Origin of the sequence: Helicobacter pametensis ATCC 51478 (assembly GCF_000518225.1) — a bacterium.
GTDB lineage: Bacteria > Campylobacterota > Campylobacteria > Campylobacterales > Helicobacteraceae > Helicobacter_G > Helicobacter_G pametensis.
Map to the genome: position 1 here is coordinate 251,478 of NZ_KI912401.1, position 230,686 is coordinate 482,163.

General features: G+C 40.1%; 220 protein-coding genes, 10 tRNA genes, 1 other RNA gene and 3 pseudogenes (1 of these 234 running past the window's edge). 116 read left to right on the forward strand and 118 right to left on the reverse strand.

The window, feature by feature from the left end:
• From T391_RS08175 to T391_RS08185, 3 genes are all read left to right on the forward strand, one after another.
• Positions 1-1,355, forward strand: a 1,355-nt coding sequence (locus T391_RS08175) for a pentapeptide repeat-containing protein (RefSeq protein WP_034583996.1), incomplete at its 5' end; no start/stop codon positions are given.
• Positions 1,356-1,403: 48 nt separating this feature from the next.
• Positions 1,404-1,751 (forward strand): hypothetical protein, encoded by a 348-nt coding sequence (locus T391_RS08180; RefSeq protein ID WP_051420638.1) that lies wholly within the window; start codon positions 1,404-1,406, stop codon positions 1,749-1,751.
• A 192-nt stretch (positions 1,752-1,943) separates the two neighbouring features.
• On the forward strand, positions 1,944-2,981 hold the full coding sequence (locus tag T391_RS08185; protein ID WP_051420639.1) for a RelA/SpoT domain-containing protein: 1,038 nt from the start codon (positions 1,944-1,946) through the stop codon (positions 2,979-2,981).
• A gap of 218 nt (positions 2,982-3,199) precedes the next feature.
• Here T391_RS08185 and T391_RS0105850 read toward each other — a convergent pair whose 3' ends face one another.
• Positions 3,200-3,769 (reverse strand): hypothetical protein, encoded by a 570-nt coding sequence (locus tag T391_RS0105850; protein WP_027327543.1) that lies wholly within the window; start codon positions 3,767-3,769, stop codon positions 3,200-3,202.
• Positions 3,770-3,860: 91 nt separating this feature from the next.
• Here T391_RS0105850 and T391_RS0105855 point away from each other — a divergent pair, with 91 nt between their 5' ends.
• Genes T391_RS0105855 through moaC form a run of 3 tightly spaced genes read left to right on the forward strand, consistent with a single transcriptional unit; the run spans position 3,861 to position 5,362 of the window.
• Positions 3,861-4,301: a molybdopterin synthase catalytic subunit gene (locus tag T391_RS0105855; RefSeq protein WP_027327544.1), complete on the forward strand. Its 441-nt coding sequence runs from the start codon at positions 3,861-3,863 to the stop codon at positions 4,299-4,301.
• A gap of 18 nt (positions 4,302-4,319) precedes the next feature.
• A complete protein-coding gene (gene mog, locus T391_RS0105860) occupies positions 4,320-4,847 on the forward strand; it encodes a molybdopterin adenylyltransferase (protein WP_027327545.1) in 528 nt (175 codons plus the stop codon).
• Positions 4,848-4,882: 35 nt separating this feature from the next.
• Positions 4,883-5,362 (forward strand): cyclic pyranopterin monophosphate synthase MoaC, encoded by a 480-nt coding sequence (gene moaC / locus T391_RS0105865; RefSeq protein WP_027327546.1) that lies wholly within the window; start codon positions 4,883-4,885, stop codon positions 5,360-5,362.
• Here moaC and T391_RS0105870 read toward each other — a convergent pair.
• A complete protein-coding gene (locus T391_RS0105870; protein ID WP_027327547.1) occupies positions 5,359-6,438 on the reverse strand; it encodes a tyrosine-type recombinase/integrase in 1,080 nt (359 codons plus the stop codon). The two genes, moaC and T391_RS0105870, sit on opposite strands and share 4 nt — an antisense overlap.
• Positions 6,439-6,490: 52 nt before the next feature.
• Between T391_RS0105870 and T391_RS0105875 the strand changes: the two genes are divergently transcribed.
• Entirely contained in the window at positions 6,491-7,048 is a 558-nt protein-coding gene (locus T391_RS0105875) for a class I SAM-dependent methyltransferase (protein WP_027327548.1), read from the forward strand.
• A 277-nt stretch (positions 7,049-7,325) separates the two neighbouring features.
• Here the strand turns inward: T391_RS0105875 and T391_RS0105880 are convergent, their stop codons facing one another.
• The 9 genes from T391_RS0105880 to T391_RS0105920 are packed head-to-tail and all read right to left on the reverse strand — an operon-like array spanning position 7,326 to position 15,222.
• A complete protein-coding gene (locus T391_RS0105880) occupies positions 7,326-7,553 on the reverse strand; it encodes a MoaD/ThiS family protein (RefSeq protein WP_034583999.1) in 228 nt (75 codons plus the stop codon).
• Between the two features lie 12 nt (positions 7,554-7,565).
• On the reverse strand, positions 7,566-8,825 hold the full coding sequence (locus tag T391_RS0105885; protein WP_027327550.1) for a molybdopterin molybdotransferase MoeA: 1,260 nt from the start codon (positions 8,823-8,825) through the stop codon (positions 7,566-7,568).
• 33 nt (positions 8,826-8,858) lie between these two features.
• Positions 8,859-9,452, reverse strand: a complete 594-nt coding sequence (gene ribA, locus T391_RS0105890; protein WP_027327551.1) for a GTP cyclohydrolase II — start codon at positions 9,450-9,452, stop codon at positions 8,859-8,861.
• A 33-nt stretch (positions 9,453-9,485) separates the two neighbouring features.
• A complete protein-coding gene (locus tag T391_RS08190) occupies positions 9,486-10,196 on the reverse strand; it encodes a DUF3943 domain-containing protein (protein WP_051420640.1) in 711 nt (236 codons plus the stop codon).
• Positions 10,193-10,984, reverse strand: a complete 792-nt coding sequence (locus T391_RS0105900) for a TerB family tellurite resistance protein (RefSeq protein ID WP_027327552.1) — start codon at positions 10,982-10,984, stop codon at positions 10,193-10,195. Before T391_RS0105900 ends, T391_RS08190 begins: the two co-directional genes overlap by 4 nt.
• Positions 10,985-11,251, reverse strand: a complete 267-nt coding sequence (locus T391_RS0105905) for a hypothetical protein (protein WP_027327553.1) — start codon at positions 11,249-11,251, stop codon at positions 10,985-10,987.
• Positions 11,248-11,703, reverse strand: coding sequence for a hypothetical protein (locus T391_RS08445; RefSeq protein WP_051420641.1), 456 nt, complete (start codon positions 11,701-11,703; stop codon positions 11,248-11,250). Before T391_RS08445 ends, T391_RS0105905 begins: the two co-directional genes overlap by 4 nt.
• Positions 11,696-13,465, reverse strand: coding sequence for a M3 family oligoendopeptidase (locus T391_RS0105915; protein WP_027327554.1), 1,770 nt, complete (start codon positions 13,463-13,465; stop codon positions 11,696-11,698). Before T391_RS0105915 ends, T391_RS08445 begins: the two co-directional genes overlap by 8 nt.
• A 53-nt stretch (positions 13,466-13,518) precedes the next feature.
• Positions 13,519-15,222 carry a cation:proton antiporter gene (locus tag T391_RS0105920; protein ID WP_027327555.1) on the reverse strand — a complete coding sequence of 568 codons (1,704 nt, stop codon included), beginning with the start codon at positions 15,220-15,222 and terminating at the stop codon, positions 13,519-13,521.
• A gap of 93 nt (positions 15,223-15,315) precedes the next feature.
• On the opposite strand from T391_RS0105920, the gene T391_RS08450 reads away from it, so the two are divergent.
• The 5 genes from T391_RS08450 to T391_RS0105945 all read left to right on the forward strand — a co-directional run bounded on the left by T391_RS08450 (position 15,316) and on the right by T391_RS0105945 (position 23,699).
• Positions 15,316-16,836, forward strand: a complete 1,521-nt coding sequence (locus tag T391_RS08450; RefSeq protein ID WP_051420643.1) for a sensor histidine kinase — start codon at positions 15,316-15,318, stop codon at positions 16,834-16,836.
• A 73-nt stretch (positions 16,837-16,909) separates the two neighbouring features.
• A complete protein-coding gene (locus tag T391_RS0105930) occupies positions 16,910-17,563 on the forward strand; it encodes a response regulator (protein ID WP_027327556.1) in 654 nt (217 codons plus the stop codon).
• A 122-nt stretch (positions 17,564-17,685) separates the two neighbouring features.
• Complete coding sequence (gene rho / locus T391_RS0105935) at positions 17,686-18,990, forward strand: transcription termination factor Rho (RefSeq protein WP_027327557.1); 1,305 nt, start codon at positions 17,686-17,688, stop codon at positions 18,988-18,990.
• Positions 18,990-19,733, forward strand: a complete 744-nt coding sequence (gene murI / locus T391_RS0105940) for a glutamate racemase (RefSeq protein ID WP_027327558.1) — start codon at positions 18,990-18,992, stop codon at positions 19,731-19,733. The genes rho and murI overlap by 1 nt, the downstream gene beginning before the upstream one ends.
• 99 nt (positions 19,734-19,832) lie before the next feature.
• A complete protein-coding gene (locus T391_RS0105945; RefSeq protein ID WP_027327559.1) occupies positions 19,833-23,699 on the forward strand; it encodes an Eco57I restriction-modification methylase domain-containing protein in 3,867 nt (1,288 codons plus the stop codon).
• On the opposite strand, the gene T391_RS0105950 is transcribed toward T391_RS0105945, so the two are convergent.
• Genes T391_RS0105950 through T391_RS0106000 form a run of 11 tightly spaced genes read right to left on the reverse strand, consistent with a single transcriptional unit; the run spans position 23,689 to position 37,414 of the window.
• Complete coding sequence (locus tag T391_RS0105950) at positions 23,689-25,413, reverse strand: DUF262 domain-containing protein (protein WP_027327560.1); 1,725 nt, start codon at positions 25,411-25,413, stop codon at positions 23,689-23,691. The genes T391_RS0105945 and T391_RS0105950 overlap by 11 nt on opposite strands.
• 44 nt (positions 25,414-25,457) lie before the next feature.
• Positions 25,458-25,748: a thiamine-binding protein gene (locus T391_RS0105955; RefSeq protein ID WP_027327561.1), complete on the reverse strand. Its 291-nt coding sequence runs from the start codon at positions 25,746-25,748 to the stop codon at positions 25,458-25,460.
• A 16-nt stretch (positions 25,749-25,764) separates the two neighbouring features.
• Complete coding sequence (gene hemC, locus T391_RS0105960; protein WP_027327562.1) at positions 25,765-26,709, reverse strand: hydroxymethylbilane synthase; 945 nt, start codon at positions 26,707-26,709, stop codon at positions 25,765-25,767.
• Complete coding sequence (locus T391_RS0105965; RefSeq protein ID WP_027327563.1) at positions 26,706-27,134, reverse strand: FxsA family protein; 429 nt, start codon at positions 27,132-27,134, stop codon at positions 26,706-26,708. Before T391_RS0105965 ends, hemC begins: the two co-directional genes overlap by 4 nt.
• A gap of 1 nt (position 27,135) precedes the next feature.
• Positions 27,136-28,809 carry a proline--tRNA ligase gene (locus T391_RS0105970; protein ID WP_027327564.1) on the reverse strand — a complete coding sequence of 558 codons (1,674 nt, stop codon included), beginning with the start codon at positions 28,807-28,809 and terminating at the stop codon, positions 27,136-27,138.
• A gap of 11 nt (positions 28,810-28,820) precedes the next feature.
• Positions 28,821-30,107: a glutamyl-tRNA reductase gene (gene hemA, locus T391_RS0105975; protein WP_027327565.1), complete on the reverse strand. Its 1,287-nt coding sequence runs from the start codon at positions 30,105-30,107 to the stop codon at positions 28,821-28,823.
• A 1-nt stretch (position 30,108) separates the two neighbouring features.
• Positions 30,109-31,005 carry a polyprenyl synthetase family protein gene (locus T391_RS0105980; protein WP_027327566.1) on the reverse strand — a complete coding sequence of 299 codons (897 nt, stop codon included), beginning with the start codon at positions 31,003-31,005 and terminating at the stop codon, positions 30,109-30,111.
• Positions 31,006-31,015: 10 nt separating this feature from the next.
• Positions 31,016-31,402, reverse strand: coding sequence for a hypothetical protein (locus tag T391_RS0105985; protein ID WP_027327567.1), 387 nt, complete (start codon positions 31,400-31,402; stop codon positions 31,016-31,018).
• Entirely contained in the window at positions 31,395-31,619 is a 225-nt protein-coding gene (locus tag T391_RS0105990) for a DUF2018 family protein (RefSeq protein WP_027327568.1), read from the reverse strand. Before T391_RS0105990 ends, T391_RS0105985 begins: the two co-directional genes overlap by 8 nt.
• Before the next feature lie 10 nt (positions 31,620-31,629).
• Positions 31,630-35,943, reverse strand: coding sequence for an autotransporter outer membrane beta-barrel domain-containing protein (locus tag T391_RS0105995; RefSeq protein ID WP_027327569.1), 4,314 nt, complete (start codon positions 35,941-35,943; stop codon positions 31,630-31,632).
• 10 nt (positions 35,944-35,953) lie between these two features.
• Positions 35,954-37,414 (reverse strand): replicative DNA helicase, encoded by a 1,461-nt coding sequence (locus T391_RS0106000; protein ID WP_027327570.1) that lies wholly within the window; start codon positions 37,412-37,414, stop codon positions 35,954-35,956.
• A gap of 126 nt (positions 37,415-37,540) precedes the next feature.
• On the opposite strand from T391_RS0106000, the gene pyrC reads away from it, so the two are divergent.
• Entirely contained in the window at positions 37,541-38,557 is a 1,017-nt protein-coding gene (gene pyrC / locus T391_RS0106005) for a dihydroorotase (protein ID WP_027327571.1), read from the forward strand.
• Here the strand turns inward: pyrC and T391_RS0106010 are convergent, their stop codons facing one another.
• From T391_RS0106010 to fliF, 20 genes are all read right to left on the reverse strand, one after another.
• Entirely contained in the window at positions 38,558-38,893 is a 336-nt protein-coding gene (locus T391_RS0106010) for a hydrogenase maturation nickel metallochaperone HypA/HybF (RefSeq protein WP_027327572.1), read from the reverse strand.
• Positions 38,894-39,892, reverse strand: a complete 999-nt coding sequence (gene hypE / locus T391_RS0106015) for a hydrogenase expression/formation protein HypE (RefSeq protein ID WP_027327573.1) — start codon at positions 39,890-39,892, stop codon at positions 38,894-38,896. It lies immediately after the preceding gene.
• Complete coding sequence (hypD, locus tag T391_RS0106020) at positions 39,889-41,016, reverse strand: hydrogenase formation protein HypD (protein WP_034584009.1); 1,128 nt, start codon at positions 41,014-41,016, stop codon at positions 39,889-39,891. The genes hypE and hypD overlap by 4 nt, the downstream gene beginning before the upstream one ends.
• Positions 41,009-41,257, reverse strand: coding sequence for a HypC/HybG/HupF family hydrogenase formation chaperone (locus tag T391_RS0106025; protein WP_027327575.1), 249 nt, complete (start codon positions 41,255-41,257; stop codon positions 41,009-41,011). Before T391_RS0106025 ends, hypD begins: the two co-directional genes overlap by 8 nt.
• The gene (gene hypB, locus T391_RS08205) at positions 41,257-41,922 is read right to left on the reverse strand and encodes a hydrogenase nickel incorporation protein HypB (protein WP_233709536.1); all 666 of its coding nucleotides are present in this window, start codon (positions 41,920-41,922) and stop codon (positions 41,257-41,259) included. Before hypB ends, T391_RS0106025 begins: the two co-directional genes overlap by 1 nt.
• On the reverse strand, positions 41,912-44,113 hold the full coding sequence (hypF, locus tag T391_RS0106035) for a carbamoyltransferase HypF (RefSeq protein WP_027327576.1): 2,202 nt from the start codon (positions 44,111-44,113) through the stop codon (positions 41,912-41,914). The genes hypB and hypF overlap by 11 nt, the downstream gene beginning before the upstream one ends.
• Positions 44,110-45,633, reverse strand: a complete 1,524-nt coding sequence (locus T391_RS0106040; RefSeq protein ID WP_027327577.1) for a hypothetical protein — start codon at positions 45,631-45,633, stop codon at positions 44,110-44,112. Before T391_RS0106040 ends, hypF begins: the two co-directional genes overlap by 4 nt.
• Positions 45,623-46,195 carry a HyaD/HybD family hydrogenase maturation endopeptidase gene (locus tag T391_RS0106045; protein ID WP_027327578.1) on the reverse strand — a complete coding sequence of 191 codons (573 nt, stop codon included), beginning with the start codon at positions 46,193-46,195 and terminating at the stop codon, positions 45,623-45,625. The genes T391_RS0106040 and T391_RS0106045 overlap by 11 nt, the downstream gene beginning before the upstream one ends.
• Positions 46,192-46,821 carry a Ni/Fe-hydrogenase, b-type cytochrome subunit gene (gene cybH / locus T391_RS0106050; protein ID WP_027327579.1) on the reverse strand — a complete coding sequence of 210 codons (630 nt, stop codon included), beginning with the start codon at positions 46,819-46,821 and terminating at the stop codon, positions 46,192-46,194. Before cybH ends, T391_RS0106045 begins: the two co-directional genes overlap by 4 nt.
• A gap of 10 nt (positions 46,822-46,831) precedes the next feature.
• On the reverse strand, positions 46,832-48,556 hold the full coding sequence (locus tag T391_RS0106055) for a nickel-dependent hydrogenase large subunit (RefSeq protein WP_027327580.1): 1,725 nt from the start codon (positions 48,554-48,556) through the stop codon (positions 46,832-46,834).
• A gap of 2 nt (positions 48,557-48,558) precedes the next feature.
• The gene (locus tag T391_RS0106060; protein ID WP_027327581.1) at positions 48,559-49,710 is read right to left on the reverse strand and encodes a hydrogenase small subunit; all 1,152 of its coding nucleotides are present in this window, start codon (positions 49,708-49,710) and stop codon (positions 48,559-48,561) included.
• Positions 49,711-49,874: 164 nt separating this feature from the next.
• A complete protein-coding gene (locus T391_RS0106065) occupies positions 49,875-50,066 on the reverse strand; it encodes a DUF5408 family protein (RefSeq protein WP_027327582.1) in 192 nt (63 codons plus the stop codon).
• Positions 50,056-50,823: a metal ABC transporter solute-binding protein, Zn/Mn family gene (locus T391_RS0106070; protein ID WP_027327583.1), complete on the reverse strand. Its 768-nt coding sequence runs from the start codon at positions 50,821-50,823 to the stop codon at positions 50,056-50,058. The genes T391_RS0106065 and T391_RS0106070 overlap by 11 nt, the downstream gene beginning before the upstream one ends.
• Positions 50,823-52,133, reverse strand: coding sequence for a C40 family peptidase (locus T391_RS08210; RefSeq protein ID WP_051420647.1), 1,311 nt, complete (start codon positions 52,131-52,133; stop codon positions 50,823-50,825). The genes T391_RS0106070 and T391_RS08210 overlap by 1 nt, the downstream gene beginning before the upstream one ends.
• Positions 52,117-52,455 (reverse strand): arsenate reductase family protein, encoded by a 339-nt coding sequence (locus T391_RS0106080; protein WP_027327584.1) that lies wholly within the window; start codon positions 52,453-52,455, stop codon positions 52,117-52,119. The genes T391_RS08210 and T391_RS0106080 overlap by 17 nt, the downstream gene beginning before the upstream one ends.
• Positions 52,433-52,882: a low molecular weight protein-tyrosine-phosphatase gene (locus T391_RS0106085; protein ID WP_027327585.1), complete on the reverse strand. Its 450-nt coding sequence runs from the start codon at positions 52,880-52,882 to the stop codon at positions 52,433-52,435. The genes T391_RS0106080 and T391_RS0106085 overlap by 23 nt, the downstream gene beginning before the upstream one ends.
• Positions 52,879-54,714 carry a 1-deoxy-D-xylulose-5-phosphate synthase gene (gene dxs, locus T391_RS0106090; RefSeq protein ID WP_027327586.1) on the reverse strand — a complete coding sequence of 612 codons (1,836 nt, stop codon included), beginning with the start codon at positions 54,712-54,714 and terminating at the stop codon, positions 52,879-52,881. The genes T391_RS0106085 and dxs overlap by 4 nt, the downstream gene beginning before the upstream one ends.
• Positions 54,714-55,514 (reverse strand): FliH/SctL family protein, encoded by an 801-nt coding sequence (locus T391_RS0106095; protein ID WP_034584014.1) that lies wholly within the window; start codon positions 55,512-55,514, stop codon positions 54,714-54,716. Before T391_RS0106095 ends, dxs begins: the two co-directional genes overlap by 1 nt.
• Positions 55,498-56,529, reverse strand: coding sequence for a flagellar motor switch protein FliG (gene fliG, locus T391_RS0106100; RefSeq protein WP_027327588.1), 1,032 nt, complete (start codon positions 56,527-56,529; stop codon positions 55,498-55,500). Before fliG ends, T391_RS0106095 begins: the two co-directional genes overlap by 17 nt.
• Positions 56,530-56,532: 3 nt before the next feature.
• A complete protein-coding gene (gene fliF, locus T391_RS0106105; RefSeq protein ID WP_027327589.1) occupies positions 56,533-58,263 on the reverse strand; it encodes a flagellar basal-body MS-ring/collar protein FliF in 1,731 nt (576 codons plus the stop codon).
• 130 nt (positions 58,264-58,393) lie between these two features.
• On the opposite strand from fliF, the gene T391_RS0106110 reads away from it, so the two are divergent.
• Positions 58,394-59,773: a phosphomannomutase/phosphoglucomutase gene (locus T391_RS0106110; protein ID WP_027327590.1), complete on the forward strand. Its 1,380-nt coding sequence runs from the start codon at positions 58,394-58,396 to the stop codon at positions 59,771-59,773.
• Here T391_RS0106110 and T391_RS08215 read toward each other — a convergent pair.
• The 3 genes from T391_RS08215 to hisS are packed head-to-tail and all read right to left on the reverse strand — an operon-like array spanning position 59,770 to position 62,623.
• Positions 59,770-60,588, reverse strand: coding sequence for a penicillin-binding transpeptidase domain-containing protein (locus T391_RS08215; RefSeq protein WP_051420648.1), 819 nt, complete (start codon positions 60,586-60,588; stop codon positions 59,770-59,772). The genes T391_RS0106110 and T391_RS08215 overlap by 4 nt on opposite strands.
• Positions 60,585-61,307: an NYN domain-containing protein gene (locus tag T391_RS0106120; protein ID WP_027327591.1), complete on the reverse strand. Its 723-nt coding sequence runs from the start codon at positions 61,305-61,307 to the stop codon at positions 60,585-60,587. Before T391_RS0106120 ends, T391_RS08215 begins: the two co-directional genes overlap by 4 nt.
• Positions 61,307-62,623 (reverse strand): histidine--tRNA ligase, encoded by a 1,317-nt coding sequence (gene hisS, locus T391_RS0106125; RefSeq protein ID WP_027327592.1) that lies wholly within the window; start codon positions 62,621-62,623, stop codon positions 61,307-61,309. The genes T391_RS0106120 and hisS overlap by 1 nt, the downstream gene beginning before the upstream one ends.
• Before the next feature lie 94 nt (positions 62,624-62,717).
• Here hisS and waaF point away from each other — a divergent pair, with 94 nt between their 5' ends.
• The 3 genes from waaF (at position 62,718) to T391_RS08455 (ending at position 65,166) form a co-directional block, all read left to right on the forward strand.
• The gene (gene waaF / locus T391_RS0106130) at positions 62,718-63,704 is read left to right on the forward strand and encodes a lipopolysaccharide heptosyltransferase II (RefSeq protein WP_027327593.1); all 987 of its coding nucleotides are present in this window, start codon (positions 62,718-62,720) and stop codon (positions 63,702-63,704) included.
• A gap of 110 nt (positions 63,705-63,814) precedes the next feature.
• The gene (locus tag T391_RS0106140) at positions 63,815-64,618 is read left to right on the forward strand and encodes a ferritin-like domain-containing protein (protein ID WP_027327594.1); all 804 of its coding nucleotides are present in this window, start codon (positions 63,815-63,817) and stop codon (positions 64,616-64,618) included.
• Positions 64,619-64,653: 35 nt separating this feature from the next.
• A complete protein-coding gene (locus T391_RS08455; protein ID WP_027327595.1) occupies positions 64,654-65,166 on the forward strand; it encodes a NanQ anomerase/TabA/YiaL family protein in 513 nt (170 codons plus the stop codon).
• A 2-nt stretch (positions 65,167-65,168) separates the two neighbouring features.
• On the opposite strand, the gene T391_RS0106150 is transcribed toward T391_RS08455, so the two are convergent.
• On the reverse strand, positions 65,169-66,617 hold the full coding sequence (locus tag T391_RS0106150; RefSeq protein ID WP_027327596.1) for an L-aspartate oxidase: 1,449 nt from the start codon (positions 66,615-66,617) through the stop codon (positions 65,169-65,171).
• Positions 66,618-66,760: 143 nt separating this feature from the next.
• Between T391_RS0106150 and T391_RS0106160 the strand changes: the two genes are divergently transcribed.
• Both T391_RS0106160 and uvrC read left to right on the forward strand, forming a co-directional pair.
• Positions 66,761-67,360 carry a hypothetical protein gene (locus T391_RS0106160; RefSeq protein WP_027327597.1) on the forward strand — a complete coding sequence of 200 codons (600 nt, stop codon included), beginning with the start codon at positions 66,761-66,763 and terminating at the stop codon, positions 67,358-67,360.
• Positions 67,353-69,026, forward strand: a complete 1,674-nt coding sequence (gene uvrC, locus T391_RS08225; RefSeq protein ID WP_051420650.1) for an excinuclease ABC subunit UvrC — start codon at positions 67,353-67,355, stop codon at positions 69,024-69,026. Before T391_RS0106160 ends, uvrC begins: the two co-directional genes overlap by 8 nt.
• A gap of 39 nt (positions 69,027-69,065) precedes the next feature.
• Here the strand turns inward: uvrC and T391_RS0106170 are convergent, their stop codons facing one another.
• From T391_RS0106170 to lolA, 11 genes are all read right to left on the reverse strand, one after another.
• Complete coding sequence (locus tag T391_RS0106170) at positions 69,066-72,521, reverse strand: autotransporter outer membrane beta-barrel domain-containing protein (RefSeq protein WP_027327598.1); 3,456 nt, start codon at positions 72,519-72,521, stop codon at positions 69,066-69,068.
• 247 nt (positions 72,522-72,768) lie between these two features.
• Complete coding sequence (locus T391_RS0106175; protein WP_027327599.1) at positions 72,769-73,194, reverse strand: globin domain-containing protein; 426 nt, start codon at positions 73,192-73,194, stop codon at positions 72,769-72,771.
• Between the two features lie 66 nt (positions 73,195-73,260).
• Positions 73,261-74,088, reverse strand: a complete 828-nt coding sequence (gene nadC / locus T391_RS0106180) for a carboxylating nicotinate-nucleotide diphosphorylase (RefSeq protein ID WP_027327600.1) — start codon at positions 74,086-74,088, stop codon at positions 73,261-73,263.
• A 5-nt stretch (positions 74,089-74,093) separates the two neighbouring features.
• Entirely contained in the window at positions 74,094-75,092 is a 999-nt protein-coding gene (nadA, locus tag T391_RS0106185; protein ID WP_027327601.1) for a quinolinate synthase NadA, read from the reverse strand.
• Complete coding sequence (locus tag T391_RS0106190) at positions 75,089-75,871, reverse strand: phosphatidylserine decarboxylase (RefSeq protein ID WP_027327602.1); 783 nt, start codon at positions 75,869-75,871, stop codon at positions 75,089-75,091. The genes nadA and T391_RS0106190 overlap by 4 nt, the downstream gene beginning before the upstream one ends.
• Complete coding sequence (locus T391_RS0106195; protein WP_027327603.1) at positions 75,868-76,413, reverse strand: DUF6115 domain-containing protein; 546 nt, start codon at positions 76,411-76,413, stop codon at positions 75,868-75,870. The genes T391_RS0106190 and T391_RS0106195 overlap by 4 nt, the downstream gene beginning before the upstream one ends.
• Positions 76,410-76,961 (reverse strand): hypothetical protein, encoded by a 552-nt coding sequence (locus T391_RS0106200; protein ID WP_027327604.1) that lies wholly within the window; start codon positions 76,959-76,961, stop codon positions 76,410-76,412. The genes T391_RS0106195 and T391_RS0106200 overlap by 4 nt, the downstream gene beginning before the upstream one ends.
• Positions 76,954-77,823: a menaquinone biosynthesis prenyltransferase MqnP gene (gene mqnP / locus T391_RS0106205; protein ID WP_027327605.1), complete on the reverse strand. Its 870-nt coding sequence runs from the start codon at positions 77,821-77,823 to the stop codon at positions 76,954-76,956. The genes T391_RS0106200 and mqnP overlap by 8 nt, the downstream gene beginning before the upstream one ends.
• Before the next feature lie 46 nt (positions 77,824-77,869).
• Positions 77,870-79,138 carry a ComEC/Rec2 family competence protein gene (locus T391_RS08230; RefSeq protein ID WP_051420652.1) on the reverse strand — a complete coding sequence of 423 codons (1,269 nt, stop codon included), beginning with the start codon at positions 79,136-79,138 and terminating at the stop codon, positions 77,870-77,872.
• Between the two features lie 59 nt (positions 79,139-79,197).
• A complete protein-coding gene (locus T391_RS0106215; protein WP_034584022.1) occupies positions 79,198-80,718 on the reverse strand; it encodes a Na+/H+ antiporter NhaC family protein in 1,521 nt (506 codons plus the stop codon).
• Between the two features lie 67 nt (positions 80,719-80,785).
• On the reverse strand, positions 80,786-81,307 hold the full coding sequence (gene lolA / locus T391_RS0106220) for a LolA-like outer membrane lipoprotein chaperone (protein ID WP_027327607.1): 522 nt from the start codon (positions 81,305-81,307) through the stop codon (positions 80,786-80,788).
• Between the two features lie 110 nt (positions 81,308-81,417).
• On the opposite strand from lolA, the gene secA reads away from it, so the two are divergent.
• The 7 genes from secA (at position 81,418) to T391_RS08800 (ending at position 91,758) form a co-directional block, all read left to right on the forward strand.
• Positions 81,418-83,967: a preprotein translocase subunit SecA gene (gene secA, locus T391_RS0106225; RefSeq protein ID WP_027327608.1), complete on the forward strand. Its 2,550-nt coding sequence runs from the start codon at positions 81,418-81,420 to the stop codon at positions 83,965-83,967.
• A complete protein-coding gene (locus T391_RS0106230) occupies positions 83,964-85,172 on the forward strand; it encodes an ABC transporter permease (RefSeq protein ID WP_027327609.1) in 1,209 nt (402 codons plus the stop codon). Before secA ends, T391_RS0106230 begins: the two co-directional genes overlap by 4 nt.
• 10 nt (positions 85,173-85,182) lie before the next feature.
• On the forward strand, positions 85,183-88,500 hold the full coding sequence (locus T391_RS0106235) for a type ISP restriction/modification enzyme (RefSeq protein ID WP_034584025.1): 3,318 nt from the start codon (positions 85,183-85,185) through the stop codon (positions 88,498-88,500).
• Complete coding sequence (locus T391_RS0106240) at positions 88,497-89,075, forward strand: hypothetical protein (RefSeq protein WP_027327611.1); 579 nt, start codon at positions 88,497-88,499, stop codon at positions 89,073-89,075. Before T391_RS0106235 ends, T391_RS0106240 begins: the two co-directional genes overlap by 4 nt.
• Positions 89,076-89,825, forward strand: a complete 750-nt coding sequence (locus T391_RS0106245) for an Abi-alpha family protein (protein ID WP_027327612.1) — start codon at positions 89,076-89,078, stop codon at positions 89,823-89,825.
• 818 nt (positions 89,826-90,643) lie between these two features.
• Positions 90,644-91,552, forward strand: a complete 909-nt coding sequence (locus T391_RS08605; RefSeq protein WP_156923070.1) for a hypothetical protein — start codon at positions 90,644-90,646, stop codon at positions 91,550-91,552.
• Positions 91,453-91,758, forward strand: a complete 306-nt coding sequence (locus T391_RS08800) for a Fic family protein (RefSeq protein WP_420806132.1) — start codon at positions 91,453-91,455, stop codon at positions 91,756-91,758. Before T391_RS08605 ends, T391_RS08800 begins: the two co-directional genes overlap by 100 nt.
• A 71-nt stretch (positions 91,759-91,829) precedes the next feature.
• Here T391_RS08800 and T391_RS0106265 read toward each other — a convergent pair whose 3' ends face one another.
• Complete coding sequence (locus tag T391_RS0106265) at positions 91,830-92,678, reverse strand: CPBP family intramembrane glutamic endopeptidase (RefSeq protein WP_199769586.1); 849 nt, start codon at positions 92,676-92,678, stop codon at positions 91,830-91,832.
• 59 nt (positions 92,679-92,737) lie between these two features.
• Complete coding sequence (locus T391_RS0106270; RefSeq protein WP_027327615.1) at positions 92,738-93,379, reverse strand: DedA family protein; 642 nt, start codon at positions 93,377-93,379, stop codon at positions 92,738-92,740.
• 60 nt (positions 93,380-93,439) lie between these two features.
• On the opposite strand from T391_RS0106270, the gene T391_RS0106275 reads away from it, so the two are divergent.
• From T391_RS0106275 to T391_RS0106380, 21 genes are all read left to right on the forward strand, one after another.
• Positions 93,440-94,081: a carbonic anhydrase gene (locus tag T391_RS0106275; protein WP_027327616.1), complete on the forward strand. Its 642-nt coding sequence runs from the start codon at positions 93,440-93,442 to the stop codon at positions 94,079-94,081.
• A gap of 9 nt (positions 94,082-94,090) precedes the next feature.
• Complete coding sequence (gene kdsA, locus T391_RS0106280) at positions 94,091-94,888, forward strand: 3-deoxy-8-phosphooctulonate synthase (RefSeq protein WP_027327617.1); 798 nt, start codon at positions 94,091-94,093, stop codon at positions 94,886-94,888.
• 10 nt (positions 94,889-94,898) lie between these two features.
• Positions 94,899-95,363, forward strand: coding sequence for a 6,7-dimethyl-8-ribityllumazine synthase (ribH, locus tag T391_RS0106285; protein WP_027327618.1), 465 nt, complete (start codon positions 94,899-94,901; stop codon positions 95,361-95,363).
• A 1-nt stretch (position 95,364) separates the two neighbouring features.
• Positions 95,365-95,763, forward strand: coding sequence for a transcription antitermination factor NusB (gene nusB / locus T391_RS0106290; protein ID WP_027327619.1), 399 nt, complete (start codon positions 95,365-95,367; stop codon positions 95,761-95,763).
• A complete protein-coding gene (gene pyrF, locus T391_RS0106295; protein WP_027327620.1) occupies positions 95,763-96,434 on the forward strand; it encodes an orotidine-5'-phosphate decarboxylase in 672 nt (223 codons plus the stop codon). The genes nusB and pyrF overlap by 1 nt, the downstream gene beginning before the upstream one ends.
• On the forward strand, positions 96,431-97,264 hold the full coding sequence (gene panC / locus T391_RS0106300; RefSeq protein ID WP_034584030.1) for a pantoate--beta-alanine ligase: 834 nt from the start codon (positions 96,431-96,433) through the stop codon (positions 97,262-97,264). The genes pyrF and panC overlap by 4 nt, the downstream gene beginning before the upstream one ends.
• Positions 97,255-98,493 carry a hypothetical protein gene (locus T391_RS0106305; RefSeq protein ID WP_027327622.1) on the forward strand — a complete coding sequence of 413 codons (1,239 nt, stop codon included), beginning with the start codon at positions 97,255-97,257 and terminating at the stop codon, positions 98,491-98,493. The genes panC and T391_RS0106305 overlap by 10 nt, the downstream gene beginning before the upstream one ends.
• Before the next feature lie 94 nt (positions 98,494-98,587).
• The gene (feoB, locus tag T391_RS0106310; RefSeq protein ID WP_027327623.1) at positions 98,588-100,726 is read left to right on the forward strand and encodes a ferrous iron transport protein B; all 2,139 of its coding nucleotides are present in this window, start codon (positions 98,588-98,590) and stop codon (positions 100,724-100,726) included.
• 154 nt (positions 100,727-100,880) lie between these two features.
• A tRNA-Pro gene (locus T391_RS0106320) sits at positions 100,881-100,958 on the forward strand.
• A 15-nt stretch (positions 100,959-100,973) separates the two neighbouring features.
• Positions 100,974-101,050 (forward strand) — tRNA-His (locus T391_RS0106325).
• 11 nt (positions 101,051-101,061) lie between these two features.
• Positions 101,062-101,138 (forward strand) — tRNA-Arg (locus tag T391_RS0106330).
• Between the two features lie 12 nt (positions 101,139-101,150).
• Positions 101,151-101,227 (forward strand) — tRNA-Arg (locus tag T391_RS0106335).
• Between the two features lie 86 nt (positions 101,228-101,313).
• The gene (locus T391_RS0106340) at positions 101,314-102,855 is read left to right on the forward strand and encodes a class I SAM-dependent methyltransferase (RefSeq protein ID WP_027327624.1); all 1,542 of its coding nucleotides are present in this window, start codon (positions 101,314-101,316) and stop codon (positions 102,853-102,855) included.
• Between the two features lie 73 nt (positions 102,856-102,928).
• On the forward strand, positions 102,929-103,360 hold the full coding sequence (gene flgB, locus T391_RS0106345) for a flagellar basal body rod protein FlgB (protein ID WP_034584236.1): 432 nt from the start codon (positions 102,929-102,931) through the stop codon (positions 103,358-103,360).
• A 9-nt stretch (positions 103,361-103,369) separates the two neighbouring features.
• Positions 103,370-103,864 (forward strand): flagellar basal body rod protein FlgC, encoded by a 495-nt coding sequence (flgC, locus tag T391_RS0106350; RefSeq protein ID WP_027327626.1) that lies wholly within the window; start codon positions 103,370-103,372, stop codon positions 103,862-103,864.
• Positions 103,865-103,877: 13 nt separating this feature from the next.
• Entirely contained in the window at positions 103,878-104,195 is a 318-nt protein-coding gene (gene fliE / locus T391_RS0106355) for a flagellar hook-basal body complex protein FliE (protein ID WP_027327627.1), read from the forward strand.
• A gap of 3 nt (positions 104,196-104,198) precedes the next feature.
• Positions 104,199-105,998: a peptidoglycan D,D-transpeptidase FtsI family protein gene (locus T391_RS08235; protein WP_034584034.1), complete on the forward strand. Its 1,800-nt coding sequence runs from the start codon at positions 104,199-104,201 to the stop codon at positions 105,996-105,998.
• A 9-nt stretch (positions 105,999-106,007) separates the two neighbouring features.
• On the forward strand, positions 106,008-106,571 hold the full coding sequence (locus tag T391_RS08240) for a class I SAM-dependent methyltransferase (RefSeq protein ID WP_034584037.1): 564 nt from the start codon (positions 106,008-106,010) through the stop codon (positions 106,569-106,571).
• Entirely contained in the window at positions 106,568-107,590 is a 1,023-nt protein-coding gene (locus T391_RS0106370) for an A/G-specific adenine glycosylase (protein WP_051420658.1), read from the forward strand. The genes T391_RS08240 and T391_RS0106370 overlap by 4 nt, the downstream gene beginning before the upstream one ends.
• Positions 107,575-108,876, forward strand: a complete 1,302-nt coding sequence (locus tag T391_RS0106375) for an MATE family efflux transporter (RefSeq protein ID WP_034584039.1) — start codon at positions 107,575-107,577, stop codon at positions 108,874-108,876. The genes T391_RS0106370 and T391_RS0106375 overlap by 16 nt, the downstream gene beginning before the upstream one ends.
• A gap of 27 nt (positions 108,877-108,903) precedes the next feature.
• Positions 108,904-110,046 carry a hypothetical protein gene (locus T391_RS0106380; protein ID WP_027327630.1) on the forward strand — a complete coding sequence of 381 codons (1,143 nt, stop codon included), beginning with the start codon at positions 108,904-108,906 and terminating at the stop codon, positions 110,044-110,046.
• Here T391_RS0106380 and T391_RS0106385 read toward each other — a convergent pair.
• Positions 109,985-111,145: an FtsW/RodA/SpoVE family cell cycle protein gene (locus T391_RS0106385; RefSeq protein WP_338041836.1), complete on the reverse strand. Its 1,161-nt coding sequence runs from the start codon at positions 111,143-111,145 to the stop codon at positions 109,985-109,987. The two genes, T391_RS0106380 and T391_RS0106385, sit on opposite strands and share 62 nt — an antisense overlap.
• Before the next feature lie 120 nt (positions 111,146-111,265).
• Between T391_RS0106385 and galE the strand changes: the two genes are divergently transcribed.
• From galE to T391_RS0106410, 5 genes are all read left to right on the forward strand, one after another.
• Positions 111,266-112,297: a UDP-glucose 4-epimerase GalE gene (galE, locus tag T391_RS0106390; protein WP_027327632.1), complete on the forward strand. Its 1,032-nt coding sequence runs from the start codon at positions 111,266-111,268 to the stop codon at positions 112,295-112,297.
• A 1-nt stretch (position 112,298) separates the two neighbouring features.
• Positions 112,299-113,327 (forward strand): MraY family glycosyltransferase, encoded by a 1,029-nt coding sequence (locus tag T391_RS0106395; RefSeq protein WP_027327633.1) that lies wholly within the window; start codon positions 112,299-112,301, stop codon positions 113,325-113,327.
• 40 nt (positions 113,328-113,367) lie between these two features.
• Positions 113,368-113,443 (forward strand) — tRNA-Ala (locus T391_RS0106400).
• Positions 113,444-113,447: 4 nt separating this feature from the next.
• Positions 113,448-113,523 (forward strand) — tRNA-Val (locus T391_RS0106405).
• Positions 113,524-113,664: 141 nt separating this feature from the next.
• The gene (locus T391_RS0106410) at positions 113,665-114,315 is read left to right on the forward strand and encodes a DUF305 domain-containing protein (RefSeq protein WP_027327634.1); all 651 of its coding nucleotides are present in this window, start codon (positions 113,665-113,667) and stop codon (positions 114,313-114,315) included.
• Positions 114,316-114,334: 19 nt separating this feature from the next.
• Here T391_RS0106410 and T391_RS0106415 read toward each other — a convergent pair whose 3' ends face one another.
• From T391_RS0106415 to T391_RS0106495, 17 genes and pseudogenes are all read right to left on the reverse strand, one after another.
• Positions 114,335-114,763 (reverse strand): hypothetical protein, encoded by a 429-nt coding sequence (locus T391_RS0106415; RefSeq protein ID WP_027327635.1) that lies wholly within the window; start codon positions 114,761-114,763, stop codon positions 114,335-114,337.
• The gene (locus T391_RS0106420; RefSeq protein WP_034584042.1) at positions 114,723-115,022 is read right to left on the reverse strand and encodes an AtpZ/AtpI family protein; all 300 of its coding nucleotides are present in this window, start codon (positions 115,020-115,022) and stop codon (positions 114,723-114,725) included. The genes T391_RS0106415 and T391_RS0106420 overlap by 41 nt, the downstream gene beginning before the upstream one ends.
• Positions 115,015-116,304, reverse strand: a complete 1,290-nt coding sequence (gene hemL / locus T391_RS0106425; RefSeq protein ID WP_027327637.1) for a glutamate-1-semialdehyde 2,1-aminomutase — start codon at positions 116,302-116,304, stop codon at positions 115,015-115,017. Before hemL ends, T391_RS0106420 begins: the two co-directional genes overlap by 8 nt.
• A gap of 12 nt (positions 116,305-116,316) precedes the next feature.
• On the reverse strand, positions 116,317-116,964 hold the full coding sequence (locus T391_RS0106430) for an ATP-binding cassette domain-containing protein (protein ID WP_027327638.1): 648 nt from the start codon (positions 116,962-116,964) through the stop codon (positions 116,317-116,319).
• Entirely contained in the window at positions 116,964-118,025 is a 1,062-nt protein-coding gene (gene tsf / locus T391_RS0106435; RefSeq protein ID WP_027327639.1) for a translation elongation factor Ts, read from the reverse strand. The genes T391_RS0106430 and tsf overlap by 1 nt, the downstream gene beginning before the upstream one ends.
• Positions 118,025-118,807: a 30S ribosomal protein S2 gene (gene rpsB, locus T391_RS0106440; RefSeq protein ID WP_027327640.1), complete on the reverse strand. Its 783-nt coding sequence runs from the start codon at positions 118,805-118,807 to the stop codon at positions 118,025-118,027. The genes tsf and rpsB overlap by 1 nt, the downstream gene beginning before the upstream one ends.
• Positions 118,808-119,027: 220 nt before the next feature.
• Positions 119,028-120,155, reverse strand: a pseudogene (nrdD, locus tag T391_RS08245) (anaerobic ribonucleoside-triphosphate reductase); the annotation flags it as partial.
• A gap of 105 nt (positions 120,156-120,260) precedes the next feature.
• Positions 120,261-121,112 carry a sulfate/molybdate ABC transporter ATP-binding protein gene (locus T391_RS0106450; RefSeq protein WP_027327641.1) on the reverse strand — a complete coding sequence of 284 codons (852 nt, stop codon included), beginning with the start codon at positions 121,110-121,112 and terminating at the stop codon, positions 120,261-120,263.
• Positions 121,109-121,759 carry a molybdate ABC transporter permease subunit gene (gene modB, locus T391_RS0106455; RefSeq protein ID WP_034584248.1) on the reverse strand — a complete coding sequence of 217 codons (651 nt, stop codon included), beginning with the start codon at positions 121,757-121,759 and terminating at the stop codon, positions 121,109-121,111. Before modB ends, T391_RS0106450 begins: the two co-directional genes overlap by 4 nt.
• A gap of 14 nt (positions 121,760-121,773) precedes the next feature.
• Positions 121,774-122,157, reverse strand: coding sequence for a hypothetical protein (locus T391_RS0106460; RefSeq protein ID WP_027327643.1), 384 nt, complete (start codon positions 122,155-122,157; stop codon positions 121,774-121,776).
• Positions 122,150-122,878 carry a molybdate ABC transporter substrate-binding protein gene (modA, locus tag T391_RS0106465; RefSeq protein ID WP_051420660.1) on the reverse strand — a complete coding sequence of 243 codons (729 nt, stop codon included), beginning with the start codon at positions 122,876-122,878 and terminating at the stop codon, positions 122,150-122,152. Before modA ends, T391_RS0106460 begins: the two co-directional genes overlap by 8 nt.
• Positions 122,879-122,995: 117 nt before the next feature.
• Positions 122,996-124,882 (reverse strand): motility associated factor glycosyltransferase family protein, encoded by a 1,887-nt coding sequence (locus T391_RS0106470; RefSeq protein WP_027327645.1) that lies wholly within the window; start codon positions 124,880-124,882, stop codon positions 122,996-122,998.
• A gap of 51 nt (positions 124,883-124,933) precedes the next feature.
• Positions 124,934-126,478, reverse strand: a complete 1,545-nt coding sequence (locus tag T391_RS0106475) for a flagellin B (protein ID WP_027327646.1) — start codon at positions 126,476-126,478, stop codon at positions 124,934-124,936.
• A 158-nt stretch (positions 126,479-126,636) separates the two neighbouring features.
• Positions 126,637-126,724 (reverse strand) — tRNA-Ser (locus tag T391_RS0106480).
• Positions 126,725-126,734: 10 nt separating this feature from the next.
• Positions 126,735-126,809: transfer RNA gene (locus T391_RS0106485), tRNA-Cys, on the reverse strand.
• A 1-nt stretch (position 126,810) separates the two neighbouring features.
• Positions 126,811-126,897, reverse strand: a tRNA-Leu gene (locus T391_RS0106490).
• 49 nt (positions 126,898-126,946) lie between these two features.
• Positions 126,947-127,021: transfer RNA gene (locus tag T391_RS0106495), tRNA-Gly, on the reverse strand.
• A 107-nt stretch (positions 127,022-127,128) separates the two neighbouring features.
• Here T391_RS0106495 and T391_RS0106505 point away from each other — a divergent pair.
• Genes T391_RS0106505 through T391_RS0106515 form a run of 3 tightly spaced genes read left to right on the forward strand, consistent with a single transcriptional unit; the run spans position 127,129 to position 131,772 of the window.
• Complete coding sequence (locus T391_RS0106505) at positions 127,129-128,268, forward strand: succinyldiaminopimelate transaminase (RefSeq protein WP_027327647.1); 1,140 nt, start codon at positions 127,129-127,131, stop codon at positions 128,266-128,268.
• The gene (gene murC, locus T391_RS0106510) at positions 128,265-129,572 is read left to right on the forward strand and encodes a UDP-N-acetylmuramate--L-alanine ligase (RefSeq protein WP_027327648.1); all 1,308 of its coding nucleotides are present in this window, start codon (positions 128,265-128,267) and stop codon (positions 129,570-129,572) included. The genes T391_RS0106505 and murC overlap by 4 nt, the downstream gene beginning before the upstream one ends.
• Positions 129,565-131,772 carry an endonuclease MutS2 gene (locus tag T391_RS0106515; RefSeq protein WP_027327649.1) on the forward strand — a complete coding sequence of 736 codons (2,208 nt, stop codon included), beginning with the start codon at positions 129,565-129,567 and terminating at the stop codon, positions 131,770-131,772. Before murC ends, T391_RS0106515 begins: the two co-directional genes overlap by 8 nt.
• Here T391_RS0106515 and T391_RS08805 read toward each other — a convergent pair.
• Both T391_RS08805 and T391_RS08810 read right to left on the reverse strand, forming a co-directional pair.
• Positions 131,769-132,287 carry a methyl-accepting chemotaxis protein gene (locus T391_RS08805; protein ID WP_420806133.1) on the reverse strand — a complete coding sequence of 173 codons (519 nt, stop codon included), beginning with the start codon at positions 132,285-132,287 and terminating at the stop codon, positions 131,769-131,771. The two genes, T391_RS0106515 and T391_RS08805, sit on opposite strands and share 4 nt — an antisense overlap.
• 33 nt (positions 132,288-132,320) lie before the next feature.
• Positions 132,321-133,079 (reverse strand): annotated as a pseudogene (locus T391_RS08810) (PAS domain-containing protein); the annotation flags it as partial.
• 75 nt (positions 133,080-133,154) lie between these two features.
• Between T391_RS08810 and T391_RS0106525 the strand changes: the two are divergent.
• Positions 133,155-133,643 (forward strand): tRNA (cytidine(34)-2'-O)-methyltransferase, encoded by a 489-nt coding sequence (locus tag T391_RS0106525; protein WP_027327651.1) that lies wholly within the window; start codon positions 133,155-133,157, stop codon positions 133,641-133,643.
• On the opposite strand, the gene rny is transcribed toward T391_RS0106525, so the two are convergent.
• Both rny and T391_RS08460 read right to left on the reverse strand, forming a co-directional pair.
• Positions 133,609-135,072, reverse strand: coding sequence for a ribonuclease Y (rny, locus tag T391_RS0106530; protein ID WP_034584047.1), 1,464 nt, complete (start codon positions 135,070-135,072; stop codon positions 133,609-133,611). The genes T391_RS0106525 and rny overlap by 35 nt on opposite strands.
• Positions 135,002-135,631: a 5-formyltetrahydrofolate cyclo-ligase gene (locus T391_RS08460; RefSeq protein WP_158654385.1), complete on the reverse strand. Its 630-nt coding sequence runs from the start codon at positions 135,629-135,631 to the stop codon at positions 135,002-135,004. Before T391_RS08460 ends, rny begins: the two co-directional genes overlap by 71 nt.
• 31 nt (positions 135,632-135,662) lie before the next feature.
• Here T391_RS08460 and T391_RS0106540 point away from each other — a divergent pair, with 31 nt between their 5' ends.
• From T391_RS0106540 to radA, 3 genes are read left to right on the forward strand one after another with little or no spacing between them, the layout of a single operon-like run.
• Positions 135,663-136,229, forward strand: coding sequence for a TlpA family protein disulfide reductase (locus T391_RS0106540; protein WP_027327653.1), 567 nt, complete (start codon positions 135,663-135,665; stop codon positions 136,227-136,229).
• Positions 136,213-137,094 (forward strand): signal recognition particle-docking protein FtsY, encoded by an 882-nt coding sequence (gene ftsY / locus T391_RS0106545; protein WP_027327654.1) that lies wholly within the window; start codon positions 136,213-136,215, stop codon positions 137,092-137,094. The genes T391_RS0106540 and ftsY overlap by 17 nt, the downstream gene beginning before the upstream one ends.
• On the forward strand, positions 137,087-138,427 hold the full coding sequence (gene radA, locus T391_RS0106550) for a DNA repair protein RadA (protein ID WP_027327655.1): 1,341 nt from the start codon (positions 137,087-137,089) through the stop codon (positions 138,425-138,427). Before ftsY ends, radA begins: the two co-directional genes overlap by 8 nt.
• 10 nt (positions 138,428-138,437) lie before the next feature.
• Here radA and T391_RS08465 read toward each other — a convergent pair whose 3' ends face one another.
• Both T391_RS08465 and T391_RS0106560 read right to left on the reverse strand, forming a co-directional pair.
• Entirely contained in the window at positions 138,438-139,634 is a 1,197-nt protein-coding gene (locus tag T391_RS08465) for a sensor histidine kinase (protein WP_051420664.1), read from the reverse strand.
• Positions 139,635-139,645: 11 nt separating this feature from the next.
• Positions 139,646-140,296 (reverse strand): response regulator transcription factor, encoded by a 651-nt coding sequence (locus tag T391_RS0106560; protein ID WP_027327656.1) that lies wholly within the window; start codon positions 140,294-140,296, stop codon positions 139,646-139,648.
• A gap of 100 nt (positions 140,297-140,396) precedes the next feature.
• On the opposite strand from T391_RS0106560, the gene T391_RS0106565 reads away from it, so the two are divergent.
• From T391_RS0106565 to pstB, 4 genes are read left to right on the forward strand one after another with little or no spacing between them, the layout of a single operon-like run.
• On the forward strand, positions 140,397-141,389 hold the full coding sequence (locus T391_RS0106565; protein ID WP_027327657.1) for a substrate-binding domain-containing protein: 993 nt from the start codon (positions 140,397-140,399) through the stop codon (positions 141,387-141,389).
• Positions 141,386-142,297 (forward strand): phosphate ABC transporter permease subunit PstC, encoded by a 912-nt coding sequence (pstC, locus tag T391_RS0106570; RefSeq protein WP_027327658.1) that lies wholly within the window; start codon positions 141,386-141,388, stop codon positions 142,295-142,297. Before T391_RS0106565 ends, pstC begins: the two co-directional genes overlap by 4 nt.
• Positions 142,294-143,388: a phosphate ABC transporter permease PstA gene (gene pstA / locus T391_RS0106575; protein WP_027327659.1), complete on the forward strand. Its 1,095-nt coding sequence runs from the start codon at positions 142,294-142,296 to the stop codon at positions 143,386-143,388. Before pstC ends, pstA begins: the two co-directional genes overlap by 4 nt.
• Positions 143,382-144,122 (forward strand): phosphate ABC transporter ATP-binding protein PstB, encoded by a 741-nt coding sequence (gene pstB, locus T391_RS0106580; protein WP_027327660.1) that lies wholly within the window; start codon positions 143,382-143,384, stop codon positions 144,120-144,122. Before pstA ends, pstB begins: the two co-directional genes overlap by 7 nt.
• A gap of 8 nt (positions 144,123-144,130) precedes the next feature.
• On the opposite strand, the gene T391_RS0106585 is transcribed toward pstB, so the two are convergent.
• Entirely contained in the window at positions 144,131-144,511 is a 381-nt protein-coding gene (locus T391_RS0106585; protein WP_027327661.1) for a diacylglycerol kinase, read from the reverse strand.
• A gap of 278 nt (positions 144,512-144,789) precedes the next feature.
• On the opposite strand from T391_RS0106585, the gene vapD reads away from it, so the two are divergent.
• Positions 144,790-145,077, forward strand: a complete 288-nt coding sequence (gene vapD / locus T391_RS0106595; RefSeq protein WP_027327662.1) for an endoribonuclease VapD — start codon at positions 144,790-144,792, stop codon at positions 145,075-145,077.
• Between the two features lie 72 nt (positions 145,078-145,149).
• Here vapD and T391_RS0106600 read toward each other — a convergent pair whose 3' ends face one another.
• Entirely contained in the window at positions 145,150-149,067 is a 3,918-nt protein-coding gene (locus T391_RS0106600; protein ID WP_027327663.1) for an autotransporter outer membrane beta-barrel domain-containing protein, read from the reverse strand.
• 153 nt (positions 149,068-149,220) lie between these two features.
• Here T391_RS0106600 and T391_RS0106605 point away from each other — a divergent pair, with 153 nt between their 5' ends.
• Positions 149,221-149,538 (forward strand): hypothetical protein, encoded by a 318-nt coding sequence (locus T391_RS0106605; protein WP_027327664.1) that lies wholly within the window; start codon positions 149,221-149,223, stop codon positions 149,536-149,538.
• A 31-nt stretch (positions 149,539-149,569) separates the two neighbouring features.
• Here the strand turns inward: T391_RS0106605 and mnmG are convergent, their stop codons facing one another.
• Complete coding sequence (mnmG, locus tag T391_RS0106610; RefSeq protein WP_034584260.1) at positions 149,570-151,489, reverse strand: tRNA uridine-5-carboxymethylaminomethyl(34) synthesis enzyme MnmG; 1,920 nt, start codon at positions 151,487-151,489, stop codon at positions 149,570-149,572.
• 169 nt (positions 151,490-151,658) lie between these two features.
• Here mnmG and T391_RS0106615 point away from each other — a divergent pair, with 169 nt between their 5' ends.
• From T391_RS0106615 to T391_RS08535, 3 genes and pseudogenes are all read left to right on the forward strand, one after another.
• Entirely contained in the window at positions 151,659-152,516 is an 858-nt protein-coding gene (locus T391_RS0106615) for a phosphatidate cytidylyltransferase (protein ID WP_027327666.1), read from the forward strand.
• Positions 152,517-152,525: 9 nt separating this feature from the next.
• The gene (dxr, locus tag T391_RS0106620; RefSeq protein ID WP_027327667.1) at positions 152,526-153,623 is read left to right on the forward strand and encodes a 1-deoxy-D-xylulose-5-phosphate reductoisomerase; all 1,098 of its coding nucleotides are present in this window, start codon (positions 152,526-152,528) and stop codon (positions 153,621-153,623) included.
• Positions 153,624-153,757: 134 nt separating this feature from the next.
• Positions 153,758-153,889, forward strand: a pseudogene (locus tag T391_RS08535) (hypothetical protein); the annotation flags it as partial.
• A 10-nt stretch (positions 153,890-153,899) separates the two neighbouring features.
• On the opposite strand, the gene T391_RS0106630 reads toward T391_RS08535, so the two are convergent.
• Together T391_RS0106630 and T391_RS0106635 are read right to left on the reverse strand one after the other, a co-directional pair.
• The gene (locus T391_RS0106630) at positions 153,900-154,739 is read right to left on the reverse strand and encodes a glycosyltransferase family A protein (RefSeq protein WP_338041837.1); all 840 of its coding nucleotides are present in this window, start codon (positions 154,737-154,739) and stop codon (positions 153,900-153,902) included.
• Complete coding sequence (locus T391_RS0106635) at positions 154,736-155,017, reverse strand: glycosyltransferase family 2 protein (RefSeq protein ID WP_027327669.1); 282 nt, start codon at positions 155,015-155,017, stop codon at positions 154,736-154,738. The genes T391_RS0106630 and T391_RS0106635 overlap by 4 nt, the downstream gene beginning before the upstream one ends.
• Before the next feature lie 113 nt (positions 155,018-155,130).
• Here T391_RS0106635 and T391_RS0106640 point away from each other — a divergent pair, with 113 nt between their 5' ends.
• The 41 genes from T391_RS0106640 (at position 155,131) to T391_RS0106855 (ending at position 192,836) form a co-directional block, all read left to right on the forward strand.
• Positions 155,131-156,144, forward strand: coding sequence for an NAD-dependent 4,6-dehydratase LegB (locus T391_RS0106640; protein WP_027327670.1), 1,014 nt, complete (start codon positions 155,131-155,133; stop codon positions 156,142-156,144).
• Positions 156,137-157,303: a LegC family aminotransferase gene (locus tag T391_RS0106645; protein WP_027327671.1), complete on the forward strand. Its 1,167-nt coding sequence runs from the start codon at positions 156,137-156,139 to the stop codon at positions 157,301-157,303. The genes T391_RS0106640 and T391_RS0106645 overlap by 8 nt, the downstream gene beginning before the upstream one ends.
• A gap of 35 nt (positions 157,304-157,338) precedes the next feature.
• Positions 157,339-157,635: a hypothetical protein gene (locus tag T391_RS0106650; RefSeq protein WP_027327672.1), complete on the forward strand. Its 297-nt coding sequence runs from the start codon at positions 157,339-157,341 to the stop codon at positions 157,633-157,635.
• Positions 157,632-158,360 carry an SDR family NAD(P)-dependent oxidoreductase gene (locus T391_RS0106655; protein ID WP_034584053.1) on the forward strand — a complete coding sequence of 243 codons (729 nt, stop codon included), beginning with the start codon at positions 157,632-157,634 and terminating at the stop codon, positions 158,358-158,360. Before T391_RS0106650 ends, T391_RS0106655 begins: the two co-directional genes overlap by 4 nt.
• Entirely contained in the window at positions 158,353-159,687 is a 1,335-nt protein-coding gene (locus T391_RS0106660; protein WP_027327674.1) for a class I adenylate-forming enzyme family protein, read from the forward strand. The genes T391_RS0106655 and T391_RS0106660 overlap by 8 nt, the downstream gene beginning before the upstream one ends.
• Complete coding sequence (locus tag T391_RS0106665) at positions 159,684-160,736, forward strand: 3-oxoacyl-ACP synthase (protein ID WP_027327675.1); 1,053 nt, start codon at positions 159,684-159,686, stop codon at positions 160,734-160,736. The genes T391_RS0106660 and T391_RS0106665 overlap by 4 nt, the downstream gene beginning before the upstream one ends.
• Complete coding sequence (locus tag T391_RS0106670) at positions 160,733-160,960, forward strand: acyl carrier protein (protein WP_027327676.1); 228 nt, start codon at positions 160,733-160,735, stop codon at positions 160,958-160,960. The genes T391_RS0106665 and T391_RS0106670 overlap by 4 nt, the downstream gene beginning before the upstream one ends.
• Positions 160,960-161,730 (forward strand): SDR family NAD(P)-dependent oxidoreductase, encoded by a 771-nt coding sequence (locus T391_RS0106675; RefSeq protein ID WP_034584056.1) that lies wholly within the window; start codon positions 160,960-160,962, stop codon positions 161,728-161,730. The genes T391_RS0106670 and T391_RS0106675 overlap by 1 nt, the downstream gene beginning before the upstream one ends.
• Complete coding sequence (locus T391_RS0106680; protein ID WP_244874353.1) at positions 161,731-162,366, forward strand: acyltransferase; 636 nt, start codon at positions 161,731-161,733, stop codon at positions 162,364-162,366.
• Positions 162,363-162,947, forward strand: a complete 585-nt coding sequence (locus tag T391_RS0106685) for an LbetaH domain-containing protein (protein ID WP_027327679.1) — start codon at positions 162,363-162,365, stop codon at positions 162,945-162,947. Before T391_RS0106680 ends, T391_RS0106685 begins: the two co-directional genes overlap by 4 nt.
• Positions 162,941-163,486 carry a hypothetical protein gene (locus T391_RS0106690; RefSeq protein ID WP_027327680.1) on the forward strand — a complete coding sequence of 182 codons (546 nt, stop codon included), beginning with the start codon at positions 162,941-162,943 and terminating at the stop codon, positions 163,484-163,486. Before T391_RS0106685 ends, T391_RS0106690 begins: the two co-directional genes overlap by 7 nt.
• On the forward strand, positions 163,455-164,042 hold the full coding sequence (locus T391_RS08540) for an FkbM family methyltransferase (protein ID WP_169728203.1): 588 nt from the start codon (positions 163,455-163,457) through the stop codon (positions 164,040-164,042). Before T391_RS0106690 ends, T391_RS08540 begins: the two co-directional genes overlap by 32 nt.
• A 23-nt stretch (positions 164,043-164,065) precedes the next feature.
• On the forward strand, positions 164,066-165,070 hold the full coding sequence (gene neuB, locus T391_RS0106700) for an N-acetylneuraminate synthase (protein ID WP_027327682.1): 1,005 nt from the start codon (positions 164,066-164,068) through the stop codon (positions 165,068-165,070).
• Positions 165,067-165,849, forward strand: a complete 783-nt coding sequence (locus T391_RS0106705) for a GNAT family protein (RefSeq protein ID WP_027327683.1) — start codon at positions 165,067-165,069, stop codon at positions 165,847-165,849. Before neuB ends, T391_RS0106705 begins: the two co-directional genes overlap by 4 nt.
• The gene (gene neuC, locus T391_RS08720) at positions 165,849-167,723 is read left to right on the forward strand and encodes a UDP-N-acetylglucosamine 2-epimerase (RefSeq protein WP_233709546.1); all 1,875 of its coding nucleotides are present in this window, start codon (positions 165,849-165,851) and stop codon (positions 167,721-167,723) included. The genes T391_RS0106705 and neuC (T391_RS08720) overlap by 1 nt, the downstream gene beginning before the upstream one ends.
• Complete coding sequence (gene neuC / locus T391_RS0106720) at positions 167,686-168,882, forward strand: UDP-N-acetylglucosamine 2-epimerase (protein ID WP_034584266.1); 1,197 nt, start codon at positions 167,686-167,688, stop codon at positions 168,880-168,882. Before neuC (T391_RS08720) ends, neuC (T391_RS0106720) begins: the two co-directional genes overlap by 38 nt.
• A 53-nt stretch (positions 168,883-168,935) precedes the next feature.
• On the forward strand, positions 168,936-169,979 hold the full coding sequence (locus tag T391_RS0106725; RefSeq protein WP_027327685.1) for a nucleotidyltransferase family protein: 1,044 nt from the start codon (positions 168,936-168,938) through the stop codon (positions 169,977-169,979).
• 2 nt (positions 169,980-169,981) lie between these two features.
• Positions 169,982-170,704: an acylneuraminate cytidylyltransferase family protein gene (locus tag T391_RS0106730; protein WP_027327686.1), complete on the forward strand. Its 723-nt coding sequence runs from the start codon at positions 169,982-169,984 to the stop codon at positions 170,702-170,704.
• A gap of 2 nt (positions 170,705-170,706) precedes the next feature.
• Complete coding sequence (locus T391_RS0106735; RefSeq protein ID WP_027327687.1) at positions 170,707-171,999, forward strand: glutamate-1-semialdehyde 2,1-aminomutase; 1,293 nt, start codon at positions 170,707-170,709, stop codon at positions 171,997-171,999.
• Between the two features lie 9 nt (positions 172,000-172,008).
• On the forward strand, positions 172,009-172,695 hold the full coding sequence (locus T391_RS0106740) for a GNAT family N-acetyltransferase (protein ID WP_027327688.1): 687 nt from the start codon (positions 172,009-172,011) through the stop codon (positions 172,693-172,695).
• An 11-nt stretch (positions 172,696-172,706) separates the two neighbouring features.
• Positions 172,707-173,486 (forward strand): oxidoreductase, encoded by a 780-nt coding sequence (locus tag T391_RS0106745; protein ID WP_027327689.1) that lies wholly within the window; start codon positions 172,707-172,709, stop codon positions 173,484-173,486.
• On the forward strand, positions 173,483-174,883 hold the full coding sequence (locus T391_RS0106750) for a hypothetical protein (RefSeq protein WP_027327690.1): 1,401 nt from the start codon (positions 173,483-173,485) through the stop codon (positions 174,881-174,883). The genes T391_RS0106745 and T391_RS0106750 overlap by 4 nt, the downstream gene beginning before the upstream one ends.
• Complete coding sequence (locus T391_RS0106755) at positions 174,884-175,789, forward strand: glycosyltransferase (protein WP_027327691.1); 906 nt, start codon at positions 174,884-174,886, stop codon at positions 175,787-175,789.
• Positions 175,786-176,607 carry a methyltransferase, TIGR04325 family gene (locus T391_RS0106760; protein ID WP_027327692.1) on the forward strand — a complete coding sequence of 274 codons (822 nt, stop codon included), beginning with the start codon at positions 175,786-175,788 and terminating at the stop codon, positions 176,605-176,607. The genes T391_RS0106755 and T391_RS0106760 overlap by 4 nt, the downstream gene beginning before the upstream one ends.
• Entirely contained in the window at positions 176,607-177,527 is a 921-nt protein-coding gene (locus tag T391_RS0106765; RefSeq protein ID WP_034584061.1) for a hypothetical protein, read from the forward strand. Before T391_RS0106760 ends, T391_RS0106765 begins: the two co-directional genes overlap by 1 nt.
• Before the next feature lies 1 nt (position 177,528).
• The gene (locus T391_RS0106770; protein ID WP_027327694.1) at positions 177,529-177,897 is read left to right on the forward strand and encodes a sugar 3,4-ketoisomerase; all 369 of its coding nucleotides are present in this window, start codon (positions 177,529-177,531) and stop codon (positions 177,895-177,897) included.
• Positions 177,894-178,982 carry a DegT/DnrJ/EryC1/StrS family aminotransferase gene (locus tag T391_RS0106775; protein WP_027327695.1) on the forward strand — a complete coding sequence of 363 codons (1,089 nt, stop codon included), beginning with the start codon at positions 177,894-177,896 and terminating at the stop codon, positions 178,980-178,982. Before T391_RS0106770 ends, T391_RS0106775 begins: the two co-directional genes overlap by 4 nt.
• The gene (gene rfbA / locus T391_RS0106780) at positions 178,979-179,854 is read left to right on the forward strand and encodes a glucose-1-phosphate thymidylyltransferase RfbA (RefSeq protein WP_027327696.1); all 876 of its coding nucleotides are present in this window, start codon (positions 178,979-178,981) and stop codon (positions 179,852-179,854) included. The genes T391_RS0106775 and rfbA overlap by 4 nt, the downstream gene beginning before the upstream one ends.
• Positions 179,851-180,855: a dTDP-glucose 4,6-dehydratase gene (rfbB, locus tag T391_RS0106785; protein ID WP_027327697.1), complete on the forward strand. Its 1,005-nt coding sequence runs from the start codon at positions 179,851-179,853 to the stop codon at positions 180,853-180,855. Before rfbA ends, rfbB begins: the two co-directional genes overlap by 4 nt.
• A gap of 1 nt (position 180,856) precedes the next feature.
• Positions 180,857-181,501, forward strand: coding sequence for a class I SAM-dependent methyltransferase (locus T391_RS08470; RefSeq protein WP_051420666.1), 645 nt, complete (start codon positions 180,857-180,859; stop codon positions 181,499-181,501).
• A 287-nt stretch (positions 181,502-181,788) separates the two neighbouring features.
• On the forward strand, positions 181,789-183,114 hold the full coding sequence (locus T391_RS0106800) for a UDP-glucose dehydrogenase family protein (protein WP_027327699.1): 1,326 nt from the start codon (positions 181,789-181,791) through the stop codon (positions 183,112-183,114).
• Positions 183,111-183,962, forward strand: coding sequence for a glycosyltransferase family 2 protein (locus T391_RS08270; RefSeq protein WP_051420668.1), 852 nt, complete (start codon positions 183,111-183,113; stop codon positions 183,960-183,962). The genes T391_RS0106800 and T391_RS08270 overlap by 4 nt, the downstream gene beginning before the upstream one ends.
• Positions 183,959-184,975, forward strand: coding sequence for a glycosyltransferase family 2 protein (locus T391_RS0106810; RefSeq protein WP_034584063.1), 1,017 nt, complete (start codon positions 183,959-183,961; stop codon positions 184,973-184,975). Before T391_RS08270 ends, T391_RS0106810 begins: the two co-directional genes overlap by 4 nt.
• On the forward strand, positions 184,972-186,129 hold the full coding sequence (locus T391_RS08475; protein WP_051420670.1) for a glycosyltransferase: 1,158 nt from the start codon (positions 184,972-184,974) through the stop codon (positions 186,127-186,129). Before T391_RS0106810 ends, T391_RS08475 begins: the two co-directional genes overlap by 4 nt.
• Positions 186,122-187,381 carry a nucleotide sugar dehydrogenase gene (locus T391_RS0106825; RefSeq protein WP_034584066.1) on the forward strand — a complete coding sequence of 420 codons (1,260 nt, stop codon included), beginning with the start codon at positions 186,122-186,124 and terminating at the stop codon, positions 187,379-187,381. The genes T391_RS08475 and T391_RS0106825 overlap by 8 nt, the downstream gene beginning before the upstream one ends.
• Positions 187,382-187,391: 10 nt before the next feature.
• The gene (locus T391_RS0106830) at positions 187,392-188,915 is read left to right on the forward strand and encodes an MBOAT family O-acyltransferase (RefSeq protein ID WP_027327702.1); all 1,524 of its coding nucleotides are present in this window, start codon (positions 187,392-187,394) and stop codon (positions 188,913-188,915) included.
• Between the two features lie 8 nt (positions 188,916-188,923).
• Entirely contained in the window at positions 188,924-189,976 is a 1,053-nt protein-coding gene (locus T391_RS0106835) for a hypothetical protein (protein WP_027327703.1), read from the forward strand.
• A gap of 47 nt (positions 189,977-190,023) precedes the next feature.
• Positions 190,024-190,656 (forward strand): UPF0323 family lipoprotein, encoded by a 633-nt coding sequence (locus T391_RS0106840; RefSeq protein WP_027327704.1) that lies wholly within the window; start codon positions 190,024-190,026, stop codon positions 190,654-190,656.
• 1 nt (position 190,657) lies between these two features.
• Positions 190,658-191,830, forward strand: a complete 1,173-nt coding sequence (locus T391_RS0106845; protein ID WP_027327705.1) for a glutathionylspermidine synthase family protein — start codon at positions 190,658-190,660, stop codon at positions 191,828-191,830.
• A complete protein-coding gene (locus tag T391_RS08285; protein ID WP_027327706.1) occupies positions 191,830-192,198 on the forward strand; it encodes a glycosyltransferase family 2 protein in 369 nt (122 codons plus the stop codon). Before T391_RS0106845 ends, T391_RS08285 begins: the two co-directional genes overlap by 1 nt.
• A 113-nt stretch (positions 192,199-192,311) precedes the next feature.
• Entirely contained in the window at positions 192,312-192,836 is a 525-nt protein-coding gene (locus tag T391_RS0106855) for a hypothetical protein (protein WP_027327707.1), read from the forward strand.
• A 53-nt stretch (positions 192,837-192,889) separates the two neighbouring features.
• Here T391_RS0106855 and T391_RS0106860 read toward each other — a convergent pair whose 3' ends face one another.
• The 7 genes from T391_RS0106860 to T391_RS08610 form a co-directional block, all read right to left on the reverse strand.
• The gene (locus tag T391_RS0106860; protein ID WP_027327708.1) at positions 192,890-194,068 is read right to left on the reverse strand and encodes an acetate/propionate family kinase; all 1,179 of its coding nucleotides are present in this window, start codon (positions 194,066-194,068) and stop codon (positions 192,890-192,892) included.
• 16 nt (positions 194,069-194,084) lie between these two features.
• Positions 194,085-195,002, reverse strand: a complete 918-nt coding sequence (locus T391_RS0106865; protein WP_034584071.1) for a bifunctional enoyl-CoA hydratase/phosphate acetyltransferase — start codon at positions 195,000-195,002, stop codon at positions 194,085-194,087.
• A 110-nt stretch (positions 195,003-195,112) separates the two neighbouring features.
• Positions 195,113-196,072, reverse strand: coding sequence for a porphobilinogen synthase (gene hemB / locus T391_RS0106870; RefSeq protein ID WP_027327710.1), 960 nt, complete (start codon positions 196,070-196,072; stop codon positions 195,113-195,115).
• A 37-nt stretch (positions 196,073-196,109) separates the two neighbouring features.
• Entirely contained in the window at positions 196,110-197,360 is a 1,251-nt protein-coding gene (locus T391_RS0106875; RefSeq protein ID WP_051420673.1) for an ArsS family sensor histidine kinase, read from the reverse strand.
• Positions 197,360-198,049, reverse strand: coding sequence for a response regulator transcription factor (locus T391_RS0106880; RefSeq protein WP_027327712.1), 690 nt, complete (start codon positions 198,047-198,049; stop codon positions 197,360-197,362). The genes T391_RS0106875 and T391_RS0106880 overlap by 1 nt, the downstream gene beginning before the upstream one ends.
• A 223-nt stretch (positions 198,050-198,272) precedes the next feature.
• Complete coding sequence (locus T391_RS08290) at positions 198,273-198,548, reverse strand: CiaD-like domain-containing protein (protein WP_051420675.1); 276 nt, start codon at positions 198,546-198,548, stop codon at positions 198,273-198,275.
• On the reverse strand, positions 198,545-198,703 hold the full coding sequence (locus T391_RS08610; protein WP_156923071.1) for a hypothetical protein: 159 nt from the start codon (positions 198,701-198,703) through the stop codon (positions 198,545-198,547). Before T391_RS08610 ends, T391_RS08290 begins: the two co-directional genes overlap by 4 nt.
• A 179-nt stretch (positions 198,704-198,882) precedes the next feature.
• On the opposite strand from T391_RS08610, the gene T391_RS0106895 reads away from it, so the two are divergent.
• From T391_RS0106895 to T391_RS0106910, 4 genes are read left to right on the forward strand one after another with little or no spacing between them, the layout of a single operon-like run.
• On the forward strand, positions 198,883-199,890 hold the full coding sequence (locus T391_RS0106895; RefSeq protein WP_051420677.1) for a Fe(3+) ABC transporter substrate-binding protein: 1,008 nt from the start codon (positions 198,883-198,885) through the stop codon (positions 199,888-199,890).
• Positions 199,887-201,485 carry an ABC transporter permease gene (locus T391_RS08295; RefSeq protein WP_051420680.1) on the forward strand — a complete coding sequence of 533 codons (1,599 nt, stop codon included), beginning with the start codon at positions 199,887-199,889 and terminating at the stop codon, positions 201,483-201,485. The genes T391_RS0106895 and T391_RS08295 overlap by 4 nt, the downstream gene beginning before the upstream one ends.
• Entirely contained in the window at positions 201,479-202,423 is a 945-nt protein-coding gene (locus T391_RS08300; RefSeq protein WP_051420682.1) for an ABC transporter ATP-binding protein, read from the forward strand. Before T391_RS08295 ends, T391_RS08300 begins: the two co-directional genes overlap by 7 nt.
• 52 nt (positions 202,424-202,475) lie before the next feature.
• Positions 202,476-203,195 (forward strand): YebC/PmpR family DNA-binding transcriptional regulator, encoded by a 720-nt coding sequence (locus T391_RS0106910; RefSeq protein ID WP_027327714.1) that lies wholly within the window; start codon positions 202,476-202,478, stop codon positions 203,193-203,195.
• Positions 203,196-203,311: 116 nt separating this feature from the next.
• On the opposite strand, the gene tpx is transcribed toward T391_RS0106910, so the two are convergent.
• Positions 203,312-203,806 (reverse strand): thiol peroxidase, encoded by a 495-nt coding sequence (gene tpx / locus T391_RS0106915; RefSeq protein WP_027327715.1) that lies wholly within the window; start codon positions 203,804-203,806, stop codon positions 203,312-203,314.
• Between the two features lie 115 nt (positions 203,807-203,921).
• Here tpx and T391_RS08755 point away from each other — a divergent pair, with 115 nt between their 5' ends.
• The gene (locus T391_RS08755; RefSeq protein WP_267891541.1) at positions 203,922-204,056 is read left to right on the forward strand and encodes a hypothetical protein; all 135 of its coding nucleotides are present in this window, start codon (positions 203,922-203,924) and stop codon (positions 204,054-204,056) included.
• A gap of 83 nt (positions 204,057-204,139) precedes the next feature.
• Here T391_RS08755 and T391_RS08305 read toward each other — a convergent pair whose 3' ends face one another.
• The 3 genes from T391_RS08305 to T391_RS0106935 all read right to left on the reverse strand — a co-directional run bounded on the left by T391_RS08305 (position 204,140) and on the right by T391_RS0106935 (position 207,359).
• A complete protein-coding gene (locus tag T391_RS08305) occupies positions 204,140-204,508 on the reverse strand; it encodes a hypothetical protein (protein ID WP_034584074.1) in 369 nt (122 codons plus the stop codon).
• Between the two features lie 8 nt (positions 204,509-204,516).
• Entirely contained in the window at positions 204,517-206,307 is a 1,791-nt protein-coding gene (lepA, locus tag T391_RS0106930; protein ID WP_027327716.1) for a translation elongation factor 4, read from the reverse strand.
• Positions 206,308-206,396: 89 nt separating this feature from the next.
• Positions 206,397-207,359 carry a catalase family peroxidase gene (locus T391_RS0106935; protein WP_027327717.1) on the reverse strand — a complete coding sequence of 321 codons (963 nt, stop codon included), beginning with the start codon at positions 207,357-207,359 and terminating at the stop codon, positions 206,397-206,399.
• A 410-nt stretch (positions 207,360-207,769) separates the two neighbouring features.
• On the opposite strand from T391_RS0106935, the gene T391_RS0106940 reads away from it, so the two are divergent.
• Entirely contained in the window at positions 207,770-212,143 is a 4,374-nt protein-coding gene (locus T391_RS0106940; protein ID WP_084340146.1) for an autotransporter outer membrane beta-barrel domain-containing protein, read from the forward strand.
• A gap of 176 nt (positions 212,144-212,319) precedes the next feature.
• Here the strand turns inward: T391_RS0106940 and T391_RS0106945 are convergent, their stop codons facing one another.
• The 7 genes from T391_RS0106945 to carB all read right to left on the reverse strand — a co-directional run bounded on the left by T391_RS0106945 (position 212,320) and on the right by carB (position 221,586).
• On the reverse strand, positions 212,320-212,916 hold the full coding sequence (locus T391_RS0106945) for a tetratricopeptide repeat protein (protein ID WP_027327719.1): 597 nt from the start codon (positions 212,914-212,916) through the stop codon (positions 212,320-212,322).
• Positions 212,913-215,726, reverse strand: coding sequence for an excinuclease ABC subunit UvrA (uvrA, locus tag T391_RS0106950; RefSeq protein WP_027327720.1), 2,814 nt, complete (start codon positions 215,724-215,726; stop codon positions 212,913-212,915). Before uvrA ends, T391_RS0106945 begins: the two co-directional genes overlap by 4 nt.
• On the reverse strand, positions 215,723-216,778 hold the full coding sequence (locus T391_RS0106955) for a ParA family protein (protein ID WP_027327721.1): 1,056 nt from the start codon (positions 216,776-216,778) through the stop codon (positions 215,723-215,725). Before T391_RS0106955 ends, uvrA begins: the two co-directional genes overlap by 4 nt.
• 89 nt (positions 216,779-216,867) lie before the next feature.
• On the reverse strand, positions 216,868-217,641 hold the full coding sequence (gene dapF / locus T391_RS0106960; protein ID WP_034584078.1) for a diaminopimelate epimerase: 774 nt from the start codon (positions 217,639-217,641) through the stop codon (positions 216,868-216,870).
• Entirely contained in the window at positions 217,641-217,889 is a 249-nt protein-coding gene (locus tag T391_RS0106965) for an RNA-binding S4 domain-containing protein (RefSeq protein WP_027327723.1), read from the reverse strand. The genes dapF and T391_RS0106965 overlap by 1 nt, the downstream gene beginning before the upstream one ends.
• A complete protein-coding gene (locus T391_RS0106970) occupies positions 217,889-218,320 on the reverse strand; it encodes a Sua5 YciO YrdC YwlC family protein (RefSeq protein WP_027327724.1) in 432 nt (143 codons plus the stop codon). The genes T391_RS0106965 and T391_RS0106970 overlap by 1 nt, the downstream gene beginning before the upstream one ends.
• On the reverse strand, positions 218,320-221,586 hold the full coding sequence (gene carB / locus T391_RS0106975; protein ID WP_027327725.1) for a carbamoyl-phosphate synthase large subunit: 3,267 nt from the start codon (positions 221,584-221,586) through the stop codon (positions 218,320-218,322). The genes T391_RS0106970 and carB overlap by 1 nt, the downstream gene beginning before the upstream one ends.
• Positions 221,587-221,697: 111 nt before the next feature.
• On the opposite strand from carB, the gene ffs reads away from it, so the two are divergent.
• Positions 221,698-221,795, forward strand: an RNA gene (ffs, locus tag T391_RS08545) — signal recognition particle sRNA small type.
• 5 nt (positions 221,796-221,800) lie between these two features.
• Here ffs and T391_RS0106980 read toward each other — a convergent pair.
• The 12 genes from T391_RS0106980 to thrS all read right to left on the reverse strand — a co-directional run.
• Entirely contained in the window at positions 221,801-222,292 is a 492-nt protein-coding gene (locus T391_RS0106980) for a GlcG/HbpS family heme-binding protein (RefSeq protein WP_027327726.1), read from the reverse strand.
• 37 nt (positions 222,293-222,329) lie between these two features.
• A complete protein-coding gene (locus T391_RS0106985; protein WP_051420683.1) occupies positions 222,330-223,949 on the reverse strand; it encodes an AAA domain-containing protein in 1,620 nt (539 codons plus the stop codon).
• Positions 223,946-224,557 (reverse strand): outer membrane beta-barrel protein, encoded by a 612-nt coding sequence (locus T391_RS0106990; protein ID WP_027327728.1) that lies wholly within the window; start codon positions 224,555-224,557, stop codon positions 223,946-223,948. The genes T391_RS0106985 and T391_RS0106990 overlap by 4 nt, the downstream gene beginning before the upstream one ends.
• Positions 224,557-225,255 (reverse strand): bifunctional demethylmenaquinone methyltransferase/2-methoxy-6-polyprenyl-1,4-benzoquinol methylase UbiE, encoded by a 699-nt coding sequence (gene ubiE, locus T391_RS0106995; protein WP_027327729.1) that lies wholly within the window; start codon positions 225,253-225,255, stop codon positions 224,557-224,559. The genes T391_RS0106990 and ubiE overlap by 1 nt, the downstream gene beginning before the upstream one ends.
• Positions 225,248-226,648 carry an argininosuccinate lyase gene (gene argH, locus T391_RS0107000; protein ID WP_027327730.1) on the reverse strand — a complete coding sequence of 467 codons (1,401 nt, stop codon included), beginning with the start codon at positions 226,646-226,648 and terminating at the stop codon, positions 225,248-225,250. The genes ubiE and argH overlap by 8 nt, the downstream gene beginning before the upstream one ends.
• A gap of 1 nt (position 226,649) precedes the next feature.
• Complete coding sequence (gene hemJ / locus T391_RS0107005) at positions 226,650-227,102, reverse strand: protoporphyrinogen oxidase HemJ (RefSeq protein WP_027327731.1); 453 nt, start codon at positions 227,100-227,102, stop codon at positions 226,650-226,652.
• A gap of 40 nt (positions 227,103-227,142) precedes the next feature.
• Positions 227,143-227,733 (reverse strand): YigZ family protein, encoded by a 591-nt coding sequence (locus T391_RS0107010; protein WP_034584302.1) that lies wholly within the window; start codon positions 227,731-227,733, stop codon positions 227,143-227,145.
• Positions 227,734-227,739: 6 nt separating this feature from the next.
• A complete protein-coding gene (locus T391_RS08480; protein WP_051420685.1) occupies positions 227,740-228,228 on the reverse strand; it encodes an META domain-containing protein in 489 nt (162 codons plus the stop codon).
• 97 nt (positions 228,229-228,325) lie between these two features.
• Positions 228,326-228,679: a 50S ribosomal protein L20 gene (gene rplT, locus T391_RS0107020; protein ID WP_027327733.1), complete on the reverse strand. Its 354-nt coding sequence runs from the start codon at positions 228,677-228,679 to the stop codon at positions 228,326-228,328.
• Between the two features lie 82 nt (positions 228,680-228,761).
• Positions 228,762-228,956, reverse strand: coding sequence for a 50S ribosomal protein L35 (gene rpmI, locus T391_RS0107025; RefSeq protein WP_027327734.1), 195 nt, complete (start codon positions 228,954-228,956; stop codon positions 228,762-228,764).
• 25 nt (positions 228,957-228,981) lie between these two features.
• Entirely contained in the window at positions 228,982-229,497 is a 516-nt protein-coding gene (gene infC, locus T391_RS0107030; protein WP_027327735.1) for a translation initiation factor IF-3, read from the reverse strand.
• On the reverse strand, positions 229,494-230,686 hold the 3' portion of the coding sequence (gene thrS, locus T391_RS0107035; protein ID WP_027327736.1) for a threonine--tRNA ligase. The gene runs 619 nt beyond the window's last position; the window shows 1,193 of its 1,812 coding nt (coding positions 620-1,812); its start codon lies off the right edge, out of view — the gene reads right to left on this strand; the stop codon is at positions 229,494-229,496. Before thrS ends, infC begins: the two co-directional genes overlap by 4 nt.

The following is a 230,686-nucleotide window of genomic DNA, read 5'->3' on the forward strand; positions in this document are numbered from 1 at the left end:
ATTTCGAACTTTCACGATTTAAAAATGAAGCAAGGTTTATCAAAACCAAATTCCAAGCACAAGCCACTGATGGTGAAACTGTCGAAAATAATTTTGACGAGGCACTATTTGAAACAGTTCTTTTTAGTCAAATTGATTTTAAAGGAAGGACAAGTTTTGAAAAAACCACATTTAAAAAATCAACTTTTAGAAAAATTACCTTCTTTCAAGAAGAAATTACTTTTTGGGAGAGTGAATTTGAGAGAGTGAATTTGATTGATTGTATTTTTCCACATCAAACAAATTTTGATAGGTGTGTATTAAAAAACACTCTTTTTAAAAATCAAAAAGAAATAAAACCTATGTTTCAAGATGTCAAATTTCAAGATTGCGTATTCAAAGAAACAAACACTTTTGGAGAAAAAGTATTTTCAATAGAGTTAAAGCCGATTTTGACTACCAATACATTTGAAGGACAATTTAATATCGATCATCAATATTTGCATTATGAACCTGAAGAGATTCCAAGAGAAAATATTTCTATTTGGCGAGATTTATTCAGAAGACTAAAAAGCAATCGCCTAGCTCACCATAATATAATTGATGCTTCAGAGCTTCATACCCAAGAGCTTTATGCAAGAGAAATAGAGCTTGAAGAAAAAGAAAAGCAAAACAAAACTTCTCTAAAAGAAAAAGTTGAGAAATGGCAATTATACTTCTATCGCCTCACCTCCGACCACCACACCGACCTAGCCAAGATTTTCAATAATGTCATTTTGCTCATCGCACTTTTTGGAATCTTTGCTTGTGCTACAACATTATTTACGCAGACAATAGAAATTGTTAAGCCAAAAATAAATAATATTCCGATATTTGCATTGCTCCAAACAAAATCTTATATTTTTTCAGAACTACCTAAAAAGATACCGATTGAAATCGGACTTGTTTCTTTGGCAATAGTGAATTTCTGTGGGATTTACTCATATTTAGAATTAAGAAAAGTGGTGCAAGAAAAATTGTTTTCTTTTAAGATAATAGACATACTACTTGTTGTTTGTATTGCCTGCTGTTTGTACTATAGGCTTAGTGAAGCATTTTTTATTTTCTTTTTATGCTTTGCTTTTGTTGCATCTTATATTTTGTGCTTACAAATTCAAAAGTTTTTTATTACGATATTTTCTTATTTAGTTTGTGTAGGTGTTTTGATTCTCAAGCCCACTCTCCTGCTCCCATTTGTTGGTAGGTTTTTAGAATCTTCCCCAACCACTTCTTTCCCTGCGATGCAGAGCCTTAGCGTGGTGTATTGTATCTTGATGTTTTTGATGCTCTTCTCCCTCCAAAAAACTGCCCGCAAAAACTCCATCATCCCAAGCTAAGAATCAAAAGTCAAAAGAGTGTTAAAATTACAAAAACAAGGAGCAGAGATGAAACCCACAACCCCGATGCTGCTTTTGAGTGCAAATGCTTCGATTTCAGATAGGAGCAAACATCTCAGTGTTGATGAGCTAAAAAACCTTTTTATGAGTGTGGGGAGTAGGGAACTAAGCGAGGCGGAGAAGTATGTCATCGATGTGATTCAGAGTGAAGCCCACCCTCAAGAAGTGAAAAACTTCCAAGCACGCTACCACATCCCACAAGAAAGGGTGGATACCCTGATGAGTTACAGCCCCTATACCCACGAGATACAAAAGCGACTAGAGGAAGTGAGAGAGGGCAAGGTGGAGATGATTCACAAAACCCTTGAAGAGCTAGAATCGCTAGAAAATGCCTAACTACCTCCAAAAATAGACTATAATACGCCAAGACCAAAAACTTCGGTTTAGCGGGGAGAGAGGCTAAGGCTTCTCTCCCTTTTTTTATACACGATATTTTCTTCTCTCTGCAAAAACCGCTCGCAAAAACTCCATCATCCCAAGCCAGAGGGGAATAAAATTTGCATAGATAACCCTGAAGAAGGAGAGCTGATGAGCAAAAAGCAGATTCAGAAAATTGGTGATTTGATTCGCAAAGATGGGGCATCCGCTCAAGACTTGGAGGAGTTCCATCGTTGGCGTGGGCTTCATGCAGAGATTATGCCCCTTATGGCAAGCTCTTTGCGATCCAAGCTTAAAAGACTTAAGCTCAAGCCTCTTGTCTTTTCGCGCCGTTTGAAGCGCTACCCCTCTATCAGATCCAAGCTTATTAGATTCCCCGATATGCAGCTTCATCGTATGCAGGATATTGCGGGGATGAGGATTGTGTTTGCTCAAATAGATACACTTGATCAATTTATCACTGAGATGAAGAAGACTTATCGCTCTTCCAAAGCCAATTTTGAGTTTGTGCGATGTTCTGACTATATCGCTCATCCTAAGCCTGATGGCTATCGCTCAATCCATCAGATCTACAAATACGCAAGAGGCAAGCACACTCAGTGCCATGGCCTAACTCTAGAGCTTCAGATACGCACCAAACTCCAGCACTTATGGGCAACGGCTGTTGAAGTGCTAGGGATGGGACTCAACTCCAAGCTAAAGAGCGGAGAGGGCGAGGAGTATTACAAGGAGTTTTTTAGAGTGTGTGGTGATTTATTTGCCCTCAAAGAATTGAAGCATATTGAAGAGAGTCAGAAAAATCAGAAAAAAGATTTGATCGCCAAGCTCCAAACCCTTGATGCTTCGCACTCTATTCTCAAATACCTCTCAGCCCTTTCAGTCTCAACAAGACTAGAGAAGAGAAAAGAAGATTATTACTTTGTCATTTGGCTCAATCTTCAAACAAGATATCTTCAAATCAATGGATTCCCTAAAGAGCGATACATCGAAGCTCAAATCCTCTATGATGCTTTGGAATCCAAGACAAGTGAAGAAAATTGCGATGTGGTACTTATCTCTCTTGATGATTTCAAGCAGATCCAGAAAGCCTATCCCAACTACTATCTTGACTGCAAGACATTCATCCAAACACTAGAGAAGGAGTTTGAGAGTAGAGAAGTATCCTATGCTGATGCAAGTAGCATTTAGTGGAATACACCACAAATAGGGCATTTAGAAAGTGTTGGATGATTTGAGCATGGGGAGATAAAGCTCTACAAAGCCTCCAGTCAAGCCTTTGCCAATGAAGGAAAAGAAGCCTATCACCCAAAGAAGTATTTTGGCTTCTTGAGATTTGAGATCCTGCGAGGATTGAGAAAAATCACCCAATACTTACAAGATCGACAAAAGAGAAGAGGGGGGGGGGGTTATTGAAGAGATTCTTGTGAGGGATCTTGTGTATTTTGTTTGGCTTGCATTGCAGCGATGAAGCTTTTGAGTGCAGCCAGAATTGAGCTCTTGAGAGCTTTTTCTTCATCTTCTTGAGAAATCTGCTCATTTTCACCGATCCCCAAGACCTTATTTTCCTCAATGGCAATTTTAGATTCTCCATAATCTCGTCTAATGATCTCTTGATTACTCAGATTGAGTATGACTTTGGCATGCAAGATATTGTTTGTTTTGGTTTTGAAAGTTGTTTTCTCTGCTTGGTTTTGGACATTGACTTCATATGTCGCATTGAGAGTAAAAGCATCATCTTTTGGAGAATTGACAAGGCGGATACACCCTGTATTTTTGATGACTGTCTCAAGATCTTTTTTGAATTCTATTTCTGAAGTGGTGCTATGCCCTTCTTTTTTATACACACTTTGGAGATGAATATTTGCGATAGGGGACTGACACAATGCATCTTGAGTGAAAACCAACTCTCTTTGAGCACATCCTCCTAGGAGTAGGGCACCAAGCAATCCAAGAGAAATCATCTGTGTTTTGTTCATTTTTCATCCTTTTATCTGGGCTGTGAAGTTTAAGAATATTTAGAATTATATAATGCTAGTTTTGCTTTGCAATATCTTAAAAGGAGAGGGGATGTTAGATCTTTATCCAAAAGCTTTGCCAACACAAGAAATCTATGCTCAATGGGAGCATATCGCAAGAGAGCATAATTTTGGAGCTTGCTGTGTGTTTTGTGGGATTGTAAGAGATGAAAATGGGATTGATGGATTGAGCTTTGATGTGCATGAAGCCTTGCTTAGGCAATGGTTTTCCAAATGGGAGAAGCTTGCAGAGGAGAGCGGGGTGATCGTGTGTATGGCTCACTCTATCGGAGATGTTTATAATGGTCAGAGTTCATATATGAGCGCGATTCTCTCATCAAACCGCAAGATTGCCTTGGAGCTTTATGATGAATTTGTGGAGGACTTCAAACACAATGCGCCCATTTGGAAGTATGATTTACTCAATGGTCAAAGAATCTATGCCAAAGATCGAAGTTATCAGCTAAAAGGTAGTGGGCTATTAGCCAAATAAAAACCAAAAAGGACAGATATGACAAAAATTGGAATTATCGTTGCAAGTGATCGTGCAAGTAGTGGAGTTTATGAGGACTTATCAGGAAAGGCGATTATTGAAGTTTTGGGTGAGTTTATCTCCTCAGAATGGGAATATGTCTATGAGGTGATTCCAGACACACAAGAAGAGATTGAAAAAAGCCTCATTGCGATGTGTGATACTTATGGTTGTGATTTGGTCGTCACCACAGGAGGGACTGGTCCTGCTCCAAGAGATGTGACACCTGAAGCCACAGAGGCAGTTTGTCACAAGATGATGCCAGGGTTTGGTGAGCTTATGAGAAATACAAGCCTCAAATATGTGCCAACTGCCATCCTCTCGCGTCAAACCGCAGGAATCAGAGGCAGAAGCCTGATCGTCAATCTTCCTGGGAAACCCAAAAGCATCCGCGAATGTTTGGAAGCTGTTTTCCCAGCGATCCCTTACTGTATCGACCTTATTGGGGGAAGCTATATTGAGGGAAATCCAGAGAAAATCAATGTATTCCGCCCCAAATCTTCATAAAAAGAATCAAACCAAAAGGAATGAAAATGCAAGAGATCAAACTCACACATCTAAATGAAAAGAATCATCCAACGATGGTAGATGTCGGCGAAAAGGCAATCACCCAAAGAATAGCGATTGCCAAAGGCAAAATCAGTATGAGTCAAGAGGCTTATGAAGCACTCAAACACTCAACAGGCAAAAAGGGTCCCGTGATGCAGACAGGAATCATTGCCGCGATCATGGGAGCCAAAAAAACAAGTGAATTGATCCCGATGTGCCATCCCATTGCCATCAATTCTGTCAATATCGATGCAGAATATGATGATGCCAATCAGACCATCACCTTGATCGCCACATTGAAATGTGATGGAAAAACAGGGATTGAGATGGAGGCTCTCACAAGCGTATCTATCGGGCTTTTGACGATTTATGATATGCTCAAAGCCATCGATAAGGGGATGAAGATCTTTGATATCGCCCTTGATTATAAAAGCGGGGGCAAAAGTGGAGAATACAAGGCTCTAGATTCTTAAGTCCGCCCCATTTTATCCATAATGCTTGCTGCCTCCATGAGGCGGTTTTTGTCAAAATGCGTATAGATTCGGCTTGTGTTGAGATCTGCATGACCCAATGCCTCTTGCACGAGGACAAGATCTTGGCTTTTTTGATAGAGCAAGGTTGCAAAACTATGGCGCAGCATATGCGCCCCCATTTTTTCTTTGAAGATTCCGCCATAGCTTAGAATCTGATCGACGATTTTGTAAAGATAGGCTTGTGTGAGAGGTTTGCCCTGCTGATTACAAAACAAAAATTCACTTTTGATCCCTAGCTCTTTGCGTTTTTGCATCCAGAGATCTAGGAGGGATTGGATATGAGGGCGTTTGATCATCACGACGCGCATCTTGTCTCCCTTGCCTCGAATCTGAAGCAGATATACGCCATTTTCTGGAAAAATATCTTTCAATCTCAGATTGAGAATCTCACTTGTCCTCACCCCTGTATAGATCACCATCTTGATTGCAAGACGATTTCTAGCACTTACTTTATCTGACTGCTTAAAATCATCGATACATTGCAGAAATCTCTCAATCTCAACTTCATTCATATAAGCTGGAAGTTTTTGCCCGCTTTTGCCCCGAAGTCCAGAGATATTTTTGAGTTCGATCCCAAAAACATAAGATGTGCCATCAAGCTCTTCATTTTGTTTATCAATGTAGCCAAAAAACCCAATCAAGGCGATACGATAGTTTTTCTTACTTGCTATGCTAAGCCCACTTCCTTGGATACTCAAAAAATCAATCAAAATCTCTTCATCAATCTGCCTAAGATCTGTATATCCCATCGCATTGAGATAAGGATGGAGGCGGAGTAGGGGAGCAGCATAGGTCATGATTCCAATCAGTCCGATCTTGCGCGCTTCTTTGCAAAGCTGTTCAAGCGCATCGATTGAGATTGATGCATTTTGAAACTTGGCAAGAAGGATGGAGAATCTATCTTTGTCTTGGATATTTTTATTGGATAGAGTGGTGAGCTTAAAGCGCAAAAAACGCGTCATCCAAAACAAAAGGCTCTCTTGAAAATCCCCCTTATGATTGAGTGGGTAACGCATCAAAAAATCCTTATAATCTTGTTTTCTGAAATTATATGCAAGGATATAAGGGATGCTATGGCACTTTTTGAGAAATCCACGAAAGATTGGTGCAGTTTGTTCTAGTTCAAGAAGTTTGGCATCTGCGATGATTGAGGGGATGGGGATAGAAGAGGCTCGCAATATTGCTGAGATCGGTCCTGGACTTGGTGTTTTTACACATGAAATTTTGCGCATCAAGCAACCTCATGGTCAATTTTTTGCTCTTGAGGTCAATCCTGTTTTTGTCAAAGAATTGCAAAAAACATACCCTCAAGCCAAGATCTTTCATCGTGGTGCTGAAGAAATACTAGATGTGCTCTCTCAAGAAGGGATCAGTGAGGGCTTAGATGCTGTAGTCTCTGGACTTCCTTGGAGCGTGTTTTCAAGTAAAGAGCAAGATTTTCTACTAGAAAAGATCTATGCTTCACTGAGAGAAGGGGGGACATTTTCGACCTTTGCCTATGTGTTGCCCACACCTCAAGCCAAAAGATTTCGCAAAAAACTTTTTACTATCTTTGATTCTGTGCGTATTTCTAGAATCGTGTGGAGAAATTTCCCTCCAGCTTGCGTGTATTATTGTCAAAAGTAAAAATTTAAAAAAGAATTAAAAAGAATTAGGGGGATCAGTTTCTCGATCAGAGTATCAGTCCTTTCTACTTGGTTTGAAAATTATAGTTTTCATAACTAAATACACATAGATCCCGCACCGATAGATGTTTTGATGTTTTTTAGTTTAGTTTGGATTTTGTGTAATCCAAACCAGACCCAGACAAAGAAAAAAGAAAAAAAGAATTCGATTGATTTGTTTTGTGCTTGCAGTGATGCAGTTTAGCGATTGCGAGTGATTGAATACCCCCTCTTTTTATTTATCCCCCACAGACTGGAGGAAGCAAAACAACCTTATCTCCATCTTGGAATATATAGTCTAGATTCTCAACGATCTCATCATTAATAGCAACAGCGCTAAGCTTGAGCCATTCATTTAAGTGTGGGTTTTTTTGTAATTCATTTTTGAGATCCTCCAAAGAAGCAAGATCAAAAGATTGCGGCTCAAGCCCGATGGGTCCCAAGAACTCTACATAAATTTTTGCCATAGCCAATCCTCCTTAAAATTGCAATAGATGAGAGAGCAAAATGATATCAACTTCTTCCCTTGCTTTGATGCTAGAGCCATTTTCTTCCAAGAAAATGAGTGCACTAGATTGGCAAAAATTATTGATAACAGAGCTTTGCAATATTTTTTTGTTCCAAAACCCAACCTCATAGCGCCCTTGCCTAATGCTCAAATCACAGATTCTAAATTCAGCTCTAGAATCGGTTCTCTTGATCTCTTGAGCAAGATGTGCTTTGAGTTTAGAGATATGGATGGAAGAGATTCCCAGAAGTTTTGCTATCAGTGGACGCACAAAAAGCATAAAAGTCACAGCACAAGAATTTGGAAAGCCTGGAAGACCAAAGACAAAACTTTTGTTTTGATACATACCAAAACCAACAGGTTTGCCAGGTTTGACCCTCACGCCCTTGAAGTGCATTTGACATTCTTGATGTAGCACTTCTTGAACATAGTCAAAATCACCTTTACTTGCCCCACCCGTGGTGATGAGGATATCACAATCCCTCAATGCCTCCAAAACTTGCATTCTAATTTGCTCTTTGTGATCTTTGAGGAGAGGGAAGAGCGAGACTTGGGCTCCAAGTGTCTCAGCAATTGCTTTGAGGAGGTGATTATTGACACTGCGGACAGTATTCTCTCGTCGCTCTTCACCAATTTCCAAAATCTCATCTCCCCCACTCAAAATCGCAACTTTAGGGCGCATATAAACAGGGACAAAAACATAATTAAGTTCTGCTAGAAGACCGATTTCAAATGGAGTGATTCTGCTGCCTTTTTGAAGCAAAATCTCCCCCTCTTTATAATTTTCTCCAATTTGGCGGATCCATTGATTGGGGATTGGTGATGGAGCATCTTGACACAAAGTGATGATTTCTCCTTGCGCGCCCTCCTCCATCTTTGTGTGCTCAACCAAGATCAGCACATCACAACCCTGAGGCATCCTTGCCCCTGTAAAAGTTTTGATACATCCCCCTTGGATCAAGGATGGAATCTCACTCTCTCCAGCCTTATTGATACCCACAAGCCTCAAACCTTGATCATACAAAAGAGGAATATCTTGAGATGCACAAGCATATCCATCCATCGATGCGATGGGATGAGATGGCATCGTTTCCTTAGCACAGATATCTTGCGCCAAGATGCGATTGAGCGAATCGCTCAAAAAAACATTTTCCAAGCTTTTAGTTTCTACCTCTAGCCCATCTAGGATTTCTAGACTTTCTTCATAGCTGATGTTGTATTTTGTTTCCATATTATCCCTTGTTTTTGATCTTGTATGTATGGCTTATGGGAGCAAATGACCCATTTTGATCTTTTTGATTTCTAGATACTTTTGGTTGTGGCAATTACTTGGAGCGAGAATCTCCTCACGATCAACACTCACAAAAGATTTCAAAAATTTAAGCTTGAGAGGATTGTTTGTCAATAGAGTGATTTCTGTGAGATTGAAATGCTTGAAAATCACTTCAACGATTTTGTAATCTCTTCCATCTTTGGGCAAACCCAGAGCTTCATTGGCCTCAACAGTATCCATCCCCTGATCTTGGAGCGCATAGGCATTGATTTTGTTAAAAAGCCCTATTCCCCTCCCCTCTTGGCGAAGATATAAGATCATCCCTCCTCTCTCTTGGATGAGACGCAATGCGATCTCAAGCTCTCCTCCACAATCACATTTGAGAGAATGTAGCACATCACCTGTGAGACATTCTGAATGGATTCTCACTAGAGGTTTGGCTGGAATCTGCATAGAGCTAATGACAAGATGCTCCAACTCACAATCTCTTCCATGAATATTTTGTGTCCATTCTCGAAAAGCTGTGAGTTTAAAGTCCCCATAAGGAGTAGGCAAAATTGCAGTTTGTGAAATATCAACTTTCAAGGAAAATCCTTTGTTTTAAGATGCGGCGGCATTTTACCAACGATAAGTTGTTACAAAAAGGATTCCATCTTTTTTGGGGACATAAAAACTTTGAAATTCTCGTGTATTTTTGATTCCCAAAGCTTGGCCAAGTTTGAGATCTTGGATGACAAATCCAATAGGATCCATCAAAAATAAAAATAACCCACCCACAAATCTAGAGCCAAAAAGCTCAGAATTATTGTTTTGGATGTAGTTGATCCCAAGATAAAAGAGTTCACCAAAGAGAGAGCCAAGGGCTGGAGTCACAACCAAATCCTGCCAGCTTGGCGTCTCTGCAAATGCTTCGATACCATATTCCCAAAAAAAGGTCGAGCACAAAAAGCTATAAAATGTAGAAAACCCCCAATTAAATCCCGCTCGGCGTGTTTGGAGATAATAAACTGCCCCCCAGTAAGGATGCGTGATCCAATTAAGCCACCATTCATCTTTATCGACAACTGGGCCGCGTCTGACTTTTTTGAGATAATTTGAACCAAGATTTTCAATATCTTCTTTATCCCATTTAGTCACAGATTCGGGCATCAAGAACAAAATCCCAGCACCAGCCAATGATCCAGCGATAGTGAGGGCAGCACTCGTTCCCACATAACCCCATCGACTATCAGGAAGATATGCAGGAGTGCGTCTAGGATCAAAAACAGGAGAGAGATTCTCAGACATGGCAAAAGTAATCACCAAAAGAAATAAAACAATTTTTTTCAATGTCTAGACTCGCTAGATGAAGCAGATTGAGATTTGAGCATCTCATAAGCTTGGTGGATTTGTTGGAGTTTGAGTAGTTGCTCTCTTCCATTGAGTTTTTGGATATTTTTGTCATTGGTTGGAGGTTGTTTGGTCTGAGCGATAAGCTGCTGATATCTGGCATCCAAATCCTGTGTATCTCCAAAGATTTCTTTAGCCTCTTGAAGAGAGAGTTTGATGTGATTTTCTTGTGCAAAATCTTCATAAAGTCCATTGAAATCTTGATTGTCTAGCTCAAGAAGTGCAGCAATATCGATGATGGATTCCTTGGTAGCATCATTGAGCACACCATCAGCATAACCTAGGACGAAACAAAACTCCACGACTTTGAGTTTTTTTCTATATTCACCCTTACTTAGATGAGCATATCGCTCTGTGAGATCTTGGATATTTTTGTCTGTGTTTGAAAAAAGTGCTTGGAGAATCTCATAGACTTCTTGCTTATTTCCATATTTACTCATCTCTTGAGCCATTTCTTCAAGCATTGAATTTGCGACATTTTGCTCAAGATTACAGATCTCTCCATCAGCATTAGCCACATAACCCAAAATCCCAGCCAAAGTCCCAAACTCACTTTGAGCGATTTTTTGCTCCAATGTTGGCTCTATTGCCTCTATTTGTGGAGCCATATTTTCTCTTGTAATAAAGCGTTTTTGATTATTTTCATTGCTCATATATTCTTTGAGTGTGATGTAGAGATAATACACAACTCCTCCAGCAATCAACAAAAGCAGCACAGCTTCAACCATTTATTTCTCCTTTTTTCTAAAATCTTTATAAGTCACATTACGCTCTTTTGAAAACTCTTCATTGACCTCTTGGTGCTTTTTGATGTTTTCTTTGAGCTTTTCGATGTATTGATCCCTAATTGCTGAATTGGGGGATTGAAAGGGTTTGAAGAAGAGTGCAAAGAGCACAATAAAAAAGAAAATAATGCTCATTTCTTCATGGCGTGTGAGCCAAAACCACAGACTAGCCACAGCTAGAGCAAAACAGATTTTCAGGATTGCTTTCATTTTTGATCCTTAAGCAAGGATGCATTTTTGGACAAAATGGCTCGCATGGATTCCTCATGCCTCTTAGCCTCTATTGGCTCAAAGGGATTAAAAAAGATAGGGGTGGGCTGATGTGTGTTTTGATCTTGGATCAAGATTTGCACCACTCCAATATAAGGGATTTTAAGAATCGTTCCGATATCTTTCCCCTCTTCCAAAATCAATCCAGCCTCAAATATAAAATAATCTTTAAAAACCTCAAGCGAATCAAAGCTATATCCAGAGAGGATAAAGAATCCAATTTTGCCAATCTTATCTTTGAGTTCTTGAGTCAATGGGGGATCAAAGTGGATCAGAGATGTTTCACATGCGATAGAGAAATGCACTCCTTGAGAATGAAAAAATGTGATGAAATCCCTAGCATGTGATTCAAAGAAAGGCTGGAGGCTTTGGGGTGCGGAAAACTCAAGCATATGCTATATCTCCTATTTTTGCCTTAAGTGCAAGAAACTCATCTAAGAGATTTTGAACTTGCTGCATCCCAACAAGCCAAAAGTCCTCACTCTCCACATCAAAACCAAAACAAGCGATCAAATCTCGCGGTGATTGACTGCCTCCAGCGCTTAGGAATTGAATGTATTTTGAGATAAAGTCCTGCTCATTTCCCTGGGCTTTGGCTTGTTTATAGAGGCCATAGAGGGCAAGCACAAGAAGCTGTCCATAGCTATAAGCATAGCAATAAAATGGTGAGTGAATAAAATGCGGAATATAGCTCCACCAATAGTTATATTTTTTGGTGAGCTTGACACTTGAGCCAAACATCTTTTGATTCTCCTCTCGCCAAATGAGATTGAAATCTTGTGTTTTGAGCTCATCACTGCTTGCATGGATCCGACGCTCAAAACAAGTCATCACAATTTGTCTAAAAAGCGTTGAGAAAATATCTTCAAGCTTGCCAGCATAAAGTCCAAGCAATTCATCTTGTGAGATTTTTTCTTTCATATGATCAAAAAGCAGCATCTCAGCAAACACCGAAGCAGTTTCTGCTGTGGTCAGCGGGGTGTCCATATTGAGATAGCCTTGTGATTTGCTCAATTCTTGATGAATCATATGTCCAAATTCATGAGCAATCGTGAAGATATCTCTACGCCCCTCTGTGTAGTTTAGCAATACATAAGGATGAGCACTTGGGATGCAACCATGGCTAAATGCCCCTCCTCTCTTGCGCTCTTTTGGATGAGAATCAATCCATCCTTCTTGCAACGCCCTTTGTGTGATGTCATAGAAAATAGAAGAAAAAGAAGAAAAAGATTCCAAAACCAAATGAATCGCATCTTGATAGGGAATCTTCTCTTCTTTCTTGGCAATGCAAATGGGTGCGTATCGATCATAGTCTTTGAGCTCTTTGAGACCTAGTAGTTCTTTTTTGGCCAAATAATAAGTCTCCACAAGGCCATAATGCCTCTTGGTCACTTCAATCAAAGAATCCACACTCTTTTGAGTTGCGCAATTATCAAGATGTCTAAAGCTTTCTGGCTGTTCATATTTGCGTAGCTTGACTTGGATTGCAAGATCTTTGCGAATCATATTGAGCGTATATGTCAGAAAATGTGCAGATTTTTTGAGTTTCTTGGTAAAAATTTTATGAGCTTCTTTGCGCTCTTTTCTACGAGGAGAATGAAGGGCTGCCAAAATTTCTTCTTCCCCTATTTTTTTGGTTTTTTTACCATCTTGGATTTTGAATTTCATCTGTGAAAAATGTTCATCAAAAAATCTAGAAAACGCCCCTGCCCCAAGGGGAGAAAACTCTAGAGCAATTTTTTCTTCATCCAAACTTAGACGATGGGGCTTTTCTTTGGTGAGATTGTGAAAATAGTGTGCATAGCGAGGATAGTCTCTCTTGTGTCGCTCAATCAATGCAGAATCAAGCGCACAATATTCAAGCTCAAAAAACAAAAGTGAGTTGCGAATCTCATTACAGAGGATTTCATACTTGGCATAAATATCGCCAAGGGCACAATCTTGAGCAAAAAGCAAAAACACATAAGTTTCTATTCTTGCAAGTTGCTCTGAAATCTCCTCATATTCTTTGAAGGCATCCAAGAAGTGCTCCCCTAGTTTGCCTTGAAAAGAAGTCTGAAAAGTTTGTGCTCGTTTGCCAAGCTCTTGAGTGCAGTGCTGAAGTTCCTTTGTGTTTTGAAAAAGACTATCTAGATTCCAATGGTGTTGCATCACATTCCTTCTGAGTTGAAATTAAGTCCAAGATTTTATACAAAAACTCCCACTCTTTAGTGAAAAGGGGTAGTTTTGAGTGCGGCTTGACTTAGGATTTTGGCGATTTCTTTCTTTTCATTGATAATGAGAGCAAGATTGAGATCTTGAAGCTCTTCCTCCTCTTCTGTGGTTGTGACTTTGGCAACAATCTTGCATTGAGGGAATCTAGCCAAAATACTCTCGCAAATATTTTTGATTTGGCTGGTGTGATCTAGGGCGATTACAACGGCTAGAGATTCTGAGAGATTGAGTTTTTCTAAAATACTTGTTTGTTCAATATTGCCAAAAATGACGCGATCTCCATTTTTGCCACCCTCTTCAACTCGCGAGAGATTGTAGTCGATGGCAATATATGGGGTTTCTTTCTCTTTGAGAGCTTTAATCGTCTCCTGTCCAAATGTCCCATAACCACAGACAACAACATGGTTTTTAAGATCACTCTGTTTGGCTTGTGTATGGGTGAGTGTATAGTCTTCATGACTTTCTTTGGAGCGCCAAAGAAAAATAGAGGTGATATTGCGCAAATTTTTGAGGATAAAGGGTGTAGCGATCATGGAGAGAATCACCATAAGGGTTAAGGTCTGATTCATATCATATGAGGTAAAGCTATGAGACATAATCCCCAAGTCAGTCAAGTATCCCAAGAATTCACTCTCTTGATTGATTTGCAAAAGCCCATTTTGCTGTGATAGCAAAAAAATCGCAAAAGAAAATTCACCGATTTGACAAAGTGCGAAAGCTGTTTTAAGTGAGACTTTTGCACTGCGCCCAAAACTTTTGAGAATTGTGAAAATAATTCCCACCTTAAGACACATCACCAAGGTCAAAAGCGCCCCAATCAAGAAAAAATTTTGCATCAAAAATTCAAGATTGACTTGCATCCCAACTGTGACAAAAAACAATCCAAGCAAGATATCTCTAAAATGTGTCAAATCAGCCTCGACTTGATATTTGTATTTTGAGCTAGAGATCACCATTCCAGCGATAAATGCTCCCAAAGAATGAGAAAATTCAAAATATTCACTCAAAAGTGCTGCACCCAACACAATAAAAAGCACCGTTCCGACAAAAATCTCATCCATATGTGTATCAGCAGCAAATTTCAAAATCCGTGTGGCGATAAATTTTCCAGGGACAAAAAGAATAAAAAGCACAACGATGGCAGAAATGATCGTTTTGACAAGAAGAGGTGTGAATTCTGCATCTTTATTGCCAAGCATTGCCACCATCAAAAGGATGGGAATCACCGCAATATCTTGCATAATCAAGATTCCCACAGAATTTTTGCCATATCCTGTGCCAATAGCTTTGCTTTCTTCAAAGCTCTTCAATACGATTGCTGTTGATGAGAGTGAAAGCGCACAGGCTGTAGTGATGGAGGTCACAGCATTTGCTCCAAACAAATAATGTGAAATTAGATAGAAAATCGTTGTCGTCGCAGCCACTTGGAGTCCACCAAAGAGCAAAACTTCTTGTTTCATAGATCTAATCCTAGAGAAGCTAAACTCCAAGCCAATCATAAACATCAAGAAAACGATTCCAAATTCTGCGATGTGATTGAGGCTGCCTGCATCAGAAATCGCACGCAAATCAAAGGCATAGACAATAATTGTGCCTGTCACTATGTATCCAATGATCACTGGAATATCAATCCGTTTAAACAAGATATTAATAATCACAGCGATCCCCAATGCTAATACGCCGATTGTAAAGCTCATTAATGTCCTTTGTATATTTGTATCTCTGGATAAAAGCGTTGAATTTTTAAGGAATTTTACTTAAACTTTTTGAGATGAAAAATGGAGAAAAAAATGGGTGTTTATGATTTGCTTTCTGAGCGCTTTGGAAAGATGAAAAGTGCGATTCTTGGGACTTCCCTACATAGAAAAACCAAGATTTTGTTGATCAATATTGCGATTGGTTTATTTTTGATTGTAAGTACAAATCTCATCGCTCTCTTTGGCTTAAAATATGATTATGATTCAAGCTTTTTGCATCAAGAGCAAAAACTCAAACAACTCATTGTGATCCAAAATATCTATTCTTCGATTTTGGCAGATTTCCTCAATCACAAATCAATCAAAGAAGGACTCAAAGATCTCAGAGAAGCTTGGGGTGTGTTTGTCTCCATCCAAGAAGAAGAAAATTATGGCAGTAGGTTTAAAGAGATTTATGCTGAGATTTTTTTGGATTATTCAAAGCAGATGAAACGCTTGATGGATTATGAGAGTCAAATCGCGACGATTATCAATCAACGCTTAGCTATGCGACCAAGCTTGAGCATAGGCGAGTTTCAAGAGATTGGCTTCTCTCTCAATACCCTACTCCATCAAGCAATCCAGCTTCGTATCGAAGTGCTTAACCTCAAAAAAAATGCAACCAATTCACTTTTTAGAACCTCTATGCTACTCATCAGTGTACTCATAGGTTTGATCGTGCTTACAACATTGTTTTTCTCCCAAATCATCATCTCCTCCATTCAAGACCTGCATGGATCGCTTGAAGAGGCAGTATTTCAGAAAACAAAAGAATTGCACGAACTCAACGATGCCCTCCAGCAAAAGATCAACCAAGCACTCAAAGAATCTCGCCAAAAAGATCAAGTCATGTATCAGCAGGCACGCTTGGCATCCATTGGGGAGATGATCCAAAATATTGCACATCAATGGAGGCAACCACTCAATTCTCTGATTTTGATCATTCAAAGCTATAAGCTCAAATACGATCATCAGAGACTTTCTCAAGATTTTATTGATTCACAAACACAGCGAGCTTTGAGAATCGCCAAAAATATGTCTGACACGATTGAAAATTTTCGCAATTTTTTTCGCCCACACAGTGTGCGAGAATCATTTAGTTTGCGCAAAGGAGTTGAAGATTCTCTTGATATTTTGCAAGCCAATCTCAAAAATAGCAATATTGATGTATATGTCTCTATTGATGAGCGTATATGTTTGTTTGGATATGAAAATGCCTTCACACAAGTTGTGCTAAACCTTATCAATAATGCCAAAGATGCGATTGTGGCAGAAGAAATCTCACATGGAGTGATTGAAGTCTCAGCAATGGATGATCAAGAAAATATTTTTCTAACAATTAGAGACAATGCAGGAGGAGTGAAGATCAAAGAGATCGATAAAATCTTTGATCCATATTTTACAACTAAGCACAAATCTGTCGGGACTGGCGTTGGACTCTATATGGTTAAGCAGATTATCGAAAAACAACTAGAGGGGAAAATTTCTGTTCAGAATCGAGATTGGGTGAGTAAAATAACACACAAGACTTATAGGGGTGCATCTTTTGAAATTTTTTTACCATACAATACCTGATCATACAAGCTTGACCTGATCATACAAGCTCGGCAAGACTTGTTATTTTTGGGTTATCACACAAGGAGGTAGGATGTTTTTAGAGCAGCTAAAACAAATGAATCTACTATATGTTGAAGATGATGAAGATACGCTTGAGGCGAGCAAAATCATCTTAGAGGATTATGTCAAGGAGCTTTTTATCGCAAGAGATGGATTGGAGGCATTGGGGGTTTATGAAACCCAAAAAGTAGATTTGATATTGACTGATATTTTGATGCCCAAACTCAATGGTATCGAGATGATCAAGATCATCAAGCAAAAGATGCCAAATCTCCCCGTCATCATCACCACAGCTCACACAGAGACACAATACTTGCTTGATGCTATCCACCTCAAAGTAGATGGATATATTCTCAAACCTGTTGTGCTAGATGATTTGTTTGCGATTCTCAAAAAGGTGATTTTGCCCTCCATCCAAGCTCAAACCATCAATGACCAAAAACTTCTTATCAATGCGATTTCAACTTTTGTTGGAGGCAAAAAAATCGAGATCATTCGCTATTTGCTCAAAAACATTGATCAAGATTTTGTATTTTATGGGTCTTATGAGAGCATCATGGAGGCACTCAATGTGAGTAAGCCAACAGTTGTCAAAACTTTTAAACAGCTCATAGATACAGGACTTGTCACCAAAGTCAAAAACAAAGTCTATCGTCTCCATCCAGATATCTCCTCAGCAAGATAGAGGGGGACTTGACTTGCGATAAGAAAATGACTAAAATAGCCACTTTCTTATCTACAAAACTACATTGCGGAGCTTTCTTCACATATTTCTGAAATAAATTTTCACTATAAAAGGGATTTTTTATGAGTCAAAAAGAAAATAAAAACTCAAGAACTCACACGCCTGTGGACGGCTACAAAATTGAGGAATTGCGGTCCAAAACTGTCACAGATCTGACAGAAATTGCCGTTCGTATGGGGGTTGAGAATCCTCAAGAATATCGCCGTCAAGATTTGATTTTTGAGATCTTGAAAAAACAGGTCAATCAAGGTGGATATATCCTCTTTACAGGGATTTTGGAGCTAAGCCCTGAGGGATATGGATTTTTAAGAGGAATTGATGCAAACTTTAGTGATAGCCAAAATGACACCTATGTCTCTCAAAGCCAAATCCGTCGCTTTGCCTTAAGGACTGGAGACATCGTCACAGGTCAAGTGCGTCCCCCAAAAGATCAAGAGCGCTATTATGCACTCCTTAAAATCGAAGCGATCAACTATCTCTCACTTGAAGAGATCAGAAATCGTCCCCTTTTTGACAATCTCACCCCACTCTTTCCATTGGAGCAACTCAAACTTGAATACAATCCACTCAAAGTCACAGGAAGAATGCTAGATCTGTTTAGCCCCATTGGAAAAGGTCAAAGAGCACTGATCGTCGCCCCTCCTCGCACAGGTAAAACCGAACTTATGAAAGAGCTTGCTCATGGGATTTCAGCAAATCACCCTGAGGTGGAATTGATGGTTTTACTTGTGGATGAGCGACCCGAGGAAGTCACTGATATGGAGCGAAGTATCAAAGGTCAAGTATTTAGCTCCACCTTTGATCTTCCTTCAAATAATCACATTCGTGTGGCTGAACTTGTGATTGAGCGAGCCAAAAGAATGGTGGAAATGGGACAAGATGTAGTGATTTTGCTTGATTCAATCACGCGTTTGGCAAGAGCTTATAATGGTGCAACACCCTCAAGTGGCAAGGTACTCAGTGGAGGTGTAGATGCCAATGCACTCCATAAGCCCAAAAGATTCTTTGGTGCAGCAAGAAATATCGAGCAGGGAGGAAGTCTGACCATCATTGCCACAGCATTGATTGAGACGGGCTCTAGGATGGATGAAGTGATTTTTGAAGAATTTAAAGGCACAGGAAATAGTGAAATCGTCCTAGCACGAAGTATTGCAGATCGCAGAATCTACCCAGCATTTGACATTCTCAAATCTGGCACAAGAAAAGATGATCTCCTTCTAGGCAAAGAAAAGCTCACAAAAGTTTGGATGCTCAGAAATGTGATGCAGCAAATGGATGATGTGGAGGCGTTGAGCTTCATCTATGCCAAGATGCAAAAAACCAAAGATAATGAAGAGTTTTTGAATCTTATGAATGAAAAAGATTGATGCGCGCAGGGATCTTTGATAGTGGTATCGGGGGAGTAAGCGTCCTCAAATCTCTTATGGATTCTAAGATTTTTGCTGAGATGATTTATTATGGGGATACTGCACGCGTGCCTTATGGAAGCAAAGACAAAGAAACCATTATCAAGTACTCTCTTGAAGCATTGGAGTTTTTTGCTCCTTTTGAGCTAGATTATCTGGTCGTTGCTTGCAATACTGTGAGTGCTTATGCTTTAGAATCGATGAGGGCAAAAGCATCTTACCCCATCATTGGTGTGGTGGATTCTGGTGTATTGGCCTTACAAAATGCACTCCAAGACAAAGACTCTCCAATCCTCATCATCGCTACACAAGCTACCACAGTCTCTCAAGTCTATCCCCTAGCCCTCAACAATCTAGGCTATCACAATACCACCTCTATCGCTACACCTCTGTTTGTGCCCTTTGTTGAGGAGGGAATCTTGGAAGGAGAGTTTTTGCACCAATGTTTGCATCACTACTTCAAAGATCTTCAAACTCCGCCCAAAGCGATTATTTTGGGATGCACGCATTATCCCTTCATCGCCCAAGAGATCAAAAGCTACTTTAAAGGAGAGACACTACTCATCCACTCTGGTGAGGCTATCGTGGAGTATTTGAGAAGCCAAGGAATCTATGACATCCACCATCAAACACAGGTGGAGTTTTTTTCTTCAGAAAACAGTGAGAAACTCAAACTTATCGCACAAAAACTTCTTGCCCTGTAAGTCTAAAAAGTATTTCAAACTCTATATTCAAGCCTCTCTAAGCACTCAAAACGCTATTTTGTTATAAGATTCTTTTCATCACAATAAACAAGGCTCAAAATGCAAGATTTTTATTTTCTCACCAATAATCTCTTCACCTCTTACACATTGCAAGAAGAATTTCCAAAACTCTATGATTTCAAACAAGATCTCACTCCCATTTTCTCCAAAATCCAAGCCCTCTATGACACAGCCAAATTCACTTCTCAAAATGAACATCAATTTGAAGATGACTTCATCTCTGAAGTTTTGGAGATTTTGGGTTGGCACACAATCCGCCAAGAAGAAAAAATCATCCAAGGCAAACTTGAAAAGCCCGATTTCCTCCTCTTCTCCTCCAAAGAAGCCAAAAAATCCTATGAAAAGTTTCCCAAATCCTCTCGCCCATCTAGCAATTCTTTTATCAATGTGATCTTAGAATCCAAAGCCTATGATGTCGCCATTGACAACAAAAAAGTCAAAGACAATCCCCACTTTCAAATCCTCCGCTATCTCAACAATCTCAAGCTTGATTTTGGATTCTTGACAAATGGATGGGCTTGGAGGTTTTATGACAACTCAAAGCTCTCTAGCCAAAAAATCTTTTATGAAATCAATCTTGAAGCAATCCTTCAAAGAGGGGATATCGAGGCTTTCAAATATTTTTATTTCATTTTCAATGCCCAAAACTTCATATCCACCCCTCAAGCCCAAGAGCCTATCCAAACCCTTTTTGCTCAAAACACCACAGCCAAAACCAAAATCGAAGATGATCTCAAATCTCTCATTTATGGAATCAATGGCAAAGATTCTATTTTTGAGAAGATCGGCTCTTGTATTTATGCCAAAAACCCCACACTTCCACTAGATGAGGTATATCAAGACTCCATTTATTTCATCTTCCGCCTTTTATTCATCGCCTATTTTGAGGATAAATTCTCCCCTCTTTTGCAAAAACACTCCTACTACAACGATCACATCTCTATCCAAAACCTTCTCACCATCGCACAAAACAATCCTGACAAACACGACGCTCTAGTCAAACTCAACTGGATCTTTTCCATCTTTGACAAAGGAGAACCAAACTATGATATGCCCATCTTCAATGGAGGATTGTTTGACACCACTCGCTCCAAAGCCCTCAATACTCCCAAGCTCTTCAGCAACCTTGATCTATATGAAATCTTACATAGCCTCTTTTTCATCACCTTAGAGGGCAAAGAATACAGGAGAGACTACAAAACCCTCTCCATCACCCATCTAGGCACAATCTATGAGGGACTACTCTCCTATTTCTTTGAAGTGGCTCAAGAAGACACCTACTATCTTCTCTACTCTGAGGGCAAAAGTAAAAACATAGAAGGCTACTTTGATGCTTATGATTACGCACTTCTAAGCAAAAAGCACAAAATCAGCAAATGCACTTTCTACCCCAAAGGAGAGCTCTATCTCAAAAACACAAGTAACTCCAGAAAAAGCACAGCAAGTTTCTACACCCCCACATCACTCACTTCCTATCTTGCCACCCATGCTCTAAAAATCACAGATCAAAATATCCTAGATTACAAGATCTTGGACAATGCCTGTGGAAGCGGACACTTCCTCATCCAAGCACTCAACACCATCACAGAGCATATCATCACTCACTTTGAAGATTTTCCAAGTTTCAAAGCCCTCTATGAAAAAGAAGCCCAAAGTATCAAAGACAACACTTCTGCTTACATCACAGACTATGAAGTCGATGAGGGCGACATCATCAAACGCCTTTTGCTCAAGCGAATGATTTATGGCATCGATCTCAATCCTTTCAGCGTCGAGCTTACTAAGCTTTCTCTTTGGATTGATAGCTTCATCTTTGGCACACCCCTAAGTTTTATCGAGCATCACATCAAATGCGGAAATGCCCTTGTAGGCTCAAGCATCAAAGAGTTCAAATCCTTTTATGAGAAGCAAACCTCCCAAAACCTCTTTTTCTATGATTTTATGGAGCACTTTAACTCTCTCACAGAGGTTTTCTCCACCCTCAACTCCCTCAAAGACACCACAGAAGAAGAGATCAAAACAAGCAAAGCTCTCTACTCTCAAGAAATCACTCCCAAGCTCTCCACACTCTCTCTAGCCCTTGATTTTCTCACCGCCCAAGACTTCTTCACCCCAGAAGATAGAGCAAGATTCCAAGGCAAAGAGCTAGACTTCATCCAATCCATCCTCACACCCAATCAAGAGTTTCACAACCTCAAACCCATCATTGAATCTCTAAGCAAAAAATACAGATTCTTTCATTATGAAATTGCTTTTCCAGAAGTTTTTTCAGGAGAGAAAAGAGGCTTTGACTGCATTATCGGAAATCCACCATGGGACAAAATAAAAATCGGTGATGACGACTTTTTTCCTCAATTCATTAGCGATTATCGCACCAAAAAAGCAAGTGAGAAAAAATCTCTCAAACTTGATCTTCTCTCCAAACCCCATATCGCCAAGCTCTACGAGGAGAGCAAGGCTCATATCGAAGCCCTAAAAATCTATTACAAATCTCATTACCCCCTCAATTACGGAATTGGGGATTTTAATCTGTTTAGACTTTTTGTAGAGCGTAACCTCTCCTTGCTCTCTCCCCACTCTTCCCTCAACTATGTCCTGCCTAGTGCTTTGATGTATGAGGAGGGGAGTTTGGATCTAAGGAAACACATCTTAGAAGAAAAAACCCTCACATATTTTTATAGCTTTGAAAATCGTGAGGGAATCTTCCCTGATGTTGATTCAAGATATAAATTTGCCTTGATGCAGATTCTCTCCTACCCTCCAGCTTCAAATCATATGATCCAAACGATGTCCTATCTCACACAAATAGATTCTCTCTACACCCAAGAGCCAATCACTTTTACCTTTCAAGAGATTTCTACCCTCTCTCCTTCTCAACTCGCACTGCCTGAAGTGCGAAACCAAGAGATGCTAAACCTCCTTCTCAAATCCCATCAAGCCTTCCCTCCCCTCTCTTTGGAGTGGCTTGATTTCCGCAGGGAACTACATATGACAGACGACAAAGATTTGTTTATAGAATCTAGCCAAGAGGGACTTCTCCCTCTCTATGAGGGTAAGATGATTCATCAAAATGACTGCGAGTTCGCTCCCTCCACTTACTTTCTCAATCCACAAGATTTTGATAAGCGACTAAGTAGTAAAGAACTCTATCGCCTCAAACAAGATCTAGAAATGAGTGAAAAAGACTTTATGAATTTTTGCTCCAAGCACTCTTTGATTCCTTTAGAGTTGATTGCCTATGATCGAGAGTTTATCCGTCTTGGGTTTAGAGGGATAGCAAGAGATACAGATGAACGCACAGCGATATTTTCACTCTTGCATCAAGCTTGTGGCGTGGGGAATAGTATGTTTGTCAATGTCCCCAAAACCTATCAGATTATGGAAAAGAGTGTGGGAATCCAAAGCATAGAGATCGAGAAGATTCTCTTTGCTTTAGGGGTATTTAACTCACTTGTGGTGGATTTTGTGGTGCGAAGTATGGTACAAATCAATTTTAATAAGATTTATTTGGAGCGTATTCCATTCCCTCAACCCACAGCAGAGGAAATTCGCTCAAATCCCCTCTACACCACTATCACACGCAATTCTTTAGCACTCCAACGCTACAATGACAAAAGTGGGCATTTTGCCTCTCTCGATCCTCTCTTTGGCTCAAAAGAGTGGGTGCAAGTGAGCAAACACCAAGGAAGCTATGGCTTGGGCGGAGAACCTCTCTCAATCCCTAGGACTGAAAAGTCTTATCTCACACTCAAAGCCACCAATGACATTTTGATTGCCAAACTCTATGGGCTAGACAAAGAAGAGTTGATCGCCCTTCTCTCTATATTCAAAGTCCTCTCCACCAAACAACCTCACTATATTGAGTTGCTCAAGAGCTTGTGGGAGGATGTGGAAATTAAAAGCTGAGTTTCCATATTTGCTTTGCATGTTTTGCGTAATTTTCTTGGTTTTTTCTAATGTTTTGAGGGTTCCATTCCTCATATTTGTTATCGGTAATTATTTGTGAGGTTATCGCAAATGGAGATTTTGCAAATACTTCACATTTTGTAGGATAATCCTTTTGTCCAAGATCTCTATTGACTTTTCGATCAAGTAGAACAAAATTTCCCAATCTTGATACAAAATGCTCATGTTCTTCAAAAGAAAAATACTGCTCCCAATATTCCGTCATTGTTTTAGGAAGGATGTGTTCAACACTAATATTTTCACCAGTTGTTTTGTTTTTTGTATTTGCAAATTGACACTCAAGCTTCTCAAGAATATAATAAATCAGTTTTGGATTTGAATCAAAATTAATACTGCGCGAGCTAAACTCTTTTTCAAAAGTTTCATCATCAATATAGAGCTTTTTGAGATTTTCAAAAACTTCTCTTGCTGTTGAAATTTCTTCATTTGCAATTTTTATCGAACATTTATTAAAAGCTTTTTCCATATCCTTAGTTTGACGCTTCCCAATGACGACATATCTAAAAACAATGACAGAACAAATTTCCAATATTCGGACAAATTCATGCGGTTTTTTAGGAAAAATTTTATCGTAGGCCGACATCAGCAGAGGAATATGTTGTTGCATTTTGAAAAGTTTTAATTCTTCGAGCCTTTTTTTGATTTCAAGAAATTCTCCAGCTTCTTTCCAAAGATCATCTTCTGAATCTCTTAAGGCTCTATAGATAATGCAAAATCTTTTTAAGTTTTGAATGAAACTATAGGCCTCTGCTCCATTTTTGATTTGCCTACTAATAGTTTTGAAGAGCTGAGATTCTGTAATAAAATCCTGATGAGAATTGATGTAATATCTCAAGAATTGAGGCATATCTTGATTTTTAATTCGTTCAGTAATATCTCTCCAATCTATTTGCATAATTTTAATACTTTCACTATCACTTAATGAAAAAAGGTAATTTTTAAGCAAATCTGTTGCTGTGAGCTCTACTCCCCTAGCATTCAGTGTTTCAAATAAAGTATAGGCATTTAATTCATCTTCAACGGCAATTTGTATAAAACAAATCTTCTCTAAAATCATTTCAATATAAGCAACAATCTTCTCAGCATTTTTTTCAATTTTATTCTGAATGAAATATTCCATCAATTTTTCTTTAAAAAACACTAAAGATTTATAAATGAGTTGATTGCTAGATGAACTCTTCTTTTTTACCTCACTTGGTAAATTTTCAAGATTAATGACATATTGATGAAAAAAAGAATTATTGTGATCATTGAGTTGAAGTCTTGGTTTTTTGACAAGTGTTGAAGCACTTTGTTTGCATACATATGTTTCAAGAGCTTTGATTCTTTGCAGATTTTCTTCCTTATCAATGTTCTGAGAAATCAAATCTTTAAGAATCGAAATTACAGAGACAATAAGTATGCTCAATGTTGTAATTCTTTGCTGTCCATCGATAATGACCATTTCTTTGCCATCATCAGAAAATTGCAAAACTATAGTTCCCATATAATGCAAATCATATTCAGTAAGTCTATAAATATCTTCAAGAAGATCTTCCCACTGATCTGTATTCCACGAATAATCTCTCTGATATTGAGGAACACTATAGGATTTTCCATTGCTCAAAAGCTCAAATAATTTAATATTTTTTGTTTCTAAATAATTTTTTGGCATTCTTGGATCCTTAATGATTTATACCTTCTGATTTTATTTAAAGACTACACCTCCTCTAGCACCCTCTCCACTCTTCCCTCAAGCATATTTTCCCTCTCAGGATAGCAGTCAAACTTAGCGATTACATAATATCGCCTGCAATCCATACAAGAGTTGGCGATCTCAATCGCCTTCAAAGCCTCCTGCATATCTGCTGCTTCCACTACACTTCCCATGGCGTTGAGATGAGCTTTGATTCCATTTCTCTCCCATGCCCTCAAAACTTTTGCTACCTCCTCTCTCTTGCTGATCTCTCCATGAATACTAAAGATACTCAACTCTAGTAAAACTGCCATATTTCCTCTCCTTGATTTACTTCAATGATTCAAAAGCCATTTTTTCTGCCCTCTGAAGCAACTCTTTTGCCCCACGAGCAATCATCCTCTGAGCCAAGCTTTGTGCGATTTGCAAATGATTTTCAATCTCTCCTTCCATCATCTCACTTAGCACCTCACTTCCATCAGGTAACCCAATCTTTGCCACAAGGACAAGCTTATGATCTGCATTGAGGTTTGCATGCACGCCGATTGGCACCTGACATCCACCCTCTAAGCATTTGATAAACTCTCTCTCACACTCACAAAAAATCTGCGTTTTTTCATCATTGAGCTTGCACAAAATCTCCCAAAACTCACTATCGCTCCTGCATTCAATCCCCAACGCCCCCTGCCCCATTGCTGGGATCATCTCTTGGATCTCTAAAGGCTTGGCATATCTAAGCTCTCCTTCAATCTCTAGCCTCTTGATTCCTGCAAGTGCCAAAATGATCGCATCAAACTCCCCATCTCTTAGTCTCTGAAGACGCGTTTGGACATTGCCTCTTAGGCTTTGAGTATCTAGATCTGGGCGGATGATCTTAAGCTGCATCGTGCGCCTAAGAGAAGTTGTGCCCACCCTTGCACCCAAAGGCAGTGCCTCAAGACTTGGATACTTCTCACTCACAAAGCAATCTCTCACATCTTCTCGTTTAGTAATAGCGACCAAAGACAGTCCATCTGGGAACTCCACAGGCACATCTTTGAGGCTATGCACAGCGATATCGATCTCACCACTCAAAAGCAACTCTTCAAGCTCCTTAGTAAAAAGCCCCTTTCCTCCAATCTTTGCCAAAGGCACATCTAAGATCTTATCACCCCGTGTTTTGACGATTTTGATCTCAGATTCTAAGCCATGCTCTTCTTTTAGTCTTTGAGCGATATGGTTGGCTTGCCAAAGAGCTAGGAGACTTCCCCTACTGCCGATGATGATTTTTCTCACTTTTGTATCCTTTCTTTTTCTTCGATCACTTCTACATCGATGATTTCATCTTGGCGTGATTGATGTGTAAATGAAGTTTTGATCGTCGCCTTTCCCAAAAAACTTGCCAAAATAGAATCTAAAATCCCAAAATACAGCAAGATCCCAAGACAATCACTAAGCAACCCAGGGATGATGAGCAAAATCCCACCAAAGACTTTGGCAAGATTGGAAGCCAAAACTTCTTTGGGATCCCTTGCACCCCTCAAAAGCTCGATGATGCTCTCATTGCTCCCAGAAAGTGTAGAAAAAATCAAAAACACACCCAAGAGACCACTGAAGATAATCTCTAACACCAAGGTAAAAAACCCAAAACTCTCACTAAATGCGACAAAACCCCCAAGCTCTACAAAAAACAAAATCACAAAAAAGATCAAAAATCGCATTTTATTCTCCCAAAAATGCCTCAAAAGAAAGGCTTTGTTTGGACAAAGTTTTGCGATCAATGAGTTCGATCTTCCCACTCTCGAGCTCTTTGCCGACCAAGATCGCTTGCGGGATTCCCAGTAGCTCAAAATCACTCATTTTTACTCCAAAGCGCTCATCTCTCTCATCAAACAAAACTCTCTTTCCTTGAGCGATCAAATGCTCATAGATCTTTTCTCCTTCCTCTCTTTGGGCTTGATTTTTGATATTTGAGACAATCACCATACATTCAAACGGGGCTAAAACTTCATTCCAGATGATTCCTCTCTCATCGTGATTTTGTTCGATAAAGGCTGAGAGGATTCGTGAGACTCCGATTCCATAGCATCCCATGATAAAGGGTTGAGCTTTGCCATTTTGATCTAGAAATGTCGCTCCCATAGGATCAGAATATTTTGTGCCAAGCTTAAAAATATGCCCCACTTCAATCCCCTTTTGATAACGCATCTTTGCAGAGCAGTTTGGACACTCATCTCCCTCTCTAATCAATACTAGATCATCTTGATCCCCTCCTTGAAAATCACAAATTTGATGATAGTCTTGCTCATTGGCTCCACTTAGATAGGTTTTCCCCACTTCAATCGCCTCATCAAAAATCACAAAATCCGCCTCTGCTCCAAGTCCCACAAAGCCAAGCTTAAAATCCTGCATACTCTGCATATCCAGATCAAATAGCTCCAAAACTTCACCATCTCTTTTGCTTAAAGCATTTAATGCCTTTGTTTCCTCTAGTTCATCATCTCCTAGCACAAAAAATAAAGCCGTTTTATTCCCACTAAGTGTCTTTACACCTTTGATGATGCATTTTAGAATCACTTCAGAGGGGAGATTGAGATGATTGCTGAGTTCATTGATGGTTTTAAGATTGGGAGTGTGGATTTTTTGAGGTTGCATAGAGAGAGGCGTGGTTTGTCTTGGATGTCGTCTAGCAGCCTCGATATTACTCGCATATCCACAAGAAGGACAGGTGATCAGTGTGTCCTCTCCACATTCTGCCAAAAGCATAAATTCCTTGCTCCCACTTCCACCAATAGCTCCACTATCTGCCTCCACTACAGCATACTTGATCCCTAGCTCATCAAAAATCGCCCTATAAGTCTGCTCCATCAAATCAAACTCTCTATCAAGATCTTGTGTGCTAGAGTGGAAACTATAAGCATCTTTCATCACAAACTCACGCCCTCGTATCAGTCCAAATCTTGGACGCACTTCATCTCTAAATTTCAAATGAATCTGATAGAGATTGATAGGGAGCTGTTTATAGCTTTTGACCACTCCCTTGATGCACTCCACGATCCCCTCCTCATAAGTGGGGCCAAGCACAAAGTCTTGATCTTTTCTGTCTTTAAACCTCAAAAGTTCTTTGCCATATTTTTCATAGCGCCCAGACTTTTGCCAAAATGATGCAGGAGTCACAAACCCCAAAGTCAGCTCCTGAGCCCCTGACTTATTCATATGTTTTTGAATCACGGATTTGATGTTTTCAAGCACTCTATCTCCAAGTGGCAAAAGATTATAGATCCCTGAGCCCACTTGCTGGATATATCCTCCTCTTAGAAGATATTGATGGCTTTTGAGTTCTGCATCTTTTGGGGTTTCTTTGGTCGTATAGATAAAGCTTTTGCTCATCCTCATATTTGTATCCTTTAATCGTTTTTGTTGTGTCTTTCGCATTTGTATGGGTTTTGGAAAAATTCCTCTCCTTCAAGATCAAAGAGTTTTTTGACATTTTCGATGATGAAATCACTCTCAGGGCTTTCTTTGATCGTTTTGATATAGCTTGTTGGGTGATGGAGAAATTTATTGAATGCATTGTGCAAGATTCTCACAACTCTATCTTCTTCATCTTTGGTGATAAATCCCTTTTTGAGTGAGCGCTCTATCTCATCAAGACAGCATTGTTTGGCTTTGTCTCTAAAAGCCTTGATCAAAGGTTCGACATCAAGACTCTTGAGCCATTGCTCAAAAAGCACAACTTGCTCGCTAATGATGTGATGAGCTTTTTGGAGTTCTTCCTCGCGCTTGCTTTTATTCTCAAGTGCAACTTCCTGAAGATCATCAATCACAAAGAGCGAAATATCTTCGCGTTCAATATGATCGATATCTCTTGGAAGTGCCAAATCAAACCAAATACGCCCAAACTCACAAGGATGAATCATATCATGTGTGATGATGGTATGTGGGGCTCCCGTGGCACAGAAGAGATAGCGCACACTATTGATGACCTCTGGAAGCTGTCCAAAGGAGGCGATACTGAGATGCTCATTTTGAAGTTCATCTTGGATAGCTTGAGCATTTTGGAGGGTGCGACTTAGCAAAAGCACATCAAAGCCATGACTTAAAAGATATTTGACACACAAGATTCCGATCTCTCCCGTCCCTACGACAGCGACTTTGTCCTTGATGGGAGAGAGGCTAAGAAAATGTACAATGGCAACTGAAGAGATGGAGACAGGGTTTTTGGAAATTTGAGTCTGAGATCGCACTAAGGCTGCACATTTAAACGCAAAATGCATCACCCTTGTGAGCTGCTTTTTGCAAAATCCAAGATCAAAAGCCAGTTTATATGCGCTTTTGAGCTGCCCTGTGATTTGAGTTTCTCCAATCACAAGACTATCTAGACTACTTGTCACACTGAAAATATGCTCAATAGCCTCTTTTTCAAAAAAGACTTGAGCTCCAGCACGCAATTGTGGAGCGGGAATCTCCCTATCTGATGCGATGAAGTCAATGATGGCATGAGCATTGTATGAGGGTGCAAACATCAATAATTCAAAGCGATTACATGTGCCAAGAAGAATGCATTCTTGGATATTGGGAAATGTGGCAAAAAGAGAGTGATAAAAATCTTGGATTTTATCCTGTGGCAAAGCGATCTTCTCTCTTGTGGAGATATCAAGATTTTTATGAGAAAAACTAATGACGCAATACATCTTAAAAGCTCCTTTGAATCATGGAGTTAATGATTTCTTTGAGTTTGGGATTATACGATGAAGTGAGCTTTGAGAGAGAATCTTTGGCAATCTCTTGAGCCAAGTGCTGACTTTGCTTGATGCATTGATATTGATCCATAGAATCCAAAATCCACTGCTTTTCATCCAAAGAAAGCTCTTTGCCACATAGATTTTGAAGTTTTTCTTTGGCTTCTAAGGAAGGGAGATTCTCATAAAGCAAGAGATAAGGAAGCGTTGTTTTGCCCTCTTTGAAATCCTGCATCGAAGGCTTGCCCAAAACCTCTTGAGATTGAGTAATGTCTAAAATATCATCAATGATTTGAAAAGCAATCCCCAAACACTTGCCATAGTGCAAATAACCCTCAGATTCAAGTCCTGCCAAAATCGCAGCACACTCTGCACTTGAGGCGATAAGAGAGGCTGTTTTCTCCTCAATCATAAGAAAATATTGCTCTTTTGATGCATTGAATCCTTGTGAGAGAAACACATCATAAATTTCTCCATTTGAGAGCTTACAAACTGCGCCAGAAAGACTTTGAGCGATCTCTTGAGGGAATGAAGTGAGATGAAAGAAAGCTTTTGCATAAAGTGCATCGCCTAGCATAATGGCATTTTTATTGCCAAATTGGACATTGAGAGATGGTTTTCCCCTTCGTATAGCACTCTCATCAATCACATCATCATGCAAGAGTGAGGCAAGCTGGATGAGTTCAATAATCGCACAAAGCTTGATAGTCATTTGGTTGTGTGGAGCGATGGAGAGCACCATAGAGCTACGCAACATTTTGCCATGCGTGATCTGATCAAACATTTGATTTAAAAAAGGATTGTGAAAATCTTGGATCATTTCCCGCATCGTTGTGATTACATCTTGCATCTTTATTTCCTTACTGAATATAGACATCGCCATATGTTGCGATTTTGAGTGTGGCACTTTTTTTGGATTGGTCATATCCTTTGAAAAAAATAGCGACATAGGGAGGGATAACTCCTCTTCTACTCTTGGCATTTAGATTGATTCTGATTGCATCTTTTTTGGATTTTTGATAGAGAATTGTATGCTGATGAAAAGAATCATATTTTGCCAAAAGCACCAATCCACCATCGACAAACAGCGTCCATTTAAGGCTAAGTTCTCGCAGATCATTAGAATCCACAAGAAGCCTTAGAGTATGGGACTGATCTTTGCCTAGAGAGATCTCTTGCTCGCTACTCCAACCTACTTCTCCATAGCAGATCAAAGCACTCAAGAGAAGGAGGCAGAGTTTATTCATTTTGGCTTAAAATATTGCCCATTGATTGGATCGCTAGATCTTGCTTTGTGCTTTTGAGATTTTCAAATGTCAGATCAACCCCCTCTTTGAGAAGCTCATATTGTGCCAACTCTTCAAGTATCCTGTCCAGTTCTTGACTCACCACAGAGGGATTTGCATTGAAAATAATCTCTTTCCATTTCGCGATAGGGTCGCCTTCAAAAATTTCATCAAACATTGATCATCCTTTAGAATTTGTATTTAAATCCAGCACTAATGCTGACATTATGCTCTTCTTTATCAAGCCCAGCCTTATAGCCTGCACTGAGATTCATCGAAAAATCTGGACTGATATATCCCTCGCCTCCAGCATAGATTGAGAAGAGCCCTTTAGCTTGTCCTTCCGGAGTATATGCGATCTTGTTTTGTACTCCAGCAAAATGCACACCTGCTTGTTCTTCTTTTACAAGATTGTATTCAAAACTTGGAAGGATATACAAGAATGAATAGGCTGAGACATATTGCCTAATCTCTGCTCCAAGATTGAAAAGCATTCCTCCTTTAAACTGTTGATCCAAAAGGATGGGCGCACTTGAGGTGCCAGCAAGATTGGGGATATTGATCCCATAAACTGTATAGCTTCCTTGAGGCTTGACAAATAAGCCCTTGACCTTTGGAATCTTGATGATATAGCCATATTTGAGATTAAAGTCAAATGCATTGCTTTTGAATTGAAATTTTTGATGCAAACGAGCATCATCTCCCTCAACTCTTGCATCATTAAATGCCTGCATATAGCTAAATGTGATATCCACCTCTGAATTTTCATAATAAAGACGCGTATAGATTGTCGCATCGATGTTGTGTGCATTGTTTTTGAGAATCGAGCTTTTGAAATCAGAGTAGCCATAGGCAGCATAAACTCCTAGCAAAACATTGGAAATAGGCATATACTCATAGCCTGCACTCATTCCATAGAGTGCTGAAGTATTATGAGCTTCTTTGGTCGTAGAAGAAATCGCAGATGCCCAAATATTGTGCCTATAAGAAAGTCCATCTACTTCTTGAGGATTGTAGGAGGGTGCTAGAGGATTGCTTACATCAGAGGCTTGAGCTTGCTCAGCTTGAGCATAGCGATTTTTGGCTAGTTTCTGAATATAGTGAGCAAGCTCGATCTCAGCGACATAGGGATTTGAAAAGCGCATCATACGATTTTGCACAGCAATTTCACGCACGATTTGCATCTTTTGAAAATCCTCAATGAGAGGTTTTTGAAGATTGGCTACAGCTTGCATAGATTGATCAATAGAGTTTGCTGTTTTGATCAACGCTGGAACATTGTATGATCCGATGTCTTTGAGCACTTCAAGCTCAAAAATATTTTTTGATTCCAATGCATTATTGAGCACCTGCAAAGCAGTGGGATTGCTCGCAGAGATCGCTGAAATCATCTCTTGAGTTTTATTAATCGAAATTTGTCCATCAGATTTGGCAAGGACATCAAAGTATTGATCAATCATCCCTGTGGGACTTCCATCAGTGGTGATCTGAGAAATCGCATCACTGCGAACCACAGCAAAAGCGACTTTATTTGTATCGACTAGAGCAAGTCCCTTGAGGAAGATTCCAAGTTTATTTTCATTGCCCTCATAAGCATCCACTCCATTGATGAAGTTTTCAATCTCTTTTTTGAGATATTCTTGCTGTTTGGCATAAGTGAGTGTGTCTTCTTTCTCTTCATTTCCTGTTGTGCTTCTAGGCTTGGGACCAGGGGTATCATCAGGATCGATCACTGCACTTCCTACACGGTATTTGATCTGACCTCGACTTTGAAAAAGAACATAATATCGATCTAGCGAAAGTGAGTAGAAATTGGTATGAGTGATTGCGATGAGGGGATTGACTGTCTTATCTCCTCCTTGATGATTAGTCATATCAAAGATCAAATCTCCACTGACCAATATTGATCCGATTCCAAATTGATCAGCACTAAAAATCGTCGTGCCATTATTATTGAAATCCCCACCTACATAAAATGTCGCATTGGAAGAGAGGCGGAGATTGGCATTATTATCAAAGCTGAAGCGATCTTTACTTTGAGAAGAGTCACCAAGATAGGTGATAGAGTTGTCCCCACGCACTTTCATGATAGGTAAGTCTGACTTGAATTGTGTGACCTTACCTTGATACTCTCCATTGGCAAAAGCACCTTGATTGTTAGCAACATGGATCTTGACATTGCCTCCAAGCTCAAGATTGCGCTTATTGACAAACGCCCCTCCCCCCCACACTGTCTGACCATTTTTCTCTTGCACTGAGAGTTTGCTGAGATCAAGAGTGGTATCAACAAGTCTGAGATTATAAGAATCAACACCAGCATGGATGCTTTGGATTCTCAAAGTCCCCCCTGTGACACTTACTCGATCTCTTCCAGATGCCAGAGTTTCACTTCCAAAAGTGATCAGACTTGAAGGGCTTTGACTTGTGGATCTGAGGATGAATTCACCCTCATAGGTCACTGTCTTTTTTTGATCTTCCTTGCCCTCTTCTACTGTTTTGGATTTGATAGCGATATCTTGAGAGGAGAGCTTGAGATTTCCACCTGAGACGATAGAGTTGCCTGATCCTCGGACATCGATCACTCCCTTTTTGCCTGATGAGTTTTTGATCTCTAGATCTCTAGTAGTTTGATCATTTCTAGAAGTGAGGGTTGTCAGATTGCCAAAGCCATCAAAGATCAGTGTGCCCTGATTATCTAGCGTATTTTGCTGTCCAAGAAGGAAAAGTCCAGCAGGATCGAGTTCTTTTTGTGGTTTATCTTCTTTTTGCTTTGGATCAGACTTGGGGGGTTGAGGATGGATTGGGGTATCATCTGAGGTGCTGCGCTTAGAATCAGAGATCAAAATACTGCCTGTGTTTTTGAGCTCTGTTTTGATTTGTCCCCTGCCTTTGTAAGCCTCTCCTAGGACAAAAGCCCCGCCTTTTGCCTCGATCTTACCTTCATTTGTGATAGAGATATCTCTCGTCCCAGTTGAGAGCCACAGAAGAGAATTTTTGGCAAGAGAAAACCCAGAATCTTTATGCAAATCAAACCCATCATAGGCTTGAATCTTGGCATTTGCATTTTTTCCTAGATCAAATTTCCCTTGAAATAAAATCTTCCCAGCCCCTTCAGCAATCTCTTCTTTTGTCTTTTCTCCAGTTTTATTTGCTTCTTGCTGAATAGTTGAGCGCAAAAGTGCTTGGACATCAAGATTGAGAAGTTTATTGCCCTGCTCTTGATCTTGGATGGTGACATAAGAGAGGGTGATCGCATAGGGATTTTTGTCATCAAAGATTTTTTTAGTATCTGTTGGTTTGTTATTGATCGTTTTGATCCTGACTTCAGAGTTTTTTCCGATGCTGATGCGTCCCCCGCTTGTTTGGAGAAACTGAGCCTTGGTGGTCTCTTCCCAGTCTTGGGGTTTAGTACCAGATGAAGTTTGTTTGGCTTTGATATCTGCTGTGATCTCAGCAATAGCTCCGATATCACTTGGAAGCTGAGTGATTTCTGTGATCTTAGTTCCATTTTCAAGCTTCTTTTCTCTAGTTTCGATTGATTTGGCATTCAATCCCACATCAATCCCTCCATTTAGCTCAATTTTGGGAGCATAGAGAGTGAGATTGGTTTGCTTCATCCTATCAGCATCCAAAACACTTTCATTTCCTAAACTATCTCTTGTGATCTTTCTCATCTCTTGAGCGCTGATGCTTAGAGTCGATGAGATCTTGAGTGCATTTCCTGCCTCTAATCCAATCTTTGCCTGATTGGCAACAGAGACATAACCCTCTACAGAAATATTTCCTTTGACTTTAGCATCAAATGAAGCTTGTGCTCGCTCCTTGGTGCGATCAAGTCCATTATCAGTGATGAGATTAAGAGTGGATTTGATCGCAAGCGTTGAGTAGTCTTTGTCAGAGTTAACTGAGAGTGAAGAGCCAAGATAACCATAAGAGGACTGGCTCTTTGAGATCCCTCCAGCACTGACATTGATCGTGCCCTGCAAAGTCGTCTGTGTGAATCCCTCAATACCTAGATGTGCTCCACTAAAGAGATTGACATCTCCTCCACTCGCCCCACTGCCACCAAGAACAAAGCCTTTGAATCCTGTGGCACCATTTTTGATAATCAAGCGTGATGAGGTAAGCTGATTTTTCTCAGCATCATCCTTAGTCGGATCTTGGGGTTTCTCAGAGCCAAAAGGTGCGTTGGTGAAAGAAAAGGTTTTGAGTGTGAGGATCCCATAGTTGTCTTTATCAGATGTAAAAGTTGCTGTCACTATAGGGGCGATCACTGATGGAGAAACATAATATTGATGTGCGAATGGTTTAATGACCAAACTCCCATCACTTTGATTCCAAGTAAAGTTATTGCCTTCCGTAAAGTTTGGCGAAAAGCTTGGCTTCTTATAGCTACCTCCAGCCCCATTTGTAAAATTGACTTGGTATTCCTTATCAGCCTCATTAGCACCAAGAATAAGCGTAGAAACAACGCAGGAAATCAAAAGCTTTTTACACAACATAGTCTCTTCCTTATTGGATGATGGGCATATCCGAGATGCTTGGATCAACGCTCATATCGATATATTCTTGGCTATTTTCATAGCGCGTCTTATAGTCCCTCTCTTCTTCAAAGGAAGGCTCTTCAAATCTGATGAATTTTTTGTTGAATTGAATTTTAACAGGTTTTACTTCACCATTTCTATTTTTGGCCACGATAATCTCAGCAGGCTCGATATCTCGCTCGACAAATTGAGATTTGTAAGCTTTGTCTTCTTTTTTGGCACGCTCTTCCTTGGCTTTCTCCTCTCTTTTGCGATAAACATCATCACGATACAAAAATAGAATGATATCCGCATCCTGCTCAATCGCTCCAGATTCCCTCAGATCTGAGAGTTGCGGGCGCTTATCATCACGACTTTCAAGCATACGATTGAGCTGACTTAGGGCGATGATGGGGATCTCTAGCTCACGCGCTAGGATTTTTAGCCCTCTTGAGATCTCACTGATTTCTTCTTGACGCTTGGATTCTCCTCCCTTTTTGCTTCCACTCATAAGCTGCAAATAATCCACCACACATGCTCCGATATGAGGATGCTTGTTTTTTAGTCTGCGCATTTTGCTTCTAAGTTGTGTGATGCTGACAAAGGAGTTATCATCGATAAAAAGCGGAAGAGAGGCGGTATGATCAGAGATCTGACTAAGATTGCTCCACTCCTCTGAAGTGAGATCTCCAATCCTTAGGCGCTGAAGGGGGATAGATGTGCTTGAAGAGAGCATTCTAAGCATCAAATGTTCAGCCTGCATCTCAAGACTAAAAAATGCCACACCCTTCCCAGAAGCCAAGAACTTTTGAACCATATTGAGCACAAAAGTCGTCTTCCCCATCGATGGTCTAGCACCGATGATGATTAGCTCGCCAGGATTAAATCCTGTGGTGATGCGATTGAGCTCAGCAAATCCAGTGTTTAGTCCCACAAGGAGATTATTACCCCTAGCTTTGAGCTCTTGAATTAGACTTAGAGTGCTTTGGATGATCTCATTTGATTGTCTAAAGTCTTTGAGCTCTCCATGGGAAGAAAGCTCAAAAAGCTGTTTTTCTGTCTCATCTAGAATGTCTTGGGCTTCTTTGTTTTGATCCTTTGTAGATGAAGCGATCTGATTGGCGATGAGATAAAGAGATCTTTTGAGTGAAGCACTTTTGATCTCTTGGAGATAAAAGTCTAGATTGATGAGTGGAGGCGTTGCTAGGAGAGAGAGAAACTCTTCTTCATTATAGAGCTTGTGCTTAGCAATAAGTGGCAAGAGAAGATCTGGATCGATAGGCTTTTGAGCTTCACGCTGCTGACATATGACCTTAAAGATCAGTTCAAAAAATGCATCATGAAAATCCTTGGGTTGTAGAAGAGAGAAAACATCTTCAAATGTATCAGGGTTGAAAAAAATCGTTGCCAATACTGAGCGCTCAATATTGTGAAGCCCTAAATTTTCCATCCCGATCCTTTGAAGTTGAAATCAATGTGCCAGCAAAAAACAGGAATTCTAGACAAAAAGTGTAACGCTTGAGTAAGTTGGCTTGTTTTTTCTATAATCACCAAAATTAAAACCATGGGAGATGAAATGAGCCAATCACTAATATTAAAAAATCCTCTTGATATGCATCTGCATTTGAGAGAGGGGGAAGTGCTAGAGAGTGTTTTTCCTTATACTTATCAAGGATTTGTAGGGGGTGTGGTGATGCCCAACCTCTCTACACCCATTAGCAATGCACATTTGGCCTTGGAGTATTACAATACTCTCAAAGCACTTTGTGCAGATTTTACCCCACTGATCACCATCTATCTCACTCCAAAACTCAGCATTCAAGAACTGCATCAGATCAAATCCTTGGGATTTAAGATCCTCAAGCTCTACCCCAAAGGAGCGACGACCAATAGCCAAGATGGGATGAGTGAGATCCTCGCACCTCAAACTTTGGAGGTATTGAGTGAGGCTGAAAAATTAGAGATGATTCTCTCCATCCATGCAGAAAGTGGTGGGTATAGCCTTGATCGTGAATTTGAGTTTTTGCCCATTATTGCTCAGATCGCTCAGACTTTTCCCAAGCTTAAAATCATCATCGAGCATCTTAGTGATCATCGCAGTATTGAGCTTTTGAATCGATATGACAATGTATTTGCCACCCTCACCCTGCATCACATCACTCTCTGCCTTGATGATTTGCTTGGAGGAGGACTCAATCCCCACTTATTCTGTAAGCCCATCTTAAAATCTCCAAAAGATCGTGATGCTCTCCTTGAGCTTGCTTTGAGCGCACATCCCAAAGTCAGCTTTGGTTCTGATAGCGCTCCTCACTTAGCAAGCAAAAAACTCTCAAATCCCGCAAGCGCTGGAATCTTCTCAGCCCCCCTACTCCTAGAGCAGCTTTGTGAGCTTTTTGAGAAGCATCAAGCCTTGGAGAATCTGCAGGCATTTGTAAGTGATAATGCGGTGAGAAATTATGGATTGACATTTGAAAAAGTAAGAGAGGTAAAAATACAAAAGATTTCTCAAAAACTCCCCCAAGCCATTTCCCTCTCCAATGATCAGATCATCCCACTCAATGCGGGCAAAGAAATCTCTTGGAGCATGATCTGATCACTCCATCTCTAGACTCAGCAAAACAAACTCCTCTCCATCCAAGACCTCTGTGTTTTGGCTATGGCAAGAGGGACATATAGGGGTTTGCACTTCTTGCGTGGTATGACAGTCACGACAGAGGATTTTAAGAGGTTGAATCACATAAGAGATCTTAGCATCCTCAAGCACACTGCCCTCTTTAAACCCCTCAAGAGCACGCTCAAAAAGTGAGAGCTCAATCCCACTAAAAACCCCCGCTTTGATCTTGGCAGAGAGCACCTTTGTGCATTCATTTTGTTTGACATAGTCCTCACACATCTGCATAAAAGATTGGACGATGGAATATTCATGCACTTAGCAAATCCTTGGCAAAAGCTCACCACTTGGCATATCCAAAAAGCGCTTCGTTCCATACGCACTCTGCAGCACGACTTTGGAGGGGTATTGTGCATTGACTTCACCGATGATTTGAGCCTCTTTGCCAAGAGGATGTGAGCGCAAAAGATCTAGGGCAGTGCTAGCTTGCGTGGATGGAAGAGCCATCACAAATGTCCCCTCATTGGCCAAAGCATAAGCCTCAAATCCCAAAAATTCACAAATCCCCTGAACACCATCAGAGATAGGAATCTGCTCTTGCTGGACTTGGATACATTGCCTAGAGGCCATCGCCCATTCATTCAAAACTGCCGCAAGCCCCCCACGAGTAGCATCACGCAAAGCATGGATCTCAAGATTGGTATCAAAGAGAGATTGCAAAAGTGGGAAAAGTGATGCGCAATCACTTGCTAGATCGCTCACTAGATCAATCCCCTCTCGTTGGGCAAAAATACTTGCACCATGCTTACCAATAGAGTTTGAGACGATGATTAGATCACCTTGAGTGATGCGCTGTGGAGATAATCCCTCATAGATGATCTCTCCAATCCCTGCTGTATTGATATAGATTCCATCAGCGCTTCCTTTGCCCACGACCTTAGTATCCCCTGTCACGATCAATACTCCATTTTTGGCACATTCTTCTCTCATCGAAGATGCAATTTGCTCTAGTTTTTCTACTTCAAATCCTTCTTCAATGATAAATGATGCACTCAAAAATCTAGGCCTAGCTCCCATCATCGCCAAATCATTACAAGTCCCACAAACACTAAGTTTTCCGATATCACCCCCTGCAAAAAATAGAGGCGAAATCGTATAAGAATCTGTGCTAAAGGCCATCTTGCCTAGAGGTGGAAGAAGTGCTGAATCATTGTTTTGAGCCAAGATTTCATTTTGAAAAGCCTTAAAAAATACATTTTGGATGAGCGCATTGTTTTCACTCGCTCCATTCCCACAAGCCAAGGTTATATGTTTCACTTCACATCCTTCGAAATTAGATTGCCATATCTAAAATATGCATTACAGACCCCCTCACTGCTCACCATACAGCTTCCAATGGGAGAGCTTGGAGTGCAAGCCTTGCCAAAGAGTTTGCAAGCACTAGGCTTAGCAATCCCGCCGATGATTTGTGGGCATATACAACCCTTTGGCTCACTAATGGTTTCTATAGGCAAATTGAAGTGATGCTCAGCATCATATTGGGCAAACTCATCTTTGAGACGAAGTGCAGAATGTGGAATCTCCCCAATCCCTCTCCATGTGAAGCTTTCACGCACCGTGAAGTAATGTTTGATTTTTTCTTGAGCAAGTGTATTGCCCTCAAAAGTCACAGCACGCTTATATTGATTTTCAAGTTTTGCTTCTTGGCGTTTGACTTGATTGAGGATCATCCACAAAGCCTCCAAAATATCAACAGGCTCAAATCCAGAGACCACTGTAGGGATATGGTATTGAGAAGTAAAGGGCTCATAGATCTTACTTCCTGTGATCACTGAGACATGCGAGGGAGCAATGAATGCATCGATTTGGACTTCTTTGTTTTGAAGAATGGCTTCCATAGGTGGTGGGACAAGGACATGATTGATATGAAAAAGAATATTTTTGATCTGCTCTCTTTGGATACGCTCTAGAAGTGCTGCACTCATAGGCGTTGTCGTCTCAAACCCAATCGCAAAATAAATCACTGTTTTATTTGGATGATCTTTTGCAATCTTTAAAAGATCAAGGGGTGAGTAGATAAATCTCACATCAGCTCCCCTAGATCGCGCATCAGAGAGAGATCCCATAGAGCTTGGGATCCTAATCATATCCCCCAAAGTTGCAATGATTGTATTTTCTTGCTGGGCTAGGATGATGGCATGATTGATTCTGGATTTGGGCATGATGCAGACTGGACATCCTGGTCCATGGATAAACTCAAACACATCATCTAAGAGCTGATTGATCCCATATTTCATAATGCTATGTGTATGCCCCCCACACACTTCCATCACACGAATCTTTTTATCAAGAGTTTTAGAATCTTGCTTGATTTTTTGACTCCAAGCCAAGATACTTTTGTGATCCCTGAAGCCTTGATAGAGGTCTTTGAGCTTAAGCATGGTTATCTTCTTCTTGGATGGCTTTGACCATTTGATGGTAGAGCTCAAGCGATTCTTGAGCGTGTTCTTTGGAGATCTTATTCATCACATAACCGATATGAATAAGCACATAATCTCCAATCTCCACTTCCTCTTTGAGGATATCAAGGCTTGCCTCTCTTTGAGTGCCCATTGTATCTACGATACATGTATTGTCTTGGTGGTTGATTGAGATGATTTGTGATGGGATAGATAAACACATTATTTTTTCCTCCTTGTATTGATCCAAGTGATAAGCTCTTGGATCCCTTCTTGACTTTTACTTGAGATTGTGATCATCTCGACATTTGGATTGAGTTTTTTGGCTCTCTCTAGCACAAGCTTGGGATCAAAATCAAAATGAGCGATCAGATCACTTTTGCTCACCAAAATCAAATCAGCATTTCTAAACATCACGGGATATTTTTCGACCTTATCATCTCCCTCTGTCACAGAGAGCAGGACGATATTGTAGTGTGTGCCCACATCATAGCTTGCTGGACAGACTAGATTCCCAATGTTTTCTATCACACACACATCAATTCCCTCAAATGAGAGTTTTGTCAATGCTTCTGAGATCATAAATGCATCCAAATGGCACGCGCTCCCTGTTTGAATCTGCACTGCCTCAATACCCTTTTGGCGCAATTTGTTAGCATCATTTTCAGTCTCCAAATCCCCCTCAATGACATTAAAAGAAAAGGGTTTTTGGATAGCAAGCTGCTCTAAAATGGTCGTTTTGCCACTCCCAGGGGAGCTCATAAAGTTAAGCCCCAAGATTTGATGCGCATCAAAAAACTCTCGCACCCTCATAGCTTCCTGATCGTTTTTGCTCAGAATCTTTTCAACTACTTGAATGTTTTTTTTGAGGTGAGGATTATCTTGCATAATGACTCCTTTGTAATAGATAGTAGAGCTGCCCAATGGCAATCCCATTATCATTGGGCGGTATTTTATTGCCTATGAGGCATTTTTTGTTTTGCTTTCTTAAGCTCTCCAAAACCTTTGAGCTTAGAATTCTATTGCAAAACACACCCCCACAGAGCACAACATCTTGAGGATATGTGCTAGCAATTGAGGTGATGATGGAGATGAGTGTATTGAGGAATTTGGAGGCGATGAGAGAGGGAGGGCGAGAGAGAGCATCATCAAAAATAGCCTCAATATCCAAAATAATCTCACCCTGTGAGATCTCAAAAGCATAAGATTCCAAGATCTTTTCATCATAAAGACTTTGGATAAGCTCTCCACTCTCTCCCTCATAGCTTTGAAACTCAAGCCCACATACCCAAGCAATCGCATCAAAGATTCGCCCAACGCTTGAAGTATCTGGAGAATTGAGCCTCTTGCTTCTCATTAGCTCAAGGGTTTTGACTTCTTGAGGGCTTTTGCCTCTTTGGATAAAGAAAGAGAGTTTTTGTTCATAAGGGATTTTGTCTCCCAAGAGGGCAAAAAAGTTTCTTCCAATGTCTTTGATCGCAATCTCTCCACCCAATAAAGGAAAATAAGCAAAATGCAAGATTCTCTCAAATGAATGAGGGTTGGCTAGCATTACTTCTCCTCCCCAAATCGCTCCATCTATCCCATATCCTGTGCCATCAAAACAAAAGCTCAACACCTCATGAGCGATCTGATGCTCAAAACAAACACTAAGAGTGTGCGCATAATGATGCTGGATCTGAATCGGATGAGGAGAAAACTCAAAGGCAAGCTTGGTGCTTTCATAGTGGGGATGAAGATCACAGATCACTTCATCAAACTGAAGATGATAAAGCTCTTGCATCTTCTTAATGCTCTCTTTATATCTCTCAATGATAGAGAGATGATTGAGATCACCGACATAAGGTGCGAAAACAACCAAATTCTCAAAAGCAAAAGCAAAGCTAGCTTTTTGATTGGCTCCCATAGCTAGTAGAGGCTTAGAGATCTTTGATTTGAGAGAAAAACTTAGTGGAGCATATCCTCTCCCATGTCTTAGCACTACTACATCTTGAGTGCTTAAAACTTGGACAATACTATCTTCTATAGGGGAGATAATCTCTCTTTGATGGCAAAGGAGAGATGAAGTAAGCTTGCGTGCTTCTTGTGGGTGACAAATGATAGGTTCTTGCTTAAAATTGGCAGAAGTTGCGACAAGTGGGACATCCAAAAACTCAAAGAGAAGCTTATGGATGGGGGTATAGGCAAGCATGATTCCATAGCGATCTCTTGCAATCCCCCAAATCTCATCTTTGGCTTGAAGAAGGACGATTGGAGCTTCTTTGGATTGGAGGATCTCTGCCTCTTTTTGTGAGATTTGTGCATATTGCTTGGCATGATGGATATCTTTGCACATCAGCGCTAGGGGTTTGTGTGGGCGATCTTTAAATTTACGGATAGCTTGGATACTTTGAGGATTGGTCGCATCACAGAGCAGATGAAATCCTCCTATCCCTTGGATACAAACAATCTCCCCACGCTTAATCTCTTGTGCGATTTCTTCAAAGAGTAAGACATAATCCCCTCGCTCTTGACTCTTCCAGAAAAGTTTAGGACTACAGTGTGGGCAAGAGATGGGTTGAGCATGGAAGAAGCGATGAGTGGGGTCTTGGTATTGATCAAGACATTCTGGACACATCAAAAACGCTTGCATACTTGTGCGCTCTCGATCATAGGGAAATGCCTTGATGACACTAAATCTTGGACCACAATTTGTGCAATTGATCAATGGATAAAAATAGCGCCTTTGATTCTTTGAGAGAATCTCTTGAGTGCAATCCTGACAGATAGAAAGATCAGGAATGGGTGGGATGGAGATATGATCGGAGGGGAGACTAGGCAAAATCTCAAAAGATGAGAGAGGGTGGGATGAATGGATGGAAGTTTGAATGTCATAGATAAGGGCTAGTGGAGGAAGATTTTGTTTCAAAGAAGAGATGAAAAGATCCTTTTTGTCTCCTTGAAGGATGATTTGAACACCATGTCCGATGTTTTGAATTGAGCCTGTGAGGTTGAGAGAGTGAGCAAGATTGCTCACTAATGGGCGAAAACCAATGCCCTGAATCTGCCCTTGGATTAAGATATGAAGTGTTTGAATCATGGATAGAGAAGAGGAAAAGAGATATTGCGATATATGGGAGCTTGATGGTTATTTTTGTAGAAGAAATCCCCAAGCATTTTAGAAGAGAATAAATCCCCACTTAAACTGATCCCATCAACTTCTATCAATTTCTTGATACTAAGATAGAGATTAGAAGGCAAGGAAGAAAAACTCTCAATATAACCTAGGGCGATCACCCCATCTTCTACACCAGCAAGCTTGAAACTCATCCCGCTTCGGATGCATTTGATCAGTCCAAATTTGTGAGTGATCAGAGAATCTTGAGTAAGGATATAATCAATCGCTACGCCTCGTTGAGTAAGATGATGGCTAGCAAGATAGAGAGGATTTTGGGGGAGACCTAGAGTGATTCTAACAATCTCCCAAACCCCCATAATCCCTCGAGGCAATCCATCAAAGCAAACATCTTGCTTGCAGAGATCAGGGAAAGTCTTTTGAAAATTAGCGATAAGCTTTGGTCCGCTTTCACCATCTTGTGCGATCAGCTCAAAGAGCTCAAATAAAGATGAAGGAAGTTCAAAATCCATCACCTCATTAAACCATTGTGTTTGAGAATTATAAAGACAGATTTTGTCCCCTCCCTCAAGTGAAAAATAAAAATTAAGAATATTTTTCTCTCTCAGATTATTTTCTTCCAGAATCGTTGCCAAAAATGCTTTATCAGGTTTTGAGTATTGCTCAAAGAGCATTTTGAGCTTTGAATGAGGAAGAGGATTGTGCAAAATAAGTGGAGCATCATTTTCTAAAATCAAAGCCACAAGAGGAGTTTGGATAGGTGTTGCAAGCTCAAAATGTGCATCAAACTCACAATCTCCATAGAGAAAAGGGACATCTTGCAGTGATCTAAAAAGAGCCAAAAGTTGCAAATCATGCGCCAATGAGAGATAGAGATCATCTTGATTGAGTGTGGATGCAAAACTTGGAGAAGGCTTGACTTTGAGGATGGGTTTTTCATAGCTTGCTAGAGCTTGAAGTTCTTTAGGGGTGAGATTGGAGATCTCAAGAATGGATTCTGGATTGAGACAATAGGCTCGCTGACTTGGCTTGAGCGAGAGGATATGTTCCCCACTCTCTGTAGTGAGTTTGACACTCTTTCCCTCTAAAAGTAGTGCAGTAATTTCTGAAATATAAGGTGTGTCTTGGATGCTTTTGTGACAGATTGGACAGGTTTGACCTGCTTGGCATTGCAGACATATAGGGCAGTATCCAAATGTATCAAATGCTTCAAAAGTCTGATGAGCTGACAGAGAAGAATGATCAAGCACTTGAGAGTGAACTTCTTTGAAAAAAAGACTTTGAGGAATGAGTGTGGAGAGCTTATGGGTGAGATTTTCTAGATATGAGGCTTGAAGTGTTGAGCATTCAATCCAAAGATAGAGCACTCCTTGATCTATAAAAATCCTATGAGAAAGCCCCTCATCCTTGAGGCTTTGTTGAAGTAGAAATCCAAGCTTTTGAAGAAAATCTGAAGAGGTGTGGAATCTAAGCTCAAAAATCATCGCATCTCATTTCATGCCTCATAGATCTCTTGAAAGAAACTTGTGCAATATCTTGGATATGGATGTGATTGCGGACTGTGATCTGGCAGTGAGGATCAAGTGTCTGAAGATGTTTGCACAAGACTTGCTCCATAGTCTTTGTCGCTTGAATGATCTCTTGAGAGAGTGTGAAAGTAGGGTCACTGCCAATACGCCTAGGAATAACACCGATGATTTGAATTGATGGGATATCACCATGAGTTCGCATCATCTCCAAAGTTTGGAGTGTTTCGACTTCATGAGCACTTCCCTGCCAGCTGATCATAGGAGGCATATTGGCAAAATCAAAGAAAAATACATCACCAAACTCCCCCTCTTCATTCTCAATACAATCAATCAAAACCACCTCATCAAAATCCACAATCATTGGAATCAGCTGATGAGCCAGCGTGCCTCCATCGATGATTTTGATCTCATGCTGGCTTTTGAAGTCATATTTTTCATCGATATAGTGAGCAAAATGTGCCCCCACTCCCTCATCCCCAAAAAGGATATTTCCAATCCCCAAAACTAAGATTCTCAAGAGTGTGCCTTAGTGTAGCTTTTTTTGTAGAGATGCTTAAATGAAGCCATATAGATATGCACAGGCAAAAAAAGCAAAAAGACCCAAGTGAGAAGATGATGTGCCCATCTTACATTGGCAATCCCTCCAAATAATGTCTCAAGAGGCCTAAAGATAGGATAAAGCACGCCAAGCATCCCATCATGATAAATATGAATAGCCAAAATAAATCCCGTCAAGATGATCCCATATAGGGCGACATAGACCCCAAAATAAGTCACAAACTGAAGTGGATTATAAAGTCCATGATCTTTGAGCTTTCCATTGAGAGTGAGATAAAAATAGATTCGAGAAATCCATTGCTTAGGACTTAAAACATTGGTAAAAGACATTCTCTCAATCTTGGAATCTTTGGAGAAGAAAAATAAATAAGTTTTGATCAGAGTCATACTCAAAAGAACCATACCAAAGACAATATGCCAAAATCGAAGCTGAGCTTGCAAGAAATTGGTCGGTGTGCCAAGATCTGGGCTTGGCGTGATAAAAGGTGAGGCGATATAAAACCCACTTGCAATCAAAACAAGCATACAGATGAAGCGACACCAATGTGTCACCCAAAAAGATAAACTTGGCTCTTGATGGTGCATATTGTCCTCCTTAGCCGAGATATTTGGGATCGATCTTATACTCTCCCAATTTGTTGCCCTTTGTATCCATGACATGCACAGCACAAGCGATACAAGGATCATAGCTATGGATATTTCTAATGATTTCAAGTGGCTTGGTGATGTCTTGGAGTTTCATCCCAATCAAATTGGCTTCATAAGGTCCCTTATGCCCATTGGCATCCTCAGGTCCAGCATTCCAAGTTGATGGAACGACGCATTGATAGTTCTCAACTTTTCCATTTTTGATCCTAATCCAATGACTAAGTATTCCTCTTGGCACTTCCCCAATATAGCGTCCTTTGTATTCTTTGCTCTCATCAATCACTGGCGCTGTATAGGTGCTCTCATCAGTTTTAAGATTTTGAATCAAAGCATCAAATGTCTCCAGACCATAGTCTGTGATGAGCTTGCTTTGAAGCATCCTTGCTGCGGTTCTCCCAAGCGTTGTAAAGAGTGCAGATGCAGGAAGATTAGAGAGTTTTAAAAACTCATCTACCACTTTTTTGATTCTCTCATTGCCTTGTGCATAACCGACCAAAAGGCATGCAAGTGGGCCTACTTCAAAGGGTTTGGAATCATAGCGTGGGGATTTGATCCAGCTATATTTGCCCTTTTCATTGATGCTAGGTGTTTCTACACTTTTACCCTCACCATTGATCGTCATCTTTGGCACAAATCCAGTGTAATTTGGCTCTGTTTGCCCATCATAAGGATGCAAAGGCTTATCTTCTTGATACCAAGAATGCGTGCATTCTTCCATAATCAGATTTTCATCGATTTCAAATGCCTTGGATAGATCTTGATTGAGGATATAGCCTGCATTGAAAAGATTCTCATCAGCATTGAGAGCGATCCCATCTCCAGCCATAAAATTTGGGACACTGACAGGTTGTGTGACACTTGGCTCACTAGCAAACATCATCCCAGCCATCAAAACATCTGGATAGTATGCACCTTCTACAAAAGCCTTGACTTGCTCAAAGCGAGTTTTCCACTCTGCCAAGCGACTTGGATCAAGCAAATCACGCACACAAGTCACACCCCCAACGACAAGGCTTTGAGGATGAGGTTGCTTCCCACCCAAGATCGCCATAAGCTTAGCGGCATCTCGCTGCACTTCAATTGCTTTGAGATAGTGGGAGAGTGCGATCAGGTTTTGCTCAGGAGTAAGCTTGTAAGTCTTATTTCCCCAATATCCATTGGCAAAGATTCCAAGCTGTCCTCCATCGACCATTTTTTGCACTTTCTCTTGGACAGCTCGAAGCTCTGCTTCCCCTGTAGCATAAGGATTTTTGCAGTATTTAAATGATTCTTTCTCTGCCTTTTTGGGATCAGCTTTGAGTGCTGAGATCACATCCACCCAATCAAGTCCATGAAGAAGATAAAAATGCACGATGTGATCATGCAAAAATAAAGCTTGAGCGATCATAGAACGCACATATCTAGCATTGAGAGGGATTGTGACACCAAGGGCATGCTCAACTGCTTCAACACCTGCTCGATAATGAGAAGAAGTGCAAACTCCACAGATCCTTTGCACCAAAAGTCCCACATCTCTAGGATCCCTTCCCTTGACAATGACCTCTAGCCCTCTCCAAAGTGTCGAAGAAGAAAAAGCATTTTTAATCACATTGTTTTCATCAACCTCGACCTCGATTCTCAAATGCCCCTCAATCCTAGTGATTGGATCGATGACTACGCGTTTATTTGCCATTTTTACTCTCCTTTTGAATCTTTGATTTTCATAATCGTTGCATGGGCTGCGATACCAATTGCTGTGGCTGTCAAAATCCCTAAGCCGATCTTATCTGCTGTCGCATCAGCTCCCAATCCCCCAAAAACACTATGAAAACTCCGATCAGCAAGAGGCTTCTCATAAGGTGCCATAGTATCCCAGAAGTTTGGCTCACTACAACCTATACATCCATGCCCAGCCTGAATAGGCCAAGACACACCACTATTAAATTTACTCACAGAGCAGTTATTGAAAGTATAGGGACCTTTGCACCCTACTTTATAAAGACAATATCCCTGCTTTGCTCCCTCATCGCCAAAACTTTCGACAAACTCACCTGCATCAAAGCGCCCTCTTCTCTCGCAAAGATCGTGGATTCTCTTCCCATAAGCCCAAGTTGGACGCTTAAATAAATCAAGAGCTGGTAAATTGCCAAAGAGCAAGTAATACATCAAGGTTCCAACGATATTGCGCTCACTTGGAGGACATCCTGGGACATTGATGATACTTCGATTGGACACCTTGCTTAGAGGCTGGGTATTGGTCGGATTGGGATAGGCAGCTTGCACACCACCAAAGCTAGAACATGTTCCGATTGCAAAGACAGCAGCACTTTTGGCGATGGCTTGCTGTGCAAGCTCCTTACCTGTTTGGGCATGAGGTCCAATAGTGAGGAATCTTCCTTCATTTCCAAATGGAACCCCACCTTCAACCATCAAAATATAGCGCCCTGAGTATCTTTTCATCGCATCATGGAGTGAAAGCTCTGCTTGCCAACCTGATGCAGCCATCAATGTCTCATGATATTCCAAGGAAATATAATTAAAGATTAAGCTATCAATACTTGGAAATTCTGTCCTTGTCAGACTCTCGCTACACCCTGTGCATTCTGCTAGATTGAGCCAAATGATCGGAAGGCGATCGCTAAGTTCAGCAGCCTTAGCAACAAGTGGGGAGTATGCTGGGGAGAGTGCAAGCATCGCTGTGATGCTCCCAGCCCATTTCATAAAATCTCGACGAGAAATCCCTTTTTCTTCAAGCATTGCAACAACTGAAGTTTCACTTTTGAGTGGGGGCATCTTTTCTAATTGCTCTAAGCGATGCAGAATCTGCTTTTTTTCTTTGACACTCATAGTCTTCTCCTTTGTGATGTATGGGATAAACTCCATAGATTTTAAGAAAAAAATAAAGATAAAGAAGCTTTTAGAATTCTTAGGAGTTTGATTCTTGCTTTGATGTGTAAATCTGTAACGAGCTCCAGCTCTCTTGGTGATCAAAGATGTGAAGTTGTGTCTTTTTATCTTGATGCTTGATTGTTTTGCATTTTTTCAATCTTCTCTTCTAAGACCTTGACTTTTTTGTCAAGTGCTGCTGTTGCATTGATCTGAGTGAGAGTGATTGAGATAAGAATCAAGCCAAAAATCAAAAACACAAAAAGACTGATAAGAGAAATTTTGACTGCTGATCTTGCAGTCTTTTCATTTTCCATATTTTTCTCCTGAGATGCTGATTTGCACAAAGGATTGAATTAGCATCATCCAATCCTTGCTGAAAGGATTGAGCTCGATGAGTTTTTGATGAGAGAGATGGTATTGGGCAGCAATCTTTTGAGAATGATCAAAGGGTGTGATAAAACAGAAGGGGATCTTAGAAGAACTTAGATCTTGGATCATTTGATACTTGATTCCCAATTCTTTGGAGAGCTGTTGCCATATTTTTTGAGAATCGATAGCAACCACTTGAGTTGGAGAGCTTTGTATCTGCTCTTTGAGTTTGGATTCAAAAGCATTTAATTCTTGCAAAAAAGCATCAAGATTTTTTTTGTAATTTCGAGCATTTTTGATGTCGATGACTCTAAGCTGATGTGCAATTTTTTGAGCGATCATTTTGGCTTGCTCAAAGCTTAGCCACTGATAGCATAGAGATTCTGTGCATTGCTTAGATGAAAAATCAAGGATTTGCAAAGAAGGGTTGGAATGAGTGAAGCGAGAAAGCCATTTTTTCTCATAAGGGATTCCTGAGAGAATCAGGAGTTTGAAATCTTTGGCTTGCTTGATTTGCTCATAGCTGGGTTCATAAAATTTGGGATTGCGATGAGGGGGGACGATGGTAGAGATTTTGACAAAAGGACCACCAATTTTTTGGACAAAAAAAGCATAAGGAGAGAGACTGACACCGACTTTGATCTTGAATTCATCAGCATATCCCAAGCAAAACAAAAGCAAAGCCAGACACAATCGAAGCACTAGTCTTGCCCCTTAAGATAAGGATAGAGATTATTGATCATTCTTGAGCGATCACCAAGCGTAGGACTACCAAACAATCTGCTATTGGATTCTTGAGCAGGTTTGAGAGTGGTGATCACAACGCCTCCAAGCTTATGATCTCTTTGACCAAAGAGATCACTGCTTTGCACGCTCCATCCACTATGTGCGACCATTGCATTACCCTCTTTATCTTGACCGATATAGAGCATAATATGACCTTTGAGCCAGATAAGTGTTGCAAAGGGTGTTGCATTTTGGGCGATGATTTGCTCTTTTTGGGCTAGCTTGAGATTTTCGATATTGATCTGATGTGTGCCATATTGAGCTTGAGCATATGAGTTGCGTGGTAGATAGAGTCCAAAATTTCCAAAAATATCTCTCAAAAAAGCTGAGCAATCCCTACTCTCATACATCCCTCCCCAGCCATATTTTTGTCCCACCAAAAGATTGATATATTGAGCAACACTTGCTTGAGAAAAAGGCTGTGGAAAAGGATGAAAATCAGCAAGATCGACTTGGATTTTTGAGATTTTTAGACGCCCAGAAGATGTGCGCTGAAAAAGAAGCATATGATCTTTTTGATCAAGCATAAAAAGCTTCCCGATACGCATTTGGGTGACATACTTCCCTTCTTTATCATAGATGCTTTTTGTGTCATTGTTTGGCATCACAAAGCTCTTAATAGCAAGTAATTCTTTGGCTTGAGCTTCTGTCACAAGGGCAAGATCTGATACTTCTACCCACCCATAGACAAATTCTGATTGGATATGCGCATAGCGCTTGCTTACATCATAGTGTGTAATAAGCACTGGCGTTCCATAGAAAATCGATGAATTTTGCCAGCGATCAAAGGGATAACCATCTGCTTTGGAGAATCTAGGACGAAAGGTTGGGACAGCTCTGACATTAGTATCTTTAGTGATGATGGCCTTTTGACTAACACTTGGATAGAGATCAAGCTGCATATTTGCAAGGATTTCTTGTGTGTATTGTGTAGAGTTTGGCTCAAGATTTTCACCATATCCAGGATATTTTTTGAGAGATCCTTGCATCCAAAATACTTCTTGTTTATTTGGATTGGCTTTGAGATCTTTGAGGGGGGCGAAAAATTTGGCAAGATATGCTTCTTTGAGAGATTCCAATGTCTGAGGTGTTTGCTCTTCTTGCGCCTTTTGCACATAGGGCATCGCATCTTGAGGTTTTTTGAGATCATTGATCAAATCCTTTGGGGCATCTGAACATCCCCAAAAGATCACCAAGCCAACAGCCAGACTAACAAAGCGTTTCATACTTTTCCTCACTAAAACCAAAGAAGAGTAGATCTTGAGCTTGCAAAATAGGTCTTTTGATAAGCGTTGGATGCTTACTCATAAGCTCAAGTTTATCTTCTATTGAGAGTGTTTGTGCACCTAGATTGAGCTGTCTATATGTCGCACTTTTGGCATTAAACATCGCATCAATCCCCACTTGATCACACCAATGCCTAAGAACTTCTAGGCTTGGTGGGAGCTTTTTGTAATCATAAAATTCATAGGCTAACCCATGGCTATCTAAGAAACATAGTGCTTTTTTGACAGTAGTGCAGTTTTTAATGCCCCAAACTTGAATCATTGATTTCCTTTATGAGATTTAAAACACAGGTTTCAATCATACTATAAACCCGCTCAAACCCCTCCATCCCTGTGTAATAATAGGGATCTGGCACATCTAGCCCATCAAACCCAAACTCACCAAGCTTGCGCACCTTATGAGCTTCAAATCCCATAGCCAAAAGATCTTGATAGTTTTGTGTATCAAGAGCTAGGATTAGATCAAAGTGATCATCTTTGGGATAGCGCACAGGACGACTTGTGATGTGCATAATGGGGATATTATGCTCTCTAGCCACCCATTGGCTACCCTTACATGGAGGGCTACCACGATGATAGCCACTAATCCCTGCTGAATCAAATTCATGATCTTGATTGTATTTTTGAGCGATCGCTTGAGCAAGTGGAGAGCGACAAATATTTCCCAAACACACAAAGAGGATTTTCATCCAATGCTTTCCAAAATACTTTGAGCGATTTGCTCTGGCAGAAGTGAAAGACTTTCTTCTATAAGAGCAGTGCGTCCATGTGAGATGTAAGTATCAGCAATCTCAAAACTTGAGATAAGTTTGCTTCTCTTATGTTCTGCAAGCATTTCAGAAATCGCACTTGCCACTCCACCCAAGCGATAATTATCACTTAAGACAAAGATATGCTGATGCTCTTGGATCAAGGGAATCAGTGCTAGATCCAAAGGCTTAACAAAACGCAAATCTATCAATGATGCATCAATTCCAAAAGAGAGAAGATGCTCTCTGACAAAATGCGCCCTCCCCACACCATTCCCATATCCTATGAGCAAGACTTGCTTAGAAGATGAGTGGTGCAAGACCTCAAGTTTCCCTAGCTCAAAGTCAGTGGCATCATATTGATTTTCAGGAAGGAGAAAACGCTCTCTTGGGAATCTCAAAGCACAGGGAGCATGTGAGAGTTTGGATGCAAACTGAATGGCTTTGCAAAGAGTTGGATTATCCCTTGGTGCAAAGAGGATCATATTGGGAATGGAGCGCATATAAGAGACATCAAGTAAGCCCTGATGTGTCTCTCCATCTTCTCCAACAATCCCAGCTCGATCAAGCACAAACACCACAGGGAGAGACAAGATGCCAACATCATGCACAATCCCATCATAAGCGCGTTGCAAAAAAGTCGAATAAATCGCGACAAAGGGCTTAAATCCCATTTTGGCCATCGCTGCCATTGAAGTCACCCCATGTGCCTCAGCAATCGCAACATCCCAGAATCGTTGAGGAATCTCATCGATCAAAGCACTCATTCCAGTCCCACTTGGCATAGCTGCTGTGATTCCTACAATCAATGGATCTGCCTTAGCTAGCTCTAGGAGAGTTTGGGCAAAGACCTTGGTTGGAGCAAGAGTGCTTGAAGAACTCAAACTCTCTCCACTATTGAGATCAAATGGTGCTACTCCATGCCATTTCTCCAACTTCCCCTCAGCATTCTTATATCCCTTGCCTTTGATTGTCTGTGCGTGGATGATGACTGGGGCTTTCATATCTTTTGCTCTTTTAAGAGTAAAAACAATTTCTTCAAGATTGTGTCCATCAATCGGACCGATATAGTTAAGCCCCAATTCCTCAAAAATAATCCCAGGAGAGATAAGCTTAAAAGATTCTTCAAATTTGCGTGCCATATAGGTCGCACCTTGAGGCATTTTGCGGAGGATCTTTTTCATCCCACCTTTGAGGTTTTGACAAAAGGGACTCGCAATCATTTGAGAAAGATAGCGACTGATCGCACCAATAGGCTTGCTGATACTCATTTCATTATCATTGAGGATAATGATGAGGGGATATTTGTGCTCACCAAGTTCATTGAGTGCCTCATAAACCAGTCCTGAGCTCATCGCCCCATCACCGATGAGTGCGATTGGGAGATTGGGAGATTGAGAGATTGCAAAAGCTTTGGCAACACCAACAGCTAGAGAGATAGAAGTCGAGCTATGGCCAGCGACAAAAAAATCACAAGGAGATTCTTTGGGATGGGGAAATCCACTTAGTCCTCCAAATTGACGCAGATTCTCAAAAGTATCCCAACGCCCTGTGAGAAGTTTGTGCGCATAAGCTTGATGTCCGACATCAAAGATAAAAGGATCATGATGACAATCAAAAACATGATGCATCGCGACGATGAGATCTAGGGCTCCAAGTGATGGACTTAGATGTCCTCCTTTTTGAGAGACGACTTCCAATATCCTCTCTCTTAAATGCTTAGCAATTTTATGGAGCTTGGAAAAATCTTTGATCTCTGTTTCAAAATTCATCAAAGCCCCTTTTCATCCAAAATCATACGCTTGAGATTTTTATAACGCGTTAGGATACTTCCATCAAGATTCCCATCTGGACTTGAGATGATCACGCCCCCTCTAGAGATCATTGAATCAGGTTCGAAATGAATTTTTTGAGTGGAGGAAAGCTTCTCTTGGAGAAAAGGAAGATCCAAGGGATTGGCTTTGAGTGTGATCGCAGTGCTATTTTCTAGTGGTTTAAGGAGTTCTGTAGCGATAGAGAGAGCGATATGGGAGGCATGGTCTTGAACTTCCTTGATGATGACCTCTTTGGCTAGATCAAGAGCAATAGTGTGTAGATCATTTTGAATCTGCCCGATTTGCTCTTGCATCCTAGTTGAAACTTCTTCTAGCTGCTTGATCGCAAGGACTAGCTTTTCTTTTTGTTCTTGTAGTTCTGCGCTAAGCTGGTTGCGAATCTTCTCTTCTCCTTCAAGAAGCCCTTGTTGATAAGAGCTTGTTTTGATCTCTTCAAAAATTGAGGGGTCGATTTGATTTTGTTTTTGGAGAAGATCTTGGAGAAATTCTAATTTTTGGAAGATTTTCTGATTTTCTTCGATGCTTTTTGCAAGCTGTCCTTGGAGAAGCTCCAATCGCTCCTGTGTGCTATCCTCTTGATTTGATGGAGTATAAAACCCATTTTCTTCCATTGCTGGAGCGATTTGGGCTTCAAGTTGTTTATCCATATTGCGAAATTCATACTTTTTGATCACATGCTTATCTTGATCGCTTTGGGTTATAAAGTTATTGCCTTGAGTATTATTCAACGAATTCATCACCATCACCTATTTGAATTAGTCCTTGATCTGCCAAAGCTTGGACGGTTTCAGCGATCTTTCTCTGAGCTGCTTCCACATCTTTGAGTTTCACAGCACCCAAAAACTGCATCTCTTCCAAAAACTGCTCTGCTGCGCGCTGAGACATATTGGAAGTGAATCTTTCTTTGAGTTCATCTGTCGCGGTTTTGAGAGCCAAAGTAAGCTCTTTTTTATCCACAACTTTCAAAATTTCTCTGATTGCAATATTGTCAAGAGAAAGAATGTCATTGAAAGTAAACATCATCTCTTTAATCATACTTGCTAGATTTTTATCGACTTTTTCAATATGCTCAATCGTCGTCACAGCAGCTTTTTGTCCTAGCTTATTAAAGACTTCAGCCACAGTCCTTGGCCCACCCACTTCGATTTTGTAGCTTGTGAGGGCATCAAGACGATTTTCAAGCACGGTTGAAACACGCTTGACCACACCAGGAGAGATATCCCCAAGATTTGCCATTCTGATTGCGATCTCTGCTTTGACATCATCAGAGAAATACGAAAGAGTTTGAGCTGCACTCGCTGGATCCATATGTGCCAAAATCAATGCCACAGTCTGAGGATGCTCATTGATGATGAAGTTGGCAAGCTGTTGGGGTTTGACTTTTGTGAGATAGCCAAAGTTTTGAGAAGTCTGCATCGTTTTGCTGAGCTTATCGATGATTCTCTTAGCTTCCTCATGTCCCAAAGCCTTAGTCAAGATCTCTTTGGCATAATCAAAGCCCCCTGTGCTGATGTATTGATTGGATTGCAAGATAGCAAGAAACTCTTCCAAAACCGCAGCTCCAATCGCACGATCAGTGCCATTCATCAAAGCGATATGCTTGGTCACCTCAGTCACTACCTCTGTATCAAGATAGTGCAAAATATCACTTGTGATATCCTCACCCATTTGAAGCAAAAGAATCGCAATCTTTTCAGACATAGAGAGATCATCAAATCTTGCTTTTTGTTGGGCAGTTAGATTTACAGCCATTATTTATCCTTCATAGTCTCGATCTCGTTTTGAATTCTCATCCATCCCTAGCTCATCGATGATAAGTTTCTGGAAAAGTGCGGCTACTTCTTGAGGCTTTTCAGAGATCATATCCCTCATACGCTCAACCAAAACTTCATATTTGATATCTTCTTCATTGAAGAGTCCATCTCCTCCAAGCTGCTCTTCTACTCGTTTTCTCATCTCGCTCAGCTTGCTATCATTTTCTTTGACTTCTTCACCTTGAAGCATGGATTCCAAAATCTCATCATCATCCTGTCTATCTGCGAGCATCTTTTGAGCAAATGGAGTGATGATTTTTTTGTAGAAAATATATGCAATGAGTAGAACGACAAGGTATTTGATAAGAGGTGCAAAAGGATCGATGTATTTTTTGATATTTTGAGCTAGATCATCCCATTTATCGCGTGGTTTAAATGACTGAGTTGTGCTATTGAGCTCAAAATTGCTCACACTGATCTCATCCCCTCTTCCCTTATCAAATCCAACAGCTTGTCTTGCTAGGGCATTGATTTTGTCCATACTTTCTTGAGAGAGTGGGACATATTTGAGGCGTTCAAAACCATTTTCTTCGACCTTTTCATAGCTCCCATCTACGACGACAGCGACACTCAAACGCTTGAGGATTCCAAATTCTCCCTTGATTTCACTGACGGTTTTGCCTACTTCATAGTTTGTTGTATTGGTGGATTTTTCATATTTTTCTCCCCCTTGGTTATTGAGACCTTGGACTGGTCCGATATTGCTCACAACTCCTGGCACTCCACCGACTTCTCTAGGCTTTACTCCCTCACGCCTTTCTTCAAGGCTTTGCTCACTGCGCACGACATTATTGGGATCAAAGCTTTCTTGAGTGCTTTTGGTTTGACGGAAATCAAACTCAGCAGTCACCTTTGCCACGACACGATCTTCTCCTCCCACGATGGGTGCAAGGATATTGATCACTTTATCTTCAAGTGCTTTTTCATAGTTTGTTTTGTAGCGCATTTGGACAGCGATGATTTTGGAGAGTTCTCTTGAATTGTTTTCTTCAGTATTTTCACCCAATGTTTCCCCATGCTCATTGACGATCTTGACATTTTCTGGAGTGAGCTTAGAGATCGCAGCAGAGACAAGGTTTTTGATCCCCAAAACTTGCGAGGGGGACAAAACCATGTTTTCACGAATCTTGACGACGACAGATGCCGTAGGTGGAGTGTCTTTGCTCACAAAAACGGATTCTTTAGGAAGTGCGATATGCACACTAGCGCTCTCAATAGGGATCAAAGTCTCAATCGTCCGCGATAACTCTCCCTCTGTAGCCCTTAGAAATTTGATCTTTTGATCAAAATCTGTTGCTCCGAAATCTTTGGTATCAAAGATTTCAAACCCTACTTTTGAGCTTTTGGGGATTCCTTTGCTAGCAAGTGCGATGCGCTGCTCATAGACTTGAGCTTTGGGGACCAAAATCGTGTCTTCTTTGGAGAGCTCATAGGGGATCTTGTTTTGTTGGAGGTGCTGGACAATCAGAGCACTATCACTAGGATCCACTCCTTCAAATAAGACAGCATATCCACTTTTTGCGCTACTTCCTTGGTTGGCTGAAAATACAATCAGATAAGCCAAAAAAGCAATAATGGCCAAAACAACACCCAAAATCACAAATTTTTGTTTTCTGTTGATTTTCTGATTATAGATATCGCTAATCTGCTTTAATACAGCCCCTATATCCAATGTCACAACCTTATCTTGATGTTGATTTAATGTTAAGAAACTTGCTATTTTAGCCAAAAAAGGATTTTTATATCCTCACTTCAAAAATTTTATAAAATTCCTACAAATCATCATATTTTGGAGAGATGCAATGAAAGAACATATTTTTAGAGAATACGATATCCGAGGGATTTTCCAAGAAGATCTCAACCAAGAGATTGTAAGCAAGATCGCCTATGGGATTGGCAAACTTTTAAAAGACCATGATGAGCAATCAATCTGTATCGGATATGATGCAAGAGTGCATTCACTTCAGCTCTTTGAGTGGCTTTCTTTGGGGCTAGCAATCCATGGGATCAAAATCTATGATCTTGGGATGATTCCCACTCCTGTGGCGTATTTTGCGACTTTTGATTCTGCTCTAGCCACACGCAACTCAATCATGATCACAGGCTCTCACAACCCTAAAGAATACAATGGATTTAAGATCACTCTTTTTGGTAAGCCTTTTTATGGGCAAGATATCCAAGCACTCAAAGATTCTCTTGCTTCTTTTGGGGATTTATCACTCTCTCAAACTCCGACCATTCAAAAAAGTGCGATTTTGCAATCCTACATCGATTTCCTCACTCAGCATTTTCAATCCCTCCAAAACTTCCCCCACAAAATCGCTATCGATTGTGGGAATGGTGTCGCAGGGCTTGGAATCATTCCAGTTTTGAAAAATCTAAATATCGACTTTGTCTCACTCTATGAAACCCCTGATGGAGAGTTTCCCAACCATCACCCAGATCCAAGTGAGGAGAAAAACCTTCTTAGTCTCAAAAACCTAATGAAAGAACAAGATATCACCATCGGACTTGCCTTTGATGGAGATGCGGATCGTATCGCTTTGCTTAGCACAAACCACTCTTACAAGGGTGATGAACTTGCGATTTTGTTTGCTAGAGAGATTGCTAGAGAGATTGCCCCAGCCAAACCCATCATCATCGGCGAAGTCAAATGCTCACAAGTGATGTATGAGGAGTGCGACAAGCTTGGCTCATCTGTGATGTATAAAACAGGACATAGCAATCTCAAAGTCAAGCTCAAAGAGCTCAATGCCTCATTGGCTGCTGAGATGAGTGGGCATATCTTTTTTAATGATCGCTATTTTGGCTATGATGATGCGATCTATGCGGGACTTAGGGCATTGGAGCTATTTTTGCACAAAAGTGTCAAAGAAGTCGAATCTGAGATTCTCTCCCTTCCACAGCTTTGCTCCACTCCTGAAGAAAAAATCCCCACCCAAGAAGAGAGAAAATTTCAAATCATCCAAGATCTCATCACAAAGCTTCAAAACCCACCCAAAGAGTTTCCAAAGATTCTAGATCTCATCACTATTGATGGAGTAAGAGTGATTTTTGAGGAAGGATGGGGGCTTGTGAGGGCGAGCAATACTACTCCAGTGCTTGTGACACGCTTTGAGGCAAAATCACAAGAAAAACTCCAAGAATACAAAAGCTGTATTCTTGGCCTACTGCAGAACTAAGGCTTCTGTAGAGGCAATGATTCAAAAAGACAACGATCCAAAATCAAATTCAAAACCTTTGCTCTTAGAGCATAATCCATACCTTGGGGATATTTAAGATGCAATGCAAAAGGATAAGTTTTATTTCTTTCTTTGAGCCAGCCCACAATCCAACCATATCTCCCATCACTGCTTTCACTTAGACCTGTTTTTGAGGCAAGTATTTTGCCATTTTGATTTTTTTCCAAAAGCTCAATCACACTTTGTTGATTTTCTAGAGAAAAAGGCAATTGTTTCAAAGTGAGTTTCTTAAGCAAAATAATGATTTCTAATGGAGAGATTTTTAATGGACCTTGAAGCCAAAATCTCTCAAGATCATCTTGAGTTCCGATGATTTGATTTCCAAATTGAAGTTTTTTGATTGCTCTTTGCATATTGTGATAGCCAATGTTTTTGGCAAGCTTTTGGAAAGCAGGGACATTAGATAGTTCAATAGCTTCCCCAATCCCCATATCTTTTTCCCATTGTTTCATAGCCAATTTTTCTCCATCATAATGAAAAAATAAACCATCAAGATTGATTAATCCCAAATCCAAACCAATCAAAGTATGAAAAATTTTAAAAGTTGAAGCTGGGATAAATCGTGTTTCAATCCATTGCTTGTTATAAATCAAGAACTCTTCTTGATTTTGCAAAATAAATCCTCCCTCAAGATCAAGGGATTTAAAAATTCTAGAAACACAGAGATTATCTTGAATCTGATTAGGCAATTGCTGTGCCAAGCATACATTGCCTACAAAAAAGCATGTATAAAAAAATTTTAAAAGTTGTTTCATTTTGCCCTTCTATTGCTATGATGACGCCTTTTGGGGGCGTATTCTACGAACATCACCTTATTATCCCTGCCTCCAAAAGAGATTTCAAAATGCTCATCCAAAGATCTCAAAACCTCTCCCCAAGTTTCTCTCCCATAAGAAGAAGCACTTTTGTAGTAGTGATCTTTGAGCCAGATTCCCACACGCGACACCATCGACTTGCCATCCTCGCTCATCGTGGCTTCTATAGCTTGCTTGAGCAAGTTGATCAAATAGCGATTAGAAGAGAGATCTTCTTCTTTTTCTTTGCCCACTTCCTCAAAGCTACTAAAAGCATTTCTTAGAGAATCTCTACTTTTTGCCTCACCAAATCCGATCGCTACGATCCCTCTTGTGCGTATCTCTTGAGCTAGTGGTGCAAAATCACTATCACTTGTTGCCAGCGCGATGCAATCCATACGATCAGAAAAAAGCGTATTCATCACATCAATAGCGATTTTGATATCACTTGAGTTTGTTTTGTTGCCATTGCCTGTCACTAGATGCACAGGCTCGATAGAGTATTTAGAGAGCCATTCATCCCATCCCCTTAGATCAGATTTCCTCCAGTCCCCATAAGCCTTTTTGATACAAATCTCACCAAATCCCTCAAGTCTCTCCATCACCTCAGAGATCAAACGATGGCTGATATTTTCACTATCGATAAAGAGTGCGACCCTCTTTCCCCTCTCTTCTCTCATCACTGATCTCCTAGTATCTTTGCGACTTCTGGATAGGAGAGCATTTTGAGCTGTTCTCCTGTATGCATATTTTTAAGACTCATTTTTTCTTGCCTTGCTTCATCTTCTCCCACGATTAGGACATAGGAGAAATTTTTGGAATCAGCATAGGAGAAAATCTTGCCAAGCTTGAGAAAGTCTGGATACACCTCAGTATAGATTCCATCACTTCTAAGATTTTGGGCGATTTTTTGGACAAAGGGCATTTGATCTTTGCTCATTGCGATACATAGAAGCCTAGCTTTGGTTTGACACTTTTGGATCTTGCCAAGCTCTTCAAGTCCTGCTAGCAATCGATCTAGTCCTACACTTGCCCCTACCCCACTTAGTTCTTCATGGCTAAAAGTTTGTGTGAGATGATCATATCTTCCACCAGAGCACACACTGCCAAGACTTGGAATCTCCAAAAGAGTGGTTTCATAGATGATCCCTGTGTAGTATCCAAGTCCTCTAGCGATTGAGAAATTGATCACACAAGACTTTTTGGGTAGATCTAGGGCTTGTAAAATGCTTGCAAGCTCTTCAAGCTCTGTGATCGCTTGGTTTAGAGTCTGATTGTAGGTTTTGAGATGAGCAATGGAGGCAAAAAATTCTTCAAACTCTCCCTCTTGTCTTATTCCCACAAGCTCTAGCAGTGTTTGATTGATTTGAGTAGAAAGTCCAAGAGTGCTTTGCAACTCCTCCATCACTCCCTCCTTCCCAATCTTATCAAGCTTATCGATGATCCTTAGGGCATCATTGACCCTCTCTATCCCTAGATACTCACAGATTCCATTGAGGATCCCACGATGATTGATAGAGATCTGAAACGCACCAACTTCAAGCTTTTGCATGATGGATGCGATGATTTGGATGATCTCGCTATCGCTTGCGATACTCTTGCTTCCAATGAAGTCAAAATCACATTGAGTAAATTCCCTATAGCGTCCCCTTTGAGCCCTCTCACCTCGAAAAACATTGCCGATAGCATAGCGTTTAAATGGCATAGGGAGAGAGTGGCGATGCTGGGAGACAAAGCGCGCCAATGGAACCGTCAGATCAAATCTCAAAGCCACATCACGCCCTCCATGATCTCTAAAGGCATAGAGCTCTTTTTGGATTTCCTCACTCCCTTGCTTGATCAAAACATCAGCATATTCTAGATGTGGAGTTTCTATAGGCACAAAGCCAAAGCTTTCAAAAACGGTGATGATCTTTTGTAGTAATTCATGTTTTGCGATCGCCTCTTGTGGCAAACGATCTTTAAATCCGCTAAGTGTGCGTGCTTGAACTAGCATTTCAATCTCCCAAATAAAAAATAAAAACGCAATTTTACATAAGCTATGAAGTAAAATTACACCCCTACAACCAATCTTGGCAAAAAGGAAATTTTTGAGAATCTTATTGCGACTTCCCACTTGGCTAGGGGATGCTGTGATGGCGACTCCGACCCTCCATGCTCTAAAAGCCCACTATCCTCAAGCCTCTTTTACCCTTGTGGGATCTCCTGCAAGCATTGGATTATTTGAACAAGAAAAAAGCGCATATCATCTCATCATCGATCACACCAAAGATTCTGCCAATCGCCTTTGGGCGACCTTTAGACTAGCTCAAGAAGTTGGCAAGCATGATCTAGCGATTACTTTTCAAAACAATCTCCCCTCTGCTCTATTTCTTTATTGCACAAAGAGCACAAGACGCATTGGGTTTGCCAAAAATCTCAGATCTTATCTTCTGACAGATTCCCTACCCTATCCCCATCAGATCCACCAAGTAGAGCGCTATCTTGCCCTCTTAGAACCCCTCTCCATCCCTATCCCCTCCAAGCCACGCCTCTCTCTTCACTCTAGTCCAGTCCCCAAGGGAGAGAGGATTAGGATTGGGATCAATGCTGGAGCAAAATATGGGAGTGCGAAGCGATGGTGTGAGGAGTATTTCATCCAAGTGATGGCTTCACTCTTGCATCGTGGGTTTGAGGTGATTCTCTATGGAGGCAGAGATGAAATAAAAGCCAATGAGCGCATAATCAATGCCTTGCATCCCATCGCTCCTTTGCAACACTTCATCAACCTCACAGCCAAGACAAGTATCTCAGAGCTTATTGATAGCATTGCTTCTTTGGATCTATTTTTGACCAATGATAGTGGTCCTATGCATATCGCCTCTAGTTTGGATATCCCTCTGATAGCACTCTTTGGCCCCACAGATTCCACAGAGACTTCACCCTATAATCACACTGCAAAAAGTGTGATGATAAGCAAACATCTCTCATGCTCTCCATGCAAACAGAGAGAATGTCCCCTCAAGCATCATCAATGTATGAGGCTTATCACACCAGATGAGGTGCTAAAACAAATCGATGAACTATTGGATCTATAGGAGGTTTAGTATGATTCCTAGCAGTCTTATTTATGAAGTGATAGTTTTTGGCGTGATTGCCCTTGCTTTGCTTTATTATCGCTCCAAGCTCAAAGATTAGGAAAGAAGTGATGAGAGATGAGTTTTTTGCATCACTTGAGGTGATTTTGCACACTTCAGAGATTCAAAAGCGCTTTGAGCTATTTGATGAACTTTATCAGAAGATGCCCGATCTAAGCTTTGATCACTCTTCATCCATCTATCCGATCACTCAACCCATCTATCAAGAGATCTGCAAGATCATCCACCCCACCAAAATCCAAAGATCAAAATCCATCCATTCTGATTGTGCGATGGCTGCTTTTTTGCACTCCATTGCGCATATCGAATACTCAGCCATTGATCTAGCTCTGGATGCAAGCTATCGCTTCAGAAATCTGCCAAGTGAGTTTTATAGAGATTGGATTGAAGTTGCTAGAGAAGAAATCACACATTTTAAGATGCTTAGAGCACTTCTGCAAAGTCTTGGCTATGACTATGGAGATTTTGCGGTGCATAGCAATCTTTTTGATGCGATGAAAGCCACGCCAAACTTTGCTGATCGTATGGCACTTGTGCATCGAGGAATGGAAGCCAATGGCTTAGATGCCAATCCATTCGTCGTCCAAAAAGTAGAACGATCCCTTCATCCACTCAAAGATCAGATTTTGGAAGTCTTGGCAGTGATTTTGAGAGATGAGATTTCTCATGTCGCACGCGGAGATAGATGGTGGAGATTCTCCAAAGATCCAAGAAAGTTTGAAGAGATTTTGAGACTTTATGCCTATAGCTTGCCCAAAGTCCTCAATATCGATGCAAGGCTTCAATGTGGCTTCTCACTAGAAGAGCTTGATAGACTTAGAGCTTATGCTTTGCACTCAAGAAGCACACTTTAGACGCTACAATCCCAAAAACTCACAAAGGAGCAATAATGGCAATTTTTGGAACAATCTCTCATCTAGCACCGCTTTTGAGCAAAACAGTGGAGCTAGACTATCTTAACTCCCAGATTCAATCCCTCTTTACTTCAGAGTTTGATGCTTTGATTGAAAATCTCAAAGAGGGTGAGAGCTTTGAGCAAGAGATGAAGTATGGGATGCGCTTGATTGCCCATGCTTATAAGCTCAAGCCTTTCTCTCAAGCATTTTTTGAATCTCATCAGCGCTACATTGATTTTCAGATCGTTTTATCAGGGAGTGAGCGCTATTTGGTAGGATCAGAGGAGGATTTCAAACCTCTTGAGAGCTATGATGAGGATAGAGATCTTGCAACTTATGCGATCCAAAGGGAAGTCAGTGAGATTTTACTCAGATGCAAAGAACTTTGTGTGCTATTCCCTCAAGATATTCATTGTGCTGGAGTGGGTAGAGAGTATGAGGTAGGAAATCTTGTCAAAAAGGTGGTGATCAAAGTCCCCACAACACTCACAAAGCATCGCTTGTGATCTTAGTCTTGCAAGAAATGCGCACCTAGACTTTTCTCACGCTTAAGGGCTTGTGTGATGATCTCTTGTGCGACAGCTAGACGCAAGGCAAAGAGATCTCCCATCTTTTGAAGACGCATCATCTCAACTTGTTTGAGGGCTTCTTGTAGCCCCTTTTTGGTGCGGATGATTCCGACTTGATTCCACATCAGATCTCTAAGATTGTTTTTGAGAATTAGATCTGTTTCTCCATAAAGATTGCTTTGTTTATAAGAGGGGAATGCCCTAGAATATGATCTCTGATCCATCTCTCGCTCTCTGATCTCTTGAGCCACTCTTTTGCCAAACACAAGTCCCTCAAGGAGAGAGTTGGAAGCTAGGCGATTAGCTCCATGCACGCCATTATTGGCGCACTCGCCGATGGCATAGAGATTGTCTATCCCCACTACCTTGCTATCAAGTCCCACTTCAATCCCCCCCATACAATAGTGAAATGCTGGAGAGATAGGGATCTTTTCACTAGGGGGATTGATGCCATATTGTTTGAGCATAGAGTAGATGTTGGGGAATCGCTGCTCAAATTGGATCTGAGTGAAAGAAGAAAGATCCAAAAACGCACTCTGTCCGCTTTGGGACATATAGTCAAAAATCCCGCGTGCGACGATATCTCTTGGAGCAAGCTCTCCACGAGAATCATAGGCAAACAAGAAGCGCTCACCCTTTTCATTGACAATCTTTCCTCCCTCCCCTCTGATAGCCTCACTTAGCAGGGGTTTGCGCGCGCTTGGAGCTTGTGTATAAACTGTGGGATGAAACTGCATCATTTCCATATCTTTAAGTCTAAGACCATGCTTGAGGATGATCCCATGCAAATCCGCGCTCAAAGTCCTTGCATTGGTATGATAAGTATAAAGCCCACCGATCCCCCCACTAGCTAGGACGATATAGTTTGCTCGCACTTGGATGATCTCTGTGCCATGCTGGATCAAAGCACCCACACATCGATCATGATCAAAGATCAGATCGATCACTTGAGCATCACTCCAAAGTTCATGCTGGAGACGCTCAAGAAGTTGTGTATGCAAAAACCTCCCACTCCCATCTCCATCAAAATGCACAATCCTTGGCTTTTGATGTCCTCCTTCTTGAGTGAAAAGCACATTCCCTTGAGGATCTCTATCCACAAAGATTCCAAGAGCATCCAAATCAGAGACAAGGCTTAGGCTTTCTTGGGAGAGAATCTCTAGGGCTTGGACATTATTGAGATGAGATCCTGCATCTAAAGAATCCATGATGTGATCTTTTACATCATTTGCATCCAAAGCCACACTGATCCCACCTTGTGCATAGTGTGTGTTGCATTCTTGGGGATTTTCTTTGCAAAGAAGGAGGACTTTGAGAGATGATGGGAGATGCTGTGCGCAATACAAGCCAGCCACCCCACTCCCCACGATCAAGACATCATAATTCATTGCTGTTGTGAGGTTTGTTTGGAGGGCTTGGATGGATGAGCGGATTGCTGGCTTTCTTGTGTGGGTTGAGAATCATCTCTCCAAACAGGCATCGTTTTATACCCGCATCCTACCGCTATCAAAGAATATGTTAGAATCAGCCAATGAAAGATTCGCATACAATTATCTCCCAACTCAAAAATACTCAAGCTTGGTCTAAGCTCAAAGAACAAGATGAGATCTCAAAACTCATTTGCTCTTTGACCTTGGAAGTGCGTAAGTATATATCGTTTGCACACAAAAAAGACCAAGTTCTACTAGTCGCACTCAAAAATCCAAATCTTTGCGCTGAGTTCAACACCTACACAGCACCTATGCTTCTAGGGATCCTCTCCTCTCTCAAAGAGCATTTTCCCCTCATCTCCTCCATCAAGCAAGTCAAAGCCTACTATCCCAAGATGGGATCAGACACCCTCTTCAAGCCAAAAACCCCAAGTATGACACGCGAAGAGTTTCAAGCCAAGCTTGCTCAAACCAAGGGCTATCATCGACGCAGAGCATTGATTAGAGAATTTCAGCAAGAAGGCAGGATCCATTTTCTCCCACCCAAGCATTACGCCAAATACCATGAGATCATTGAGACTTTTTTCTTGCAGGCTTATTCTGAGCGCAGTGATGGAGAGTTTGAAAATCACAGCAAAAATCAAGACTTGTTTTTGATCTTTGAATCAATCAGAGCAGCTATCAAGCAATCACATGAGTGATCAAAATCCAATCATCCAAACACTCAAAACCCTCCCCAAAACAAGTGGGATCTATCAATATTTCGATCACAAAGGGCGATTACTCTATGTAGGGAAAGCCAAAAATCTCTACAATAGAGTCCGTAGCTATTTCAAAGTCACAGATGGCTCACCTAGTGCCAATCTCTCTCCTAGAATCACTCATATGGTCTCTCAGATCCACTCGATTCAGACTTTGATCGTCGCAAATGAAAATGATGCGCTCATCCTCGAAAACTCTCTCATCAAACAGCTCAAACCCAAATACAACATCTTGCTCAGAGATGACAAAACCTATCCCTATATCTTCATCAATCTCTCCGATCCCTTCCCCCGCCCTCAGATCACAAGGAGCAAAAAGGGGCAAAACTGCCTTTACTTTGGTCCCTTTTGCTCTGGAGCTAGAGAGATTTTGGATAGCTTATATGAGCTTTTTGCATTGGTGCAAAAAAATGGATGCTTGAGAGAGAAAAAAGCCTGTTTGTTTTATCAAATCAATCGTTGCAAAGCCCCATGTGAGGGGAAAATCTCACAAGAGGACTATGGAGAGATCCTAAAAGAGAGCATCATCCATCTCAAAAACACAAAGCTTTTGATCACAAGATTGGAAGAGAGGATGCACACTCTAGCCTCACAAGAGCGCTTTGAAGAGGCATTGATCCTGCGTGATCGCATCAAAAAGATCTCAATGCTCAAAGCAGAATCTATGATCGATCTGCATATTCAAGATGCCAATTGGGATGTCTTTGCCATCAGTTATGATGCCCAATACGCCGCCCTTGTGAAGCTTTATATGCGTGAGGGGAAAATCATCTCAAGCGATTTTGAGAAAATCCCTCTTCAAAATGGAGTAGTGAGCAAAAAAGAGCTACTCTCTTTGTATCAGCAAGCCATCCTCTCTCACTACTCCAAAGATTTGCCTATCTTACCCAAGGCAATCTTACTCCCTCAAGAGCTAAGCTTAGATGAGATTGCTCCTTGGCAAGAATGGCTAGGAGCAAAGATCAAAATCCTAATCCCCCAAAGAGGAGACAAAGCCAATCTGACCAAACTCGCACTGCTCAATGCTCAAGAAATCCTCAAGAACAAAAACCAAGAGATAGATACTTTGCTTCAGATCCAAAAGCTATTTTCACTCCAGTGCACTCCTCATAGGATTGAGATCTTTGACACAAGCCACCATGGAGGGGAGCATAATGTCGGTGCTATGGTGGTCTATGAGAATCAAAAATGGATCAAATCCTCCTATCGTCACTACAATCTAGAGGGAAGTGATGAATACTCTCAGATGCGAGAGATGCTTGTGCGTCGAGCACAGGATTTTTCCAAAGATTCTCCACCAGATCTTTGGATCCTAGATGGTGGGGTGGCTCAGATCAATATCGCCCAAGAAGTGCTAGAGAGTGTGGGAGTGCATATCGATGTGATTGCCATCGCCAAAGAAAAGCTAGATTTCAAAGCTCATCGTGCAAAAGGAAGAGCCAAAGATATGCTTAGAGGAGTGATTGAGGGGAAAGTCAGTGAGTTTGCTTTGCTACCTAGTGATGTGAGATTGCAGTTTTGCCAAAAGCTTAGAGATGAAGCGCATCGCTTCGCCATCAGCTTCCATCGTCAAAAGAAGCTCAAAAGCTTCATTCCAAAAGTTTAAAACCCCCTTTTTCTCTCCCCTCAGAGGGAGAAGAGTGAGTTAGGGTTGTTTAGGTGCTTTTTCACCAAAGCTATATCTTACACCCACATTGACCTGATAGTTTGTATAGAGCTTATCTCCGAAACTCTTCTCAAAGTCAAAGTAGAGTCTTGTAGAGTCTTGCACTGCAAAATTTGTCCCAAGATTGAGCACAAATCTTCCATTAGATTCAAGGACATCTACTGTATCTGGAGTTGCTGCATCACTAGCCTTAAAAGTGATCTTTCCACCATTCATATAGTCATATGTATAGAATGCTCCAAGGTGGAAGTTTGCTTTGAATTGATTCTCAGCATCACTAAGTTGATAAGTCGCACCAAGTCCTACTCTTGTCCTGGCCATAAAGGTTTGATCTTGAGTAGATTTGAGCGTTTTATTTCCTGTTTGCTCTCTAGTGAAGTCAGATCCACTGATATAAGAAAGTGTCTCTTCGATCTGTGGAGTGAGGAAGAAGCTATCTGCGATCTTGAAGCGATATCCAAGCTCTTGAGAGAATGCAAGGGCATAGTTATTGACCTTGTTGGATGAAGTATCACCTGCAAAGTTTAGATCATTTGCCATATAAGCAAACTTAGCGATACTATCTGAATACAATCCCTCATCTTTGACTGTTGCAAAATACACAGCAGCCTCGATGGCTTGTGTTTTGGCATTGTTGGAACTATTGAGCACTTCTGTATCTTTGGAGTTTGCATAAGAGAGTGCGAAACCTAGATAGTGGTTTCTTGCTCCACTTTCAGCTGTACCGAAGTTGTAGTCATAACCTGCTTGGACTGTTGTGTATTGAGTTTTGAGTTCAGATCCAAATTTGGAGATTTGCTCCCCTGTGAAGACCCTAGCCCATACTCCATGATCGTTTGGATTGTCTCGGAGTTCACCCATCCTTTTGTTTAGGCTGTTGATGTTAGCAAAATAGAGACCAGCTCCTGCATTCTGACCTGCTGCACTCTCATCGATATAGCCACGAGCGATGCGAGCATTGCTTGCTGTTGGGAGCTCAGCATAGTAATAAGCTGTATCACCATGATCTTTTCTTTTGATCGTGATATTGGCTTCTGCATATCCTGCCGATGTTCTTGAGTTTGCACTCGCATCAGAAGATTTGAGATTATTGAAAGTGATTTTATCTTTTGCATTTCCCTTCACTTCTGCCAAGACGACATATTGTCCACTTTTTTGAGCAAAATCACCAAGCTTGACAGTGAGGGTGTTGTTTTGAGAATTATCTTTCACAGCATTACCGATAAACACTCGGTCACTTCCACCTACAGTGCTTCTTGTGCTTGAGCTGCTATATGCACGACCATCAAAAAATCCATGTCCTGTTTGAATATTTCTAGATCCTGTAGCATAGACGATGAAGTTTGTTTTATCTGCATCAAGGTTTTGAATCCTTAGATCTCTGAGCTGTGCATTGTGATTGCCTGTCCTGCGATTTAGATCTCCAGCAAGATCCACTGTTGAATGCCAATTTCCTTGAAGCTTGTGAAGTTTTCCTGCACCACCATTGAACTTCAATGTCGCACCACCATTTTCTAGGACAATATAAGTTTTGTCACCAAGATCTCCTGTAAATGCCCATTTTTCTGCTCCATTTCTCTGGTGCACATCAAGCTCTAGAGTTTTTCCATGACCTACTTTGTAGGTTGTATCGACCTTTGATCCGATCGCGAAGGTAAAGTCATCTCCTCTTGTAGCGATTGTCGTATTGCCCAGATTGAATTGCGCACCATTGATGGTGTTGTAGATCCCATATCTATATCTATGATCACTTGGACCATTTCCGACAATGATTGAAGCATCTGCTCCTAGGATAATCTTGCCTCCATTGTCAATTGGTGTTATGTTGCTTCCAGAGAATCTATCAAATCTCAAAGTAGCATTTTCGATATTCAATGTCCCTGAGTTCTGGATCCCATAGCTTCCCCATTCACCAAAAATTTCACCAAATCTGATCGTTCCACCACCATTCATCGTGACAGAACCATGTCCGATACGGATCCCTGAAGCTACTCCCTTGGATCGAATCGAATCAAAATCCATTCTTGATCCACTGTTCAAAGACAATGTAATTTGTTGAGCATGGAGAGAGAGACCGATCGCATCACTTCCCGCATAAATCTCTCTAAATGAGATTCTAGAAGAGTTATCAAAAACGATATTTGCGCTTTGCACTCCAGATCCTGAATAGATTTCAAAACCTCTTGCATTTCTATCCCCAAAGATTCCTCCAAAATTTGCGGTTCCCCAATTTAATCTTCCAGAGACATGACTTCCTGCGAAAAGGATCCCTTTGGCTGTGCTAGTCGCCGAGACTGCTCTAGAGTTAATATTCCCTTGTAGATAGAGCTCTTGTCTTGTTTCAAAAGCAACAGCATCCTGATGATCGCCTCCTCCGGTTGAAGTCACATTTCCAACTGTAATTTCTCCATTTCCTCCAGTGACCAAAGAAATCTTATTGGCAAGCATACCCCGAGCATATGTTCCCTTAACTTCTTCAAAGACGATTCTTGTCGGAGAGTGTGTATTGGCTTGGATAGAGATATCATTTCCCCTCAAACCATAAGCAGCGCCATTTGTCGCATTGATTTTATAAAACACCATTTCAGAGTTTCCATGAGCTGAGTGGATTGAGATATTTCTAGCATCAATTCCTATAGCCTCACCATTTGTAGTCAAGATCTTATCGAAGTTCACTCTAGACCAGTAGCTTGAAGGTGATTCATAATTAAAGCGAATTTCTACCTCATCAGCTTGGATCCCATAAGCACCGTTCTTACCTCTGATTTCTCCAGCACTCCATTTTCCTCCAAGATCACTCCAAAGGACAAGCTTAGATCCATGAGAGCCTTTCGCATAACCCTTGATACCATAAGCAGCACTGTGACCAGAAGAAATAGAATCAAATCTCATTTCACCAAAATGATTGAGATACAAAAGATTGCCACCATTAAATGCATAACCTCGAGCATCGACTACATCTGCCCTAACACTTTTGGCATAGACAAGAGCCCCAGGGGTATTAGCATTGGGTTTCCCAGAACTTCTGATTTCAAACCGACCAGAATACGCTTCACCTTGAGCATTCCACATGCCTATTCCAGTGGCCATACCATGAATAGCATGAATATCTCCAAGATAAAGATGACCATTTTCTACAAGTACTCGATTCCGTGATCTATCAGCTCCATTGAGCTCAAATCCTGTCGCAGAACCACTAGCAGATACACCTTCAAAGATAAATTTTCCAGGACCGCTGATTTTAAAATCATTGACTCCATAAGCACGCATCAACCAAACATTGTCATCAAATCTCTTATATCCTACTTTTTGATCTTGTCGATTTTGCATATGCACATTGCCACCATTATAAGACCAAATAAATCGATCAGCAAACGCACTGGATGCGATCGCCGCACTTAAAGAAATAGCTACAATTGGTGAAAAGTTTTTCATTATTTGTTTCTCCTTTGTGCCTATGCACTTAGTTTCTTAAGGTGTATCTAGAAGATCTGAGATAAACCTTGGGCGCCTATCCTATCAGAAAAATTCTCTTTTTAAACAAAAATCAAATCAATATAAAGAATCTAATCAAAATTATTCTAAATAGATAAGAAAAACTAAACTTTCTCGATGTTATCGGCAGTGTGGCTATGTGTAGATCAGTGATACCCCCCCCTCCCCCTACTTCCCCTATTTTGACTTAGGCTTTTTTGTAGAGATCCTCTTCGATCTGGATATAAAACTTCGCAAGCTCTCCATAAGCCTTCTCCCATGCATTGAGCACTTCTTCATCAGCTCCCAAAACAGTCTTGATCGCTTTGAGTAGACACTCTCCCACGATTGGATAATGCTCTGGCTTCACTTCTGACTTGACATGGACTTCTCCGACTTTTGTGACAAATGCACGCATATTTTCCATATTGTCGATATTCATGGCTGCATTCCATACAGCAGTTGCCAAGGCTTTGGGCTGAGATCCACTCTTTTGCTTACCCATATCAAACATAGGCTTGACCTCAGGATAGCGCTCAAACATATCACGATAAAACTCTTTTGTGATCTCCTCTCCTCTTTCCTTCAAAATAGGTGCTGTTGATTTGACGATTTCAATGGTTTTTTGATCCAACATTTTTTCTCCTTAAAAATAAAAACGCGGATTGTAATGTGTTTTTTGGTTACTTTTTGCAAAAATTTAGGAAATTTTCATACTCATATCTAGCCAAGTCGCCTGATGGATCAAAGCACCGCATGAGATGGCATCCACGCCACTTGAGGCATACTCTCTGATATTTTCTAGAGTGATATTGCCACTGGCTTCTAGCAAGATAGAAGGATAGTGTGCATCGCGGAGTTTGACGACTTCTAGGATTTCTTCTACTTGCATATTGTCACACATAATGATATCTACCCCTAGTCCAAAGGCTTCCTTGCACTGCTTCAGACTCTCACACTCAACTTCAATGCGAGTGGTAAAAGGAAGAGTTTGCCTTGCTTTGAGGATAAATGCTTTTAGATTGGGAATCTTTGCTAGATGAGTGTCTTTGAGCATCAGTGCATCATCAAGTCCGAAGCGATGATTCTTACCACCTCCATTTCTGACAGAGTATTTTTCAAACTCACGCAGAAGTGGCCGTGTCTTGCGTGTATCTAGCAAAGACACAGGAAGATCTGAGATCTTTTGCATGAAGTGATGCGTTTGTGTAGCGATCCCACTGCTATGCTGGAGGAGATTGAGCATCACACGCTCACTTTTTAGGATCTCAAGATAGCTTCCACTTAGCCTCACAAGAATATCCCCTCTATGAAAGGCTTGAGAATCTTGCAAACAAAACTCAAGCTCCAATCCCATCATCCAAGAAAGCATCTGAAGATAATAAGCACCAGAGAAGATCCCATCACTTTTGGCGATGATTTGGGCTTGGATCTGCTCATCTTGCGCGATCAGAGAAAACAAATCCCCCCTTCCCCAATCCTCCTCTAGCGCAGATTTCAAAAACTCATAACATCGCCGATCTTGGATCTCCCTCACTTGGAGAGCTCCATCATCTTATCTAGTGCTTGCTTGGCAAGAGCGCCTACTTCTTGAGGGATTTGGATCTCATTATAGGGGTTTTGATCCTTGTAGGCTTGCAAGACTTTGAGAATGTCTTCAAGAGTGGTTTCATTCATCGTGGGGCATTCGGGTTTGGTTGAAGAGAGCACAAAGGTGTGATTCTCACCATTGTATGGCTTTCTCAATCGATTCACAAGATTGTATTCTGTGCCAACTGCCACTTTTTGATCTGGGGCTAGAGAGGTGACATACTGAATGATCTGACTTGTAGATCCGACGAAATCTGACCTCTCTACAACTTCTGGAGGGCATTCTGGATGCGTGACGATGAGAATCTCGGGATATTTTGAACGATAAAACTCGATATCTTCAACACTAAAGAGCTGATGCACGGAACAAAATCCATTGTAGCAGATGATATCTGCATCGATGACCTCTTCCTTGCTTGAGACGCCTAAGATGGCTGATTTGATCCCATAGCGCTTGGCAAGATTTAGTCCCAAACATCGATCTGGCAAGAAAAAGATCTTTTTGCGATGGCTTTGAGCATATTCAAAGATTTTGCCAGCATTGGCACTTGTGCATACTACTCCACCCATGGCACCGACTTTGGCTTTGACTTGGGCGTTGGAATTGATATAGGTGATGGGGAAGATATCATGGATGCCATAGCTTTGCATCAGTGCAATGCTTTCATCAAAATATGTATCATCAATCATCCTAGCCATCGAACAGCAGGCAAGACGAGGCATAATCACACGCTTATGAGGAGCCAAAATCTTCACACTCTGTCCCATAAATCCCACCCCACAAAACACAACAAGGCTTCGCTCACTCTGGCTTGCCTTCCTTGCTAGCTCCAAGCTATCACCCGTAAGATCAGCGATCTCTACAACTTCATCTCTTTGATAATAATGTGCGACAAGTAAGCCATCACATTCTTTGAGTAATGCTCTAATTTGATCTATCATTTTTTCCTCCCTATCCTTTCTCCAAAGCGCACTTTTGCTCTCTCTTGGACTTCAAACTCCACTTCTGATGCGATCAAAACGATTGTTGATCCCATCTTAAATAATCCCATCTCACAACCCTTTTTGATTCTGATGGGTTCTTTGTAAGTGTAGATTGTGCGAGCATTGGCTTTGGCATTGGTATGCAAGCGTGGCTCAAAATGCAAAATCATCTGTCCTACATTGAGCGCACCCACAGCGACATAATACACTCTCTCCCCTCTCTCATCTTGTGCGACTACTACGACTCGCTCATTGCGGATGAAGAGATTGTGGTTTTTGAGTAAAGATGCTTGATTGACAGGCAAAAGCTCGCCTCCAAAATAGCGCACTTCTAAGATCTCCAAATCACAAGGAGCATGATAGCGATGGTAATCTTTGGGTGAGAGATAGAGATTGAGATAGCTATATCCATCTTCAATCACCTCACCCAAAAACTCGCTCACCCCATAGCTCATACCTTTGATCTGCAAAGCAAGATTGTGACTGATCACACCAGAGGCCATGATGAGAGAATCTGTGGGGGAGATCCAGACTCCATCTTCTTGATCGATGGGGCGTTCTTTGCGCAATTCGCGTGTGAAGAGGTGGTTGAGGGTCGGATAGCTTTGAGCCTCATCAAATTCATCTAAATCAATCCCAAAGAGTTTGACATAGCTAGAATTGATCACTTTTTGAATCGATGTGGGAAAAGGATGTGAGGCAAATTTGCCAAACCATTGAGAGATTTTGTTGTTCACGCTTTTTCTCCCTCATAAGCAGTATGTGAAAGCTGCAAAAGAAGCTCCACTTCTCCTCGTGTGATCCCTAATTCTTTGGCGATGACATCTACACTTTTGCCTGATTCTAGAAGTGAGAGGATCTTTTTCTCATCGATGGTATTGGCTGAACTGCTTGAGAAAAACTCCAGCTCACGGATTTTGCCATCTAAGCTACTGAGGTTGTTGGCTGCCATCTTGATCTCATCATTGACACGCTGTTCAATACTCTCAAGGTGCTCATAGGTTTTGCTTAGAGAATTGGTGATGATGTCCTTGGTGTATGTCTCAACTTGAGCGATAATCTCTTGTGTCTTGTCTTCTTGCTCATCTTGAAGTTTTTTGAGAATTTTTTGAATCTTGTAGATCTCATCGTGGAGATTGTCAATCGCGACTTCAAACTTATCTAGGCGTTTGGATGATTCTAGATCTTTTAGGTAGGTAAAAAGCAAAATCAAAAACGCAGCCAATCCGATAAAGCCACTCAAAATAAGATTGAGATTCTCTTCTATCCAAAGACTCATTTTCTCTCCTCCTCTCGTTTCTTTTGTATTTCTAACCTTTCACATTCTGCGATGTAGTGATCATAGCTTTTGGTATGCAAACTTCCCATTTTGATGATTTTAGCGATGTTTGGTGTGAGCATCTGACAATAGAGTGGGATGATTTTGCTAGGAAATATGGGAAGATCCAATCTCGCATAATAAATCCTCTCACTCTCAAAGCTTTCTGCCAGACACAAAAACTCATGCCCTATGCCAAGAGTTTGAGTCTGGATAGGGAGTGTGAGAAGGGAGGAATCTTCTGAGAAGATCTTCTGCTCGATTCTCTCTAGCTTTTTATACATCTCTAGCAGAAGCTCAAGCATCACTTCATCCCCATCATAATCTCTTCCCTTGGCGATCTTAAGCCATTTTTCAATCCCCATTTCTTCTTTTTGGTTGAGATAGGAGAATTCTTGCAAGCTCTCTCCATCTATGTCTTTGACTTCAAGCAAAGCAAGATTGAGCCTGCGCTCGATGATGCGCGAACCAAGATCTAATTTGATGCACTGCTCTATGAAACTATCCATTCAATAATCCATCCAAAATGATTGCCCCCAAAAACACAAATCCCAAATATCCATTGCTCACAAAGAATGCCTTGGGGATGTTTTTGAAATCAAGACTAACTAAATATTGTTCATAAAGCAAGATCATCCCACAAGCCAAAACTCCCAAATATGCAATGGCATTTCCCCCAAAACTCCATACAAACAACCCCCAAAACCCAAAGCTCAATCCATGAAAACAGCGTGAGATGATTAAAGTTTTGGATTCTCCAAAAATACTGGGGATCGAAAAAAGACGATGAGCGCGATCAAACTCAATATCACTGAGTGAATAAAGTAGATCAAAGCCTGCCACCCAAAATAGCACACCCAAAGAGAGAAACACACACCACAGAGGCACACTTCCAAGCACAGCGATACAGCCTGCAATCGGTGCTAGTCCAAGACTGACTCCAAGCACAAGATGAGCAAGATATGAGAATCTCTTCATATAGGAGTAAAAGCCAAGGATAAAGAGAAAGGGGATAGAGAGAGCAAAAGCAAGAGAGTTGATCAGATAGCTAATGGATACAAATCCTAGTGCATTGATCAAGATAAGGTATCGCATCATCTTTGCTCCAATCCGTCCATCTACACTTGGGCGATTCTGTGTCCTGAGATTTTTGGCATCGATATCACGATCGATGTAGCGGTTGAAAGTCATCGCAAAATTGCGCGCAAAAATCAAAGCCAAAAGGCACAAAATCAAAGTCTCAAAGCCAAACCAAAGTGAAGAATTTTTTTGGAGAGATGCACACAAAAGTGCGATCAGCATAAATGGAGCAGAAAAAATCGTATGCTCAAAAGCAACAAGCTCACTAAAATCTCTAATCTTTTTTAACATTTCATTCCAGATAATCCAAAATATAAGCTTGCGATTTTACTCTCTCTTAGAGCATTTTGCTCACTAAATACACCCAAAGCGTAAAGCCCGCTCCAAGAGAGCAAAAATACATCAGGCGAGAAAAAATCGCCCCAAGACTTATCCCCACATACACCAAACCCACCCACCAAGGAATCAAGAATGCAATTTGATCAAATGACAGAGTAAGGCTTGGAAGTAGATAGGGATCTAGTATCCCACCAAATCCCACAAGATGCAAGATAAAAACCAAGACAAAGAAGGGAGCAAAGAGGATACTTAGAGGGATAGCTAGCCATGAGTAAAGGGCAAATGTAGGGAAAAATAAATGTGTGAGGGGCAACATATTGAAAAACAAAACAAGATTGAGAAGACATAAAATCACTAGGGCCTTGATCCAAGAAGAGCGGATCTGATCTAAAGAGCAGTATTTGAAAAACAAAAGGATATAAAACACCCCACTAAGTGAAAACCAAAAACCAATAGAGAAGAAAAAATGAGGGAAGAGTGCTAGGATCAAAAGCGCACATAGAGCAAGAAATGAAAAATTTAGCAAGGCAAAATGAAAATAAAAAAATAAAAATCCCATCAAACTCATCACATAAGCCCTCAAAAATGCTGGAGGAAAGTCAAGCAAGAAGAGATAGCCTAGTAGAGCAATATGAAGCAGCACTCCAAGATCAAAAAGATGATTACGATAGCTAAAAAAGCGAGAATGCAAAAACTGATAGATGGGAGAGAGAAAGAGATAAAACACAAAGGCTAGGATTCCCAAATGCAAGCCACTGATAGCTAGGAGATGGGCGATCTTGAGTGAAGTAGAGAGATCCCTCCATTCTTTGGAGAGGGAGGAGGCAAAAAAGAGGGTTTGATAAAGTTTGCTCATCTTCTCATCTTGGTGCTGTGAGGCGATGTAATCATAAAAGATACTACGCCAATCTTTGGGCATCACATCAAATGAAAAAGTGATAAAAAAGCAACTTCTAAAAGAATCATAAAAGCTACATTTGGCAGGTTTGCCAAAGATTGAGATGGTGCGATTTTGTAAATCTTTGAGATCTTCTTTGCTTGTGGTGTAGAGGATGAGACCATTTGTGGCTTTGAGCTTCAAAACCCATTTGTGGTTTTTGTAGTATTGGTTGAGGATGCGAGCTTCTAGGCGCTGTTTGTCAGCCTTGATATAAGTCTGAAAAGTCCAGAATCTCCATCCAAGCATCAAAGCCAAAATCAAACACAAAACACCCAAGATGATCCCCCACTCCCTTGTAGTGCTCACAAAAGCAATCCTAGAGCTCATCTTCTATCTCATCCTACTCCCCCTCCCCCAAAACAAATAAGACGCAAAAAGAGCTAAGCTCAAATTTTTAGCTCTCCTCCATATTTTTTGCCCAAGATATAAAAAGTGCTGATCAAAAGCACAGATGAGATTGCAAATGCAAGCAGTGTGCTAGAACCCATAGAGAGGAGCACAAATGCGATCAATGCAAAAAAGGCAGCGATGGCTGCATAGGGGAATTGGGTGATGAAATGGCTTTGTAATGAGCAGCCTGCGCCGATTGAGGAGAGAATCGTCGTATCAGACATAGGAGAGGTATGATCTCCATAGACGGCACCAGAGAGCACAGCAGAGATCGCGATGATGGCATCTCCTCCACTTTGAGTGCTAAGCTCCACTGCAATTGGGATCATAATCGCAAAGCATCCCCAACTTGTACCTGTGCTAAAAGAAATAAAAGCAGAAATAAGAAACAAAAACACAGGAAGGAGAAGCAAACTATGCTCGCTCAGAGTGGTTTTGGCAAGATTGGCTAGATATACACCAGTTTGTAAATCTTCTTTGATCACAGGTCCAATCGCCCATGCAAGCACCAAGATCACAATCGCTGGAAGCATACTTTTGATCCCATTGATGAAAATCGCTGCATAATCCATGGGCGCGATTTCTTTCCTTGAGATAAAGAGTGAAACACCTAGAGCGATCAATCCTCCACAAAATAGAGCAAATGCAGTGTCTGTGTTGGCAAGCATAGTAAAGATCTCAAGTGAGCCACTCGCCTTATAGCCTGTGTAGAAAATCATAAACACGATGGAGAGAATCAAAGTCAGGATTGGAGCGATGAGGAGATAGACTTGGGAATCTTTGTGGGAATTTTCTTGCTTGGATTGGGCTTGATTGACATTGATGTTTTTGTGCATAATAGGGAGATTCACCCTCCAAAGGATTGTCAAAAACACAGCAATCAAAGCAAACCATGCATAAAAATTGCTTCCAATGCTCTCAAGCAAGACAAAAAGGGCATTACTAGAGCCCTGTGGTAGGTTGCTTTGCAAAATCCCGATGATGTATGCGCCCCAGCTTGAGATAGGGACAATCACACAAATGGGTGCAGAGGTGCTATCGATGATATAGGCTAGACGCTCGCGACTTGAGGCGTGGATTTGGTTGAGGGGTTTGGCGATCTGTCCGACTGTGAGGGCATTGAAATAATCATCGATAAAAATCACAATCCCAGCGATAAAAGCGATAAACTCTGAGCTACGCGCATCTTTGACCTTGGATCTTGCCCAAGTCACAAATGCCCCTACCCCACCAGAATACACAACCATCTGAGACAAAATCCCTAGAATCACCAAAAACAAAAAGACATAGATTCCATACCAATTTGGCTCGATGACCCCCTCTTGGTAGCTATAAAACACTGAAGAGATTTTCTGATAGACATAGGAGAAGATTTCAAGAGGGTTTTGATAGTGCATCATCACCCCTCCCAAAACAATCCCAACAAAAAGCGACAAAACGATTCGTTTGCTAAGTAGCACAAGTGCGATCACAACAAGTGGCACAAGTAGAGAGAAAAAAGTATCTGAATAGTTCAAACAAGACCCTTTCATATATGAATTGAGCCTGCAATACTATCAGATTCTCAAAAGCTGCTCATATCCATCAATGCTTGATCACATCAACACCCTTGGGCAAAACAAACTCAAATTCTTTTTTGGGAATCTTTGAATTAAGGATGACATTTTGGAGCTCGATGACCATATGATTGCCTAGCTCATCTTCATATTCTAGCTTGCTTGGTATGGCATTTTGAGTATGTAGGAGGTAGAGTTTTCCATCGATGAGAGTTTTGTAGAGATTTGGATTTTCTTTGTCTTGCTTGGCACTTTGGATGATTTTGAGAAAGTCGATGGTGCGCTCCATCTTCATATAGACAGCTTGAGAGAGCATAGGCTCATAAGAGATGAGGTTTGAATCTTTGAGATAGACGATCTTTTGGATGGGGGTTTTGTATTCCCATTTTGCGCTACTAGGAGATTGGGCGAGTAGAGAGCCAGAGTAATACACGCCTCCTTTTTGATCTTTCATTGTGTATTGGATGAAATCTGCTTTGAGGCTTGAGAGATTTTGATCCAATCCAAAACAAAACACAACCCCAATACAGCTAATGATGAGTTTTCGCATCTTTATTTCCTTGCAAAAGTCTTTGATCCCAATATTTTATAGTGCTTGTGTTAAAATTGAGATAGCACTACATTATGTCTGATACTTCAATCATTTAAGGGGTTAGTTAAATGTTTTTATCTGTTTTTGGTTCAATTTTTGGGACACGCAATTCAAGAATGCTCAAAAAATACGAACGCCGTGTGCGCTCAATCAATGCATTGGAATCTCATTATCAAAGCTTAAGTCAAGAAGAACTTCAAAGTGCCTTTCATGCACTCAAACAAAAGGTGCAAAATCAAGAAGTCTCACTTGATTCTGTGCTCAATGATAGTTTCGCCATCACGCGTGAGGCAAGTCGCAGGATCTACAATAAACGCCATCATGATGTCCAGCTCATCGGTGGAATGGTGCTTCATGATGGGAAGATCGCGGAGATGAAAACAGGTGAGGGAAAAACTCTTGTAGCGACTTTGGCTGTGGCTCTCAATGCGATGGTGGGAAAAAGTGTGCATGTCGTCACAGTCAATGATTATTTGGCTCAAAGAGATGCGGAAGATTTGAGAGAGCTTTATGAGTTTTTGGGGTATTCCATCGGATATATCACTGGATCTACAAGTGAAGAGGAGCGCTTGCAAGTCTATGCGAGTGATATTGTGTATGGGACAAACAATGAATTTGGGTTTGATTACTTGCGGGACAATATGAAATACTCTCTTGATCAAAAGGTGCAAAGACATCATTATTTTGCCATCGTGGATGAAGTGGATTCTATCCTCATTGATGAGGCGAGGACTCCTCTAATCATCTCAGGACCTGCCAATAGAAAACTAGAAAACTATCAAGTCGCCAATGAGGTAGCCAAAAAACTAGAAAATGAAAAACACTTCACAATCGATGAAAAAAACCGTGTGATTCTCCTAAGTGAAGAAGGGATCCAAAGGGCAGAAGAACTCTTTGGTGTAGATAATCTCTACAATATCGAAAATGCCTCTCTTGCTCATCACCTAGATCAAGCCCTCAAAGCCAACTATCTCTTCATCAAAGACAAAGACTATGTCCTCCAAAACAATGAAGTTGTCATCGTAGATGAGTTCACAGGAAGACTCAGCGAGGGGCGACGCTTCAGTGAGGGGCTTCATCAAGCCATTGAAGCCAAAGAAAATGTCGCGATCAAAGAAGAAAGTCAGACTCTAGCAGATATTACTTTCCAAAACTACTTCCGCCTCTATGACAAACTTGCAGGAATGACAGGGACAGCTCAAACTGAGGCAGGAGAATTTCTCCAAATCTATAATCTTGATGTCGTGAGTATCCCTACAAATATCCCTGTGCAAAGAAAAGATCTCAATGATTTGATCTACAAAAGTGAGAGAGAGAAATTTCATGCTGTGATTGAGAAGATCAAAGAATTGCACGCTAAGGGTCAGCCTGTGCTTGTGGGAACTGCAAGTATCGAAAAAAGTGAGACCTTGCATGAGCTTCTCAAAAAAGAGCGTATCCCACATACTGTGCTCAATGCCAAGCAGCACACCAAAGAAGCAGAGATCATCAAAGATGCAGGGAACAAAGGAGCTGTCACTATCGCTACAAATATGGCAGGACGCGGAGTGGATATCAAGCTCACAGATGAGATCAAAGAGCTAGGAGGGCTTTATATCATCGGCACGGAGCGCCATGAGAGCAGAAGGATCGATAATCAACTTAGGGGAAGAAGTGGAAGACAGGGAGATCCGGGGGTGAGTCAGTTTTATTTGAGTCTTGAAGATAATCTCTTGAGAATCTTTGGAAGTGATAAGATCAAGGGGATCATGGAAAAACTAGGGCTTAAAGATGGAGAACATATCGAATCCTCTCTTGTCACACGATCTGTAGAAAATGCACAAAAGAAAGTCGAAAGCCTTCACTTTGAATCTAGAAAGCATCTTTTGGAATATGATGATGTTGCCAATGAACAAAGAAAAGCAGTCTATCGCCTAAGAAATCAGCTCCTAGATAGTGAGTTTGATATCAGCTCTAAGATCGCAGAAGATCAGGAAGTGGTGGTTTCTTCATTTCTAGCCCAGCAAGACATCACACCAGAGATCCATTCTCAAAACTATGATCTCCAAAAATTGCAAGCCCATTTTCAAGAGAGCTTTGGGGCAGAGATTGAGATCAAAGATCTTGAGAATCTAGACTATCAAGAACTCCATACAAAGATCCTAGAGACACTCAATGAAAACTACAATGCAAAAATGAGCGTCTTGGAGCCAGATCAAAGACATGAGATTGAGAGGATCATTTATCTGCAAGTCTTGGATACTACTTGGAGAGAGCATCTCTATATGATGGACAATCTCAAAACAGGAATCGGACTTAGAGGCTACAATCAAAAAGATCCACTTGTGGAATACAAAAAAGAGAGCTACAACCTCTTCTTGGAATTGCGCAATTCAATCAAGATCGAGACGATCAAGACGCTCCATCTCATCAAGCTCCAAGCTCACCAAGAGGAAGCCAATAAGCAGGCTTTGCAAAACCTAGAGGAGGAGTTTGCTCCAAGAGAAATCAGTGAGCGACCATTTGGAGGGAAGATCGCAAGAAATGAAGTTTGCCCCTGTGGAAGTGGCAAGAAATACAAGCAATGCCATGGCAAAAGCGGACCCAAGAAAGGACTTCTGGCTAGGAAAACTCAATGAGTCTTTCCTCATTCCTTCTGCCCAAATATCTCAAATTTGACAAAACTCAACCCTTTATCTTTATCACCAGTCTCATAGCATTTCTGGGGATCGCTATCGGAGTGATGGTGCTCTGTGTGGCGATGGCGATCATGAATGGGGTGACTAAGGAGTTGCAAGAAAAGATCTTCATCATGAATGCCCCACTCAACATCAAAAGTATGGGTAAAAACGCCATCCCCAAAGATCTCCTCTATCAGCTTCAAGTCCAATTCCCCCACCTTAGCTTCAGTCCCTATCTTCAGTCTTATGCTATGATCAAGACTCCCTATGGCATTTTCCCGACTGTGATTTTTGGGATCGATTCTGTGCTTGAGGGACAGACCAATCCTATCTTGCAAAAAGCCCTCAGAGGAGAGCAGATGCAGCCCTTTCATCTTGTGATGGGAGAGGACTTTTATAACTCTTATGGAATCCAGCCTGATGAGAAGATCGTCTTGTTTTTCACAGATCTCTCTCCTAGTGCTTTGAGTTTCGCTCCTACGATGAAGCGCTTTGAAGTCAAGGGGTTTTTCCACTCAGGGATCAGAGCCTATGATCGTGGCTATAGCTATACCTCCCTAGAATCTCTAGCCAAGATCAAAGGAATCAGCTCCAATCTCTATGATGGGATCCATATCGATTCGGCAAATCCGATGCAAGACTATCAGGATATCTCCAAATTCTTGACTCAAAAGTTTCAAAATCGCTTTTTTGTGGAGGGATGGTGGCATCAAAATGGGAATCTTTTCTCGGCTATGGAACTAGAGAAACGCGCGCTTTTTATCGTGCTGCTCTTGATCATCTTGATGGCTTCACTGAATATCATCAGCTCACTTTTGATGGTGGTGATGAATCGACGCAAAGAGATTGCCCTACTCTTAAGTATGGGGGCGAGCAAGGCAGAGATCAAGAGAGCGTTTTTTGCTATTGGGATCACTTTGGGCTTTGGGGGGATCGTCTTGGGGTTTGCTCTAGGGTTTGGCGTGATGGAGTTTCTCTCACACTTCCCTATCATCTCTTTGCCTGCTGATGTGTATGGGACGACCAAACTCCCGCTTGATTTTTCTTGGCTAGATGGAGTGATGATCGCTATTGGATCAGTCATCATCGTCTGCTTTTCTTCATATTATCCTGCACACAAAGCCTCACAAGTTAATCTGCTAGAAGTGTTACGCAACGAGTAAAGGAATCAGAATGCAAGAAGCCCTCATCAACTATCTTAACGCCATCAAATCCATCTCCCCCAAAGACAAAGAACACACCCACAGAGGGGCATTACAAACCCTCATCCAAGCTTTTGCAGATGTGCAACCAAACAAAAATCTCAAAATCATCCACGAACCCAATAACGACAAAGAAGGTAGAGGAGCACCTGATTTTCTTATCACGCAAAACTCCCTCACTCTAGGCTACATCGAAAACAAACGCGTCAATATCAATTTACAAGAAATTTCTCAAAGTGATCAAATTCTTAAATACACCAAACTTAGTCCAAATATTATGCTCACAGATTATCTCTCCTTTGCTCTTGTGCGACTTGATGACAAAGCAAACCCTCAAATCTACAAAGAGTTCAGAATCTGCTTCTTAGATGAGATCCCATCCATCCTCAAACACAAAGCAACTCTTGCACAAAAAGCCCAAGAACTTCAAGATCTTTTTTCTATCTTTTTCTCACACGCTCCCACTCCCATCAGTTCAGCCCAAGAGTTTGCCACTGCCCTAAGTCTTAGAACAAGACTTCTCAAAGATGACTTACTTTCAAAAGAAGATGACAAAATTGTCTTAAGTCTCTTTTGCACTTTTAAAGATGTGCTTTATAAAGATCTCACTTTTCAAGATTTTTGCGATAGTTTTGCTCAAACTCTGACTTATAGTCTATTCCTTGCCAAACTCAATAGCTCACAAGATGAACACATCACACTTTTTAATACCAAAAGCTTCATTCCCAAATCTTTCCCTCTTATTCGTGCAATGAGCGGATTTTTAGATAATCTTGATGAACTAGATTCGATTAAATGGTTGATTAAAGAAATCATTGCCATTATCAATCACATCGATATTTCTACAATCATTTCAGAGCTCAATAAAATCAGTGAAAAAAATCTTTTAGGAGAATACATCCACAAAGACCCCTATCTTCATTTCTATGAAACTTTTCTAGCTTCATATGATCCCAAGCTTAGAGAGCTTAGGGGAGTGTATTACACTCCCGCTCCCGTGGTGGATTTCATCATCAATTCCATTGATTTTATTCTCAAAACAACATTTAAACAAAAAGAGGGCTTGGCCCAAGCCCTCACCAATCCAAATATCACACTTCTAGATTTTGCAACAGGGACAGGGACATTTCTACTTGAAGCCTTTCGCAAAGCATTGCAAAACACTCCCAAAAACAGCCCACGCTACAATCCCAAGGCACTGCTATCAAGATTTTGTGGATTTGAGTTTCTAATCGCTCCCTACACAATCGCTCATCTCAAACTCTCTCAAACTTTCAAAGAAGAGTTTGGAACACCCTTAGAAGAGAATGAAAGTCTCAATATTGCTCTGACAAACACACTCTATAATCTCAGTCTTGCTGATGAAGAAACTTCAAGAAACCCATTTGCAGGGATGCTAAGCCTAGAAGAAGAATACAAAAAGGCTCAAGGAATCAAAGAGCAAGAAATCCTCATCATCACAGGTAACCCACCCTATAGTGGAGCAAGTGGCAACAAAGGACTCTATGAATACGAGATCCGGACCTCTTATGGACTTGAACCCTCCAAACAAAACTTAGAAGATTTTCAGCAAGTCGAACTCAAAGAAAACCTCACCAAATACAACAAACTCCAGTATGACCATGAAAAACAAACACAACATCAAGACTTCATCAAAGCAAAGCGTTACCTAGACAAACTCATCAAAGAACGCAAACTGGAAAATGAGAAAAATCCAAAATGGCTTCTTGATGACTATGTGAAATTTATCCGCTTTGCAGAATCCAAAATTGCCTCTCAAGAAAGTGGGATTTTTGCCTTTATTTCAAACAATGGATTCTTAGACAATCCCACTTTTAGAGGGATGAGATATGCCCTGATGCAAACCTTTGACACCATCTATATCCTAGATCTTCATGGCAACGCACGCAAAAAAGAACAAGCCCCAGATGGAAGCAAAGATGATAATGTCTTTGACATCATGCAAGGAGTGAGCATCAATATCCTCATCAAATCTCCCAAAAAGCCAAAACTCCCCCAAATCCTCCACTACGATCTCTATGGAAAACGCACAGAAAAATATCGCTTCCTTTTAGAAAACTCACTTGAAGGCATCCCTTGGACTTCTCTTGCACCAAAAGAGCCTCACTATCTCTTCATCCCCCAAGATGAGGAACTCAAGCTCAAATATGATAAGGGGGTGAGTGTCAAGGATATGTTTAGAATCTCAAGTGTTGGGATTGTTGGAGGAAGAGATAACTTTGTCTTTTCCAAAAATGCTTCACAAGATTCTCTAAAAAACCTAAAAGACAATATTCGCCTTTTTATGGATTTGGAGATAGAGGAAGCAAGAAAACAATTTGATCTAGGAGCGGATTCAAGAGATTGGCAAATTCAATTTGCTAAAAAAGAACTTCAAAAAACACAAAATGACGCATCCAAATATATTCAAGTTCAATATCGCCCTTTTGATATGCGTTGGACTTACTACACTGGAAAATCCAAGGGATTTCATTGTATGCCAAGAGGCGAGGTTATGGAGCATTTTCTTAATAAAGAAAATTTTGGACTTAATGTTGCAAGACAATTTAGACTTGAGGGCAAATGGTGTGCAGTTACAATGGTAGATACGATTATGGATTTTTCAATGATGGGGGGAGGAAATACTGGTGCAGGAACAATCTTCCCTCTCTATCTCTACCCCACAGACAGAATCAAAAAGAAAGAAAAAACACTTTTTGATAAAGAGATGGAAGAAGAGAGAGTGGAGAATTTCACTCAAAAATTTAGAGAGAAAATCAATGCCCTCTATCAAGAGCATTTCTCCCCAGAGGTGATTCTAGGATATATCTATGCCGTTCTATTTCACAGAGGATATAGGGAACGATATATTGAATTTCTCAAGATCGATTTCCCTAAAATCCCTTTTGTGGAAGATAAAAAAGTGTTTTTAAAACTCAGTGAGCTTGGAGAGAAGCTGATTTCTCTGCATTTGCTTAGAGATGCAGATCTTGATCCTTCCATCGGTGAGCCCCTCTACATCGACCCCAAATCCAAAAATCTCACCATAGAGCAAAGCAAATATCTCCAAAGCAAAATCTTTGTCAATCCAAACTTATATTTTGATCGTGTGTCTTTGGAAGTATGGGAATACAAAATCGGAGGCTATCAAGTGCTAGATAAATATCTCAAAAGCCACAAAGGAGAGGAAATCGACTTTGATCACTTCCAAAAAATCATCCAAACCCTCACTACAAGCTTGGAAATTGAAGAGCAAATTTCAAAAATTGATATAGGAGTGTGGGAGTGAAAAATTCAGAACAAATTGAGATTATAGAAAAAGATATTGCCAATGCAAAGCAAGTCTTGGAAGAAAGTATAGATGAAAAAATTCGAGAATGTTTTAGAAAACTAAGAAAATTCTATGCAGATCAAGATAAAAGTCTTTCTTTTCGTTCAATTGCGGAAAATAAGGAATGGAGACTGTCCATTCTTGACTATTTGGCATACAAAGAAGATTTAGAAACAATGATTAGAAAACTAGAGCTATATTGTGCCAAACTCAAAGACACGCTTACACATACTCCAAGCCCAAATATCCACATCAACAATAGCCCCTCTATTTCAGCAAATGCAACCATAAATCAAATCATCACATTTGAGCAAATCCTACAATCTATCCAAGAAATTCCTTCCTCTTCTATTGGCAATAAAGACAAAGCAAAATTAGAAGAATTATTGGCCTCGATCGAAGGTTTAAAAAACATAAATAAAGAAAAGGCAAAAAGCAAAATCTCTGAAGTATTGCGTTTTGTAGCTGATAAAGGTGTAGATGTGGGAATCGCTGTTTTGCCTTGGATTTTGGAAGTGATGAAAGGATTGTAAATGGGTTTCAACATTGATATTAAATTTGATGCAAATGAGGTTTATCACGATACTCTTCAGCCGGCTTTGAAGGAAGTTGGAAAGGGGCTAGAAGATGTGGCAAAAACTGCAAATCTTATTTTAGCTCCACTCACTTTGTGTGGAGCGTATGGTGTGAGATTTAGGAAATGGTGCAAAAGAATCGAGAATGAAATCGATGAGAAAAATATACAAGAAGCTCAACCCAATATCTTGCTCCCCACACTTGCAGGATTGACAATCAATCCTGATGAAACTTTGCTTGGGGAAATGTTTTTTAATATCCTTAAAGGCTCTATTGATAAAACTAAACAAAAATTCTTAAGTCCTGCATTCCCCAAAATTCTAGAGCAACTCTCCAAAGATGAGGCGGTGATGTTGGTATTACTTAAAAAGAAAAACCACTCTCTTGAGATATGGGAACACGACACAATAGAAGATGAAGAGGAAATTCTAATAGATGTAAAAACAAAAGCATTGTTCTTTGATTCTGGCACACCATGCAGACAAGAAATTAAATACAATGAATGTAAAAATGAAAAATTGGATTTTCAAGATCGATTTTATTTTTACTGCGATCATCTCTCTACTCTTAACCTTATTGAATGCATAGAAATAGACAGAAAAAGGAATGATAGATTGCTGATACGCTATGCTCAGCTACGCCTAACGCAATTTGGACAAAAATTTTCCCATGCTTGTATAAGCCCAAAATGTGAAGAATATATCTAATGCAAGAAGAAAAATACTCTTTATTGAAATCTATTGAGGATATGCAAAGACAAGAGCTTGAGAAAAAAAGAAATAGTATTATCCTAACTATCGAAATCGTTCAATTTGAATCTCCTACCCCTCTACCCATACTTATTAATTACTATATTTCCCCTTCAAACAATCCTTTTAGTGAAACCAAACTGTTTTCTATCTATGAAAACTATCTCTGCACTAAAACAATCTATGATCACTTAAAAAAATTTGACAGCGACTTTGATTTTTCAATACTCACAAAAGAGAGTATTGGTTTTAGCTTAAATAATTATGACTTTAGAACCCCCATACACTTTAGGGGGATAGTCTCCAAAACTATTCCAAGCGACTTAGACACAAATACAGTCAAAGAATATCATCAGGCTTTTTACTCATCGTTTTTTGGGACAAATGCTTACAATCAGTCTATAGGCTTTAACTCCTTTTTTCAAAACAAAGTGGAGATTAGTGGAGTTTTTATTAAAGCATTAGATTTTAGGAATTCCCATTTTGATAATCAAGTTGAACTACAAAATCTTTCAATAAGAAAAGGCATAGGCTTTGCAAATTGTAGATTCAATAAATGTTTCGCTATCTTTGCAATAAAACTTGAGAGTGAAACATTTTTAGATTTTTCTCACTCTATCTTTTTCGACAATGCGAATTTTTCATCAACTCAATTTTTTGGAGCTATTCGTTTTCATCGCTCCATTTTTATGAACAAAGCTTTATTTTATGATTCAAAATTTTTAGATACTGCAAATTTCTACTTTGCAACCTTTGTGCAGCCCCCAAGCTTTTCAATGAGTGTATTCAAAGATTCAAAATTAGCCCATTTTACAGGAGTGGATATTTCACATCTAACCCTTGAAGTTCTCAAAACAAATATTCAAGAAAAGGCACAAGAAGAAAAAAGTGAGGAAAATAATTTTATGGGCAGAGGGATAGCATATCTGCAAATTCAGCACGCAATCAATCTTCAAGATTCCTTTCGCGTAATCAAAGAAACACTCAATGCTCAATCAAATAATCTTGAATCTCAAAAATGGCATAAGCTTGAATTGTATGCCAAAGAGCTTGAACTTGGATATCGAGGAGAAATAAAAAATCTAGAAAAAGATACAAAAACATTTGAAGATACTGCAAAACAAGATGTGATAAACAACAAAAAAAGCAAAGGACTCTATATCCCCCACATTAAGCAAAACGATTCTGCACAAATACTAGAAATAAATAAAAGGGAAAGACTAAGAAACACAATTGATCGTATTCAGCTTTGGTTTTATCGCCACACTTCAGACCACCACACCGATTTACTCAAAATCGCCTCTTGGGTGCTTGTAGCTATTGGATGTTTTGGGGTTTTGTATCTTGGAACAAGGGTTTTGCAAGATGCCTCAATCATTACCAAACTCAACCCCTATGGACTAGCCCTAAGTTTTACGGGGGCTATCCTTGCTCTACCATTTTGCACTACAGCTCAAAAGCCATTTTTTGAATTTAGGCGGTATCTCACGATCCTCTCAAGTATCACTACTCTATGGATTGCCTGCTACAAACCCATCCTTATCTTTGGAGCGATAAATCTCATCGATAGATCCCCTCGCCTAGGATTAGAAAACCTCCTTCTAGTCCTCTACACTCTTGCGATGATTCTCCTGCTTTTCTCCCTCCAAAAAACTGCACGCAAAAACTCCATCATCCCAAGCTAAATTTCACAAGATTTCAAAACACCACAGATAAAGATAAAAAACTCGAAGCGATCCTCAAAACTCATTTTGATTTTGAGAGGATTCACCCCTTTAGCGATAGAAATGGTAGGGTGGGAAGGATGCTGATATTTTATTCTTGTTTGCAAGAAAACATCATCCCCCCAATCATCCAAAAAGAAGACAAAACCTCTATATCACGATTTTAAGAGGAGAGAAGCTTGAGGACTTCCTCACTCTTGCCAAGCAAATCCAAGTCTCCATCATACTCAAACGATGATCAATGAAAATTTGGAGCATAAGGAGCATAAAAAGGATAGGTAAAAAAGATCAGATGAGTTAGATTCAATCCAAAATGAAACAATGTGCTCACCCATACATTGCGTGAGATCATCCATGCCAGACCATAAATCACTCCAGCCAAAACAGCAAAGAAGGCAAAAAGCCAATTAGCCCAGAAAAAGTGATAGAACCCAAACACAAAAGACGCCGCAAATAGCGCAGGATAAGCACCGATTTTGTGACTCAATCTCTGCTGAATATATCCCCTAAAAAGCGTTTCTTCAACAAATGAGACAAAAAACAAATTTGCCAAGACAAAAAGGGGCAGCCACGATGGGATATGAAACTCAAATCTCAGTCCACCCAAAACGCTCGCCACACACAAGAGCAAAATCACCAAACAAGCCAAAGCCAGATACCCCCATACAGCATTTCTGCTTGTCTGATGAGTTTTTTGGACAAATAATGAAGAAGTCAGCACGCACAGCACAAAGGGGATCAGAGCTTTATCCAGATTGAAATACATACTAAAAGGCGCACTCTGATCACTGACTAAGACTTTATCAAGGATCTTTGGATTTGCAAATCCTGGGAGATAGTGGAAAAACAAAGCAAAACAAGCCAAAACCAATATGATCTCAATCCACAAAGATTTGACCTTGTCATATGCAAGCATCAACAGCACAAGACTGATCAAAACAGCGATTCCACTCAATCCAAGCACACCCAAATAGACAAATCCAATACAAGAGATGCCCAAAAGCACAAAGGCGATTTTTTGATTTTTGGGAAGTGTGCCCAAAGCCAATGCCAGCAAAATCCACACACTATATGCAAGATAGCTCAAAGTCTCCTCCTTGATTTGATATTTTTCATCATTTAAGAATTTTTAAGATGGGGGGGGGGTTAGGATTTTTGACCCCTTTTTCTCCAAAGGTAGATTCCCACCACACAGGCAACTCCTATCAAAACATACAAAATCCACTGATAAATTTGAGAGCTAAGCCATTCATTTGCTCCACTCTCAAAGAGATGCTTAGTGTCTAGATTGTCAAAAATCCCTCCAAGGGAATAACCAATCCACATCAAAATCCCTACCCAAATCCCTGCCCCAAGACTTGTGAAGAAGCAAAATTTGGGCAGATTCATCTTACAAAGTCCCGCTGGAAGAGAGATATACTGCCTCACAGCAGGGATCAACCTGCCTATGAATGTGCTGATATGCCCATGGCGCTCAAAAAAATCTTCCATTTTTTGCATACTTTTGGGAGTAAAAAATACATACTTTCCATATTTCAAGATAAAAGCTCTCCCCATTTTATAAGCGATCCAATAATTCAGCAAAGCTCCAGCAAGACTTCCCCCCACCCCACAAGCAAAAGCCAAAAATGCATTCATCTCATTTTGATGCACCAAATATCCCGCTGGAATCATCACCACCTCACTTGGAAAAGGAAAAAAGCTTGATTCCAAAAACATCATCAAAAAAATCCCCAAATACCCCCAATCACCAACGGTTTGCACGATAAAATCCACAATCTCTTTCAAGATGCCCTCCCACTTACTGCTATAATTACACCAAACAAAACGCGCATTTTAAGGAAAAAATTGGATAAATTATTGCAAGGTGCAATTAAGTTCAAAGAAGAAGACTACAACGAACACAAAGAACTTTATGAAAGCCTCAAAAAACAACAAAATCCCGAGACATTATTCATCGGCTGTGCTGATTCTAGAGTCGTCCCCAATCTCATCACAGGCACACTCCCAGGAGAGCTTTTTGTCGTGCGAAATGTAGGGAATATCATCCCTCCATACACAGCCCAAAACGACACTTATCTTGCGACAATTTCAGCCATCGAATATGCCGTTGTCCTCCTTGGTGTCAAAAATATCGTTGTATGTGGGCATAGTAACTGTGGTGCCTGTAAGGCGCTCTATGATGAACATTTTGGGGCAAATACAGAGCATCTTCAGAAGTGGATCGAGCTTCTTCATCCTGTCAAAGAGCAAGTCGCCCTTCTCTCTCCCAAAACGATCGCTAAGCGCATTTGGCTCACAGAACAAATCAACATCGAAGTGCAGATTGACAATCTTCTAACCCACCCATTCATCAAAGAGAAGTTTCAAAACGATGAAATCAAAATTTTTGGCTGGTATTATATAATCGAGACTGGAGAGATTATGAACTATGATCTAAAAACCAAAGAATTTCGCGTCATCAAAAGTGACTATCCCCAATCCAAATAAGGAGAAATAATGATTCTAATGAGCGGACCCTGTGTCATTGAAAGTTATGAAAATTTATCCAAAATCGCTTCTTTGCTCAAACCCATCGCAGAGAATCCCAAAATCGATTTTTATTTCAAATCAAGCTTTGACAAAGCCAATCGCACAAGTTTGGATAGTTATCGCGGACCTGGGCTTGAAGAGGGAGTGGAAATCCTCAAAGCCATCAAGCAAGAGTTTGGCTACAAAATCATCACAGATATCCATGAGAGTTTTCAAGCTCCAAAGATTGCTGAAGTAGCAGATGTGATCCAAATCCCAGCCTTTCTGTGCCGCCAGACTGATCTCATCGTCGCTGTGGCTCAAACTGACAAAATCATCAACATCAAAAAAGGTCAGTTTATGAATCCTGCTGATATGCGCTATAGCGTGCTCAAAGCAATCAAGACGCGTGGAGGATCTGAGGCGACCTATAGTCAAAGTCAAAAATATGGGGTGTGGCTCACAGAGCGAGGAAGTACATTTGGCTATGGGAATCTTGTGGTGGATATGCGAGGCTTGAAGATCATGCGTGAATTTGCACCTGTGATTTTTGATGCTACTCATAGTGTGCAGATGCCTGGAGCTGGGGGTGGAAAAAGTGGAGGAGACAGCTCCTTTGTCCCACTTCTATCAAAAAGTGCAGCAGCAGCTGGAGTGGATGGATTTTTTATGGAAACTCATTTTGATCCAAGTATCGCACTTAGTGATGGTCCCAATATGATTGAGACACAAAAGTTAGAATCTCTTATCGACAAACTCTTAGCAATTGCAGAAATTTCAAAATAAAGGATTTAGAATGAAAATTATAGAAGGACAGCTCAAACTTAGCGGAAAAGAGAGGATTGCCATCCTCTCAAGTCGATTTAACCACATCATCACAGATCGCTTGATCGAAGGAGCCAAAGACTGTTTCTTGCGACATGGAGGAGAAGAGGATTCTCTCTCTCTTATCCTAGCTCCAGGGGCTTATGAAATCCCCTTTGTTTTACAAAGATTGCTTCAAAGCAAAAATTATGATGGGATTTGCTGTGTGGGAGCGATCATCCGCGGTGGGACTCCACATTTTGATTATGTCTCAGCAGAAGCGACTAAGGGGATTGCCAATATGGCATTGCAATACAATCAACCCGTAAGCTTTGGAGTGCTCACGACAGACAACATCGAGCAAGCCATTGAACGAGCTGGAAGCAAAGCAGGAAATAAGGGATTTGAAGCGATGAGCTCACTCATCGAACTCATCAATCTCTATCAAAAGGTTTGAAATGGCGACACGCACACAAGCACGCGAAGCAGTGATTTCCTTGCTCTATGCGTATGATAGTGGGAATCAAGACATCAATAAAAGTGCGATTGAGATTCTCAATGACAAAAAGATCAAAAACAAACAACAAGAATTTGCCCTCTCATTATTTCATGGGGTTTTAGATCATCTCTCTCAGATCGATCATCATATCAGCCAACATCTCAAAGAGTGGGATTTCACACGCATTGGAGGGATGGAGAGAGCTATCTTGCGCCTAGGGGTTTATGAGATCTGCTTCACCTCAACAGATGCACCTATCATTATCAATGAGGCCATCGAGCTAGCCAAACTCTATGGAAGCGATCATGCGCCAAAATTTGTCAATGGCGTTCTTGATGCGATCAAAAAGGAAAAATAATGGAACTCGCACTCGCCCTAGATCTCCCTTCCAAAGAAGCAAATCTCGCCCTACTCTCCAAGCTTAGAGAGTATCCGATCTGGGTCAAAGTGGGGCTTAGAAGCTTCATTCGCGATGGTAAGGGATTTTTGGATGAAGTCAAATCAATCAATCCAAATTTCAAAATCTTTTTGGATCTCAAACTCTATGATATTCCCAACACAATGAAAACAGCCGCTCAAGAGTGCAAAGATCTGGGTGTAGATATGATCACTATCCATGCTAGTAGTGGGATTGAAGCGATGCGTGAGGTGATGAGCGTCGCTCAAGATTCTCTTCTTGTATTTGCTGTGACAGCCCTCACTAGCTTTGATGATGCTGGTTTTATGCCCATTTATAACGCCCCCATCCACTCTCATGCCAAAACTTTGGCACTTCTAGCCCAAGAAGGAGGATGCCATGGGATTGTCTGCTCTCCACTTGAAAGCTTAGAAATCAAAACAAGCACATCGCTCAAAACCCTCACACCTGGGATTCGCTTTGAGCAAAATGCAAGTGGGGATCAAAAGCGTATCGCCACACCAAGGGATGCAAAAAAAGCACAAGCTGACTATATCGTCGTAGGTCGCCCCATCTATGAAGCACAATCTCCCCAAGAAGTTGTAAGCCAAATTTTGGAAGAGATTCTATGAAGAGACTCAAGATTTTTCAAAGCAAACAAGAGCTTAGAGAATGGAGAGAGAATCTAGGAGGCTCACTTGGCTTTGTCCCAACGATGGGAGCACTACATGCAGGCCATCTCAGTCTAGCGCAAAAAAGCCTTGAGCAAAATACTCATACACTTTTCTCAATCTTTGTCAATCCTACGCAATTTGGGGCAAATGAGGATTTTGATAAATATCCAAAAACATTGGACAAAGATATTCAGCTTGCCCAAAGTATCGGGGTCGATGCGATCTTTGCACCAAATATCAGCGAAATGTATGAAGATAGCGATCCCATCACTCTCAACCCTCCAAAACTCATGGGATCTGTGTATGAGGGATCTCATCGAGAGGGGCATTTCGCTGGAGTATTACAAATCGTGCTCAAGCTTTTGATGCTCACACAAGCCAAATATGCTTATTTTGGTCGAAAAGATGCCCAGCAACTCCTTTTGATTCAAAAAATGGTGAAAGATTTTTTCATCCCTACACAAATCATCCCCTGCCCTATTGTCAGAGATATCGATGGTCTAGCTCTTAGCTCAAGAAATATCTATCTCACCCAAAAAGAGCGCCAAGATGCACTTCAGATCCCTCAAACCCTTCAATGGATACAAGAATCTTTCTTGCAAGGTGAGCGCGATACACACAAGCTTCGCACACTTGCCCTAGAGAGACTAGATAAAGTCAAAGTAGATTATCTTGCATTTTGTGATCATTCTCTACAAGAGCTTCCATCGATCCTCCCCTCTCAAACTTTAGTCCTTCTGACTGCCAAAGTAGGCAATACACGATTGCTGGATAACCTATGGCTTTAAAAAAATTTCTATTTGCCCCACTTATCCTACTTCCTATATGGGGATATGAAAATATCGATGAAGCTCTCAAAAATGGAATCACCCAAGGAGATGTGGGGTTTGTCACAGACTATCTCAAGCCTGACTATCGTGATGAAGACAACAATATCCAAGATGCATATTATCTAGCCATTACGATGGGGATCAACTATCGTTCTGCATTCTATAAAAATATGAGATTATCAGTAGGCTTTCGAGCAGCTTATCCACTTTGGCAATGGCACAAAAACTCACTTTGGGGTCCATCAAATGGAGATTCTACTTATATCAAACGCGGAGATATGTCACTAGATTTTGATCCACTTTATCGTGTGATTTTAAGTGATACTTACTTGGAATATTTTGATGGAGATACAAGCATCAAAGGGGGAAGATTCTATCTAGAAAATGAATGGGCGAGCAATCAAGTTGATGGACTATGGGTCAGAAATCGTTCTTTAGAGAATTTGATGCTTGAATTTCTTTGGATCGGGCAATATGGAGAAGCTACACCCACAACAATTACGGCTTTTGGAGAGCCAGAGCCCAATCACAGCGGTTATTTCTACACAGCATCAAAATACTATCTCAAAGATATCTTGTGGGCTAAGTTTTATATGTTTTCAGCCTATTCTGTCGCCTTTGGAATGGGAAGCAGTGCCAATGTTGAGTATCGCTTTTCTTCCTCCAAGCTAGGACTCACTCTTCATGCAGCAGGGAGCTTTGAGTTTGAAAATGGAGCAAAATGGCTTGATAAAGCGAAAGGAATCAGAGGAGGAGATGGGATTGATTTTGATGCAAAGTTTTATATCCAGAGCAAAATCAATGGGATCGACATCGGTCTAGATCTTGGATATATCCAAAGTGGAAAATATAGTGGATGGGGAAGTCTTGCCCTACTCAATAACACCATTTCACCACTTGGCATTGGCAATGTTTTCAATCAAGGCATCGTGGATACAAGTTTGTTTTATGCAACACTTTCTACAAGCTTTGATGCCATAACACTCTCTTTGCTTTATGGGACAGCTTCCTTTGTCAATCCGCAAATTGCTGCCAAACACTATAGACAAAATGAAGTGGATTTTATGATGAGCTTTAATTTCACCAACAAAGTCTCAGCTTTTTTCAATGTCTATAACACCCATCTTGGCAATCAAGCGATCCCAACCACAACAGAGCTTCAGGCGGGAGTGCGACTTTTCTTCTAAAAAATCAGAAACAAATATGATAATCATTCCTAGTTTTATTGATTCATAATTAAGAATCAAGTAGAATGTATGAAATTTCACTTGAGGATAAACTATGAATCGAAAAATCACTATCGCATTGGCTGGTCAGCCCAATGTCGGCAAAAGTTCCATCATCAACAAAATGAGTGGATCCAATCTCAAAGTCGGAAACTTCCCTGGTGTCACGATCGAAAAAGCAGAAGCCAAGATTTTCTACAAAAACTATGAGATCAACATCATTGATCTGCCTGGGACATACTCACTCAACCAATATTCTCCAGAAGAAAAAGTCACCCAGCACTTTTTGCTCAATGAATCTTATGATCTCATTCTCAATGTCGTTGATTCGACAAATCTAGAGCGAAACCTCTTACTCACTGCCCAAATCCTTGAACTCAACAAAAAAACTCTTCTTGCCCTCAATATGAATGATGAGGCACAAAAAGAGGGAATCCAAATTGACTCCAATCTTCTCTCAAGTATCTTGGGGATCCCAGCTCTTAAAATAAGTGCAAAAAGTCAAAATGATATGATTGCCCTCCTTGATGCAATCATCCTTCTGCACACCAAGCCATTCTCTCCTCCTAAGCGCACATATGCTGAACATATCGAGGAGGCAATCTGTGAGATCCAAAACCATCTCAATCTCAAGCAATATCCATGCATCAAACAAGTCATGCAAGAGGGGCATTTCATCGATTTTAGGCATCTAGCGATTCTTCTGCTTCAGCAAAATGAAAAAATCTACACGCTTCTCTCATCTAAGCCCTGCTGGGTTGAGCTCTCACCTCTTGTCGCACAATTGATCTCTAGAATCTATCAGCAATCTCAAGAGCATCATATGAGCGAGGTTTTTGCACTTGATCATTATGCTTATGCCAAGGGGGCAAGCCTAGAAGTGCAAAAAAGAGCCAATAGCCCCAAAGATAAAACACAAAAAATCGATTCTATTCTGCTCAATAAATACTTGGGGATTCCTATATTTTTGCTTTTGATGTGGGTTTTGTTTCAGGCGACTTTTACTCTTGGTGCAATCCCCAAAGATGCGATTGAAGAGGGATTTGCATCTCTTGGTAGTCTCATCCAATCCCATATCCCACATCCAGAACTTGCCTCTCTTCTCTCTGATGGAATCATTGGGGGAGTTGGAGCGGTGATTAGCTTTTTGCCTGATATTTTGATTCTCTTTCTTGGGATTGTGCTACTAGAGAGCACGGGCTATATGGCTAGAGTTGCTTTCTTGCTTGATGGATTCTTCCATCGCTTTGGCTTGCATGGCAAAAGTTTCATTCCCCTTGTGACGGGATTTGGTTGTAGTGTGCCAGCTTATATGAGCACAAGAATGCTCAAAAATCGCGGGGATAAGATGCTCACACTCTTTATCATTAATTTTATGAGTTGTAGTGCAAGGCTTCCTGTGTATGTTTTGTTTATCGGTGCATTTTTCCCAGCCAATCAAAGCGGAAATATGCTCTTTGGAATCTATATTTTTGGTGCGATTATTGGTCTTATCATGGCAAAGATTCTTAAGCTCACCGCATTCAAAGGTATTGATGAGCCATTTGTGATGGAGATGCCAAAATATCGCCTCCCCTCACTAAGACTAATATGGATGAGTGTATGGAACAAGGCCAAAATGTATCTCAAGAAGGCAGGAACCTTCATCCTTGTAGCATCGATTCTGATTTGGTTTGCAGGTAAATATCCCCAAAACCAAGACATCATCACCCAATATGAACAAAAACAAGAATATCTAGAACAACACAAAGCAAGCCAAGAGCAAATCGATGCACTTCTCAATGAGCAGAATGCTCTATTGCTCGAGCAGACCTATCTTGGGCGCTTTGGAGAGCTTCTCTCTCCCATTTTTGCTCCTTTTGATTTTGATTGGCGCTTGTCTGTCTCACTTGTAACTGGGATTGCTGCCAAAGAAGTGATGATCTCTACCCTTGGCGTGCTTTATGCGCTTGGTGAAGATCTTGATGAGACAAGTCAGAATCTTATGCAAACACTCAAAGACAAGATTTCCCTTCCTTCAGCGATCGCATTTTTGATGTTTGTGATGTTTTATAATCCTTGCTTTGCAGCCACTATTGTGTTTGGAAAAGAGGCTGGGGGAAGAAAATATATGGTCTATCTCTTTATCTTCACCTCCTTAGTGGCATATTTTTTCGCTCTTTTAGGGTATTTTGGAGCAAGCTTATTGCTCTAAATCCCAATTTCATATCATCACATCATATTTTAGGAAGGAGGATTTCAATCCCCCTCCCCCCTCCTCTTTCTTCAAAAACGACCCACAAATTTACACAAACCTTCTTGACAAACATCTTTTGTTTCTTTATAATCCCACCTTTGATTTTGGTCATCGGGGCGTAGCGCAGTCTGGTTAGCGCACTTGGTTTGGGACCAAGGGGTCGAAGGTTCGAATCCTTTCGCCCCGACCATTTCTTACTTCTATGGTGGGTGTAGCTCAGTTGGTTAGAGCATCAGATTGTGGTCCTGAGGGTCGTGGGTTCGATCCCCATCACCCACCCCATAGTTTTTTGTGCGTTCGTAGCTCAATTGGATAGAGCACCAGACTTCGGATCTGGGGGTTAGGGGTTCGACTCCCTTCGGGCGTACCATAACCCTTATTTGCGCTCATAGCTCAGCTGGATAGAGCAACGGCCTTCTAAGCCGTAGGTCAGAGGTTCGAATCCTCTTGGGCGTACCACTCTTTCTTGATCACATTTAATAACAACTTTTTTCCTTTTGAGACACACTATAATGCCTCCTTTATATTTACATAAAGGATTTTTTATGCATTCTTGGAATCAAGGCTATGTCACAGATATCAATTACACCAAAGGATATTATGGGACGCTCAACCCATTGCGCATCAAACTCTGCTTTCTTGCCCAAAAACTTCTCCCTCCCAAAATCTCAACAGCATGTGAGCTTGGATTTGGTCATGGAATCACCCTAAACTTCAACGCCGCAAGTGCCAATGCAAGATGGTATGGGACAGATTTCAATGCATCTCAAGCATGCTTTGCTCAAAACCTTGCTCAGATCTCGACAGCCCCGCTTAATATCTATGATGATTCTTTTGGTGAATTTCTCAAACGCGATGATTTGCCTCAGTTTGATTTCATTGCTTTGCATGGGATCTTCTCTTGGGTATCTGAAGAGATTCAAGCCCAGATTCTAGAGTTTATCCGCAACAAACTCAATGTAGGGGGAGTTTGTCTAATGAGCTACAACTGCCAAGCTGGATGGGCTGCGACAGCTCCACTTAGAGATCTGATCCGCACTTATTCTCATTACCTCACACCCCTTGGCAAAAGCAGTTCAGAGCGTGTCAAAGAAGGCTTGGACTTTGTCAATGCTTTGATGTCTCTTCCTTGTAGTGAAAGCTTCAAAAGCCCCAAACTCACATCAGTACTCACCACACTAAGCAAAATGGATAGCATTTATCTCGCTCATGAACTTCTCAATGAGCATCACCATCCATTTAATTTCGTTGAGATGTCTAAACTCATGGGACAAGCCAAACTTGAGTTTGCCTCTTATGCAAATTTTTCAGATCATCTCACCAATATTCAACTACTTCCTCAAGAAAAAGAGCTGCTTATGCAAGTTGCACATAATCACTCAATCTATGAAATGCTCAAAGATCTGATGTTCTCTGTTAGCTTTAGAAGTGATTATTGGGCGAAAGGAACTATTAGATTGACAGAGAATCAGGCCCTAGAAGAACTTCTCAAGCTCAAAGTCGTCCTTTATATTCCATATGCCAATGTTGATTATGAGATCAAGACTTATCGTGGAAGCTTCAAACTCAATGAGGATTTCTATCAACCCATCCTTGAAACACTCAAAGACAATCAACCCACCTCGATTGCCACAATCAAAGAAAAGCTTGAAAAATCACTCAAGAGAGATGTGCAGTTTGCTGAGCTAGTTGAAGCTATGATTGCACTAAGCAATAAAGAGCATATCAAGCTTGTCCAAGAAGAAGAACACATTCAAGAATCTCAAAACTACACACAAAATCTCAATCGCCACATCCTTCAGCAATCCCTTCAACCACAAAACTATATCAATCACCTCATTAGTCCAGTGAGCGGAGAAGCAATCCCACTTAATCGATTTGAGTTGTTGTTTTTGTATGCATCCACACTTTTCAAAGAACCAAAAGAATGGGTTTCTTTTGTGTCAAATCATTTTCAAAAATATGGGGAGAAAATCATCAAAGATGGCAAAGAGCTTTCTGATCAAGAAACCATGGAAGAGCTTGAGAAACAAGCACAAGCCATTCAAGAGTGGATTCCAATTCTTCATAAACTAAAAGTGATCTAAGGATATTTAAGCTCAGATATGGAACCAAATTTGCTTTGTTTTGGGATATATCAAACAAAGCAAAGAGGTTCAAATGAGCTTTATTGAAGTTTCTCCAGTTTATAAATACGCTCATCAAGCACTTGATTTTCGCTCAATGCGTCAAGATTTGATTGCTGGGAATATTGCCAATGTCGATACACCTTTCTACAAGCCGCGTGATATTGATTTTGAATCTTATCTAGCCAAAGAAATCAAAGAAGAACTTGGCGGAAAAGATCCTTTTAAGCTTAAATTGGCACACACAGATTCTCGTCATATCGATCCCAATACACAGACAAGCTCTGCAGCTACATTGTTTTTTAGAGATGGACATATGGCAAGAAATGATGGCAATAGTGTAGATCTCGATGTAGAAACAAGTGAAATGGGAAAAAATAGTGTGATGTATCAAGCACTTATCGGGGCACTCAAGAAACATAAGGGCATTTTCGCCTATGCTTTAGAATCATCAAAGAATATTTAAGGAGAAACTATGGCTTTTTTATCAAGTTTTGATATCAGCGGATATGGACTTTCAGCCCAACGCGTCAGAGTCAATACAATCTCATCCAATATCGCCAATGCCAACACAACGCGCACAGATGAGGGTGGACCATATCGCAGAAAAGAAGTTGTGTTTAGAGCAATTGATTTTGACAAGATTCTCAATGAAAAAATTGCTCAAAACAATCATGCACTAGGTTATGAGGATCCCCTTGATGAGGGACTTATGGGAGAGAAACCTATCCCTGCTCTCACAAGCGTTGTGATTGATAAGATTGTTAGAGATGATTCTAATTTTAAGCTAAAATACGATCCAAGTCATCCTGATGCAGATGCCAATGGCTATGTGGCTTATCCCAATGTCAATCCCGTCGTAGAGATGGCAGACCTTATCGAAGCCACACGAGCCTATCAAGCCAATGTCTCAGCATTCCAAAGTGCCAAGACTATGGCAAGCAATGCGATTACGATGTTTCAAGCTTAAGGAGGAATGAGATATGACAAACAAATTTGGAATCATCAATAATGATATCAAGCACGTCTCTCAAACCATTGACTCCAAGCCCTCTGTCGCGCAAGTCGATCCAAGCAAAGCCAAAAATTTTGAAGATCTTCTCAAAGGCAGTATCAAAGAACTCAATCAAGAGCAAAAAGTCGCCGAAAAAGCATTGGCTGATATGGCGACTGGACAGATCAAAGATTTGCATCAAGCTGCTATTGCAATTGGAAGGGCGGAGACGAGCATGAAAGTTATGCTTGAGGTAAGAAACAAAGCTATCAGTGCATACAAGGAAATCTTGAGAACACAAGTCTAACCCATGAGTCAGTCTTCCGATACTCAGAGGGTTCATTTTCTTATTCTCTTATTTTTGGGTATCGGTGCTTTATTGCTTATTGCACTTTTTGCATTTTTTTTCAAGGCTTGGGGCAGTGATAAAAGACCTCCCAATCTCAAAACAACAAAGATCGATCATTCCATCAGAGGCAATATCTATAGCAGTGATAAATTCACTCTTGCAACAAGCGAAAAACTCTACAAAGTTAGCATTAACCCCAAAAGTATCGACCCCAACAAAAAAGAACTCTTCGTCAATCTTTTCTCAATCTATAGTGGGATCCCTAGATCCACCATCATAAGCAAACTCAACTCAAATCGCTACACAACGCTCTCCTACAATATCTCCACAATCACAGCAGCCAATCTCAAGCTTCTCAATACCAAGCTAGATCGCTATCGTGTGTTTAGAGAATATGAAGAATATGGGCGTGTCATCCAAAAAATGGGGATTGATCTTGAAGTAAGTGGATATCGTCGCAATTATCCCTATGGAGATACTATGGAGCCAATCTTGGGCTACACACAAAAGATTCAAAACCAAAGGATCACGAAAGTCTCTGGTGTCAAGGGAAGTGAGAAAAACAACAATCAGTATCTTCAAGCCAAACAAGATGGCACACTCTCTGGTTTTCGTGATGTTGGATTCAATGTCATTAGAAACAAATATGCATCTTCTCAAGCCAAACAAGATGGGATTGATATCACACTCACCATTCCACTCAGCCTTCAAAAAAGAATAGAAACCATTCTTGATACAGCAAACCAAAAGCTCCAAGCCAAGGAAATCTTGGTGGGTGTTATGGATTCTAAAAGTGGCAGGATTCTCACCCTAGCCTCATCTAAACGCTTTGATCCCAAAAACATCAAAAAAGATGATTACTCAGCGCTCAATATCTCTGCAACAGAAGTTTCATTTGAACCAGGAAGTATCATCAAACCCGTGATTTATGCGATTTTGCTACAAAAAAATCTTATCCCACATGAGCAAAAAATCTTTCTTCATAATGGAGCGTATCGGATCGGCAGATACATCATACGAGATGATCACCCCCTCAAGGAAGCAACACCTGAAGAAATCCTTCTTAGATCTAGCAATATTGGGATGATCAAACTCACCCAAAATCTTGCTTCAAAGGATTTTTTGGATGCGATGCATCACTATGGTTTTGGAGAAAAAACAAATATCGATCTCCCCCAAGAAGCTAGCGGTGTGCTCCCAAGCATCAAAAAACTCAAAGGCTCATATAAAGCAAGCGTTTCTTATGGATATGGATTCAGAGCGACTTTTATACAGCTTCTTAGAGCCTATGCTAGCTTTAGCAATGGAGGATACCTCATCACTCCAAGAATCATCTCTCATCTAAGCTATGAAGGAGAGCTCTATCGTTTCAAAACACAGCAGCCCACTTCTATCATCTCCTCACAAGATGCCCTAGAAGTTCAAGATATTCTTAGAGACATCATCAAAGAGGGGACGGGTAGAAGAGCAAAAGTTGAGGGGATTGATATGGGTGGCAAGACTGGGACTGCAAGAATCTTTGTCGATCAAAAATACACCAAGCGCTACAATAGTTCTTTCTTTGGATTTGCTCAAGATTCCAAAAACTCCTACACAATTGGTGTCGTGATTTTTGATCCCAATGTAGAGGAAGGGTATTATGGAAGCAAAACTGCTGCGCCACTTTTTAAAAACATCGTAGAGCTTTTGATCCAAGAAAAATATCTCACTCCTACATCACCTCAAGCACTTTCAGATGATTCTATGCAAACCAAAAACTAAGGAGGATTTATGCAAGAAGACGCACTCAAATGGAACAAAAAACACCTAGAACACCCCATGCCCCACACGCCAAGCGATCTGCTTCAATCTTTTCTCCCCACTCTTTTGCAACTTCCATCCAAATATGCTTTAGATATCGCCTGTGGGAATGGACGCAACTCCAAATTTTTGGCTCAGCATGGATTTGTATGTGATAGCGTTGATATCTCAGAAGTCGCTCTTCAAATGAGTGCAAATCATCCCAAGATTCACACAATCTGTGCTGATCTTGATACCTATAGACCCACTCCAAATCATTATGATGTTGTTTTGAATTTTTATTTTCTCAATCGCGATCTCTTTCCCTTCATCCAAACTGCACTTAAATCCAAGGGAATCTTCCTCCTAGAAACCTTCATCAAAGAAGAAGATGGTTTCAATTCCTCTCAAATCATTGATGAGAAGATTCTCAATCATGGCGAACTTGAGCATACTTTCAAAGATTTTGAGATCTTACATAAGCACACTTCATACATCACAAGACGCGAAGGAGAGCAAGCCAAAATCATCTCTTTTGTGGCACAAAAATCTTGAATCCCCTTCTCCAAGATCAAAATCACATCCAAAGACTTCATCACTCTTTGCTAGAGTGGTATTTCGCACATGGTCGCCTAGAGCTTCCATGGCGCAATCTAAGGGGGCAGGTCCCCACTCCTTGCAGCACTCTTGCACACATCGATCGCTCCTATGGAGTCTATATCAGTGAAATGATGCTGCAACAAACTCAAGTTTCTGTTGTGCTTAATCGTTTTTATTTCCCTTTTTTAGAACGCTTTCCCTCAATTCAAAGTTTGGCCACCTCTCAAGAAGAGGAGGTTTTGAAGCTATGGCAGGGGCTTGGATACTACTCTCGCGCACGAAATATCAGAAAAACTGCGATCATTTGCACTCTGTCCCATCAAGGATTCCTTCCTAGATCAAGGATTGAGCTCAAAAAACTTCCAGGGATCGGATCTTATACCTCAGGTGCAATCCTTTGCTTTGGATTTGGGGAGAATGCAAGCTTTGTGGATGGCAATATTGCACGAGTCATTTCAAGACTTTTTGCCCTCCCTCAGGCCTCTACTGCTACTTTAGAATCTCTTGCACAAACTCTTCTCAATACTCAAGATGCCTTCAATCACAATCAAGCCCTCCTTGATCTTGGAGCTACACTCTGCACTCCTAAAAATCCAAATTGTCTTTTCTGTCCCTTCACTGATTTTTGTCAAGGCAAAAGCAATCCACATCACTATCCCACACCCAAAAGTAGAGAAATTTTACCGCTCACACTCCTGCTTGGATTTTATAAAAAGGGAGAAAAGCTCTCCTTGTGCAAAAGTCGCTCCAAGCTCTATCATGGACTCTATAATCCAATCTCTCTCTCAAACACGCAAAATGCACAAAAGATCGCCTCTTTTTCCCATCATTACACCAAATACGCCATTAGAGCTGAAGTTTATTTATGTGATGGAGAAGCTCCAGAGGAGGCAGAATTTTTCTCCCCAAAAGAAATCGAACATCTTCCCATCTCCAATCTTTGCAAAAAGGCTCTCAAATGCCTTCAAAATTGATTAAATTCAAAGAGATTCTCAAAATCGCCCTTCCCTCTGGACTAAGCTCTCTGCTTGATATCCTCAACATCTCTATCGCCCTTTTATTCATCGCCAAACTCTCAACAGCCCATATTGTCGCCTTTGGTGCAAGTATGAATTTCATCATGCTTTTTTATGCCATTTTGACGATTTTTTTCACAGGAACCAATGCCACAATCGCACGCCTTTTTGGAGAGAAAAATCCACAAACCCCTCAAGCACTCTCCTCACTTCTCATCAGCGCAGCTTTTGTATCTCTTCCCCTATTTTTGATAGCTTTTGCTTTGTTTCATCCCTATCTCACATGGATGGGTCTCACACAGCACTCACTTACTCTTGCCAATATCTATCTACATATCCTCATTTTTGAGATTCCAGCTTTGCTGCTTAAAACAACTCTTACATCAGCCTTTAGCGCAATCTCATGCGCCAAAATCCCCTTTTATGTCAAGATCTGCTCCACCCTTTTTAATGTCACGGCAAATTATTACTTGATTTTTGGTTTTGGTTTCATTCCTGCTTTGGATATCGTAGGTGCAGGGATTGCCAATGTCTTAAGTGCGTATTTTGAGCTATTTTTATTACTTATTTTTGCCTACAAAAAATTCAAATTCTCCCCATCATTTGATTTTTTATTTGTCAAAAAAGCTTTTTGGATCGGATTCCCAGCTGGGATTGAGAGAAGTTTGACACTTTTCTCTCTTGTATTGATTGCCAAATTTTTGCTGAGCTATGGTGATGAAGTATTGGCTGGATTTCAAATTGGTGGAAGGATTGAGGCCTTTGCCTTTATGCCCGGATTTGGTTTTATGGTGGCTTCTATGAGTCTTATGGGACAAAATGTCAATCATCCCAAGCTTGCCAAAGAATACACTACACTTTGTCTATGGATCGCCTCCATGATGATGGGAGCTCTTGGTGCTTTAATGTGTATCTTTGGACAGAATCTTGCTTGGATTTTTTCAAAAGATTCTCAAGTCATTCTCTATGCATGGCATTATCTGATCGCTGTGGGTTTATCTCAGATCCCTTTGATTTTTATTTTTGTTCTTGATGGAGCCCTAAAGGGTGCGGGCAAAAGCAAATTTTCTCTCTATATCAATACTTCAAGCATCTGGATTTTGCGCATTTTACCCATGTATCTTTGCTCGATTTTCAAGCTTCCCTACTATTTTATTTATCTCATTATTTTTCTAGAAACCTATATTCGCGCCACAATCTTTTGGATAATTTTTTATAAAATAGATTGGAAAATCAAAAAGTAGAAAACTTTCCTCATCAAAGGATACGCTATGGCAAAAATTCTTGCTCTAAGTCTTCTGGTCTTGATGTGCTCTTATGCACAAACTCCCCTAGATTCCATCCGTCAATCCATTCCAAAACAAACTCTACCTGATGCACTCTCAGATGAACCCAATCCTCCATCTTACACTCCCCCATCTCAAACACAAGATTCTGATCTTGACATCCAACTCCCTCCATCGACTCAAACTCCACAAGAACCAAAACAATCAGAGCTAGAGTCAGACATAGAAGCCGAACATGAATATCCATACCAAGATCAATACCCATCTGAGCTCACCCCTCATCAAATCCCTCAAGTCCAAGAAGAAGCTGCTCCATCGCCAGAAGCCCTCATCCCCAACAAACCTCAATCAGAAGTAGCACCCCAACAAGCCCAAGATAAACCTTCTCCATCGATGAATGAAAGTCCTCCAGAGCAAGAAAAGGTACTCTCACCCAAATCAGATGCCAATCCCATCAATCCAGAATTTTTCAACTACAACAAGAATCCTTCAAGAGAAAAAATGCAAATGATTGGGATTGCAGAGCTCAAAGACAAAATCGGACAATGTGAGGAAGGGCATGATCAAATGGTTTGTTTTGAGGTAGGAATGCTCTATTATCAAGGCAGAACAGTCTATGGACAAAAACTTCAAAATGCCCTTTATTTCTTTGATCGATCTTGTGATGAGAAAAGGGGACTTGGCTGTTATGAAGCAGGTATCATCTCGGCCAATGCACAATCTTATCAGCATGCTTTCATCTTTCTAGAAAAATCTTGTCAAAGTAAAGATCTTAGAGGATGCAAAAATTTAGGGATTCTCTACTATAACGGATGGGGAACTCCAAGAAATCTCTACAGGGCAACAGAGCTTTTTAGCTTTGGATGCAAAAGTGGGGATAAACTTGCCTGCCAAAAGCTCTATTTATCTATTGGCAATGCCTATCAAGAATCATTTAATTATGCTGGAGCTAAGAAAAATTATCAAAAAGCCTGCGAACTTGGAGAATCTCAAGCTTGTCAAAATATCAAAACCATTGAGCTTTTAGAGAAGCAAATGTTTTATCAAAATCGTATTCAAAAAAACCCTATGAGGGGATCTTCTTCGCAAGTCCCAACACAATCCCAAGGGCGATACAATTTGCCATAAGTGAGCTTCCTCCATAACTCAAAAAAGGCACAGCAATCCCTTTGATAGGGATGAGGCCTGTCACACCAAATGCATTGATCAAAAATGAAAAAGACAGCAAGCACACAATTCCCACACAAAACAAAGAATGCACTCGATTTTCGATCCGATTGGCTATCTTTAAAATAGGATGTAAAATCCCTATCCCAAATAAAAGAATCAAAAACATAATTCCCACAACTCCCAATTCTTCAGAGATTCCAGCCAAGATCATATCTGTATGCACTTCACTCAAAAATCCGAGTTTAATAATCCCATCTCCAATCCCATTGCCAAAAAATCCACCATTCCAAATCGCATTGCCCGCGTGATAAATCTGATAAGGTTCTGGAAAATCTTCTACACGAATATAAGCTGCGATCTTGGCAGGAAGAAAGGAGAGGATAAAATCTTGCGTCATCGCCCACCAAGTTTTGACACGCAAGATACGATGAGGACTTGTGATGACGACAATCAAAGCAGCCACAATCGCTCCAAGAGCCAAAATAGCCACAGTTTTAAAGCTCCCCCCAGAATAGATCAACATCAAGCACATTGTCAAAGCCAGCAAGAAAACTTGTCCAAAATCATTTTGCAAAATCACCACAGCACTCATACAAATCACAAAAACAACAATATGTGGAAGAAATTTGATCATCTCTTCTTTGATGGCTAGATTCTGTCCATAAGAGAATTTGCGAGTAAAACTCCAAGCCAAAAAATACACAAAACCGATTTTGAAAAACTCAAGTGGGGCTAGAGAAAATCCAGGCAATCTAATCCATCTCTTAGCTCCTCCTGCACTTGAAGCTAGACTATCAGGCAAGAAGGGCATCACCAAAATACAGACAAAAGACCCCAGCAACAAAAACCATCCAAACCATTTGAGGAAATTGTCCATATTGAACTGTGAAATCAACCACATCAGGAGAACTGAAACTATTGCGGCCATGATTTGTTTTTGAAGAAAGTGAGTTTGAGAATACTCAAGTGCTATCACCGTGTAAGTCGATAGAGAATAAACCATAACGATACTAAGACTGATCAAAATAACAACAGAATAAAAAATACGCTTTGACATAATCCCTTCCCAATATGCCCATCATTTGGCAGGTATAAAATAAAATTCTAACCTAGTTTTATCATGCCTTCCCCACAAGCAATGCGCTGTATAATTGCACCAAAGACATAAGGAGAGAATATGAAACTTCTTTTTACAGGTGGGAGTGGGTATATCGGATCACACACTGCATATGAATTTCTTAGCCAAACAGATGCTCAAATCACCATTATCGATGATCTCAGCACAGGTTTTGTCCAAAATTTTCAATACCTTAAACATAAATTCCCCTCAAGAATAGAACTCATAGAAGCCAACCTCAATCAACTCCAACTCATCAATCAAGTCATGCAAGAGCATCACTTTGATGCAGTGATTCACTTCGCTGCATCTTTGATCGTCAGCGAATCTGTCAAAGACCCTCTCAAGTATTACATCAACAACACTCTCAACACCACAAATCTTATCTATCTCTGCATCCAAAACCATATCCAAAAATTTCTCTTTAGCTCAACGGCTGCGGTTTATGGAGAACCTGCGAGTAATCCAGTCAATGAAAATGCTCAAACTCATCCCATTAACCCCTATGGTGCATCCAAACTTATGAGTGAGCAAGTCCTAAGGGATGCGAGTTTGGCACATGATTTCACTTATGTCGCACTACGCTATTTCAATGTCGCTGGAGCCAATGCTCACAATACTCCAGAAGAACTTGCAAACTCTAGTGGTCTTGGCCAAAGAAGCCTTGATGCTACACATCTCATCAAAGTCGCAAGTGAATGTGCTGTAGGCAAACGCCCCAAAATGGCTATCTATGGGCAAGATTATCCGACACCAGATGGTACATGCATCAGAGACTATATCCACATCAATGACTTGGCAAATGCGCATTTGAGCGCCTTTGAATATCTTTGCTCTAGCCAAGATTCCCAAATCTTTAATGTCGGATACAATCAAGGCTACAGTGTCAAAGAAGTGATTGAGACGATGAAAGAAGTCAGTGGCGTGGATTTTGAAGTAGAAATGGGACCAGCACGAGAAGGTGATCCAGCACAACTCATCTCAAGCAATCAAAAACTTCTCTCATACACCAATTGGAAACCCAAATACAACGACCTCCATCTTATTTGCAAAAGTGCCTATGAGTGGGAAAAATCTCTAGGAGGGAAATAATTTGGGGATTTTTGTCAGTTCATTTTTATTCTCTTTGGTTTTAAACTTTTGTGTCATTTTTTTGGCTAGAAAATTTAGATTTTTTATCGATTCTGAGGCGAGCGATAAGCCTCAGAGGTTTCATACACTACCTACTCCAAGAGCTGGAGGGATCGGAATCTTTGCTCCATTTTTCTTTGCACTTCTTTTGCTTTTTTTCCATCATCCTAGCCCCTTGATTCTTGGATTTGTTATAGGGGGGAGTGTGATTTTTGTGAGTGGAGTGATCGAAGATTTCAATGCCTCTTTAAGTCCAAGACTTAGACTTCTTTTGCAGTGTATGGGTGCTGGGCTGTTTGTGTGGCTTTCTCAATGCTATTTGAGCGATCTTGGCTTTGGGATCTCTTTGCCAAGTTATATCGGGATCCCTTTTAGTATTTTTGCAATTGTTGGGATCATCAATGCTATCAATATCATCGATGGCTTCAATGGTCTTGCAAGCGGTGTAGCACTTCTAGCCTTGGGATGCATTTATGCTATTCTCCCCTCTTCTTCTATGTCATTTGTGATCCTTGTATTGATGGCTTCTATTTTGGGATTTTTTATTTTGAATTTTCCATGGGGAAAAATCTTTTTGGGAGATGGAGGAGCTTATTTTCTGGGATTTGTGTTAGCTGGGATTCTGATCTATGCGACACAAGATCCATATGGAGGTAAGGGAGAGATTTCTCCATGGTTTGGGATCGCTCTACTCATCTATCCCTTTTGGGAAGTGATTTTTTCAATTTATCGCAAAAAAATAGTGCGAGGACGCTCTCCTTTTAAGCCTGATCGATTCCATCTTCATATGCTCACTTTTAGACACATCACACACAAAAATCCTCTCACAAGCATCATCATCTTCCTTGTAGTCTCTCCCTTTATGCTAGTTGCTAGTTTTTTTAAAACCAATGATCTTCTACTACTTCTTGTTTCCATTGTTTTTATTGCCTGCTATCTATCAATCTATTATTGGCTGATTAACTTTTCTAGAAAAAGGTCAAAAACCTAAAAAAATCTAAATTTTTCGCGTATAATTGCGTCTCTTGTTTGGGGAATTAGCTCAGTTGGGAGAGCACAACGCTGGCAGCGTTGGGGTCAGCGGTTCGAACCCGCTATTCTCCACCATTTTGGTCGCGTAGCTCAGTTGGTAGAGCACTACCTTGACATGGTAGTGGTCGTTGGTTCGAGTCCAATCGTGGCCACCATCTTCCTAAAACCTCCTAGATTGCCTGATGCAAAATACCTGAGCTCTTACAAATCATCATTGTTTCAAAACTCTATTATCACAATGTTTATCTCCCTTCTATAACATCTAAGCCAATTTATCACATCCAAAGGAGAAACCAATGAAACTAAAGACATTGACACTTGCCTCTATCACATCACTTGCTTTGCTTCAAGCAGCACCCCAGCACCATCATGGCTCCACACATCACGCAAAACATTCGACATGTGATTACAAAGCCATCCAAAAACAAGCCAAAAGTCCCAGTGAGGCTATCAATTCTCTCATGCATGCACCCATGATGTGCACACCTTGGCATGAAAGCAAAAATGCTGAGATTGATTTTTTGACCAATATGATTCCACATCACAAAGGTGCAATTCTTTCTTCCAAAGAGCTTTTAAAGCATAGCAAAAACGAGCAGCTCATTCACATCGCCAAACAAATCATCTCAAGCCAAAGAAAGGAAATCAAAGAATTTAAAAAGATTCTAAAAACCCTAAAAGCTGATCCCAGTCAAAACTATCAAGAATTTGTCACCAAAGCCAAGGCTGATATGGACAAAATGATGAAAGAAATGTCAGCAATCAAACCCACAGACAATATCGACAAAGATTATATGCAAGCGATGATCATCCACCACCAAGGAGCTATCGATGCATCTAAGCAGATCCTAGAAGTGAGCAAAAATCCTAAGATCCAAAAGATCGCTCATGCCATCATCAAAGAACAAGAAGATGAGATTCAAAAATTTAAAGCCCTATTAAAATAAAAAAAAAGGGGGGGGGGGGTCATAATAGAAGAAAAATCAAAACTCCACAAACACTAGAAAAAACACCAATCATATAAGCATACACATCAAATAGCTGAAATTCAAGAAGGAAGATCAAAGCAATGATCAATAAAATATAAGCAAAGATTCTAAAAAACGCCAATGAGATCCCAAACCCCAAAGCAACCTTGTGAGAAAGTGGGATCTTCACTTCTTGCTCTTCATGATCCTCATTTTCACTGATCTCAAGCGTCCCTGCATCTGCCAAGCGCTTCTTCATAGATAAATAAAGACTAAAAAAAACGCCCAAAAAACTCAAATAAGCGACACCATAACTCAAGGCTGCATCCACACCTCTCATCCAAAATCCCAAACACACCCCCAAAAAAGCCAGCAAACAAACAAGACTAATCTTCAAGCTTGTGATACTCTCTGTATTTGGGATCATTTTGAAGTTCATCCATCGCTTTTTGCTGTTTTTTGTAAGCAAGATAAATATTGTAGCAAGCTGCTGCAACACCCCAAAACACACCAAGCCACAAAATCCATTCCCATCCGCTAAGTTTTTTAAGTCCGATTCCCACTCCTATACCAATCAGCACAGCAAGCACCATAGAAAATCCCAATGAGAGGGTATCAACCGCTGAGATGACTTTGCCATATTTGGGTTCTTGTGTCACAGGGCGTTTTGAGCGTTCTTTATCCATAGATGATCTCCTCAAGTGATTCTCCACATTTGCAAATCGCCCAATCAATCTCCTCATCAGTCATAGTCGAGCACACAAATCCTGCCTCAAAAGCCGAAGGAGCAAGGTAGATTCCTCTCTCAAGCATTTGTTGATGGAATTTAGCAAACAAAGTCGTATCACTTGCTCTAGCATCATCAAAATTACACACCTCATTGGCAGTGAAAAAATAGCCAAACATACTTCCGCGTACACAGGTTTGAAGTGCAACTCCTCTTTTTTGAGCTTCTTGTGCAAAGCCCTGCATCAAGCGTTTGGCTTTTGATTCCAATCTCTCATACAAACCAGAATCTGCTTTGAGCTTACAAACAGACATCAATCCAGCACTCACAGCCACAGGATTCCCACTCAAAGTCCCAGCCTGATAAACACTTCCTACAGGTGATAAAAGTTTCATAATCTCATCATTCCCCCCAAAAGCCGCCAAAGGCATCCCCCCACCGATCACCTTGCCAAAGGTCACCATATCAGGGATGACTTCATAAAATACTTGTGCCCCTCTCAATGAAGCACGGAATCCACTCATCACTTCATCAAAAATCAAAACAGCCCCATACTGATCACACAACTCCCTCAAGCCAAAAATAAATTCTTTTCTAGCTGGGATCAGTCCCATATTGCCAGCAATTGGCTCAATGATCACACATCCCACATCCCCACTCTCAAAACATGCACGCACAGAATCCAAATCATTGTAGCGCGCCACTAATGTGTGCTTGGAGAAATCCATCGGCACACCAGGAGAACTTGGAGATCCAAAGGTCGCACACCCACTCCCAGCACTCACCAAGAGGCTATCACTATGTCCATGATAACATCCATCAAACTTGATGATATCATCCTTCCCACTATAAGCCCTTGCTAGACGAATCGCGCTCATTGTCGCCTCTGTGCCACTGCTTACAAGGCGGATTTTCTCTACCCCATCATAGAGAGAAATAATCTCTTTTGCCAAAGTTGTCTCAAGCTCAGTGGGTGCACCAAAACTCATCCCATTATGGATGGCCTCAATGCTAGCTTGTTTGATCTCCAAATCCCCATGTCCAAAGATCAAAGGTCCCCAACTTTGCACAAAATCAAGATATTTATTTCCATCCACATCATAAAGATAGCTTCCCTCTCCTCTGGCGATAAATCTAGGAGTGCCACCGACACTACCAAAAGCACGCACGGGAGAATTCACACCACCTACGATCACTTGTTTGGCTTCATTGAAATCATTGACACTATGTAAAATCTCCATTCTATTCCTCCTTTATTTAATTTGTCTCAATGTCTGATTTTCTAGCATAAACACTTTTGTGCAAGAAGAAGCGACCTGCTCATCATGCGTGGCCAATACCAATCCAGATCCATTCTGCTCCAAAAAATCTAAAATAATTTTCATCACCTGATGGGCAGTTTGTTTATCAAGGTTGCCCGTAGGTTCATCAGCAAAAATCATTTGAGGTTTTTTGCACAAGATTCGAGCGATCGACAATCTTTGTTGCTGACCACCACTTAGTTCTCCAACCTGCTGTCTAAGCACATGGTCGATCCCCAACTTCCTCAACAAATCAAAATCCAGCTCTTGCTTTGCCAAAAACGATGCGATTTGTAAGTTTTCAATCGCACGAAAACCACGAAAGAGATAATGTGATTGGAAGATGATTCCCACCTTTAGGCGTCGCAATGCCAAAAGTTCTGAAGAGCTTAGAGAATAGATATCTTGCCACTCTAGCAAATTGATCACTCCATTTTGTGGAGGCAGAAGTGTAGAGAGATGATTGAGGATTGTAGATTTCCCACTCCCACTCACCCCCAAAATCGCAATCGACTCTCCCCTCTTACACTCAAGGCTGACCCCCTTATATAAGGGATAGTCAAAAGCATGAGAGAGATCGATCGCTTGGAGAAGATGCATCAAAGTTGCGCCATAACTTCCTGCGCAAAATCAACGACTTCTTTTTCGATCCCCTCCCCTAATTCAAATCGAATATATTCGACGATCTCAAGCTCATCACCAAGCTCCTTGCCAGTTGATTCCAAAACTTGAGCGATTGTTTTTTTGTCATCCATGACATAAAACTGTCCAAGAAGTGTCATTCTTTGATCGATCAATGTATTATCTGCGATAAATCGATCCATTTGACCTGGGATGATTTTCTCCCAAATTGCCTCAGGTTTCCCTTGAGCTTTGAGCTCAGCTTTGAGAGCTTCTTCTGCTTGTGCTAGCACCTCTGCTGTTAGTTCACTTTGGCTTACATAAGCAGGAATCTTATGTAGTGGTTTTCCAAGTCGCTTGAGTTCTTCATTTTCTTTCTCAAGTTCAGCAATCAATGCTACTTTTTCTTTGGCAATGAATTCAGAATCAATTTGCTTATAGCTTAGATACTGAGGCTTCATGGCAGCAGCATGCATACAGAAATTTCGTGCCAATTCTGCTACTTTTGGAGCATTGGAAGCATTCTTGAAATTCATCGCGATGATCACACCAACACGCCCATTGCTGTGGACATATCCATTGACGATACCCTCACCATTTGCACTGACATTGGCTATCCTTCGCACAACGATATTTTCACCAATCTTGGCAATTTGCCCCTTAAGATACTCATCAAAAGAGCCTCCATCAACACTCACAGAACCCAACGCCTCAGCACTCTGAATCTTTTGAGAGCAAACAAGCTCTGTGCTTTTTGCTACAAGTGCGATAAATCCATCATTTTTGGCAACAAAATCCGTCTCACTATTGATCTCTAGCATCACAGCATTGCTAAAATCATCAGCCACTTTGACAGAGATCACACCCTCAGCAGCGACACGATCAGCCTTTTTGGCTGCCTTACTCAATCCCTTCTCTCTCAAATATTCAACAGCCTTTTGGATATCTCCACCCACTTCTACAAGAGCTTTTTTGCAGTCCATCATCCCCGCATCTGTCATCTCTCTAAGTTGCTTTACAAGTTGAGCACTAATTTCCATTACTCTTCTCCTTGCTTTTCAAGCTCTGCAGTGACTTCATCCATCACTTCTTTTTTTTCTTCTTCACTTGCTGGTGCGACTTCTTGGACTTCACCTTCTACTCCATTCATCGCGCGTCCCTCAGTGATCGCCTCTGTCATCTCTTTGCAGAAAAGTTGGATTGAGCGAATGGCATCATCATTTCCTGGGATTGGATAATCAATCAAATCTGGATCACAGTTTGTATCAATCGGAGCCACAACAGGGATGCCAAGTCTTCTAGCTTCAGCAACAGCGATTTTTTCCTTGATCGCATCGATGACAAAAATCATATCTGGTGCTTTTTTCATATGGCGCACACCACCAAGATATTTATTGAGCTTATCTTTTTTGCGCATAAGCATCAATTTTTCTTTTTTGGTCAGCAAATCGATTTGTCCGCTTGCCTCCATCTCTTCAATCACTTCAAGTTTTCTCACAGAGCGCTTGATCGTACTGAAGTTTGTAAGCATTCCACCAAGCCATCGATAATTCACATAAGGCACACCCACACTTTCAGCATATTCCTTAAGTGTTTCACTTGCCTGCTTCTTTGTCCCTACAAACAAAATCGTCTTACCCTCAGCAGCTGCATCACGCACGATATTGTATGTATAGCGGAAGTATCGAATCGTCTTTTGTAAGTCGATGATATGAATATTTTTGCGAACACCAAAAATAAATCTCTTCATTTTTGGATTCCATCGTCTTGTCTGATGTCCGAAGTGCACACCGCACTCTAATAGGTCTTTCATGGTTACCATAAGGTTCTCCTTCATTGATATTTGGTTTTTCCTCCACGCTCATCAACCCTACATTCAACAACAAATATAGAGCAACCTTTGAAGAATTAGCGTGTGCGTATTGCTTTGACCAGAAGGTCAAAAAGGAAGGCTTGATTCTACAATAAAATTACTCATCATCAATAAAAAGGTGGAGGGCTATCGTAAAATAAACTTTTTACAAGACACCAAGAGAGCATTAGCCGATTTTGGCTGTGTTTTCAAACAAAATCTCACAATTTGGATCATCCCAGTCAAACTCTTCTGTGATATTAACTGTTGGGATTGGGAAAGTAAAGGGAGCACCATTTTTGTCCCCCTCGCTCATCACTTCATAAAAGGCTTTGTTGATAAGCTTCATTTCAGGCAAGAAGTGTTTATAAGTCAGATCCTCTAAGCGTTTTACTCCTCTTTTTTGTGCTTCTTTGAGTAGATCGTGATCTTCAATTCCTTGCATCAAATGAAGATCATATCTTGTAGGAATCTGATCTTTGAGATCCTCTGGCACACTCCAATCAATTGTCACATTTGTGAAAGGACTTTGCCCCCATCGTGCAGGAACATTGAGATTATAAACAAAGCCTCTAATCGCTTTTTTGATCTCGCGATATTCAAGTTTGTCTTTGAACACATAGGGAGCAAGATAGGTATCAAAAGAGCTAAAAGCCTGAGCTCCCGCCCATTCACTCTGCAAGATTCCCAAAAAGTTTGCCATCTGCCCCAAAGCCTCTCTAAAATGTTTAGGAGCCTTAGAATCCACTCTGCCCCTCACACCATTAAATCCCTCATTGAGCAATACACGCAAACTCCATCCAGCACAATATCCACTCAAGCAATCCAAATCATGGATGTGAATATCTCCATTGCGATGAGCAAGTCCTTCTTCTTGGCTATAAACTTTATCAAGCCAATAGTTTGCCACGACCTTTCCTGCTAGATTATTGATCAGTCCTGCATTGCTATAGCCTGTGTTGGCATTGGCTTTGATCCTCCAATCTTCCCCACTGATATACTCTTCCACGCTTTGGGTGCAATCCACATAAGTTGTCCCCTGATTGAGCACTGCCTCTCTTTGCATTTTGTGCAAAAAACGATAATTCATAAAACTCTTCATCACTTCAAATTCTTTCAATTCAAACAATACTCGCTCAATGCAATCTTGGATCTTCTCAACGCTATCAAGTTTTTCTTCCTTGACTTTTTCTATGACAAGTAAAAAGACTTCTTGCTTCTCTTTTTTTCCAACACTTTTATAAGCTTTTTTGATCGCATCTTTGATCTTATGAGGCATAAATTCTTGGATTTTCCCATCGCGTTTGTAGATAAACATTGACTCTCCTTATTCCTAAAATTCAAAAGATTCTAGAGCATTTTTGAAGATTTTATTCATCTCCAAAGTCAGATATATTTGAAATTTTTCAACACATTTCAAAGCCTAGCAATGGGACACAATCAGAGGTGAAAAGGATTTGAGCATAATTTGAATCTGATCTCCAATCTTGATATTCTCCACCTCACTAGGATGACATACAAAGCTAAAGATCTCACCATGTAAAAGCACCTCAAGGCGCACATTGAGATCCATTTTTTTCATATCAAGCACTTCAACACTCAATGCAATATTGCCCCGCACAAATCGATCTTTGGGAGTTTTGATAGAGAGAATCTTCCCCTCATCAATCTCTAAAACTCGATCACTCAAACGATAGATCTCAGCAATCTGATGGCTGACAAGTACCATCATAAACCCAAGCTCTCTTTGCCAACCATCAAGCTCATCTAAAAGTTTGGATTTGATTCTTTGATCCAAAGCACTCATTGGTTCATCCAAAATCAAAATCTTTGGCCTACGTGCCAATGCTCTAGCGATCGCTACTCGTTGAGCTTGCCCACCTGAGAGCTGAGTGATTTTGTGATGAGCAATCTTATCCAATTCCATCATCTCCAAAAGTCTTGCGACATCTTCTTTGAGCACCCCTTTGCCATATCTAATATTATCTATCACGCTTAAGTGAGGAAAAAGAGCATAATCTTGAAATACAAATCCGATATTACGCTTTTGTGGAGCAAGCAAGAAATGAGAGCGATTCCACACCTCTCCATCACACCAAACCTCTCCCCAATCTATCTTCTCAAGACCTGCTAAAATCCTCAAAATCGTGCTTTTTCCAGATCCACTTGGACCAAAGATTCCAATCCGCTCACCATCTTCAATCTCTCCAGAGATTTTGAGCTCAAAATCTCCATTGACTCCCTTAAGCTTTTTGCCAAAATTAAACCTAATCAATGTGTCTCCAAATATCTTTTGTTGATCCACAAAATAACAAACAGCAATCCCGCACTCACAGCAAACAAACTCAAAGCATATTGATGAGCCAAAGCATAATTGAGAGCCTCCACCTCATCATAAAGAGCGATACTTGCAAGCCGTGTCTCCCCTTGGATATTCCCGCCAATCATCATCACTACCCCAAACTCTCCAATCGCATGGACAAAAGTTCCCATACAGGCAAGCAAGATTGAGGGTTTGATATTGGGCAAAAGCACCAAAAAAAGAGTTTCCATCCTTCCTCTACCAAGCATAAAGCTAGCTTCTTCAAGCTGGGGTGGGAGAGATTGCAATCCACTTTTGATGGGATTGACCATAAAAGGCAGACCAAAGATCACACTAGCAATCAAAATCCCCTCAAAACTAAACACAAGCTTCAAATCCCAATGCGCAAGCAAGAATTTCCCCAAAAAACCATTGGGTGAAAATAAAATCAAAAGATAAAAGCCAAGCACTGTTGGAGGCAATACCAATGGAAGCCAGATCAAAACTTCAATACAAATTTTCCACACATTCTTCGCACGATACAAAAAAAAGCCAAGCAAGATCCCAATAGGTAACAAAATCAGCGTCGTCCAAAATGCCAGCTTAAAAGTCAAAAGCATGGTTTGAGCAAACACTATAGATTCCTCAATAAAAGAATCTCATTGGATTTGACAAACCAAAAGCACTCCATTCCCTCTTGCAATCCAAGTTCAAGTGAAGCCTCATAAGAGATAAGAGATGAGATCTTATAACCACAAAAATCAAAAGTAATCCTTGAGAGAATTAGGTTGTGTTCAATTGAGACAATGGGGGAATAAAACTTATTTCTTGCACTGATTTTTGAATCAAGAGCGACCATCACATCGCTTTCTTTGAAGTTTGCCCAGACTTTCTCTCCCTCCCTCAAATCATCCTCCAAACTCAAAACCCCCAAAATTTGCGAGCAACAATCTAGTTTTACAAAGCAGATTCCATCTTGAGTTTTAACTTCAAGCACTAAACACTCAAGCCTATTCATCGCGCCCATACCCAAAGCGCTCAAAAATCCTCTGTCCCTTCTCACTCATCACAAAGCGTGTAAACGCCCTTGCAAGGGCTTCGTTTTTGGTTTTTTTCAAGATAATTAAAGCTTGCTCAATCTTTGGATAGAGAGATGTATCTAAGATTCTATAGCTCATCTTGGGATCTGCAATCACCAAAGAAAGAGCATTGATGCCAATCTCTGCCCCTCCACTTTTTGTGTGCAAAAAAGCCTGACCAATAGAATCACCAATCACCAATTTATCGCGCACCTTTTCATAAATCTTTTTATTTTTCAAGAAAATCTCTGCGGCCTCACCATAAGGAGCGAGTTTTGGATTGGCAATGGAAATATGCTTCACACTTGAGAATAAAAATACAGAATCTGTAGAAATATTGATCTCTTGAGCAGTGCAAACGACAAGTTTTCCAAGCGCATAAATCTTTGGCTCAAAGAGGCCAAATCCCTCTTGAAAAAGTCGCTGAGGCTTTTGTAAATCAGCCGAAAAAAACACATCCACATCAAGGCCATTTTTGATCTGGGCATAAGCTTTGCCTGATGAAAGATAGGTGAGCTGGATTGAAGCATCAGGATAATCTTTCAAAAATTCTTCTTTAATCACTTCTAAGACAAACTTAAGATTAGCAGCTGCGATGATTTTGAGTTCACTAGACCAAGAAATAACCACAAGCATCCACAAAGCAAGCAAAATACGCATTTTCAATCCTTTATATAAAAAAATACATAACGCTTATTATAACCCGCAATCCCCCTTTCTAGCTTCAGAATAAGATCCCTACTCGCATCCCAAAAACTAAAATCAATGCATGATCATTCACTTCTTTCTCCACTCCTTTTTGGCAAGCTTTACAGCCTCCAAGACATTAGCAATCCCACCAGCAAGTGAAAAAAGCCAGTATTTATGCAAAAAGATGAGTTCGATCTGTTTGGCTCTTCGTTGCATCTCATCATGCGTATTTCTCACAAGAACCCTTGCGATATCAAGCTCTTGATGGAAAATATAGGATTGAAGCGCATCGACAAACAATGTGTGAAAGATAGGTTCTTTAAAAAACAATTTGATTTTCTCAATCTCTTGGCTTAAGACATCCATTTTTTTATAATCAATATGCTCAAGCTGTTTTTGTTCATTGAGCTGCTCTAGCTCCTCACAAAACTTGGCAACTTTGAGAAAAACCTTTTCGATTTGCTTTTGTTTTTTCTTCCCTTCCTTAAGCCAAGTATCGCACTTCTCTTTGATAAGCCCCAAATACTTATGATGCATCTCTTCTTTGGGAAACTCTAAAATTAATGGAGGCTTGACATCTTGAGAGATTCTAGAAATCGCTTCTCTAAAGGGGATTTCAAGACATCCCTCAATCCTTGCCCCACCTTCAGTGGCATTGATCACCTCAATCGGATAAGGCGTATTTGCAATATCACGCTCATAAAAATTCAAAAACATTTGCCAAACTTGCGTACTCTCTACCTTGCCCCCACCACCATATTTTGTGACATAGACTTTTTGCCCCTTGGGTTTGATTTCATTTTTTCCATAAATCGCACCCTCTGAGTGCGAACTACCATCCTCTCCAAATGCCAAATCTTGCCCAATAATAATGCATCGTTTAAATCTTGAATGGACAATCAGCTCATATGCCATATTGGCAGCACTCATCCCTATACCAAGATAACCATATTCATGAATCTCAAAAAAGGTCGTATAGCCAAAGGGGCGATAGCTATACTGGATCAATCCACCCTTAGATTCAATAGCCTTTTTAAGTCGTGGATGCACAATTGAAGTAATTGCAAAAATCACGCCTTCAAAAGCTTCTTTTGGAGTTTCTTCATAAAATTTAGCCGTAGCCTCAACTCTCTCAAGAGAAAGGACAATATCAGGCTTGATTCCATGCTGATACAAAATAGGAAATGAAGCATCGATACAGAAAATAGTCGCATACTGAGCAACTTGCTTGAGGAGTGGAAGCTGCTTGTAGAGACTAGGACCCGTGGAGACTATGATTGCTGTATCACGATTTTTGAGCTTTAAGACAAGATCGATCAGTGTTGGAGTCTGAATCGTCTCTGGAAGATTTGCGATGTGATGCTTGATCCCAATGATAGCATCTTTGGCATCATTTCCCACAGCGACCACAAGATGCTCAATCGCCCTAATAAAACTTTGATTGATTCTCAAAAAATCATCACGATATCGCTCATAATAGGCATTGAAAATCTCAAGCATATAAGTTTTGACATAAAATTTTGAATGCTTATCATTCTCAAAGAGCCAAGCCACTCCCTGATCATCAAGACTCTCACAAAGCACAAGCTTCCCATCCAAAATCTCTTGTGAAAAATCAATAAAATGTATTGCAATAAACAAAATCTCAAGCTCAGGCTCGATCACCACAATTCTTCTGCGAATCTCTTGATCCAACAAAAGCTTATAAAGCACACCATTACCCATCCCATAAAAATACAAGTAAGGATAATACGCATACTCTCCTAGTGTCTCAAAGCGCTTCATCGTCTCTTCAAGAGGTTGAGTGGCAAAAAGTGCGACAGTGTTTTGCTTGTCGATGATATTGTAGTTAGCGATATCATCACTCATAAACACTTCATATTTCTGATTTGGAATCACTGCTTGAAGTTTGAGCGCAAGATTTGGATTTTTGATCGCAATTGATGCAAGATTGGATTCAAAAAAATTATTCATCTTTAAGCCTTACTAGGATTTACCCCCCCCCCCCCATCAAATCCCCAAATGTTATTGCAAAAGTCTCAAAACATTCTGCTGAACTGCATTTGCTTGAGCCATGGCAAAGCTCCCGCTTTGAGCCAAGATATTATGCTTAGAGAATGTCGCAGATTCTTCAGCGAAATCCACATCACGGATTTGTGATTCTGCTGCTTTTACATTGACTTGTGTGACAGAGATATTATTGATCGTTGAGGTGAGCTGATTTTGCACAGAACCTAGATCTGATCTGATCTTATCAAGCTGAATCCTTGCTGACTCTGCCAAGTCCATAACAATCATCGCTCCCTCCAAGCTCGTCACACCAGAGCTTAAACCTTGTGCATTTAAGTTGGCTTGTGCCACATTGGCATTGGCTCCAGAGGCAGAAGCCACATTGGAATCAAAATTTCCAAGCAAAGATCTTAGAGCGATCGTCGCCTCAGCGATTCCTTGTGCAGAATGGAATCCAACATGACTAAAGTTTGTCCCACTTACGACGATATCCCTTGCACTGGTTCGTGTCAATGTGAGACGGCCAACGATTGCGTGATTGGTGCCTGAGATTCCTGCAAAGTTTCCACCACCAAACACTGCACCTGATGCACTAATTGTCTGAATTGAAATTGCTCTTCCATCCAAGCTTTTGAGATTGATTCTTCCAGTGATATCCACATTTGCTTCAACTCCTGTAGAATCTTTGACTGCATTGATTGCATTGACTAGTTTTCCATCAGAGTCATTTTTCTGAACGCTATCAACTGTCCCGATATTAACTCCATTGATTGTCAATCCTCTGACTGTCCCTGATTGAACTGGCATTCCACCTGTGGCCATAACATTCCAGCTAGCTCTTACCCCAAGCTTATCTGAATAGCGATTGATCGCCTCACTCAAAACACCAATTCCAGTTCCAGCTGAGTTTGAAATCTTGACTGTTTCGATTTCATACTGCTGAGTTCCATTGACTTCTTTGAAATTGAAAGAAACCTCTGTGAGATTCTTAGCCCCAGCACTCGCTTTCATTCCCACACCATCAAAGGATGCTGTTTCCATACGAACATGACCAATTTTGTCTGAATTAGTTGATCCAATACTTGCTTTGACTGTTGTGTTGGAAAAAGCACCGATTTGAAATTCTTTATTGGTAAATGCACCTGAGAGCATTTGCTGACCATTGAAGCTTGTTGTGTTGGCGATATTATCCAACTCTTCTAGCAATCTTGTGATGTCTGCTTGAAGAGCTTTTCTTGTTTCTGTGGTTTGTCCATCTTGAGCAGCTTGAATCGCCTTAGTTTTGATTGTATCAAGGATTTTGATCTGCTCATCCATCGCCTTATCAGCAACTTGGATCATCCCAATCGCATCATTGGCATTTCTAATCGCCTGTCCCAATCCTTCACTCTGAGATCTCAAGCTATCAGCAATCGACATCCCCGAGGCATCATCTGCTGCTTTATTGATCCTAAGACCAGAACTCAACTTCTCCAATGAACTACTAATAGACCGATTATTTTGCACACCAATGCTGTGAGCATTTAATGCTGCAATATTTGTGTTTATCCTAAAACTCATGCCGTATCCTTACTGAAGAAAATTACAACGAGAGTTTTATAAGCAAGATGCGTTCCACAAATTAAATCAGGATTCCAAAATATGAGATCAATAAAGCTAGAACGACCAATTCAAGGTGATCAGTCAATAAAAAATAGAAAAATCAGAAGAGAAAAAGATGGCCGGGAGAGAGGGATTCGAACCCCCGGAGGTGTGACCCTCAACGGTTTTCAAGACCGCCGCTTTCGACCACTCAGCCATCTCCCGTTTGTGATGATGGAGGCGACACTCGGATTCGAACCGAGGAATCAAGGCTTTGCAGGCCCATGCCTTACCACTTGGCTATGTCGCCATGGTGCCCGAGGCCGGACTTGAACCGGCACGAACGCAATGTTCGAGGGATTTTAAGTCCCTTGTGTCTACCATTCCACCACCCGGGCCTAGGGCACACTACTAAAATATAAGGTTATCTTCAAAAAGTAAAAAACATGGAGCGGGAAACGAGGATCGAACTCGCGGCCCCAACCTTGGCAAGGTTGTGCTCTACCACTGAGCTATTCCCGCATCAAAAAAGTGGAATTCTAACAGGGAAAGCCAAAAAAATCAAGATGTTTTCAGAAGTTTTTGACTAAAATACGGCTTCTAACCCAAACTTCCCCTAAGGACAGATCGTGCTAAACTCATTTCAAACCTACCCTTTTGAAAAGCTCTCCCTTCTTCTAGAAGGTATTCAAACTGAAGCTGAAAATGTAGTTGATCTAACGATTGGAGAACCTCAATTTGAGACTCCAAAACCCATCCAAGAAGCTCTTCAAAACTCCACACATCTGCTCAGGAAATATCCCAAATCTGCTGGGGAATCTTCTCTTAAAGATGCACAAATCAATTTTATCAAGACGCGCTTTGATCTCTCTCTTGCACCTCATCAGCTCATCCCCACATTTGGCACAAGAGAAGTTTTGTTCAATTTTCCACATTTTCTGCTCTCCAACAAATCAGACGCTCACATCGCCTATCCCAATCCTTTCTATCAAATTTATGAGGGTGGAGCCATCGGAGCCAAAGCTCAGATCATCCTAATGGATCTCACAAAAGAGAATCAATTCAAACCCTCACTGACCCAAAGCGATCTTCAAAAAGTCAATCTTGTGATTCTCAACTCTCCTAATAATCCCACAGGAAGTATTCTCACGCTAGAGGAGCTTTGCACTTGGGTTGAACTTGCCCTCAAATATGATTTCATCATCTTAAGCGATGAATGCTATAGTGAAATCTATCAAGACACTCCTCCCCCAAGTATTCTAGAGGCTTGTCTTCAGGTCCAAAATACTTCTTTTGATAACATTCTCGCCCTCAATTCCATCTCCAAGCGCTCCTGCGCTCCTGGTCTAAGAAGTGGATTTATCGCTGGGGATTCCAAACTTCTTGAGGCATATCAGCTCTATCGCACCTATATAGGATGCGCTATCCCCCTCCCTCTCCAAGAAGCTGCAAAGGTAGCTTGGAATCTCTCAAGTGAACCAACACGCCTTCTATATGCGCAAAATCTCAAAATCGCTCAAGATATCTTTCCTCAAACTCAAATCTCACCTTATACATTTTATGTCTGGCTTGAAGTGGGCGATGAGCTAAGTTTCACTACAATGCTTTATAGAGATTATGGGATCAAGGTTCTTCCAGGAAGTTTCTTGGGACGCAATGGAGCAGGCAAAGGTTTTGTGCGTCTTGCACTTGTCTATCCTCCCTCTATGATCTCTATCGCTCTTCAAAAGATTCAATACGCACTCAAACACTTCAAGGAGGACAAATGAATATACACTGCATTGGTATCGGTGGGATTGGTATCTCAGGAATCGCACGCTATCTCAAATCTCAAGGCCACACCATCAGTGGATCAGATATCGCCTCCAACAAAATCATCAAAAATCTTCAAAAAGAAGGATTCCAAATCTCTATCCCCCACAATCCCCAATGTATCTCTGATCAACATCTCATTATCCACTCTGCCATCATCAAGGCTGATAATGTCGAGATTTTGGAAGCACAAAAGAAAAATATCCGCATCCTCTCCCGCAAAGAAGCACTCAAAGAAATCTTGAGCAATCGACAAGTCTTTAGTGTCTGTGGTGCCCATGGCAAAAGCACGACAAGTGCGATGCTTAGTAGCATCCTTCCTCATTTTGGGGCTATTATTGGCGCAGAGAGCAAAGAATTTGGCAGCAATGTGCGCTGCTCACAAAGCAATGGCCTTATCTTTGAAGCTGATGAATCAGATCAAAGCTTTCTCAACTCCAATCCCTATTGCGCCATCGTTACCAATGCTGAACCTGAACATATGGAAAACTACAACTACAATCTAGAAGAATTTTATGGTGCTTATGAAGCATTTCTCACACAAGCCCAAAAACGCGTCATCAATATGGATGATCCATTTTTGCAAACTCTAAGCCTTGAAGCCTTGCGTCTCTATCCTCAACGCGATATCCAAAATCTCACATTTTTTCTCAAAGAAGGTGAGCCCTATACTCGCTTTGATCTCAAGAATCTAGGGACATTTGAAGTATGGGGACTTGGGAATCACACAGCACTCAATGCTTCTTTGGCAATCTTGGCAAGCTTAGATGAGCTCCCCCTTGAGGAGATTCGCCACAATCTCTCCAGCTTTCAGGGCATCAAAAAACGCTTTGATATTTTGCACAAAGATCAAGCGGTGATTATCGATGATTATGCACATCATCCTACAGAGATCAAGGCTACTCTCCAAGCCCTTCAAGCTTACAATGCACTTCGCACTCCCCTCCCCATCACTTGCATCTGGCAGCCTCATAAATATTCTAGATTCCTAGACAATCAAGAGGCCTTCATTGAGTGCTTCAAGGGCTGTGATCGATTGATCATTTTGCCTGTTTGGAAAGCTGGAGAAGAACATCAAGAAATCGACTTTGCCTCTCTCTTTGCCCGATACCATCCCACATTTGCCACACATATCACACGACACCATGATGGGATTGCACTTTGTGATTCTAAGGGAGAATTTGAATATCTTAGAGAGGGAATTATCATCGGACTTGGGGCTGGAAATATCACAGAGCAACTAAGAGGAACACTTGAATAATCTCATCCAAAAACTTGATCTCTCAGATTTTATCGCCTCTTTTGTAGATTTTTTTGCACGCCCAAAGGAGATCACTTTGCAAGGAGATGAGGGATTTCATATCGCAGCACTCAAAGAGCTTGAGACTTTCACACTCCCTCCTCTCCCCATCATTCCCGATCTCAATTCACAACTAATGCTCTTGCAAAAATTTGGAATCCTCAAACTAGATGAAATCGTGGCATTTTCTAAGATTATTGCTTATTTTTCCCTTATTCAAAAGGCAAGCTTTATCCCCAAAGATGGGATATTGAAAGCATGGCTTGAGAAGATCATCATCCCTCCAAATCTCATTGAAATCTCAAAATATTTTGATCAAGAAGGTGAGATTAAAGAGGGGCAATTTGATGAATTAGATGGCTTGCGACACGCTCTTGCATCCAACAAAAAACAAATCTCCAAGCTTTTTTCTCAACTTCTTGCGCAAGATCGATTAGCTCCCTATCTTGTAGATCGCCAGATTCACTATCTCAATGGAAATGAATGTTTATTGCTCAAAGCTGGATTCAATCACAGCATCAAAGGTCTCATCATCTCAAGATCACAGACTGGATTTTTTTATCTCTGCCCTGAGGGGATCATCAAACTCAAAGAAAAAGAAACTCAAATCCAAGATGCCATCCAAAATCTCATCTTTCAAATCTGCAAAACAATCAGTCAAAGTTTTCAAAAACACTTAAAATTTTTGAAATTTATCAACCAAAGCTTTGACACACTCGATCATCTCAATGCACGCAGTCAATTTGCCAAAAGTAAAAATTTGCAATTCCTTTTCAGATCACATACCCAAGAGCTTATTTTGCATGACTATGCACATCCAGCACTCAAAAATCCAAAACTTCTCAACCTCTCGCTCAAACAAAACCTACTCATGATCACAGGTGTGAATGCTGGAGGAAAAACGATGCTACTCAAATCCATCTTGAGCTGTGCCTTTTTGAGCAAGTATCTCATCCCTCAAAAAATCAATGCTCAAAAATCTAAAATTGGCTATTTCAAACAAATCCATGCCATCATCTCTGATCCACAAAATAGCAAAAATGATATTTCCACATTTGCAGGCAGAATGCTTGAAATCTCCAAGATTCTCAATGCTGATTCGATGCTTTTGGCAATCGATGAGATTGAGCTTGGAACAGATTCTGATGAAGCTTCTAGCCTCTACAAATCCATCCTTGAGCATCTATTGCAAAAAAATAATAAAATCATCATCACCACGCATCACAAACGCCTCGCATCTCTTATGGCCACTCATCCCAAAGTCGAACTTTTGGCTGCACTTTTTGATGAAAAAAATCAAATTCCCACTTTTGGATTCTTACAAGGAAGTATTGGCAAAAGTTATGCATTTGAAACCGCAATGCGCTACAACATCCCTCCAAGCCTTATCCAAAGAGCGAAAGAACATTATGGTGATGACAAAGAAAAACTCAATGCTTTGATTGAAAAATCAACACTTTTGGAACTTGAACTCCATCAAAAAAATCAGCAACTCACCCAAGAGATTCAAAAAACTCAAGATAGACAGCGACAACTCCAAGATCAAATCCAAGACAACAAACAAGAGCTACTTCATTTCAAGCAAAAGCTCCAAAAAACCTATGATGAAGCACTTCTAGCACTCAAACAAGAAGCAAAAAGCCTCACAAAGATTCATCAAAATATGAACAAGGCCAATCAGATTCTCAAAACCCAGCACACAATCCCCACTCCAAAAATCACCCAAGAACTTCAAATCGGACAGAGGATCAAATACCGCAATGAGAGAGGAGTCATCATCGGAAAAAACACCAAAGGCTTCTTGATCGAATGCGAAAATGGTATGAAACTCAAAGCCTTGGCTCATGAACTCACACCCATCCATCACAATCCACCCAAACCTCAAAAGATCAAGACCAAAATCACAGCTCCCAAAAATACAGTTGGAATCAGTCTTGATCTCCATGGTTTACGCGCTGAAGAAGCACTAGAAAGGGCTGATAAATTTCTATCTGATTGCCTTTTGGCAGGATATGATGAAGTTCTCATCTATCATGGGATTGGTGGGGGTGTTCTCTCCAAAGTGATCAAAGACTTCTTGCTTTCTCATCCCAAAGTTGTGCGCTTTGAAGATGCACCACCTCAAATGGGTGGATTTGGAGCCAAGCTTATCTGGCTCTAATGTCTTTTGGTATCTGAATTGCGCTCTTGGATCGTCTTAGCGACCCTTGAGGCACTCTCTCTGATTTGATCCATAAACTCTTTGGCCTCATTAGCAAATCTCACACCATCTTCAACTTGTGAGATACTTGATTTGATACTTTCGACCACCTGTCCTGTCACATCACGAATCGAATTGATCGTGCTTGTAATTTCTGTGATGGAATAGCTTGTGCGCTCAGCAAGCTTTCTCACCTCATCAGCCACCACAGCAAAACCTCGTCCATGTTCTCCAGCTCTTGCAGCCTCAATAGCAGCATTAAGTGCCAAAAGATTGGTCTGATCAGCAATATCTTTGATCGTCTGAATCACAGATGTGATTTCATCTGATTGCGCACCAAGACTTGCTACAAGAGAAGAGCTTGTCTGCATCATTTCAGAGATTTCTCTCATATTGTCTGTCGTTTTTTCGATGACGCGTGTCCCATCTGTTGTAAGGGCATCATTTTCTTGAGCCATTTCTGAGGCGATACGCATATTTTCTCTATCATTGAGGATTTGAGGAGTGATATCTGTTGCGATTTTGATCACGCGATAGGGTTTTCCTTTGGGATCCAAAATGGGAGTGTAGCTTGCCTCAAGCCAAATCTCCTTGTTATCCTTCCCGATTCTCTTAAATTTATCAGCGATAAATTCTCCAGATTTGAGACGATTCCAAAAATTGGCATATTGATCTGATTGGACAAAGGAATCTTCACAAAAAATTTGATGATGCTTGCCTTTGATCTCCTCTAAAGCATAGCCCACAGTCCGAAGAAAATTCTCATTTGCATCAACAATATTTCCAAAAATATCAAACTCAATAGTCGCCATTGAGCGATTGAGTGCTTGAAGTGTGTCTCGTGATTCTTGAGCTTGAGTGATAAATGTCGTGATATTTGCACTGATTGCATCTACTCTAATCAGGTTTTGATTTTCATCAAAGATTGGGCTAAATGCGACATAAAACCACACCAAGGCTCCATCTTTACTGATTTGTGAATAAATCCCTGATGCATCTTTTCCACTTTTGATCGCAAGCCACAATTGCTCATAATCAGCTTCTGACACATTTGGATTTCTAATCCCTCTATAGCCGATCCTTTTGAGCTCCTCTAGCGTGTAGCCCACAGCCTCAAGATAATTCTTATTAGCATCCAAAACCTCATTATTTACCCCCAATCTTGCGATACAAAATCCTTGATCAAGCGCACTTAGCAAAGCACCCTGTTCTTTGATAATTTTTTGAAGTTTTTGAATCTTTTCTTGTAAACCCCGATTGAAAAACACCGCTATCTCCTTGAATGTTTTTTGATATTATAAACCTTTCTTTACTACATATCTTTCCCTTCACAAGGTTTATTTATGTTTAATATTGTCTTAGTTGAGCCCCGTATTCCACAGAATACAGGAAATATCGGAAGGCTTTGTGTTGCAGGATGGGCAAGATTGCATCTCATCCATCCCCTTGGCTTTCAAATCTCCCAAAAAGAACTCAAACGCGCAGGGATGGATTATTGGGAAAAACTTGCAGTATATGAATGGGAAAATCTAGAGCATTTTTGGCAGTCTTTCCCTCCCGATTCTAATCATTTCTTTCTCTCTACAAAAGGAGTGCGCAACTATTTTGATGCCAAACTTTATGATGAATGTTTTTTGTATTTTGGGCGAGAAGATGCTGGCCTCCCTCCTAAGATCTTGCATCAATACTCTCAAAGTGTTTTGACACTACCCATGAGAGATGGTATTCGCAGCATCAACCTTGCTACATGTGTCGGAGCAGTTTTGTATGAAGCAATCAGACAAAACTATCCACATATCAGCGAGCAATCTCTACCACACGACTTTCTCTAATCAAATGCACTTTGATCTCCCCAGGATATTGGAATCCTATCTCAATCTCTTTGGCAATCTCTCTAGCCAAGATTGCACAAGCATCATCATCTAGCATCATAGAATCCACAATCACTCTAAGCTCCTTACCTGAGTCAATCACATAGGCTTGTTTCACTCCACGCTTTTTGAGCACAAGAGATTCAAGTTCTACAGCACGCTTCAAAAAACTCTCTAGTGCTTCTCTCCTAGCTCCCGGTCTAGCAGCAGAAAGTGTATCAGCACAGCATACAGCGGCTGATTCGATACTCAAAGCCTCTTCATGTCCATGATGAGCTCTAATAGCATTGAGAACCACTGGATGCTCATTGTGCTTTTGACAGACTTCATATCCCAAATCCACATGATTCCCACCCAATTCTTGAGTCAGACTTTTTCCAATATCATGCAAGATCCCAGCCCTTCTTGCAAGCCTAGCATCCCCACCCAATTCTCCTGCGATGATTCCTGCAAGCTTTGCCACCTCGATTGAATGTCCAAGTGCATTTTGTCCAAAACTTGCACGATATTTAAGTCGTCCAATCATTGTTTTAAGCTCAGGATGCATATATCCCAACTCCAAATCAAGCACAACTCCCTCACCTTCTTGCAAAAGACTCTCTTGCATCTCCTCACTCACACGCTTGAAAACTTCCTCAATCCTTGAGGGTTGTATCCTGCCATCTTCAATCAATCTTTCAAGCACACGCGTAGCAATCGCCCTTCTATAGAGGTTGAAACTACTAAGAGTAATAGTCATAGGAGTTTCATCAATGATGACATCTACACCTGTAATCATCTCAAAAGTCTTGATATTGCGCCCATCTTTTCCGATCACTCGCCCCTTCATCTCATCGCTTGGAAGAGTAATCACATTGATCAATCTCTCTTGGGCAAACTCTCCAGCATAGCGTGTCGTAGCTTGTGCGATGATATTATTGGCTTTCTTTCTAAGATCGATTTTGAGCTCATTTTCATAATGGCGGATCAGACGCCCTTTATGAGCGATCAGATCCTCTTCATACATTGCAAGAAGTTCTTTTTTGCACTGCTCTTCATCCAACTCAAGAGATTGATTCAATAGAGCTTTGAGTTTTTGTTTGTCTTTGAGATTTTGCTCTTCTAACTGCCTGCATGCCTCCTCTCTCCCCAAAAGCTTCTCTTGGGTTTTTTGATTTTGCTCAAACATCTCTTGATTCTGCTTCTTTTGCATCTGAAGTTCTTTTTCCAAAAAATGCAATTCACGAAACTTTTTCTCATAAATAGAGCGCAATTCATCTTCTTTGGCACGCACCTTGGAAAAATCACTCTCTAATCCACCCTTATCTTTCAAAAATTGCCTAAAAGCGAGATATAACCCAATGACTACAATCAGAATTAAGATAATAAGACCTACTTCGATAATTTCCATTTTGTCTTTTCCCCTTGATGTTTAAAAATGCACGCGAAGATACGATCAAATCGGCCCTCACATCGTGATCATGTGTCACATTTTGTCTTGAAAAAATTAAAAATCTTGCAGCAAAAATTATATAAGGTTTGCCAACATTTCCCTCCAAAAAGCGATCATAATATCCACACCCAAACCCAATGCGCCTCATTGCAGAATCAAAGCCCAAAATAGGCACGATCGCTAGATCAATCTTTCCTTGATAGGGAGTGAAACTAGAAGATTCTGAGATCTTGTATGCTCCAAGTCTTAGGGGCAGACGCAAACTCACAGCCTCCATCACTTCTCCATTTACTTTTGGCACCAAAACTGTGATCTTTTTTCTTTTGAGTTCAAATGCAAGACTTTTGAGGTTTATCTCATGAGGCATGGGAAGATAGAGCAAAACACATTTGGGCTTTTGAGCACAAATCCAATGGAGCAAAAACTGAGAAACTCGTTTATCATGAAGCCAAATATTGGGCTTTTGCGAATAGGATTTGAGGTGTTTTTTTGCAAAATTTCGTATTTTTGTCTTCAATGTTTTCTCCCAAGCTTTTATAATCTCACTCATGAAAATAAAAGCATCGATTTATCTTTTTGTATTGTTTGCCCTATTGTTTATGGCTGGCTGCAATCAAGGCAGTTTTTCCAAAAAAGCTTACCCTGAGTATCATCTCAAGAGCATCTCTGGGAAAAAACTAGAAATCACAGTGATCAAAAATCGTCTTGAGATTCCAAACCAGCACAAGCCACTTCTGCTTTTTTTTGTGCAACCCTCATGCAATTTATGTTTTATGGGGATTGAACATATCAAACGCCTCCAAGAAACCTACAAGGATAAAATCACCTTTATCCCAATCTTAATCACCAATGATTCTAACCGCAATCCCTACAGCGATGAAGCAAAAATCATCAATCAGACTTATGATTTGGATTTTGATTTTTATTTTGCAGTAGACAAAAAAAACTTTTTAGAAAACTTCAACTGTCAAACTGATACAAATCTCCTTGTGCTATATGATCACAAGCTGCGACTTGTTCAAGATTATGAAGGAGTGATCCCTGAAGAGATGGTGGAGTTTGATATCAATCAACTTTTAGAACAAATGGAGAAAAAAAATGTTTCAAAGCCTTAGATCCATCCTCAAAAAAACAACAGATGGAATCACTCAAATCATCACTTCCAAAACCACACTCATCCCCAAAGATGAGCTTGAAATGGCACTCATTGAGAGTGATATCTCTTATGATTTAGTTGAGATGATGCTAGCAAACCTCCCTCAAGAAGTGAGCAAAAATGAGCTTGAAGTGGCACTATGGAGATTTTTTCGATCAGAGAGCTATTATGACAAACTCTCCTACACTCCCCCCAAAAGTAACCCTGAAGTGATGCTTATCATTGGTGTCAATGGTGCAGGCAAAACCACCACAATCGCCAAACTTGCCAATCGCGGGAAAAAAGAAGGCAAAAAAGTCATTTTAGGTGCTGGAGATACCTTCAGAGCAGCAGCGATTGAACAGCTTAAGCTTTGGGGAGAAAAACTTGGTATCGAAGTCATTAGCTCTCAGATCGGACATGATCCAAGCTCGATTGCTTTTGATAGCATCAAAGCTGGACTTGCAAGAGATGCAGATCAGATCATCATCGATACTGCCGGAAGATTGCACAATCAAACCAATCTCAAAAATGAGCTCATTAAGATTTCCAAGGTTTGCTCCAAAGCCCTAGACAATAGACCCTTTCACAAGCTTCTCATCCTTGATGGCACGCAAGGAAGCTCAGCAATCGCTCAAGCCAAGATTTTCAATGAGATTTTAGATGTGGATGGAATCATTGTCACCAAACTAGATAGCACAAGCAAAGGTGGGGCGATTTTGAGTATGATCTATGAGCTCAAACTTCCCATCGCCTACATCGGCACTGGAGAGAAAGAAGATGATCTCTTAGTCTTTGATGAAGAAGAATACATCAACTCTATTTTAGAGGCTATTTTTGGCTAAGAAGCAGATTCTCTTTGAGTGTCAGCATTGTGGATTTCAAAGTCCAAAATGGCTTGGAAGATGTCCAAATTGCCAAGAATGGGAGAGCTTAATCGAGCTCAAAAGTGAGCAAATCGCCTATCTCAAATCAAGCTCAACCACTTCATCCAATCCATCTAAAGCCATTCCTATCACAGAAGTAGAACATGAAGAGTTTCTCAAATTTAGCTCTGGAGAGAGTGAATTTGATTTGGTTTTGGGGGGAGGGATTGTTGAGGGAGGATTGTATCTGATCGGCGGAAGCCCAGGGGTTGGAAAATCCACACTTTTACTCAAAGTCTCCTACAATCTTGCCAAAAATAGCAAAAGAGTGCTGTATGTCAGTGGTGAGGAGAGTGCTGGACAGATCAAAATGCGTGCAGAACGCCTAGGATGCATTCATCCTAATCTTCATCTTTTAAATGAAATCAATTTATCCAACATCATTGAATGTGCCAAGAATTATGAAGTCTGCATCATTGACTCCATTCAAACGCTTTTTTCAGATTCTATTAGTTCTGCCCCTGGATCAGTCTCTCAGGTGCGAGAAAGCACCTTTTCACTTCTAAGAATTGCCAAAGATCACAATATCGCAATCTTTATCATCGGACACATCACCAAAGAAGGCTCAATCGCAGGGCCTAGAGTGCTAGAGCATATGGTGGATAGTGTGCTGTATTTTGAAGGAGATCCAAGTAGGGAAATTAGATTTCTAAGAGGATTCAAAAATCGCTTTGGCACCACAAGTGAGGTAGGTATCTTTGAGATGAAAGAAAATGGACTAGTGAGTGCCAAAGAGATTTCAAAACTCTTTTTTCAATCCAAAAAACAAATGGCAGGAAGTGCCACGACAGTGATTTTGGAAGGCTCGAGGGCTTTAGTTTTGGAAGTGCAGGCTTTGGTGAGTGAAAGTTCATTTGGGATGCCCAAACGCCTAGCCACAGGATTTGATCTCAATCGCTTAAATATGCTTTTGGCACTTTTGGAAAAAAAACTTGACCTCCCTCTCAATCGCTATGATGTCTTTGTCAATATCTCAGGTGGAATCAAAATCAATGAAACTGGAGCAGATCTTGCACTCATTGCAAGCATTATCTCAAGCTTCAAAAATCGCCCGCTAAGTCCGCACACTGCCTTCATTGGAGAGGTAACTTTGATCGGCGACATCAGAGAGGCGGGGAATCTTGATGTGCGTCTAAGAGAGCTTGCAAATTATGGATTCCAAAAAGCCATCATCGCTCAAAAACCAAGTAATCCCACCCCAATCAAATGCTATGAAATCCAAGAGGTGACAAAATTACTTGATTGGATGTAAGCTCCAATCTCTAGCCTTCTAGCTTAAAAGAAAAGTGACTTCCTTCTCCAAGTTTTGATTTGATTTTGAGATGACTTTGATGCAATGCAAGAATCCTTTTGATTATAAAAAGCCCCAAACCAAAGGAATTTTCATTCTCCGCATTGATTTTGTAAAATTTTTTTGTGATTTTTTTGATCTGATCTGGAGCGATTCCCTCTCCATAGTCTGTGATTTTGAATTTTTGATTTTTAACTTCGATAAGGATTTCACGCTGGCTATATTTCAAGGCATTAGAGATGAGATTGATCATCACTTGCTCGATCAAAAACACATCCCCCCTAACCCAAGTCTTCTCACCTAGCAATTCAATCCGATCATTCCCCTGAGCTAGGATCACCCTCCTAGCAGTCTCAAACAAATCAAATTCTTCAAGTTGCAATTGCTTTACATCAAGATTAAACACAAAATTAAGCTTATGCGTCAATTGATTGAGTCGCACAACTTGATGGTGTATCTTTTGCTCAAAGAGATCTTTTTGGGTGAGTTTTGGATTTTTTAGAGCATCTAGGGAGAGTTGGATAATGCTTAGAGGATTTTTGAGCTCATGAGAAATCGCGCTGATCAAATTGGAGAGCTGAGTATTTTTCAATTTGATTTTTTGAGCTTGCTTGGATGCTTTTTGTTCTCGTTTAAATAGAATTTTTTCCAATCTATTGAGCTGTTTTGAAAAAACTTTGACTTCATCAAAAGAAAAAAGAGTGGATTTTTTTTGATTTTTTGAAAATGAAAGAATGGATTCAAATTGTCTTTGAAAGATCCAATAAAGAATCCCAAAAACACACAATACACTTAGCATAAACATCACCAAGATCAAGAGATCAGCATAGCTCTTCTTGAGATTTGGCGATGCCCATACAGTGATCTTTTTTTCTCCGATCAAGATCTCTTGTGATATGACTTCATACTTATCTTGAGGCAATGAAGGAGCACAAGAGGAGATGAGCTCTCCATATCCCTCAACCAAAAGCCCCACACCCAAGCCCTCGCAGAAAATTTGTGGATCTTGGGTGATTTTTGCAAGATCGATATGTTTTAGAGCAAAGATTGCATTTTGGACTTTTTCTTTGGCATTTGATAAAGCTAAGTTTTGATTCTCAGTTGTATTCCATCGATCACTCAAAAATACAAACCCCCCAAACAAACCACAAAAAATCCAGATAAACATCCCCCTAAAACTTAGCACAATCGATACCCCAAACCACGAATTGCAAGAATCTTATCTTTCAAAAAAGGGAATTTTTGCTTCAATCTCTTGATAGCGATATTGATGCTCTTATCACTTGTGGTGTCATTTTTCCAGACACTCTCACTCAAAAATTGACGACTCAATGTCTCATTTTTGTTTTCAAAAAAACATCGCAAGAGCTCAAATTCCAAAGTGCTCAAAACTATACTTTTCCCCTCATACAAACATTCTCTCTCACCCAAAAGCAAGACACAATCCCCATATTGCAAACGATCCTTGAGCTTTCTGCGCATCATAGCCTTAAGACGCAAAAGCAATTCCCTCATCTCAAATGGTTTGCAAAGATAATCATCACAACCATGCTCAAATCCCTCATATACCTCTTCTTGCTTACTTTTAGCTGTGAGAAAAATCACAGATTCTTCATAGCCAAAAGTGCGCAAACGCTGGATGGATTTGATGCTATCTCCACTAGGAAGATTGCGATCAATGATCAAAACATCCACTCTCTCCCCCTGCAAGATCTTTTCCAAATCTGGCATATCCAAAAAGCTCTGCACACTCATCCCCTCTTCTCTTAAGTGCAAGCAAATCAATTCATTCAAATCTTTTTCATCTTCAATCAAAACAACATTTAGCATCTAAAAACTATAGCAAAACACAAACCAAGAATAAATGTTTCCAAAAAGTTTCCAAGCCTCTCTACATTTTCATCCGTATTCTAAATTCCAAGGAGAAAAAATGAAAAAAACTCTTGTTGCCATTGGACTTAGCACTTTGATCCTAAGTGCCTCAGAACTCAATATCGCTGGATCTTCTACGGTCTATCCATTTAGTGCATTTGTCGCTGAAGAATATGCAGCGATCAAAAACACAAGAACCCCAATTGTTGAGAGTGTTGGAACTGGGGGAGGATTTAAGATCTTTTGTGAAGGCAAAGTGGATATCGCCAATGCTTCAAGAACAATGAAAGAAAGTGAGTTTCAAAATTGTCAAAAAAATGGGGTGAGCAATATCGTAGGTGTGATGATTGGATATGATGGGATCGTGCTTGCCCAAAACAAGATCAATGCCCCCATCAATATAACTTTAGAGCAACTCTTCCTAGCTCTCGCCAAAGAAATCCCACAAAATGGAAAATTGATCGCCAATCCATACACACACTGGAATCAAATCCACCCCTCTCTTCCAAAGCGAAAGATCACAATCTATGGACCACCTTCAAGCTCTGGGACAAGAGATACGATTGAAGAACTCATCCTTGGAAAAGTATCCAAAAAATTCAAAGAATACGGCAATCAAGCAGGCAAATACAAAAGCATCCGCCAAGACAATGCCTACATCCCAAGCGGAGAGAATGACAATCTCATCGTCACCAAACTCAGTGCAGACAAAGAAGCTCTAGGGCTTTTTGGATATGGATTTTTGGCAAACAATCAAGACAAGATTGCCGCGCTTGATATTGATTCAATCCAAGCCAATGAAGAAAATATCGCGAGTGGAAAATATGAACTTGCTCGATCTCTTTTCATCTACCTCAATACAAAAAACAAAGAATCTCTAGAATTTGCCAAAATTTTTATGAGTGATGATCTTGCTTCAAGTGATGGAGAGCTATCCAAAATCGGACTTGTCCCACTCAGTGAAACACTCCTAAAAGAAACTCAAGAAAGACTACAAAACCCCTCCAATCTTACTCTCAAACTCATCAAAGAAGGCAAAGTCTCCAAATGAGAGAAAACATCATCAAGGGCATATTATTTTTATGTGCCCTTATAAGCATTGCTGTCAGCCTTGCAATCATGCTCACTATTTTGATTGAGGCGATTAAATTTTTTCAAAAAGAAAGTCTTTTTACATTTCTTTTTTCATCACAATGGGCAGCTGATGGAGCCTTTGCAAGAGCTGATGGAAGTGTGGGACATGGGATCTTTGGAGCACTAAGTTTGTTTTGGGGGACATTTTATATCTCCCTTATTGCGATGCTGACAGCTATCCCTATTGGCGTGATGTGTGCGATTTATCTGGGAGTCTTTGCTGGGAAAAAATCCAAAAATCTCTTTAAACCGATTTTGGAGATCATTGCTGGAATCCCCACTGTTGTATTTGGATTTTTTGCTGTGATTGTGATCGCTCCATTTATTGTTGGATTTTTTGAATTCTTTGAAATTTCTGCAAGCTATGAGAGTGCATTGGGTGCTGGATTTATTATGGGGATCATGATCGTCCCCATTATCGCCTCACTCTCTCAAGATTGCATCGAATCAGTGAGTGCCAAAAGAGTGAGCGGGGCTTATGCACTAGGAATGACCAAAAAAGAAGTTGTGTTTGCTGTCATCTTGCCCGAATCTATGCCTGGGATCATCGCCTCTTGCTTGCTTGGATTGTCTCGAGCATTGGGAGAGACGATGATTGTGATCATGGCAGCATCACTTAGACCCAATCTAAGTTTAAATTTCTTAGAAGATATGACGACAGTGACTGTGCATATCGTCCAAGCACTCCAAGGAGATCAAGCATTTGATAGCTCTCTTGCACTCAGTGCATTTTCATTGGGCTTAGCACTCTTTATCATCACACTTGTGATCAATATGATCAGCGTCTATCTCATCCATCAATTTCACAAAGGAAAAAATCTATGAAGCTATTCAAAAGAAGAAAAAGATCCTCAAAACGCTTCAAGCTTTTTTGCAAAATGGGGCTTTATATCAATTTTGTGTTTTTGATTATTTTTTTGGGAAGTATTACCTACATGGGTCTTCCAGCGTTTAATCAAACCTATATCTATATCACTCCCTCCTCTGATTCTAAAATCACATCACTTCTCTCAAGAAGTGAGCAAAGAAAAATACGCCTACAAGGTGGAATCAAAGAGGGATCATGGTATCTAGCTCATGCTGAAGTCGATCAATATGTCAAACAAAAATTCTCTCGCCTCAAAGATTCTCAACGATCCCTTGTTGATCATCTCAAACAAGAAAAAAGAGTAGAAACACGCTTTAATCTCAATTTTTTCCTCAATGGAGATTCCAAAACCTCACCTGAACAATCAGGGGTTTTGGCTGGAGTCGTTGGGACACTTTTGGTGATTTTGGTTTGTATGGTCGTCTCTGTCCCAATCAGTATCGCCACAGCTATTTATCTGGAAGAATTTGCCCCTCAAAATTGGCTTACTCGCACCATTGAGGTGTGCATCAACAATCTAGCTGGGATTCCAAGCATTATTTTTGGACTTTTGGGGCTTGGATTGTTTATCAACTTTTTTGGGATGCCTAGATCTTCAGCACTTGTGGGGGGATTGACTTTGGCCATTATGAGCCTACCGATCATCATAGTCGCAAGTCAATCAGCACTCAAAAGTGTGGATATCAATCTCAAAAAAGCTGGATATGCACTAGGTATGAGCAAATGGCAAGTCATCAAGGGTATCTCACTTCCTATGGCTATGCCCACAATCCTCACTGGCTCTATCTTGGCACTTGCCCAAGCCATCGGAGAGACTGCACCATTGATGCTTATAGGAATGATTGCCTTCATCCCTGATGTCTCAACCTCTCTTACTCAGCCCACTACAGTTCTACCTGCTTTGATTTATAACTGGGCGAGTATGCCTGAAAAAGCATTTTTGGAGCGAGCTGCTGCTGGGATTTTGGTGCTATTGGGACTTTTGGTATTGCTCAATCTAAGTGCAATTTATTTAAGAAAATATTTTCAAGGAAAACAATCATGGTAGCAAGAGTTGTCAATCTCAATCTATTCTATGGGAAAAAACAAGCGTTATTTGATATCAATATGAACATCAAAAAAAATAAAATCACCGCACTCATCGGTGCATCAGGCTGTGGTAAATCCACATTTTTGAGATGCTTTAATCGTATGAATGACAAGATCGCCAATATTCAAGGACTTGTAGAAGTCAAAGGGCAAGATGTCGCCTCTCAAGATGTGGTCAAGCTTAGAAAAATGGTAGGGATGGTCTTCCAGCAACCCAATGTATTTGTCAAAAGCATCTATGAAAACATCGCTTATGCCCCAAGACTACATGGGATGATCAAAAACAAAGAGGAAGAAGAAGGACTAGTGGAGATCTCTCTTCAAAAAGTGGGGCTTTGGGATGAAGTTAAAGACAAGCTCAAAACCAATGCCCTAGCGCTCTCAGGAGGTCAGCAACAACGCCTCTGCATCGCAAGGGCACTAGCTATCAAACCAAAGCTTCTCTTGCTAGATGAACCGACCTCTGCACTAGATCCTATTTCATCAAGTGTGATTGAAGAGCTTTTAAAAGAGCTTAGTCAAGATCTCACTATGGTGATGGTCACTCATAATATGCAGCAAGCCAAAAGAGTGGCGGATAAAGTCGCCTTCTTTCATCTAGGAGAACTTGTAGAAATGGGCAAAAGCAAAGAATTCTTTGAATCACCCAAAGAAGAGAGAACAAGGGCTTATCTCAATGGAGTGTTTGGCTGATCAATAGATCATCCCAAACTCCTCCATATCCCATATCCCCCCCACACCAAAACCCAAAACACACAGGCAATCAGCTGGATCGCACTCCCCATATCTTTGGCCTTCTTGGCTAGAGGATGGATCTCCAAGCTTGTGAAATCAATCGCATTTTCAATCGCAGAATTCACTAATTCAGCAATCAAAGCCAAAAAACAAGGCAAAAGCAATATCACCCACTCCACCCAATCTCTCGCCAAAAAAAAGCTTCCTATGATCCCCATACATGCCAAGATCAAAATCTGTCGAAATGCCTCTTCATCTCTCCAAGCAGCCTTGATTCCATCAAGAGAATAAAACAATGCATTCCAAATCCTCTTCAACCCCCTTTTGCCTTTCTTATCATTGCGCATAAATGATCCTTAGTCAATTTCATCCAAGATTTTACAAGTATTTTGATGATCAAAAGAGGGAGATGCTCTCAAATCTGGTGATGAGGCTTGGCACAAAGCAAAATTTCAGAGTTTAGAAGGGTATGCAGATAAATAGAAGATAGGAGCTAGGAGCGTTTGCCCCCCAGCTCAATATCCAACTCCGATCAATCTTATAACTCCACTTCAATAAAGCTTTGATACAATCTCCAATAGCATAAGTGCTATCAAGATGATTTTTAAAATCGAGGTTGTTTCTAATGTATGCGATTGCTTTTGATTTGAAAGTTGAAGAACTCAAAAAATATTATGGAGAGCCTTACAATAAGGCTTATGATGAAATTAGACAAGAGTTAGAAAATCTAGGTTTTGAATGGACTCAAGGAAGTGTCTATATGAGCAAAGAAAAAGAGAATACACTCTCTTTTGTCTATAAAGCGATCAATAAACTCTCTAGCATTGATTGGTTTAAAAAATCCGTAAGAGATATTAGAGCTTTTAAAGTTGAGGATTGGAGCGATTTTACAGATATTGTGAGAGACACATAGAGGATAAAATCTCAGCCCTACAAAACTTTGTCACACTATCCTCCTCCCCCCTGATCTCCATCCAATCTCTGATCACTGCACTTCTTGCTGCTCAGCTGATAGATCTTCTTCTGTAGATGATTCACTTTCAGATGCTTCACCTTCTTTTTCTTCTTTGAGTTTGACTGGAGCTTTTTGATCTTGTGTGTCTTCAAGTGTCGCTTGTGGCTTATCCTCTCCAAAGGCATATCTCACACCAAAGTTGACTTGATATTCTTTTTGCATTGAGTTTCCAAAGCTTTTCTCGAGATCAACATAGAGTTTTGTGCTTTCTTGGATTTGGACATCTGTCCCAAGATTGAGGACAAATCGACCATTAGAAGAAAAGGCATTGTGCTCCATCACTTGGTGATGATTGCTACTTGTAAATTTCATATCTCCGCCACTGATCATGTCATACTCATAATAAGTCCCTACATAAAGCAAGGCTTTTGTCTTTGTCGAATCAGAGGTATTGTTGAAGCGATATCCCCAATTGGCTCCAGCTCTCATTCTAAGGAGATGCAAGGCATCAGAAGTAGCACTCAAGCTTCCACCTGTTTGAGATTGTTTGAATTCATTTCCATTCATATAGGCATAAGCTAGTGTGGCTTGAGGAGTGATCATCCATTCTTTATCTCCACCCAAGGCAAACTCATATCCGACTTCTTCAGAGAGAGCTACAGCGATATTGGAGTGAGAAGAGATGTTGTGGTTTTTGCAGAAATCTACATCACTTGTGAGATAGGCTAGTTTGACAATGCTATCACTATAGAGTCCACTATCGGCCTTGTATGTATCATAAAGGGCGACTTCGATCCCATGAGTGATGGCAGAGTTTTGATAGGTTTCTAGGTGTCCACTGACTTGACGATAGGTGGCTTTATCTTGCTTACTTGAAGCATAGTTGTAGCTTAGGGCTACTCCTAGATAGTTCTTGGATTCACCAAGATCAAATCCATAGTCATATCCCACTTGAGTGGTGACATAGTTTTGATGAGTGGTGATACCAAAGTTTGCACTCTGCTCTCCTCCAAAGACCCTTGCCCATACTCCATGAGAATTAGAATCATTTTTGAGATCTCCTAGTCTTTTGCTCAGTGAATTGAGATTGGCACTGAGGGTGAAGAAGTTGACATTGAGAGAGTTGAAGATGGGATCTAGGTATTCTTGGTTGATAGAGATTGCATCAGGGACTAGGTTAGAGTAGTAGATGCTTCCGATATTTGAAAAGCCATTTGTTTGTGCATCAGTTTGTGTTTGTTCCTCAGCAGTCAGATCATGTCTTTTGATCACTAGATCAGCCACATCAAATCCCACATAGGTTTCTGTGATCGTGCTATCTCCACTCTTTTTGAGACCATTGAAGCTGACTTTATCTTTTGCGCTTTTATCGACTGTTGCTAGGATGACATATTGGGCTTCTTGTTCATTTTGGGCATTTAATCCACCTAGAGCGATCCTTAGAGTGTTGTCCACTGGGGTTTGACTTCCAGCACTTGTGCGATTTACATGGATGCTATCACTTCCACCTAGAGCTGTGCGATTAGTATTGGCATTGTTTGTATTGGCTGTATTACTGCTGGCTGCTGCGGGTTGGCCTGTGTAGGCTTGACCATAGATTCCTCGTGTCGAGCTATTGGCTACTTTTGCATTTTTATCTGCATAGAGGACGAAAGTTGCTCCTTGGGTTTGGATGTCATTAACCTTTAGATGTCTAGCATTGAAGTTTCGAGTGGTTTGAGATTGGCGAACACCAGGAGAAGAGACAGAAGCATCTCCCTGAGATGCTGTCCAGATTCTATTTGTGTATTCTTGAGAGCTTCCATCAGATCCTTCTCCAGAGAGCATGATCACTCCACCCTTTGCTCCAGCAGTGTGAGAGAGTTTCTCAAGCACTCCCCCATCAGAGTTGAAGATGACTTTGGCATTCTCTCCTGAGAGTGAGAGAGAGATATTGTCTCCAAAGGCTACTCCTTCACTTCTTGTAGAACTCAAAGCTTGATATTTGTCAGCATCTTTCATGAGATTGATGGTGAGGGTATTGCTCAGATTGAGTGTGCTGCCACTTCCAGTCCCTTCAAATCCGATGAGATTGGCTCCATTTACATTGCCATGAGCGCTGATGGTGAAATTGTCAATGTTGAGGGTGGAAGAAGATCCATCTTTGATCACGACAAATTTTTGGGCTGGAGCTTGAGCACTAGCTGTAGTTGCAAAGTTATTAACTTCAAAGCTTCCGGTGAGAGTGACTTGATTGGCTGTGTTGTAGAAACCATAGTCAAGGGTAATGGGTTGAAGATTGTTATCACTATAATTTCCCTGAATAATCGTATCTCCAAAGGCATAGGTGAGTCCATTGTGGGCGCTATAGATCCCTGATTTACCTAAAGTCGTATTGTCATAATTCACAGTTCCAAAACTTAAGAGCCCTGCTTCATGCAAGACAAGGATCCCATCATTTTTGATCGCATAGGCTCTGCTAGTGTTAGCTCCAGGCTGACCAATGCTTGTGAACTTCAATTTTACTCCACTGATTTGCAAAACATCATTTTCTCCGCGATCGATCCCAATCCCCACAGCATCACCTTGACTTGACACAATAGATTCAAATGTGATTTCTTTCACACTATTGCCCACCCCACTGAGCTTAAACTCATCGCTTGCATAGATCCCATAGGCATTGCCTAAGTCTGCTTGGATTTTTGAAAATTTAGCTTTTCCATTGACTTTAAACTCATAAAAATCACTACCATCGCTCCCAGGGATATAGAATCCATAAGCATTTTTAGTCCCTGTAGCTGAGACTTCTTTGAATTCCGTTCCAGTGGCACCACTTACAACATTTGCACCATTTATATTGCTCCTATCCCCAGCACCAAACATAAAGTGAAGCGTCCCATCCATATTGGCATAGATCCCATAGCTATGAGCTTTGGCATCCTCTGTGATCACCCCATAGAGCAATCCAGCATTTTTCTCAAACACCACACTCTTAGCATCCCTAGCATCAATCACATAACTTCCATCAAGACTTAATCCAGTAGTTGCAATAGATGCAAAGGCTATAGAACTTCCTTCTTTGAGTGTTGTCACACCATCCCTGATCTCAAGACCTTTGGACATCTTGCGAGCAGAGATTTGATCAAAGATCAAACTTCCACTAAACTCACTCATCCCAGCAAAAGAAACCCCTACAGTACTAGCATCACTTCCATTGGCAGTGATAGATACGAAAGCAAATCTTGGATTCAAATGATTTGGATAACTAGATAAAGATACATTGAGTTTGATCCCATTGGTCGTGTAGATCCCATAGGCTCTGCCATTGCTACCTGTTGCTGCGATCAAATCAAAGGAGAGAGCTCCACTGCTTAGAGTGATATTTGCTGATCCATTGACATGGATCCCATAAGCATTGCCATTTGTTGCTTTGATGCTTTTAAAATACACTTGACTATCATCACTTAGGGTCAAAGTAAGCCTAGCATTTCTTTCTTCTCCAGCCCCCTCACTGATCCCAATCGCAGATCCACTCGCACTCTCAATCTTTTCAAAAAAGACTTTTGTTTTATGATTGAAAGATAAGGTATCGGCTTGGATTCCGATGGCTTTCCCACTCTCTGTTGTAATGGAAGAAAAAGTAAGAGCCCCTCCATTTCCTGTAAAAGCGGTGTTCCCTGTAGCATGGATCCCATAGGCATTCATACCGCTACTAGCTTCAACAGCTCCTACAAAAACACCGCGCGATGCTTTTTCAAAATCGGGTAGAGAAATCGTTATTGGAACAAAAATCGAAGTATCAGTTTGTCTGATCACTAAACCTGCCTTTCCACCAAGGACTTCGATTGGATTGATATTCTCTTTAAGAGTTGTATTTGAAGTGATAACCCCACTAGCTCCATCTTCTGCATTTGCTAGACAAGCCACTAGCGAACTTGCAATGATCGGGATCAATAAATGTTTTTTCATAATTTTCTCTTAATCTTTAGTGGATTTAAACTTAACGAATCAAAGATTCTATACTAGGAAATTTTTAAGGAACTAATAGTTAAAACAAAAACCAAAAGATCAAAAAATGCAAAATAAAATATGATTTGAAAAATCTTAAGCTAGGAGCACACGATGAAAACCATATATTTACTTTTGGTAATCAATCTCTTTGCCTTTGGTCAATCTCATGAGCTTGAGATGCTCAAAAACCAAAGCAAAGAATTCCACGACACCTATCTCAAAGACATCATCCAATCTCTCTCCAAAGAAAGCAAAGAGATCTATGATCTATATCTCAAAGATGAAATCCGCAAAGGAAAAGAAAAATCTAGAGAAATCTATGAAAACTATCTAAAAGATGAAGTCACTCAAGGCAGAGAAAAAGCCAAGGAGCTCTACAAGGAGTATTTCAAGAAAGATCATCCATCCTCCAAAGTCAAGCCTGACTAGAATCAAATCTAGTAGAATCAAAAAAGATTGATTATTTTTTGCTTCTTAGATGGATATAAAGATGCAAGATGTCGATGCTTGCAGGTGTGATTCCACTGATCTGAGAGGCTTGGAATAGATTGATGGGTCGGTGTTTGTTGAGCTTTTCTATCACCTCAAGGCTTAGACCACTGATGTCATCATAGATGAAATCTTGGGGGATCTTGACCTTGAGGATCTCATCCATTTTGGCGATGCTTTCTTTTTGTCTCTCAATGTAGTGGAAGTATTTGGATTGGATTCTGATTTGCTCCAACGCTCGATTACTCATTCTTTCAAACACGGTATTAAATCGCCTAAGCTTTGAGTTATCAAAGCTATCTCTTCCCACGATCAAAAATGCCTCACTCTTATCTCCAATCCCCTCTTCTTCCAATGAGTGCAAAAAGGCTAGATTCTCTTTGGATGGGGTGATGGGGTGAGTTGTGAGATAGTCCATCCCAAGCTTTATATCCTCTGCATCTTTTGTGAGTATCTCATAATCCCTCTCTTCCATCAAGCCAAGCTTATAGGCATATTCTCCAAGCCTAAAGAGTGCATTATCCTCACGCAGAAGCAATCGATACTCTGCCCTTGAGGTAAAAACCCTATAGGGCTCTTGTGTGCCCTTGATGACCAAATCATCGATCAATACCCCGATATACCCCTCATCTCTTCTCAAAACTAGCTCTTCTAACCCCCCAAATTTCCCCACAAATCGCTCATCTCCATCTTTTTTGAGTGACAAAACAGCATTGATCCCTGCCATGATCCCCTGAGCAGCAGCTTCTTCATAGCCTGTCGTGCCATTGATTTGGCCAGCTAGAAAGAGGTTTTTGACTTTTTTGCACTCTAGGGTGTGATGGAGCTCTGTGGGCTGGACGAAATCATACTCGATCGCATAGCCATAGCGCGTGATGCGTGCATTCTCTAAGCCTTTGATTGAGTGAATCATTTCTTCTTGCACATCAAAAGGGAGCGAGCTTGTGAGGCCATTGATGTAGTATTCGCTCTCATCTTTTGTCTGAGGCTCCAAAAACAACTGATGGCGCTCTTTGTCTGCAAAACGATTGACTTTGTCCTCAATGCTTGGGCAATACCTTGGCCCCACGCCTTGGATCTGGCCGATAAACATGGGGGCACGATGAAAATTGGATCGGATAATTTCATGGGTTTTTTCATTGGTATAAGTGACATAGCAGGGGTATTGCTTGGGAGCAAATGAGGCTAAATCTGTGCGATAGCTAAAGCAAGGTGCAGGATCATCTCCATGGTGGATCTCAAGCTCAGAAAAATCAATGCTTCTTCCATCAATCCTCGCACAAGTCCCAGTCTTCAGTCTTCCTACCTCAAGCCCAAGATCAATCAAACTCTGAGAGAGATTCTTGCTTGCACTCTCTCCCACGCGCCCATTTTCACTCATCACCTCTCCGATATGAATGAGTCCTCGCAAAAATGTCCCAGTGGTGAGAATGATTTTCTTAGCATAATAAGTCTTTCCGATATTTGTTTTGATGCCGATGACTTTCTTGGGATCATTTGCATCACACAAAAGCTCTTCTACTAGCTCTTGAGAGACGCTAAGGTTTGGCGTATCAAGCACCAAATTGCGCGCAAAGACCCTATAAGCATCCATATCAATCTGAGCCCTTGTCCCTCTCACTGCTGGACCTTTGGAGGCATTGAGCGTGCGATACTGGATCCCACAAGCATCCGTGATCACTCCCATCACTCCCCCCAAAGCATCCACTTCTTTTGTAAGATGGCCTTTGCCAAGTCCTCCGATTGCGGGGTTGCAACTTGCTAGACCAATATTTTCTACCAAAATAGTGAGCAAATGAGTCTTAGCTCCCATTTTGGCACTTGCTACACTTGCCTCAATCCCCGCATGTCCCCCACCCACGACCAACACATCAAACTCTGCAACACCCATTTTTCTAGTCACTACTTCTTTCATCAATCTAGTTTTTTCCTCACATAGCTAAAATCCAAAGGGGTGCATTATATCAAAGGGTGTGGGGCAAGTTTTTGCTCTATAATTACGCCTTGCAAACTTCATAACTATTTATAACTATATTAGTAACTTTGAGGGAGGAGAAGCGATGGATCAGCATACCCCACAGCAAGACACTCAAGAGATGCACAACACATCTCAACAAAAAGAAAATTCCGCACAATCCACATCCAAGTCCCTCAAACAGCGCTACATCACTGGTGCGATCATGATCGCACTTGTCGCCATCATCTTTCTAGTCCATAATCCTTTGGTGATCTGGCTCACGCTTGGAGTGTGCTTCATCCTAAGCTTTAGAGAATCGTTTGGGTTATTTGGAGTTAAGCCCAAATTATGGCTATATGCTGGAGCGATCGCTGCTTGGATCTTGGCATTTTTCAATTCCTCACCGATCCTCTCTGGTCTTTTTGTCGCTCTGATTGTGGCAAGTATCTTGGCTTACAAGCGCTCAATCTCTGCCAAAACCATCCTTCCCTTCCTCTACCCCACACTCCCATTTCTAGCCATCTATTCTCTCTATGCCAAGATGGGTGGGTTTGGGCTCTCTTGTCTGATTTGGCTTATCTTGATCACAACTGCCACAGATACGGGAGCTTACTTTGGGGGCAAGGCATTTGGACGCACTCCCTTCAGTCCAACCTCACCCAACAAAACTCTTGAGGGAGCTGGGATCGGGATCACTCTTGGGGTAATTGCTGGAAGTATCATGGGGATTGGACCTAGTGGAGGGTTTATCCCAGCACTTCTTATCTCTATCTGTGTGGCTCTTGGATGTGTGTTTGGAGATCTTTTTGAGAGTTATCTCAAAAGAGAGGCAGGGATCAAAGATAGTGGGAACATCCTCCCAGGTCATGGAGGGATGCTTGATCGCTTCGATGGGATTCTCTTTGGTGCGATGGTGATGTACTATCTCCTTGGATTTTTGCCGATGTGGCAACAGCTCTAAGGCAGAGGCTTGATCCTTCTAGGAAGTACGGGGTCGATCGGGTGCAATGCCCTAAAAATCGCTCGACACTTTGGCACCATGATCGAAACCCTTGTCGCTGGGAGAAACATCACCCTACTCAATGAACAAATCGCTCAATGTAGTCCAAAATTTGTCGTCATCGCCCAAAAGAGCGATGTATCCAAACTTCAAGCCAAAGGAGCCAAAGTACTCTTTGGCAGTGAGGGGATCTTGGAGGCGATCTCACTTTCAAACTCTTCTTTGGTGCTCAATGCCCTTGTGGGATTTATCGGACTTGAGCCCACGCTGCACTCTATCGCTCTAGGCAAAAAAGTCGCTTTGGCCAACAAAGAAAGCTTGGTCTGTGGAGGATGGCTTGTGGATACAAGCAAGATCATCCCTGTGGATAGTGAGCATTTCAGTCTTTGGCATTTGGCACAAAATCACCCTATCCAAAGGCTTTGTATCACAGCAAGTGGTGGGGCGTTTCGAGATATTCCTATCGAATCTATCCCAAACCAAGATGCCCAAAGCGCCCTCAAGCACCCAAACTGGAATATGGGGAAGAAAATCACGATTGATTCGGCAAGTATGGTCAATAAACTTTTGGAAGTTTTGGAGGCTTTTTGGCTTTTTGGCACTAAGATGATCGATGCTTATATCGAGAAAAAATCCATCATCCATGCATTGATCGGCTTTGCTGATGGAAGTATGAGCGCGCATCTAGCTCATCCAGATATGAAGCTTGCCATCTCTTATGCGCTCAATCCTAATCTAGCCTCAAAGACAGCTCTTATCCCTTGCTTGGAATTTGAGGATTTTGCCTCATTGAGGTTGGAGCGGATCGATCCTAGACGCTATCCTCTATGGGCGCTCAAAGATATGCTTCTAGCCAAGCCTCATCTTGGAATCATTCTCAATGCTAGCAATGAGGTGGCAGTGGAGGGGTTTTTGGAGGGGAGATATAGGTTTGGAAAAATCGCTGAGATCGTGTCTGAGTGCATAGATCACTTCTCTAGCATAGCTAGGCCTCAAACCTTGGAAGAGATTTTGGAGCTTGATAGAGAGGTGAGAGGGCATGTGTGCAAGAGCTTGCTGGATGCTTGATCCTATCTTGTAAAACTATGGTGCAAGTGTAGGTGATATATCTGTGACACAAGCGTGGTGTGGTGTATTTGTGGTGCATTTATAGTAAATTTGCAGCACAAGCGTGGTGCATCTGTGTCATGCATCTATAGTGTGGTGCAAGACCGCTTAAGAGGGCATTGTATGAGATGGTAGAGGATCGATTGGCAGAACTTATCTTGGAAGATAAAATCAAGGAAGGATCAGAAGTGGTGTTTGGAAAAAGTGGGGAAGTCAGTATCAGATAGGTATTTGAGCCTATCTGATGCTCCTTTTGATCGCTTTTAGCAAACGATACAATCTAGGATAATGATAAGCAATCTTAGAGCCGATTCTGACTTTTTTCATATAGGGAGTTAGATGAGAGCAGATACCTCTAATATTTCGTGGATCTTTTTGGAATCCACATCCACCAAAGGCAAAAATAGCACGATGCTCTATCATCGCAATCAATCTCTGTTTGAGCTCATTGGACAGTGCTTCTCTTTGGATAAATCTATCCATTTCAACACAGATTATCGCACAAGAATATGCAAAACTATAATGTCTCACATCATAGGCATTTTGAAAGGCATCTACTAAGTCTTCTTGATGTTTTGGAAAAGAGATTTTATGATCTTGACTGTCACCTTTTTGACCTAGAGTATGCTGAGAGATGGAATTCGGTCGTATGCGATAGATATACAAATTATCAAAAATAAAAGAAATATTTTGCGCAAGAGCAAAAATTTGCATCCCAAAAAGAGCATCTTCTGATTCGATCCCCTCTTTAAAACACACTTTATAAATCAAACTGGCTTGAACAATACCCATTGCGACCCAAGAAAATGAAGGATGCGGCAAAAGAGAAAAAATCTCTAATCCACTATAGCTTTTATTTTTATCCAATCCAAGTTTTTTGAGAAAATCCGATTCGCCTACTTTGTTTTCGCATTCATAAAAATGCCCACATCCATGCCAAACGATTTGAGCTTGATTTTCTTGTGCAACCCTCACACACTTCTCAATGCAATCTAGCTCAAACCAATCATCACTATCTAGGAAATGAATGTAGTGTATTTCTTTGCAGGGAAAGTGCTGAAAAATTTCATAATTTATTCCCCCCCCCCATTACTAATATAATCAAGTGCACTATTTCTAGCTGCACCCATTCCACCATTCTTGTTTCTTTTGATCAAAGCGATTCTTTGATCTTTTTGGAAGTATTCATAAGCAATCTCAAAGCTTTGATCTGTGCTTCCATCATCTACAAGGATGATTTGGAGATTTTGATAGGTTTGATGGATCACAGAATCAAGGCATTGTTTTAGATATGGTTCTACATTGTAGATGGGGATGATGATCCCTACAGCTGGGTTTGGTTGCTCAAAAGACATAATAGATTCCTAGATTTGAAGTGATGATACAAACTCGCTTGGTTCTTTTAGGTAGAATTCTAACCAATAACGACTTTACTATGACTTTTTATCTCGCTTATTTTGGAGCATACATGCAATACGGATCGATTCTAGTAACTGGAGCAGATGGATTTATCGGTTCACATTTAGTTGAGACTCTCCATCATTATGCTCAAATCCCTTCATCGCCATTTTTTGGTGCCAAGATCAAAGCCCTAAGTCTATATAACTCATTTAACTACTGGGGATGGCTTGAAGAAGTTTCTTGCCTTCAAGATATCGAAGTGATCAGTGGAGATATCCGTGATCCACATTTTTGCAAAACCATCACCAAAGATATAGATATGATCTTTCATCTTGCTGCATTGATTGCTATCCCCTACTCGTATGTCGCACCTGAGAGCTATATCGATACCAATGTCAAAGGCACACTCAACATCTGTCAAGCAGCACTTGAAAATGGCGTAAAACGCATCATTCATACAAGCACAAGTGAAGTTTATGGCACTGCCCAGTATGTCCCCATCGATGAGCTTCATCCACTGCAACCCCAAAGCCCTTATAGTGCAAGCAAGATCGGGGCTGATTGCATTGCTATGAGTTTTTTTCATTCTTTCTCGCTCCCACTCACCACTGCAAGACCATTCAATACATATGGCCCACGCCAGAGTGCTCGTGCTGTCATCCCCACCATCATCACCCAAATCGCCAATGGCGCCAAGCAGATCAAGCTTGGTGATATGACACCGACAAGGGATTTCAACTATGTCAAAGACACTTGTGAAGGATTTATCGCCATAGCCCAGCATGATCAAACTATCGGCGAGGTGATCAATATCGGATCCAACTATGAAATAAGCATAGGCGATACACTCAATCTCATCAAAGAACTTATGAATAGCGAAGTGGAATTCATCACAGATGAGCAGAGAATCCGACCCCAAAATAGCGAGGTTTTTCGTCTCTGGTGTGACAACACAAAGATCAGAAATCTGACAGGATTCTCACCACAGTATGACCTCAAATCAGGCCTAAGGCACACAATCGACTGGATGACACAACCTCAAAATCTCAAACGATACAAAAGCGAGATTTATAATGTCTAGCTTTTCTTCCATCTTTGAATTTATCCGTGGGCTTTATCCCAAATCACAAGATGAGATGATCCCACTCCATGAGCCGAGATTCTTGGGCAATGAGAAACTCTATCTCAATGAGTGTATCGATAGTGGATTTGTCTCAAGTGTGGGAGAGTTTGTCGATAAGTTTGAACAAGAAATTGCACGCTTTTGTGGAAGTAAATATGCCATCGCCACAAGCAATGGGACAAGCGCACTTCATGCCATACTCCATGCAGTAGGGGTAGATAGGGATTGTGAGGTCATAACTCAAGCACTAAGCTTTATCGCCACAAGTAATGCTATAGCCTACACAGGTGCAGTTCCAGTTTATATCGATGTAGATCTTGATAGTCTTTCACTCTCTCCCAATGCACTAGAAGAGTTTCTCAACAATCACGCACAAAAGCAAGACAATCAATGCATCAACAAACACACAGGGAAAATCATCAAAGTCTGCATGCCCATGCACACCTTTGGTCATCCTGCTCGCACAGAAGAGATCGCCAAAATCTGCAAAGACTGGAATATCCTCCTAATAGAAGATAGTGCCGAAAGTCTAGGAAGCTACTATCTCAAAAAAGGAGTCAAAACTCACACTGGATCAGAGGGGATAGCAAGTGCGATGAGCTTCAATGGCAATAAGACTATCACTTGTGGGGGTGGAGGTGTGATCATCACAGATGATGAAAAGCTTGCCAAAAAGCTCAAGCACATCACCACCACAGCCAAGGTCCCACATCCCTATGAGTATTATCACGATATGCTGGGATTCAACTATCGCTTACCTAATCTCAATGCTGCTCTTGCTTTGGCGCAGATGGAACAACTTCCTGTATTCTTAGAAAAGAAGCTTGAAGTGGCAAAAGCCTATGAAGATTTTTGCTTTAAACACGGCTTTGAGTTTGTCAGTGCACGCGCAGATACACTGCCAAACTTCTGGCTCAATGCAATCAAGCTTCCAAACAAGCAAAAAAGAGATGATTTTCTCACACAAAGCAATGCTCAAGGGATCATGACTCGTCCGATCTGGATGCCCAATCATCAAAATCCAATGTATCAGCACTGCCAACACGACGGACTCAAAAACTCACTTTATTTGCAAGATCGCATCATAAACCTGCCAAGCAGTGTTAGAATTTCATAAAATTTCAACTTTTATCTTAGCTATTAGGAGAAGAGATGCAAACACAGATTCAAGATGTTATTTTTCAGGCACTTAAAAACCTTTCTGATGAGCTCGAAAACGAAGAATTAGCTCATCCAACCATAGAGACAAAAATTTATGGATCAGAAGGGAATTTGGACTCTTTGGCTCTTGTAAGTTTTATCACAGATATTGAAGAAATGATTGAAAAACAATTTGAAATAAATATTACACTTGCTGATGAAAAAGCAATGAGTTCGAGAAATTCACCATTTAAAGATGTCAAAACTCTTACACAATACATTCAAGACCTTCTACAGGAAAATCAATGAAAGTTTTTCTAATCACTGGGACTAGAAAAGGTATCGGCAAAGAACTCTCGCTTCATTTCCTCAATCAAGGTCATATCGTTTGTGGTTGCTCGCGAGGAGAAAGTAGCATTCACCACAATAATTACAGACATTTTCAACTTGATGTGAATCACGAAAGTGATGTGATCAATATGGTCAAAGCCATCAAAAAAGAATTTGGACAAATCGATGTATTGCTAAATAATGCAGGCATTGCATCAATGAATCATTTATTACTTACACCATACAAAACCATGAATAATATTTTCTCCACCAATGTCTTTGGGACTTTTTTATTTATGCGTGAAGTTGGGAAAATCATGAGTCAAGCTTCAAGAAAACTCAAAGCAAAAGGAGAAACGCCGCACTTTCGTATCATAAATTTTGCTACAGTTGCTACACCTCTACGACTCGAAGGTGAAGCGATTTATGCAAGTTCCAAAGCAGCAATTGTAAATCTCACTCAGGTAGCAAGCTTTGAGCTTGCAGAGTTTGGCATCACAGTCAATGCAATAGGTCCAACACCAGTCCCCACAGACCTCATAAAGAGTGTACCAAAAGCAAAACTAGATGCACTACTTCAAAGACAGGCTATTAAAAGATTTGGAGAATTTAAAGATTGTCTAAATGTTATTGAATTTTTTATTGATGAGAGAAGTGACTTTATAAGTGGACAAGTCATCTATCTTGGAGGGATCAATGGCTAATCGCTTGATTGAAAAAATTGAAAGTTTTTCCACAAGAATAGCGCTCGTTCATCGCGATACAACCTATACCTATCGACAGTTAGCTGATCAAATCTCTCAATACTCAAATCTTATCAAGACGATCCCTGCTTATAGCAAAGTAGCAATTTTGGGAGATTATAGCTTTGACAATATTGCATTTTTCTTTGCGTTATATCAAAATAAACACACAATTATTCCGATTCTTACACATCAAGAACAAGAAGAAAAGCTCAACGAATCTGGAGCAGAATATATTTTTGATCAAACTCTCTCATCACTTCAATCCCGTACTCATTCTAAGCAATACTCACTTTCTCTTGGTGATCATGCTGGATTGATTCTTTTTAGTAGTGGAAGCACTGGCAAACCCAAAGCAATGCTTCACAATCTTGATAATCTAGTGGCTCAATTTGATGAGAAAAAACCCAAGCAACTTTATGTGCTTTTATTTCTCATGTTTGATCATATTGGCGGAATCAATACAATGCTCAATATTTTCTCCACTGGTCAAACAGCAGTTATCCCAGAAAGCAGAAAAGATATTCACCATATTGCTTCTCTTATTGAAAAATATAGTATTTCTGTCTTACCTGCATCTCCAACATTTCTCAATCTCATGCTGCTCAACAAGATCACCCACCAATATGATCTCACATCTCTTAGGGTAATTAGCTATGGGACCGAGCCTATGCCAGAAGCACTTCTGAAAAACCTCCGTGAAACCTTTCCAAAAACAAAATTTCTACAAACCTTTGGGACAAGCGAAGTCGGTATCATGCATACTCAAAGCGAAAACTCAAAATCTCTATACATGAAAATCTCTGATCCAAACATAGAATACAAGATCGTCGATGGAGAACTATGGATCAAATCAAAAACACAAGTCTTAGGATATCTCAATGCGAGTATGGAGTGTTTTGTAGATGGATATTTCAAAACTGGGGATTTGGTAGAAAGCAAAATAATCAATGGAGAGGAATATATCAGAATCATTGGACGAGCAAAAGAGCTCATCAATATAGGCGGAGAAAAAGTTCTACCTCAGGAAGTTGAGGGATTGGTTTTGCAAATTGATGGTGTGCTTGATTGCTTGGTTTATGGAGAAAAAAATGCCATTACTGGACAAAGTGTCAGTTGTGAAGTTGTTATTGATGAAAACAAAATTCAAAAAGATAAAATCAAGCAAATCATTAGACAATTTTGTAAAGGAAAAATTGAAAATTACAAAATTCCTTCAAAAGTAATTTGCAAAGAAAGCCTTCAAGCAAGTGAGAGATTTAAGAAAAAGAGAAAATTACAGAAATGAAAACTCTCTTTCATCACTCAAGTATTCAAGCTATCGCATGTTGTGTGCCTGAAAATCTCATTAAGCTCGAAGATCAAGTTGACACACTCTACAAGGGTGATACAAAAAAAATGCAACGCATCCAAAAAACTATTGGTTTAAATGCAAGGTATGTTGCCAATCAGATGACAACAACTCTTGATCTCTGTTTTCAAGCTTCACAAAAAGTTTTAGAATCCACAAAATTAGATTCTTCACTCATAGATGCGATCGTTTTTGTTACACAAACACCTAATTTTTTACAACCAAACAATGCTCATCTTCTGCATGGCAAATTAAATTTAACGCAAGAATGTGCATGTTTTGATCTTAACCAAGGTTGTAGTGGCTTTGTTTATGCTTTATTTTTGGCATCAAGTTTGATCGAAAGTGGAGCTCAACATGTCCTTATATGTGCTGGAGATACACTCAGCAAAGTCGTAGATCCAAAAGATAGCAATACAGCTCCCATTTTTGGAGACGCAGGAAGTGCAACGCTAGTATCCAAAGAAAAAGGGTCGAGTTTTTTTTCACTTCATTCCGATGGAAAAGGATGGGAAAATATTGTCTTACCAAATAGTGCTTTTGGCATCCATTGTGGTTTTCAAAAAACCCCTCATGACAGTCGGCATCTTTATATGGATGGTGCAGAAGTTTTCAATTTTTCAATTGATAAGGAACCCAAAGCAATCCATGAAATTCTTCAATTCGCTCAAAAGGAAATCTCAGAAATTGATTATATTTTCTTCCATCAAGCCAATGCTTATATCATTTCCAACATCACTCGAAGATTGGGATTGACACTAGACAAATCTCCAACACAAAGTATCGCAAAATATGGCAACACTAGTTCTGCCTCTATTCCCTTGGCAATTTGTGATTATTTTTGGAACACAAAATTAGAAGCTGACTTACAACTTATTCTAAGTGGTTTTGGCGTTGGTTTGAGCTGGGCAACATGCTTGACAACACTCAAAAATCATGCAATGATTTTGGAACCTTTTTTACTAAATCAAGGAGCACATAAATGACGCAACAAGAATTTTTAACACATATTCAAGATGCCCTACAAAGAGATGAAGAGCTTGCACCCTCAATGAGACTAGATAGCTTAGAAGAATGGGATAGTCTAGCGATCGTCTCTATGATTAGCCTATATGACACATTGTTCAACCTCAAAGTCACGGGCAATCAACTTCGAGATTGCCAAACCATTCAAGACCTTATTCAAATCATCGAATCAGAATTATCCTAATGTTTTGCTTTCAAGATTCTTATTTTCAAAATAAGCGCTTTTTGATCACTGGAGCAAGTAGTGGAATGGGGGCACACATTGCTCTCTCCCTCAATAGTATGGGTGCCGAAATTTTAGCAATCGCAAGAAATGAAGAAAAACTTCTACAAAAACAAGAATCATCCAAATTCCCCGAGCGATTTCATCCCATCTCAAGAGATCTTTCTGAGATTGATGGGCTAGACAGATGGACTATCGATCTTGTCAAACAATATGGCTGCTGCGATGGAGCGGTGCTATCTGCTGGATACCAGCAGATAGCACCGATTTCATCGGTGCTGTCTGTGGAATCGGCCATATCACTTTTTAAAACTAACTATTTTGGAAATCTACAAGTCATCAAAGGTCTCGTTGATCGAAGAGCAAAGAGTACAAAAAACGCTAGTTTTGTCATATTGAGCTCCAATTCAAGCGTAAAAGCCCAGAAAGGATTGTGCAATTATTCAGCGACAAAAGGTGCTATCAACACAGCGATACGATCCATTGCCCTTGAAATCGCTCCCCTTTCTTACAGAATCAATGCTATCTCCCCTGGATTTGTCATGACAGAAATGATCCAAGAGTGGAGTCAGGTATATGATGAAGAATATATCACCAATATCACAAAAGAATATCCCCTAGGAATCGGGCATATCGAACAAATTACTCCACTAGTTTGCTTCCTGCTTTCTAAAGATTCGATGTGGATTACTGGACAAAATATTGTGATCGATGGTGGAGCGAGTTTATAGATGAATTTGATGCAATCTCAATACAATGATGGTTTTTATTCTCCTCAAGAACTACAGAGTATGGGGTTTGCATCTGTAGGAGACAATGTTTTGCTCTCAAGATTGGCAAGAGTTTATGGAGCTTCAAATATTTCTATTGGGAATAATGTCAGGATAGATGATTTTGTGATTTTAAGTGGAAGAATTGACATTGGAAATTTCGTGCATATAGGAGCATTTGCATCGATTACTGGATCCGATATTGGAGTAACCATCAAAGATTTTTGCAGTCTTAGCAATCATGTCAAAGTATTGGCAATTAGCGACGATTATAGCGGGGAAACGATGACTAATCCCTGTATCCCACTATCATACAAAGATATCCACAAATATCATATTATTCTAGAGAAACATTGCATCGTTGGATCAGGATCAACTATACTCCCAAATGCCTATCTTGCAGAAGGCGTTGCAATTGGAGCAATGAGTCTGGTTATCAGAAAAACCAATACATGGGGAGTTTATTTTGGCACTCCAGCAAAAAGAATTAAAGAAAGAAAAAAAAATCTTCTTCAGCTGGAAAAGCAATTTCTTAAAAACTTTAAAAACCTTCAGGGGGGGGGGGATAAACTAAACTTTTCAAGATTTGCTTCATGAATTTGATGCAATCTCAATACAATGATGGTTTTTATTCTCCTCAAGAACTACAGAGTATGGGGTTTGCATCTGTAGGAGACAATGTTTTGCTCTCAAGATTGGCAAGAGTTTATGGAGCTTCAAATATTTCTATTGGGAATAATGTCAGGATAGATGATTTTGTGATTTTAAGTGGAAGAATTGACATTGGAAATTTCGTGCATATAGGAGCATTTGCATCGATTACTGGTGGAAAAGCTGGAGTGACTATTGGAGATTTTTGTGGAATGAGTTCGCAATCAAAAATTTTTGCCACAAGTGATGATTTTGTCAATGGATACCTTGTGGGTCCATGTGTCCCACAAAGTTTTAGAAATATCATTGAAAAATCTGTTGTTTTGACCAAGCATTGCCACATTGGAAGTCATAGCCTAATTCTTCCAGGAAGTTTTTTTGCTCAAGGTGCATGTCTTGGTCCTATGAGTCTCAATATGGGCAGAAAACTACAAGAATGGAGTTATTACTTTGGCAATCCTGCAAAAAAAATATATGATATTGATCATCAACAAATCCTAAAACTGGAGAAAGAGTTTTTATGCTAAAGCAGATTATTTTACAAACATCACCCATCCCAAGTATGCAAGATCAGATTCACGAGATGATTCAAAGAAAGAAACCTATTTATATTTTTGGTGGTTTAGGTGATATGTCACTAGGATCCATCAATGCTAAATATCTAGAAAATCAAGGCATCGTGATCGATGGCTTTATTGCCAATCAAGCATTCATCAAAACTTCAACTTATATGGATAAACCAGTCTTTGCTATAGAAGATTATTTTATTCCGAGAGATGTCAGCATCATTATTGGTATCTCCAAATGGAAAATCGCCTATCAAGAATTACAAAAATTTAATTTTCAAAATATTTTTCTCTTTGATAGTTTTTCTGAGTCAGTGCTAGATCAAATCTCTCTTGAATACTTTTTAGGAAACTATAATGATTTTATCCAGACTTACAATATGCTTGAAGATGTCGAGTCAAAAGAATCGATGAGTGCCTATCTGCAAGGCAAAATTTTCAACAACTATGAGGCATTGGCAAATACATATGAAAAATTCTACCAAGGGGGGGGGGGGTGAGGCATATTTAAACTCAATTTTTGCATTTGGAGATTCTGAGATCATGATAGACTGCGGTGCGTTTACTGGAGATACAGCATTGAAATTTGCTCAATATTGCAAGACATATAGAAAAATCTATGCATTTGAGCCTGATCAGATCAGCTATCAAAAATTGATCAAAAACACCCAAAATCTCAATATCACTCCTTTTCAAAAGGGTGTGTCATCACGATCAGATACCCTTTCTTTTGATATTCAGGACAGTGGTTGCTCTAATTTTAATAAAAAGGGAAAATTACAAATTCAGGTAGAAGCCATAGATAGTCTCTTAAAAATAGAAAATCAACCCATCACTTTCATCAAAATGGATATCGAAGGTAGCGAACTAGAAGCCCTAAGGGGAGCAAAGCAAACTATCCAAAAATATAAACCCAAACTTGCTATTTGTATCTATCACAGAAAAGAAGATCTAATCACTATACCTCAATACATCAAATCTCTACACCCAGACTACAAGATCTTTATCAGAAATCATCAGCAAATTCCAGAGGATACTGTATTATATGCGTATTGATCTACTAAGAATAAGGCTTTAGAATGTCTATATTAATTATTGCTGAGGCTGGGGTTAATCACAATGGAGATATTGGATTGGCCAAGAAACTAATCGAGGTTGCAAAAGATTCTGGTGCAGATATTGTGAAATTCCAAACAGGAAAACCAGAAAATGTCATCAGTAAGTTTGCACCAAAAGCACAATATCAGATTGAAAATACTGGAGACAAAATAGAAAGTCAACTAGAAATGGTCAAAAAACTCGCACTTCAAGACAGTGATTGGCCAGTACTGATCTCTCACTGTCAAAAAATAGGTATCGAATTTCTCTCTACCCCATTTGATTTTGAGAGTATCAGACTCCTAGATAGTCTCGGTATGCAGATTTTCAAAATCCCTAGTGGTGAGATCACCAACCTCCCCTATCTTAGGATGATCGGAAAACTAAAGAAACAAGTGATTCTATCCACGGGCATGTCAAACCTTGGAGAAATAGAAACAGCTATTTCAATCCTCACTCAAGCTGGAACAAAGCGAGAAAACATCACCATCTTACATTGCAATACCGAATACCCCACTCCGATGAAGGATGTCAATCTTAAGGCCATGCAAACAATTGCCAATGCTTTCCATCTACCTGTAGGCTACTCTGATCATACAGAAGGGATTCACATCCCAATCGCAGCTGTGGCTATGGGAGCGCAAGTCATTGAGAAGCATTTCACACTTGATAAAACTATGGAGGGTCCAGATCACAAAGCAAGTTTAGAACCGCATGAGCTCAAAGAAATGGTGAAATGTATCCGCGAGATCGAGAATGCACTCGGAAATGGAATCAAACGAGAAAGTGAAAGTGAAAAGAAAAATAAACCTATCGCTAGAAAATCGATTGTAGCCAATAAACCCATCAAAGCAGGAGAAATTTTCAGCGAAGACAATCTCTATGTCAAGCGTCCAGCCAATGGATTATCACCGATGGAATGGGATAATGTCATAGGTAAGGTTGCAAAAAAGAATTTTGCAGAAGATGAGTGTATTGAGTTGTGAAAAAAATTGAAATACTACATATTGATACGTCAAGTGAACTCATCAATTTTCAACAAGAGATTTTTCAACTCTTTTTTCAGTGTTTTGGTTTTAAATTTAAATCTTCACTATGGGAATGGGCCTATCTCAAGAATCCATTAGGCAATGCTTTGGTAAATCTTGCTTTTCTAAATCAAGAACTCGTTGGTCATTATGCTTTTATTCCTATAAAAACAACAAAATACAAAGTTCTCCTCTCAATCACTACAATGGTGGCACCACATGCGCGGAAAAATAATACTTTTTTTGACTTAGCCATACAATCATATCATTATGCACAAAGCAAGGGGTTTGATATTATTATCGGTTTTCCCAATCTCAAATCTGCGATTATTCATGAAAAAATTTTAGATTGGCACATTAAACAAACATATATTGCACAATGCTCAGCAGATATTATAAATGATTATTCACAAGAAATTTTTTCTACCGAGGATCAGACATGTAAACTAAAGATTGATAACGAATTTCTAAAATGGAGACTCTCCAAACCAAATACCTTTTACAAAAAAGATCAACTTAATATTTATAAATATTTTCAGACACGAGAAATTGATTTACTAACCATAAGATCAAAATTATCGCTGTCTCCATTTCGCAATAATCAAATTAATTTTCTGACACAATCACCTATTTTTTCTCAATATAAAAAATTTGATTACCCATTTGCCTACAAAAACCTTCAAGACAATTCAAATAAAAAATTTCATCTTGAGCTTTTAATGTCGGATATTTTCTAATGAAAATTATTGGTTTTAGTTCAATTCGGTCTGATTACGACATTATGAGTTCATTATATAGAATGATGACTAAAGACAACAGTATTGATTTTAGAATAGTTGTAAGTGGAGCACATATTTCGGATCAATATGGGAATAGTATTTCTGAAATTGAAAAAGATGGTATCAATATACTTGCAAAAGTCAATACACTACACGATATACAAAAAAATACATCACGCATAAAAAGTTCAGCAAGACTCTTGCTTGAGATTGTAGACATTATCAATGATTTTCATCCAGATTTTCTTATTTACGCTGGAGACAGAGAAGATGTTCTTATATACGCGATGATTGGTGCTTACTTAAACATACCAACGATTCACTTTTATGCTGGAGATCACGGAATCGATGGTTATGTAGATAATCCTATTCGTCATGCAACATCTAAGCTTTCTACCTTTTGCTTTGTTTCACTAAAAGAACACAAAAATCGCTTAATTGCTATGGGTGAAAATGCTCAAAGAATCCATGTAATTGGGAATATCTCCCTAGATAACTTTATTCATTTTAATCCCTTTTCTAAAAATAAAATTTTTAGTCTACTTAATGTCCCAATCCATGACAAATTTGCACTTCTTATCTTCCATCCTATAACAAGCGAAATTCAAGATATAGACAACATCTTCAAGAACATACTTTGTGCCTTAAAACAAAAAAAAATCTTCACTTTTGTAAGCAGTCCCAATACGGACTACGGTAGTCACAAACTACTTTCGATAATCGCGCAATATCAACATGATTGCAAATCTTTTTTCTTCTACAAAAACCTAGATCGTAATATATTTTTATCAATCTACAAAAATTCATTATTTATTATTGGCAATAGTAGTTCTGGTATTTGCGAATCTGCATCTATTCCGATTCCTGCAATAAATGTAGGAATGCGTCAACTCGGTAGACAAGCAAACAGAAATGTTATTTTTTGTGGAACAAGCATGCAAGAAATTCTCTCTGCAATTCAAACTGCTTGCTCTTCAAACTTTCTTGATTCGATAAAAAAAATTACAAATTGTTACGGATCAGGCAATTCTGCACAAAAAGCTTTTAATATTATTAAACAACTAAATCCAAAACCCCTCCTTGCCAAAAAAGAAGATCCGTATATTAAACCAAAACAACAAGTTCTTATTATCTCTACTCACCCCGATGATGAAACATTGGGAGCGGGTGGGACTATTCTTAGACATATTGCACAGGGTGATGATGTGCATTGCGTATTTTGCACAGATATCTTAGAAGAAGAAGGATTTTCACAAGAAACCATTTCTACAAGAGAACAAGAAATCATTCAAATGTCTCAAGCCTATGGCTTCACATCCACTCATCGCTTGGGACTAAAGACGATGCGAGTAGATGAATACAGCAAAAGTGAATTGATCAAAAGATTCTCTAAAATTTTCCAAGAAATCCAGCCCAATATAGTCTATCTCCCTTTTTGCCATGATGTCCACAGTGATCATCGCTGCATCTTTGAAGCTGCTTTCTCTTGTACAAAATCATTTCGATACCCCAGTGTCCAACGAGTCTTGATGATGGAAACACTAAGTGAAACCGAGTTCGCCCCAAATCTTTCGCATACAAGCTTTATCCCCAATGTATTTGTAGATATCACAGAATTTATCGAAAAAAAATGTGAGATTATGCAAATCTACAAAAGCGAGATCGCCCCTCCACCCTTCCCCAGATCGATCGAAAATATCAAAGCTCTAGCACTTTATAGAGGAAGCACAATGGGAGATATTTCAAATAATGCATATGGGGGGGGGGGATTAGGTGAACAAAACTCTCCAAAATATGCAGAAAGCTTCATGCTTCTCAAAGAAAAATGGTAAAAAAATCTGCATTATCACAGGAACTCGTGCTGAATGGGGGCTTTTAGAACCACTTGCAAGAGAAATCAATTCTGATCCCGATCTCAAACTACAACTCATCGCTACGGGGATGCATTTAAGTCCAGAGTTTGGATTAACCTATCAAGAGATTGAAAAAGAATTTAGAATTGATAAAAAAATAGAAATTTTACTAAGTGCTGATACTCCTACATCACTATGCAAAAGCATGGGATTGGCACAGATTCTTATTGCTGATGCATATACTGAACTCTCTCCAGATATTGTTGTAGTACTTGGTGATCGCTATGAGATCTTTGCTTGTGTCGCAAGTGCAATGATATGCAGAATCCCTGTAGCACATATCGCTGGTGGTGAAAGAACTGAGGGAGCATTCGATGAGGCCATAAGACATTCTATAACCAAAATGAGCATCTTGCACTTTACTAGCACCGAGGAATATCGCAACCGTATCATTCAACTTGGCGAACATCCTTCTAGGGTTTTTAATGTCGGTGGATTTGGAATTGACAATATTAAATCTCTCCCCCTACTCTCAAAAGAAAAACTACAGAAAGAGCTTAATTTTGAATTTCAAGACCATAATTTTCTTATCACTTTTCATCCTGTTACACTTGAGAATTCCACAGCACAGCAGCAATTCACAGAACTCTTAAAAGCATTGAAAAGATTTGCAAAAGACAAGAAGGTAGGGATGATTTTTACCAAAGCAAATTCTGATACAGATGGAAGAATTATTAATCAAATGATTGATGAATTTGTATCCAAACATCCCCATACAATTAGTTTCACTTCTATGGGACAATTACGATATTTAAGCACGATGCAATATGTCAGTGCAGTTGTAGGCAATAGCTCTAGTGGACTTGCAGAAGCACCAGCCTTTAAGATTGGGACAATCAATATCGGGGATAGACAAAAGGGTAGAATCAAAGCCTCAAGTGTCATTGACTGCTTACCAAATCAAATAGATATTCTAAGAGCATTTGACAAGCTTTTTTCTACAACATTTCAAGCAAGTCTCCCCAATACTATCAATCCTTACGGTGAAGGAGGAAGTGCAAAAGAGACAAAAGAGATTCTTAAAAACATCAAACTTGAGGGAATACTTAAGAAAGAGTTTTGGGATATAAAATTTTAATTTTCTATTTTTCAAGATAGAATCTCTCTTATCTTAAAAGCAGGAACTGAATTTTGCAAGATATTCAAAAGATTACAATCTCAATCAATAGCACTATTGCGAGTGCTATTCGTCTATTTGGATCACATGATGGATTACGATTGCTCATCGTCAAAGATCAGAATAATAAATTTGTCGGAATCATTACAGATCCTGATATCAGAAAGGGATTGCTCAAAGGATTAAGACTAGAGGATAATATCGCCCCCATCATCAATCGATCTCCAATTATTGCAAATATTCATACACCAAAGAATGAATTATTGCTTCTGGCAAGTCAACACAATATTCACGAGATTCCACTCACAGATGATCGTGGTGAAATTCAAGAAATTGTATCTATATCCTCCTTGATCAAACCTACATTTTATTCCAATCCAGTTGTTATTATGGCAGGAGGTTTGGGTACTCGACTCCGTCCATTGACAGATACATTGCCCAAGCCTATGCTCAAAGTTGGAAACAGGCCTATCCTTCAAATCATCCTAGAAAGATTTTGTCAGCAGGGGTTCAAAAATATTTATCTCTGTGTCAATTACAAATCACACATCATTGAAGAATATTTTCAAGATGGAACAAAATATGGTCTAAATATTACCTACATCAAAGAAGAAAAAAGAATGGGAACAGCTGGGGCACTTAGCCTTATTCCCAATCTCGCAGAAGACTTTATTGTTATGAATGGAGATATTCTCACAGATATTGATTTTACAAAAATGCTTAATTTTCATAGAAACCATCACTCAGACGCAACAATGGGCATACGAAAATATACAACTCAAATCCCATATGGCGTAGTAACAACAAAACAAAATCAAATTATTTCCATAGAAGAAAAACCTCAACTTTCTTTTAATGTTAGCGCAGGGGTCTATATATTTAGTCCAAAGATCCTGCCATTGATCCCGCCATATCAATTTTACGATATGCCCACACTCTTTGAAAGTCTACTTGCAAAAAAAGGTTACAATACCCTTTCTTATCTTATCGAGGATTACTGGATCGATATAGGACGCAAAGAAGAATACGATAGAGCAAATAGCGAAATAGAGGAGTAGAGGTGTATCAAAACAAAAGTTTTTTAGCCATTATTCCTGCAAGAAGTGGCAGCAAAGGGTTACCCGATAAAAACATCAAGGATCTGTGCGGGCATCCATTGATGGCATGGTCAATCAAGGCTGGTCTAGGTTCAAAGTATATTGACAGAGTTGTCGTATCGACAGATTCTCAAGAATATGCAGACATTGCGAAATCATATGGGGCAGAAGCTCCATTCCTTCGTCCAAAAGAACTAAGTTTAGATACAAGCACCACTTTTGATAGTATCAAACACACTATTGATTTTTACCAAAATGAGCTCAATCAAATATTTGATTATATTGTTTTGCTTGAACCAACAAGTCCACTCAGAGAAACAGAAGATATTGACAATGCGATCATAACGCTCATATCAAATCAAAAAGCAAGCTCTCTCGTCAGTGTTTGCAAAAGCGAATCTCAAAATCCCGCTTTTTTAGTTAGATTAACAAATCACTCCCAACTCATAGAGGGATACATCAACAAAAGTTTTACTCCTATACGAAGACAAGATATTGAGGATTTTTATTTTTTTGATGGAACAATCTATGTCAGCGAAACCAACTCACTTTTACAACATCAAAATTTCTATCACAAAAATACAATGGGATATGTTGTCCCAAAATGGAAAAGCTTAGAAGTTGATGATGAGGATGATTTTTTGATGATTGAAGCTATGATGAAAAAATACATTATCAAGGAGTAAAAATGACATATCAAGAAAGACTGCTTAAAGCGATTCCTGGTGGTGCACACACTTACTCTAGAGGGTTTGATCAATATCCTGATAATGCTCCACAAATTCTTAAACGAGGAATGGGGGCTTATGTCTATGATCCCCATGAAAATGAGTATCTTGATTATGGTATGGCTCTACGCGCAGTATGTTTGGGATATTCAAATCCCGAAGTCAATCAGGCAGCAATCCAGCAAATCCAATATGGTGACAACCTAACTCGCCCATCCCTTGTCGAACTAGAAGCTGCGGAAACCCTGATTGATGCAATTGATTCTGTTGATATGGTCAAATTTACAAAAAATGGCTCTACAGCCACGAGCGCAGCAGTAAAACTCTCAAGAGCCTACACTGGAAGGACACTAATTGCAAGATGTTTGGAGCACCCGTTTTTCAGCTATGATGACTGGTTTATTGGAAGTACCGTTCTCACAAGAGGAATCCCCAAAAACATTCAAGATGATACTCTGATTTTCCATTACAACGATATTTCTTCTCTAGAAGAGTTATTTGATCGATATCCTAACCAAATAGCTTGTGTTATTTTAGAGCCAGCAAGCACTGAACATCCAAAAGATCATTTTCTGCATCATGTTAGGGATTTATGCACAAAAAATGGTGCGGTCATGATACTTGATGAAATGATTACGGGATTTCGCTGGCATCTTAAAGGAGCCCAACACTATTATGGAGTCACACCAGATCTATGCACCTTTGGAAAAGCTATGGCAAATGGCTTTTCTGTTGCAGCAGTCGCGGGCAAACGCGAGATTATGCAGCTAGGAAGTATAGAATTCGAGGGTGAGGAAAGAGTCTTTCTCCTCTCAACAACACATGGTGCAGAGATGGGACCACTTGGAGCTTTTATAAAAACATATGAAATTTTAAAACGAGAAAATGTTGTTGATTATTGTTGGAAATATGGAACGCGACTCAAGCATGATATCAATCAAATTGCGAAAGATTTGGGACTTGAAAAAAATTTTGTTGTAGATGGAATAGATTGTCAGCCTTATTTTCTTACATTTGATTCTCAAGGAAACAATAGCCTTAAATTCAAAACCCTATTCTTACAAGAAATGATTAAGCACAATGTGATGTTTCCTTGCATTTGCATGTCATATTCTCATGGTGAAGAAGAATTTCAAACAACACTTGATGCCATTTCAAAAAGTCTTGAGGTTTATAAAAAAGCAATACAAAATGGAATCAGTTCTTATCTGCATAGCAAAATCATAAAACCAGTCTTTAGGAAATACAATTAAAGGAAAAAAATGGAGCTTGATATTTTTATTGAAGGGGAAACGATTGATTTGTGCATTCCCACATTGGAATTTGCAGAAAGATCAGATTGGTATACATGGTTTAATCATCCCCATACCACAATGTTTTTGGAACATGGGGTTTTTCCAAATACAAAAGAAAAACAAATTGATTTTTTTAAAAGAGAATGCAACGAGCGTTTAATTTTAATGATTCAAGACAAAAAGCAAGAAGTTATTGGTACGGCGACTATATCTCACATTAACTATCAAAAAAGTTATGGTGGATTAGGTATTGTTTTTAAAACTATATTTAGAGAAAACCCACTTGAAGCTCTTGAAGCTGTTGCTAGGATTACGGAGCATGCCTTTATCAAAATGGGATTAAAAAGAATTGAAGCTGCTCAACACATCAAACTGATTCCATGGTCACATCGTATGAGTTTAGTCGGATATCGCCTAGAGGGGATTTTAAAAAATGCATTTGTTAAGGGGATAGAAGTCGTTGATGTCATCAGAATCGCAGCCCATTATGAAGATTATCAAAAAATCATCGCTCATCGCGGTGGTCAGCTATGGGATAGTCAAAAACAAATGCTTGAACGCCTCAAAAAACTTCCCAAGAAACCCATCCATAAAGAATTGCAAGATTTTTTCAAAGAACACGAACATTACTACGAAGAAATTTTTCAATCATAGGAGACAAATAGATGTTATTACAAAATAAAGTCATTGTCATCACTGGAGGTGCTGGCCTTATTGGACGCAGTATTTCTCAAGCCATCATCCAACAAGGAGGAACTGTCGTTATCGCCGATATTTCAGAAGAATTGGGACTAAAAGTTCAGACTGAAATTGATCCTACACGCTCACGCTCTCTTTTTGTCACGATGGACATCACCTCTCAAGCAAACATCACTCAAACCATCGAAAAAATCCATCAACACTATGGAAGAATCGACGCACTTGTCAACAATGCTTATCCACGCACAAAAAACTGGGGGAAAAATAATTTTTATCATTTTGATTTTGAAGATTTTTGTGAAAATATGCGTCTTCAACTTGGTGGATATGTCCTCACAAGTCAACAATTTGCACTTTATTTCAAAAATCAAGGTTTTGGAAATATTGTTTCGATGTCTTCTATTATGGGTGTTTATGCACCAAAGTTTGAAAACTATGAAGGCACAGATATGGATAGCGTTATTGATTATTCAATCATCAAAGCAGGGATCAATCACATGACACGCTGGATGGCAAAATATCTAGCCAACACAGGAATCAGAGTCAATGCGATTGCCCCTGGAGGAATCTACAATCAAGCACATCCTCAACCACAAAGCTTTTTGGAAAAATATCGCAAATGTTGCACAAGCAAGGGAATGATGAATCCAGATGATCTCAATGGGACACTTATCTATCTCTTGAGTGATATGAGCGCCTGTGTGAATGGGCAAATTTTAGTTGTAGATGATGGATGGGGATTGTGAAACAAAACATCATCCTTCTAGATCGTGATGGAGATATGCTTGAATATATCTTAAAATACAGAAATGATACGATCCTAATCCTAGTTTGTGAAATGCACCAAAAAATCATGAATTTGTGCAAAGACTATGCAAATCGCATCACACATATTCTTGACTATGAAAAGCTCCTTGATATCCAAGATGTTGAAAATATCGATTATGAACTCATAGCCAAGATGAAATTTGCGCAAATCGATATAGAGACGATGCTTCATCGCATCATGCTCAATAACCCACTGGCCAAAGACATCTATCATCAGCACCTTTCTTTTTTTGCCCATATCTTCAAAACAAATCAGATCGATTTGCTTATCTCCTCTGAACCCAATCTCGCCTCTCCCAATCATCACATCCCCATCTCACTCTGCCGCTTTGTGGGGATTCCATGCTATTCGATCGGAAATTATCATTATTTTGCGACAGCTTTATTTAATCACAATGCTTTTAATCACTCAGGATGCATTCCATACCACCCAGATACTACATCTGCCCAAGCTAAAGATATTGTGTTTTACAAATTGCAAACCTCCAAGACTCCAGAGAAAATAAATCTAAAACGATTTGTTAAAAATATAGTTCTAAAAATCGGCGGAGAGATGCTGTCACAGTTTCTCGTCTGTCTTTCAAAACTAAGCTTTCGACAAGATCGTCTAGGGATCCCCTACTCTTACTGGCACAAGCTCTATTACTTTTGGCAATACAAGAAACTCAAGTCTTTCTATCAAAAACACTCTGTTATCCCTGATTTAAAAGAAAAATACATTTACTACAGCATTCATTTTGAACCAGAAGCAGCAATCATCGGAGCTACACTTTTAGAATCTCAAATCACAGTGATCAAAATGCTCTCGCAAGCACTGCCCAAAGGTTGGAAACTCTATGTCAAAGAACATCCACATCAATTTATGCTCAACAATGAAATCGCTCATTATTTCATCAACAATCTAAGCTTTTTTAAAAATATTAGTTTTTATCAAGAGGTCATGAAACTCAAAAATGTCGTGATGGTTTCATTGGATATTTCCTCAAAAGATCTTATGCAAAATGCTCAAGCGATCGCAACCCTTGGTGGGACTATCACACTAGAATCAGCCCTTTATAATATTCCAGCCATCCTTTTCAACCCATTGGTCAGCGTGTATGCCCACCTTGAACATACATTGCATGTGAGGTCATATCAAGATCTTGTCATAGCAATACAAAAAATTTGTGATGGATTTTTTGATCATCAAACAGTGGATATTCAAAAGATTGATTCTTATCTTGCAGATCCTAGAGATCCGAACTTTTACTCCAATCTATTTTTGACCATAGAAGAACATGCCAAAACGATACAACCAACTGGAGAGAAACTATAGATGCACCCTTTAGCTCCCATCGTCCTCTTTGTCTACAATCGCCCTAGTCACACAAGGCAAACCATCCAAGCCCTACAGGCAAATCCTCTGGCCAAAGATAGCGATCTCTTGATCTACTCAGATGCACCCAAGGATGAAAAAGCCCTCCAAAGTGTCAAAGAGGTGCGAGAATACATCAAGACAATCCAAGGATTCAAAAATCTCATCATTATCGAGCGTGAACAAAACTTGGGACTTGCAGAAAACATCATCGATGGTGTCACGACGGTGATTAATCAATATGGAAAAATCATTGTCTTAGAAGATGATCTTGTCGTTTCTCCTCATTTTTTAGAATACATGAATACTGCTTTGATGCTTTATGAAAATGATCAGCAAGTGGCGTGCATTACAGCATTTAATTTCCCCCTTCGCTATCCTCCAAATTTTCAAGATACTACATTTTTTCTCAAAGGTGCAGATTGCTGGACATGGGCAACTTGGCAGAGAGCTTGGAATAAATTTGAGCAAGATGGATCTAGGCTTCTTCAGATGATTTATAAGAAAAATCTACAAAAGGATTTCGATCTTGATGGATCCTACCCCTATACCAAAATGCTCCAAGACCAAATCAGGGGCAAAAATAATTCTTGGGCAATCCGATGGTATGCCTCTGCCTTCTTAGAAGATATGCTCTGTCTCTATCCCAAAGATTCTCTTGTGGAAAACATAGGTTATGATGGGACACATTTCAAAAATGCCACCAAAACAGCGCTCTTTGGACACATCTCTTCACAACCTTGCAAACTACACAAACTTCACATCTGTGAAAATCCAATTGCAAAAAATTCTTTAATCCAATTCTTTAAGAAACAAAACTCTATTTGCACTAGAGTGTTCAAAAAACTCCAAAGACTCTTCTCATGAAACAACTCATCAAATCCCTCATCCCCCCCATCATCTTGCAAATTATCAACAAAATATCAAATCGAAATATTCAATGGGTCGGAGACTATTCCACTTGGCAAGAAGCAAGCTTACAAGTGAGGGGATATGATCCTGATATCTATCTTCAGAAACTGATTGATATCACCAAAATCGTAAGAGATGATGAAAGCAAATGCGAAAGAGATAGCGTCCTATTTGATCAGATCACCCACCCCTATCCACTACTGAGCAATCTTTTTTCTATCGTCACGCATCTTCAGACGCAAAGTCTTTATATTTTGGATTTTGGAGGCAGTTTGGGAAGCCTTTATTTTCAAAATAGAAAATTCTTCCGCCTGCTCCCGCACTTGACTTGGAATATCTTAGAACAAGATAAAATTATCGATGCAGGAAAAAGGTATTTTGAATCTCCCCCTTTATTTTTTCACTCCACGATCAAAGATGCTAAGGTCAATCTCAAATCAAATAACACGAAGATTCTTATCCTCTCTAGCGTCCTACAATATCTTGAGAATCCCTACTCTACACTCCAATGGCTTTTATCAGAAATTGATTTTGATGCGATCATCATCGATCGCACACCATTTAGCAGAGATCAACAACACCGCATTATTATTCAAAAAGTTCCTCAAAAAATTTACAAAACCCAGTATCCATGTCACTTATTTTCAAAACAAGATTTTTTAGAATTCATTGATCGTGAGGGATATTCTCTCTTTGATGAGTTTGAAAGCTATTGTGATGCCCATACTTCACGCTTTAAATCATTGGGCTTTTCATTCCTCAGGAAAAAGTGATGCATCATTATTGCACACTCTTTGACTCAAACTATCTCACACGCGGAATCGCAATGCTTGAGAGCCTACACAAACATTCTCAAAACTATCATCTCTATATTCTTGCCTTTGATGATCTTGCATATCACACATTGATAGAGCTTGCCTATCCTCATGTCACAGTGATTTCTATGCACAAATTTGAAGATCCCACCCTACTCTCCATCAAACCAACACGCACAAGAGGCGAATACTGCTGGACATGTACCCCATCCCTTATTCTTTATTGCATAGAAACCTATAGACTTTCTCATTGCACCTATCTTGATGCAGATTTGTATTTCTATGCTGATCCTTCAATCCTTATCCATGAGATGAAAGGTGCTTCTATCTTGATTACACGCCATCGGTATACCCCACGCTACAATCAAGAAAAGACAAGCGGGATCTATTGCGTCCAATTTATGACCTTTTATTCTGACCAACGAGGGATGAAAGCTCTAAGGTGGTGGAGAGAACGATGTATTGAGTGGTGTTATGCTCGTTTTGAAAATGGAAAATTTGGAGATCAGAAGTATCTTGATGATTGGATGACACGCTTTGAAGGAGTGCATGTTTTGCAGCATCTTGGTGGAGGACTTGCTCCATGGAATATTCAGCAGTTCTCCCACATAAGTCCTATTTTTTACCACTTTCATCATCTTAAATTTATTGGAGAAGACAAAATAGATCTTGGCCCCTATTTCCTCCCCCCCTTAAGTATCCAAACAATTTATGCCCCATATATCAAACATCTTCTTACTTTGCGTCAAAAATTTGGATCCAATAACTTTGATGGTCGTTCCACTCCTCCATGGACTTGGAAAACACCTTTACGCTACATCAAAAGAAAGCTTCAAAAAAGTTATAATCTCTTCAAAATTCAAAAATTTCAGGACTAAAATGGCTCAACTCATCACACTGCCAACTATACGCGATTCTCGTGGAGCATTAAGCGTTATCGAAAAGATCCTTCCTTTTGAAATCAAGAGAGTCTTCTATCTATATGATATTACCTCTCAGCGAGGAGGACATGCTCATCACAAAACCCATCTTGCCCTCATCGCTCTAGGTGGTCAATGCCAAGTCACCATCAACTCTCATGGCAAGATCTCAGATTTTTTTCTCTCTTCTCCATCAGAATGCTTGCTTCTTGATCCGCATGATTGGCATACGATGCAAGATTTTTCTCCCAATACCACATTGCTTGTCTTGGCATCAGAACACTACGATCCAAGTGATTATATTTATGAGGAGCCTCAAGCTCAATGATCGAATACGAAAATCTCTATAAATCCAATCAAAAGCTTTTTGAAGAATACTGCAAGAGCTTTGAAGATTTTTTGCAAAGTGGATGGTTTGTTTTAGGGAATCAAGTCTCTGAATTTGAAAAAGAATTTGCCTCATTTGTGGGAAGCAAACACTGCATAGGAGTGGCATCAGGACTTGATGCGATGATCTTAGCAATCGATGCACTTGGATTGGATCAGGGTTCAGAAATCATTGTCCCATCCAATACCTACATTGCTACGATTATGGCTATTATCCGCAATGGGATGAAACCTGTCTTGGTTGAGCCTGACATTCTCACCTACAATATTGATCCTCAAAAAATAGAAGAGCAAATCACCTCCAAGACAAAAGCTCTCCTCATCGTGCACCTCTATGGAAAACCCGCCAAAATGGATGTGATCCAACAAATCTGCCAACAACACAAAATAGCACTACTTGAAGATTGTGCCCAAGCTCATGATGCACGCTTCAAAGATAGACAGGTTGGAAGTTTTGGGATTGGTTGCTTTAGCTTTTATCCCACTAAAAATCTTGGGGCTCTTGGGGATGGAGGAGCAATCACAACAGATGACGATGATTTGGCAGAAAAACTAAAAGCCTTGCGCAATTATGGCTCACACCAAAAATACAATAATCAATATCTAGGCTACAACTCAAGATTGGATGAGATTCAAGCCTCATTTTTGCGCAAGAAACTCAAACTCCTCTCTCAAATCACGACGCACAAACGCAAGCTTGCCTCGCTCTATCTCAAAGAACTTGCCTCATCTTGCTATATACTGCCCTCTCAAGATCCCGATTGCTTTGATGTTTATCATATCTTCAACATCAGACATCCGCAAAGAAATCAGCTCAGAGAGTACCTTCTCCACTCAGGTATTATGAGCGAGATTCACTATCCCATCCCACCACATCGACAAAAAGCTATGCATGGCTATATCCAAGGCAAATATCCCATCAGTGAGGAAATTCACAATACCACCTTAAGTCTTCCTATCGCATTTTTTCATACAGAAGAGGAGATCTATCAAGTGATTGACAAACTCAAAAGGTGGCAAGCATGAAGGGCATCATCCTAGCAGGTGGAAGTGGAACAAGGCTATATCCCATCACAAAAGGTATAGTTAAGCAACTTTTACCCATCTATGACAAACCAATGATTTATTATCCTCTTTCTATTTTGCTTCTCTCTGGTATCAAGGAAATCCTAATCATCTCTACCCCCAAAGATCTACATCGCTTTCAAGATTTATTTGGAGATGGATCATCTCTTGGGATTCACATCCAATATGCAAGTCAAGAATCTCCAAATGGGCTAGCGGAAGCCTTTATCATTGGACAGAAATTCATCGGGGATGATGATGTGTGTCTTGTGTTGGGTGATAATCTCATTTATGGTGAGGGATTGATCAAAACCCTTCAAAATAGCGTCCAAAAAGTCAAAGAAACCCGACAAAGCGTGGTGTTTGGATACTATGTCAATAATCCCAAAGATTATGGTGTGGTCGAATTTGATCACAAACAACAAGTCATATCAATCGAAGAAAAACCTCTTTCTCCCAAAAGCAACTATGCTGTGATTGGTCTGTATTTTTATCCCAATGATGTGATTTATAAAGCTCAGCATATTCAACCTTCAGAACGCGGAGAACTTGAAATCACTTCTATCAATCAACTCTATCTTGGAGAAAATCGATTGAAAGTTGAGCTTTTGGGAAGAGGCTATGCATGGCTTGATACTGGGACCCATGAACATCTCTTGGAAGCTGGGAACTTTATCGAGATTATTGAAAAACGACAGGGACTCAAAATCGCTTGCATCGAAGAAATTGCTTATAAGATGGGTTACATCTCCAAAGATAAACTTTTAAAACTTGGTCAAGACATGCAAAAAAATCAATATGGTCAATACCTCTTGAGGATCGCACAATCATGAGAAATATATTGATCACAGGTGGTGCTGGCTTCATTGGGAGTAACTTCATCCACTACTTTCTGACCACTCACCCTCATTACAGAATCTACAATCTTGATTTGCTCACTTATGCAGGGAAAATAGAAAATATGTCAGAGTTTTTCAAGCATCCCAATCACACCTTTATCCAAGGTGATATCTGTGACAAAAAACTCTTAAATCAGATTTTTCAAACTTATCAAATCGATTCAGTCATCCATTTTGCTGCCGAATCGCATGTAGATAACTCTATTTGTGCACCAAATATTTTTATCAAGACCAATATTGAAGGAACTTTTGCTTTATTGGAAACAGCTTATCATCATTGGATGCATAAACCATTCAAGCCAAAAAATCCTCACGGAATCTTTCATCACATCAGTACAGATGAGGTTTATGGGTCATTGGGAGATCAAGGATACTTTACAGAAAACACTCCTTATGCACCCAACTCTCCCTACTCTGCCTCAAAAGCCTCAAGTGATATGCTTGTAAGAAGCTATCATCATACTTATGGGCTCAAAACCTTGATCACCAATTGCTCAAATAACTATGGTCCAAAACAACATGATGAAAAACTCATCCCCACAATCATCAGACAATCCTTAAGCAACAAACCAATTCCAATCTATGGAGATGGCTTGAATGTGCGTGATTGGCTTTATGTAGAGGATCATTGTAGGGGTATTGATTTGGTCTTTCATTCAAATCAATATGGAGAAACCTACAATATTGGCGGAAACAATGAGCATACCAATATCGCAATCACTCAAACCATTTGCTCTATTCTTGATGAGCTTATGCCCAGAAAGAATGGATCTTATAGTGACCTCATCACTTATGTGCAAGATCGTGCAGGACATGATAGACGCTATGCAATCGATGCAACCAAGATCAAAACTCAGCTTGGTTGGGAACCTCGCTTTTCATTTGATCAAGGAATCAAAAAAACAATTGAGTGGTATTTAAAACTAAGGAGATAACATGCAATGCTCACTATGTCACAAACAAGCAATTCTTCAAGAAAGCTTCTCAGCAAAACAGCTTGCTTTGGAATATTGGCGCCAACTTAAAATTTCAATATCTTTTCCAGAAGAGCAAATTGGGCTTTACCATTGTCCCAATTGCTCTTACTTATTTTTTGCCACACAAGGACAATCCACAATCTCTGGCGATAATGAGTTTTATAACACCCTCAACAAACTCCCTTGGTATTATTTCAGTGAAAAATATGAATACACATATGCCAAGAATTTTATCCAACCCAATGAGAAGGTGCTAGAAGTGGGATGTGGCAAAGCAGCCTTTGCCAAATACATACCCCAAACCCATTACATCGGACTAGAATTCAGTACTGATGCCAAAAAAATGGCACATGCCAATGGTATCCATATTGAAAATATCTCAATCCAAGACTATGCAGAATCTCATCCTTATCAAGCCGATGTCGTGTGTAGCTTTCAAGTTTTAGAACATGTAAGCGATCCCTATTCATTTCTTCAAGCCAAGATTAAAGCATGTAGGGGGGGGGGGGACTATCATGATCGCTGTGCCAAGCGAAGACAGCTTCATCCAATATGCAGTGAACAATATTCTCAATATGCCACCCCATCATGTCGGACGCTTTAGTGATCGATGTCTTAAAAATATCGCTCAAATCTTTGATCTTCAACTCATTAATATACATCACGAAACTGTTCAACCTGAACATATTGATTTTTACAAATCCATCATGTTCTCCAAACGCTTTTTTTCTCCAAAACTTCTCAATCCAAATCCACTCATAAAAATCACAAATCGCCTTGGAAGATATATAGAAAAAATCCCACAAGATGCCTATGGTCACACCGTAATAGCCATCTATCAAAAGCCCTAATTTCTGATATAATCCTCCTCTTTAGCAGAGAGGGATATTGATGAAAATCACAGTCATAGGTTCAGGATATGTTGGCTTAGTCAGTGGAGCATGCTTTGCACAAATGGGAAATGAAGTCATATGTCTAGACATCGATCAAAACAAAATCAAACAACTTCAAAAAGGTCAGATTCCAATCTATGAAAATGGTTTAGAAACCATGATCAAAGCCTGTATGCAAAAGTCCTATCTTCACTTCACATCTTCATATCCAGAAGCCCTTAAAAGATGCGATGCGGTCTTTATCGCTGTGGGCACTCCCATGGGGGAAGATGGAAGTGCGGATCTCTCCTATGTCCTCGAGGCTTCAAGGGAAATTGGCAGACATATCTCCTCCTATTGCGTCATCATAGACAAATCCACCGTTCCCATCGGTACAGCAAATCTCGTGCGTCAAACCATTCAAGAAGAGCTAGACAAACGAAAAATACAAATCGATTTTGATGTGGTTAGCAACCCAGAGTTTCTCAAAGAAGGGGTAGCGATCAAAGATTTTATGAGCCCAGATCGTGTAGTGATTGGATCTGATTCTCCCAAAGCGATCAAAATCATGCAAGAGCTTTATGCCCCATTCACACTCAAAAAAGAACGACTCATTGTGATGGATATCAAATCTGCCGAGATGACCAAATATGCTGCCAATGCTATGCTTGCGACCAAAATCAGCTTCATCAATGAAATGAGTCAAATCTGCGAAGCTGTAGGAGCAGATATCAATGCCGTGCGTATAGGGATCGGCTCTGATCCAAGAATCGGCTATGACTTCATCTATCCTGGAGTGGGATATGGTGGAAGCTGCTTCCCCAAAGATGTCAAAGCTCTATCCAAGATCGCTCAAGACCATGGAGTCACCCCATATATCCTTCAAGCTACCCAATCCATCAACACATCACAAAAATCCTATTTCATCAGAAAAATCACTCAAGCTTTGGGAGAGAATCTATCAGGGAAAACTTTGGCGATCTGGGGACTAAGCTTCAAGCCTGAAACTGATGATATGCGCGAAGCTCCTTCTCTTGAGATCATCCAAGCCCTCATTCAAAAAGGAGCAAAACTCCAAGCTTATGATCCGCAAGCCACTGACAACGCCATCTCTTATCTTGGAGAGCAAGAGAAAATCATATATTGTGCAGAAAAATATGAAGCTCTACTGGGATGTGATGCTCTGATCATTCTCACAGAATGGAAAGAATTCCGCTCACCTGATTTTGCCCTCATCGCCCAAAATCTCAAAGACAAAATCATCTTTGATGGTCGCAATATCTATCACTCACTAGATCTCCCCTCTTTTGGACTTAAACACATCATGATAGGCGTTAGGGCATGAACAGTTTCTCTATCGTCACTGTTGTTTATAATGATGTGACGCATATCAGAGAAACCATGGATTCCATCATCAATCAAACTCATCGAAACATCGAATATATCATCATCGATGGCGGAAGCACAGATGGGACAAAAGAGGCGATCTTGGAGTATATTGCCCCTTGTGCGAATATCACAAAAGAAGAAAAAGATGATACACGCCTCTATCTTGAAGCAATCCACAAAGAACATCCCTCTATAAGCTTTAAGCTACTCAGCGAAAAAGATAAGGGAATCTATGATGCGATGAACAAAGGCATCACACTAGCGACAAAAGAATGGATCAATTTTATGAATTGTGGAGATCGATTTTATGATCTTGATGTTCTAGAAAAGGTGGCAAGAGAAGACATCGCAGGATATGATGTGGTGTATGGAAAGACACAAATTGTCTATACAGAAGCACTGAGCATTATCAAAACCCCTCCTCAAAATATCTATAGCTCTCTTAAGAAATTTGGAGCAAATTTGATTCATCAGTCAGTATTTTTCAAAACCCACCTTCACAAACAGCTACCCTATGATGTCAAAAATTACAAACTTGCTAGCGATTATGATTTGATCTATCAATTCTACAATCACAACTGCTCTTTTAAATCCCTCACATTGATTATTTCTATTTTCCACACAGGTGGATCAAGCGATATTCAGGGCATATTGCGGACCAATGAAACTTTTCAGATTGCAAAAAAACATAATCTAAATCTTTTTTATTTGATCTTTTATTATTGTTTTGCGATGACAAAAAAAATAATGAAGTCCTATATGCACCCCAAAATCCTCAATAAGCTTTTGTGGTTGCAAAAATGAAAACACATACTGATATCCCCCCCTTCTTCTCCATCATCATCCCAGTCTACAATGTCCAAGCCTATATCGCAAAATGCTTAGATTCTGTCATCAATCAAACTTTTAGAGATATAGAGATCATCATCGTAGATGATTGTGGAAGTGATAGATCCCTAGAGATAGTCAAGGGCTATGCTACTAGGGATCCAAGAATCAAAATCATCCACAACCCTCGCAATCTTGGAACATTTCATGCAAGGCTTGAAGGGATCAAAAATGCATCGGGAAAATATTGTCTTTTTGTGGATTCTGATGACTTTATCAAGCTAGAGACTTGTGAGATTTTGCATCTTAAACTTCAGGAAAATCCCTCCATTGATTTACTACATTTTGGAATGTCTCATGATCCCAATAAATGGTATTTCCCTTCACCCCTAGTCCATCAAGGACGACTCCAGCAAGAAAAGATGCAACAGTTTTTGATTTGCAATTCGACATTTCAAAGCCTTTGCGATAAAGCAATCAAAACATCTAGCCTAAAGCATTCATACGCTCAACTCCTTTTCATCACTCCTCCACTTAATATGATGGAAGATGGTATTGTCATTTTGGTTTTGAGTTTTGAAATCAAAATATATGAAGGGATCTCTGATAAGCTTTATTTTTATAGACACAATCCCCAGTCTATGACTCGCTCCATTTCTCCAGATGCTTTTCAAAAGAAATTTCAAGATTTCAAAAAGCTTTTTTCTATTTGTGAGCATATTCAGACACTCTATCCACAATACACCCATCTGATTCAAAAATACACTTACAAAATCGCCTCAGCAACAATCCTCTCAAGTCGCCATTATTCCCCCATAGAACTTGAACAAATCCTCACTCTTCTAAAAAGTAATAATCTCAATAAATCCACACTTCCACTGCCCACTTATCTGGCTTCATGTTTGCTTTCTATGAAATACTTTTATAGATGGCAGACATTGGCAAGGATTGCTGCATACATTCTCTCCTTTGGAAAAATCAAATTATGAAAACTCCAAAATTCTATCTTCTAGGCAAATGCGATCAAAGCAATCCAAGCTCAATCCCACTAGACACAATCCAGCGATGGGAACAAGAAGGATATATCACCTACCTTGGAGAATCTTCTGATGTGAGATCTATTATCGCTCAGCATTCTTGCATCATTTTGCCAAGCTATAGAGAGGGGATTCCTCGATCTTTACTTGAGGCTATGAGCATGAGCAAACCAATCATTACAACCGATGTCAGTGGGTGTAAAGAATGTATCAAAACTCCTCAAAAACAAGAAAATCTTCAAATCGGAGAAAATGGGATCCTTATCCCCCCAAAAGATCCACACACTCTTTCTTGCGCGATAAAAACCATACTCAAACTCTCCGACAAAGAACTCAAAACCATGGGTGAAAATGGAAGAAAATATGCCAAAGAGCGTTTTGAGATCTCTCACACGATCCAAACCTATCTCAATACTGTCGCTCAATACTCTAAGACAAATAATCTCAATCTTGTCTTTATTAGCAATACAAGCTTTGGGATGTACAACTTCCGCTTGCCCATTCTACAGGCCCTTCAGAATCGAGGATACACGATCCATATCATCGCTCCTCTAGATTCAAGCACACAACTTTTGAAAGATGCGGGATTTATCCATCATGAAGTCAAGATCAACTCAAAGGGATTAAATCCTTTTGAAGATCTATGTCTCTCTTTCAGGCTTGCAAAACTTCTCAGGCAAATCAACCCTTCACTAGTTTTTAATTACACCATCAAGCCTGCAATCTATGCCTCCATGATCTCCAACCTCCTCAAACTACCCAATATTGCTATTATCACAGGACTTGGCTATGTGTTTATTGAAGGTGGAATCAAAAAGAAAATACTCAAAAAACTCGTGTGTTTTCTCTACAAAAATGCACTCAAAAAAACACAAGAAGTCTGGTTTCTCAATCAAGATGACAGAGATACATTTCTAACTCACTCCATCTTGTCACAACATCAAGCCAAGATCCTTAATAGTGAGGGAGTGGATACTGATCATTTCGCTCCCATTCCACATGATGGCAAAGAATTTAGCTTTGTTCTGATCGCTCGCATGCTTTGGGATAAAGGAGTGGGAGAATTCATCGAAGCAATCAAAATCTTAAAGAAATCACATGATTAAAACCATCGCGATTATCGGACTTGGCTATGTCGGACTCCCTTTAGCTATCGAGTTTGGCAAGCTCTACCCTACTCTTGGATATGATATTGATTCTAAACGCATCGATGAGCTTTGCATCCCTTATGATCGCACCCACCAAATCAGCCCACAAGAGTTTAGTGAGGCTTTGCATCTAAGCTTCCATCACAACATCAATGACCTCCAAAAAGCCCAGATCTACATCATCACCGTCCCCACTCCACTTGATTCTTTCAAATCTCCAGATATTTCCTATCTCCAAGAGGCTTCAAGATCGATTGCTCCCCTGCTCAAAAAGGGCGATATCGTGATTTATGAATCCACCACCTATCCCACCTGCACTCGCCTTGAGTGTGTACCAATCCTTGAGCGATACTCCAATCTCAAGTTCAACACAGACTTTTTCATAGGATATTCTCCTGAGCGCATAAGCCCAAGTGATCCTACCCACAAACTCACTCAGATTCGCAAAATCACAAGCGGAAGTACAGAGCAAATCGCTCAAGAGATCGATGCCCTCTACTCCTCCATCATCACCGCAGGGACTTACCTCGCTCCAAGCATAGAGGTGGCTGAAATGGCAAAAGCCATCGAAAATGCCCAAAGAGATCTTAATATCGCCTTTGTCAATGAAGTTGCCATCCTTTGTGATGCACTTGGTATCCCCACTCATGAAGTGCTTAAAGCTGCTAGCACAAAGTGGAATTTCCTCCCCTTCTCCCCTGGGCTTGTGGGAGGGCATTGCATCAGTGTCGATCCCTACTATCTCACGCACAAAGCCCAAGAGCTTGGAATCCATACGCGTGTGATCTCCTCTGGTCGCCTTGTCAATGACGCCATGCCTCACTTCATCGCTCACAAGCTCATCAAGCTCCTCAGTCAAGCTCACATCCCCCTCTTTGATGCCCAGATTCTCATCCTTGGTGCGACATTCAAAGAAAATTGCAACGACATCCGCAACTCCAAAGTCTTTGAAGTCGCACAGGAGCTTCAAGACTTTGGCTGCAAGATTACTTTACTTGATCCCTTGGCAGACAAGTATGAAGTCCAAAGCAAACACAATCTCACTCTTTTTCATACCCTAGAAGAACTTCCACACACAAGCTTTGATGCACTCCTTGGAGCTGTGGCTCATGATGCATTTACTCTCATGGATTTCACTCCATTTCTGCATCAAAATAGCGTGATTTATGATCTTAAGGGTATGTTAAAATCCTCCCACGCTAGGCTGTAAGGACCTTTCCATGCTCTTCAACTCCTATATCTTCATCTTTGCATTTTTACCCTGTATGCTGGTGGGCTACTACATCCTCAAGCATCAAGCATATTTTCGCCTATCCAAAATTTTCTTGGTTATTGGAAGCTTATTTTTCTATGGATATTGGAATCTCTCCTATGTGCCCATCCTACTCTCTAGTTTGGTGATCAACTTTCTTTTTGCTCAAAAGCTAGTCAATCCAACTTGGGGGGGGGGGCATAGAAGATTTTGGCTGATTGGCGGGATCACTTTCAACCTAGGTCTATTGGGGTTTTTCAAATACACTGATTTTTTCCTTGAAAATATCAACTTTGTCTTTGATTCACAAATCCCACTTCTCTCCCTCACACTTCCCTTAGCAATTAGTTTTTTCACCTTTCAGCAAATTGCATTTCTTGTAGATACCTACAAATCACAAGAAGGTAAAAAGATCGATTTATTGGATTATTTGCTTTTTGTCACATTTTTCCCCCAACTCATTGCTGGGCCAATCGTCCATCACAAAGAGATGATGCCTCAGTTTGCTTCACTCCTTACAAAAAGCAAAGAGCTCATCGACTGGGAAAAGTTTGCTAAAGGCTTATTTATCTTTTCTATCGGATTATTCAAAAAAGTCGTCATCGCAGATCAATTTGCTATCTATGCCAACAAAGGATTTGAAGCTGCTCAAAATGGGATCCATCTCAATCTAATCGAATCTTGGCTCACCTCCCTCTCCTACACATTTCAGCTTTATTTTGACTTCAGTGGGTATTGCGATATGGCGATTGGGATCGCTCTTTTCTTTGGAATCATCTTGCCAATCAATTTCAACTCTCCATATAAAGCAAGCAATATCAAAGATTTTTGGAAAAGATGGCATATGACACTAGGGAGATTTCTCACAGAATATCTTTATATCCCGCTAGGTGGCAACAAAAAAGGATTTCCAAGAGAGCTTTTCAATCTCTTTGTCGTTTTTATGCTAAGTGGGATATGGCATGGGGCTGGATGGGGATTTATCATCTGGGGAGCATTGCATGCAAGTGCTATGGGCATTCATAGAATCTATCGCTACACCCTAGAGACATTCTTACATATCAAAGAGATTAAGAATCGATTCTGTGTGGTGATTTGCTGGATCTTGACTTTCAACTTCATCAATACTTCTTGGGTGTTTTTCAGAAGTGAAAATGTAAGTGGAGCACTTGATATCCTTAAGAGTATGATTGGATTCAATGGGATTGTTTTGCCAAGTGTTCTTAGGTCATATCTAGGTGAAAATATTCTCAATCGTTTTTTATCTTTTTCATACCCATTTCCCATTATTGCACCTTCCTTTACAGAAGCCTTTAGAATGATTGCTTGCTTCTGTCTCTTTTCATGGTGCTTTTTATATACAAAAAATAGCTCATCCATATCAAATAAGCCATCCAAAATCACCACCATGTGGCTTAGCTTTATGATGTGGTATGCAATCATCAAAATTAGTTTTTCTCCATATCAAGAATTTTTATATTTTAATTTTTAGGATTCGGTGTGAAAAAAATTTTGTGGTTCTTGTTTTCTGGTCTTATTCCTTTAAGTAGCATAGGAATTGCTCTCTACATCTTTGATCCCTATCAGTTATTTCACAAACCCATTTTGAGAAAACCAATTTTTAATGCCGATATGTACTACCAAGCAGCAGGAATTATCAATAATTATGCCTTTGATTCTGTGATTTTGGGTAGCTCCATCCTTGTCAATACATCTTCAAACGAAGCAAGTAGCAAAATAGGGTATCAATGGGTTAATCTATCTGCGGGAGGGGCAAGTGTCGAGATTAGAACAGACATACTGAGATATGTCCTAAAAAATAAAAAAATTCGTAATATCATTTTTTCTTTGGAGCCTGGATGGCTATCCAATAAAAACACATCGACCAATAAGTATGCCTATCTTTATGATCAAAATCGACTCAATGACTTTAAAACCTATATCGATGAATACTTTATTGCTTGTCTCTTTATACACAAACTCTGCCTAAAGGGGCAAAACACTCTAGATCGGCCAGCAAATTGGATTAATGAAACTTCAACAAAAATGCGCCTTGGAGGATTTCAATCTTGGCTCAAAAATGCAGATCGTCCGGATTTAAACTCTGTGATCAAACAGATTATGTCATTCAAACAAACAGAATACTCAAAGACATTGCAAGAAATTTATCCTCCGCTCATCCAAATTTTAAAACATCATCAAGACACAAAATTTATTTTTATTATTCCGCCTTTTTCTCGCCTCTCTTATAAGATCAAATTTATTTCAATAGAACCAGCTATCAAAAAACTACTTGCACTAGATTTAAAAAATGTTTTTATTTTTGGATTTGATACAACGAGTATTCCTGATGATTTATCACATTATGTTGACACTGCTCACTACGATGAAACAATCAATTCTTTTATGCTCGATGCAATCAAAAATAACACACACAGAATCACTCTTAAAAATGTCGATTCTTATTTTCAAGAAATGAGAAAAAAAGTTGAAGCATATGATCTTGAACCACTCAAACAACAAATCATCAAGAGTGGGGTATTGAATAAATAGTTTTGGGTTAAAATTCACTTCATCTCAACCATTTTTCAAGGATCATCATGAACAAACATTTCAAGAAGATTTCAAACTATGCAATGATTGGGGGATTTAGTGCCTTGGCTCTTGTCGCTATCAGTGGATGCAATAGCAGTTCAACCCCCACTTCAAACAACCAAGACACACTCCAATCACTTCAACAAAGCAAAAAAGGAGCCTTTGTCATCCTAGAAGAGCAAAAGGATGGAAGCTACAAGGTCGCAGAAGAATACCCAAGTGAGCAGACACGCGTCATCGTCCGTGATCAAAATGGACAAGAACGCATTCTTACACAAGAAGAGATTGATAAAATCATCAAAGAAGAAGAAGCCAAGATCAATAATGGCACAAGTGAGCTCACAAGCTCAAGTGGAGCAGGACTTGGGCTTGGTGGAGCACTTCTTGCAAGTGCCGCTGGGGCGATCCTAGGAAGCTATATCGGCAACAAACTCTTCAATAATCCCAACTTCCAACAAAACCAAATGCGAAACTACAAATCTCCTCAAGCCTATGAGCGCAGTCAAAATAGCTTTAATTCTGCTCGATCCAATACCGCATCTAGCACACCCAGTGCGCGCAGCACCAATAGTGGCAAAAGTGGCTTCTTTGGCTCAACTCCATCAAATACCTCAAGCTCATCAAACTATGGAGGCTAAAATGGATATCACACAAGGCATTCAGCTCTCACCACAGATCTTGGAAGATATGGGATGTGAGTGGCATACAGACCCTGATCAAAGTGCATATATCAGCAATGAGATCATCAATATCACACAAGAAGAAGCTGATGCATTCTATGAGGCTGGAAATGAGCTTTATGAGATGTATTGTGAGGCAGGAGACTATGTCATCCAAAATGACCTTTTCTTTGAGCTAGATATCCCTCAAAGTCTGATTGAACCCATCAAACAAAGCTGGGAAGAAGAAGTGCATTGGCATCTTTATGGGCGATTTGATCTAGCTGGAGGATTGGATGGCAGACCCATCAAACTCCTAGAGTTCAACGCTGATACCCCAACGATGCTCTATGAAAGTGCAGTGATCCAATGGGCAATCCTCAAAGCCAATAAAATGGATGAAAATCATCAATTCAACAATCTCTTTGAATCGCTTGGAGAAAATTTTCAGAGGATGATCACCCTAGGTGAAGATGTATCAAATTTTGATTCAATGTATGAGGGATGGAAGATCCTTTTTTCAAGTATTAGAGGAAATAGCGAAGAAGAGCGCACAGTAAGATTTCTGCAAGAGATCGCAACTTCTTATGGATTTGAAACTCAGTTTTGCTATGTCGATGAGGCGATTCTCTCTGCTCAAGATGGTTTGTTTTATGAAGATCAAAATTTTGAATTTTGGTTCAAGCTCATTCCTTGGGAGAACATCGCAATCGATGAGCCAGAAATGGCAAGCCTTATCAGAGAAATGATGGCAAACAAAAACACAATCTTCCTCAACCCAGCCTACACTTTGCTCTTCCAAAGTAAGAGAATGCTCAAAGTCCTCTGGGATCTTTTCCCCAATCACCCCCTACTTCTTGAAACTTCTTATGAACCGCTTAAGGGCAAAAAACAAGTACGCAAGAGTGCTTTTGGGCGTGAAGGAGCAAATGTAGAGATTTTGGATCCTGCCTTAAATCTCATCGAGGGCAAAGATGGAATCTATGGCAATCATAAACCCATCTATCAAGAGTTTTACGAACTCAACTCTCATCAAGGAGAATCCTATCAGCCCAATGTCTTCTATGCCTATGAAAGCTGTGCCTTGGGATTCCGTAAAGGTGGGAAGATCATCGATAATTACTCAAAATTTGTAAGCCATAGGATTATCTAATGTCATCACCATTCTCCTCACTCATTGTTCCAGTTTATAACACACAAGAGTATATTGCTAGATGCTTGAAAAGTTGTATGGGTCAAATCTTCAAAGACATTGAAATCATTGTTGTAGATGATAGAGGAAATGATGATGCGATCAAAATTGCCCAAAGATTCGCAAAACAAGACAAACGCATTCGCATTATCCATAATCCTAAAAATTTAGGACTTTTCCATACAAGAATTATTGGAGAACGACATGCAAGAGGAAAATATATCTTACATGTTGACTCTGATGATTATATAGGAAATGAAACTTGCAGTCTCCTTCATAGAGAAATCCTTAAATATCAAACCATAAAAAAAAAGGGGGGGGGGATGTAGAAATTATTGGTTTTGGATTAAAAACAGTTGCAAATAAAAAATTTTCAAATCACTCTACTTTTTCATCTATCAAAACCTATGATCACAATGATGATTTAATGAGGAATCTTGCAATGCAGTGGAATTTAGCCAATAAAGCCTATCAACGGGATTTAATTCTCAAAACTCATGACTTTATTGATTCTCTATTTTCAGAAATTCCACATCTCAATATGGGTGAAGATGCTCTGAAATTCTTTATCATCCTCATGCATGCTCAATCTTATATAGGTCTCAAACGAGTCTTTTATTATTATTTCTGCAATCCAAACTCTTTATGTAGAACTCCGGATCCAAAAATCATGACTGAATATGACAAAATTCTAAATCTTCTCAAAACTCTTCAAAGATCTCGACAAATTCAAACCAATCCTCTATTCAAAAAAACAAATCAAAAAATCCTAAGAAAAATCAAAAAACACAAACGATATCATGCTTATATCATCTCTTATCGCCAGATGCTTAAGTCCAAAAACAACTTTCATTATTTTATTTTTATCTTGAGATCACTATCTCATGCTCCATCTTTTGAAGTATTTATCAAAACATCTATACGAATGAGTATTTTTCTAATAAGCTTGGGGAGATTAAAAATTTAAGCCCTCCCCCCCCCCCTTTTTTTTTTTCATATTGCGACTACTTTCCATTGCAATTACTTGGCAAGTCTCACTGTATCAAGCATGATCATCAATTCCTCATTTGTAGGGATTGCATACACTCCAATAGAGCTATCGCTTGCTCCTATCTTCTCTTCTCCTCGTTGTTGATTCTTGGCCTGATCAAGTCTTACTCCAAGGTATCCAAGCTGTGCGCAGACCCCTTCTCTAAAATGAGAAGAATTTTCTCCTACACCTGCTGTAAAAACAATCGCATCAAGCCCACCTAGACTGACACTTAGTCGCGCAATCTCTTCAGCAACTCTAAACATCATAAAGTCAAATGCTCTCTTAGCCCCCTCATGTGTTTCATAGTTGCACTCAAGCGTATAGAAATTTGAGCTAAGTTCTGAAAGCCCGCCTACTCCACACTTGTAATACACAAAATCCCTGATCTCATCTACTCCATAGCCCTTATTCTCCATCAAATAGAGCAGAATCCCCGGATCGATACCTCCTGGTCTTGTCCCCATACTCACACCATCAAGAGCTGTGAATCCCATTGTTGTCATCACAGATTTCCCATTCTCAATCGCACACAAAGACGCTCCTGATCCGATATGGGCAATCACAATTTTTTTGTTTGCAATTTCTGGATAACTCTCTTTGAGTTTTTGAGCAATATAAGCATAAGAAGTCCCATGCATTCCATAGCGTCTCACACCTTGTGTGTAAAGCTCATAGGGGATGGCATACATCGTCGCATTACCCTGCATACTTTGGTGAAATGCTGTATCAAACACAGCTACTTGTGGAAGTGTAGGATATTTCTCCCTCATAAGTTTGATCACACGCAAATTATGTGGCTGATGGAGTGGAGCCAATGGGATCAAACTCTCAATATCAGCAATCACTTTTTCATCAATCAACACAGAAGAATCAAAAAGAGTCCCCCCATGCACCACTCGATGTCCACAAGCTTTGAGAGTGTATTCTTTGAATGTTTCAGTGATCCAATCGATCAAATATCCCAAGACAAGTGCATGGTTATGTGCCTCAGCCTCACTCCATTGATGCTCTGCAATGACTTGACCCTGTGCATCTTTTGCCTTAAAACTTGGAGCTTGATCGATCCCTTCAACCTGCCCCGATGCGATCGCTTCACTATTCAAATCAAAAATCTTAAACTTAAGGCTGGAGCTCCCAGCATTGACAACTAAAATAATTTCTTTCATTGATTTTCCTTAATTTTTATTCGCTTGCTAGCACTGCTAGTGCTGAGCTTGCCACGCGTGCTTCTGCATTGTCAGCTCTTGAAGTCAAAATCACTGGGACTTTTGCACCTAGCACGACTCCTGCAACCTTGGCATAAGCCAAATATACCAATGCTTTAAACAAAATATTGCCCGATTCAATTTGTGGAGCGATCAAAATATCAGGATCCCCACATACTTCTGAATCAATCTTTTTGATCTTGGCAGAAAGCGCAGAAATCGCATTATCCATCGCCAATGGTCCATAAACTAGAGCATCCTTGACTTCATTTTTGGCCCTTTGAGTAAGCTCATGAGCCTCCATAGAGCTAGGGATCTTCTCATATGGCATCTCAACAGCACTCAATAATCCAACTTTTGGAAGAGTGATTCCAAGCTTATGTGCCAAATCCACTGTATTTTGAATGATGCTCATTTTGACATCTATATTGGGTGCGATATTGATCGCTGCATCAGCGATAAACAAAGCCTTGTGATAAGCTGGGATATCCATGATAAACGCATGCGTAATACTTCGCTCCGTCCTAAGTCCAGCATCTCTCTTGACAACTGCCCCCATGATGTCATTGGTGTGCAAATTTCCCTTCATTAGAGCCTTCACTTCACCCTTTGTCGCAAATTCAGCGGTTTTGGTCGCTGCCTCGATATCACTCATGGCATGAACAATTTCAAAGGATGAGATATCCATCCCAAGTTCACTAGCCACACTCTTGATTTTTGCCTCATCTCCTACCAAGATTGGATCAATCAAACCTTCTTTGTGCGAATCAATCACTCCACTTAAACTTGTCTCATCTGTAGGCTGAGCTACAGCAACTCTGATACGGCCCTTAGATTTGGCTTTGGCCAAAACATCGGCAAATACAGTATAATCTCGTCCTTGCAAATGTTGCATAATACCTCCTAGTCATTAAGTCATAAAAAATGATTATACGCCGTGCAAAATTTCAAATTACTATCTTTTGATAAAATTTTATTTACTTTATTTTTTGCTTTTACTAAAAGTTACGCCTTCAAAAGTTTGGCGACTTCTTTGGCATGATAGCTGATGATAATGTCTGCCCCTGCCCGCTTAAAGCTCATCATCGTTTCCATCAAAACTCTTTCATAATCAATCACACCAGATGCTCCAGCAAATTTGAGCATACTATATTCTCCACTGACATTATAGAGCGCCAATGGCAAGAGTGAAGCCTCTCGAATATCACGCACGATATCCAAATAAGCCAATGCGGGCTTCACCATCAAAATATCAGCTCCTTCTTTTTCATCATTTAAACTTTCGCGAATCGCTTCTCTGCGATTTGCCCCATCTTCTTGATAGGTTTTGCGATCACCAAAGCTTGGAGCAGATTGAGCCACATCACGAAATGGGCCATAATAAGCACTTGCAAATTTTGTCGAATAACTCATAATCGGAAGGTGAATAAACCCTGCTTGATCAAGCACATCTCTAAGATAGCTCACCGTATGATCCATCATCCCGCTAGGTGCGATCATATCAGCTCCTGCTTTGGCTAAGTCTAGAGCTTGGATTCCAAGAAGCTCAAGCGTTGCATCATTATTCACACTTTGATTTTGCAAGACTCCACAATGCCCATGATTAGTGTATTCACAAAAACACAAATCCACACTGATACAAATTTGAGGAAAATTCTTTTTGATCACCCTAATGGCTCGTGCCACGATGCTCTCCTCACCCAAGGCTGAGCTTCCCTTCTCATCCTTAAAAGATGGGATTCCAAAAAGCAATACATGATAAATCCCAAGAGCGACTAACTCCTCACATTCTTCTAGCAAATACTCCAAACTCAACTGATAAACATCAGGCATAGAAGGAATGGGATTTTTGACATTGGGTGCATCAATCACAAAAAGTGGGTAGATAAAATCTTGCACCCCGATATGCGTCTCCCTCACTAGATCCCTCATAGCAGAATTCATCCTTAAGCGTCTAAATCTCATTTATTTCTCCTCAATAAGTGTTTTCTAGTAAAACTTTTCAGCGATTCTCAACAATACAGTCTGAAATGATAAAGCAGTTAAAACCATCTTGATAGACATAATCAATCCCAAATTTTTGAGCCTCCAATACACTCTTGATAATATAGAGTCCAAGGCCAAATCCTTGCGAATTATCTTCTTTGAAATAGGGCTTGAAATACTCAACAAAGTTAGCCTTAAGGGGATCTCCACGATTGGAAACATAAAGATTTTGTCTCACAGATTTGACATAAACCTTTTTATCTGATCCATATTTGATGGCATTATCAAAGAGATTTTTAAGCACCAAAGCAAACAGCTCAAAATCAGCCTTGATCAAATCTCCATGGCTTTGCACAATGATTTGATCATCATTATCGATCAAAAGCATAGTTTTTGCCTCATTGACGACCTCATCGAGCAAAAACTCTCTTTTGTGCATCTTGTAGGCTTTGGCATTCATTTGCTCTAGCTTTGCAAACTCTTTGATCAATACTTCAAAACGCTTAAAAACTGAAGTCAAACGCTCCTTTGCTACACCCTCTTCAAGCATCGCAGAGATCAATCTTCCCTTGGTGATTGGGGTATTGAGTTCATGCATAATCGATCGCAAAAATAGCATTCTAGATTCATTGAGTGCGCGAATCTTTGAGACTGCATTGTCAAATTCTTGAGCCAATTCTCCAATCTCATCCTTTTGCTCCAATCGACAGGAGATATCCAGCTCTCCATTGGAAAATTTTTTGATACTTGAATGCAAGCATTTAAGTGGAGCCAAGGCTTTGAAAATCATCACAAGCATCAAGACAAGCAATGCGACCACCAAAAAGATCACAAGATAAAAATTAGCAAAGGAATACTTAGGTGAATATTTAAACAATAAAGCCTCATTTGGGGTTTCAAGGAGAATATAGATCTTATCCTCTATCTTAAGTGTTTTTGCAAAGATTCCCTGAACGATGGGTGGAAGTTTATTGGTATTGATGAGCTGATTTTTGATTTTTGGATCAGTGGCAAGAGCGAAGCCAAACTCATCCAAATATTGCAAAACAACAGAAAGATCTCCACTATCACGCACAATCGGAGCCAATGTGCGCAAGAAATAGCGATATCTTAGCTCTTCTCGAATATGCTCTTGCTCAGTCTGATCACGGATAAAATAAAATGAAAAACCCAAAAAACTCAATAAAGCAAAAACAAAAAGCCCAGAGATTTTGAAAAAAATCGAACTATCAAGCAAAAACTTGCGTATAGCAATTTTGCGTAACATTATTGATTGATCTCGAGTTTATATCCTACACCTCGGACAGAGATAATGTATTCTGGGGTCTTTGGATTTTGCTCAATCTTAGCTCTCAGACGCCCAATAATGACATCGATACTTTTATTAGAGCTCTCTGGACTGATTGACTTGGTCTCAATCGCAATCGTTTCTCTTGAAAACACTTGTCCCACCTTACTAAGCAAAAGCGCAAGGATCTCATATTCTGCCTTAGTCAAATCCAATCTCTTTCCTTTGAAGAAAATATCTCTCCCCTCTGGTCTGATCTCAAAAATCTCTTTGTTGACCTTTTGGCTTTGAGTCCCTTGAACTCTCGCACTATATCGACGCAAAACAGCGTGAATCCTTGCTACAAGCTCTTGAGGATCGTAGGGTTTGGGGATATAGTCATCAGCTCCAAATTCCAATGCCTTTGTTTTGTCATTGATATCATTTCGAGCAGAAGAGATAATGATGGGGATATCTTTCTGCTTTACTACTTTTTGACATACTTCCAATCCATCTAGATTTGGCAATGTCAGATCTAACAGTAATAAATCAAATTTTCTAGCATTTACAGCACTGATCCCAGTATATGGCTCATCATAGCTAGTTACATTCATATCGTGTTTTTTTAGATATTCCGTGAGAAGTTCAGCCAACTCTACATCATCTTCAATCATCAAAATCTCAAGCATAGATTCACCTCATTTATGGTATTTCCAGCATCATAACCAAAAAAAAGTAAAGATTGTCAAAACAAACCTCTAGAGCCCCCTGCTCTAGAGATATACACAAAGGAATACAAAATATAGGAGAGAATTTTGTAACTAAGAATCGTCATGTCTTTTCAAAATCTTTTATCTTGAATAAAGACAAGTGAAACTATAGCAAAAAAATGTAAATTTTTTATTTACTTAGTCAAATTTTGCTTAATCTTTTGTCAATTTCTGCAAGCTGGAATTGCAAATACCGAAGAGTGAGCTCAAGCTTGTCTTCTAGATTCTCAATTTCAGGAGATAAAAGCCCCTCAAAAAGCAACAACAGCTTCTCTCTCTGAACACTCAAAAACTCTCTCTCATCAATCAATGAAACAGAGAGCATATCGCGATCACTCACCTCACTTCTATGTGTTTCGCTCTCCCCTGTGTCTATTTGAGACAACGCCTCCAACACAACATTACGCAAATCACTCATTTCAGTAGCCACCTCTCAAGTTTCTGTATCTCTTCTTCTGTCTTTGCCCGCACAAAAAACAAAATAAGCTCACGATTTTTCTCCTTGCTTTCTTCTGCCTCTTTTGCTCGCTTTGAAGAAAAAACTTTTTGAATTTCCAAAATACGCCCAAACATAGCACCATCTCTCAAACAAAATAAAAGCGCATTTTATCTCAAAATCTATTTCATTCTATGAGGCGCAACCCATAGATCAAGGATCCAAAATCATCTCACACTCTATCAATCAAAAGTATCAAATCTTTAAATCTTTATTATAATAATGATTATCAAAACACTATTCAAGGAGTAAAACTATGCTAAAAAAATCTTTGCTATCTATTAGCATGATTGGATCCATCCTATTGGGTGCAGAGCTCAATATCTACTCAGCCAGACATTATGATGCTGATTTTGAGATCATCAAAAAGTTTGAGCAAAAAACAGGGATCAAAGTCAATCACACACAAGCCAGACCTCAAGAACTCATCAAAAGAATGCGACTTGAAGGTGATAAATCACCAGCTGATTTATTTATCACAGCAGATATCTCAAATCTCACAGAAGCCAAAAATGCCAACCTCTTGGCTCCAGTAGATTCTAAAGTCTTGCAAGAAGTCATTCCTTCACATCTAAGAGATAAGGACAATCAATGGTTTGCAATCACTAAGCGCGCTAGAATCGTTGTCTATGCCAAAAATCGAGGTGTTGATCCAAATTTAGTCAAAAACTATGAAGATCTTGCAGATCCCAAACTCAAAGGCAATCTCTTAGTCAGAAGTGCAACAGCTGCCTATAGCAAAACTCTTCTAGCAAGTATCATCGCAAATGATGGAAGTGCTGAAGCCAAAAAATGGGCACAAGGCGTTCTTGCAAATCTCGCAAGCAAACCAAAAGGAGGAGATAGAGATCAAGCAAGACAAGTTTATGCAGGAGATGCGGATTTTGCCATTATGAATACATACTACATCGGATTGATGAAGCATTCCAAAAATCCAAAAGATGTCGAGGTGGCCAACTCTCTTGGGATCATCTTCCCCAATCAAGATAATCGTGGAGCACATATCAATGTAAGTGGTGTGGCGATGACAAAATCCAGCAAAAATCGCAAAGAAGCTCAAGCATTTATGGAGTTTTTGCTCAGCAAAGAGGTGCAGGAAATGCTCACAAACATCAACTTTGAATATCCCGTAAGAAGCGATGTCAAACTCAATGAAACCATCCAGAGTTTTGGCCAATTCAAAGAAGATCAACTTCCAGTCAGTGAGATTGCCAAAAAAGTCCAAGAGGCAGTCAAAATCTATGATGAAGTCGGATTTAGATGAGAATCTCTTTGCAAATCTTGGCAATGATCATGGTGGGGATCATTGCCATTCCAATCTTTGGAGCCTTTTTGGAAACAGGCTATATCCTCATCCAATCTCTATGGCAAGATTCTCAAACAACTCAAATCATTCATTCCAACCTCACTCATTTCTTTGATTTTCTTTTTTTGCGATTTTTGAAAGATACTTTTTGGGTCGCTACTCTTGTATTGCTATTGAGCTACCTGATCGGCGTGAGCTGTGCCTATCTCGTCGCACATTTTGATTTCTTTTTTTCAAAGATTTTAGAAAAAATCCTATTTCTTCCTCTTGCAATCCCTGCTTATATTTTGGCTTTTGTCTATGTGGGGATCTTTGATGTAGGTGGGATTTTTTATGAGATTTTTGGAATACGCATAGATTTTTTCAATCTCTTTGGTGTGGTTTGGGTTTTATCAATCTCTCTTTTTCCCTATGTTTATATTTTTGCCAAAACCTCCTTTCAAACCCAATCAGTTCAACTCTATGAAGTCGCCAAAAGTATGAAATACACCCAATGGCAAATATTTTATAAAGTCTCCATTTCAAGTGCAAAGCCTGCAATTTTTGGAGGGCTTTTGCTTGTCTTGATGGAAACTTTGAGTGATTATGGAGCAAGCGCCTATCTTGGAATCGATACATTTTCAGCAGGGATTTTCAAACTCTGGTATGACCTAGATGATCCTTATTCTTCAAGTATTCTGACTGCGATTCTTATGGTTTTTGTTTTTATCATTATGTTTTTGGAGCAAAAAGTCAAACAGCAAAAACGCTACAGCTTCAATCAAAACACCCAAATCCTTCTCCAAAAAGAAAAGCTTTCTCACTTCAAATCCTTTCTAGCAAGCCTATATTGCTTTTTGATTGCTTTTTTTGGATTCCTTCTTCCATTAGCATGGCTTTTGTATTGGGGGCTACAAGATGCAAAATTATGGGATAAGACATTTTATATTCTTGTTTTGAATTCTTTTTGGGTTGGAATCTTGGGGGCCTTTTTTGCTTTGCTTTGTGCGCTTTTTTTGTGTTTTGCTTCAAGGATCACAAAATCCATCATGCTTTCTCATGTTTTCAAGCTCTCAAGCTCTCTTGGTTATGCAATCCCAGGAGCAGTCGTAGGGGTTAGCATCATGATCATTGCCACAGGCCTCTCACATCTCTTTCAGATCCCTCTTCTTGGGACCTCTATCAGTGTTTTGATCTTTGCTTATGTTGTGAGATTTTTGGCTACAGCGATTTATTCTATTCAAAATGGTTATGACAAGATTCACTCCTCCATCGATGAGGCGAGTCTAACGCTCAATCCAAGTCATTTGATCCTTTGGTTCAAAATCCACTTTCCACTCCTCAAATACTTTATGCTTTCAGCATTTTTGATCGTCTTTATTGACACGATCAAGGAGCTACCCATCACTAGGATGCTTGCTCCATTTGGATTTGAAACTCTAGCGACCAATGCATTTTGGTATGCCACGGATGAGCGTCTTTATGATTCAGCTTTACCATCATTGCTGATTGTTCTGCTTTCTCTAGTAGGAATGTTTTTGGCAAATTTATTCATTCAAGGAAAAAAATGCTAGATATTAAAAATCTCTACAAAAGCTTTGGAAATTTTGAAGTTTTGCATGATATTAGCCTCACGCTCAAGCAGGGAGAAATCCTAAGCATCTTGGGCAATAGCGGAAGCGGGAAAAGCACATTGCTCAGAATCCTTGCCCGACTTGAGCAGCCCACCTCATACTCGCATTTTCAATGCACCTCCAAAACAGCCATTATGTTTCAAAACTATGCCCTCTTCCCTCATCTCAATGTCCAAGAAAACATTCTCTTTGCACTCCATCAATACCCCAAAGTTCAAAGAAATGATCGATTAGATGAGCTTTTAAAACTTTTCAATATCACCTCCATCAGATCCAAAAGAATCGATCAAATCTCAGGAGGTCAAGCCCAAAGAGTAGCTTTTGCACGCGCAATCGCCACAAACTGCGAACTCCTACTCTTAGATGAGCCCTTTTCCAATCTTGATTCCAACCTCAAAGAATCTTTGCGCAAGGAGCTCAAAGAGATGATCAAAGCTCAAAATATCTCAGCGATCATTGTCACGCATGACATCGATGATGCATATTATCTCTCTGATTCCATCACACTTCTCAAGCAAGGAAAGATCATCGATCACAACACACCCAAAGAGCTCTACTTCAATCCCAAAAGTGCAGAATCACAAGCCTTCCTCCCCTACATCAATGTGATCACAGACACTCTTTGTGATGATGATCCATTTTTTGCTTGGATTCGCTCCAAAAACTTTATCTTTGGTGCCAATGAAATCCAACTTGGGCAAGACTTTTGGGCTGAGGTTTTGGAAGCGCATTTCTTGGGCGCATTCAACAAACTCAAGCTTCGCTACAAGCACATCACATTTGATATGCTGCTCAACTCCTGCTACCCCATTCCACCCAAGCTTGGCTTCCAAATCACTCCTACGACACAGACTATCCCCAAGCATCAAACACTCTAAGCCCCCTTTATGCTAGAATCCAAGCTTTTTGATTCTATATGAAAGGATAACCATGGGACGAGCGTTTGAATACCGACGAGCCGCCAAAGAAAAACGATGGGATAAGATGAGCAAAATCTTCCCCAAACTTGCCAAAGCCATCACAGTAGCTGCCAAAGAAGGTGGAAGTGATCCAGATATGAATGCCAAACTCCGCACAGCCATCGCCAATGCCAAAGCCCAAAATATGCCCAAAGACAATATCGAAGCTGCTATCAAGCGAGCAAGTGGCAAAGATGGAATCTTCACTGAAATCACCTATGAGGGCAAAGCACCCCATGGAGTGCTAGTGATGATTGAATGCACCACAGACAATCCCACCCGCACCATCGCCAATGTCAAAAGCTATTTCAACAAAACTCCCAATGCCTCTATCGTGCCCAATGGCTCACTAGAGTTTATGTTCTCACGCAAAAGTGTGTTTGAGTTTGAAAAGCCTGAGATGGACTTAGAAGAGCTTGAACTTGCTTTGATTGATTATGGGCTTGAAGAGCTTGAGAGCATCGAAATCGAGGGCAAGACCTCTTATGTGGCTTATGGAGATTACACAGATTTTGGCAAGCTCAATGAGGGCTTTGAATCACTCTCTATCCCTGTGCAAAAAGCCTCACTTCAACGCATCCCAAATTCCCCCATCACACTGAGTGAAGAGCAAATGAGTGAAGTAGAAAAGCTGTTAGATCGAATCGAAGAAGATGATGATGTCCAAGCAGTCTATACCAATATCGAGTAGTCTATGAAGCCTGAGGAGAGAGCAAGAAAAAAGATTGATTCTAAGCTCACTCAAACAAATACATAGATCTTATGTAAGAATAACCTTTTCATCCATCCCAGAAAAGGATGGAGGAATCAAAATAGATCCAAAACTGCTTGATAGTTTGGCTCAGTTGTAATCTCAGACACAACTTCTTGGTAGATGATTTTTCCTTGTGGATCTACAATAATTACTGCACGAGTAAGAAGCCCTCTTAAGGCACTATCATCAATAAGTAATCCATATTTTTTTCCAAACTCTTTGCTTCTAAAATCACTCAAAACACTGAGATTTTCAATCCCCTCAGTTGAGCAGAATCTTCCTTGTGCAAACGGCAAATCCATACTGATCACAAATACTTGCGCATTTTGAAGTTTTGCAGCCTCAGTATTAAACTTTTTTGTTTGCATTGCACATACGCCTGTATCAAGACTTGGCACTACATTAATGATTTGGTATTTTCCACTTGCACCACCTACTTTGACATCACTCAAGTCTTTGCTTGGCAAAGTAATTTCAGGTGCGCTATCACCGATATTCAAAATATTTCCTGCTAGACTTACAGGATTTCCTTGAAAAGTTGGTTTCATCGTTATCTTCCTCAATATTTAAGATAAAAATTTTTTGTCCAAAAAGACCCAGAAAATCTATCAAAAAATATATATTTTTAGGTAAATTATAAAAATTTGCAGCCTTTGATACTTTATGTACTCTATCGATTCTACTCCTCACACACAAGAAGTGTGGATCTATGACTTGCAAAGTCAGATGAAATTCACTTTGGTTGAAAATCCACTTCAAGCCAAAGATTTGCAAGATTTTTTGAAATGCTACTGCTAAGGAGATCTCTCCAAGCGCTTGAAAAGTGAGCGATTTAGATGCTTTTCTTATGAAGAGATCGCAAACAATCAGTTCAAATAGGATTATTTTTTGAGTTTGATTTTGGTAGATGAAATCTTGTGGATTTTGTAATTTTTATATCGATTGGAAAATGCCAAAATCAATGCGATCAATGCAACACACGCCGCGCCCAATGCAACATAAATCCAAACCATACCATAGCTCGTATCAGGCACATTTCTAGCCAAAGTATTGATCTGTGCATGTCCCAAAGCTTCAAAAAACTTCCAAAATGCAAGCATAGCGACACAAATTGCCCCAAAAGCCACAATCCAAGCTACCTTGCCTGTTGCTTTGATTTTGATGACCTTTTTGGCTAGATCTCCCTCGATCTCGATCCCATCTTGCTGATTGGACATCGCTTGGTTAAGTTCTTCTTGTGTTGTGATCATTTATCCTCCTAATCAATCTTAAGCACGCTCAAAAATGCCTCTTGTGGAAGCTCGACTTTGCCGATCGCTTTCATTCTCTTTTTCCCCTCTTTTTGTTTTTCAAGCAGTTTTCGCTTCCTTGTGATATCCCCTCCATAGCATTTAGCTGTCACATTTTTCCCCATCGATTTCACAGTTTCGCGTGCGATGATTTTATTGCCTACACTTGCCTGAATCGCCACTTCAAAAAGCTGGCGTGGGATGAGCTCTTTCATCGATTCGACCAATGCCCTGCCCTTTTGATAGGACTTATTGCGATCTACGATGATTGAGAGTGCATCGACGACCTCCCCTGCCACACGCACATCAAGCTTGACCAAATCCCCATCACGATACTCAATGGGCTCATAATCAAAGCTCGCATAGCCCTTGGTGCTAGATTTGAGCTTGTCATAAAAATCCATCACGATCTCATTGCTTGGCAGTGCATATACAAGCATCACGCGACTTTCATTGAGGTATTCCATTTTTTCTTGCACCCCTCGACGATTGTTTAGAAGCGTGATCACATTACCAAGATATTCTGTAGGAGTGATGATAGAGGCTCGCACATAAGGTTCTTGGATCTTTAAGATTCTCTGCTCTGGTGGGAGTTCGCTTGGGTTTTGCACCCGCACTATTTCTCCATTGGTCAAATGCACCTCATACACCACCGTAGGAGCAGTCGCAATCAGATCTAGATCAAACTCTCTCTCAAGTCGTTCTTTGACCACCTCCATATGCAAAAGTCCCAAAAACCCCACACGGAATCCAAATCCCAAAGCCACAGAGGTTTCAGGCTCAAAAGAGAGGGCAGAATCATTGAGTTTGAGCTTATTGAGTGCATCACGCAACTCTTCAAATCTATCTGTTTGGATAGGATAGATTCCAGCAAACACAAAAGGCTTAGCCGGCATAAAGCCCTCCACTGCCTCACTTGTGGGATTCTCAAAATCTGTCATCGTATCACCCACAGCAATATCTGTGAGACTTTTAAGTCCCAAAGACACGATTCCAATCTCTCCACAAGAAAGCTTGGAAGTCTTTTGCTGATGGATAGGATGAGGATACATCAGATTTAGCACTTCATGGGTTTTTTGGGTATTCATCATTGTGATTTTTTGTCCCACTTCAATGCTCCCATCAATCACCCTCACAAGTGAGAGTGCCCCCAAATAATTATCAAACCAAGAATCATAAATGAGTGCCTTAGTCGGAGCATCTGGGTTGCCACTAGGAGCGGGGATCTTTTCTACAATCGCCTCTAGCAGAGCTTTGATCCCTATCCCACTTTTGGCACTCACTTCCAAAGCTTCAGAGCAATCAAGTCCGATTGTGTTCTCAATATCATCTTTGACACTTTGAGGATCGCTTGCGGGCAGATCGATCTTATTGAGTACAGGCAAGATCTCAAGATTATTCTCAAGTGCGATATAGACATTGGCAATCGTTTGGGCCTCTACTCCTTGCGTGCTATCCACCACTAGCAATGCTCCCTCACAGCTACTAAGACTTCTACTCACTTCATAGCTAAAATCTACATGCCCTGGGGTATCGATGAGATTGAGGATGTATTGCTCCCCTTGATAAGTGTAGGTTAGCCTCACAGATTGAGCCTTGATTGTGATTCCACGCTCTTTTTCGATATCCATCGTGTCCATCACTTGGCTTGTCATCTCTCGATCACTAATCGCCCCACATTCTTGGATCAATCGATCTGCTAGCGTGCTTTTGCCATGATCGATATGAGCAATGATTGAAAAATTTCGGATATTTTGCATAATCAAACCTAGAGATAAAATAAAAGGAGGATTTTACAATACTTAAAAGTTTTTTACCCCCTCCCCCTTCTCCCACCCCACCTCAATGATTATTGACGGAATCCAAAAGTGATCCCATAAGCTTCATTTCTAATGTCAAATAATGGATCTTTTGGTGCTCCTACACCTTGAGGGATCTCTGATGGGAAATAAACTTCAGCATTACACTCCAATCCACTGTATTGCTCAGCCTGCAATGTCCCGACAAAAACCTCTTTGTGCTTTCCTTTCCACAAAGCAGTCGTATCATCTGTAGCATCTCCCTTATTGGCATAAACCAAATACATCTCATAAGCGATAGGCTTCTTGGCTACTCTTTGCTTCAAATCTTCTTCCAAGAATGCATCACCTTTAGTCTTGAGCTCCTGATCAGAGAGATATTTCACACCCTCAACTGGGACAAACTTCCATCTAGCTGGGAGCATCTTTCCACTCTTTTTGTCTTTGAAGTAAAATGTATGGATGCTGTAATAAGCGGTATTTGCCACACTTGGAGTGATCCCCATCTGATCTGTGTATTCCACAAACTTTCGATAAGAATCAACTTCTTTCATCAAGCGCTGAATCTTTTCTTGATCCACCTTACCATTCACAGGCAGTCGCATCTCAAAAAACTGTCCAAACTCCTCAGGTGTGCGTGCAAAATTGATCTCTGTCCCAAGCATCACCATCGTCCAAGTTTCATTTTGTCCTTGGATTCTCAAAGCCAATCCTCTAGGCTTGCTTTTATCACTCATCACTGCCCCACCAAGAGAGTAACGAAACTCTACAGGGATTTTTCCCTCACCAAGCATGGGCACATCGATGATTGAAGTGATGTTTTTATCTGGAGTGAAGCTTCCACCCGCACAAAAACCTTTTGCGTGATTAACCTTTTGCTTTGGATTCTTTGGATCCCCATTGAGTTGTTTGAAAATCTCAGCAATCCTTTGAGCATCATAGCTCTCTTGAGCATAACCTGCAACACTTCCACACAACAAAGCAGCCACAATAAGACTTAAACTTTTTTTCATTTATTCTCCTTTGATTTTGGAACCAAAAAGCTTATCTTGTAAAGATAAATAAATTTTTTCTTTTAAGAAAAAATCAAATAAAAGAAGTCCGATACAAAGTATTCACAATGTAATATTTTTCTATTTCATTAATACAACTTAATAAATTCTAATTTCATCAACTTAAAAAATGACTAATTTTAGAGTCAAAAATCACTTGCATTTAGTCATTTCTAGCTATCTCAAAAACGGGTTAAAACCCCAAAAATACGAAATCTTTGATCAATCCAAAAATACAAAATAAATTTTGAATCCAATTCAAATCAACCAATGATGTGATTCAAAGATTTGAATCCAAAATCTTTTCAGACAATAAAAGACGGAGCCTATCAGATGGTTCTTTAAAAAATTTTTAAAAAGAGGAGCTTGTGATGATTTCTGATTACAGAAAACACTTGTCTAGGAATTTTAAGCCAATCGTTTCAACTGCGTTGATGTTCAATCTTGCTTTTGCCGCTTCATATGGGTCCAATCATTGGATAGCTCCAAAACTTGGGGATGATCCAAGGGGGAAATTTGTATACGAAGTGACAGGTCAAGGAGGAAGGTCATACATAGGTGCTCTTGATCATTTTTCTGTGGAGACAAATGATCAAAATGCATATGGACTTGGAATCTGGATCGCTCAGAATCAAACTGCCACTATTGATTGGGGTGGAGGAAATCCTCTTGTATTGACTTCAACTGTTTCCACAGAAAAAGAAAATAATTTTAAAGCAGTAGGGCTTTTTGTAGGTGGTTCCAATACGGTTGTATTTTCACATAGAGGATCAAATGACATTATTTTTAAAGTAACAAATAAGCATGGAACTGCGATTGGGTATGAAGCAGATGGATGGAATAGTCAAAGTACACACATGAATCTCGATCATGTATTTTTCTCAGTAAAAGGTGAAAGAGCGTATGGATTTTATTTTGATCGATCTAGCGGAATCGTCAGTGAGGAAGAAGGTCCGATTAAAGGGATCATTGAGGGAACAAAAGAAGCTGCTGCTTTTGAGATTCTTGAGGGAAATAATAATGTAGGCAAATTAGTCAATGTTGATCTAAAAGTTTCAGCAGAACATGCATTTGGAATCAAACTTGAAAAGGATGTGGAATCTTTAATATTCTCAAGATATCCAAATACAGGTCAGATTATTTTCAAAAAAGGGAGCATTACTGGCGAGGAAGAAGCCGCTGGAATTTATGCCTTGCCCAAACCCTCCAAATCTATACAAATTTACTCTGAATTTTCCTCAGGAAATCCGGTTGTGTTTGGTGAAGGATCAATCTCTGGAAAAAATGCATATGGAATTGAAATTGGACCTGATACATCTTCCGGTGGTGTAAGAACTCTTATGGTCAGTGATCTAAAGTTTGATAAAGATTCAATCCAAGGAAAAAATAAAAGTGTTGGTGTATTTATCGCACACGATGCTGGAGATGTTTATATCAGCAGAGCTGTCGAAGGAGGAGTAAATATATTTCAAACTGGAGCAATCAGTCATGGGAAACTCAACTCAGCTTTCTATGTTTCAAGTAATGCTAGACTCAAAGCAGATACTGATAGCATAGCCTTTAGAGAAAGATCTGTAGGTGGAGAGGATTCTCCAACAAGTTCACTACTCTATTTTGAAAGAGGTGGATCTTTTGATAGTAAACTAGTTGATTCATCTGGGCATTTCCTTATGGACAAAGATTCTGTTATTGGACAATCTGCTTCGCTTATCTATCTCTCTTCTGTCCAAACAGGAGAACCCAAGAACAAAACCTCAATAGTCAATGGTTTAAGTTTGGCTTCTCCTAGTCAAGCATCTATTCATGGAATCAAAGAAGGAAACTTAATCTATGCTGATGGCTCAAAAGGAGCTGTTTCAGCTATATTTAAAGACCTAGAGATAGAGAGCGATACTGTCGTATCAGATGATAATCTCACTTTCATACATCTCTCTAGTGGATCAGATTTCACACTTAAATTTGAAGGATCCAACAAAATAAGACCTCTTTCTGGATCTGGGAATACATATGGATATTTGATCGATAGTCCAAGCTCAGATGAAAATATTCATCTCTCTTTTGAAAATCCTTTAACAATCTCACTTGCATCAAAAAATAAAAGTGTCTATGGGGTTTATTTCAAAAGAGGTGGTGGAAATATCAATTTTCTAGCAGATTCTAATGTGCTTATCTCATCTCAACCAGCCCCTAAGGATCAAAGTGTTTATCTGTTTTACAACGAAGGAGAGAATGTAACTATCAAAAAAGGAGGTGGATTTGCTGATATTCGATCCGGCTCTCAAGCTTATCAGCAAGTTGCCTTTGGCTTCTATGATGAGTTAAGTAGTTCACTTCACTTTGCAAAAAATACGACATTTCAAGATATCTCTTCAGGTTCTAAGCAAGCAAGTGGGATCTATTCAGCATTGGGTGGAATGAAAATTGAGTTTGCTGACTCTTCTTCTCTATTGGAATTTAAAAAGATCAAATCTGATTCTGCTGAGGCAAACGGAATCGTTGCTGGAGGAGATTTAAACATTAGTGGAAATGGACTCCTTGCATTTGATCAAATCGAAGGAAAAACTGGATCAGCTGCTTTTAAATTTATGGGAGGCAACAATGACACAATCTCTATCCACGATACCTCTCTCTACTTTGGTCTCTCTGGTACTCAATCTGGGCTTGCATCAATGGAACAAAATGGCACAATCACTCTAGATCACTCACTTCTAGCTATCAATTTCCAATCACCTATATCAAAGATTGAAAATGATCCATCCAATAGTCATCAACTCACACTCAATCTCACAAATGGTTCAAGAGTCATTCTTGGAGGAACAAATGGAAAATACACCATCGATACTCTTAAGGCAAATGGATCATTTGATCATAGTCTGTCCAATTTCCTAGCAAACACTAAAGATTTCAAGGGAAATGTGATCGATCTCTCTTCAACTCCAAGTCTTAAAGATGGGAAGATTGTTTTTGATGATGTCAATCAACTCAAAGATAGAGATCAGTTTAGAACTCTAATCATTGGAGATACAAGCAAAGCCAATTCAAAAGGATTGGAAGGAGACAATCTTCTCTTTAGATTGTATGTCAATCCAAATGGATCCGATCATGTTGTAGTGGATAAAGCAATATTTGGTGATAAACAAACCCAACAAAACCACTTTATTCAAGCAATCTTTAGTCAAGAAGGCATTAAAGAAATCAATAAAAATGGCTTCAATCGCTATCAAGATATCGTTCTGGCTAAAGTCAAGGATGATCTCAAAAACAGGGTTATTTTCCACACCTTTACTCCAGATACTGAAAAATCTTCCAAAAATCTTCTCAGTGTTGGTGGGGGTTTTAACTATTTCCTCGTCGATATGAAGCAAGCAGATCATGATGGATATCATTTCTACTATATCCCCAAAGGAAGTCATCTTTATACTGGAGAGATACAACAAGCCTATGTTGATGCAGGAATCCAAGCTAATCTCTCACTCTATCAAGCATTCCTTTCTAATCTTGATACGATCAATAAGCGTATGGGAGAGTTGAGGAATGATCCTACAAGTGTTGGTGTCTGGACAAGAATCTTTAATGGAAGACAAACTCTCAACTTCAACCATTCAAATCAATCCAATTACACCACAGCTCAAGTTGGTGTAGATAAGCGGCTTGCTTATTCAGATTCTTCTCTTTATATTGGAGGAGCTCTAGCCTATACGCACAATCAAAGTGATTTCCAAAACCAAAGGGTTGAATCCCTATCACCTGCTCCACTTAATTCATCCAAGATTCATAGCGGAAGTGTTGATGTATATGTGAGCTATATTCAAGATAATGGATGGTATGAAGATACTGATGCTAAGTTCTCTTTCTTCTACAACAAGCTTGGAACATCTGATGATCAAAGCTATAGTGCCAATGCCTTTGGTGTTCTCTTACAAGAAGAAGTAGGTTATCGCTTCAATGTTCCTCAAAACTTCTTCATTGATCCCCAGATGCAAGTCGGTGTTGGATACCTTAGTGATCAAAAACTCACTCAAAAAAGTGATCTTGGAGATTTATCAATCTCAGAGGATGGAGTGATTGATCTTAAATCTAGAGTTGGAGTGAATTGGGGATATGACTTCAAAGATTTCTTTGATGCTGATTCAAAAGCTAATGCCAAGCTTTATGTAGGGACTTACTATGTATATGAGGGGATACTCCAAGGTGATAATCACATGGAATCCAATGGCAAGCATGCAGATCTCAATCCCTATGAATCTAGCAACCATCGTTTTGTTCTCAATGCTGGAACTTCTATTGCCTTCAATGATCAGACAAGAATCTATATGGATGCAGAGAAGAGCTTTGGGGGAGATATCAGGACAGATTATGCAATCAATGCTGGGGTAAGAGTGGCATTTGGACTTAAAAATCAAGCAAAAGAAGAAATTCATAAGCTTGAAACTCAAGAATCAGAGGCTAACCAAGATCACTCCAAAGTAAGTGCTCTTCCCCTATCTCAAGCAAAACTTCAAAAGACTGCAATCAAAACCACATTCTATCTTGAGATTTTAAAGTCAAAAGATAAGTTAAGTAAGCAAGAATCAGATGAGATTGCCAAATATCGTCATATCACACAGCTCAATCCTGATGGAAGCACAAGCTATCTTGTAGGACCCTACTCATCAGAAATAGAAGCTCAGAGCAAAATCTCAAAGATCTCACACCTTCTTGAGGTATTGCACTCAAGTGCTAAAGTGGTCAAACTAGATAAGTAAAGTTTGGCTTAGAGATCAATGTGTAAAAAAAAAGGGGGGGGGGTGGCAAAGAACATAATTTCATAGGGCCATCGATTAGAATCCCTCGATGGCCCTAAAGAGTTGTTTTCATGTTCATCCCCCCTCCTTTTTTATAGTGTTCATCCCACTTCTTTTACAAGAAGTGGGGGGGGGTGTTACTTCAATCTTCGATACGCTTCACATCCAAGGTTATAGCCATAATTACAAGATTTGAGATACAAATCAAGTGCTTTTTTGGAATCACGAGGAATATCCCCTCTTCCAAACTCATACATATATCCCATGCTATAGCACGCTCCCCCATTCTTCTTAAGACACCCTGCTTCAAATGCATCAAAAGCATGTTGATAATCTTGTTTGACCACCCGACCTTCTAAAAAATACATCCCAGTCTTCCAGCACCATGCTCCATTTTGAGCATAGCACCTAAGCTGTGCATCCCTCAATTCAAGTTCTTGAGGGGTTGGCGGTCTAGGAGGTTCGATCTTCTCTTCCACCACATTGCCATCTTCATCGATAATCTTGCGAGGTTTTTTGGGTGTGGGTGGAGGAGTCTTTTTGGCTGTGATTGGAGGAAGAAGCTGGTATTTTGGGACAGATTTTCCTTGTGTGCTTGTGATATGAGATCTTTTCTTTTTTTCTTCCAAGTAAGGATTGTTTTTGGCAAATTCTGAATTTTTGTTACTTGGCAAATAAGGATTTGCCGCACAAATTCCAAAGAGCGATAATCCAAAACAAACCAAAATCTTCATCTCTTTATTCCCAATTCTTTGGCCAAAAATTTTCCTGTATAGCTTCCTGTTTTTGTCGCATTTTTGGCGATATGCTCCACACTTCCAGCATCCAAGATCCTACCTCCCCTATCACCCCCCTCAGGACCAATATCGATAATATAATCAGCATTTTTGATCATATCTAGATTATGCTCAATCACTACAGCCGAATTTCCAAGTGAGACAAGATGATGAAGCACTTTTGTCAAGCGATCCACATCAGCAAAATGAAGCCCAGTGGTTGGCTCATCTAAAATATAAAGTGTTTTTCCCGTATCTTTACGACTTAGCTCTTTGGCAAGCTTGATTCTCTGAGCTTCACCTCCACTGAGTGTTGTTGCATTTTGTCCAAGGGTGATATAGCCCAATCCCACATCTTGAAGAGTTTGAAGTTTTTGGGCGATCTTTGGAACTTTTGCAAAAAGCTTCAATGCTTCATCCACGCTCATATCCAATACCTCAGCGATTGATTTTTCTTTGTATTTGATTTCTAAGGTTTGAGCGTTGTAGCGACTTCCTTGACAACTATCACATTTGACCATCACATCAGGTAAGAAATGCATCTCGATCTTGATCTCACCCTCACCTTGACATTTCTCACATCGCCCCCCTTTGACATTGAAACTAAATCGACCGATGCTATAACCTCTAATCTTTGATTCCTTAACTTCAGCAAAGAGAGCCCTAATCTCATCCATCACGCCTGTATAAGTTGCTGGATTGCTTCTAGGAGTTCTCCCAATCGGGCTTTGATCCAGATAAATCACCTTATCCAAATGCTCCAATCCCTCAATACTCACCCCATCACATTTTTGTATCTTTTTACTATGATTTAAAAGCTCTTGAGCCACAGGAAGCAAAGTCTGCAAAATGAGCGAACTTTTGCCACTTCCGCTCACACCAGTAATGCAAACAAAATTTGATAATGGGATATTCACACTTAGATCTTTAATGTTATTGATATTAACCCCATCGATTTTGAGAAATTTTTCTTGCTTTCTATGATGTGGATAAGAAATCTGCTTTTGGCCATTGAGATATTGAGCAGTCAGTGTGTTTTGTCTTAGCAAATCCTCAACACTCCCTGCAAACACGACCTCTCCCCCATTCACTCCAGCTCCAGGTCCAATATCCACGACAAAATCTGCTTGCAAAATCGTCTCTTTGTCATGCTCAACGACAATCACGGTATTACCCTTTTCTTGCAAGCTTCTTAGAGTGCGAATGAGTTTGAGCGTATCTCGCTCATGAAGTCCAATACTTGGCTCATCAAGGACATACATCACTCCAGTCAAACCACTCCCGATCTGAGAAGCGATGCGGATTCTCTGACTCTCTCCCCCGCTAATTGTGCGAGCATCTCTCCCCAATGTTAGATAGCCAAGCCCCACATCATAAAGGAAAAATAATCGCTCTCTAATTTCTTTGAGAATCGGGGCTGAAATCATTTGCTCTTGCATAGAAAAATATTCAAATCTTTTTTCATCGACAAAAAACTCATAGCATTCTTGCAGAGGCATACTCAAAATATCTGAAATTTTTTTATTGGCGACTTGCACACTCAAAGACTGGGGTTTCAAGCGATACCCATTGCAACTTGGACAGATTTTTTCACTCATAAAATCTGACAAATCTTTTTCATCCTTAAACATATCATGAGCAATCTTTAAGATTCCACTCCAAGGACGCACTAGCTTGCTTCCCCTCCATTCAAACTCCACCTCTTGAGCACTACCATAAAGCAATGCATTTTGTTGATGCTCCAGTAATTCATCAAAACATTGAGAGGGATTGATACTTGCATTTGCGCAAAATGCTTCAAATAAGTGATTGTAATAACTTCTATTGAATCCAAAAATAAATTTCACCCCTCCTTTATTGAGAGGCAAAGAAGGATCAAGAATCTTTTTGAGATCGAGTGTGTATTTCATTCCAAGCCCACCACAATCTTCACACGCTCCCTTGGGGGAATTGAAAGAAAACGCCAAAGGCTCTAATGGCTCAAAGCTTACCTTACAATCAAAACACGCAAAATGCTCACTATAGTGCAAAGTCTTGCTTCCCTCTTCACTCTGAATCTCCACCTCCACTTCACCAAAAGATTCTTTGAGGGCTTTTTCGATCGCTTGAGCGATGCGTGTGTGATTTTCTTCCTTGAGTATCACGCGATCAATCACGGCTTTGATGGTGTGTTTTTTGGTTTTGCTCAGTGTGATCTCTTCATCCAATCTCACCATCACTCCATCAATATAGGCTCTAATGATTCCCTTTTGGCGTAAAGATTCGATTTTATCTGTGAAAGTCCCCTTCTTGTCCTTGATCAATGGTGCCAAGATCACAAGCTTTGAATCCTCTGGCAGACTCAAAATCTGAGAGATAATATCTGTTTGAGTCATATGAGAGATGGGTTGATCGCATAGATGGCAGTGCTGCTTCCCTACTCTTGCATACAAAAGTCTTAGATAGTCATAAATCTCTGTAATTGTCCCCACTGTGGATCGAGGATTTTTGGAAGTGGTTTTCTGATCAATTGCAATCGCAGGCGTAAGTCCATCGATTTTCTCAACATTGGGCTTACCTACTTTGTCCAAAAATTGTCTTGCATAGCTTGAGAGCGATTCGATGTAGCGTCGCTGTCCTTCAGCATAGAGCGTATCAAATGCTAGCGTGCTTTTCCCACTCCCACTAAGCCCAGTAAAAACGATAAGCTGATTTTTGGGAATCTCCAAAGAAATATTTTTGAGATTATTTTCCTTGGCTCCAGAAATAGTGATAATGTTTTTACTCATTTTTTATCATTTGATTGAGTTAAATCGATAATAGCACACCCCAATCTTTCAAACAAGCTTTTAAAATCTTCAATCTTTTCTTTACTTGTTGCTTCAGCACTTCCAAACTGTTTGGCTTCTTTGAGATCTTTTTCTTCAAGTAAAAAAACGGGTTTTTGACTTCTTTGACTAATAGCAATCAAAGTATTAAAATCTGGAATCTGTGCCAAATCATAAGGGAGATTTTCTGTAATCACTTTGGAAAAATCAGATGCACCGATTGTGCAATTGATTGTCTGAAGTTGTGGAACCAAGGTTTGATTGACGGCATTGCGGATTTGCTCTATCCATTTTTCAAATGCTTTGGTTGGCGCACTATTACGCAAGCGGAATCTTTGCTGAATTGTCCCCAAAAACAAAGGGTTATTTTTTATATTGATCTTTGTTGTTTGTTTGAAAGCATTGATTTCCAAATGCCATTCTTTGATTTTTTTACTTAAAGAATGGATGGCTTGAAGACAGAAATAATCAGGACTTGTTGGCACAATAAAATAATCACTTCCCATAAGAGCTAATTGGTTAAGTCCGCCAATGCTCGGACTTAAATCCAAAAGGAGATAATCCATATCTTGATATTTGGCAATATTTTCTAGAGTATCAAAAAAGCCTGTGATAATCTTTCCAAGGATAGGTAATCCTGAAGTGATTTTAAGAGCTGCTGTAACTTGACTATCAAGCTCAGAAAGCTTCAAGCTCCCAGCAAGTAGGAAAAGATTTTCTTGATCAATAGGGTAGATACTGCCATCTTTTGCCAATTCCGAACCAATCGCCCCATCAATAATTTTATTAACAATGGCATCAAAGGTCAGATTATTGCGATTTTGATAAAAACTATTCATAAAATCATCATCAATTGCTTGATGCGCCAAAACAAGCCCTGTCAAATTGCACTGCGGATCAAGATCAACAAGCAATACTTTTTTCCCAAGCCGAGATAAAGCCCAACCGAGATTATATGTGGTTGTTGTTTTGCTCACACCACCTTTATGATTGAAAAAACTAATTATTTTCATTGAGCGCCCTTATAAAGACAAAGATTCTAACACAAAAAATCTTTTAAGACTAAGCGGAAAATTTAACATCAAAAAGATAAGAAGCAAGCTTAGATGTTTCCAAAATCTTGAAGATTGATATGGCATCGTGCGATTCTAGACACTCTTCCTTGGAAAAAAATCTCCCCCTCAACAAGACCAAATTCCAATCGCTCATTCATTGGCGGGACAATCCAGACTTTTTCTTGCATAACTTTGCGCTCATTGAGCAAAGCCACAAGAGAAGCCATCCCCGTCCCACAAGCTAGCGTGATCCCCTCCACTCCCCTCTCATAAGTTTTGATTCTATAAATCTCTCCATCACAATAAGCGATATTGACATTGGCATCATATTGCTCTCTTAGTTTTTGTAAAGTCTGTATCTCAAAAGTTTCAAATTCTTCTTTTGAATGGAGCAATGCGATGAGATGAGGAACACCTGTATCAAACAAACTCCACTCTCCAAATTCACCCAAAACTTTATATTTTCCAAGATTGCTTCGCACCCAATAAGGATAACTTGTCTGCAAAACCTCAACCCCAATCCCCCCAGCCCCACTCAAAAAGCAATGCTTTCTTGGAGCTAGGGCATGCAAATAAGCATATAACCCCACACAACGGCTAGCATTTCCACACATTGCAGCCTTTGATCCATCGCTATTATAAAACTCCCACTGATAAGCATATTGATGATGTGGATGCACAATCACCAATCCATCAGCCCCGATTCCCAAGTGACGATCACAAAGAGCTCTAGCAAACACATCACCTCTAAGATCAGAAGGGAATCGATCAGTGATCAAGAAGTCATTTCCACTTGCACTATATTTTTCAAACTCTAGCATCAATCCTCCTTTTTGACATAGAGGTGAGTTTGTGACTTGGGGATTGTCTTGGTTTGGGGTAAAGCAAGCACACGATATCTCTCCTGATGATCTAAATACACCAAAGTGATCTCATCACCGACTTTGACTTCTTTGGAGCTTTTTGCCACATGGGCATTGAGCAAAACTGCGCCATGCTCACACATATCCTGTGCCACACTGCGACGCTTTAAAAGATTGGTGCTATTAAGAAATTTATCAAGACGCATTAACGAATCCTTTTTTGAATCTTTGAGTTGAGTTTCATCATTTTTGATGCCCTACCTTCAAAAAATCCTCTCCTATCTTTGATGATGACCTCTACTGCTTGGGAGGCAAAAGTATCATCATAGCTCTCTTTGGTGCGATTTGCACTTGAAGAATACATCCATCCAAAACGAGTTAAAAACTTCAAATGCTGTTCATCTTTCACCACCCTGATAGCCAAGCCATTAGGATAGATGAAAGTTGTTTTCTTTGATCGTCTGATATGATTTTTGAATCTTGAAGGAGTGCGTGTGAAAGTCTGCAAAGTCGCTAGAGAATCCACCTCGATCAATACCTTTTGACTACCCCTTTGCTTAACCCTATTGATTTTATGAGGATCTTGGCACAGAAAACCAGCTGTTGTATCACTCTGTGCCAAAAAAAGAGCTTGCATCAATCGTTTAAGAAATCTTGAATCGCTCTAGCCTGATAGGGGCTATGAGAGCTGATCTCTTGGATGGCACTACACGCAGCTTTGGCCTCTTGGATCGTTGTGAAATAAGGCACACAGGATTTCAATACCTGCTCTCTCAAAAATTTGGTATCTGTTTTATTGCTTCTCTCATCACTGCTATTGATCACCATCGCTACTTCATGATTGGCAAGTGCATCTTGAATATTTGGACGACCCTCACTGACTTTCAAAACAAGCTCACACTCCACTCCATCATCAATGATTGCTTTATATGTCCCACCTGTAGCACAAACTCTAAACCCCAGATCAATAAAATCCTTTGCCAAAGCAGAGGCAAAAGGCTTATCTAAATCCTGCAAAGAAATGAAAATCTTCCCACTTGTTGGCAGAGTATTTTTGGCTGCAATTTGACTTTTGGCAAAACTTACACCAAAATTTTCACTGATCCCCATCACCTCTCCAGTGCTTTTCATCTCTGGCCCAAGGGAGACATCAGCTCCATTAAGTTTATTGAATGGAAAGACTGATTCTTTGATGGCGATATGTTTGAGATCTTTGTGTTGATAGATTCCATTTTTGCATACAACCATCCCAAAACGATCATAAAACTCCAAAGCTTCTTTAAGATTACCTTGCCACATCACACGCGTTGCAATCTTGGCTAGTGGCATTCCTGTGGCCTTGCTCACAAATGGCACTGTTCGACTTGCACGCGGATTGACCTCGATGAGATAAATCTCATTGTGATAAATGGCATATTGCACATTCATCAGTCCCACTACGCCAAGATTGAGGGCAATCTTTTGAGTCATTTCTTGGATTTGAGCGATCATCTCAGAAGAAAGTGTGGAGGGTGGGAGAGATGAAGCGCTATCTCCTGAGTGGATCCCCGCCTCTTCAATGTGTTGCATAATCCCACCAATATACACATCCACCCCATCACTGATCGCATCCACATCTAGCTCAATAGCACGATCAAGGAATTTATCCACCAAGACTGGAGAACTCTCACTTACTTTCACTGCCTCTTCCATATATGCTCTCAATTCATCATCATTATAAACAATCCGCATCGCCCTCCCCCCAAGCACATAACTAGGACGCACAAGAACTGGGAATCCAATCTTGCTTGCAATACTGTGAGCTTCTTCTTTGTTAAATGCGATTCCATTTTGAGGCTGTTTGAGATGATTGGCTTCTACAAATTCTGCAAACTTCTCTCTATCTTCTGCCACATCGATGACTTTGGCACTTGTGCCAATGATTTTGGCTCCGATGCGTGTGAGCTCTTTGGCAAGCTTAAGTGGCGTTTGCCCTCCAAAATGCACGATGATTCCATCAGGATTTTCTCTCTCAATCACTGATCTCACATGTTCAAAATCAATAGGTTCAAAATAAAGCACATCGCTTGTATCATAATCTGTGCTCACAGTTTCAGGATTGCAGTTATACATAATGCTAGAAATCCCCATATCTTTGAGGGCAAAAGAGGCATGCACACAGCAATAATCAAACTCAATCCCCTGTCCGATGCGATTGGGCCCCCCACCAATGATCATCACTTTTTGATTTGTTAGAGGTAAAATCTCTTCTTTGGATGAAAGTTTGGAAAAATTTCCAATAGATGAATAAAGATAGGGCGTGCTAGAAGTAAATTCTGCCGCACAAGTATCTACTTGCAAATACTGATGCTTCACTTCAAGAGCACATCGAGCTTGATATACTTCGCTTTGTGTGATCTCAATCCCCTCATTACACTTCAGCAAATAAGCAATCATCGCATCTGAGAATCCAAGCGACTTTGCCCTCTTCATCAAAGCTTGATCTTGCAAAATAGAGAGTGTGATCTCTTGCTCAAAAGATATGATTTCCTCAATCTGTCTTAAAAACCAAGGATCAATCTTGCTTAGAGCATGAATTTCATCAAGACCTAATCCTTGTCGGAATCCATCTGCAATATAAAGTAGTCTAGAATCATTGGGACGACGGATTTCATGACGAATTCTTTCCAAATCAGAGCTAATTGAATTAAACCCATATAGCCCTGTTTCAAGAGAGCAAAGTGCCTTTTGGATACTCTCAGCAAAAGTCCCGCCAATGGCCATCACCTCACCAATGCTTTTCATACTTGTCGTCAAGGTAGAATCTGCTGTGGGAAACTTCTCAAATGTAAATCTTGGAATCTTTGTGACAATATAATCAATGCTTGGCTCAAAACTCGCTGTGGTGCCAGTGATATCATTAGTGATCTCATCAAGTCTAAACCCAACAGCCAAAAGTGTGGCAACTTTGGCGATTGGATATCCTGTAGCCTTGCTAGCCAAAGCAGAAGATCGCGAAACGCGTGGATTCATCTCAATCACAATCATACGCCCAGTTTGAGGATTGATGGCAAACTGCACATTACTTCCCCCAGTATCCACACCAATCTCTCTTAAAATCGCAAAAGAAGCATCTCTCATGCGTTGGTATTCTTTGTCTGTCAAAGTCAGTGCTGGAGCGATTGTGATACTATCTCCTGTATGCACCCCCATTGGATCGAGATTTTCAATCGAGCAGACGATGATGCAATTATCCGCAGAATCCCTAATCACTTCCATCTCATACTCTTTCCATCCAAGCAATGATTCCTCAATCAAGATTTCATTGATAGGTGAGGCATCAAGTCCATTTTTGGCCAATGTCTTAAACTCATCGATATTATATGCCACCCCACTCCCCCCACCTGCTAGCGTAAAACTTGCACGGATAATAAGTGGGAATCCGATCTCTTTGGCTGCATTGAGTGCTTCTTCTTCTGTGTAGGCATAACGCGACTTTGGAAGATCCATCCCGATTTTGAGCATTGCTTCTTTAAAGGCCTGACGATCTTCTCCCTTTTTGATTGCCTCTGGATTAGCACCCAAAAACTTCACCCCCTTAAGCATCCCTTTCTCTTCCATACTCATAGCGATATTAAGTGCGGTTTGCCCTCCCATAGTTGGCAAAATCGCATCGATATTTTCTTTGGCAATGATATCTGCAAGCACCTCTTCACTAATGGGCTCAATATAGGTGCGATCAGCAAATTCTGGGTCTGTCATGATCGTAGCTGGATTTGAATTGACAAGCACCACCTTATAACCCAACTCCTTGAGAGTTTTGGCAGCCTGAGTCCCAGAATAGTCAAATTCACAAGCCTGACCAATTACAATGGGACCAGAACCAATCAATAAAATATTCTTAATATCATCGCGTTTTGGCATTTTTTCTCACTTTTTGCAGGAATTCAAGTTCAAGATTCTACAAGACTTGCACAGAAAATTCAAAGGCTTTTGTAGATTTTTGGGATGTTTTTTTGTAATATTTCACTTCCTTTTGCAGACCTATGCAATGGAGAGAAGAAGCAACGCTTCAGGGTAGGAATACAGCAGAGCACTTTTTCTCTTTGTGTGCCTTAGGTATCTGCAAGAGGGCTGATTATTTCTTCTGAGATTCCAATTCTTTCAAATAGTTTTCCAAAAACTTCAATCCAGCTGTCGCGACTTTGATGTCTTCATCTCCATGTGCTCCACCTACACCTATGCCTCCCACGACAACACCCTCAATCACAATAGGGATCCCTCCATCCATCGTCGTAAAGTTTTCATCCAAAAATTTTAAATCTTGCGGGATTTTCCCCTCTTGTATTCCTCGTCCAATCATTTGAGTTGTACGCTTTTGAGAATTGGCTGTATAGGCTTTCTTATAACTCGCCCTAAGCGTATGCACTCCTGCTCTATGATCTCTCAAAACTCCCAAAACTACACCAGAGCGATCAACAATCGTAATACTTACAAAATGCCCATTTTCTTTGGCTTTTTTGGAGGCTTCTTGCAACATCCCCCAAGTCATTTCTTGATTGAGGATTGGCTCTTTTGGAATCTCTGCCATCCCCCATACAAAACAAACCATCATCAATAATGCTCTCATTCTTTCTCCTTTTTATTTGGTGTCAATTGATACAAATTTATCTCTCCCATCTCTTAGCGATAGCCAAAATGCGAGACAAAAACTGATCAGGTCGATTTTGCCAAAATCCCACATCACACACAACAATCAAGCGTTTTTTGACTCTAGAGATTGCGACATTGAGTGCTTGAAGCGCTAAGGGATTAGATGAATCACTGAGATGATAATGAAGGGTAACGGGTGAGAAAATCACATCATCAAACTCTTGTCCTTGCGATCCATGGATAGTAAAAACTCGATCATAAGGCACTCCATTATAAATCAATGCTTGACGCTGCTTGACAAAGGGAGTGATGATGGCATAACTCCCACTCATTGATGAAAGAATTGTTTTGATACCTTGAATCTCTTTGGGGCTAATATGTCTAGAATCTACCTCTCCCCTCAAACTCTCAAGAGACAACGATGAGCAATCCAGATAATACACTTCACTTTCTATTGCTCGTCCTTTGAGACCATTTTGATACACAAACTCATCTAAGAGCCTAGCTAGATTATCTCCATATCGGAATGTTTCTTTCAAGATCGCTGTTTTTGTTTGCTTCAATCGTAATTGTTTTTGCTCAAAAATCCCCTCTTGAAGTTCAAAAAAAGATTCCAAAAATAAAGCAGATAGATTCCATAGCTTAGCTCTTGGGTGTTTTTCTAGCTCTTTTTGGGGCATCTCACACACTGGCATCAATTGCTTATGATCCCCAAGCATACTTAAAGGGGAAGGATTGGCGCATAGAGCACACACTTTAATGAGTGGAGCAAATCCACATTCATCAAGAAAAATATGATCAAATTTGATCTTTAACCCCTCATATCGCTTGATAAATCCATCTAATGTCATCGCAATCACACAAGCTTGCTCCATCCTCTCCTTTGGGGTGCCAAGAGAGAAGAGTGAAAGCTGCTTTTTATCCAATGCACTGCTATCACAGCTCTCAGGATAAAGAGTCAAAAATTCAGCACTTGGCACCCCAAGCCTCAAAAATAAGCTTCTCTCCAACCCAAGTTCATCAGATTTTTTGATCACTGTTTTGAGTGCAAGCTCAAGGGCATTATTGGTTGGAGCAATGAGGGCGACTTTTTTGTTTTGTTTGATCAAAAATAAAAGTGATTCAAAAAGCACCCTTTGTGTTTTGCCACTCCCAGGAGCACCCCAAACATAACTTAAAGGAGAAGAGAAAATAGATCGAAGTGCTCTAGCCTGATCATGGCTTAAGCGATCTAGAGGGATATCTTGCTCACAAAGCTTGTATGGAATCTGAGATGGAAAAGTAAGATTGGCATTTGCAAAAAAATGCTCTACATTTTTGACTAAGAATTTTAGATCACTTAAAAGCTCAAATTCTTTGAATAGATCAGTTGGGATCATAAACTCAAGGAGTAAGATATGTTTTTGCTCATCATAAGAGATGAGGACAATCTCATCCTCATCACCCACATAAAACTCCCTTCCACCACAACGCAATAGCAAAGAATCAGTGCTAAAGAGTTTTTGAGCCAAAAAGATATAAAGCCTTTGCCCCTCAAAATGAAAAGACTTGGTGCGAATAATCTCTACACCAAGCCCATGAGTTTCTAGATAGTCATAATAAACCCTAGCAGAATCAACAAGTGTCTCAATCAAAATAATAATTTATACCCCAAACTAAACTGCCCCCCAGAATACACCTGATGGCGTGTCTCCTCAGCCAAAACTTCTGTAGGAAGAGCCAAAGGAGAGATTGGAGCTTTATAAGTCAAATCAAGACGATGAATCCGCTCAAAAGTCACAGATGCACCGACCCTCCAATATGCACTATAAGTCTCACTCTTGATGGCATAGCCATTGACACGAGTGCCAGAAACCAAAAAAGTCATTCCATATTCAAATCCACCAAAGATTCCAAGATTGACAGAATCTTGCTTTAAGAAATCAACCAAAAGATCCAAAGCACCAGAGAGTGAAAACACTCCAGCAATCCCACTATCAACACTCGCTCCTCCGATCCCAAACTCCCCCATCGCTCGCCCTCCGACATATTCCTCACGATCCCAGTATTGCTGAACACCACCATTGAGACTGAGGACATAGGATTTTGAGTTCATCTCCAATTCTTGTTTGCTTCCATTTTTGCCCCGAGCTTCAATTTGGAGAGTAGGTGAGCTAAAGGTGATCCCAGCTCCTGCAAAATAATTCAAATTTGTCCCAAATAACGCTCCAACTATCACAAATATCAACAACACAAAACGCATTACTTCTCCTTTGAAGCCAAAATTAAAGATGAGATCTTGGCATAGTAATTCTTAGCCCAAACATCCACAAAGGCACTCTTGACCAAATCTTCTTTGAGGGTTTCTAGACTAGCAAACTCTTCAATCGAATTTGGCAAATAAGTATAAGCTTGTTTGTTTTTGGAGATCAATCCTCCCAAAATGGGAAGAATCTTCTGTGTATAAAACAAACCCATAGAATCTAAAAAAGATGGATTAGGATTATGCATAAACTCCAAGATCAAAAGCACCCCCCCTCTTTTGAGCACACGATAAAACTCACGCAATGCCAGAGGATAATCACATACATTGCGCAATCCATAAGCGATAGAAATCACATCTACACTTTCATCATCCAAAGGAAGATTTTGTGCTTGAGCTTGTAAAAACCTACAATCTCCAACCTTGCTTTGAGCTACTTTGAGCATCCCCTCAGATGGATCAACACCAATAAATTCACAAGAATTCAAGCGATCCTGCCAGTGCAAAATCATATCTCCAGTGCCACAGGCAACATCTAAAATCTTAAGATTCTCCCTTCTTCCAAGTCTCTTTAGAGCAAGCTCACATCCTTCTTTTCTCCAACCCACATCCATCCCAAAACTCAAAATGCGATTGGCCAGATCATATCGTGAGGCGATGCGATCAAACATCTCAACAATCTGTTTTTGTTTATCCATTGTGATCCTTGGCTTTGAGTGTGAGCCATTGCTGCAAGATTTGAATTTGAGCCAAAGTCTGTTTTGTTGAAGTTCCCCCCAGAGAATCTCTAGCATTCATTGAAGTATGCAAATCCAAAGCCTGCTTTACACCAGTTTTGATACGCGAATCAAAGCCCAAAATCTCATCTTCTGCCAGCTCAGAGAGATCCACACCTCTAGATTCTGCATAGGCAACAACCTCACCTGTGATGTGATGTGCCTCACGAAAAGGGATCCCACATGATTGCACCAAAAAGTCTGCCAAATCAGTCGCACTAATATGTCCAATCAAAGCCATCTGATGCATCCTATCAGTATGGATTGTAAGAGTTTGCAGAGAAGCCTCTAAAATTTCTAGAGAAATAAGTGCTGTTTGCACACTATCAAATACTCCTTCTTTGTCTTCTTGAGTGTCTTTATTGTAAGCCAAAGGCAACCCTTTCATCACAGTCAAAAGTGCGATGAGATTCCCATAAGTTCGCCCACTTTTTCCCCTCAATAACTCAGCAACATCAGGATTTTTCTTCTGAGGCATAATCGAGCTTCCCGTGGAATATTCATCAGAAAAACTCACAAATCCAAACTCATAGCTACTCCACAGCACAAGCTCTTCTGCAACCCTTGAGATATGCATCATCACCATCGCAATCTCATAGAGCAAATCAAGTGCAAAATCTCTATCACTCACAGAATCCATCGCATTGAGCGTGGGGGCGATAAATCCAAGATTGTGAGCCACGCTTTCTCGATTTGTCCTATAAGGAACACCAGCCAACGCTCCAGAACCAAGGGGTGAATAGTTATGACGCTCATAACTTGCTTGCAATCTCTCCACATCTCTCTTAAATGCGCAACACCAAGCCACAAGATGAAATCCAAAATTGATAGGCTGAGCATGCTGCAAATGCGTCATCCCAGGCATTAGCGTCTCTGTATGATTGGAAGCAATCTTTAGGAGCGTGTCAATCAATGCACAAAGTTTGGATCGGATTTGCTGATTGCTTTGCAATACAAACAATCTAAAATCTAGCGCAACCTGATCATTACGACTTCTTGCTGTGTGTAGCCTCTTACCTGCATCTCCGATACGCTCAATCAATGCCCCCTCAATTGCCATATGAATATCCTCATCACTGAGTTTGAATTCAAATCGCCCTTCTAAAATTTCACATGCAATCTCATCAAGCCCCCGATGAATCGCATCTCTATCCTCAGCACTCAAGACCCCAATCTCACACAACATATCAGAATGTGCTTTTGAACCCCTAATATCTTGCTCCCATAATTTTTGATCAAAAGGAATAGAGGCATTAAACTCATCCAAAAGCTTACTTGAATCTTTGCTAAACCGTCCAGACCAAAGCTTTGCCATCTTATTTCACCCACAATGCTGGTTGAAAAACAACCAAATAAACAATCGCAATCAAAATCAAAGTCGGAATCTCATTGAAGATTCTAAAGAACTTCCCACTTAGTTTGCACACCCCTTTGGCAAACTGCTTCATAAACATTCCGCACAAGAAATGATAGGCTACAAGCAAAATGACAAAAGTTAGCTTAATATGCATCCAAGCAGCGCTTCTTAAATACTCTCCCCCACCCATGATCCAAATCAACCCCAAACCACTTCCAAGTGTCGCAATCATCGCTGGCCAACCAATAAAATAATACAACTTGCTCTCTTGAATCTTGACTACATCATTAAATCCAGCATTATGAATATGCTCAGCATGATAAACAAATAAGCGTGGGATATAAAACAACATCGCCATCCATGAGGTAAAGGCTAAAATATGCAAAACCTTGAGCCATTGGTATGCTTCCATCACTTTCTCCTTAATTTTCTACAAACTCAAAACTTATATTCTAACAAGTTTTCTGATAAGCCAAATTGGGCAACATTTTAAAAAACTCTTCTTTATTTTCTTGTGTTGTGCTCAATAAAAGCTTCACAGACTCACTCTGAAACCCTCTATCTCGCACAATAATCCCTAATCGCGTGATCCAATACTGCACTTGATTTAAAACTGCATAAGGAATCTCAAGCTCAAAATCAACCAATTCTCTATATTCCTCAAACCCCCCATCTTCTCTAGCATTCAAAATCACAGTTTGAGCAGCTTGAGTATAAGCCCTCACCAATCCTCCTACTCCAAGTAGAGTTCCACCAAAATATCTCACAGTGATCAATCCCACATCAAGCAAATCTTCTCCTCTCAACACATTAAGAGTTGGGACTCCAGAACTTCCTTTTGGCTCACCATCATCGCTAAATGATTCAATGATTTGACATTCTTTTTTGCGAGATGCATAGACAAAATGAACAGCTTTGGGATGCTTATCTTTGAGATCTAGCATCACTTCATCAAAAAGCATATAAGGAAATAAAAAAGAAAGAAATTTTGACCCCCTACTCTCAAAAACCCCCTGATAGAGAGATGAAACTGTATATACCACTCTCAATCAATTCTTATTTTCGACATTTGAAGGAGTTGCTGTATTGGCAGAAACCTCTAGGGGTGAAAGAGTGATTTGGAGATTCTCTCTTTTGAGAATCAAATTTTTGCCTTCTTTATGCACCTCAAAATCACCATCAAACTCTTCCATCAATTTCTGCTCAAATCTTATGGCTTCTTCAGAACACATCTTTCTTGTCATACCAGAATTGCGCATCTCAAGCTTTTGATCATCCAACCATACATAGGTTGCAAAAAATGCATTGCATCCTGTATTGCCATAGAGTTTCAACTCTTGAGTGTCAAAACGCAGACTAGGGATCTCTTCATATCCATTTGGTGTGTAAGTTTCCTTCCCCAAGGTAAAAGATGTGATTTTCCAGTTATTTTTGGCTAGATCAATCTTTGGTCCCAAATCAAAGATGTTTGCAAGAAAACACCCATTTAAAAAAAGTGCGATAAAAACAAATTGAAAGATAAAACTAAATCTTCTCATGCAAACCTCTTATAAATCAATGCTTAATTTTTAATAAATTGTAGGGAAAAAAATCAAACAAACCCCCCAAAACCCCCTATTTTGCACATTATGTAAATTATTGCAAAGCTTTTTTGGCGCTTTCTACAATCTTTGAAAATGCGCTCATATCATTCATGGCCATATCTGCAAGAATCTTGCGATCTAGCTCGATATTTGCAAGTTTCAAACCGTGCATAAACTTAGAATAGCTAATCTCATGCATACGACAAGCGGCATTGATTCTGACAATCCACAAACTTCTAAACTCTCTCTTCTTTTGCTTTCTATCACGGAAAGCATAATACATGCTTCTTTCAAGCTGTTCTTTTGCTTTACGGAAATGTTTTCTTCTCCCGCTATAAAAACCTCTAGCGAGCTTTAAGATTTTTTTGTGGCGTCTTCTTCGCACCACTCCAGTTTTTACTCTCATTCTTTCTCCTTTACCTTATTCATAAGGTGTGATTTTCATCAAACTTTCCCTATTTTTAGGGGGACAACAACTCATTCTATCCTTAAGCCATACACAATAGCTTCTTGATCGAATCCATGTTCGTATCATGAACATATTTGGGTGCATTGAGATTTGCTTTTCTTTTGTGATCTTTCTTTGTCAAGATATGACTTTTGAAAGCACTGCCACGCTTAACCAAGTTTTTTTTGACCTTGAAGCGCTTCGCTGCACCACGATTGGTTTTCATCTTTGGCATTTTCATTCTCCTTTCATAAGATTAATTACTTCTTTCTTGGCACAAACAAGATATTGACATAACGACCCTCAAGTTTGGCTTCTTTTTCTGCAGTAGCAATATCTTCAAGCATCTCTTGAACCTTGCCCAAGAGATCTAACCCTATTCCTGGGATTCCAACCTCTCTTTGCTTAAGAAATACACGGAACTTCACATGTTTTCCATTCTCCAAAAATTCTCGTGCATGCTTGACTTTGTAATTGATATCATTTTGAGCAATCTGAACAGAAAGTTTAATCTCTTTGATCTCGATTTGCTTTTGTTTTTTGCGTGCCTCTTTTTGTTTCTTCTCAGCCTGATATTTAAATTTTCCATAATCCATAATTTTACAGACTGGAGGATTGGCATTGGGTGAAATCAACACTAGATCCAAATCATGCTGAACAGCAAGCTCCAAAGCTTCTCTTGAACTCATAATTCCAAACTGCTCCCCACCCTCACCAATACAACGCACTTCTTTTAGTCGAATCTCTTCATTGAGTAATGTCTCTTCTTTGCTCAAAAGCTAACCTCTTTCATTTTAGTTTCTACAAGTTTGAGGAACTCTTCCTCACTCAGCTCATATTGTGATTTTTCCCTTCGATCTCTAATAGGTAGAATTTTGCTTTCTATCTCTTTTTCACCCAATACAATGATCATAGGGACTTTTTGTTTCTCAGCACTTCTCACACGCTTGCTTAAGGTCTCATTTTTATTGAAAATCTCAGCATAAGCTCCACGCTCTAGGATCTGATCTCTTAGATCCTGTGCATATCTGACTTGATCTTGAGAAATTGGAATAATGATCACTTGAGTTGGAGCGATGAAAAATGGCAATTCTCCCGCAAAATGCTCGATCAAAATCCCTACAAATCGCTCAAATGACCCCAAAATCGCGCGATGTATCATCACAGGTTGCTTGGGTGTATTGTCCTCATCAATATATTCAAGAGCAAATCTTTGTGGGAGATTCATATCAATCTGCACAGTGCCACACTGCCACTTTCTGCCAATAGCATCTGTGATCTTCATATCGATTTTTGGACCATAAAATGCCCCGCCCCCCTCATCGATTCCATAAGCAATCCCACAAGCACTCAAGGCATCTTTGAGCGCTTGAGTTGAGATCTCCCAAATCCTTTCATCTCCGATAGATTTTTCAGGCTTGGTTGAGATTTCCATTTCATATTGGAATCCAAAAGCCTCCATAATGGCTTGAGCAAATTTGATGATCGAAATGATTTCATCTCTAATCTGATCGGGCTTACAGAAAATATGTGCATCATCTTGGGTAAATTCCCTCACACGCAATAATCCATGCAGCACCCCACTTTTCTCATGGCGATGCACAACGCCATATTCATAAAATCGCAATGGCAGCTCCCGATAGGAACGAATCGAGCTCTGATAAACCTTGATATGTCCCACACAATTCATAGGCTTTATGCCATATTCCACCTCATCAATTTGTGTGAAATACATATTCTCACCATAATTTGCATAATGCCCACTAATCTTCCAAAGATCACTTTTAAGCAACTCTGGACCTCTCACAGGTTCATAATATCGGACAATATGCGCCCTTGTCAGCAAGCCCTCAAGTGTGCGTCTAAGTCGTGCTCCTTTTGGAAGCCAGATTGGAAGACCTGCTCCTACATCTTCATCAAAAGTAAAAAGCCCCATTTCAACACCAAGTTTGCGATGATCACGCT

Bases quoted from the DNA above. Each gene is read 5' to 3' on its own strand.
- T391_RS08605 (WP_156923070.1), top strand. From the start codon at position 90,644: ATGAGTGTATTCAAAGATTCAAAATTAGCCCATTTTACAGGAGTGGAT.
- T391_RS0106110 (WP_027327590.1), top strand. From the start codon at position 58,394: ATGAAAGAACATATTTTTAGAGAATACGATATCCGAGGGATTTTCCAA.
- T391_RS0106635 (WP_027327669.1), bottom strand. From the start codon at position 155,017: ATGTCTTTTGAGCAACCAAACCCAGCTGTAGGGATCATCATCCCCATC.
- panC (WP_034584030.1), top strand. From the start codon at position 96,431: ATGAAGAGACTCAAGATTTTTCAAAGCAAACAAGAGCTTAGAGAATGG.
- T391_RS08480 (WP_051420685.1), bottom strand. From the start codon at position 228,228: ATGAGAAGATTTAGTTTTATCTTTCAATTTGTTTTTATCGCACTTTTT.
- T391_RS0106565 (WP_027327657.1), top strand. From the start codon at position 140,397: ATGAAAAAAACTCTTGTTGCCATTGGACTTAGCACTTTGATCCTAAGT.
- pstB (WP_027327660.1), top strand. From the start codon at position 143,382: ATGGTAGCAAGAGTTGTCAATCTCAATCTATTCTATGGGAAAAAACAA.
- T391_RS0106955 (WP_027327721.1), bottom strand. From the start codon at position 216,778: ATGAAAATAATTAGTTTTTTCAATCATAAAGGTGGTGTGAGCAAAACA.
- T391_RS0106980 (WP_027327726.1), bottom strand. From the start codon at position 222,292: ATGAGAGCATTATTGATGATGGTTTGTTTTGTATGGGGGATGGCAGAG.
- hypF (WP_027327576.1), bottom strand. From the start codon at position 44,113: ATGATTCAAACACTTCATATCTTAATCCAAGGGCAGATTCAGGGCATT.
- T391_RS0105930 (WP_027327556.1), top strand. From the start codon at position 16,910: ATGTTTTTAGAGCAGCTAAAACAAATGAATCTACTATATGTTGAAGAT.
- carB (WP_027327725.1), bottom strand. From the start codon at position 221,586: ATGCCAAAACGCGATGATATTAAGAATATTTTATTGATTGGTTCTGGT.
- T391_RS0106420 (WP_034584042.1), bottom strand. From the start codon at position 115,022: ATGGATAAAGAACGCTCAAAACGCCCTGTGACACAAGAACCCAAATAT.
- T391_RS0105850 (WP_027327543.1), bottom strand. From the start codon at position 3,769: ATGAACAAAACACAGATGATTTCTCTTGGATTGCTTGGTGCCCTACTC.
- T391_RS0106895 (WP_051420677.1), top strand. From the start codon at position 198,883: ATGCTAAAAAAATCTTTGCTATCTATTAGCATGATTGGATCCATCCTA.
- T391_RS0105950 (WP_027327560.1), bottom strand. From the start codon at position 25,413: ATGCCAAAAAATTATTTAGAAACAAAAAATATTAAATTATTTGAGCTT.
- T391_RS0106830 (WP_027327702.1), top strand. From the start codon at position 187,392: ATGCTCTTCAACTCCTATATCTTCATCTTTGCATTTTTACCCTGTATG.
- T391_RS0106810 (WP_034584063.1), top strand. From the start codon at position 183,959: ATGAAAACACATACTGATATCCCCCCCTTCTTCTCCATCATCATCCCA.
- T391_RS0106990 (WP_027327728.1), bottom strand. From the start codon at position 224,557: ATGCGTTTTGTGTTGTTGATATTTGTGATAGTTGGAGCGTTATTTGGG.
- T391_RS0106120 (WP_027327591.1), bottom strand. From the start codon at position 61,307: ATGAGAGAAGAGAGGGGAAAGAGGGTCGCACTCTTTATCGATAGTGAA.
- T391_RS0105855 (WP_027327544.1), top strand. From the start codon at position 3,861: ATGTTAGATCTTTATCCAAAAGCTTTGCCAACACAAGAAATCTATGCT.
- T391_RS0106380 (WP_027327630.1), top strand. From the start codon at position 108,904: ATGGCAAAAATTCTTGCTCTAAGTCTTCTGGTCTTGATGTGCTCTTAT.
- T391_RS0106385 (WP_338041836.1), bottom strand. From the start codon at position 111,145: ATGTCAAAGCGTATTTTTTATTCTGTTGTTATTTTGATCAGTCTTAGT.
- T391_RS0106860 (WP_027327708.1), bottom strand. From the start codon at position 194,068: ATGAAAGAAATTATTTTAGTTGTCAATGCTGGGAGCTCCAGCCTTAAG.
- T391_RS0106430 (WP_027327638.1), bottom strand. From the start codon at position 116,964: ATGCATCTTCTCCAAGCGATCGATCTCTCTCATGCTTTTGACTATCCC.
- T391_RS08270 (WP_051420668.1), top strand. From the start codon at position 183,111: ATGAACAGTTTCTCTATCGTCACTGTTGTTTATAATGATGTGACGCAT.
- T391_RS08475 (WP_051420670.1), top strand. From the start codon at position 184,972: ATGAAAACTCCAAAATTCTATCTTCTAGGCAAATGCGATCAAAGCAAT.
- flgB (WP_034584236.1), top strand. From the start codon at position 102,929: ATGAGCTTTATTGAAGTTTCTCCAGTTTATAAATACGCTCATCAAGCA.
- T391_RS0106095 (WP_034584014.1), bottom strand. From the start codon at position 55,514: ATGAATTCGTTGAATAATACTCAAGGCAATAACTTTATAACCCAAAGC.
- T391_RS0106775 (WP_027327695.1), top strand. From the start codon at position 177,894: ATGATCGAATACGAAAATCTCTATAAATCCAATCAAAAGCTTTTTGAA.
- T391_RS0106935 (WP_027327717.1), bottom strand. From the start codon at position 207,359: ATGAAAAAAAGTTTAAGTCTTATTGTGGCTGCTTTGTTGTGTGGAAGT.
- T391_RS0106080 (WP_027327584.1), bottom strand. From the start codon at position 52,455: ATGATTCAAGTTTGGGGCATTAAAAACTGCACTACTGTCAAAAAAGCA.
- T391_RS08290 (WP_051420675.1), bottom strand. From the start codon at position 198,548: ATGAGTGATTTGCGTAATGTTGTGTTGGAGGCGTTGTCTCAAATAGAC.
- pstC (WP_027327658.1), top strand. From the start codon at position 141,386: ATGAGAGAAAACATCATCAAGGGCATATTATTTTTATGTGCCCTTATA.
- T391_RS0105995 (WP_027327569.1), bottom strand. From the start codon at position 35,943: ATGTTGTGTAAAAAGCTTTTGATTTCCTGCGTTGTTTCTACGCTTATT.
- T391_RS0105875 (WP_027327548.1), top strand. From the start codon at position 6,491: ATGCTATGGCACTTTTTGAGAAATCCACGAAAGATTGGTGCAGTTTGT.
- T391_RS08215 (WP_051420648.1), bottom strand. From the start codon at position 60,588: ATGAAACAACTTTTAAAATTTTTTTATACATGCTTTTTTGTAGGCAAT.
- rpmI (WP_027327734.1), bottom strand. From the start codon at position 228,956: ATGCCAAAGATGAAAACCAATCGTGGTGCAGCGAAGCGCTTCAAGGTC.
- mog (WP_027327545.1), top strand. From the start codon at position 4,320: ATGACAAAAATTGGAATTATCGTTGCAAGTGATCGTGCAAGTAGTGGA.
- tsf (WP_027327639.1), bottom strand. From the start codon at position 118,025: ATGGAAATTAGTGCTCAACTTGTAAAGCAACTTAGAGAGATGACAGAT.
- T391_RS0106770 (WP_027327694.1), top strand. From the start codon at position 177,529: ATGGCTCAACTCATCACACTGCCAACTATACGCGATTCTCGTGGAGCA.
- T391_RS08445 (WP_051420641.1), bottom strand. From the start codon at position 11,703: ATGCTTGAGTTTTCCGCACCCCAAAGCCTCCAGCCTTTCTTTGAATCA.
- T391_RS0106910 (WP_027327714.1), top strand. From the start codon at position 202,476: ATGGGACGAGCGTTTGAATACCGACGAGCCGCCAAAGAAAAACGATGG.
- T391_RS0105970 (WP_027327564.1), bottom strand. From the start codon at position 28,809: ATGAGGATGAGCAAAAGCTTTATCTATACGACCAAAGAAACCCCAAAA.
- rho (WP_027327557.1), top strand. From the start codon at position 17,686: ATGAGTCAAAAAGAAAATAAAAACTCAAGAACTCACACGCCTGTGGAC.
- T391_RS08240 (WP_034584037.1), top strand. From the start codon at position 106,008: ATGCAAGAAGACGCACTCAAATGGAACAAAAAACACCTAGAACACCCC.
- dxs (WP_027327586.1), bottom strand. From the start codon at position 54,714: ATGAATTTTGAAACAGAGATCAAAGATTTTTCCAAGCTCCATAAAATT.
- neuB (WP_027327682.1), top strand. From the start codon at position 164,066: ATGTCTATATTAATTATTGCTGAGGCTGGGGTTAATCACAATGGAGAT.
- hemL (WP_027327637.1), bottom strand. From the start codon at position 116,304: ATGGAGATTTTACATAGTGTCAATGATTTCAATGAAGCCAAACAAGTG.
- T391_RS0106375 (WP_034584039.1), top strand. From the start codon at position 107,575: ATGCCTTCAAAATTGATTAAATTCAAAGAGATTCTCAAAATCGCCCTT.
- fliE (WP_027327627.1), top strand. From the start codon at position 103,878: ATGACAAACAAATTTGGAATCATCAATAATGATATCAAGCACGTCTCT.
- kdsA (WP_027327617.1), top strand. From the start codon at position 94,091: ATGATTCTAATGAGCGGACCCTGTGTCATTGAAAGTTATGAAAATTTA.
- hemB (WP_027327710.1), bottom strand. From the start codon at position 196,072: ATGAGATTTAGACGCTTAAGGATGAATTCTGCTATGAGGGATCTAGTG.
- T391_RS0106880 (WP_027327712.1), bottom strand. From the start codon at position 198,049: ATGCTTGAGATTTTGATGATTGAAGATGATGTAGAGTTGGCTGAACTT.
- T391_RS0106245 (WP_027327612.1), top strand. From the start codon at position 89,076: ATGGGTTTCAACATTGATATTAAATTTGATGCAAATGAGGTTTATCAC.
- T391_RS0105905 (WP_027327553.1), bottom strand. From the start codon at position 11,251: ATGAAAGCAATCCTGAAAATCTGTTTTGCTCTAGCTGTGGCTAGTCTG.
- T391_RS0106150 (WP_027327596.1), bottom strand. From the start codon at position 66,617: ATGAATTATGATGTCTTGATCGTGGGGAGTGGGGTGGCTGGCTTGTAT.
- T391_RS08295 (WP_051420680.1), top strand. From the start codon at position 199,887: ATGAGAATCTCTTTGCAAATCTTGGCAATGATCATGGTGGGGATCATT.
- T391_RS0106195 (WP_027327603.1), bottom strand. From the start codon at position 76,413: ATGAGTCTTTGGATAGAAGAGAATCTCAATCTTATTTTGAGTGGCTTT.
- ubiE (WP_027327729.1), bottom strand. From the start codon at position 225,255: ATGGATAAACAAAAACAGATTGTTGAGATGTTTGATCGCATCGCCTCA.
- T391_RS0105980 (WP_027327566.1), bottom strand. From the start codon at position 31,005: ATGCAAGATGTAATCACAACGATGCGGGAAATGATCCAAGATTTTCAC.
- pyrF (WP_027327620.1), top strand. From the start codon at position 95,763: ATGGAACTCGCACTCGCCCTAGATCTCCCTTCCAAAGAAGCAAATCTC.
- rpsB (WP_027327640.1), bottom strand. From the start codon at position 118,807: ATGGTAACCATGAAAGACCTATTAGAGTGCGGTGTGCACTTCGGACAT.
- vapD (WP_027327662.1), top strand. From the start codon at position 144,790: ATGTATGCGATTGCTTTTGATTTGAAAGTTGAAGAACTCAAAAAATAT.
- T391_RS08610 (WP_156923071.1), bottom strand. From the start codon at position 198,703: ATGTTTGGGCGTATTTTGGAAATTCAAAAAGTTTTTTCTTCAAAGCGA.
- T391_RS0106540 (WP_027327653.1), top strand. From the start codon at position 135,663: ATGAAAATAAAAGCATCGATTTATCTTTTTGTATTGTTTGCCCTATTG.
- T391_RS08185 (WP_051420639.1), top strand. From the start codon at position 1,944: ATGAGCAAAAAGCAGATTCAGAAAATTGGTGATTTGATTCGCAAAGAT.
- T391_RS0105920 (WP_027327555.1), bottom strand. From the start codon at position 15,222: ATGAGCTTTACAATCGGCGTATTAGCATTGGGGATCGCTGTGATTATT.
- T391_RS0106460 (WP_027327643.1), bottom strand. From the start codon at position 122,157: ATGAATAGGCTTGAGTGTTTAGTGCTTGAAGTTAAAACTCAAGATGGA.
- T391_RS0105870 (WP_027327547.1), bottom strand. From the start codon at position 6,438: ATGCGTTACCCACTCAATCATAAGGGGGATTTTCAAGAGAGCCTTTTG.
- neuC (WP_233709546.1), top strand. From the start codon at position 165,849: ATGAAAATTATTGGTTTTAGTTCAATTCGGTCTGATTACGACATTATG.
- T391_RS0106085 (WP_027327585.1), bottom strand. From the start codon at position 52,882: ATGAAAATCCTCTTTGTGTGTTTGGGAAATATTTGTCGCTCTCCACTT.
- T391_RS0106585 (WP_027327661.1), bottom strand. From the start codon at position 144,511: ATGCGCAATGATAAGAAAGGCAAAAGGGGGTTGAAGAGGATTTGGAAT.
- T391_RS0106800 (WP_027327699.1), top strand. From the start codon at position 181,789: ATGAAAATCACAGTCATAGGTTCAGGATATGTTGGCTTAGTCAGTGGA.
- T391_RS0106660 (WP_027327674.1), top strand. From the start codon at position 158,353: ATGGCTAATCGCTTGATTGAAAAAATTGAAAGTTTTTCCACAAGAATA.
- T391_RS0105965 (WP_027327563.1), bottom strand. From the start codon at position 27,134: ATGCGATTTTTGATCTTTTTTGTGATTTTGTTTTTTGTAGAGCTTGGG.
- murI (WP_027327558.1), top strand. From the start codon at position 18,990: ATGCGCGCAGGGATCTTTGATAGTGGTATCGGGGGAGTAAGCGTCCTC.
- T391_RS08210 (WP_051420647.1), bottom strand. From the start codon at position 52,133: ATGAAACGCTTTGTTAGTCTGGCTGTTGGCTTGGTGATCTTTTGGGGA.
- hypD (WP_034584009.1), bottom strand. From the start codon at position 41,016: ATGCTTAAGCTCAAAGACCTCTATCAAGGCTTCAGGGATCACAAAAGT.
- nadA (WP_027327601.1), bottom strand. From the start codon at position 75,092: ATGATAGATCAAATTAGAGCATTACTCAAAGAATGTGATGGCTTACTT.
- uvrC (WP_051420650.1), top strand. From the start codon at position 67,353: ATGAGTGATCAAAATCCAATCATCCAAACACTCAAAACCCTCCCCAAA.
- lepA (WP_027327716.1), bottom strand. From the start codon at position 206,307: ATGCAAAATATCCGAAATTTTTCAATCATTGCTCATATCGATCATGGC.
- T391_RS0105880 (WP_034583999.1), bottom strand. From the start codon at position 7,553: ATGGCAAAAATTTATGTAGAGTTCTTGGGACCCATCGGGCTTGAGCCG.
- T391_RS0106605 (WP_027327664.1), top strand. From the start codon at position 149,221: ATGAAAACCATATATTTACTTTTGGTAATCAATCTCTTTGCCTTTGGT.
- cybH (WP_027327579.1), bottom strand. From the start codon at position 46,821: ATGCACCATCAAGAGCCAAGTTTATCTTTTTGGGTGACACATTGGTGT.
- T391_RS0106940 (WP_084340146.1), top strand. From the start codon at position 207,770: ATGATTTCTGATTACAGAAAACACTTGTCTAGGAATTTTAAGCCAATC.
- T391_RS0106040 (WP_027327577.1), bottom strand. From the start codon at position 45,633: ATGATTTTTGAGCTTAGATTCCACACCTCTTCAGATTTTCTTCAAAAG.
- T391_RS08230 (WP_051420652.1), bottom strand. From the start codon at position 79,138: ATGAGCTCTAGGATTGCTTTTGTGAGCACTACAAGGGAGTGGGGGATC.
- dapF (WP_034584078.1), bottom strand. From the start codon at position 217,641: ATGCTAGAGTTTGAAAAATATAGTGCAAGTGGAAATGACTTCTTGATC.
- T391_RS0106970 (WP_027327724.1), bottom strand. From the start codon at position 218,320: ATGCAAGCTCTTTTTTTGGCACAGAGTGATACAACAGCTGGTTTTCTG.
- T391_RS08300 (WP_051420682.1), top strand. From the start codon at position 201,479: ATGCTAGATATTAAAAATCTCTACAAAAGCTTTGGAAATTTTGAAGTT.
- T391_RS0105955 (WP_027327561.1), bottom strand. From the start codon at position 25,748: ATGGCAGTTTTACTAGAGTTGAGTATCTTTAGTATTCATGGAGAGATC.
- T391_RS0106945 (WP_027327719.1), bottom strand. From the start codon at position 212,916: ATGAAGATTTTGGTTTGTTTTGGATTATCGCTCTTTGGAATTTGTGCG.
- modB (WP_034584248.1), bottom strand. From the start codon at position 121,759: ATGCTTTTGACTTTTAAGCTGGCATTTTGGACGACGCTGATTTTGTTA.
- T391_RS0106675 (WP_034584056.1), top strand. From the start codon at position 160,960: ATGTTTTGCTTTCAAGATTCTTATTTTCAAAATAAGCGCTTTTTGATC.
- T391_RS0106765 (WP_034584061.1), top strand. From the start codon at position 176,607: ATGCATCATTATTGCACACTCTTTGACTCAAACTATCTCACACGCGGA.
- T391_RS08235 (WP_034584034.1), top strand. From the start codon at position 104,199: ATGAGTCAGTCTTCCGATACTCAGAGGGTTCATTTTCTTATTCTCTTA.
- T391_RS0106670 (WP_027327676.1), top strand. From the start codon at position 160,733: ATGACGCAACAAGAATTTTTAACACATATTCAAGATGCCCTACAAAGA.
- T391_RS0106235 (WP_034584025.1), top strand. From the start codon at position 85,183: ATGCAAGAAGCCCTCATCAACTATCTTAACGCCATCAAATCCATCTCC.
- rny (WP_034584047.1), bottom strand. From the start codon at position 135,072: ATGGAAATTATCGAAGTAGGTCTTATTATCTTAATTCTGATTGTAGTC.
- T391_RS0106855 (WP_027327707.1), top strand. From the start codon at position 192,312: ATGCAGTGGAATTTAGCCAATAAAGCCTATCAACGGGATTTAATTCTC.
- argH (WP_027327730.1), bottom strand. From the start codon at position 226,648: ATGGCAAAGCTTTGGTCTGGACGGTTTAGCAAAGATTCAAGTAAGCTT.
- T391_RS0106690 (WP_027327680.1), top strand. From the start codon at position 162,941: ATGCTAAAGCAGATTATTTTACAAACATCACCCATCCCAAGTATGCAA.
- galE (WP_027327632.1), top strand. From the start codon at position 111,266: ATGAAACTTCTTTTTACAGGTGGGAGTGGGTATATCGGATCACACACT.
- flgC (WP_027327626.1), top strand. From the start codon at position 103,370: ATGGCTTTTTTATCAAGTTTTGATATCAGCGGATATGGACTTTCAGCC.
- T391_RS0106170 (WP_027327598.1), bottom strand. From the start codon at position 72,521: ATGAAAAACTTTTCACCAATTGTAGCTATTTCTTTAAGTGCGGCGATC.
- modA (WP_051420660.1), bottom strand. From the start codon at position 122,878: ATGCGTATTTTGCTTGCTTTGTGGATGCTTGTGGTTATTTCTTGGTCT.
- T391_RS0106665 (WP_027327675.1), top strand. From the start codon at position 159,684: ATGAAAACTCTCTTTCATCACTCAAGTATTCAAGCTATCGCATGTTGT.
- ribH (WP_027327618.1), top strand. From the start codon at position 94,899: ATGAAAATTATAGAAGGACAGCTCAAACTTAGCGGAAAAGAGAGGATT.
- T391_RS0106845 (WP_027327705.1), top strand. From the start codon at position 190,658: ATGGATATCACACAAGGCATTCAGCTCTCACCACAGATCTTGGAAGAT.
- T391_RS08805 (WP_420806133.1), bottom strand. From the start codon at position 132,287: ATGCGTATCGCCTCAGAAATGGCTCAAGAAAATGATGCCCTTACAACA.
- nusB (WP_027327619.1), top strand. From the start codon at position 95,365: ATGGCGACACGCACACAAGCACGCGAAGCAGTGATTTCCTTGCTCTAT.
- rfbA (WP_027327696.1), top strand. From the start codon at position 178,979: ATGAAGGGCATCATCCTAGCAGGTGGAAGTGGAACAAGGCTATATCCC.
- pyrC (WP_027327571.1), top strand. From the start codon at position 37,541: ATGAGCCAATCACTAATATTAAAAAATCCTCTTGATATGCATCTGCAT.
- rplT (WP_027327733.1), bottom strand. From the start codon at position 228,679: ATGAGAGTAAAAACTGGAGTGGTGCGAAGAAGACGCCACAAAAAAATC.
- T391_RS0106840 (WP_027327704.1), top strand. From the start codon at position 190,024: ATGAACAAACATTTCAAGAAGATTTCAAACTATGCAATGATTGGGGGA.
- T391_RS0106645 (WP_027327671.1), top strand. From the start codon at position 156,137: ATGTCTAGCTTTTCTTCCATCTTTGAATTTATCCGTGGGCTTTATCCC.
- mqnP (WP_027327605.1), bottom strand. From the start codon at position 77,823: ATGTTAAAAAAGATTAGAGATTTTAGTGAGCTTGTTGCTTTTGAGCAT.
- T391_RS08465 (WP_051420664.1), bottom strand. From the start codon at position 139,634: ATGTTTATCTGGATTTTTTGTGGTTTGTTTGGGGGGTTTGTATTTTTG.
- T391_RS0106865 (WP_034584071.1), bottom strand. From the start codon at position 195,002: ATGCAACATTTGCAAGGACGAGATTATACTGTATTTGCCGATGTTTTG.
- T391_RS0106055 (WP_027327580.1), bottom strand. From the start codon at position 48,556: ATGGCAAATAAACGCGTAGTCATCGATCCAATCACTAGGATTGAGGGG.
- T391_RS0105990 (WP_027327568.1), bottom strand. From the start codon at position 31,619: ATGTTTGATGAAATTTTTGAAGGCGACCCTATCGCGAAATGGAAAGAG.
- mnmG (WP_034584260.1), bottom strand. From the start codon at position 151,489: ATGGGTGTTGCAGAGTTTGATGTGTTGGTCGTGGGTGGGGGACATGCG.
- feoB (WP_027327623.1), top strand. From the start codon at position 98,588: ATGAATCGAAAAATCACTATCGCATTGGCTGGTCAGCCCAATGTCGGC.
- T391_RS08305 (WP_034584074.1), bottom strand. From the start codon at position 204,508: ATGATCACAACACAAGAAGAACTTAACCAAGCGATGTCCAATCAGCAA.
- neuC (WP_034584266.1), top strand. From the start codon at position 167,686: ATGCAGAAAGCTTCATGCTTCTCAAAGAAAAATGGTAAAAAAATCTGC.
- T391_RS0106230 (WP_027327609.1), top strand. From the start codon at position 83,964: ATGAGTCTTTCCTCATTCCTTCTGCCCAAATATCTCAAATTTGACAAA.
- T391_RS0105885 (WP_027327550.1), bottom strand. From the start codon at position 8,825: ATGGAAACAAAATACAACATCAGCTATGAAGAAAGTCTAGAAATCCTA.
- T391_RS08470 (WP_051420666.1), top strand. From the start codon at position 180,857: ATGCAATGCTCACTATGTCACAAACAAGCAATTCTTCAAGAAAGCTTC.
- T391_RS0106735 (WP_027327687.1), top strand. From the start codon at position 170,707: ATGACATATCAAGAAAGACTGCTTAAAGCGATTCCTGGTGGTGCACAC.
- T391_RS0106655 (WP_034584053.1), top strand. From the start codon at position 157,632: ATGAAAGTTTTTCTAATCACTGGGACTAGAAAAGGTATCGGCAAAGAA.
- T391_RS0106745 (WP_027327689.1), top strand. From the start codon at position 172,707: ATGTTATTACAAAATAAAGTCATTGTCATCACTGGAGGTGCTGGCCTT.
- secA (WP_027327608.1), top strand. From the start codon at position 81,418: ATGTTTTTATCTGTTTTTGGTTCAATTTTTGGGACACGCAATTCAAGA.
- T391_RS0106755 (WP_027327691.1), top strand. From the start codon at position 174,884: ATGCACCCTTTAGCTCCCATCGTCCTCTTTGTCTACAATCGCCCTAGT.
- tpx (WP_027327715.1), bottom strand. From the start codon at position 203,806: ATGAAACCAACTTTTCAAGGAAATCCTGTAAGTCTAGCAGGAAATATT.
- T391_RS0106560 (WP_027327656.1), bottom strand. From the start codon at position 140,296: ATGCTAAATGTTGTTTTGATTGAAGATGAAAAAGATTTGAATGAATTG.
- hemJ (WP_027327731.1), bottom strand. From the start codon at position 227,102: ATGGAAGCATACCAATGGCTCAAGGTTTTGCATATTTTAGCCTTTACC.
- T391_RS0105985 (WP_027327567.1), bottom strand. From the start codon at position 31,402: ATGAATAAACTCTGCCTCCTTCTCTTGAGTGCTTTGATCTGCTATGGA.
- T391_RS0106685 (WP_027327679.1), top strand. From the start codon at position 162,363: ATGAATTTGATGCAATCTCAATACAATGATGGTTTTTATTCTCCTCAA.
- T391_RS0106475 (WP_027327646.1), bottom strand. From the start codon at position 126,478: ATGAGTTTTAGGATAAACACAAATATTGCAGCATTAAATGCTCACAGC.
- T391_RS0106000 (WP_027327570.1), bottom strand. From the start codon at position 37,414: ATGGAAAATTTAGGGCTTCACAATATTGAGCGCTCAGTATTGGCAACG.
- T391_RS0106470 (WP_027327645.1), bottom strand. From the start codon at position 124,882: ATGAATAATTTTTTTGAATCCAATCTTGCATCAATTGCGATCAAAAAT.
- hemA (WP_027327565.1), bottom strand. From the start codon at position 30,107: ATGTATTGCGTCATTAGTTTTTCTCATAAAAATCTTGATATCTCCACA.
- T391_RS0106025 (WP_027327575.1), bottom strand. From the start codon at position 41,257: ATGTGTTTATCTATCCCATCACAAATCATCTCAATCAACCACCAAGAC.
- T391_RS08455 (WP_027327595.1), top strand. From the start codon at position 64,654: ATGGCAATTTTTGGAACAATCTCTCATCTAGCACCGCTTTTGAGCAAA.
- T391_RS0106875 (WP_051420673.1), bottom strand. From the start codon at position 197,360: ATGTTACGCAAAATTGCTATACGCAAGTTTTTGCTTGATAGTTCGATT.
- T391_RS0106965 (WP_027327723.1), bottom strand. From the start codon at position 217,889: ATGCGTCTTGATAAATTTCTTAATAGCACCAATCTTTTAAAGCGTCGC.
- T391_RS0106680 (WP_244874353.1), top strand. From the start codon at position 161,731: ATGAATTTGATGCAATCTCAATACAATGATGGTTTTTATTCTCCTCAA.
- T391_RS0106760 (WP_027327692.1), top strand. From the start codon at position 175,786: ATGAAACAACTCATCAAATCCCTCATCCCCCCCATCATCTTGCAAATT.
- uvrA (WP_027327720.1), bottom strand. From the start codon at position 215,726: ATGAGTAAAAACATTATCACTATTTCTGGAGCCAAGGAAAATAATCTC.
- T391_RS0105900 (WP_027327552.1), bottom strand. From the start codon at position 10,984: ATGGTTGAAGCTGTGCTGCTTTTGTTGATTGCTGGAGGAGTTGTGTAT.
- T391_RS0106160 (WP_027327597.1), top strand. From the start codon at position 66,761: ATGAAAGATTCGCATACAATTATCTCCCAACTCAAAAATACTCAAGCT.
- ftsY (WP_027327654.1), top strand. From the start codon at position 136,213: ATGTTTCAAAGCCTTAGATCCATCCTCAAAAAAACAACAGATGGAATC.
- T391_RS0106305 (WP_027327622.1), top strand. From the start codon at position 97,255: ATGGCTTTAAAAAAATTTCTATTTGCCCCACTTATCCTACTTCCTATA.
- lolA (WP_027327607.1), bottom strand. From the start codon at position 81,307: ATGCGAAAACTCATCATTAGCTGTATTGGGGTTGTGTTTTGTTTTGGA.
- T391_RS08755 (WP_267891541.1), top strand. From the start codon at position 203,922: ATGTACTCTATCGATTCTACTCCTCACACACAAGAAGTGTGGATCTAT.
- hisS (WP_027327592.1), bottom strand. From the start codon at position 62,623: ATGCTAGTTCAAGCACGCACACTTAGCGGATTTAAAGATCGTTTGCCA.
- T391_RS0106200 (WP_027327604.1), bottom strand. From the start codon at position 76,961: ATGGATAGTTTCATAGAGCAGTGCATCAAATTAGATCTTGGTTCGCGC.
- T391_RS0106615 (WP_027327666.1), top strand. From the start codon at position 151,659: ATGGATCAGCATACCCCACAGCAAGACACTCAAGAGATGCACAACACA.
- T391_RS0106410 (WP_027327634.1), top strand. From the start codon at position 113,665: ATGAAACTAAAGACATTGACACTTGCCTCTATCACATCACTTGCTTTG.
- T391_RS0106065 (WP_027327582.1), bottom strand. From the start codon at position 50,066: ATGGAAAATGAAAAGACTGCAAGATCAGCAGTCAAAATTTCTCTTATC.
- T391_RS0106140 (WP_027327594.1), top strand. From the start codon at position 63,815: ATGAGAGATGAGTTTTTTGCATCACTTGAGGTGATTTTGCACACTTCA.
- T391_RS0106415 (WP_027327635.1), bottom strand. From the start codon at position 114,763: ATGATCCCAAATACAGAGAGTATCACAAGCTTGAAGATTAGTCTTGTT.
- T391_RS0106525 (WP_027327651.1), top strand. From the start codon at position 133,155: ATGTTTAATATTGTCTTAGTTGAGCCCCGTATTCCACAGAATACAGGA.
- T391_RS0106650 (WP_027327672.1), top strand. From the start codon at position 157,339: ATGCAAACACAGATTCAAGATGTTATTTTTCAGGCACTTAAAAACCTT.
- rfbB (WP_027327697.1), top strand. From the start codon at position 179,851: ATGAGAAATATATTGATCACAGGTGGTGCTGGCTTCATTGGGAGTAAC.
- T391_RS0106640 (WP_027327670.1), top strand. From the start codon at position 155,131: ATGCAATACGGATCGATTCTAGTAACTGGAGCAGATGGATTTATCGGT.
- T391_RS08285 (WP_027327706.1), top strand. From the start codon at position 191,830: ATGTCATCACCATTCTCCTCACTCATTGTTCCAGTTTATAACACACAA.
- T391_RS0105945 (WP_027327559.1), top strand. From the start codon at position 19,833: ATGCAAGATTTTTATTTTCTCACCAATAATCTCTTCACCTCTTACACA.
- T391_RS0106340 (WP_027327624.1), top strand. From the start codon at position 101,314: ATGCATTCTTGGAATCAAGGCTATGTCACAGATATCAATTACACCAAA.
- T391_RS0106740 (WP_027327688.1), top strand. From the start codon at position 172,009: ATGGAGCTTGATATTTTTATTGAAGGGGAAACGATTGATTTGTGCATT.
- T391_RS08450 (WP_051420643.1), top strand. From the start codon at position 15,316: ATGGGTGTTTATGATTTGCTTTCTGAGCGCTTTGGAAAGATGAAAAGT.
- T391_RS08180 (WP_051420638.1), top strand. From the start codon at position 1,404: ATGAAACCCACAACCCCGATGCTGCTTTTGAGTGCAAATGCTTCGATT.
- T391_RS08540 (WP_169728203.1), top strand. From the start codon at position 163,455: ATGAAAAATTCTACCAAGGGGGGGGGGGGTGAGGCATATTTAAACTCA.
- T391_RS0106060 (WP_027327581.1), bottom strand. From the start codon at position 49,710: ATGAGTGTCAAAGAAAAAAAGCAGATTCTGCATCGCTTAGAGCAATTA.
- pstA (WP_027327659.1), top strand. From the start codon at position 142,294: ATGAAGCTATTCAAAAGAAGAAAAAGATCCTCAAAACGCTTCAAGCTT.
- T391_RS0106600 (WP_027327663.1), bottom strand. From the start codon at position 149,067: ATGAAAAAACATTTATTGATCCCGATCATTGCAAGTTCGCTAGTGGCT.
- fliG (WP_027327588.1), bottom strand. From the start codon at position 56,529: ATGGCTGTAAATCTAACTGCCCAACAAAAAGCAAGATTTGATGATCTC.
- hypB (WP_233709536.1), bottom strand. From the start codon at position 41,922: ATGCAAGATAATCCTCACCTCAAAAAAAACATTCAAGTAGTTGAAAAG.
- murC (WP_027327648.1), top strand. From the start codon at position 128,265: ATGAATATACACTGCATTGGTATCGGTGGGATTGGTATCTCAGGAATC.
- T391_RS0106825 (WP_034584066.1), top strand. From the start codon at position 186,122: ATGATTAAAACCATCGCGATTATCGGACTTGGCTATGTCGGACTCCCT.